The following is a 226,779-nucleotide window of genomic DNA, read 5'->3' on the forward strand; positions in this document are numbered from 1 at the left end:
GGCAGATTATCGTAGCCACCGGGGCGCTGCTCGGCCTGGACGCCGTGACCGCTGCAGCGGAAGGCAAGATCAACGAGGTACGAATGGTCAGCCGCAAACCTCCGATAGGGTTTGCCGGGGCGCCGTACGTCGTTCAGAACAATATCGATCTGGACGCGATCAAGGAGCCCACGCGCATTTACACCGGCACGGCACGCGAAGCCGCGACGGGTTTTCCCGCCAACCTGAACGTCGCTGTGTCCCTATCGCTCGCTGGCGTAGGGCCGGATCGCACGATCCTCGAGATCTGGGCCGATCCGACGATATCCCGCAATATCCACCGTATCGAAGTGGACTCGGATGACGCCAAGCTGAGCATGGAAATCCAGAACGTGCCCAGCGAAAATCCAAAAACCGGCCGGATTACGGCATTGTCTGCCATAGCCGCGCTGCGCAAGCTCGTGGCGCCATTACGTATCGGCACCTGACGTACCCGCGCACTCGCACGGCGACGCTGTGCGAGTACAGGAAATCATCATGCGATGTCACCATCATTGCGTGATGACTTCCGGGGCCCGCGCCACACCTTCTGCAGCCAAAGGATAGAAGCAGGCAACCACTCTATCCTTGCGTGTTTCACAGGTCAGCAGCGGAATATGCCGATGACAGTTATCCTGCGCACGCGAGCATCGAGGATGAAACGTGCACCCTGAGGGCAGATTGGTCGGCGCGGGAATTTCCCCTACGATCCGGGACAACGCAATGCGTGCACCGGGGTCCGGTACCGGCGACGAGTCCCGCAAGATACGGCTATAGGGATGCAGCGGCGCATCCAACACCTGCTGTGTCGGCCCCTGTTCGATGATCCGGCCCAAATACATCACGCAAACCGTATCGCAAAAATGCCGTATTACGCCCAGATCATGGGACACAAACACGAAAGACAATCCACGCTCGCGCTTTAACCGATCCAGCAATTGCAGAATCTGCGCCTGCACCGAAACATCCAGCGCCGATACCGGCTCATCCGCCACAATCAGTTCCGGGTCCAGCACCAGCGCCCGCGCGATACCGATACGTTGACGCTGGCCTCCCGAAAACTCGTGCGGATAGCGGTCCAATGCGCTCAAGGGCAAACCCACTTCCTGAATCGTGCTTTGAACCTTTTCCTCGATCTCGCGTGCAGAGCCAAAACCGTGCACGACCAAGGGCTCGGACAAGGTCTGACGCACGGTACGTCGCGGATTCAACGAGGCGTAGGGATCCTGGAACACGATTTGAATACGTTGACGCAGGGCCCGCATCTGCGATGCGCTGGCCTGCCTCAGATCTTGCCCATCGAATACGATGCTGCCCTCGTCGGGCTCGACCAGACGCAGCAGCGTGCGGGCCACCGTCGATTTTCCGCAGCCGGACTCTCCGACCAGGCCCAGCGACTGTCCCCGCGCCACGCTGAACGACACATCGTTCACCGCACGCACGATGGTTTTTTTCCCGCCGAGAAAGCCGCCGCCGCTCTCAAAACGCTTGACCAGGTTACGGACTTGCAGAATGTCAGTCATATGGGCCTCTTGTTCGATTCGACGCGCACGACGCAACGGACCTGATGATCCTGGCTGATAGGCTCCAGCGTGGGCGCTTGCGCCTCACAACGCGCCTCCCTCAACGGACAACGAGAGGCATAGGCACAACCGCGCGGCATGGCAGTGATCGCCGGTACGCTGCCTGGGATGGGCTCCAGTACAGCAGTATCCAGGTCCACGCGAGGCATCGCCCGCAACAAGGCCTCGGTATACGGATGCGTCGGACGCGCAAACAAGGTATTCACATCCGCAGTCTCCACTACCTCGCCGGCATACATCACGGCGACGCGATCCGCGATCTGTGCCACCACGCCCAGATTGTGCGTGATAAAGACAACGGCCATGCCGTGCGCCTCTTTCAACTCTGACAACAGACTCAAAATCTGAGCCTGTATGGTGACGTCCAGCGCCGTGGTTGGCTCATCAGCCAACAACACCTTGGGCTTACAGGCCAGCGCCATGGCAATCATCACACGTTGACGCATGCCACCGGAGAACTGATGGGGATAGTCGTCAAACCGGCTCGCTGCGGCAGGTATTTTGACCTCTTCCAGGGCTTCCAGCGCGAGCGCTCTCGCCTCGCGCCATGACAAATGGCGGTGTTGGCGAATCGCTTCGGCAATCTGGTCACCCACCGTCATCGTCGGGTTCAGCGAGGTCATCGGCTCTTGGAAGATCATGGCGATCGCATCGCCACGCAACGCCGCCATCTGCTTTTCCGGCATCGACGTCAGATCACGGCCCTCTAGCAGTATCTGGCCGCCACCATGACGTGCCCCTGCCTGTGGCAGCAGGCGCAGCACGGATAACGCGGTCACGCTTTTTCCGCTACCCGACTCCCCCACCACAGCCAGCGTTTCGTTTTTCCGTACCGCCAGAGACACATCCCGCACAGCGGCATGCCAGGCGCCACCCACGCGAAACTCGGTGCGCAGGTTGCGCAGCTCCAGGACAGCATCTTGTGTGCTCATGACCGCTCCGATCGCAGTTTGGGGTCAATGGCGTCGCGCAAGGCATCGCCCAACAGGTTCAGTGCCAGCACAGTCACCAGAATCGCAATACTGGGGAATACGGTCAGCCACCAGGCGTCCAGGATGTTTTCAAAACCCTCGCGAATCATGCTGCCCCAGGTCGCTGCAGGTGGCGGCACACCCAGACCGATAAAGCTCAGCGACGCTTCCGTGCGTATAGCAGAAGCCATCCACAATGATCCTAACACCACCACATCCGAAATCATGTTGGGCAGAATATGCACACCCATCAAGCGGAATGGGCCATAGCCCAATGCGCGGCCGGCCTCCACAAAATCACGCTGCTTTAAAGCAATCGTGGGCGCGCGAGCTACCCGCACAAAAGGCGCAATCTCGGTGATCGCAATCGCGATGATCAGGTTTTCCAGACTCGCGCCCAGCATGGCCGCCACCATCAGGCCCAACAGCAAGGTCGGAAAAGACAGCAGGACATCCACCAACCCCATGATGAATTGGTCGACCACACCACCGACATAGCCTGCCAGAATCCCCAGCGCTGACCCGATACACATGGCGATCAGAATCGCCACGAACCCTACCAATAATGAAACCCTAGCTCCATAAATCAAGCGCGATAACACATCACGGCCATAGCTATCGGTCCCCAGCCAGAACTCGGCGGACGGCGGCTCCAGGCGATAAGCGATGTTTTGCGACAGCGGATCGTGCGGCGCCAGCCATGGCGCAAACACGGCGGCCAGCACGATCAATAACAACAGCCCTATTCCCAGCCAAGAGAGCCGGTTCTTGCACAGGGCTTGCCACAAGGCATTCGGCCTCGCGGCCACAGGTGCGGCGATAGCGCTCATTTGTATTTCACCCTCGGGTCCACTAACCCATACACCAGGTCAGTCAATAGATTCACCACAATCACGCACGATGCAAACACCACCATCAGCCCCTGCAGCAGCGTGTAATCACGCGCGTTCAACGCCCCCAGGATAAGTTTCCCCAGGCCAGGGCGGTTGAACACAATCTCCGTCAATACGGAGTTGCCGATCAATGTGCCGAAATACAACCCCACCACCGTCACGATGGGAATCAATGCATTACGCAGACCGTGTCGCAAAATCAATCGCATGGGCCTGACGCCTTTCGCCTTGGCCGTGCGTACGTAGTCTTCCCCCAGCACTCCCAGCATGGATGAGCGTGTCACGCGCATTACATACGCCGTCATGATCAAACCGAGGTTGAATGCGGGTAATACCAAGTTGTGCAGTTGTGTTTTCCAGTCCCCGGCTACCGAGCTGCCAATGACAGGGAACCAACGCAACTGGATCGCAAACACCAACAACATCAGAATGGCGGATACAAAGGCCGGAAAGGACAGACCCGTCAACGACAGCAGCCGCCCCAGATAGTCCGGCCAGGCATTGCGCCGCAGCGCCGCCCAGATACCGAGTGGCAATCCAAACACCACTCCTATCAGAATCGACGCAAGCGTGAGCTGGATCGTCCACGGCAACACCAGGGAGACCTCCTGCAAGACCGTCCTGCCGCTGGCCATCGACACGCCAAAATTGCCCGACAACATGTCTTTCAGGAAATTCAAATACTGAATATGCGTCGGCAAATCCAGGCCCAAACGCGTACGCAGCGCTTGCAGCGCCTCGGCACTGGCCTGATCGCCCAGCATCACAGCGGCGGGATCGCCAGGCACGAGACGTACCAGAATGAACACCGCCGTCAACATCGCCAGCAGCGTGGGGATAGCCAGCAACAATCGCTTGGCTGCATAGCGCATCATGAGCTTTTCTCCTTGGCGAAGGCCGGCATCAAACGGCGTGCATCCAGGGCCTGGATGGGACGAGACGTCTTCCCAGTCAGTATCAGATCGGCCAGCGTCGCGCCGACGACGGGCACCAGCTCGAACCCGTGGCCAGAGAATCCGAAAGCATGGAACACCCCGGGAGCATTGGGCGAGGGTCCCACTACGGGCAGCATGTCATCCGTCTTGGCCTCCAACCCTGCCCACACTCGCACGATCCGGATATCCCTCACTGAGGGAAAGAGATCGGTGGCCGAACGTGCTCCCTTGGCGAGCACCTGCATACGCGCCGTGGACGTTTCGCGGTCCAGGTCGGGAATGCCTTGCAAGCCGCCGCCTATGACTAATGTCCCTTGATCGGATTGCTTGAACGATAACGAACGCCCCATGATAGCCACCACCGGCTTGATGAATGGGCGCAATCGTTCGCTGACCATCATCATCGATGACTTGGTAGCCAGCGGAATATCGTCACCCGCCATCGCTGCAACCCGTCCCGACCATGCTCCGGCGGCGTTCACAATCGCACCAGCGCTCCATTCGCGGCCGCCATCGGCCGACACGAGCCAACCCTGGCCAGTTTTTTTAAGCGCGTTTACACCACAGTGCTCGACCAAGGTCACGCCTGCATCGACCGCGCTGCGTCGAAATGCCCGCAATGCGCGATGGGGATCTGCCGCGCCATCACGCCGCGTGTAGGATGCCCCGAGGCAATGATGCGACAGCTCCGGCAATAAACGGCGCAATTCCGCTGGGCCTATCATTTCCTCGTGCGTATAGCCATCTGCACGCAAACCATTTACGCGCGCTTCCAGCTTGCTCAATGCACCGGCATTTTCGGCCACGCAGATTTGTCCATTGGGATGGAATCCGCAGTCGTCCCCCACCAGGGACTCCAGCGCATGCCACATGTCCAGAGCCTCCAGTGACAGATCCAACTCGCCTCGATCCCGGTTCAGCGTGCGCACACCAGCCGCCGTGGCGCCAGAGGCATGGCGGCCTACCCAGTGTTTTTCCACCACCAATACGCGCGCGCTACGCCGTGCCAGATGCAGCGCTGCAGACAACCCGTGCAGGCCGCCCCCAATCACAATAACGTCATAGGCCTGAGTCATTCTTTTTCACCATCCAGATCCAAGCTGGCGAGTTCACCCAGTGTCAGAGGTTTCAGTGGCGGACGAATACGATAGAAACCCACCTGCGCCACTGGCCGCTGCTGCTCGGTGGCCAGGATATGCGCGATGGTGTAGCCGCATTGCCGCCCCTGACATGGCCCCATCCCGGCTCGCGTGAATGACTTGATCTGATTAGGTCCCGGTTGCCCCAGTGCTGCTGCGCGACGGATATCGCCTGCAGTCAATTCCTCGCAACGGCAAACAATCGTATCGTCGCTCGGTGCAAAGATGCTTGCTCGCGGCGGATACATAGCGTCCAACATAGGACGCAAGCGTTGCTGGCCTGCCAATTGTTTTCGCAACGGTAGCGCCTGCTCGGCAGCCTGCTGTGCAGTCAACTTTCCCGTCTGCAACGCTATCCCGATTGCCGCAAGTTCGCCGCGGGTGCAGGCGGCGTTGGCCCCCGCAATACCGGCGCCATCGCCTGCGAGATATACGCCGCGCAGCGAAGTTTGCCCCCACTCATCGACATCGGGCACCAGGCATGCCTGCTGATCACTCCAATGATGCGCACAGTCGAGCGCGCGCGTCATATGGATGGACGGCACCACACCCTCATGGACCAAGACGACCTTCGCAGGGACTCGTTGCGTAGCTCCGCCATTCACGGTGTACTCGAGCGTTTCCAGCTTGCCGTCACCCAGTGCACGAAACGACTGCACGTTTCGGATCCGTTTGACACCCGCCTGTTTCAACTCACGCAGCCAGCTTAAACCCTTGCGGATTTCACCAAAGCGTTGCAACACGTCGCCCAGATAAGGCATGGCACGCCGCCAACCACCGGCAGGCGAAGTATCCAGCCACCCTGCAACACGGCCGCCTGCGCGCACCAACTGCGCCATGTACAACAATGGCAAGGGGCCGCTGCCAACCACCCAGATGGGATCGGCAGGAACTTGCTGCGAGGTTTTCAACAGGATCTGCGCAGCCCCCACTGTCAGCACGCCGGGTAAGGTCCAGCCCGGAAATGGCGCGGGCCGTTCCTGTGCTCCTGTGGCCAGCAACACCTGATCGGCACGTATGACTTCGGCCTGCCCGCCCCGGCTCTTGTAGACATGCCAGCCCGGCTCGATCTGCCAGACCTGCGTCTGAGCCTCATAGCCTGCACCAGAGGCACGAAATGCGGCAGCCAGATGCTGCCCAGCCCGGTACTCGTCACCCAGCAACTTTCCTGTCGAGGTCGCAGCCACCGTTTCTACCGCGCGCCAGATCTGTCCTCCCGGTGCAGGCTGCTCATCCACCACCAGCACCGACAGTCCCGCCGCCCGCAAACGTATCGCCGCGCTCATGCCGGCAGGCCCCGCCCCCACAATCAACACATTCACTTCGCGCGTCATGGCAGGACACTCCGTTTTCCGAATTGACGTTGGACGCGCATGCCTTCACGCACTGTCACGAGACAGGTCTGTGTAGACGCCACACCATCCACAATGGCCAGGCAATCGAAGCACACCCCCATCATGCAGTACGGCGCGCGCGGGCTTTCGTTGACCGGCGTCGTACGCGATGCTGCCGTTTGCTGGCGCAGCAATACGGCCGCTACCGTTTCGCCGGGCTCGGCACGGACCGGCACCCCATCTATCGTCAAAGTCAGCGCCTGTGCGCCAGGTTCATGCAGCTTGCGAAACATCGAAGCGCTCATGGTGAAAAATTTCCAAAGAATCCGGCAGCTCGCGTTCGGCCAACGCACGGGCAAAGGGCCCCGCGTGGAACGACGCCAGCGTGACGCCAGAGTGACAAAGCGCGGTCCACGCGCCGGGATACTGGGTGGACTCGGCATAGACCGGTACACCATCGGGAGTCATCACACGCAGGCACGACCAATGACGCACCCATCTCGCATCAGCCAGATCCGGCAACACGCGCAGTGCCTTGCGGCTCATGCGCACGGCAGCATCGGTGGTCGTGCTCAGGTCATAGCCGACCTCTTCCTGGGTCACGCCTATCATTACCGTGCCTTCGCCGGTTTGCCGCAGTCCACTGGCTGGCACGGGCAACAGCGGTGCGACACGCTCGGTCACGAGCAACTGACCACGCTGCGGGCGCAGCGGCACATCCAGCGCCACCATCGGCCCCAACGCCACGGACCCTAAACCAGCAGCCAATACGACATTCGAGGCGCCATACACGGCGGGGTGATCCTCTGTACCCGCATGCACCCGAAACCCACCGCCTTGCTGGGCTTGAATATCCAGAACAGGATGCTGACTGCGCAATGCCCCGCCGCGCGACAGGAATGCTGCCTGTAACGCAGCCAGCAGACGCAGTGGATTCACATGCCCGTCCATCTGGCCAAAACTCGCGCCGGAGACCTCGGCTCCCCACCGCACAGCAGGGAACATGCGCTCGAGTCCGCCACGATCCAGCATGTCGATACAGGACTCTGTCTCGGCGGCTTGTGCCTGCCATTGCCCCATGCGCAGCGCACGCTCATCCCATTGAGCCTGCCCTAGACAAAAATGCAAGCCGCCTCGCCGCTCGTAGTCCAGCTTTATGCCCGTTTCTCGCTCCAGTTCGTCAGCGAACGCGGGCCATAACTGCGCAGCCAAGCGGGATAAACGCTGGTAGTGCGGATTACCGTAGCCTTTTCCCTGCACCCAGACCAGACCGAAATTCGCCTTGGCGGCGCGCAAATCGGTGTCTGCACCGTCCAGCATCAGCACAAGCTTCCCCTGCCCGGCCAGACCTGCGGCAATCGCGGCACCCACCATCCCTGCGCCAGCAACGATGTAGTCGTAGTCCTTAGCCATGGCAGTTCAGACCTCTATTGACAGTACGACGCGCATCTGCGCGACGATAGAACACTGACTTGCCATACATCCCTCGCTGGTGCCATCGCCTATGCTGCGCGGGGCGGTTTGCGCTATAAATCACCCTATAACCAAAACAGGAACGACCACTCGCCAATCGATTAAAAGTTATAGGACCGAGGTCATGCAGCAACCCTTGAATCTGAGACAAGTAGAGGCCTTCAAAGCCATCATCGAACACGGCACTGTCAGTCAGGCAGCGCTGGTGTTGAACGTATCCCAACCCGCCGTCAGCAAATTGCTGGCGCATCTGGAAGCAGATACCGGACTGACCTTGTTCGACCGCGTACGCGGCAAGCTCGCCCCGACGCCGCAAGGCATGCAGCTCTATCACGAGGTCGATCGAGTCTTTGCCGGTCTGCGTCAGGTCGAGCAAGCCGTTGACTCTATCCGTCGCAACGAAGCCCGCAATCTGGTGGTGGGCGTGATGCCGGCGTTGTCTGGATCTTTCATACGCCGTGTCATCGAAAATTTTCTGAAGATTCATCCCGATGTACATGTGTCCGTCCAAAACCGGGCCTCGCTGTTTTTGGCAAACTGGCTGGCCACCCGTCAGATCGATGTAGCGTTGGTCGGCAGCCGCGTGGACAATCCGTATATCGAGCGAGAGACGTTGTTCCAACATCCCCTGGTCTGTGCCATGCATGTCAATCACGCATTGACACGCAAACGCGTGATCCGCCCGCGGGACTTGAGCGGCGAACCTTTTGTGGCCTTTGCGTCGGACAGCCAGACACATGAGCTGGTAGAGGCCGCATTCGAACGCAGCAACGCCACCTTGAATGTGGTGTTGGATGCGAACACGGCACCCACCGCATGCGAATTGGTCGCCGCTGGCTTGGGTGTGTCCTTGATTCATCCGTTATTTGCCGATGGATTGCAAAATCGCCTGGTATTGCGACGCTTTGATCCCGAAATGCAGTTCCATTTCCAGCTCTGTCGCGCACATGCATCGCGCAACGCGAGCTTGACAGATACATTCATCCAGGAAGCCCGGAACGTCGCGTCGCAAGTATCCCGCGAGGTGCTAAAGGGTTAACAAAAGGGCCGGCCAAGGCCCCTCGCCACTCAAGGGGCCGACAACGTGGCCGCCTCTGTGATGGAGGGCTGCAGATTCAGCGCTCCCTTCAGGTCATAGCCGTAGTTCACACCGTCGCCCCGCGCCCATACTTGCTTCAACCCAAAAAGCGGCACGGAGCAGACATCGTCGTGAATCTTGGCTTGCGCGTCTTTCCAGAGGGCGAGCTGCTTTTGTGGATCCGGCTCGATGCGTGCGGCGCGTATGTCCGCATCCCCTACCGCGCAATGTCCAAAATTCGACATCGCAGCAGGAGCCCCGATAGCGGCTGCCGAATCGTAGAATTCGCTCAGGTACACGTCCGCATTAGGGAACCGCGCCGCACCGTAAAACACTAGCGCACTCTGGTCCTTTCGACTCTTGGCCTGATAGGTCGCATGGTCTACGACCTCCATTTCCAGCTTGATCCCCGCCTTGGCCAACTGCGCCTGGATAATCTCCATGATGGGCTGTTGCGCCGAAATATTCGAGACGATCGATTTGATCGCAATACCGTTCGGAAAGCCGGCTTCGGTCAATAGCGCCTTGGCGCGGTCTAGATCATGGGCATACGCGCCCGCGCTGCAGTCTTGGCCCAGATACCCGTTCGGCACAACCGAACAGCCCTTTTCAGCGACGTCCTTGCCTGCATAACGCACAATCTCATCGACATTGATAGCCGCGGCAATCGCCTGACGTACCTTCAGATTATCCAGAGGCTTGATACTGCGATTGATGAACAACGTACGGAATTCGGCCGGCTCGAAAATATCGACCTTCATCCCACGCTTGACGGATCGCTCCACCCAACGCTGTTCCCGCTTGCCCTGCATCACGTCGATTTCGTTCGACGTAAAGGCCAGCTCGCGAGCACTATCCGAAGGAATCATTCGATACGTGATGCCCGCCAGTTTTGGTTTGCCACGGAAATAGGCATCATTGGCGACGAGCTTCACATATTGCTGTGTCACATGCTCGCCAAAGGCGAATGGACCCGTACCTATCGGCGCCTGCCCAAACTTGTCGCCGAGTTTTTCTGCCGCGGCCTTGCTGACGATGTTGCCACCATGATAATCAGACACGCGCCCCAGGAAGGCCGCGTCTGGGTACTTCAATGTGAATTTCACGGTGTAGTCGTCGACGGCTTCGACCTTGTCCAGGATGGCGAAATTCGCCGCGAAACTGGAACGTTTGGGGTCTGCCGCTCTCCCAATCGAGTACACCACGTCAGCGGCCTTCAGCTCTCCGTACCCGCCATGAAACTGCACACCTTTACGCAGATGAAAGGTCCAGACCTTGCTGTCCGGCGAGGACTCCCATTTTTCTGCCAAGTCCGGTTCGAGGGCCTTTGGATCGGCGCTGCCCGGCGGAAAACGAACCAGGCCATCGAACATCTCCGACGCTACGCCCTTATCCGCAGTCGATGTGGCACGATGGGGATCCAGTGTCGCGTTGTCGGCAGCGCCCGAGCTGATACGCAGCGTCGGACGATCTTGAGCGTAAGCCGTAGATTGCAATCCCGCGCCCAAAGCAAGAAGAGCAGCGGCCAGAACAGTAAGTGCAGGACGTTTCATGGTTTCCCTTGGGGCCACGTGACGCACGCGGCGATGGTGGTTGACACATCAGCCGCGAATGGAGCGGCACGGTCGCCACCTTAGGCGCGTGCCACTCACCCCGTCAAAGTCCTTCAACTACACCGCCTATTCTTAAAGGTTATAAGGTGGGCCTGGTGCATACTCGCCCGCCAGGAAGCGATGAACGGGGCTTATGGTTATTACTGATGCCCCGAAATTTTCGAACCTAGGGAAAACACTAGGCGAATGAGACCGCCTACAGGCTCCTCTTTACATCTTGATGTTCGCTTTCTTGGCGACGTCGGCCCATTTCGCTACTTCGGCCTTCTGAAACTTACCGAGCTCCTCTGGACCGGCACCGGACACATCCAACCCGAGTCCTTGGAGCTGTTTCAGCACTTCAGGCTGTTTCAGCGTCTGGCTCATCGCGGCATACAGTTTTTGAATCACATCATCCGGCGTGCCAGCGGGCGCGAAAACGGCCTGCCAGGACAGGACCTCGAAACCGGGCAGACCCAGCTTGTCCAGCGGGGCAACGTCCGGCAGGACGGGCGACGGCGTCGTCGACGTTACACCCAACGCGCGCAACCTACCCGCCTGGATTAGCGGCACCGAAGACGTGATGTTGTCAAAGACCAGGTCGATCTCGCCGCTCACCAGTGCCTGCAAAGACGGGGCGCTGCCCTTGTACGGGACGTGCAGCATGTTCACGCCGGTGACATCCATGAACAACTCCCCGGTCAAATGCTGCGAGCTGCCCACACCAGACGAACCAAAATTCAATTGACTGTCGGGTTTTTTCCCCGCATCGATCAGATCCTGGACCGTCTTGTACGGGCTGTCGGCTCGCACTACCAATACATTGGGCAAGCTCCCTGTCAGGATGACGGGCTTGAACGACGTGACGGGGTCATAACCGATATCGGGATAAATGCTGACATTGATCGCGTGGGAGCTGATCGTACCGCCGACAATGTTGTAGCCGTCAGGCTTGGCGCGCGCGACCTTGGCAGACCCGAGGCTGCCGCCGGTACCACCCATGTTTTCCACAACAAGGGGTTGACCGAGGATTTTCGCTGCCGAAACACTATAAATGCGGCCGATAATGTCGGTCGCGCCGCCTGGCGCAAATGGCACGGTATAAGTGATGGGCCGATCAGGCCACTCTGCCGCCAGTGCAGTAAAGGGCAATCCGACAGCGCCGGCAGCAACGGCAGCAGCGCTGGCTTTCAGCAGCGAACGACGGTGGTGGTCAATGACACGAGACATGGTTATACGCTCCTCAATATTGGATTTTCTAATTCAATGATCCAAGGCCAGTCCAGTCAGCCTGAACCTTGGCGATGATCTGTGGGGATCAGCCTGCCTGCCGGCGATATCCGGCCCCTAGAGAGGCGCCCTGCGCAATAACGTGTGGTCGATCTCATAGGGATGATTGATCCCCAGCAAGGCCATATCACGATCGACTTCAGTGCGCAGAATGTGGATCGCATGCGCCACGCCCGCTTCGCCCGCCACGGTTGCAGCATAGTTGAACGAGCGCCCATTGAAAACACAGCGGGCCCCTAGCGCCAGCGCTTTCAGAACGTCTGTGCCGCGCCGAATACCGCTATCCATCATCACGACGAGGCCCTCGGCCGTCTCGGCGATCTCTGGCAACACGTCCAGCGGCGAGAGCGCGCTGTCCAACTGACGTCCGCCATGATTGGATACGATGATGCCGTCTGCCCCTGCCGAACGCGCGAGCAGGGCATCCTCTTTGCGCATGATCCCCTTGATGACCAGGGGACCTTTCCAGAGCTTGCGGGCAACTTTGACATGTTCCCAGCACAGATGGTCGCGCGCGACGAAATCGCGCTTCACCGATGCTGACAGAATCGGCGCACCGCGCTCGGCACGCCAGTTTTCAAAATGAGGCATGCCATGGCGGGCAAGGGTTCTCAAAAAAGTCCCCGCCAGCCAACGTGGATGGCTGATGCCGTCCCATGCCAAACGCGCACTGGGCCGCAGCGGCGTAGAGAAGCCATTTTTCACATAGCGTTCGGGATTCACTTGAACCGGCAAGTCCACCGTCAGGACCAAGGTGCCAAAACCCGCCGCCTCAATACGCGCCAGCAGCTCGGCGATACGCTTTTCATCTCCCGGCAGATAGGCCTGAAACCAGGTCCCGGGGGCCGCCTCGGCGACGTCTTCCATCCGGATGAGCGAGGCGCCACTCATGACCGCCGGGACGCGATGCTCACGAGCCGTCTTGGCCAGGACGATGTCCCCGCGATAGCTCCACATTGCCGCCAATCCCACGGGGCTGATCCCAAATGGGCTCGCGTATTGCTGGTCGAACAACGTGATGCTTTGCGTCCGCTTTTCCACGCCCTCCAGCACACGCGGAGAAAACGCCCAGCGGTTAAACGCCTGGCGGTTGCGGCCCATCGAGACTTCATCGTCGGCGCCATTGGCTATGTAGCTGTAGAGCTGTCGAGGAAGCTTGTTGCGAGCAAGCGGCTGAAAATCATCCAGGCAGAGCACCTGTTTTAGCACCGCGGGTAACGGCTTGGCAGCGACGGGCTTCGTATTGGCCGCCTCGCTCGTGTCTTGAGGAATCGAGGTTGTGTAGTTCGTAGGAGCGGTCATGTCTCGTTTTTCTGGGAACAATCCCCTTTATGTGCCGCGATCAGGAACATCTTTCGGACCAGCGGCATCGACGATGCTATACGCGCGCGTATGGAACCGCTATGCGGATTCGGCACATCAGGTATGCACGAAACGCAGCGCATAACGCCCCTAAAGCGGGATAACCTGCCGCCATCCATTGCCGCAAGCCCCGGCATCACGCCGATCCGCCCAAGGTGACTGACTTTCTCTACTGACAATCGCCATGAACACTCCAGTACAACAGGCCGGGCGCACCGCTGGCCGCGCCCTCGTTTCCTCGCTCGTCGCTCACGGTGTAGAGCGCGTATTCTGCGTCCCCGGTGAAAGCTACCTGGAAGTCCTGGACGCCCTGAAAGACGTCGAAGGTCAGATCGATCTGATCGTCACCAAACACGAGGGCGCGGCGGCCAACATGGCCGAGGCCGATGGCAAGCTGACGGGCAAACCCGGCATCTGCATGGTGACACGCGGCCCCGGCGCCACGCATGCCAGCATTGGTCTGCATATCGCCCAGCAGGACTCCACACCGATGATCCTGTTCGTGGGCCAGATTGCCCGCAGCCATCGTGGCCGCGAAGCCTTTCAAGAAGTGGACTACCAACAGTTTTTCGGCAGCATCGCCAAGCTCGTCATCGAAATCGACGACCCGCACCGCGTTCCCGAGTTGCTGGCCAAGGCATTCAACGTTGCCGCGTCCGGCCGTCCGGGTCCGGTGGTCGTGTCGTTGCCCGAAGATATGCTGACCGAGCTCACGGCAGCGCCTGATTGCCAGCCGATTCAACTCCAAACGGCCGAGGTGGGCGCGTCTACACGCGAACAAATCGCCTCCGCCTTGCAGACTGCCCAGCGCCCGCTCGTCATCATCGGAGGCAGCAACTGGCCGGCACAAGCCTGCGAGGATCTCCGTACCTTTGCCGAGGCGTGGAACCTGCCTGTAGCCTGCTCGTTCCGCCGCCAAGACCTGCTGGACAACGAGAATAAGCAATACGTTGGCCACATGAGCCTGGGCATGAGCCCGGCGCTAAAAGCCCTGGTGCAAGAATCGGATTTGATCATAGCCGTCGGCACTCGCCTGGGTGATGTGCCCACCGATGGCTATACGCTGCTGGACCTGCCCACGCCGAAACAGAAACTGATTCACTTCCACCCGTCGCCCGATGAGATCGGGCGCGTTTTCCGGCCAGACCTGGCGATTCAGGCTACCTCGGACGCCGCCCTGCGTGCGCTGGTGCAACTGCAAGCCCCGAACCAAGCTCCGTGGAGTCAGCGCACAGCCCAGGCACGTGAAGCCTTTGTCGCATTCACGTCGCGTCGTGAACCAAAACCATCGCTCAATGGCGTAGATCTCACCGAAGTCATGCTGCATCTGAACGAGGTGCTGCCTGAGGACGCCATTTTGACGAATGGAGCAGGCAACTTCTCTGTCTGGCTGCACCGTTATTACCGCTATCGCACGGCCCGAACTGAGTTGGCCTCGACCTGCGGTGCAATGGGATATGGACTGCCTGCTGCAGTCGCGGCCGGGTTGCGCTTCAAGGGTCAACGTCCGGTTGTCTGCGTCGCAGGCGACGGATGCTTCATGATGTACCCGCAGGAAATCGCAACCGCCGTCGAGTTCGGTGCCCCATTGATCGTGTTGCTCGTCAATAACGGCATGTATGGCACCATCCGCATGCACCAGGAACGCGAATATCCGGGACGTGTGTCAGGCACCCGTATTCACGGCTCGGATTACGTGAGCTTGGCGACCTCGCTAGGTGCCTACGCAGAGCGTGTGCAGGACGCGGCCGATTTTCCCCAGGCATTCGAGCGCGCGCAAAAAGCCGGCGGCGTTGCCGTCCTCGAACTGGTCACCGATCCGTTGCAGATCACGCCTGACAAGCGGATCCAGGCGTAGCTTGAACGTTCGGCCATTGACCGGAGCGGACCAGATCCGCGACGGTCTGTTTGATGATTTGTACGACAGTCCAGTAGCTATCGACCTGAGCACGCCCGCGCGGTGTTGCCAACGCGACCGTACGGGTAGCTCTGGGATGGTCGATACGAATGGCCTTCAACGTTCCCGCGGCCAACTCTGCCGTGACCGCTGCCAGGGGCAGAATGGTGTAGCCATGGTTTTGCTGCACCAACCGACGCATCAGATGCGTGGAACCATCACATTCGATAGCGATATTCGGCGGTTCGCCAATATCCTGAGCCAATGCCTCCAGCCACGCTTTCAGCCCATGCGCAGTACTGGGCAGGACCATGGGCAGTTTGAGCAATTCCGCGCCGCTGAACTTGGTGCGCGGGCTGGTCATGGACGATGAACAAATGCAGTACAGATCTTCCCGGAGCAGTTCCTCATAGTCAATGAGCTTGGACTGCGTGGGCTGATACAACAAGGCTACGTCGACCTCGCCGTCCTGCAGCATACTGATGATGTGAGACCCCAGCCCCTCGACAAAGCGGATCGTCGAACGCGGAAACTCGGCTTTCAATGCATGGCCAATCGCCCCAAACGTCGTATTCGCGATCGTCGGCTGTGACGCGATAGTGATCTTGCCCGGCCCGGATGAGGCCAACTCCGCTGCCGTCCTGCGGGCGCGGGAAACCGCGCCGACGACCTCTTCTGCCGCCCGAAACATCGCCTGGCCCTTCTCTGTCAGGATCATCCCTCGCCCCGAACGGTGAAAGAGCCTCATGCCCACGCTGTGCTCCAGACGCGTGATGTGCCGGGTCAGCGTGGATTGCTCGATGCCTAGATCGGAGGCGGCGCGAGACACGCTGCCAGCCTGTGCAACGACATAGAAATACTCAAGCGCGACGAGATCCATCGAAATAACTTAAAAAGCAGAGGGTTATGGGCAATGCCATGTTAATTGACATCCTCCCCAGCCCAAAGTCGAGGCTCCCATACCTCTACCCCTCATTGGCGCTTGAGTTCCTTGGAAACATCCCAAAGATTGGGAAGGCTTGTATTGTGGTAACCGGAAATGAACGGTTTACGCTCGCCCTCTGGCGTGTAGACGGAACGCCTCACTGCGCCGATATTCGCACCATAGACATGAATGCTGATCGACACCTGATCGTCGTAAGCGTTAGAGACCCGATGCACATCACCCACAGAAGGGGAAACGGCCTCTACCTGCCCAGGTTCCAATCTGACAGCTTTCCCCGATTTGTCGACACCCGTTGAAGGGTTCAACACATACGGTTGCGAGTACTCTGCGCCCCTTAACATACCAATCAAGCCCCATACCGTATGGTCATGGATGGGCGTGACCTGCCCAGGCCCCCAGACAAAACTCACGACCGAGAATCGCTGCGCAGAATCCGCGTGCAGCAAATACTGACGATAGTAAACGGGATCGGGCTGTGCATACTCGTCTGGCAACCAATCGTCTCTTGATACGAGCTCGCCCAACAATGCGCCGCCCTCGCGCAGAATCGTCGGCTCGTCACTGTGGCGCGATAGCAGATCCGCGAAGCTGACCACGAACGTGCGTAAAGCGGCGATGTTGGGCGTAGAGGGTAAATGGATCATAGTCATCAGATTACCGCATCACCAAGCCGCCATCCACCAACAGAACCTGCCCCGTCATGAATCCGCTCCAATCCGAGGCCAGGAACAGCACCGGTCCCGCAATATCTTCCGGCCTGGCGATACGCCGCAGCGGCGTTGCCGCGATCAGCGAATCGCGGAATGATTCCTGGGTGCCGCCACTGGAGTCCGTCGGATAAACCAAACCCGGCGCGACACAGTTCACCCGGATGCCAAACGGACCCAATTCAACGGCTAGATTACGGCTGAATGCCTCCAATGAGGCCTTCGCGGTAGTGTAGTCGTGATACGGAATCACAGGGTTCTCGACCAAGTTCGTCGAGATATTGACAATGCAACCCTGGGCCCGTTGTTTGAAATGCGGTAACGCAGCGCGGCAAACATTAAACGCCGCCCCCACAGAGCCTTCAAATTGCGATTGATAATCCTGCCATGTCAGATCGTCGAATACCGTACGGCGTCGCGGATCGAACGCATAGTGACGCAGCGCATTGTTGACCACCACATCGAGTCGGCCTGCCTCCTGCACAATGGCATCGACCATGGCCTGTACCGCTACGGCGGAACCAACGTCTGCCTGTACCGCCCAGGCATCGCCGCCCAACGCTTGGCATTGGGCAACCACGGCCTCAGCCGCCGCGGCGTTACTCAGGTAATTGACGACCACGGTTGCGCCCTCTCGGGCGAAACCACGCGCGATTTCGGCACCGATGCCTCGGCTGGCGCCTGTCACCAACACGACCTTGCCTGTAAATTTCTGGCTGGCGCTCATATCAAGACTCCGGCAACAAGCTGCTATCAACGACATTCGCCACATCAATCGAATGTTGGATCAAACCCAGATCGCGATAAGCGTCGGCCGCCTTTTGCAGCAGCGTCAGGTCAAAGGCACCCAGCGCGCGTTTGACCCCATCCGGGCCGGCAGGCGCCATCGCCGAATCGTTACGTAACCGTATGACTTCCAGGTTGATATCCCGATCCGTACCATCGATCGCCCGTTTGCTCGCCAAGTCGGCGGCTTCTTCTGGCTGCGCGATCATCCAGGCAGCGCTGTCACGGTAGGCCTTCAGGAACGAGCGCAGCAATGCTTGTTTCTGCTGATAGGTTTCTTCACGCACGACAAATAAATCGCTGGACACGTTGATGTGATCACGGACTTGCATCACGTCAACGTCGCCCAAACCGCGCCGCCTGCCGACAAGTAGGCCCGTGTCCGTAGCAGCAGTGGCATCGACCTGGCCCAGCAGTAGCGGCGCAAAGTTCAACACCCCCGTCACCACGATTTCCACATCGGATTCGGTCAAGCCCGCCTGGTGCAGCATCACCAACAGATTTTGCCGCGTACCGCTGGACAGGCTGTAGACGCCGATACGTTTGCCTTTCAGATCCTCTGGACGCGTGATGTTAGCGGACTTGAGCGAGACCACGTTAAAGACATTCTGTGGGTAGATGTCGTAGATAGCCCGTAATTTTTCTCCCTTGTCCAACGCCATGAAAAAGGACCCGGGATCGGTAAATGCCACATCGGCCTGTCCGCTCAGCATATTGCGAATGGCATCACCACCGCCTGTACCCGGCAGATAGACCAGTTCAATACCCTGGGCCTTGAAGAATCCCTTGTCCGGCTCCACCAACAGATTGGTGATTTCTGAGATGGGTTTGCTCCAACCTGCCAACGTGACTTTGCCGGACGCGGCTTCGTCAGCCCGCACAATCGGAGCAAAAATCGATGCGGCAGTCAGACTCGCTGCAGCAGCCAAGAAGACGCGACGAGAGGGTGAACAAAGCATGAAAAAGTCCTGAGAGATTTCAAAAATGATCGCCGTACGGACGCAACAAACGCCGCTCAAACATCAGCATGGCCTGATAGCACAGCAATCCGATCGCAGCAATGGCGGTCAACGCGGCGAACATCAGAGGGGTATCCATCATGCCTTGCGCCGCGATAATGACTGCACCTAGCCCACGGCTGGCGCCGATGAACTCACCGACGACGGCACCGACCAAGGCCAGCACTAACGCAACCCGCCATCCCGCCAGAATCCCCGGCAACCCCGCCGGCAGTTTCAGTCGCAACAATGTCTTCGTACGCGACGCCCCCAACATGCGGAACAACTGCAAGCGATTCGGATCGACCTGCCGCAAACTGGTCAGCGTGTTTTCCATCAGGGGGAAAAAGCAGATCAGCGCTGTCATCACCACTGTGGGCGCGATGCCAAAACCGAACCACAACACAAACAGCGGTGCCAGCGCCAGCTTGGGCACCACCTGGCTGACGATGACATAAGGTTTGAAGACGCGATCGAGCAGCGCTGATTCCGCTAACGCGATGCCCATTGCCAGCCCCGCTGCACCTCCTAGAGCCAACCCCAATAGCATTTCCGCCAGCGTCGCGCCGATGTGCGGCCATAAGTATCCCGTGGAGAGCGTCGTCCATAACGTACGCACCACCGCCGAAGGCGCCGGCAACACGAGTGCGGAAATGTCCGCTTGCCGCACGACGAGCTCCCATGCGCCCAACAGCACAATCAACAACACCATAGGCAGCACACGGCGGCTCAGCACCTGTCTCATTTCGCCACCCCCGTCATCGTGTCGAATATCTGCGCGCAATACGTATTAAACGCTGCACCATGACGCATGGACTGAGTACGAGGCGCAGGCAATTCCACCGGAATATCGGCCAGCAATCGCCCCTCATGCATGACCCCAATGCGATCAGCCAAATACACTGCCTCGCCAATGTCATGTGTGACGAACAGCACCGTCGTCTTGCGCGACTGGCACATCCGCGTCAGGTCATCCTGCAGCTCGCCGCGCGTGATAGCGTCTAACGCTGCAAAGGGCTCATCCAACAACAGCAGCGCTGGCTCAAGAATCAATGCCCGCGCCAAAGCCGTCCGGCTTTGCTGCCCGCCGGACAATTGCCGAGGATAGTGTTGCGCATGCCCCGACAATCCCAACATGGCCAACAGCTCGTGCGCTCGCGCGACGTCATCGGCGAGCGGCCGGCGTTGCAACGACACAGGTAGGAGCACATTGTCGATAACCCGCTGCCACTCCAATAGTGTCGGCGCCTGGAACATATAACCTAATTGCGGCCCGGGCTCGACGCGCTTGCCGTCCCCTTGCTGTATACGTCCCGACTGCGGTACCAACAGACCGGCAGCGAGCTTGAGCAACGTCGTCTTGCCGCAACCGCTGCGGCCGACCAGGCAATGAAAACCGCCGGTCTTCAATTGCCAGTCGACGCGATCCACAATCGGCCGCCCGCCTGCATAGGTGTACACCACCTGCCGCATATCAAGAAACGGCCTGTCCACATCCACGCTCATGTTTCATACGGGGCGAAGGGCTCGGCCGCCGCCTCAGCCGATTGCTCGATCTCGGCCACACGAACCAGGTCAAGCAGATTAAAACGGCCATCATGATGCCAGCCCGCTTCGGGCATACTCATCGAACCCATGGCACTGATGCGGGTCACGCCCACTGCTCCGAGCTGCTCGGCGAGGCAATAGAGTTCCTCTGGTGTAGCGGCGATGCCTGCGGTCTGCAACAACGCACTGCGCTCCTGCACCGCAGGCCCCACATCCTCCAAAACGTCGATCGCCGCAACAACGATAGTGCGCTGTAACGCGGACGGCGACAGCGGCTGAGCATCGTCCGTATAGGCGACACTCCATTGCGCCTCATGATCGCCAATCAACCCGTCCACGCCGCGTTGGGCTGCGGCACTCCACTCAATGGACTGCCGCCATTTCGCCAGCGATACCGACTCCGCCAAATCCAACGCACGCCTCGGATAGCGGCGCTGCAGGTTCGCCAATTCGCCCGCGAGATAGCCCGCAAACTCGCGAGGAGCAACCTGTCCGCCACGTTGTACATAAAACACTTGCGGCGAATAACACCCCTGCTGGTCGTAACGCATCACGTCCCAAGCCGCACGTCGCGCGACGGCGGGCGCCTTTAACGTGTCAAGCGCAGCAGCACTGATCACGCCGAAACCCAGCTTATGCCCATGCGGCAGAAATCGTGTCGTAACAGGCAGACGGCGCTGAATCGCCTGCAGTGAATCATTGCCGCCGTAGGCTACCACCGTGTCGGCCTGCGCATAGAGCGCGTCTGCCTCCTCGTCACCGGCCCCACGCCACCACACTACGGCAAAGCAATCCGCTAAGGGCGGATGCACTTCGGCCAGCAGCCGTGCAAACCATCCCGCAAATAAGGGCTCAGCGCTGGGAAGTTTGCCGATATTGCCCGCCTTGACCAGCAAGCCGCACACAAAGCTCCACAACGCCAAGGCAGGTACGTTCCCCGCCCAGCTATGCACCAACAACTCAGGCCCATAGGCCCGCACTGCACCACCCTTGGCTGCAGGCTGAAAAGCATCCAGGACTTTGGGATTGGCGAAGTCTTCCACGACAAAACGATGCAACTGCGGCGCCCGAAAGGTCTTGAAAAAACCCGTCAGTCCCAGGCGCACCATCTCTGCGTCATAGCCACTGACCAGCGGCAACAAGGCATCGGCTTGGCGGCGATATGGATCGTTGGGATCCAGCAAACGGGCAACTGCACGATCAATGATCGAAATAATCTCTGATACCGGCAACGTTTTGAGATGCTGCGCACTGGCTCGCCTGACGCGCTCGGCCAGCGTTCTCATCTGCTGCGGCGACAACACCGGCACCGATACCTCGACGCGTTGGTCGCCTTGAGCAAATGGCAATATCTGCCATTGCACCTCATGGGCTGACAGCCCCGGTAAATAGCCAGCCTCGACCCGCAGCGTGTTCATGATGCCGCCGACCGGATGAACTCTTCCACCGCTAATGAGCAGCCTTTGGCTTGCGCCCCCTCGGCACGTCCCAACAATAGGAAACCATTCTCGGCCGGTTCACCTACGTCCTCAGTCAGAATCGTGGTGACCGAATTAAAGTTGCCCAGATCGCAGTGCGCCAAGATGCCACGCTCGCCATCGGGTACCGTATTGCCCGTTGCGGGATCGACCAAACGCGAGCGAATCCAATGCGGTCCGGATTTCACAGAAGGCACCACCGCATTGCCGTCGTCATAAAACTGCGTGCTCAACTCCGTCATGCCGTACATATTGATGCACAGTTCACGAGGTACGCCTAACAGCTCGGTCAGCGCCGCGTAAAAAGCTTCCAACGGGAGTTCACGGGATTGGCCCTTGTACCCTCCCGTATCGAGGATACGGCTACCTGGTGGCAGATGAAAGGATCGGCCCGACTGACGCAACGCGTCAATCACGTGCACAAAGCTATAGCTCGCCCCCAGCAGCGCATACGGCTCACCGAGGCACTCGGCCTGCTCGAGCCGCAGCCACAGCCCCTCCAGATCGATCCCCTCCGGCGACATGAAATATCGGCTGTCTGCACTGCCGAACGTGGATTTCGCCAAGGCCAGATAATGCGCCAACGACGAGTTAGGCATGGCGATCTCGTCCGGAAATAAAATCCCCATCGGCATACGTTCGACACCTCGCATAAAACGCAAGGAAAAATTGCGCGTCATCGATAGGTCGTAAACATCCAGCCGAGGATGAAAATGCCGCCCGCGCATATCGGCGCGAGTCGTCCCACTGGTCATGAAAACGCGCTCGGTGGGCGACTGCGGCTCGCAACGCAGTTCCATTGCTTTGAAAGCGTCAATAGGCACAGCCGGAATATCGCGCCAGGATTTCACATTGCGTATGGTCGCGCCACGCCGCTGGCAAAAACTGCGAAACGGCGCGTTGGCGTGGTACTGGTAGGCAAACAGACGCAAGGCGAGCCTGTCAAATTGCTCGTCAGTGCAGCCGTCCTGGGCAATGAATTCGAGAATATCCGCATCAGGCGGTTCGGCGTAGTTCATGGGCTTTGGTGAATCCTATACATGGAAGCTCCGAAGCCCGCCTGCACAAGCCGACCAATCATGCGGCCCTGTCAAGGTCAATGCTCTTCTTACGCCGGTATAAACCGGGTCAAGTTCGCGGGTCTGAATCTCAGCACTGGCGTGCACCCCGGAGCAAGGAGTATGTTAACCCGCAATGACCGCCCTGCAGAACCGCTACAGCCGAAAGCACAGCAACGCCCCCACGATCAAGGCCGCCCCTGCCGCGAAAAGCGAGCTGGAAAAACTCTGGCTAGACGCATACAAGCGTTCAGCCAACGCGGGCCCCAGTATCTGGCCTACGCCATAGACCAGCGTCATCGCCGCGAGCAGGTTCCTGCCCGTCGCGCGGGCGACACGTTGTGCAGCAGGCATGGCTATGGTTACAGTTCCCATAAAGGTGCCACCCACCAGCAGCGCGCTCAGCAGATAGCTGGCGGCAGATTGCGACACAGCCGGCAAAGCGACGCCCATAGCCTGCAGCACCAGATTGGCAAGCAATGCGTCTCTCGTACCGATGCGCTGGTGCAGTTTGTGCCAAAGGAAACAGGAAGGCGCCGCGCCCAGGCCGAATACGGCCCACACATGCGCAGCGTCCAGAGTGGGCAACGCCGTTTTGACCAGTAAAGGCAGATACGTCGCCGTCACGATGTACCCCAACCCTGCCAAACCGTACATGCAGATCAGAGGCCATGCCGCAACAGTCGCAGCATCGTCAGTCCCTGGAGCGGTATCGGAGGTTGAAATAGGAGCGGCCGAACGTATTCCTGGCACGGCCACCAAACCAAGCGCCAATGTCACAACCCCCAGCAATAGCCACATGCCCTGGCTCTGGAGTCCCGCATGCGCTCCCAATACCAATATTTCCGAGGACAAGGCGATGCCAACGCCTACCCCCGCATACAACAGCGGCGCGCCCTTGCCATGGCCCCTGTGCTCTAACAGCCACAATGACGCGGCGACCATGGAAAGCGCGCTGAATATGCCTGCAATTCCTCTTGTCACAACGATGGCGCTGGTGGAATCGAGAAAGGCTAATAACGCCAGGCACATCGCAGTACCGGCGGCGGACCAGATACACAGACGATGCGCATTGTGGGCCCGCATCCGCACGGCAAGCACCGCACCAAGCAGATATCCCGCGTAGTTGGCCGAAGCCGCCCAACTGCCGCCTTGCATGCTGACCACGCCCTCCTCCACCATGTGTGGATAGATGGCAGTAAATGCGAAACGTCCAAATCCCATCCCGACGGCCAGAATCAACGCAGCTTCGATCGCAGAACGCAGTTGGGAATGGCGAGAAGGTGTCACCGCGAGTTCCATGTCCGGCTCTCTTTTATTCTCAAATCAAGAACAGGTTTTTATTTTATTCCTTATTTAAGAATAAATCATCCGGATTGTTCTCCATGAGAGAACCATCACTTTATTCCCGATTGAACGTCGCCAACTCTCGTAGCAAACTCGCCTCGAGTTGCCGTGCGGCGCGTCCCAATCCGCGATTCAACGGCCACACGATATCGAGCGACAAAGCCACGCCACTGCATGCTGGCCGCCATGCGTTCAGCGCTATCGATTGCCGTCAACGCAAACCATCAACCGTATAATTCATTGAAGTCTGCGGTGACCTTGTTTCCGGTAACACCGCTCTTCGTATCCCGGTTTCTTTATTTCTGCGCAATATGGACAAAACCCCTGCAGTCGACCTGACCGAACACAGGCAACCCACAGCGTCCGATGCGCCACTCTACAAAAAAGTCGTTTCTATTCTGCGCAATGAAATCGTACGAGGGGAGTTTCCGGTAGGCAGCCTGCTACCTACGGAAATCGAGCTTTGCGCGCGCTTTAACATCAGCCGGCACACCGTGCGCGAAGCATTGCGCGAATTGCGTGCACAGGGTTTGGTGACATCGAGACGCGGTTCTGGCACCACGGTCATACCACCGAGCGAAGCCCCCCATACCTACGTCCACCAGAGCGGATCGTTTGACGAGCTTTCTCAGTATGTTGGACACCGCTGGGATATTCTGAGCAGCGAAATGGTAACGCTGGACGACGCGTTGGCTGAGCGCATAGACAGCGATTGTGACACCCGATGGGTACGCATTCATGCACTGCGTTATCAACAAGACGATACCGCGCCGCCCTGCTGGACCGAAGTCTATCTGCATTCGGACTATGCCCAGGCCGCACGCTTGATAGGCAAGCAGCAGCGTGCCATGTATGAATTAATCCAGGATCTCTACGGCATTCACATCAATGAGGCCACGCAAACCATACGCGGCATCGAGGCCCCTGATCACGTAGCTAAGGCCCTGAAGCTGAAGAAACGCTCAGTCGTGATCGAGGTAGAACGCATCTATCGCCTGGCCGATGGCAAGGTCATCGAGGTTTCCTACAATCTTTACCCGGTTACGCAGTTTCAATTTTCCATAAAGCTGCGACGCGCGCCTGCCTCCCTGTGAATGCCGTGGACGGCACGGCGCACCCGTGCCGTAGCTAGCGCAATAACGGCGCGCGCAGCAGATGAAAGTCCGTACGCTGTTGATAGGCAACGCCAGCCTGCAATAACATGGGCTCATTCCACCACGCCGCCTCGAGTTGCAAGCCAATAGGCATACCCGCGGCGGTCAATCCGCATGGAACTGATAAACCCGGAATGGATGCTAGCGCACCAGCATAGGTGTTGCGTGTCGAGGCTTTGGTCGCCTCGAGCAATGAGGCGCCATCGTCGATTACCGGCGCCGTCCAAGGCGCGGTGGGCGACAGCAGTATATCCACGTCGGCAAACAACGCCGCCAATGTGCGACGCCACACCAGTCGAAAGCTAGCTGCCTCTGCATACTGCACACCGGTAACACGCAAACCATTACTCATGCGCTCCACAACAGAAGCCGTGATGGTCTCGGGCTGCTTCGTCAAACGCTCATGGAACACGCTGCACACATCCGAGAAAACCATATTGGTATGGTGCACATGTGCCTGCGAAGCCAACGGCACATCCACATCAACCAACGTTGCTCCGCAGGCTTCTAACTGCTTGGCGGCGGCCATCACTGCCTCTCCGACGCCCGGTTCCAGGCCATCAAAGTAGTGCTGTCGCGGAATACCGATGCGCCTCCCCGCAATGCCTGCATTCAGATGTGGCAAAAAATTCCCTACGGGATGATCTACCGTCGTCGGATCGAGTGGATCGTAACCGGCAATCACCGCGAAGATCCGTGCAACATCACTCACACGCCGGGCAATTGGCCCGACAGTATCGTTATGCTCACTGACAGGGACCACCCCGCGAATCGGCACACGGCCGTGCGTCGGCCGCAACCCCGATACACCGTTATAGCAAGCGGGCAGTCGCACAGACCCTCCGGTATCCGTCCCAAGCGATCCTGTGCAAAACTCAGCCGCGACACCAGCGGCAGAGCCTCCGCTGGACCCGCCGGGAATGCGATCCACATTCCACGGGTTGCGACATTGCCCGCCCGTTGCACTGAACGATCTGGATCCGAAAGCGAGTTCAGCCATATTCGCTTTGCCCACAATAACGGCACCAGCCCGCCGCAATCGCTCAACAACAGGGGCATCGGCCGTCGGCACATTATCGGCCAAGAACGCCGCTCCCGCTGTCGTGTTTACACCAGCAGTATCGATGTTATCTTTTACGGAGATCGTCATCCCATGCAGCAACCCCAGACTTTCTCCGGCTGCTTGCGCGCGATCGGCTCGATCCGCATCGGCTCTTGCCGAATCCGGCATCATGCGCGTCATAATGCAGAGCGAGGGATTGAGCTGCTCTGCCCGGGCCAACTGTACTTCGGTACTTTCGCGATAGGTGCTCATCAAGGTTCCTTAAGTCAGTTTCTATAGATCGAAAGACATTCAAAGCGTCGCGCGTGTGCGCTGACGCGTCCACAACAGCAGCGCAATCGCGGTTGCGCACAAGAAAAAAAGCACAGCGATCGCCATGCGGCAGCCGCTGGTAAACGCATGGACCTCGCTCTGAGAGACCATGGACAGCCGTCCTGCATAGGCGGCCTTTTGACTGGCGCGCGACAGCGGCGCGGTGGCGATGCTCAACGCCAGTGCCGTGCCAACCACATATCCGGTGTTCTGCAATGCAGAGCGCATACCATTGGCAATCCCTCGCCGAGCCGGCCGCACGCTTTGTATGATGCCGCTATTGTTTGGCGTCAAGAACAAACCGTTTCCTATCCCCACACATAGCAAGGCGGGAGCAATCCATGCATAGGGTTCTGTCCAGCCAATCACGAGAAACAACATCAACAGTCCCGTGGCGGTAAATCCCAGCCCCCACAAACATAGAGAGAAGTTCGAATGTCTCCCTATCAATCGCCCGGCAACAGGCGACGCCAACATCATTCCTATGGGTGTCGGTGCGACGGCCAACCCGGCAGACATTGCGTCAAAACCGTGCACAGCCTGCAAAAACAAAGACACCAACAGAATGGTGGAAACATGCGCCATGGAGATCAGCATGACGCAGACGTAGGCCACGCTGCGGGTCGACTCTGCGAGCAGGCTCAGATCCACTAACGGATCCTCGTTACGGCGCTGGCTGATGACAAAGGCAACCATCCCCAAGACTCCCACCGCCGCCGCCGCCAACACATGCGGATCGGACCAGCCGTTGGGCCCTCCCATCGATATCGCGTATACCAGGCCTGCCATTCCTATCATGGACAGCGCCGCCCCCACGGAGTCAAAGCGCTCGCTGCTTGAAAAGGAGACATGACGCAGCGTTCGCCATGCCCACGCGAGGGCCACGAGGCCCAACGGAAGATTGAGCAGGAAAATGGCCCGCCACCCCAGAGAGTTGACAATCAAACCGCCGATGACAGGCCCCATACTCTGCGCCGCGGCCGATATGGTGGCGTTGATGCCCAGCCCCAGTGCCAGGCGCCGCACCGGAAATGCGTCAGCCAAGAGCGCGGTGGTATTCGTGATGACGGCGGCCGCGCCCACAGCCTGTACACACCGGAACACCAGCAGCATTTCGGCGCTTTGCGCCCACCCACAACCTGCGCTCCCCAGTACTAACGTCCCCAAACCCGCCATGTAGAGGCGTTTACGCCCAAACAAATCAGCAAGACGGCCGAAGACCAGGATCAACACGGTGGTCAGCAGCATATAGCTGAGCAGAATCCAACTTGCCTGCGTCGCCGACGCGTTCAAGTCATCGGCGACCCGGGGCAAAGCAACATTCAAGGTGCTCGCATTGATAAAGCACAGCATCACTCCCAGTGTAGTGACCGACAGAACCCGCCATCCGTAGCGTTCCGAGGCAATGGGGTCCGTCTCAGACAGAATGCTCACGACAACAACACCTCAACGGTTGGCCACCACTGCGCCAGGGCGGCGCATATGATGATCGGTGGCCTCCTGGTAACGTGCTCCAAGAGCCAGCACACGAGCATCATGCCAACGTGGCCCAATCAGTTGCATCGCCGCCGGCAGACCATTTGACGCAAAGCCTACCGGCACGGAGAGTGCCGGCGTCCCCGCCAAGGACCACGCATAGGTAAAGCGGGAAATGCCTCGTGTAGTTTCGATCATGCGCACGGAATTGCTGGCCAGTGGCGCAGTGACTGGACACGTCGGCGTCAAAATGACGTCGACTTCCTGAAAGGTTTGGTCGATACGGCGCAACCAACGCTCTTTGAACCGCATATGGTGCGCATACTGCTGGCTGGTAACCGCCTCGCCTTGACGCAGTCGTTCCAGCACGTCCGGACCGAAGCGTTCCGGCGCGTCGCGTAAGCGCGCCTCATGCACTGCCGCGGCATCGGCATGCACCATGGGCATCAAGGCGGCCTGTGCTTGCGGCGCCTCGGGCAGTTCAATGGTTCGAATCGAGGCGCCTAGGTCGCGCAGCACGTCGACCGCGCTTCGCACCAAACGCAGAACATCCGGATCAATATCGGCAAAACACCAGGACTCAGGCACACCGATCCGCAGGCCAGAAACACCACGGAGATAGAGATTGGTCCAACTTTCAACGGCATGCGGCAAGCAGCAGTCATCCCCGGCATCATGGCCAGCAATGATCTCGTGAACACGCGCCACATCCGCTACCGTCCGCGCCAGCGGGCCAATCGTGTCATAGGCTGCACTGACCGGATAACAACCTGTGTTGGGAACCGCCCCGTGCGTCGGCCGCAGTCCCGCGACACCGTTGAGCGCGGCAGGAATACGGATAGAGCCGCCCGTATCGGTCCCTAGCGATACCTCGCACATACCCGCCGCGACGGATGATCCCGATCCACCACTGGAACCGCCTGGAATCGCCTCTGGATGCCAAGGATTGCGAGCCAGTCCATGATGCGGATTCTGCGTCGTGCCGCCAAAGGCAAACTCGTGCAGATTCGCTTTGCCCACCATCACGCAACCCGCCTCACGCAGGCGTGTCGTCACAGGCGCATCAACGGTGGGTACATGGTCCGCATAGAATGCAGAACCCATCGTAGTAAGCAAACCTGCCGTGTCGATGTTGTCTTTGAGGCTGACCACAAGCCCGACGGAGGGGCCGTGCCCACGCGCCGCTGCTGCTTCGGCTTTTTGGGCCTCATCCACGGCGACGGGATTTATCGAGATGATCGCCTTGAGTGCGCCGTTCTGCTGCTCAATAGCAGCCAGACAATCTTCAGTACGAGAAACAAGCGTCGTCATGTCTGCATCCAATCAGGCAATGGAAATGGGAGAAAGATCCTGGAACCAGGACTGCGCCTGGACGAACCCCTGGACATTCGGCGCGAGCGCGCGCGGGTTCAAGTCATGCGCGGCAAACAGGAAAAGCGCCCGGTCCACAACTTGCCCATGGATACTGGCAAGCAACGCATCCTGCTTGGTGAGATCGGTCTCTTGTTGAGCCGCAGTAAATTGCTTGTCGAGTTCGGGGTCGCTGAATCGGCTCCAATTCACACCGGCGGGCGCGGCCATGTTGGTCTGCAGAATACGGGCGAAAGCACGGAACGGATCGAAAGGCCCTTGCGAAATATTCAGTGCCGTGCAGCCACGGCTCGTCGGAGAGCCCGCGCCCGCCTTCCAGGCCTCGATCAAGGCTTGCCATTCGAAGACCTCGAACTGCACCTCGATTCCCACCTCGCGTAGATTCTGCTGGATGAACTCGTTCATGGGCAATGGCTGCATCTGGCCTGAGCCACTGCTGGAAATGGCGACCTTGGTACGCAACGGTTTGTCGGGCCCGTATCCCGCTTCGGCCAGCAGCTTGCGCGCCTGCTCGGGGTTGTATTCCAATTTGAATGTGGGCTGTCCATACCAAGGATGGCGGGGAGGAACGATCCCTGCCCCCTCCAGCATCAGGCCACCCAGCAATGCTTTCAAGCCGGCCCGGTCAATCGCCAGATTGGCGGCCTTGCGCACGCGCTCGTCACGCCACGGAGAATCAGGGGTCTGCGACAGGAACCACATCCAATTGTGTGGATAGATATTGGTCACGACCTGAAAGCCATTGGCTTTCAACATGCCGACCATATCAGGCGAGGGAGCTTCAATGAAGTCGACTTGACCAGACTGTAAAGCCGCCACGCGGGTATTTGCGTCAGGGATGGGCAGCAATACCAGACGCTGACAGTGCGGGACGCGCGCCTTGTCCCAATAGACGTCGTTGCGCGTCATCGAGCAGCGTTCGGCGGGCTCGAAAGTCTCCAGTTTCCAAGGACCCGTTCCTACCGCCTTGGACATATAGGCGTTCCAATCTTTGCCAGCGGCCTCCCAGGCGCCTTTGTGCACGATACCGAGCCAGGTCAATGAGTAAGGCAGCGCGCCATCAACGACCGCTGTCTCAATCCAGAACGAATACTTTCCATCAGCCCCCCACGCAGCAATATTGGGAATCTGCGGCAGCATCTGGCTGAAGGCACGCTGATCGAACCATGGTGCATCACGCTTGAACGTGCGATCAAAACTGAACACCACATCATCGGCTGTCAGCTCATGACCGTCGTGAAATTTGACGCCTTGGCGGATTTCGAACAGCCACCGCTTGCGATTTTCCGGATCATTGCGCCACGAGGAGGCCAAGCAAGGACGCAGCACGGCAGGTCTGTCGGCACTGGACAAATCCCATGACACCAGTTGGTCATACAGCGTCAGCCCCATGAAACGCAGGCCCTCGCCGCCTTGATCAGGAGCTCCGTTGGAGTTAGGCACGGCCCCCACTGTCATCCCGACACGCAATGTGCCAGATGGAGTCTGTGCGCGGGCCAGTTCGCCGCGCAGAAACGTGACAGCGAACGCGGTGGCGGCCATGCCACCCATGACTTGACGTCGGCGTAGATTGATCGACATGCGGAAGATTCCTGGCTAAAGACAAGGCAGAAGAGGATCGGGCGGCGACTCGATTTACCCGAGTTAATGTGCAGTCATCATAAAATGTGTCCGTACTTATTTACAATAAAAATATTATTTTTTTGTGCGTTGCACATACATGGTGCCGATCGCACGAACATAGGGATTTTCCGCACCAATACAGGGAAAATAACCATATCAAGGGTTTACTCTGACAAAATAAACTCAACACTTGCTGCGCTGCGACGTAATATATGTACGTACTTATTTTTTAAAAATAGGGAAATCATGACGTATGCCACGCCAGTCACCGCGAAACCTAAAACCGACGGTGCTTTGGAAGCCCTGCCCGATGTCGGCGGACCCGCGCAACCCTTGTTGTCGGTCCGCGGACTAGTCAAACACTTTCCTCTGCATGGGATACGTGGTGCACAAAGGCAGGTCGTACGAGCCGTGGACGACATCAGTTTTGATGTGCTCAAGAACGAGACCCTAGGCATCGTAGGCGAGTCGGGTTGCGGCAAATCCACGACGTCACGGCTGATCATGTCGCTCATGAACCCGACTGCAGGTGAACTCGTTTTCGATGGACAAACGATTGGCCCGGGCGGCGGGCTGTCACTCAAGGAATATCGCCGCCAAGTCCAGATGGTTTTCCAAGATAGCTACGCCTCGTTGAATCCCAGGCTAACCATCGAAGACTCCATTGCTTTCGCGCCGCAAGTGCACGGCATGCGCCGTCGCCCCGCAATTGAACGCGCACACGAACTCCTGCACGCGGTTGGCCTGGAGCCAGCACTGTACGCACGTCGATTCCCCCATGAGCTATCAGGAGGACAACGGCAACGCGTGAACATCGCACGCGCGCTCGCGCTGCGGCCACGGCTGATCATTCTGGACGAACCTGTATCCGCCTTGGACAAATCCGTAGAGGCCCAGGTATTGAACCTGCTGGTCGGCTTGAAGGCCCAATTTGGGTTGACCTATATGTTCATCAGTCATGATTTGAACGTCGTACAGTACCTCGCCGACCGGGTTCTGGTGATGTATCTGGGCAAACTGGCGGAAATCGGGCCGGTGGACTCCATCTATAACCATCCCGCCCATCCTTATACGTCGGCGCTGCTGTCAAGCCGTCCGTCCATGGACCCCGACCGCCGCCGCACTGCGCCGCCACTGACGGGCGATCCTCCCAATCCTATCAACCCGCCTTCCGGCTGCCGTTTTCGCACGCGTTGCGTCAACGCCCAACCCATGTGCGCCGAACACGTGCCGCCGCTCGTCAATGTCGGCACGCCATTGCATCAGGTTGCGTGCCTGCGAGTGGATCCGGCCAACAATGACGGCATGTCCAGCCGTTTACTGAGTGCGAAAGCAGCATGAACGAACCGCTAGTACAGGCACGCGACCTACAAATCGCTTTTCACACGCCAGACGGCGTCACCAATGCAGTCAATGGCATCAGCTTTGATCTGAACGCCGGCGACACACTGTGCATCCTGGGCGAGTCCGGTTCGGGAAAATCCGTCACGCTGCGCGCGCTGATGCGGCTGAACCCCGCCCGCAGCACTCGCATGAGCGGCACCTTGCTCCTGAATGGACACGACATCATTGCCGCCGACGAAGCGCGCATGAATAACCTGCGCGGCGGATCGGTAGCCATGATTTTTCAAGAACCCATGAGTGCGTTTGATCCCGTATTCACGGTCGGCGATCAGATCGCGGAAAGCGTAGTACGGCATCAGGCGGTCTCCTGGCGCACGGCACGCGCACGCGCCCTGGAGTTGCTGGAACTGGTGCAAATACCATCCGCGGCTCGCCGCCTCGATGCCTATCCTCACGAGCTGTCTGGAGGTCTGCGCCAGCGAGCCATGATCGCCATGGCACTGGCCTGCCGGCCCAAACTGCTCCTGGCGGATGAACCCACTACGGCATTGGATGCCACCGTGCAAATCCAAATCTTGCTATTGCTGCGCAAACTGCAGGAGGAACTGGGGATGGCAATCATCTTCGTCACGCACGATCTGGGCGTCGCCAGCGAGATATCGCGCCGTATTGCCGTGATGTATGCGGGCCGTATTGTCGAGCAGGGCGACGTCAAGCAAGTCATGAGCACCCCTCTACATCCCTATACGCAAGGCTTAATGGGAGCCACGGTACACCCTGGATTACGAGGCCAGCGTCTGACCGTCATCCCCGGCGCCCCACCTCCGCTACACGCACTGCCGCCAGGCTGCTCTTTTGCGCCCCGCTGCAGTCAGGCCGTGGACACTTGCCACATCGCTGTCCCGGATATGCAAGTACCCGCGCCCGGTCACATGGCACGCTGCGTACACGTCAGCACACACTGAGGCCACTCATGCTGCTATACATCATCCGACGCGTTGCTTACGCCATTCCCATTGCCGTCACCGTGGGATTGGTGTGCTTCATGCTTGCTCACATTGCTCCTGGCGATCCCGTCAATGCCATTGTCTCGCCAGACGCGCCGCAAGAGGTCGTCGATCAGATTCGCGAAGAATACGGACTGGATCGCCCGTTACCCGTGCAATTCGGTTTGTGGCTGTCGCGAGTCGTCCAAGGCGATCTCGGCACATCGCTGGCCAATGGGCGCCCTGTATCCGTCGATCTATTCAAGGCTTTCATCAATACGTTGCGCCTGTCACTGGTGGCGGCATTGATAGGATTTGCGCTAGGCACCCTATTGGGTACGATATGCGCGGTCTGGCGCGGCACCTGGCTGGACAAAGCCTTGTCCGCCGTGGCTGCTACCGGCGTATCCGTGCCGCACTATTGGCTGGGAATGCTGTTAGTGGTGATCTTCAGCGTGAAGCTGATGTGGCTGCCGTCGATGGGAGCGGGCGGAGCAGGCTCACAAAACTGGGTATGGGACTGGGCACATTTGAAATTCATGGTTCTGCCCGCACTGACATTGGCGATCATACCCATGGGTATTGTCACCCGCACAGTACGAGGTGTCGTGGTCGACGTATTGTCGCAAGACTTCACCACGACACTGCGCGGCAAAGGTCTGCGCCGTGGACGCATTGCCATACACGTTCTCAAAAATGCCGCGCCCGCAGTCGCCGCCATCATGGCGTTGCAGCTGGGTTATTTGATGGGCGGCTCGATTCTGGTCGAAACCGTATTCTCGTGGCCAGGGACAGGATTTCTGCTTAACCGCGCCATCTTCCAACGCGACATTCCCGTCCTGCAGGGAACCATACTGATCCTGGCGCTGGTATTCGTAGCCCTCAATCTCGCCGTAGACATCATTCAGACCACACTCGACCCGAGGATTCGACGCGCATGAGCACACTCGAGATTTCCCCCTCGCCCCCCATCGCGTCCGCCCCGGCACTCGCCGTCGTGCGCGGGCAGAGCTATTGGCGGGGCGTGGCCAAACGCCTGCGGCGCGATCCTATATCGATGCTATGCGGCGGCGTACTGCTTTTGATCTTGCTGGCAATCATATTCGCCCCCTTGATCGCGCCGCACGATCCTTTTCAGGGCAGTATGGCTCAGCGGTTGAAACCCATCGGAACACCTGGCCATCTGCTTGGCACGGATGAATTGGGCCGTGACATGCTGACCCGCCTGCTCTATGGCGGACAACTATCCTGGTTTCTGGGCATTACGCCTGTGCTACTAGCCTGCATGATCGGCTCCGCGCTCGGAATTCTGGCCGGCTACGCAGGCGGCTGGGTCAACATGGCCATCATGCGCACCACCGATGTGTTCTATGCCTTTCCGTCGGTCCTTCTGGCAGTGGCAATCAGTGGCGCGCTGGGCCCTGGCCTGTTCAATGCCATGCTGTCGTTGACGCTCGTGTTCATCCCGCAAATCATACGAGTGGCGGAAACCACCACGACCGCCGTGCGAAACAATGACTATATCGAGGCCGCGCGCGCCAGCGGAGCCAGCGCGTTCACCATCATGCGCGTACATGTGCTGCCGAACGTCACGGGTCCCATCTTCACCTATGCCACAAGCCTGATCAGCGTCGCCATGATTCTGGCGTCGGGCCTGTCCTTTCTGGGACTAGGGACTCGTCCGCCCGAAGCGGAATGGGGCTTGATGTTAAATACGCTACGATCGGCGATTTACACTCAACCTGTCATCACCCTGCTGCCTGGGCTGTGTATTTGTGTCACCAGCCTCTGTTTCAACATACTCAGCGATGGCTTGCGGACGGCGATGGAGGTCCGCCGCTGAAGACCGCTCGCTCACGCACTCGCCCGCCTCGCCATCTCGAACCCAATATCGTGAACGCGAGCTGAAGCCGACTCCCCCGCCGCCCGTTCCAGAATAAGCTGTGCGGCGAGCTGGCCCATTCTTCTGCCATCGATACGCACGGTCGTGAGCGCTGGACTCGTATAAGGCGAAGTCACTTGGTCCCCGAACCCCACCACCGCCAAGCGGTCGGGCACAACAATATTTCGCTCCTTGGCTTCAATCAGCGCCCCCAGCGCTAGCGCATCCGTGCTGCACCAAAGCCCATCTATATCGCCCCCTTTTGCCAGCAAGTCGACAAATGCGCGGCGCCCATCGCCAAAATGCGCAGGTGCCGCGATCTCAACCACGGGCAGATCAGCCTCGACACGAATAGCCCCTCGTGCGATCAAGCGATTCACGAATCCTGCTCGGCGCCGACGCGCTCTAGGGTCATTACCCGAAATCAACGCGGGTGCCTTGCTGCCCCGATCGATCAGCAAATCGGCGACGGCCGCACCGACAGTCTCATGCGAAAACCCGATCAGCATGTCGACCGGCGTATCCGTCAGATCCCACGTCTCGACCACCGGAATCCCCGACGAGGCGAGCCGTTGTCTAGCCAATTCAGATTGCACGACACGCGTCAACACAATGCCGTCAGGACCGCGGCTGATCAGGTTCTCCAACAGTTCAATTTCATCGGCATCATCAAAGCCGCTCTCGCCCAGCATCAACTGATAGCCCTTGGCGGCCAGCGCTTGCGTCAACGCATGTATCGTTTCCTGGAACACGGGCGACGCAATGGTGGGCACAAGAGCAGCGACCAACTTGCTGCGTCCAGAGGCCAAGCTGCCTGCCAGCCGATTCGGCACATATCGCACCTGAGCAATAGCAGCGCGCACATGCTCCAGTGTTGCAGGCGGCACCGATTCAGGACTGTTGAGGACGCGCGAGACGGTCTGAGCGGACACGCCCGCAACTCGAGCGACATCGGCCAACGTGGCACGCCCGGCGCCACGTCGAGTGCGTCGAGGTGGCGCCAGGATATCCGGATCGGAGAATGTCGGAGGCTGACTCATGGCGGGAAGATAGCACGGTTGCAGAATGAGTCACGGCGAATCACCGAGGGATAACCCTAACATCATTCCGACAAATGTTAGCGCTAATATTAGCGCTAACATTCAAACTCACCAAGCCAGCAATACAGGAACCCACGATGTCTCAAACGTTCAGCGGCCTATTTGTCGTCGCGCAAACCCCATTCACCGATGATGGCTCCCTGGATCTCGAGAGCGTCGACACGCTATGCGATTTCTATATCAAGCATGGTGCCGCGGGACTCACCGTACTCGGTGTCGCGGGCGAGGCGGCCAAGCTGTCGATGGAAGAATCGCTCGCGACCGTACGCCGCTACGTGACACGCGCGCAGGGCAAACCCGTGATCGCGGGCGTCAGCAATCCCAGCGTTGCACAATTGGCGACGCTGACTAAAGACGTTGTGGAGGCAGGTGCCTATGGCGTGATGATCGCACCAGCAACGGGGCTGAAGACCGAAGAAGATATTTTCAGCTATTTCAACGCCGTGTTCTCGCGCATCGGCGATGTACCGACGGTGCTGCAGGACTTTCCTTTTTCCACGGGGGTCTGGCTATCTGTGCCGACCATTGCCCGCCTCGTTGAACGCCATCCACAAATCCAGGCGATCAAGGAAGAAGACATCCCGAGCGCAGCCAAGATCACCCGCATGCGTGCCGCCCTGCCCCGCCATGTACCGATCCTGACCGGCAACAACGGCGTATTCCTGCTGCAAGAACTAGCGCACGGTATTGAAGGGCCGATGGCCGGGTTCTCTTATCCAGAAATGCTGTCTGGCGTGCACAAGCTGTATAGCGCGGGAAAGGTCCAAGAAGCGCATGACCTCTTTGACACCTACCTGCCCCTGTTGAACTTTGAAAACCAATCGCAATGGGGCGTAGCCGTGCGCAAAGAAGTGCTCAAGCGCCGCGGCGCGATACGCTCTGCCACGATGCGTGCACCGGGTCCGGTGTTAACGGCGGCTGATCTGAAAGACATAGATCTGCTGGTCAGCCGTGTTGAAAAGGCCGTGGCTGCAAGGAAATAAGGTGGTACTGCCTCGGCATCAATCTGCCGAGGCAACACCACCCCTTGCAAGCACTGCGGTCTATCGCCTCAATCCAGGCCCAGCATCCCACGCATTTGCGAAAGATCCTCTGCCAACGTATTGACGCGGCCGGCGAGGACCTTTCGATCGCGGTCGGTCAGCTTCTCATACGACTGAAAACCACCTTCGGCTGTCTTGTACTTGGCCAGCGTATCAAATACGGTCTTGAAGTTGCCGTCGGTCTTCTCGACAAAGGCTTTGTCTTCGCGCTCTACCAAGGGGCGCAGCAATTCAAAGATGTGATACGACCCTTCGAAGTTGGCCTGAAAGTCCCACAGATCAGTGTGGCTATAGCGGTCTTCTTCGCCCGAGATCTTGGTGGCGGCGACCTCTTCCATCAGCACGGCAGCACCGCCCACGACTTTCTCCGGCGGGAAGGTCAACTGCGACAAGCGCTTTTGCAGCTCCAGGACATCAGCCATCAACTTGTCCGCTACGTCGCGAACCTTGTCGGTGTTCTTTTCTTCCCACAGTGCATATTCGATGCGGTGAAAACCGATGAAGCCTGGGTCCTTCTCGGCTCTCTCATGGTCATCGGCACGTGAGTCGATCGACGCATCCAAATCGCTGAACAGCTCTGCCACCGGCTCGATACGCTCGTAGCTCATCCGCGTAGGCGCAAATAGCGCACGGGCCTCGTCGATCTTGCCGGCTTTGACGGCATCGGTGAACTTGCGAACGTCCTCGACAAATTTGTCGATGTTTTCGTTCACGTAAAGCTTGTACTCGGCTACCGGCCCGACCAATTCCAGCGGCGCCACGGCAGCATGGGCTTGCATCGTCATCGCGCCGGCAAAAATCGCTGCGGCGAGCAGACGGTTGCGGGAAAACGGCATGAGATCTCCTTGTGTGATGTAAACAATGGCCAACGACGAACTAGGCAGCGCTCAGAAGCGTGCGTCCGAGCCAATCCTGTTTGTCGCGCATCCCTGGAAGCGTGTAGAAAAACCCACCGCCAATCGGCTTGATGTATTCCTCTAACGGCTCTCCATCCAGTCGTTTCTGAACAGTGATAAAGCCTTTTTCCAGGTTGGACTGATAACAGATGAAAAGCAGCCCCATCTCGAGCTGGCCCGACTTGGTCACGCCATTCGAGTAATTGAAGGGACGGCGCAGAATCAAATTTTTCTCAGACCCTTTAGTGCGGGGATTGGCTAAGCGGATATGTGAATCCAGCGGCGTTTTCTTGCCTTCTGGATCCTTGGTGAAATCGGGGACGTCGTGCTCGGTCTTGCCGCCATCCAGTGGCGCACCGCTGTCGCGCTGACGGCCGAAGATGGCTTCTTGTTCCTGTAGCGGTGTGCGGTCCCAACGCTCGACGAAGTTCCGAATAATCCGTACCGCCTGATAACTGCCACCATGCGCCCAGGCCGGTTCGCCCTCGTCATCCGGCCCCACCCACACGATCTGGCTCATCGCCGCATTGTCATTGGCATTGGGATTGGCCGACCCATCACGGAAACCCAGGAAATTCCTGGCGCTTTCCGCCGGAACGCCGGGTTTTTCCGGCACGGGCGGCACGGTGCCTTCTTGCTTCCAGAGCAGGATCAACAAATCCGGGAACTGCTTGATGATGTCTCGCAGTGCATGAATATTGGTATCGGGCGTATTCGAGCAAAACTGAATCGATAGATCGCCATGACACAACGCAGCATCCAGTGCATCGTTCGAATGCGCGCTCATGCGTTGCAGATGCCGCGGCTTGCGATCCTGCAAACCAAAGCGGTCATCAAACAACGATTCGCCGACAGACACGGTAACCGTCAAGCCGTCCGGCTGTACATGTGGCCCCATGATCCCGGAGTCCGCGGGCGGCAAGCGAGGATCCAGCTTGGGCACGTCGCCACCTTGCGTCAAAAACGCAATGCGTTCAGAAAGTCCACGCAGCAGACGTTCCAGTTCCTTGCGGTCGGTAGCGATGACATCAAATGATGCCAACATCCCCGCTGATGGCCGTGGCGTCACGATGCCGGCTTGGTGTTCTCCCCAGCAACTGACATGCTCATCTGTACGCAAGCTGTGCGGCGCATCAGTGACCTGGCTGTCGGCAGGCGGCGTTTGCGCATGGACGGGCAATGCGCCAAGGCCTGCCAGGGACGCTGCGCCCTTTAGCCAATGACGGCGCGATAGCGAACCCGACGGCCCGCGGGAATCTGAATGACTGCCTGACATGATGAAAACCTGTACAAATAAAGTTAGTCCAGTCCGAGCTTGGCGTTGATCTGCTCCAGCGTCGCGGCAGCGTGCCTCAGCGCCTGGGTCAATGCCTCTCTGGTACTGTCGTCCTGCTTTTGCTGATAAGCGCTCAGCTGCGACTCGACTGCGGCAAACGCGCTATCGACTTGCTCTTGCAACGCTGCGTCCGCCTTGGTCACCAGCGGGGCCAGCAACTGTGCGATCCCCTTGGCGCCGGCGATACTGCCCTGCAGATAATTGACGGCAACCGCTGCCGGCAACGATTGCGCATCGTTGGCAAATCGGTCAGCCGAACGCTGCATCAAACGCGACGCACCGATGGCCAGACGCGGCGGCTCGATGTTCAGCGCGCGCACACGTTCACGCAACGTGTCTGCATCTGCAATCAAGCCATCCACGACGGGTTGCGCTTGATCAAGTTTGTTTGCGCGATACAACTCACGCTCCAAACGGAACAGCCCCACAAAAGCGCTGTCGTCCTCACGCTTTTCCAGATATTCCGGACGTACGTTCAGGCGCGCGTCCAGATCGGAGAACAGATCCGACATAGGCTCTAGCCGTGCATAGGCCTGATGAGCCTGCAGGTACGCTTGGCGAGCCTGGTCCAGATTGCCTGCCTTGACGGCTGCGTCCAGTGCTTTCAGCGCCTTTTGCAAGGCGGCGGCCTGGGTCAACAGCGTCACACGGTACTCAGCCAGCGGGCCTATATAGGCGACCAAGGACGGCTTCGCAGCTTCGGCATCAGAAGCGGCCGACGGCGTCACCGTCAGCGTGCCGCGCGGATTGCTCAGCAGACCGCAGGTGATCTCGAATTTGCCCGGCTGCAACTTCACCTTCATGGTTTGCGAGAAACCAGGCGCGATGTTCTCGCGCTCCTCGACCACCATGACGCCGTCCAGGATTTCCCACTCCAGGATCCGCTTGGAAGCATTCGTAATCACGAACGTGGTCCGTCCGGCCGGCACCGTAATATCGTTCGGCTCGCAAACATCATCACGGATGGTGACCTTGACGGCGTTGGCATCAGCCTGCGTCGCGGGGCGTTTCGCCGTCGAGGCCCACCAGAACGTGGCCAGGCCGGCTACGGCCAGCACAGCAGACGCCAGAACGGCGACCCATATCAGAGGAGAGCGCTTTTTTTGTGGTGAGGATGACATCGTAAATAAGGTGCTAGCCCAGAATCAGGAAGAAGTTTTCGGCTGAGAAAAGACTTGGGGCCTAGGCCGCAGAAAGAAATAGAGACTCACCGCCAGGAAAACGAGATACACGACGACCTCGCCCGTCACCGGTGCCGACTGATAGCCGAACATGCCCGACAGTACTGCGCCCACGGGACTATCCATCGGCAGAACATGATCGATGTCAAACACGACATGCTGGAAATGATTCCACACGCCTGCCTCGTGGAACTTGCGCAGCACGCCGGCCAATAGCCCCGCGGAGACCAGCAAAATGAACACGCCTGTAATGCGGAAAAACCGGCGCAAGTTCAAACGCAGGCCACCACTGTAGATGCCATAACCGATCACGACTGCGCAGAGCAATCCCAGCACCGCCCCCAATGGCGCATGCCAACCAGCGCTCTGCTGAAAGATCGCAAGCAGAAAGAACACAGACTCCAGCCCCTCGCGAGCCACAGCAAGAAACACCACGCCGATCAGCGCCCATTCGCGACGTTTGCCACCAGCCAGCGCCGAACGCACAGACTCCTGTAGATCACCCTGCACCGAGGGGCCTGCTTTGCGCATCCAGAACACCATGGACGTCAGCATCACGACGGCGATCAAACCGACCACGCCTTCGAAGAACTCCTGCTCTTTCTGAGGGAACTCGGCCATCGCGATTTGCAGTCCTGCGCCAACAAAAAAAGAAAGGGCAACTGCCAACAGCACGCCGATCACGACGCCGGGCATCATCGAAGAAGAACCGCTGCGTTTAAGGTAGCTGGCAACAATGCCAACAATCAGCGCGGCCTCGATCCCTTCCCGAAGCATGATCAGAAATGGCACTAACATTAACAACCGTCCAAGAGCAGAATGAGAATAAGAAGCTATTTATTTTACAAACCAAAGCGCGAAGCATATACGAAGTCCACAGACCTGTTAGGGCTGCTTTTTTGATTCAGGACTACGTAAGTAAAAAGCCCTTCTAATGAAGGGTTAAGAGAGTAAATTTCGCCGTATTTTTTCGAGTTTTACGATGGCGTTTTTTAGGCCGGCTGCAGACTCGATATCTGCACTCGTCCAGAGTGATAGAGACCCTCAACTGCGCGAAAATTCGGCAGCCGGCGACTCAAAGCAAACTGCATAAATCTTTTTAGATTACGGTTTGGTAATGGGGCATGAAATGTCGCCTTCCGGACACGCCAGATAGCCTTTCAGTTGTTTTGTACGATCTTGCGTCAATGTAGTTAGGCAAGCCGACAAAGCCATTGAATAAGCAGAGCCTCCACCGGCATCAGCAGTGACGAAATCGCACTCGGCATCGCGAAACTTGATCCACTCTCGTTGAGCAGTGATCAGCTTCTTGTGCTGGTCATCATCGCCCTTCAGGCGCGTAGCCGCCTGCTTATAGGCAGCGTTCAGGTCAGCGTCGGCCTTTTTGTAAGCTTTTCCTACACATTCGTTGATATCCGCTTGTGTGGCCGCATCAGCGCAGGGATCGGATTGCGCGGACGCGATGCTATGAAGGGCCATCAGAGGAACGGCTAAGAGCATTAACTGTCGACGCATGACGGGACGGCTCCGTTGCTGGTTGGGATTTACTGATTCTATTACTGACTAGTGATACTGCCAGCTTTTTCGCCGAGAAAGCGACTGAAACAGCTTATACACACCGTAGCCCGGCCTGCGCGACTGATACAGGCCTGAGATGCTAACTTCATCCTACACGAGTGACTTACCGTCCAACTCGATACGACATGCTGGCTGCATCGCAGGGACAGCCAACATAGGAGAACAAGATATGACTATGACTAAACGACTGATTCAGGCCATGCTCGCCAGTGTGCTGGCGCTAGGCATCAGCACAACTGCACTGGCCGACAAACAAACCCGTAACACGATCATCGGTGCGGGTCTGGGCGGCGTAGCGGGCGCATTGCTATCTGAGGGCGACCCTCTATACACGCTGGGCGGCGCAGCTGCGGGTGGTGTACTGGGACATGTGATCACAGACGATGACCGTGGCGGCCGTCGCCATCACTGGGACCGGGATCGCGGCCACCGTGATTCCTATAGACGCGCGAACTATCGAGATCATGACAGGCATCGTGGCAACAAGCACTGGAAACGTCATCGCGACTGAATACATTGCGATGGAGTCAACACAGGCTCGTTGATTTAAACGAACGGCAAGCAGCCCCCAGCAGATTGGACATCCCTCCAATCGCTGGGGGTTCGTTTATATTCGGCAGTATCAGTCGATGCACGTCCAAATATTGCTTCGCCGTCCGTCCAAGGAGATCGCTCGTGAACAAGAATCAGGCGCTGCGTGCTGCGTTGGAAAGTGGCAAGCTTTTCACTGCGATGGCTGCGCACAACCCGCTAGCCGCGAAATTGGCGGAAGAAGCCGGCTTTGACGGAATCTGGGGCAGCGGCTTTGAGTTATCAGCCAGCTATGCCGTACCCGATGCCAGCATCCTGTCGATGAGCACACATTTGGACATGATGCGTGCCATCGCTTCTATTGTGTCGGTGCCACTGATCGCAGATATCGACACAGGGTTTGGCAACGCCGTGAATGTGCACTATGTGGTGCCCCAGTACGAAGCTGCTGGTGCATCGGCCATTGTGATCGAAGACAAGACTTTTCCCAAGGACACCAGCTTGCGCGCCGATGGCCGCCAGGAACTCGTGCGCATCGAAGAGTTTCAAGGCAAGGTCGCTGCAGCCACAGATGCACGCCGTGATAAAGACTTTGTAGTGATCGCCCGCGTAGAGGCACTCATTGCAGGCCAAGGACAGGATGAGGCTATCCGGCGCGGCATCGCCTACGAGGAGGCCGGCGCCGACGCGATCCTGATTCATTCCAAGCAAAAAACACCCGACGAGATTCTGGCGTTCGTGCGCGCCTGGCCGGGCCACGTACCGCTGGTATTGGTACCGACTGCCTATCCGCAGCTCACCGAGTCCGATATTGCCGCACTGGGTAAAGTCGGTGTGGTTATCTACGGCAATCATGCTATCCGGGCAGCGGTAGGCGCAATGCGGCAGGTGTTCGCACAGATCCGGCGAGATGGCGGAATTAAAACGGTGGATAGCCAGCTACCGAGCGTCAAGGAAATCATTGAACTGCAAGGCGACAATGCGATGCGATCGATAGAAACCGGATACCTGCGCTGATATTCCCGGGCCTGACCGTGATCGGGTCATTGCACAAGTAGGCAGGCACCTTGCTGCGCTTAGCGACAGCTAGCCTGGCTCACGAAAAAATGACGTGACATCAGGGAGTTATGGAACTGTAAGCAACACAGCGTTACCAAGGTGGGGAGAACGAGGTCCGCACATCACCGCGCCAGCAAGCGGCTCCGACATTCACGCCGACACGCAAAACATCATGATCACCCACACGTACCACAACCAGTTCCTCTCGCCTGACAGTTTCCGCGCCCTCGCCGACGCGGGTCACCACATGGAAATTTATGACATCGATGGAGACCCCGCGCTGCGAGCCGCACAGCTCACCCTGAACGACAGAATTCTTTATGCATTGAGCTACGTCCCTGTTCTGAAGCACTGGGAGCCCGTAGCGAATTTCACCCGGGAACTCGAGATAAAAAATGCTCAGGTTCTCGGCGTACTCATTCAATCGCTATCGGCACGCTACGGCCAGACGAATGCGGAAAATGCGATTCGCAATCTGGACCTGACGGGCGCTACCGCATTGCAAAGCCGCACGATCGAACGCCTTATTGAAATCGCGGAGAAAGGACCGAGCCTTTGCGGGTTCGATAATCTGGGAAATACTTGCTATGCCAATACGGGTTTGAAGTTCCTGATCCATTCTATTGGCGAAAATCGACTCGTCGCACACCTGGAACAAATCCGGCAAAATGCCTCTGACCCAAACAAGCAGGATTGTGCGAAAAAATTCATCGATTTGATCAAGGCCGCCTACGATAGCGAAAAACCCTTGCGTCGAGAACTGCACGATTTCTTCAAGAGCTTGCAGGCGCAGGAAAATTTTCGTGACGGGCCGAATGGCTCAGGGTTCACCGTCGTCGGCGATCAGAATGATGCACAAGAGTTTCTGATGAAACTTTCCGATTGCTTTGACCTCGGAAATCTCAATACCAACGTCTTGCAGATACAGACGACTTTGGTCAATGGCCAAGAAAAACGCGATCCCAAAATCGCCGATGCCGCGTATTGCCAGGATGCCAACCTGTCGAGCCGCGAGCAAGTGGACTTCAGTTTGCAGCAAATCGTGGACACACTCACTACGAGGCAGGATGATGTCAGCGTCAGGTGGAATGACAACGACAGCGAAAACACGACGGTTACCCGCGTTCAGCAATGGACTACGCCAAGCATCCAGGAAGTGGACCGATTCAACCTGCATATCAATGCAATGGACTATAGCGACGGCCTGGCACGTCTCATCCTGAATGCGGATGTCACGAAACCGGTACGCATCCCCGTCATCGACCAAAAAACGGGTGTCGAATGGATGCTCACGTTGGAGCCCAGGGACATCATCATTCACGCAGGAGGCGCTGTCGGCGAATCTGACACCGCAGGCCACTACTATATGTATAGTCGATGCGAGCAGGGCTCGTGGACACTGCATGATGATGAAACCGTGGAACGGGGACAAGACATCAATCGAAGCGAACAAGCAAAAATGATCAGTTTCGCCGTTACTGGCAGAGAGCGTGTTCGCCCCCCATTCCAAGTCTCCAACACCTTCAATTTCGGCATGCCAGAGAAATTCGTACGGCGAGCTTGAATTCCCAAGTAGGAAAAAACGGCGAGTCGTCGCTGCTTGTATCGAGAGATCGTCTCGCCGTTACGACTAACGGCAAGGAATCATTTAAACCGGCGCATCAAACGATGCGCCGGTTTAATGGGCAGTCAGGACCTAAAGCCGTAGAGCAGGCATGGATTATCAACCAGGACTCGACGCAGGGCGGTTTCCGTTTCACACCACTGCCACAGCACGTCAACGAGACTTGCATCATTGACGCTATTCAATGGTTGAGTGGTGTGCGGCCAATCGCTACCCCAGACCAGTCGTTCTGGAGCGGATTTGACCAGCGCGCGCCCCAGCGGCAGGGTGTCCGCGTAATCCGGTTCTCCCACAGCCGATCGCATATAAGCACCTGATAGCTTGACCCAGGTATTTCCCTCGTCCAGCAAGCGGCGCAGGGTCGTATGAGCCTCCCCATGATCGGCCTCAGCGGGCGAAATTCTCGCCATATGGTCGATCACTAATGGCACAGGCAGGCTGGACAAGACCGGCGCCAACGCAATGAGTTGCTCGGGATGCACAAAGATCTGTATGTGCCATCCGAGTCTCGCGATTTTGCGTGCCAGTGTGGTCAGCATATCAACTGTTGTTTCCCCCCAAGACTGTGGGGTCACAAAGTTGACTCTTAGACCACAAACACCGCTCGCGGCCAGCTGATCGAGCGCCTCGGGTGACACGCTGGCATCGACCACCGCAACGCCACGGGCGCTGTCACCTAGCTGCGACAGCGCATCGACAGTGCAGGCATTATCGGTACCGTATGTCGACGGCGTGACGACAACCGTGCGCGACGTGCCCAGCCTCTGCTGCAATTTTCGATACGCGCTCACCTCGGCCACGGGAGGGGTACGCGTCCAATGCGGCGACGGTGAAAACCGTGGATCGAAAATGTGCATGTGGCTGTCACACGCCCCCGCCGGCAACACATGCGCTGGCAGATTCACGCCGAGGGAGTGAGGAACCGCTATGTCAGGACGAGACATGTTCATTGAATACGGATATGGATGTCATTGCTTTGTGAGATTGGATTTGCTCACAACACCTGCCCATTTGGCAAACTCCTTGTCGAGGAACTGCTTGAAATCCGCTGGACCGGCGGCGACGATATCCGCGCCCAGAGAGTCGAATTTCTCTTTGACGCTGGGCTCCTTCAACACCTCGCGAATGGTTGCCTGCAGCTTGTCGACGATGTCCGCGGGCGTGCCTTTCGGTACAAACATGCCGTTCCACTCGTAGACCTGATAGTCCGTCAATCCCGACTCGGCAACGGTCGGAACGTCCGGCAACAGCGCACTGCGCTTGGGAGAGGTGATGGCCAGGACTTTGACCTGCCCACTCTGGTACAGCGGCAGCGAAGAAGAAATGTTCGTGAACATCATATCCACCTGCCCACCGACCGTGGCCATGATGGCGGGGCCGCCGCTCTTATAAGGCACGTGCAACATGTTCAAATCGCGGCCCTGCCGGAACAACTCGCCTGCCATGAACTGCACCGTTCCCGTGCCGCCTGAAGCGAAGGTCAATTGCCCAGGTTTTGCTTTTGCGGTTTCCACCACATCGCTCAAGCTGTTCAATGCCGACGACTTGGGCACTACCAGGATATTGGGCGTGACCGACACCATAGCCAGCGGCATCAGATCGGCTGCGGGGTCGAAATTCATGTTGTGCAACGCCGGATTGATCGACAACGGCGTTGCATCGTAGAGCACGGTATAGCCGTCCGCCTTTGCCCGGGCGACGTAGGCCTCGCCTATCATCCCGCTCGCACCGGATTTATTCTCGACAATCACGCTCTGATTCAGCTTTTTGCCCAGATTCAACGCGATGACGCGAGCCAATGCGTCAGCTGTTCCGCCCGGCGCATACGGCACCACAAGGGTAATAGGCTGGTCGGGATAAGCAGCTGCGGCAAACGTGGGGGTGGCCAAGACGGCCAAGGCGAAGGCGCCAATGGATTTTTTCAATTATGTCTCCCAGGATCATTATGTGCTCTGCCGACTGACGTCTGGCAGGCCCGCGTATTGTGGGATGACGTTTCATTTAATACAACACTGTCGCGAGATGCGCAACACGTTCTGCCTGATGAAAAGAAAGCGTCTTACTCAGGCTGATGGCACACCACGCAGAGCTTGTTGCCGTCGGGATCTCGGAAATAGGCGCCGAAATAGTTGGGGTGATACTGAGGTCTCAAACCTGGCTCCCCCTCGCTCGTACCGCCCTCGGCCAGTGCGATTGCATAGGCTTGGCGAACCTGTTCACGGGAAGAAGCAAGAAAGGCCGACATCTGGCCATTGCCTACGTCGTGCGGCTGGCCATTGAATGGTTTGCTGATCACGAAATACGGACGCCCTCCTGCGGCGGGACACCAGCCAACCCAAGGCACGTCCGCATCGTAAAACCGTCGCTTTATATCCAATACGGAAAACAAGCGATCATAGAAACGCAAGGCCCGCTCGAAATCGGTAACGCCGACGAATACATGTGAAAACATGGTCAGTTCCTCCCTGGCTCTGTACCTCTATAGAACGATACTCAACAACCAACCGCCCAACGCACTACCCAGGACGACGAGCCATGGGGGCAGTTTCCAGAACATTAAGGCAACCAGTGCCACCAATACCAGTGCAAAGTCCTGCGGCGCGAGAATTGCGCTCGTCCATACGGGTTGATAAAGCGCAGCCAACAGCAAACCCACTACGCCCGCGTTGATTCCGGACAAAGCGGCTTGCATACGCGCGTTGCGGCGCAAGCTTTCCCAGAATGGCAATGCACCTGCCACCAGCAAAAACGCGGGCGCAAAGATAGCGAGCAGGCAAATCCAAGCTCCCAGCCAACCCGAAGGCGCCGCATTCATCGACGCGCCGAGAAACGCGGCAAAGGTAAACAATGGGCCCGGAACCGCTTGCGCGGCACCATAGCCCGCCAGAAAAGACTCATTGCTGACCCATCCAGTAGGCACCACCTCGGCTTGCAATAACGGCAGAACGACATGCCCACCGCCAAAAACGAGAGCCCCCGCACGATAAAACGCGTCAACCATTGCCAATGCCTGATTCGGGAATACCGTTACCAGCATTGGCAGCACAATCAACAAGGCAAAGAATATGGTCAGCCACAGCACACCAGTCCGGCGTTTGATCGGGATGGGAAACCGATCGTCCGATGACGCCTGTTGCGGCTTGAACCACAACAGACCGACGACGGCTGCCATGACAATGACCGCTACTTGGCTCCAAATCGATGGAACCAGCAACACAAAACAACTGGCAGCAGCCATGAGGGTGGCGCGTGGCGCGTCAGGGCATAAATTACGAGCCATGCCCCATACGGCCTGCGCCACGACGGCCACGGCAACGACCTTCAGACCGTGCAGCACCCCAGATGGCACCACGTCTCCGTAGCTGGATATACCCAGGGCAAACAGAATCAAGACGATCGCCGATGGCAGCGTAAAACCGGCCCAGGCAGCCAGAGCTCCCGTATATCCCGCGCGAGACAATCCGATCGCCAGTCCTACCTGGCTACTGGCAGGCCCCGGCAAAAACTGGCATAGGGCAACCAAGTCCGCATAGCTGCGCTCGGTCAACCATTGCCGGCGTGTCACGAATTCGTCACGAAAGTAGCCCAAATGTGCAATAGGCCCGCCGAATGAGGTCAAGCCTAATCGCAGAAAAATCAGAAAGACAGTCCAAGGACTGTGGTCGTTCGTGGGGGTTTCGGTCATGATTGGCGCAGCATGGTGTGGACTGGCCAACGTTAATCGAAAATGGACCAGTGCGCGCCATTACATCGCGCATCGTAAGATCAACGCAACACCGCGCGGCCATCCCCCGCTCCCGCCATATCGAACAGCCCTATACGAACAATGCTCAATGCAATATCCGCTCAAGAAACGCGCGGGTTCGCTCGTGTTGAGGGTGATCAAAAAACGAACCCGGATCGGCTGACTCCAGAATGCGTCCGCCGTCCATGAACACAACACGATCGGCAACGCTGCGGGCGAAACCCATTTCGTGGGTGACGCACAGCATGGTCATGCCGTCCTCGGCCAGGGAAGTCATCGTGTCCAGTACCTCCTTGACCATCTCAGGATCGAGTGCAGAGGTCGGCTCGTCGAACAGCATGATGCGTGGCTGCATGCACAACGAGCGGGCGATGGCGACGCGTTGCTGTTGCCCGCCAGACAATTGCGCAGGAAATTTACTGGCTTGATCGGGGATACGTACTCGCGCGAGATACTGCATCGCCAGATCCGTAGCCTGGTCTCTCGGCATACGCTTGACGTGCATAGGTGCAAGAATGCAGTTTTCCAATACCGTGAGATGCGGAAATAGATTGAAGTGTTGAAACACCATGCCCGCATCGGCACGTACTTCGTCAATGGCCCGCAGATCGTCAGCCAGCTCCACTCCATTGACGATGATACTGCCCTCTTGATGGCGCTCCAGCCGATTGATGCAACGGATCATGGTGGATTTTCCTGAACCTGACGGTCCGCATATCACCAGACGTTCTCCGGACGCGACCTGCAGATCGATGTCACGCAAGACCTGGAAGTCGCCATACCACTTGCTCATCCCGGCGATGTTCACGGCCAAAGGCACGGACGCGCCGCTATTCTGCCTATTCAACGAAGTTCCCCTTTTTTGAAGCGCCGCTCCAGCCACATTGAATAACGGGAAAGACCGAAGCAAATGCAAAAATAGATAGCAGCGATAAAGAAATAGGTCTCTACATACGGAGTCGGCCAGGCGGGGTCAGTCAGCGCCGCACGTCCGGAACTCAGCAGATCAAATAGCCCCACAATCAACACCAGGCTGGTGTTCTTGATCATCACAATGGCGGTATTGGTCAGGGGCGCGATCACCTTTCGCATGGCCTGCGGCAACACCACCAATCGTGTCATCTGCCACCATGACAGGCCGAGCGCTCGCGAGGCCTCCAGCTGCCCGGCCGGCAACGATTGCAACCCGCCACGAATCACCTCGGCCAAGTAGGCGGCCGAGAAGATTGTCAGGGCAATTCCCGCCCGCAGGAGGCTGTCTATCGTCATTCCTGCCGGCAACATGATGGGCAACACAATCGAGGCCATGAACAGCAGGCTGATCAGCGGCAAGCCACGGATCAATTCAATCACGCACGTCGCGATGAAACGCGCCATTGGCAACGAGCCCCGCCGCGCCAGCGCCAGCAGAATTCCCAGGGGCATGCCTATTCCCAACGCACAGACTGCCAACAGCAACGTGACAGGCAGGCCGCCCCAGGAGGCAGTCGGCACACGCTCCAATCCGAACCAGCCACCCTGCATCAGCGCGAGTGAACCGGCCATGCCAACCAGCCAAAGCACCACCGTGCGCAGCCGCCACTGCCGAGGATTCAGCGACATGACGACCATGAACAGGATGAAGACACACACGAGCGCAGGCCGCCATTGCTGAGCCGGCGGGTAGATTCCAAACAGAATCTGATTCAGTTTCTCGCCCAGGAAAGCCCAGCATGCTCCGGTGGCTTCGCGGCACATGGCACCGGATTCCCCTGGCCATACCGCGTTGATAAGCGACCAGTCTGCGAATCGGCTCAGCGCGTATAAACCCAATCCCAATGCGACTACAGTCGCGACGCTGCTGATCGCCGTACCGAACAAGCGATGCATGGTGCCATCCCGACGATCAATCGGGGCTGATCGTGCGGAGACATCCGGGGATATCGAGATCGTAGTCATTTTCGCTCAGTCCGCAGGATGCGACGGTTGTAGAGATTCATAAACAGCGAAACGCTCAAGCTGATGCATAGATATACGCCCATCAGGATCGCCAGCCCCTCGATCGCCTGCCCGGTCTGGTTGATTGTGGTGGTAATCACGAACGACAGATCCGGATAACCCACTGCCAAAGCCAAGGTGGTGTTCTTTACGATGGACAGATATTGGCTCGTCATGGGAGGCACAATCACGCGCAAGGACTGAGGCACAACGACACGCCGTAACGTCGTCCACGGCCGCAGTCCGAGGGATTGAGCAGCTTCCCATTGCCCTTGTGCAACGGCTTCGATACCACCGCGAATGATCTCGCCGGAAAAAGCGGCCGAATACAAAGTCAGGCCGAGCAATAGCGCGGTGAACTCCGGAGTCAGTGCGGTACCACCGACGAAGTTGAGCCCACGCAACTGCGGCGAATGGCTGATGAGCGTCACTTCACCCCACTGCCACGCCAGCACGCAGGCGAGCAGTACCACGGCAAAATAGATGCGGCCTAATGGCAGTGCCGGACGGCGCCGACGCAGCGGGCGCAGCCCCAGCCAGACCAGCGCGGCCGCAAGTATTACCCAGACCAGGGCAAGCCAATCGCCCTCGACCTGCACGCTGGGAAAGAACAGGCCACGAATCGACAGGAATACGCCCGGCAGCGGATTAAGCGCCTGTCGCGGAGAAGGCAGATTGATCGTGACCAGGCTGTACCAGAACAACAACTGCACTACCAGCGGCGTGTTGCGTGTGATTTCCAGATAGAAGGTCGCGATACCATTCACCAGCGGATGCCGGCTGCGACGCGCCAATGCGAGCAGAAACCCCAACACGGTCGATGCCACGATCACGAGCACTGAGATGTACAAGGTGTTCATGAGACCGACCGCGAACGCTCTCGCATAGCTGTCCGTCGGTCGATAAGCCAATAGACTTTCCGAGATAGGGAATCGTGCCGCGTCGGAGAGATAGCCAAAGCCGGTCGCGATTCCGCGTTGGGTCAGGTTGTAGTGGGCATTCCACACCAACCAGGCCAGCGTCCCGAAAAAGAGGCAGGCGATGAGCACCTGCATCATGACGGAACGTGCCCGCGAGTTGTACCAAAGTCGCTTGAACATGCGTCGTCTCGCTCGGCGTGATGCTCAATTGAAAACGTAGGGATACATCAGCCCGCCATCGCGATAGAGCCGGTTCAGGCCACGATCGAGCTTCATGGGGCTGTTCTTTCCGACGTTGCGCTCGAACATCTCGCCATAGTTGCCCAATTGCTTGACGATGTTGTACGCCCAGCGTTCGTCCAGGCCCAGCGCCTTGCCATTGCCTGGCTCCACGCCCAGGAAACGTGCGATGCGCGGATCATCGGATTTCAACATGGTGTCCACGTTGGCCTGAGTAATACCCATGTCTTCTGCCGCGATGGGTGCCTGGACGACGAACTTGACGATATCGAACCAACGGTCGTCACCATGCCGCACCGACGGTGTCAGGGCTTCGCTGTTGCCGCTGGCGGGAAAAATGATGTAGTCATCGGGATTCTGGGCCTGAGTGGCTCGCACGGCAGCCAGAGCCGACGCATCGGTGATCAGACCGTCGCAACGTCCGGTAAAAAACGCCTGGCGTGATGCGGCGACGTTGTCGAACAGCACTGTCTTCAGGCCCAAGTTGAATTTACGTGACAGGTCTGCGACCGTGACCTCGTTGGTCGAGCCTGTCTGGACGCAGATCGTGGCGCCCTGCATGTCTTTGGTTTGCGTAATGCCCAGGTCCTTGCGAACCATGAAGGCATCATATTCGTAGTAGTTGGGATAGGTGAAATTGATCCCGTTGGCATCGCGCCGCAGCGTCCACGAGGTGGTGCGCGGCAGCACATCTATCTGGCCAGTCTGCAGTGCAGTCAGACGCTGCTGGCCGGTCAGCGGTACGAACCTGACCTTGCTGCCGTCGCCCAGGACCGCAATCGCGATGGCACGGCAGGTTTCGGCGTCCAGGCCTTTCCAATTGCCATCCTTGTCGGGTGCCGAAAATCCTGTGGTGCCGTGACCCGAACCGCAGATAACATAGCCGCGTGCGCGGATCTGGTCCACCGTCGGGCTGTTGCTCGTGGCCGGGGTAACCGGCGAAGCCGGCTCGGCGGGAGCAGCCTGCTGCGAGTGAGACACGTTGGGCAATACAGCAGCTGCGAACAGGACAAACGCGCCCTGAAGCGTACGAATGCGATGCATAGCAATTCCCCTTGCAATGTATAAGTAGACGGGCCATGAAACTCGTAACGGCTATTGGCCCTAAAAGCGGGATTCAGCGCGCCTGGCTCTCATAGGCAGCCAGCGCATTGCGCAAGTCGTCTTTCAACACCTGCACGTCTTCCAGGCCTACGGACAGGCGTACCACTGGCTGGTCTGTTGCAGGATGAACCCGGTTGGCTTGTAACGACGCCGGATAATAAGCAGCCAAACTGTGCACTCCCCCCCAGCTGGCGCCAATGGAGAAATGTTGCAGCGTATCGAAGAAACCACTGAAGGCTGATTCTGGCCCCCGTTTCAGAATCATTGAAAACAGGCAGCCATTAGTACGAAAATCGCGCTTCCAGAGGGTGTGCCCCGCATCGCTTTCCAGCGGCGGATACAGCAAACGCTCCACTTGCGGCTGTGCCTGTAACCACTGTGCGATGTCCAAAGTCGCAGCACTCTGCGCCTGTACCCGCAAAGCCAGCGTTTCCAATCCCCTGAGCACCAGGAAACAATCGTCTGGACTGACCTGCTGACCCAGGATGCTCTGCGTTTCACGCAGCACCGCATAGTGCTCGGCGTCGTTCATGCTGATGCTTCCCATCAATACATCGGAATGACCGCTGAAGAACTTGGTAGCGGCCTCCACACTGAAATCGACACCATGGGCAAGCGGCTGGAATCCCAGTGGACTAGCCCACGTGTTGTCCATCATCGTCAACACCTTATGGCGGCGCGCCACCTCTGAGATGGCGGGAATGTCGGCCATCTCCATCGTGACAGTCCCGGGAGCTTCCATGCAGATCATCCGGGTTGTGGGGCGAATCAGTGCCTCGATCTCCGCCCCCATCGCGGGTGGATAGATCTCGACGTCCACCCCCATATATGCCAGCCACTTTTCGGCGAAGGTCTTGAGCGCGCCATAGCAGGCGGCCGAGACCAGTAAATGATCACCACCGCGCACAAATCCCATCACCACGGTCATCAGGGCAGAAGCGCCGGAGGGCGTGATCACACAGTGCCGGGCGCCTTCGAGCGCCGCGATGCGCTGTTCCAGCAACCGCGCGGTAGGTGTTCCCGTGATCCCGTAGCTGTAGCCGTCGGGTTGGCGTTGCTTGCGATTGACAAAATCGGCCAATGAGTCGAATACCACCGTGGAGGCGCGTTGGACGGCCGGGGACAAACTGGCGAAGTCGGTATTAGAAGGGCTGATAGAGTTCATTTGGTCTATGCGCTGAGCTTAAGAGGTGTTTCGATGAGGCGCAGTTTGATTTGCCGAGGCAATTCGTTCAACAATTGAAGTAACTTAGTCAATAAGCAGGACTTATACATGGACATGCGTGAAATCCAGGTCTTCCGCGCCGTCATGCAAGCTGGCACGACCAGCAAAGCCGCCAATTTGCTCGGGATATCTCAGCCGGCCATCAGCCAATCGATTCGAAAGCTCGAGGAATCCTCCGGGCTGCGCCTATTCGAACGGGTGCGTGGGCGGCTGGTCGCCACGCCCGAGGCGGGCGCGCTGATGGAGGAAGTCGACCGATGCTTCGCGGGCTTTGAGCTGATCGAACACCGGATCCGCAGCCTCAAGTCCTTTGGCGTAGGCCGCCTGGCCATTGGTTCGCTGCCCGCGCTAGGCACGGGATTCATGCCGCGCGCGATTGCCGCTTTCGGCTTGGTCGATCGCGGACTGCAAATGTCGTTTCAGATCATGAGCTCGCGAGAGGTGCTGCGCCAGGTAGCAGCAGGCCAACTCGATTTTGGCTTGATGGCCGATGAGCTGTCCGTTGCGGGCCTGGAGCATTCGGTATTCCTGCGTACGCCAGGAGTGATCGCCATGCACAGCCGCCATCCGCTGGCAAACAAGAAAGTCATCGACGCTCGCGATCTGGTCGAACACCCATTCATAGCACTCAATCCGGAGGATGCCAGCCGGCGACGACTCGAGGCTGCGCTTCAAACCGTTGATCTCAATCTTCGTCCGATGCTGGAGACACCGTATTCGAACTCAGTCTGCGAATTCGCTCTCAATGGCGTCGGTATAGGCATGGTGCATCCCATCATGGCGCTGGACTACCTCTCTCGCGGCCTGACGATCAAACGGCTGTCATTGGAAGTCAGCTTCACGTGTTTGTTGGTGTTTCGCTCCGGTACACCTCTGTCAGGCAATGCCAAAGCGATGTTGAAAGTCATGCGCATCCAGTTGGAGAACGATCTCAAAAAGATGCAGGCTGCCTTGGGTTAAGCCGGTCAGCCTGGCGACTATGTTCCTCGTTGCGCTGAAAGGCTATGCTTCACATCAAACAATGTATCTTTGGCCTGAACCGCACTTTTGATTTAACGACATCATGCTCCGAGAACTACAGACCTTCATGGCGGTGGTGCGGTATGGCACCTTTGCCAATGCGGCCGCTCACATCGGCCTCACACAGTCCGCAGTCAGTGCTCAAATCCAGCGGTTGGAAGAGGAACTGGGTTATCCCCTTTTTGACCGGACGGGCAGGTCTGCCAATCTCAATAGCAATGGACGTGAGGCTCTCGCTGTTGCAGAAGAACTGATGTCGGTTTACTCAAAATTTGGACGCAATACGGATGTCCCGAAAACGGGATTGATCCGTATCGGGTCGATCGCGTCTGCGCAGGAAACGTTCCTGGCCGAGGCCCTGGCGGAATTCTGGAAAATCAATCCGGGATACCGGATTCGCATGGTGCCAGGCATATCACTCAATCTGCTGGGTCAGGTTGACTCCGGTGAGATCGACATTGCAGTGATGCTCAAGCCGCCCTTTGCGTTGCCGTCGGACTTGCAATGGCGCGAACTCTACGCCGAGCCGTTCGCCTTGCTCGCACCTCAAAAGATGCAAGATCGCAGCTGGCAAGATCTATTGGAAACCGAACCATTTATTCGGTACGACCGAGGTTCGTTTGGAGGACGGCTGGTTGATCAATTTTTGCGGCACGCGCGTTTCACCGTCAGAGAAACCATCGAGCTCGACGAGTTGCAGGCCATCGCTCAACTCGTACGCCTGGGAGTGGGAGTCGCGCTGCTGCCGATGAGCGACGCGCTCCGGATACCGAAAGGGGTCGCCGCCATCGATTTAGGCGATGCCACTTTTTTTAGAGAAATCGGCTTGGTCGAACGCCCTTCCGATCGGAGGCAACCTGTCGCGACGTTGCTGGCGCAACGTATTGCGGAGGCTGCCGCTCGATTTCAGGGCTCGAGCAAGAAAATCAGAACTCTTCCAAAAACCGCATCCGGAACCGACGCCCCTTGATATTGCTGTTGGAAAGCCGCGAAAACGCTTGTTTGGCGATCTGGCGGTCCAACGCCACATAGGAGTTGAACTCGGTGATGTTGATTTTTCCGACCTGCTCGAATGTCAGGCCACCATCACCAGTCAGTGCGCCCAGCAAATCGCCGGGGCGCAGTTTGTCTTTTTTTCCGCCCTGTATGCACAGGGTGATCATGGGCGCGCGCAAGGGGCGATCGGCTTTCGCGCGCAGCGATTTGATATCGGCCCACTTCAACGGGGAACCCTGATATTCCTCAATCAGATTGGCCCAGCGCATTTCGTTGGGGGAACACAGGCTTAACGCCAGTCCCTTCTGGTCGCCACGGCCGCTGCGGCCGATGCGATGTACGTGGACCTCGGTATCCTTGGTCACATCCACATTGATCACGGCGCCCAGATTCTGGATATCCAGGCCACGGGCGGCAACGTCGGTCGCGACCAGCACGGCGCAACTCTGGTTTGCGAACTGGATCAGGATTTCGTCACGCTCTCGTTGTTCAAGATCGCCGTTGAGCGCCTGTGCGCTGATACCCTCAGCCTGCAGGCGTTCGACCAGATCATGGCTGCGGATCTTGGTATTGCAGAACGCCAGCGTCGACACCGGACGGAAATGCGCCAGCAGCGTCACGACGGCGTCCAATCTGTCGCCCTCATCGATCTCGTAGAAAATCTGCTCGATGCGGCTGGCATCATGCTGGGCCTCGACCTTGACCTCTGCCGGATTGCGCAGGAAACGTGCGCTGAGCTTGCGAATATTATCGGGATAAGTCGCCGAAAACAGCAAGGTCTGGCGCTTGGTCGGGCAATGCGAGGCAATGGCGACGATATCGTCGTAGAACCCCATGTCCACCATGCGATCGGCTTCGTCGAGCACCAGCGTAGTCAGACCGGACAGATCCAGGCTGCCGCGCTGCAAGTGGTCCTGGATTCGGCCGGGTGTGCCCACCACCAGATGTGCCCCGCGGGCCAGCGACTCGGCCTGAGGCCGCGCAGCGGCACCGCCGCACAGGGTCAAGATTTTGACATTGGGGATTTGGCGAGCCAATCGGCGCAGCTCCTGCGCCACTTGGTCGGCCAGCTCCCGGGTGGGGCAAAGCACCAGCGATTGCGGGGTCAGCCGATTCACATCCAGCTTTTGTAACACGCCCAGGCCGAACGCCGCGGTCTTGCCACTGCCGGTTTTTGCTTGCGCAATCAGGTCGCGGCCCTCGAGGATGAGCGGCAGACTCTGCCCCTGGATGGGCGTCATCTGTTCGAAACCCAGGCCTTGCAGGTTGTCCAGCAAGGCGGGCAAGAGGGGCAGAGAGGAAAAAGGAGCGTTGGTCACAATAAGGGGCGAAAAAGCTGAATTGACCGACAGTGTATGCGCTCATGGTCTTTTCTGTATTGGGCGGATCATCGCTCCAACGCCGAGGCAACGTAGTTCAGCAGCACATTCACTGCTGCGGCACGTGGGCCTTCTGGACGATGCGTTGCCACAACGCGATTTCCTTTTTCTGGAATTCATGCATTTGCATCGGGCCACCGGTCATGGGCGTAGCCCCCAGGCGCTCGTAAAACTCCCGTGTTTCCTGCATCTTTGAGATCGTCGTGAATAGCTCGGCCAGTTTTGCGGTTTCCGCGGCAGGCGTCTTGACGTTGACCACGGCTCCGACCCAGGTGTAGGCCTCAAAACCCGGCAAACCCGCCTCTGCCGCCGTTGGTACATCGGGCGACGTGCCGACCCGCTGGTCGGCAGCTACGGCCAACGCTTTTACCTTGCCGCTCTTGGCCAATTCTTGGACTGCGGTCACCTCAGCAAAGGTATAGCCTACCGTATCAGACGCGACGGCAGTGATCGCCTCGCCTGCCCCTTTGAACGGCACATGTACCGTCTTTATGCCGGCTGTGTCGTTGAACAGCTCGCCCATCAATTGATAGCCTGCCGAACCGGCACCGAAATTCACCTTGCCTGCGTTCTGGCGTGCGTAACGGATCAGCTCCTGGAGCGTACTATAGGGAGCCTTGGGGCTAGCTGCCAGCATCGCTGGCGAGCGCATCATCATTGTCAGCGGCGAGAAGTCCTTGACGGGATCGTAGGGCAACGCCTTAAAGAGCGCAGCATTGACAGCCAACGTAGAATTGCTGCCAATGAATACCGTGTAACCATCGGGTGGCATGGAAAGCACGCTCTTGACCGCGATAAAGCCGTTGGCGCCGGGCTTATTTTCGACCACCACAGGCTGGCCGGTGAGTTCCTGCAGTTGACGCGCGAAATATCGGGCTGACGTATCGGTGCCGCTACCTGGTCCGAATGGCACAATAAATTTAATGGGCCGGTTCGGGAAAGCCTGCGCAAGAGCTTGAGGCGTCTGCCCGGCCAGGCCAACCAACGCCAAACCCAGCATGGCCGATAGAAAACATCTGCGTTGATGCACGGCGTGTCTCCTTGAGTAATGGCCTCGACGGCGCGAAAGCGCCTTCTGCCTTTTTTGGCGTTGCTATTGCCTGGGAGACTCTATGCCGGGCGATTATCGGTGTCTAATATTTAAAAATTCAGCCTTGATACTCTTTTTATATCGCCTCTAGAAACACGCCTATTATGCAAGCCGTTGATCCGAACCGCATCAAGATCTGGCAAGCGCTTTCCACGCTGTTCCTGGATACTGAGGCCGACGATACGACCTTTTCCTATATTGCACGTGTCGTTCTCGAAACAGGGTATTCGCAGCGGGAAGTACATCACATTCTGTGGGGAGAAGTCTTTCCTGTTCTGAAGGCCAATCTCAGGAGTCTTGCCGGGGAATGGGCGGGATGGCCGGACGAGTGGCTCGTGGAGCATTTACGCCCGTGTACGGAAACAGTGAGAATGCCGAAAGGCTTTATTGCCAGGGAGATCGACAGATGCTGGAAACAGGTGGAAAATCGCCTTCCTCCTGATTGGAAACACGAGTGACAGAGAGATATTGATGCGTAAACAGATTCTGGCAGTTTTCCTCGGGCTGAGTGCTGCTGCGGCTTGTCATGCTGACACGACCCGCACATGGGCAATGTCAGGCTCTGACCTGGCGCGCGCATTGGAAGGCAAGATGCCCACGCAATTTCACGAGGGTGAGACGCAACGCCAATTTTCGAGCGCGTATGGGCAAGCCTATATCCTCGGCGTGGCTGACGACACGCGCGGCAAGCGTTGGTGTTCCAGCACGGGCATCCTGCCACACGAGATGGCGGATCGCGTCCATACCTATCTGTCGGGACTGTCGGCCGAACAGCTGCGTGGCAATGCGGCCTCGCTGGTGGGCGAGGCCTTGCAGAAAGAACTGCCCTGCTCAAAGCCCTGAGATCGTCACGGCAAAGACCGCTAGCGGCCTCGAGTCATCGATTCCAGAACACCGTCACGCCGTATCCAGCCATGGAACAATGCAGCAGCCAGATGCAGCAGTACCGTGGCAAACAGCAAAAATGCGAGATACCGATGAGCACCACGCAACCACGCAAATAACGAAGCATCGGTCGGCGCAATAGGCGGCAGTTGCCAACTGCCCACGATCACCGGATAACCTCCAGCAGACACCATCGCCCATCCTATCAGCGGCATCGCAAACATCAGCGCATACAACAGAATATGCGACCCCAACGCTGCCGCGCGTTGCCAGCCCGGGATATCCGCAGGCAAGGCCGGGACGCCGTAAATAAGGCGCCTGCCCAGGCGCAGGCACACCAACGCCAATAACGCCAGCCCCAATGGTTTGTGAATCTGCATCAGCCATTGATGCCGCTCCGAAACCGAGGCCACCATGCCCACGCCGATGAATAACATCGCCACCATGCCGATAGCCATCAACCAATGCAACAGGCGTGCAAACAGGCTGAATTTAGCGGGCGCTCGATGAATGGGATAAGCGGAAAAGTTCATTGCGCACGCTCCGGTTGACTGGAATGAGATGGGGCCAACGCGCTTTGAGGTGGCCCCTCACTGGTGCGGCGCTCGTAAGACGAGGCATAGGCCGCAGAACGCGCCGGCAGCAGCGGATCATCGGAAATCGCGATGCCGCGTGGCAATATGGTCGGGTCATAGTTCACGTCACGGCACGGGCCGTCGTCTTGCGGCGCGCTGCGGGTTATCACCACAGTGCCCGCGTCGACAGTGGGCCGATCTGCCGGCCACTGTTTCGTCGCATCGTTGGTGGGATCACCTGAGGCGGCCAGCGTCACTACCAAGCGCCAGCGCAACGGTCCCTGTGCCAAGCGCTGCTGCAAGTCACCCTGCAAGTAATTGGCGTCATGCTGCGGCTGAGCGGCAGGCGCGGCCTCTGCACCTAAAGGCTCCAGATGCCAGCGCACGGCTTGCCGCTTGCCCTGCGCATCGACAAAGTAAAAGGCATTCAGGCCGTAATAGCTTTCCGTCGCATAGCTGGCCGAAGGCTTGGCCGTCTTCACCCACGCGAGAAAGGCCCCTGCCTCGGGATGCGCTGCGAAAAACGCCCCCATCCGCTTTGGATCGGGCTTGTGCGTATTCGGGTCGGGACGAGCAGCAAGCTGCTGGTCATAGAACGCTTGCGGGGTCGCCAGCGGGAATACCGGCATACTGTTCATCCCGGTGCGCCACTGCTCGCCATTGGGCGAGGTGAATTGCAGGGCAAAGCTGCGAATAGGGACACTGGAGTCCGGAGCATAGGGATTGCCGCCGGGTAGCGCCAATCGCCCTATCACTGGCGTATTACCGCGCTCGAACAGGGCTGCCGCGGACAAGGCATGCGCCGCCCCATTGCTTTCAAAATGGCCTATGACACATACGCCTTTTGCGTGATTTCGTCGAAAGCCTGCGTGAACGCCACTATTGGTTTCCAGGGCATCCACCACCCGGTCGGGAGTCAGACGATCGGGGTCCAGCCAGCCGCCCACATAGGCAAACGCCGCCCCAGAACACACCACAATAGCGCCGATCGCGGCCAGGCGCAGGCAGGTTTGCCGGGCATTGAGCGGCCGGGCTTCGCGTTCAGGTCCTTGGTGCATGAGGTTCCTTGCCCATGGGGCGTTGAATACCCCTGTAAGACGGGAGGCCAAAAAATTTATTCCGCGACGGAATAAACTCACCTGAGCGGCGTCTTACGACATTAGCCTGTCAGTCTTTGACGCCACGGGCGCAGCGCCCGGACAGGAACAGCCTGGCTGTTCCTTTCTCTCTGCGCCCTCCTCCCCGGTTTGGATACCGGGGTTTATTGAGGCATTTGATGAATCAGCCGGTACGCATGCCGATACACGAAGCGGTACCCTCCGATGATGACGCGATAGAGGCGGACGAATTGTCTGATGCCGTCGTGCGCCAGCTATTGCCTCGGCTGCGACGGTTTGCGCTGCATCTGACTCGTGATGCCATGTCGTCTGACGACCTGGTGCAGTCCACCCTGGAAAGAGCCCTGACGCGCTGGCCCAGCCGACGTCCGCAGGGCAATGTGCGCGCTTGGCTATTCACCATTCTGTACCGCCAGTTCCTGGACTCCCAGCGCCGCGCGCGCCGTTATGCGCGGCTGCTCGACTGGTTTACAGGATCCGACGTCACGGCGCCGTCGGCAGAGCGAGAGGTAATGGCACGCGCCTCGCTGGACGACTTCGAACGACTTCCCGAGGCGCAGCGTACCTTGTTGTGGCTGGTCTGCGTGGAAGGGCTGAGCTACAAGGTTGTGGCCGACATGTTCGATGTCCCGCTGGGTACCATCATGTCGCGCCTGTCCCGTGCACGCAGTGCGTTGCGCGATTTGCATGAAGGCCGGGCAGGCGAGCCCCGCCTGAGGATCCTAAAATGAACGAACGCTCTATGGACGATCTGGCGCGTAATGCGTTTGTGGATGGGCAACTTGATCCCGCACAGCGGCAAGCCATGCAAGCCTACCTGCGGGAGCACCCCGAACAAGCGCAAGAACTCGACGCCTGGCAGCGCGATACACAGCGGCTGCGCGCGATGGCTAGTCACGATAGCCTGCCGCCGAATCCAGCCCTGGACCCCACGGCAGTACGCGCACGGCTGCGCAACCGTGCACGGGGTCGCCTGGCGATGGCGGCCAGTCTGGTCATGGCGCTAGCTATCGGTGGCGTCACCGGATGGAGCATGCGCGACACCACAGTCGTCGCCAACCGAATCCTGCCCATGCAGGATGCCATGCAAGCCTATCGCCTGTTTGCCTCAGCGGACGCTCCACAGCCCGATGTGCGTGCCGATACGGCGGATCTGCAAGGCTGGCTGGACGAGTATTTTGCTAACGCCGAGCGTCTGCCTAATCTGAGTGCCAGCGGCTTTCAGCCCGTTGCGGCTCGCCTGCTGGCGACTGATCAAGGGCCCGCCGCGATCGTGATTTACGACAATGCTGGACAGCGCGCGACCTTCTACATCCGCCCGCCAGGGCCCGGCAAACAGTTTCTGCCGCAAGGCAGCCGGCGCGATGGGAATCTGCTGGCTCGCTATTGGTCTGGACAGGGATATAACTATGCATTGGTGACATCAGGCGATGGCGCAGCAGATGGAGTCCTGCCGCCATCGGGCGCCGTTCGTAGTTAGGCAACGAAACCACGGATGACGGCCAACACCTCACCGGCCCAGACGGCGTGATTTTGCGCGCGTCGACGTGGCCAATGGTGCGAGATGCGAGGCAATAAAGTCTATAAACATCTTTGCCCTGATCGGCAGATTGCGGCCGAATCCATGCACCACCTGCAGAGGTACAGGCATGAGCGGCACATGTGGCAACACATGGCTTAATTTTCCGGAATCGAGATCATCCTGCACTGTCGTCCTCAGGATTTGCGCGATGCCTTGTCCATTGACTGCCGCGATTTGCATCGCTTGGCCGCTATCGGCGTCGAACACTCCTTCAATCGGAACGCGCGTGCCGTCGGCCAACATGATCGGCAACACGTGACCATCTAATCGATAACGCACATGACGATGCGCGCCGAGATCGGCGACTGTCTGCAGTTCACCATGCCGGGCGAGATATTGCGGTGATGCGACCAGCACCAGCGGCAAATCGATCAACTTGCGGGCGTACAACCCGCTATCCATTACCGTCCCGGCTCTCAGCGCCAGATCAAAACCCTCTCGGATCAGATCGACATATCGATCGCTCAGGCTGACATCGAGCGCCAAGGCGGGATGATCAGGCATGAGCTGCGAGGTGATCGGCTCCAGCAGCAAGCGCCCGAGATCGACCGGCATACTCACCCGCAATGTCCCGATCGCGGTATTTGGCGCTTTCAGTGACTCGTCGGCGTCTTCGAGGCCGCGCACCAGCGATGCGACGCGCTCGTAATAGGCTTGTCCCTCGCCGGTCAAAATGAAAGCGCGAGTTGAGCGCTGAAACAGCCTGACGCCCAAGCGCCGTTCCAGTCGGGCGATGCTTTTCGAGACGGCCGACGGTGTCGTACCGAGCAACCGGGCAGCGCCAGTAAATGAGCCAGCCTCAACGGACCGCACAAAGGCGGACAAGCCGTGGAAATGTTCGACCGTCATTAATGACTATCAGGCATAAATCAAAGCACCATTGTAGGACTATTGCGTCATTTTGTTCCAAATTACATTGGCGTCACACATCACAACAGGCACCGCCTGAAAGGAAAATTTGACGTGAACAAACTGACAGATAAAGTCGCCATCATCACTGGCGGAAACAGCGGCATCGGCTTGGCCACCGCAAGGCTTTTCATCGAGGAAGGTGCATACGTCGTGATCGTCGGGCGCCGTCGTGACGCGGTCGATGGCGCTGTCGCGGAACTCGGGCCCAGGGCGCTGGGCGTCACGGGCGATCTGGCCGACCTGACGACGCATGACCGCGTCGCAGCGTTAGTAGCCGAACGCTTTGGCGGCGCTGACATCTATATGGCCAACGCGGGCGTCAACACGATTACGCCTTCAAACGCGGTCGGAATCCAAGAGTACGACGCTCAGTTCGATACCAACACTCGAGCCGTATTCTTCGGCGTGCAAAAGATCGCGCCGCTGATGCGTAACGGTGGCGCGATCTTGCTGACCAGTTCGATAGCGAGCGGCAAGGTCCTGGAAGGACATGCCGTCTATGCAGGGACAAAGGCCGCGATTGAGGCCTTTGCACGCAGTTGGACGCTGGAATTCAAGGACCGCGGCATCAGGGTGAACGTCATTAGTCCGGGACCAGTCGATACGCCGATTCTCGCGAAGCTGGGCGTCGCTGCTGCCGATCGGCCGGCGTTTGAGGCGGGGGTTGCGCAGGCGATTCCCCTGGGGCGTTTGGGTCAACCAGAGGAGTTGGCGCGGGCTGCGTTGTTTTTAGCGAGTAATGACGGGAGCTTCATTACAGGAGTTGTGTTGAATGTTGATGGAGGGATTGCGTTGACTTAAGCGTCAAGTGAAGCGGGCGCAATATCGCCCCCCTCACCTATCGTGACAGACGCCACGCCTTCAGTCCCCCGCCTGCGTCAGCATGGAGCGAGGCAGATTGATCAGAAAGTCCGCCAATCCTTTGGAACTCTGCGACAGGCTGATGTGGTGTGACATTTTCTCCTGAGCAAGCATCGCGTCGCCCGCCAGAATCGCCTGTAATAACTCCTCGTGCTGATCGTACGACTCACGCAAACGACCCACCGCGGTGAAGGCATGCTTCAAATAGGCGCCAGTACGCGCGCGCAACCGTAGCAGCTCTTGGCGCAAATACGGATTGCGACAGCCTTTGTAAAGCACCTCATGAAAGTCGTGATTAGCCTGACGCCAGCCGTCTGCGTCTTCCGCTTCAATCACCGCTGCCGCGTCAGCATGGACGCGCGCCAACTCGGCACGTTCTTGCTGCGTCATCCGCTGACAAGCCATGCGGGCCGCCACAGCCTCCATTTCCCCCAGCAGCTCCCACACGGCAAGTAGCTCTTGTACGTCCATTTTTGCGACGGTCATCCCGTTACGCGGCAAGCTGTTCAGCATGCCTTGGACTTTCAACTGCAATAGCGCCTCGCGCACCGGTGTGCGCGACACATTGAACTGCGCCGCCAGTTCATTTTCATCGATAGCGTCGCCAGGCAAAAGAACACCGTTTCGGATGTCGTCCTCGATGGCCAGGCGGATTTGTTCGCTGATTTTCACGTTTATGAATACATACAAACACTGATATAGAAAAATTATAAGGTGATTTATAAATATATTTAAGAGATCGGAAAATACATGAAGAGATCACTCGCCTGCCCCATCGCTGATGTGAACCTGGCTCAGACCGCTCCCCAGGAGGACGTCATCGCTGTTGCATTGCAACATACACTCTCTCTCCAGCACATCGTTGCAAGCGAGGCGGAGTGCGCACATATCGCAAAATCTTTGCGGCGCATTGCTCCGCCCGACAGTGAAGTGCTGCCGAGGAAATCGGCGTGACCCAGACCGCTCTCCGAACACCTGCAGGACTGCCCGCCAGCATTGACGCCTTGCGTGCCCTGTTGCGCGACGGCGAATTGACCGTACCCGAGGCGCTGGCCGTCCAACAGCAAGCGTTGCGCAAAGACCGCTGGCATTGTGTCGCGCACATACCGGAATTGCCCGAAGTACAGCTGGATGCGTCATTGCCCCTCGCCGGCGTGGGCGTGGCGCACAAAGATATCTTTGTCCTGCCGAACCGGCTCCCCAGCTGCGGTGTGGATGGCCCACCGTCAGGATGGTCGGCAACACGACACGCAACCGTAGTGCAGCGCCTGACGAAGGCAGGAGCCCCCCCGTTGGCGATGTTGGGCATGGCACCATTCGCCGGCGGAGCAACCGCCGAAAATAGCGCGTATCCGCCTATGCACAATCCGATCGACCCCGGTGCCGCCGTGGGCGGCTCGTCCAGTGGATCAGGCGTCGCCGTAGCGGCCGGATTGTGTTACGCCTCGCTAGGCACCGATACGGCGGGATCCGTACGCATGCCTGCCGCGACATGCGGCATAGTAGGCCTGAAAACTACCCATGGCCTGGTTCCTGCCCAAGGCGTAGCACCGCTGGCGCCGTCACTGGATACAGTAGGGCTGCTGGCGCGCAGCAGCTCGGATGTGATGACAACCCTAAGCTGCGCGTTGACCGCCGCTCAAGCGCGCAAACTGCATGCCACGTATGACGCGGCGCAACGCGACGGCTTACGCATCGCGGTGAGCTGGACACATGCGAATCCAATCGGTGAGCTTTCGCCCGGCGTCGCGCAAGCGCTGGACTCGTTGGCCTGCGCGCTAAACGTCCCGGCAGAGCGTTCGATAAAAGACTTGCGCGAATTGCAGCGTTTGGCAGAAATATCTCTGTATGCCGAGGCAGCCAGCGTCCATGCACCGGCACTGCGTGCTCGCACACATCTGCCCACCCTGGTTCGCAACCTGGCGCTGACCGGCTCAGCCATCCCGGTCACTTGGTATCTGAATGCCCGCCGCGAGCAGTCAAGCCGATGCCGGGAATTCTTGAGCACTGCGTTATCCGATGCCGACATCCTGCTCACCCCTGCCCTGCCGCGCGGCGTGCCAGACAGCGGACTTGTCACGACGACATCTGCCGACTTTCAACCACGCGAACTCGTGGCGATGTTCAGTTGGATGTCGTTTGTGAATTACCTGGGTTTACCCGCCATCGTTCTGCCCATTGCTTGCGATATAGGCGGACGGCCGATTTCGGTCCAGGCGATCGCCCGTCCGGGCAAGGAGGGGCTGCTGATCGCATGGGCACAGCAGGTAGAACAACGTTGGCCAGACGCCTTTTCATCTCTGTCCACTTCAAATAAAGAAAGAAACCAGACATGCCTCAAATAACTGCATCAAAAGCCTTGCAGCGTTTCCGTGTGCTGGACTTATCGCGTGTGCGCGCAGGCCCGACTTGTGTACGTATGCTGGCCGACTTCGGGGCCGATGTGATCCGAGTCGAACCGCCGGCGGGCATAGACCCCAATGAGGCCATGTTCGCAGCTGACCGGTGGAGCGGCGACTTTCAAAATTTAAACCGCAACAAACGATCGTTGACCTTGAATCTCAAGACTGCCGAAGGCCGCGAGGTGCTCAAGCGTCTGGTCGCTGGTGCCGACGTGCTGGTGGAGAACTGGCGTCCCGATGTCAAAGCACGCCTAGGTGTGGATTATGAGTCATTGCGATCGATCAATCCTCGCATCATTCTGGCCAGCATCTCCGGATTCGGCCAAGATGGTCCGTATGCCAAGCGGCCAGGGTTCGATCAGATCATCCAAGGCATGGGCGGTCTGATGTCGGTTACCGGTCTTCCCGGACAAGGCCCAGTGCGCGCGGGTTTGGCCGTGGCTGACTCCAGCGCCGGTCTATACGCGGCGCTCGGCATATTGACGGCATTGCTCGAACGCGAAGAGTCTGGGGAAGGCCAATGGCTACATACGTCCCTACTCCATGCGCAGATTGCGATGATGGATTTCCAAGGGGCGCGGTATCTCAATGACGGGGACATCCCTCGTCAAGAAGGCAACGATCATCCGACCAGCAGTCCGATGGGCCTGTTTCACGCGAAAGACGGTCAATTCAACTTGGGAGCATCGGGCGAGGGCAACTGGAGGCGTTTTTGCGAGGCCATCGGACACACCGAATGGATGGACGATCCCGAGTTCGAAAATGAAAAGCTGCGCGTGAAACATCGTCAGCGCTTGAATCAAATGATCCAAACCGTCTTCATGACGGCGACGGTGGCAGACTGGGTCCAACGGCTGAACGCCGCGGGCGTCCCCGCGGGGCCCGTGTATTCGGTCCCACAAATGTTCGAAGACGAACAGGTCCGGCATCTAGGAGTGGCCAAGACCGTAGCCGCCTGGCAAGGAGGGCAGCGCACCATGATTACACAGCCCGTCACACTCGCACGTACGCCAGCCGACATCGCCCGCACGGCGCCTGGTTGGGGTGAGCACACTGATGAGGTACTGCGCGAGATTGGCTATGACGAGCGGGACATTGAAGCACTGCGCGGCGCAGGCGCTGTCTGAGTGGGAGGTGACCAAGATGAGCGTGCATACTCAACCAGGGCATTTGAAAGTCGATGAGACAAACGGCATCGTCACGATCCATATCTGCAACCCGGCACGCTTTAATGCAATGTCGCTCTCGATGTGGGAACAGATGGCCGTCATAGTCGCGCAAGCGGAACGATCAACGACTACCAGAGCTCTGGTGTTGGCCGGCGAAGGTGACCGTGCATTCATGTCGGGTGCGGATATTTCCGAGTTCGGCAGATTACGCAATGACCCCGAGCAGATAGCGCGTTATGGCCTGGCCGTGAACAATGCCCAGAACGCGCTCAGTGAAACGCGGCATCCGACCATTGCCGTGATTCGCGGCATCTGCATGGGCGGCGGTATGGGCCTGTCGTTGGCGTGTGATCTACGGTATTGCACGGATGATTCACGTTTTCGTATGCCGGCAGCAAAATTGGGATTGGGCTATGCCCGCCCAGGGGTCCAACGGATGCGCGAAGTTCTAGGCAGCGCCCGCACCACAGAGCTCTTTATGACCGCACGCACCTTCGACGGTATCGAAGCCGCCCGTATTGGAATGGTGCATGAAGTATTTGCCCGCGCGAGTTTCGATCAAAGCGTCGCCGAGCGTATTGCCGCAGTGTCTGGCAACGCGCCGTTGACGATAACAGCAGCCAAGCTGGCATTACGTCATCTGGCGGGAGGCGAGAATGCGCCGTCCAGCAGCGAGGTCGACGCCGCCACCGACGCCTGTTTTTTGAGTCAGGATTACCAAGAAGGGCAACAAGCCTTTCGCGACAAGCGCCCGCCAGCGTTCAACGGGCGATAGCGTTCAATATCGAGTCATCATCCGAAGCTTCGTTGGTACACCTTGCGGTCCTTAATAAATGATCAGGGGAAGTGAAAATGAGAAAGTGCAATGTGTTGATGTTGGTCGCCGCTCTCGGCATGTACTGCGGTCTGGCCCAGGCAGTGGGCCCTCAGCCTCCCGCAGGCAAAGAAAAACAAGTACTGACTGTGGGCTTCGTCAAGGTGGGGCATCTTTCTCCCATTATTGACGTCCCTGAGGCAGTAAAAGCGTGCAACGTCGAAATCAAACCCATCGAGTTCGTGCGCTATGCCGACGCGCGTACCGCATTGTTGTCGGGATCGGTCGACATCTCGGGCATAGGCCCTGCGGATCTCGCCATTGCGCTGGCGCAAGGCAGCGACAAGCTGATCGGCCTGACAGGCGTCGCGGCCTCGCCTAAATATCTCGTCACGCGTAAAGGGGTAAAGATCGACGAGTGGAAGGATATCGCGGGCAAGCGTATCGGTATTGCACCGGGTTCCGCGGTATGGTTCCAATGGGCGGCCACACTGGCCGAAAAAGGTGTTCCATACAACAGTTTCACGGCGGTGAATATACAAGGCGGCGGTACGGCATTCGTGCAAGCGCTCAAGCGTGGAGACATTGATGCCGTCGCGCTATGGGAACCCTTCGAATCCCAGTTGGTGGCCGACGGCACCGCGACATTCTCCAAGAATCTCGAATACAGCCAATCAAAAGCCGTGGGTGCGGAACTCGGCCTGCTCGCCGCGACTCGCGATGCGGTGACCAATAAGCGTGAAGCCGTAAAGTGCTTTCTGTGGGCCTACAAGTCAGCGGAAGAAAAACTGGCCAAGGACCCTGAGCTCTTCGCACAGACCTACTCGAAATATACCGGCCTGCCCGTCGAGGTCACTCGTGAATCCGTCAAGCTCATCAACCTGGGTGGAGTGTTGGACCTCGAACAATTGCAACGTCAAGCCAAGACCTTCAATGAACTAGGCGTCATCCCCAAAGATGTCAGCGGCGAGATAGGCAAAGTCTGGGACCCCAGCCTCTTGAAAGAAGTCATGTAATCACTACGTCCTGCTCGTTTCCAGAAGGGAACGAGCAGGACAGAGGAGTCGCGCGTGAGCGAATCAAGTGTAAAAATTCCCGTCCCGACCGTAGCTGGGCGAGCCGATCGGCGCCATAACGCCGCGGTAAAGCGAACAGCCTTGGCGCTATTGGTACCCGTACTCGTCTTGATTGGTTGGCAGGTGATTGGCCAATCTGACCAGTTCGCCGGTGCGGTCCCCACACCTGGACGTGTCGCCTCGGCGTGGTATGACTGGATCTTCGCCGAGGCGGGAATGGGACTGAATCCCTATCTGGGTACCTGGTTCAGCAATGTTCAGTACTCCACCATGCGCGTAATTCAGGGCTTCGCACTGGCGATGCTGCTGGGTATACCGCTAGGGCTGGCGATCGGCTGGAGCCGTATTGCATCGCTGACGCTGGATCCGATGGTACAGGGCCTGCGACCCATACCGATCACAGCATGGCTGCCCTTTTCGATTGCCGTATTCGGCATTCGCGATATGGGCTCAATCTTTCTCATTTTCCTGGGCGGTTTCTATGCCATCGTCGTAAACACCACCCAAGGCGCACGCGACATTGATCGAAATCTGGTGCGTGCAGCCTCGATGATGGGAGCCTCGTCGAGCCAGTTGCTGCGCCGAGTCGTTCTGCCTGCGGCCATGCCCTCGATCTTCACGGGTCTGCGTATCGGGCTGGGCATTTCCTGGACCGCCGTCATCGTCTCGGAAATGGTGGCCGTGAAATCGGGGCTGGGCTACGTATTGTGGGACGCGTATTACGTCGGCCGCATGGACATCGTGCTGGCGGATATGGCATCCATTGGGTTGATGGGCTTCATCAGCGATCGCTTGATCGTCGCGGTGGAGCGCAAGGTCCTGGTATGGCGCATGCTGCAAAATCATTGAGAAACCCATGTCTGATATTTTTGTAAATGAACTCAGCAAGACCTACGGCGGAGCCTCCCCAGTCCAGGCGCTCGATAACATCGATTTGACGGTCGAGGCAGGTGAGTTTGTGGCGCTACTAGGCCCATCTGGCTGTGGAAAATCCACGCTATTGAACCTCATTGCCGGTTTCGAGACACCGTCGTCCGGCACCTTGAAAGTCGGCGGCGAACCCGTCGCATCCCCAGGTCCTGCTCGCGGTGTTGTCTTTCAGGAAGCGGCGCTATTCCCTTGGTTGAATGTATGGGAGAACGTCGTATTTGGCCCAAAGATCGCAGGAAGGCCCAAAAAGGAATATGTCGAACGGGCCGAAGACATGCTGAACATTACGGGGCTGTCCGCATTTAAAAAACACCTGCCTGTGCAATTATCGGGAGGCATGCGCCAACGCGTAGGCATAGCCCGTGTCCTGACACTGGGCTCGAAGGTCCTGTTGATGGACGAACCGTTCGGCGCACTCGACGCGCAGACCCGCCTGACCATGCAGGAACTGCTGCTGTCGGTTTGGCAAAAGCTGCGAACAACCGTGGTCTTTGTGACCCACGACATCGATGAAGCCATCCTGCTGGCCGATACGATTTATGTCATGTCCGCACGTCCAGGACGCATCGCCACTCGAATCACCGTTCCCATCGAACGTCCGCGCAGCCTGGATCTCATCACGAGCAAGGTTTTCAACGGCCTCAAGCGCGACATCATGCAACAGATGCGTCACTGACCTGGACCACCCTCATGGCAAATCCTCGAGTTCCCTATGCGTTTTCAAATGATCGTCCCCCGTTGACACCTCCGGACGCAGGCAAGATTCTCGTGCACCTGGTGGTCAATGTCGAGAACTGGAGCCTCGACCACCCCATGCCGCGAACCATTATCACACCGCCGCATGGCAAAGAAACGGTACCGGATGTGCCCAACTTCAGTTGGGCCGACTATGGCATGCGCGCCGGCTTGCCGCGCATGTTGGAGGCCATCACGTCCCGCGGCCTGCCTGCGTCGACGAGCTGCAATGCCAGTGTGATCGACGCCTATCCCCGCGCGGCACAAGCCATGCTGCAGGCTGGCTGGGAATTCATCGGTCACGGCATGCACCAGAAAGCCATCAACCATGGCGGCTCTGAACTCGAGACGATCCAGGCATGTCTGGAGAAAATCAAATCGTTCACCGGTCAACGCACGCGCGGCTGGCTCAGCCCCGGGTTGCGCGAAACATACGATACGGCCGATATTCTGGCCGCCAACGGGGTTGATTATGTTTGCGACTGGGTCATCGACGACCTACCCAATTGGATGAAGGTCAAAGAAGGCCGCCTCGTTCAGATGCCCTACAACCTGGAGCTGAACGACTCGGTCATTTACGCTGTTGAAAAGCACTCATCGCCAGAGTTCTTGCTGCGCCTGCAGCGCACGCTCGCACTGTTCGAACGCGAGATTGAAAAACAACCCAGAGTGTTGGCGCTCGGCCTTCACCCCCATTTGATGGGAGTACCGCACCGCTTCGGTTATTTCGAAGAAATGCTGGATCTACTAGTGCAGCATCCACAGGTGGTCTTCATGAATGGCAGCGCCATAGCCGATTGGTTCATGGGCCAAGAGATATAACCCATGCCTGCATCCCATCGCCGCGATATACGCCTCGCGATTCATGTCCATGCAGGCGCAGCGCGGCAAACAACATGACGCTCGCCGACCGGTTGGCCCAACACTGCGCTCGCCCGATTCGCGCAGGCGATCGCAAACGTGCCAGTTTGCACCTGGTGGCGTGGACCGGTGCCGCAGCATTGGCCGCGTCAGCACCATCTGCCCAGCCATTCTGGCAGGGCTTGAAGGCCTTATCATTGCCTGACGATCCGTGGCACACGCTATTGTTCGAGGCCAGCCTGGGCAGTCTTTTCGAAATGGATGACACGCATCGTCAGGCGCTGGTGCATCCCGCCCCGGTCATCGTCCCTGTCGCGCTCGCCGTTGCCCGCCAGAACGGTGCCAGTGGCCAGGCGATTCTCGACGCAATGGTGCGCGGTTACGAAGCGATGATTCGCATGGGCATGAGTGTCGGACCCACACACTACCGTTACTGGCACAACACGTCCACATGCGGTACGGTGGGCGCCGCTGTTACCGCTGCTCATCTGCTATGCCTGAGTGCCGAGCAAACGGCACACGCTATCCGTCTTGCGCTGGTGCAGACATCCGGACTATGGCAAACGCGGCTCGATCCCTGCGATGCGAAACCATGGCACCTGTCACGCACTGCACAAACGGGGGTGCAAGCTGCCTATTTGGCTCAAGCAGGCCTTCGCGGTCCCGCCTTTGCCTTGGAGGGAAAAAAGGGATTCTTCGCCGCGACCTGCCCTGACGCGCGGCCAGAAATGTTGGCCGCAGTGCTGGATGCCGACTGGCAGATCCACGCGACCAGCTTCAAACCCTGGGCAGCCTGCCGCCATGCCCATCCGGCCATCCATGCCGCAGTCGGCTTGCGTGATACGTGGTCGTCCCAGGCCGACGCTCTACCTTGGGCCGAAGTGCAACACATAGAAATCCGGACCTATGACGATGCCATTGCATTTTGCGATCGCCCCGATCCAAGCGATGCCGCTCAGGCACGGTTCAGTTTGCAGCACGGCGTGGCCGTCGCGCTCTGTCATGGAGCCCCCTCACCGGCAGCGTTCGACGCACCTGCCATCGCAGACCCGCAGATTTTCACGTTGCGCAAGACGGTCCGTTTAGTCGCCGATGCCGAATACTGTCAACGCTACCCGCTTCACTTCGGTGCCAGGGTGACGGTGTACTGGCACAACGGCAAATGCCTGAGTCATGCGGTGCACGACACATTGGGCGATCCAGAATGCCCATTAAGTGAGACGGTGTTATTGGGCATTGCCGATAACGCATTGGCGAGCGCGGGCTGGCAGGAATCCGAGCGCCATGCACGGCTCGCACACACCTGCGCACTGACTCAAGACACAACAGGAACAGGGGTGGCCGCGCTATCCCCCTTACGGCCCAGGGATACATCGCCGAGCTCATAATCGGCGTGAACGCCCCTGCTCGCACCTCCTCTGAAAGCCTCCCCTTACGGGGGTTGTGTTGAATCTGGATTGAGGGCGAGATTGCCTTGACCTGAATAAAATACTTGCCAGAGCGAAGCATTCCGCGTAATTGCACTGGAATGCTTCGTCGCAACACTCCGGCATGATTCTTGCTGCCTACCTGGGCTATTCAGGGCGAGGGAAAAAAATGGATTTCTCGGCAAAACTTCCGACGGAAGATCTATATCGGTTATTGATCGACGCGGTCCGGGACTACGCGATCTATCTCCTGGACATCAACGGACAGATTATCAGCTGGAACACGGGCGCCGAGCGCTTCAAAGGTTACTCAGCGGACGAGATTATCGGCCAGCATTTTTCGGTTTTCTATACCGAAGAGGACCGAGCTGCCGGTATTCCGCAGCTAGCCTTGGCCACCGCGAGAACAGACGGCCGATTCGAAGCCGAGGGGTGGAGAGTCCGTAAGAATGGAACCAGATTTTGGTGCAGCGTCGTAATTGACCCCGTCTACGACGACCAAAAAAAACTTATCGGATTTGCAAAAATTACCAGGGATATTACGGAGCAAAAATCCCATAGCGAGGAACTGCAGGCCGCTCGCGACTCCATGCACCATGCGCAACGGATGGAAGCCATAGGCCGCTTAACTGGCGGTGTGGCACACGATTTCAACAACTTCCTGACTGCGATCAGATTCTCGGCAGAATTCCTGAAAAGGTCGAAGGACCTTCCAGAGCCGATGAAGCACTATGTCGATGTCATTTGGGATACGACCGAACGCGCCGCGCAATTGACCCGGCAGTTGCTGGCCTATGCAAAGAAACAACCGCTCCAGCCGCATGTATTCGACGTACGAGAGAATCTATCAGCGCTGAGGCAACTCTTTGAGGCCTCGGTCGGATCGTCAATCGCGTTGACCTATGAACTGGGCCCAGGGAATTGCACGATATTCGCCGATCCCGGTCAACTTGAATCGACGTTACTCAATCTTGTAATCAACGCACGAGATGCCATGCCGGCAGGAGGCACACTGACCATAGCTGTCCGCCATATTGAGAATATTCCTTCCTCTACTGCCGTTTCCAATAAGCCAGAAGGTCATGTTGCTCTGTCAGTGCGCGATACGGGAACAGGCATCGAGCCGGATATTCTGACACATGTCTTTGAGCCGTTTTTCTCGACAAAAAGTGCTCACGAAAACTCCGGACTCGGGCTTAGCCAAGTACAAGGTTTTGTGCGGCAATCGGGCGGCGACGTACGAGTGCAGAGCGTTCCCGGACAAGGAACGGAACTCACGTTATATCTACCTGCCGCGGAGCCTCTGCTGCGCATCGCCGGCACATCCATCGACAAAGACCTGAGTCATGCCATTGGCGCTCAAAATGACATCCTGTTGGTTGAGGACAATGTCATGGTCGGCGAGGTCGTTTTTGCCATGCTCAAGGACCTCGGCCAGCATCCGGTTTGGCAGAAAGACGCTCCGTCTGCGTTACGTGCTCTAGAAAAAAATGACGGGCAGTTCGACATCGCCATCTTGGACGTCGTATTACCGGGCATGAACGGCGTCGACCTAGCGAGACAAATTCGCACGCAGTGGCCCAGCATATACATCGCACTAGCGAGCGGATACAGCGACGTCATAACGGGACCAGAGGCCGTTGAATTCCCATTGATGCAGAAGCCGTATTCCTTGGACATGCTGAGGCAGGTGTTGCGCAAAGGCGCCACAAGACCCCATGCGGCTCCCTAAGGGGCGGCCGCCCTTGCGCCGGCTGGCCCATCGAGCCAGCACGGACGCTCTACCGGCAACTGTCAGTTAGTATAAGGACCCAATCCATTTCGACCAGCCCCGGCTCACGTCATGCTAAACACCGCCTTGCAGTATTTCTTGGGAGTCGTAGATACAGGATCATTGACCGGGGCCGCGCAAAAACTGCATGTTGCGCCATCAGCCGTCAGCCGGATGATCCGCAAACTGGAAGAAGAGCACCAGACGCTGTTGTTCGATCGTCATGCGCGCGGCATGGTGCTGACCGAGGCAGGACAACTGCTCAAAGCCTATGCGCGCCGCGCCGCTCTGGAATCCGAGCGTGCCCGCGCAGACATCCGTGAATTAAGCCAAGTCGGCCAGAAACTCATCCGAATTTCCGCCAATCAGGCGTTTGGCCGCGAATTGTTGCCCCGTGTCATCGGCAAGGCTCTGGCCATGGAACCTACCCTGCGCTTTGAACTGACTACCCTGCAGTCGTTGGAAATCAATCGCCGCGTGCGCGAGGGCGAAGACGACATCGGTGTCAGCTACAACCTGTCTCCGCCGCAAGGGGTGGATGTTCAATATGCCAGGAAAATGCCCGTATTTGCGATCATGTCGCCTGCTCATCCGCTCGCGAAACACAAAGTGCTGTCGCTACGCGAATTAAAAGATCACCCTGTGGCACTCATGGGGGCAGGCAGCACGATACGCTTCATGGTCGATCTATGCTGCATGCATGAGAATATCAAGCTCAACGTGGCCCTCACCTGTAATAACCAAGAGGGCATTCACACCAGCTGCACGGACTGGGGCGCCATTGGCTTTTCCAGCGACCTGACGGTCAGGGGGCTGACCGAACGCGGCGAGCTTATCGCCGTCCCGCTATCGAACAGCAGTTTGCACCAGCGCAACTGTCACATTCAGACCATGGCTGACCGTCACCTGCCCAGCAGCGTGGTGCGCTTTGTGGACATGTTGCGCGAGCATATCGAGGCGGCCTATGACCATCCGGCGTGGATGATGGCCGCCATCGAGACCGATACACCGCGCTAGTCGGTAACTTCTGATGCCCACTCCGGCTCGTGCCAGACAACGTCATTGTCCAACGGCCATACCGGCCGCGGCAGGCGTTTGAAGTCGACCTGTTTCAGATTGGGTGTGGTCAGCCCGGGACTATCAACGTCGTGAATACGCTCGTCAGGGAAGAACTCGTCAAACCCCGCTCGGTAGTGACCGCGGCTTTTGACAATGACGTGGCCAGCGCGAGCAATATCGACGCCATGCATCTCCAGGATCGCCGGTTCGGCCAACTGACGGCGCAGACTGCCCACCACCACCAACATCCCTGATTCAACCAACTCCAATAGACAAGTCGACCCTAACGAGAACTTGCGTCCCCGCATAATGCCGCGCCGCCCCATACCCTCGCCATCGGTCAGTTTCAGCACTCGAGCACGCGAGGTATAGCGCCGCGAATACAGGCTTTCCTCGCGATTAAATACGGCATCGAACTCCGTGCCGACACCGAGTTTCTCTGCGTCGGCCACCAACGCCGGATCCACGAACACACCGAGCACGACGTTCGGGATACGCGCCTCGTCGAAAGCCGTCAACAACCATGACGTATTGCCTCGACCGCCGCCTCCGGGGTTATCCGCAACATCGGCAAATAGCAGAGGTTTGCTGGCCTCTCGCGCCAACTCGACTGCGCGCTCGACAGAGATGGTGTTAGCCACGTAGCGCGCCCGATCCGCCCACCCCGCGCGGGCCACTTGCAACGCCGTACGACGCGCGGCTTGCAGATCACCGCGTGACGTCACTGTGATGGTGACACCGCATTTAGGCAGATCGGAAAACACAAAACCTGCGCAAACGGAAACGTGGGCGATGGGGCCTTCGCCGCGTTTCTGCGTCAAACGCGTGCCCATTGCTACCATATCCGCATAAGGCCCGCTAGACGTCAATAACGTGACCGACGGTGGTGTCAATGGTAAACGTATGAATGCCGTCTCCATGCGCGTTCCACCCAGCATCTCATGAATCAGGTCGGCCGCATCAGCTGCACGCTCTCGCTGATCGACGTGCGGATTGGTACGGTATGCCACCAATGCGTCCAGCGCGTCTACGGTTTCCTGAGACACATTGCAATGCAAATCATGCGTGGCGATGATGGGCACGTCTGGCCCCACGATGTGGCGCAACCGCTGCGCCAGAACGCCTTCGGTATCGTCTTCGCCCTCTGCCGACGAAGCACCGTGGTTCGCCACGTACACCGCGTCCACAGGCATGGCAGCCAACAGGCGGCGTTCCACCTCTGCCACAAAAGTTGCCCATACCTCGGTGCTGGCCGGGCCGCCCGGAGGCGCCCCGACCACGATCAATGGCGCTGGCGTCCAGGACCCTAGCTCGTCCATACGGGCATAGAACCCCGTCACCTCGCTAGGCAAGCGGCTCACGCCACGGGCCAGTTCGGTAATCGTCTCGCCCTCTTCCCAGCATTGGGCTCGGAAATCTTCCTCTACCGACAGGGGAGAAAAGGCGTTGGCCTCCAGGTGAAAGCCCAGAACAGCGACTTTCGGTGTTTTGCTACTCATGTGGATCTCCCTTTTGCCTCAGCCCTTGTGCACGGTGTAGAACAAAGACATTTGCGGCTGGAAGTCCTTCCATTCCTTGCGCAAGGCGCTGACGGGATAGCTCGCGCCCAGCGGAATGTACGGCACATCCTCAAATACCTGCAGCTGGATTTCGCGGCATATTTTCTTTTGTGTTTCCAGGTCCGGCGCGTTGAACCAATCCAGACGCAGCTTTTCGATGCGTTCGCTGGTCGGCCATCCGAACCAGGCTTGCTTACCATTGCCGCGCAGTGCCAGGTGACCTGCAGGGTCCAGGTTGTTCGGACCGGTATTGCCCGTGAAAGCGACGCTCCAGCCGCCTGCGGTGGGCGCATCCTGATTGTTGCGGCGCTGTACGGCAGTGCCCCAATCCATCGTCTGCAAATCGACATTGAAACCCAGGCGCTTGAACAAATCGGCCGTGACGAGCGCAGCGGCGTGCCACGTAGGAAAATCCACCGGGTCCAACAACACGACTTTTTCCCCGTTATATCCAGCAGCCTTGATCGCCTCGCGAGCCGCCTCGATGTCACGCTTGCCGGTGATCTTCTCCATGCCGGCATCGCTGTCCATCGGCGAACCAGGCACGAACACGCCGCACTTATCGCTCCAGTATTCAGGGAAATCCGCGCCATTCATGGCGGTCATATATTCCGTCTGATTCACCGCGCTGAGTACGGCACGGCGAATAGCAGGATTATTGAACGGTGCATGCAGATGATTGAAACGCATCACACCGATGGTTGGCAGGCTGCGCTTGACCAAATGAACGCTGGGATCTGCGGTCAAAATAGGCAGGAAATCGTTGTCCACCATCTCTACGCCGTCGACCTCACCCGCCTGCAATGCCGCGATAGCGGTAGCACGGTCAGGGATGATGTGCCAACGCACCTCATCTACGTGCGCGACCTTCGGCCCGGCAGTGAACTCGGGTTTACGGTCATCCGGACGCGGCACATAGCCGGCGAACTTCTCATACACCACCCGTGAACCGGACATCCATTTGTCGGCGACAAATTTGAACGGACCGCTGCCCACCATTTCCTTGACAGCCTCGGTCTCTGGCAATTGGGCCAGGCGCTCCGGCATGATGCATGCCATGTTGCCCGACTGGCGCCCAAGTGCGTTCAGAATCAATGGAAAAGGTTTCTTCAGCTTGAACTGAAGCGTCTTGTCGTCCAAGGCCGTCAACGATTCCGTCGACTGCATCAGGGATTTCCCCATCAGGTCTTTCTTGGCCCAACGCAAGATACTCGCTACCGCATCCTGCGCACGTACCGGCGAGCCATCGTGAAACACCAAACCGTCACGCAGCGTGAGTTTCCATATCAGGCCGTCGTTTTCACTGACGTGATTGGCTACCATTTGCGGGCTGGGCTGATAGTCATTATCCAGGCCGTACAAGGTGTCGAATACCAATTGTCCATGCACCTGCGTCACGGCAGCAGTCGTGAACACCGGATCCAACAACGTCAGGTCGGCTTGCGGCACCCAGCGAAACGCCAGTTTGGCAGATTGTGCGAAAGACATACCCGGCAACGCCCAGGCGGCAGCCGATGCAGATGAGGCCAGCAGAAAACTTCTACGATCCATTTTGATCTCCGGGATAAAAAGGAAAAACGTTCAGTACGCACCGCCAATCCGGTGCCGCGCAACAAAGTGGCCGTCGCCGACCTGAACCAGCGGTTGCACATCGGGCTCATCACCCACGGCTCGTACAGGACTGGGCAACTCGCTCAGTTCCAACACGCCACCACGACGAGCGCTCGGATCCGCGATGGGTACCGCCTGCATCAGCTTGCGGGTATAAGCATGTTGAGGATTCTCGAAAATCGCCTGGCGCGGGCCGATCTCGACGATCTGCCCCAGATACATCACCGCGACGCGATGACTGATCCGTTCCACTACGGCCATATCGTGGGAAATGAACAATAGGCTCACGCCCAGGTCGCGCTGCAGATCAATCAGCAAGTTCACGATTTGTGCCTGTATGGACACGTCCAGGGCAGACACGGACTCGTCGGCAATCAATACTTTGGGATCAACCGACAGCGCGCGCGCAATGCAGATGCGCTGCCGTTGGCCGCCTGAAAACTCGTGCGGCCAGCGTCTCAGCATCGATGCATCCAACCCCACGCGTTCAAATAGCTCCGCCGCTCGGCGATCTGCCTGAGCGCCACCGTAGAGACCATGGATCAGCATCGGCTCTTTGACGCAATCGCCCACCCGCATGCGGGGATTCAACGAGGCAAACGGGTCCTGGAACACGAACTGCATATTGCGACGGAGCAAACGCAGCCCTGCAGCGTCGTCCTGGTTGATCGGCCGCCCCTCAAAGGTGATCGTGCCGCGTGTGGTTTTGGCCAAACGCAGCAATGACCGGCCAGTCGAAGTCTTTCCGCACCCGGACTCCCCTACCAATGCCAGCGTCTCGCCCCCGTGCAAGTCGAAATTGACCTGTTCCACGGCATGGACGCGTTTCTTGACGCGAGCGAACACGCCGCCGCGCACGTCGAACCGGGTCACCAGATCCCGCACGCCCAGCACGACGTCCGGCTTGGCCGCCACAGCGGGCGGCGGCTCCGCTTGGCCGGTTTCCGACAGCAGAGGAAACCGCGCCGGCAAGGTCGTGCCGCGCATCGCACCTAGTCGTGGCACCGCCGCCATCAACGCTTTCGTATACGGATGGCTGGGCGCTTTGAACAGTCCATGGACATCGTTGTTTTCGACCACATCACCTTTACGCATCACCATCACGCGGTCGGCTACCTCGGCCACCACGCCCATGTCGTGCGTAATGAAGATGACGCCCATGTCCATCTCGCGCTGCAGCTCGCGGATGAGCTGCAGGATTTGCGCCTGGATGGTGACATCCAGTGCGGTGGTCGGTTCGTCAGCGATCAACAGTGTCGGTTTGCATGACAAGGCCATGGCAATCATCACGCGCTGCCGCATGCCACCGGACAGTTCATGCGGATAGCGCCCCATGATGGCACTGGCACCAGGGATGCGAACCTGATCCAGGATACGAATGGCCGCAGCGCGCGCCGTCGCGGCATCGCCGGGCTGATGCAAACGAATGGCCTCGACGATCTGTGCTCCCACCGTGAATACCGGGTTCAACGACGTCATGGGCTCCTGGAAAATCATGCCCAGATCGTTGCCTCGCATGGCCCGCATACTGTCTTCGGACGCTGCGACCAGGTCCACGGCCTCGCCAGTGGCACGATGCAGGGTCATGCGCCCGCTTTCGATACGGCCGCCGCCAAATTCCACTAGCCGCATCACCGCTAACGAGGTTACCGATTTACCCGAACCGGATTCACCTACGATAGCGAGCGTTTCGCCACGATCCACGTGCAGGTTCAGCGAATTGACCGCGCGGAAGGTCTTTTCACCCTGGCCAAAAGCGATCGACAAATTCTCGACCTCGAGCACGCGCCGGGTCTTTGAGGTATGTGCATCCATCTTCAAATCCTCTTGGCCATGCGCGGATCCACCGCGTCACGCAGTCCGTCGCCCAGCATGTTGATAGCCAGGATCGTGATCGACAGAAACAGCGCAGGGAAAGCGATCAAGTGCGGCTTGATCTGCCACAGTGCACGGCCCTCGGCCATGATGTTGCCCCACGACGGCACCGAGGGCGGTACACCGGCGCCGATAAAGGACAGGCTGGCTTCAGCCAGGATGGCTACGCCGCAGATATAGGTAGCCTGCACCATCAATGCTGCCAAGGTGTTGGGAAAAATATGGCGCAACACGATACGCAACGGGCTGGCACCAGCGGCCACTGCTGCCTCTACATAAGGTTGCTCACGCAACGACAGCACCAATCCACGCACCAGACGCACTACGCGCGGCACCTCGGCGATCGTGATGGCGATGATCACATTCTGCAACGACGCGCGCGTCAGTGCGATCAATGCAATCGCCAGCAGGATCGTAGGAATGGACATGAAGCCATCCATAATGCGCATCACCACCGCATCGACCCACCGGACGAAACCCGCAGCCAAGCCGATCGCGACCCCGATCACGGTAGACAACGCCGCCACCGAGAATCCGACGATCAACGAGATGCGCGCGCCATAGATCACGCGAGAGTACACATCGCGGCCAAGCAGATCAGTGCCGAACCAGAACTGCGCACTAGGTGCACGCGTACGATGAATAGGAGACAGCGCCGTCGGGTCCACTGTTCCTAAAAAAGGCGCAAAAATCGCGGTCAGGAACAGCAACAACAGCAGCAGACCACCGATGGCTGTCGTCGGATGCCGCTTGAAAAAACCGATAAAAGTAATCATCAGTATTTGATCCTCGGATCGAAGGCGCGATACAACAGATCGACCAACAGGTTGACCAACACGTACATAAAGCTGAAGAGCAAAATGACGCCCTGAATGATCGGGTAGTCGCGCCGCAGAATGGCATCGACCACCAGCCGGCCCAGCCCGGGAATGGAAAACACAGTCTCGGTCACCACCGTGCCGCTGATCAGCAACGCGACGCCACTGCCGATCACGGTAATGATGGGCACGGCGGCGTTCTTTAACGCATGGCGAAACAGCAGGCCGCGATTGTTTACGCCCTTTGCACGCGCGGTGCGCACGTAATCCTGGCTCAACGTTTCCAACAGCGTGGCGCGTGTGATCCGCGTAATCAGCGCGACGTACACGCTACCCAGCGCCAGAGCCGGTAATACCAAGGTATGTACGGAGGCCCAGAATCCCGTCGACAGAGGAACGTACCCCTGCACCGGGAACCATCGTAGTTGCAGACCAAAGAACCAGGCCAGCAAGTAACCCACGGCAAACGAAGGCACAGAGAAACTGAATACCGCCAGGACCATGATGGTGCGATCCTGCAGGCGGTTATGCTTCCATGCCGCCAATGCACCGATTGGAATGGCGATGATGACCGAGACGATCAAGGTCATCAGCATTAGCGAGAAAGTCGGGGCGAGCCGCTGGCTGATCATGTGGGCCACCGGTTGACCGGTGAATAACGACATGCCGAGATCGCCGTGCAACACGTTCCAGCTCCAGACACCGAAGCGTTGCAGGAACGGTTGATCCAGCCCCAACGTGGCCCGGATGCGCAGAATGTCATCGGGCGTTGCGTCTTCCCCCGCCAGCAAGGCAGCGGGGTCCCCCGGCGCCAGGTCAAGCAAGCCGAACACGAATAGCGCGACGAACAGCATGACGGGTAAGGTCATGAACAGCCGCCGCAATGTGTACGAAAGCATTGTTTCCCTTTATCTAGTCAAGCCGCGGCTCACGACCGCCGACGGCTACCCCGGATTGCCCTGCAAAACTACGCAGAACGACTTGCGCCGGATTCTAGATAGAGGGGAGCATTCAATCCATATCAATATTTCTAAAACAACGTTGCTTTTATTGGAAGGCTTGAGCAAAGCCTTAGCGTTGTTGGTTCTGCGGAAAGAAAGACGCCGCAGCGCCTAGGGAATTCCCTAGGCGCTGCGACCGCAAACCGCCCCCCCTCCGCAGTTGACTCATCACCTCGATCTAGGCGAAAATATTCCTAACGCAACCCGCCACACTTGTTGTCTTCGGACAATGTGCCTCTCCTGAGGCTAGTGCAAAAGGCGGGTTTTTCACGTCTATATCCTGTGCAACACATGATTTCTAGCCATACACGGCCACCAGATGTTGTTCAAAACAATCAAAGAGCGTTCAGCAAACCGCACCTAGATCCCAAAGAACTGTTAGCCAAACTACGTGCGCGGGGCATGGTAGTCGACGCCGGGACAGCCCTTCCCTATTTGACCCAGGTCGGCGGCTATCGCATGAAAGGATATTGGTATCAGTGGATCGATCCGCAATCGAGGAGGTTTCAACAAGGAACCTCCTTCGATAAGGTCATCGAGCGCTACGAGTTCGACAGAGAGTTGCGGCGCATCACCGGTGACGCGCTGGAGCGAATCGAGCTAATGGTGCGCGCCTCGATCTCGAACACCATGAGCAAGCACGAGGGCCCGCATTGGTTCATGAAGGACTCCCTCTTCAAAACATCTCCCTCATCTGTCGAAAGATCCGCGAAGGTTAAACAAAGACCACGCAAACGGACACTATACGAACTCGTGATTGAAGAAGTCAGCCGAATGCGGCACAAACCTTTTATTGCGCATTACTTGAAACAGTACAACGAACCTGCATTTCCACCGAGTTGGGCGATCAGTGAGTGCCTTTCGTTTGGCGCATGGTCTACTGTTTACCCGACGCTGAGCAATGTCGAATACCGCAAAGAAATCAGCCGGCAATTCAAGGTCGAAGATACTGAAGTATTTGCCTCATGGTTACATGCTTTTTCGGTGATGCGAAATACGGTTTTTCACCATGGCCGTCTACTCGGAGCACAAACCAGTGTGACACCGCGGGACTATCACAAACGACACCTTCAGTTCAAAGGCACGCAGGCACGAGCCTTCTTCGCAACAGCAACCGTTATCAATTACGTGTGCAACAGCATACGACGCGGCCCCCGATGGAAATCAGATCTAGAGGCATTGTTTTCAAGATATCCCACAATTCCTTATGACAGTGCTCTCGGATTTCCAGAGGGCTGGCCCAATGTGCTTGGCTGGCGAACTCTTTGACCTGGCTTAATCGTTCGGCCGATCGCTGGCCGCTTCCGTCCAACCTGCCATCACTTTATCCAGCGTAACCGGGAACTCACGCACGCGAACGCCCGTTGCGTTGTAGACAGCATTGGCCACCGCCGCACCCGCACCGCACACCCCCAATTCGCCCAGACCCTTGACGCCCAGCGCATTGGCGTGTTCGTCGGGCTCCTCGAGAAACACGACATCCATCTGCGCGATGTCGCCATTGACCGGCACCAGGTATTCGGCCAAATCGTGATTAACGAAATGCCCATGACGCGTATCCAACAGAGTCTGTTCCATCAATGCTGCCCCGATGCCCCACGTCATCCCTCCAAGGATCTGCGAGCGCGCCGTCTTGGCATTGAGAATACGCCCGGCACTGATCACCGACAGCATGCGGCGCATGCGGATCTCGCCAGTATCAATATCGACTTCGAGTTCGACAAAATGCGCACCGTACGAATGTTGCGAGTACGCTTTGTACGACTCACCCATAGGACCCACGCTGCCGTCGGCTTGCAGGCCACGGGGCGCTACGCGCGCCATCAGCGTGGCAAGCGATTCTGAATGAGCACCCGCGATGATCCTCCCGCCAGCAAAACGCAGCGTGGCCGCATCGGCCTCGCGGTATGGTGATCCTGCAGCCTCGGCAATCTGGCGCTTGATGGCTTGGCAGGCCGCTAACACCGCATTGCTCGTGCTGGCGGCGCCCCACGAACCGCCCGAACCGGCAGTGCGAGGATGGCGACTGTCGCCCAGTTGCACTCGTACCGCCGACATGGGAACCCCGAGGTTCTCAGCGGCGACCTGAGTGATGATCGTGTAGGTACCAGTTCCGATATCGGTCATGTCCATACTGACAGTAACCCGGCCCATCGCATCGATAGCGACGCGGGCGGTGGAGGCCCCGATGTAGTTGGGGCGGATGGCAGCCGCCATACCCATGCCGATCATTTTTCGCCCCTCGCGCACGCTGGCCGGCTTGGGATTACGATGCTTCCAGCCGAAACGCTCGGCACCGGTGCGCATGCATTCCACCAGATTGCGGGCAGAAAACGGCACACCGCGCTCGGGGTCTTGAGCGGGTTCGTTACGCACACGCAGCTCGATCGGGTCCAACGCCAAGTGCTCGGCCAGCTCGTCCATGCCGCACTCATAGGCCAGCATGCCAGGCGCCTCCCCCGGCGAGCGCATCCATTCGCCGCGATTCAGATCCACAGGCACCAGACGATGACGGGTCAGACGATTGGGGGCAGCATACAAGTGACGGGCGAAAACCGCGGTCTGTTCGCAAAACTCCTCAAAGCGAGAGGTAGCGGAATACACGTCATAGCCCATCGCCGTCAACCTGCCGTCCGGCTGCGCGCCCAGGCGCAGCTGATGCACCATGGCCGCACGATAGCCAGCGTTGGCATACATCTGTTGACGTGTCAGAGCAATTTTGACGGGACGCTGCAATACCCTCGCGGCCAGCGCCGCCAGAATGGCGTCGGCATGAGGAATCAGCTTGGCGCCAAAGCCTCCGCCTACGTAAGGGCTGATGATACGGATACGCTCAGGTGCAATGCGCAGCGTGTTGGCCAGCGTGGCACGAAAGTTATTCAGGGTCTGCGCTGACGCGTATACAGTGAGGTCATCGCCCCGCCATACCGCGATGGTAGCCTGCGGCTCCATGGGATTATGGCTTTGATACGGTGTCGCGTACGTCAGATCCAAGGCGACCGCTGCCTGCTTGAACGCGCCCTCAAAGTCTCCCACCGCGCTGTCGGGGGCCATCCCCGCATTGACACGTGGCGGCGTATAGGCCTGCCCCAAGCGTGACGTCAGTTCGACATCGGCCTTTTCCTCGTCGTAGCGCACACGTATCAGACGGGAGGCCGCCCGGGCGGCCTCGAAAGTTTCGGCCACGACGAGCGCAACCGGTTCGTCGTAATAGCGTACGCGGTCGTTGGCCAGGGCGGGCCGGGCACGTGTGAAGACATCCGGCACCTTGGGAGGCACGGCAGGGCCGAATTCCGGCTGTGCGGGCGCGTTGCGATGGGTCATGACATACAAGACACCCGGCGCGCGGCGTGCGGCGCTGTCATCAATGTCCGTGATGCGCCCCTTGGCGATGGACGCCCCCAGGATGTAGCCATGGGCAGCCTGCCCGGCTTCGGTGTGTTCGTATGCATAGGTAGCCCGGCCTGTGACTTTCAACCGACCATCAATGCGGTCGACGGGCTGGCCGATGAGGCTCTGAGTTTGCATGGATGTGGTCATGGTCAGGTTCGCGAGTTTTGGGCGGCTGTCGCCAACGCCTGTTGCAGGGTCCGCTTGGCCAACGGAATCTTGAAATCGTTACCGCCGTGGCCCTGCGCTGCAGCCAGGGCGGCCTCGGCGGCAGCCGCATAGGCTCCTGCCGCGGCCTGCTGTCCTGTCAGGCTCTGCTCTGCGGCCACGGCACGCCACGGTTTGGGCGCAATTCCTCCTAATGCGATGCGGGCTGTGCGCACTTGGCCACCTGAGGCATCTAGCACCACCGCTACCGAGACCAGCGCGAACGCATACGACGCACGATCGCGCACTTTGCGATAGAGCTGGTGGCCGCGCGGCGCAGGCGGCAGCGTGACCGCCACAATCATCTCGCCGTGCGCCAGCTGGGTTTCAATATGCGGCGTCGTGCCGGGCAACCGGTATAGCTCGGTGATGGGCAGGCTGCGCGCTTGGCCATCTGGCATGATGGTTTGCACTGTGGCATCCAATGCCGTCAGCGCCACGGCCATATCCGACGGATGCACCGAGATGCATTCAGCGCTGGCGCCTATCACCGCGTTCATACGATTATGGCCCTGCATGGCTGAGCACCCCGCGCCCGGTTCGCGCTTGTTGCAGGGCGTATTGGGATCGTAGAAATAGGGGCAACGCGTGCGCTGCAGCAGATTGCCGCCGGTCGTGGCCTTGTTGCGAATCTGGCCCGAAGCCCCTGCCAGCAGCGCCTGCGACAGCACAGGGTACCGGCTACGCACGCGGCTGTCGGCGGCCAAGTCGCTATTGAGTACCTGGGCGCCGATACGCAGGCCACCCTCGGCAGTGTCTTCTATGATGGCCATGGGCAGCCGGCTGATATCGACGAGGTGATCAGGCTTTTCGATTTCCAACTTCATCAGGTCCAGCAGGTTCGTACCGCCGCCAATAAAACGCGCCTGTGGCTTTGCCGCGACCGCTTCCGAGGCCTGAACCGGGCTGGCAGCTCGCTCATAGGTAAAGGGCATCATGAGATCAGGCCTCCTTGGCCGCATCATGGATGGCGGCAACGATGTTGGGATACGCAGCACAGCGGCATATATTGCCGCTCATGCGCTCGCGGATCTCGGCATCGGTCAGTGCCGTCATGGGCGTGGCTACATCCTGGCTGGCATGGCTGGGCCAACCGGCGCGTACCTCTTGCAACATGCCCACTGCCGAACAGATCTGACCGGGCGTGCAATAGCCGCATTGGAAGCCGTCACGTGCGATAAAAGCAGCCTGCATGGGATGCAGTTTTTCATCATTGGCAAGGCCCTCGATGGTGGTAATGTCATCGTCCTCATGCATCACCGCCAAGGTCAGGCACGAATTAATGCGGCGGCCATTGATCAGTACGGTGCAGGCGCCGCACTGGCCGTGATCACACCCTTTCTTGGAGCCAGTCAGCCCGATCTCGTGGCGCAACGCATCCAGGACCGTGGTGCGCGGGTCCAGCGACAGCGCATACACCTCAGCATTAACTCGCAAGCTAACGGGACGAGTCGGCAATGGCGTGGCAGTGCCTGGCACCGTCTGGGCAGCGCGCGCCTCGCGCACCGCAGTCGGCGCCGCGCTTGCGAACAACAGGCCAGTAGCGGCGCCAGCCTGCAGAAGCGCGCGTCGAGAAGGACGCGTCGGCGCATTGTTATCCATGAGTTTCTCCTGAAAGAAGGGGCAGGCGCTCAGTATGGATAAGATCGCCCTGCCGCTCTTTCAGGAATCAGGACGCGATATCAGAATCCTGGAAGCCCGCGCGTTGGCGGTAGGCATGGGGCGTAATGCCGATCACGCGCCGGAAAGTCGAAGTGAGATGGCTTTGACTGGAAAAACCCAATCCGAAAGCAATCTCACTGATAGGAATAGTGGCGGTACGCAGCAATATTTCGGCCCGCCGCACTCTGCGCTCGATCACATACGCATAGGGCGCCATGCCGGTCTCGGCTTTGAAGCGCCGCGCAAAAGTATCGATGGGCATGCCAGCTAATCGGGCCAGTTCGGTGAGCGAGATCCCGACTTCGATGTGAGACTCGATATAGTCATCCAGCCGTTTGATTACGCCGCGGCCCAGGCGAGGCACTGTGGCCGCAGCGTCGGCAGACTGCCTGCCAACGCCGCTGCCACCTATTCGCAGCGATATCAGCGCCAGCAAATGTTCCAGGTACACAGCCTCGGGCAGTTGGCCGGCAGCCATTTCGGCACCGAGCGACGCCATCAGCGCCCGGATGACGGAGTCTCCGGTATTGACGCGCAACGGCGCGGTGGACAATTGCGAACAGCCTGGCAGATCCAGATGCGGATCGACCCACAACGCGGTGTAGACCAGATCGGCATCGCGGAAATAGCCATTACGCTCCACCCCGGCAGGCACGAAACTGATCACTCCCGAGCGGTCGCGGCCATCATAGATCGGTTTCGCGCCGTCACGAATGTGGGTGCGCGCAGTGCCGCCGCGCTCGGTCAAGATGATGACGTGCTGTGGCGCCGTCCAGCGAAACTCCGCCTCCCGGCAAGTCCAGCGGCGACGGTCGATGGTGATCTGCCCATCGTACAGCGAATGCGTCTGCAACGCCTGTCCGTCAGGCTGGTGCGCGTGGATGTGTCCATTGCCCACCAACGGCTGCAGCAATCGTGCCGTCGCTCGATGCGTCGTGTCCATTCCATCATCCTCCCCGTCGATGCGGGCTATGGGCTGCTGAACCACCTCATCCTCTCAAAGTACATAAAAAAGCCGGTCAATTTGCGGTCGTTCAGCTGACAGTTAGGACAGCTTCATGAAGGTGTCACCCCGGTTCCCTAGCATGCCCCTCTCACGCAAGCGCCAGAGACTACGGATGTAACGACGGCATGTCACTAGCTCTGCGTCCTCAATGCCCGCATATCCCAAACCGGAATCGACGAACATGCCTGACTCACTGAAAAATATCCACCGCCGTCAATTACTGAAATTCATTGCTGGCACCCCAGCATTTCTCCCCCTGGGCGCTGCCGCCACCGCGATGCTCGCGGCCTGTGGCAGCGGCAGTGACGATGACGACGACGATGAGTCGACCCCTACCCCCACCCCGCAGATCAAATCCGCGAGGTTCGTCGGCATGCCGGCCCCCACCGCAAGCAGCCCTGCCGAATTGGCCTCCACCTCGGTGAAATCGGAACTGGTGCTGGAGCTGACTGATGGTAGCACCGTCAATTACAAGCTGGCCTACCAGCCGTTCTTCATGACCGGCGACATGGTGCCGGACGGCAATGGCGGCGAGATTCTCGCGGGCGGCTACTATGACATCAACAACCAGCCATTGATGGACACCTCAGTGCCTGGAGATATCAGCCAGTTCTACTCGGACTGTCCGGACGGCACCTCGTTCCTGACAGTCGACGGCGCAAAAGTCGACGGCGTCAAGGGCAATACCGTATTTGCGGTCGTGCAGTTCGAGTACAAGAGCAAAGCAAAAGACGGCTCCAGTACCTACGGTGCGCTACCGTCGCCGATTGCGGTGTTGACGCTGGATCAGGATCCGGAAACCGGCAAGCTGACACTGGTCAAGTATCACAACGTCGACACGTCGAAAGTCCATGGACTGTGGATCACCTGTGGTGCGAGCCTGTCGCCCTGGGGCACGCACCTGTCCAGCGAGGAATACGAACCGGACGCCTTCGACATGAATCAAGGTGGCCAATCGCTGTCCACGCTCAAGGCCTACAGCAAATTCACCTACGGCAACGAGAACAGTGCCAACCCCTACAACTATTGCCATTTGCCCGAGATCGTCGTGAACCCCGACGGTACCGGTACGGCCAAGAAACATTATTGCCTCGGCCGCATCTCGCACGAACTGGTCCAGGTCATGCCCGATCAGCGCACCGTACTGATGGGCGACGACTACACCAACGGCGGCTTGTTCATGTTTGTCGCCGACAAGGAAGCCGATCTGTCTGCCGGCACCTTGTACGTCGCCAAGTACACCTCGGTATTGAGCGACCAGTCTGTCGACCAGGCCACCGCCGGCAAGATCCAATGGATCAAACTCGGCCATGCCACGAGCGACGAAATCTCGGCACTGGTAAACACCGACAATATCCAGCCCACAGACATTATGGATGTGGTCAATGCGGCCACCGCGCCGGACGGCACCTACACATCAGTAACGCTCAACAAAACGCAGCGTTGGGTCAAGCTGGCCAACGATAGCGACAGGACGCATAAAGCCGCTGCATTCCTGGAAACCCACCGTTATGCCGCGCTCCGAGGCGGCAGCATGGCCTTCACCAAAATGGAAGGCACGACGGTGAACGCCAAGGACAAAATCGCCTACTCGGCCATCGCTAACCTCACCGACTCAATGATCGTAGGCCTGTCCGGCTACGTGGCCGAGCACAATGTGCATTTCCCGAAGAAAGTCAATGCGGGCTGCGTGCTGCAGCATTTCCTGGGTGGCGGCATGGTGGACTCGGATGGCAATGCCATCAACAGCGAATGGGCTCCGCAAAGCACCGCCGTGCTCATCGCTGGAGAAGACTTGCCCTCCGGCACGGCCGACGGCCTGGGCAACACCAGCAACCCCGACCTGATCGCCAGCGCCGACAATCTCAAGTTCTCGGAGCAGCTGCGCACCTTGTTCATCGGCGAAGACAGTGGCAACCACTTGAACAATTTCCTGTGGGCATACAACGTCGATACCAAATCGCTGGACCGTCTATTGTCATGCCCGGCCGGCGCCGAATCGACCGGCCTGCATGCAGTAGACGAGATCAACGGCTGGACCTACATCGCCAGCAATTTCCAACACGCGGGCGACGAGTGGGCACGCTATATGAACAAGGCCGACGAGGCGGGATCATCGATCACCACCGGTGGGTTGCCGGCCGCGCTCATGACCCAGATCGATGAGGCCATCGACGAGAACTTCAAGGACAAGAACGGCGCCTATGTGGGGTATCTGACCGCAGATGTGAGCGCGATCAAACTGAAGTAAGTCGCGCGAGGTGGCACAGCAGGCGATGGCACATCATGCCAACGCCGCCTACGTCAGGCGCATTCTGCCCGGATACCCGTGCTCGCCACCTCGCTCCTAGCGGCACACCGCCGTACTTATTTCTTGGTGGTATCTTCTGCCACGGACGCGTTTGACTCTACGGCACGATAGGACGCCTGCAACAACGTCTTGGCGGCGTTTTCCGCCGCGTCAGCGTCTCCGGCAGCTACGGCCTGCGCGACTCTCATCCAATCATTTGCTGATTCCAGGCGCCGTTGCTGAGTGCGAAAACTGATCGACTTCTCGCGAATGGCATAACGCCATAGCGCCTGATCACTTAACCCCTCGTAAATGGCACGCAACCGCTTGCTAGGGCTCGCTCCGATCAGCATGTGCTGCGTATCGATCGATAATGCTGCGTAATCTGCAGGCGCCGTACTGGGAGCTTCGGCCAACCGTCGTAACTCTGCAGCGCGCTCCAATAACTGCGGCCCAAAGTCAGTTGACGCTTTTTCCACGGCCAGCCGCGCAGCCAGTCCAAGCAATTGAGCCCGAATATTGAAAATTTCCTCGATTTCTTCGGCGTCGATCGCAATGACGCGCACGCCATACCGAGGAATACGTTCGACCAGCCCCCGCCGCTCAAGTAACGACATCGCTTCGCGCACTGTACTGCGACTGACAGCGAAGAGCTCGGCATAGGTCTCCTCTTTCAGGCGCTCACCAGGAGCCACCGCGCCGTCTTGAATAGCCGCCAGCAGCGATTCGGCTACCTGCTCTGGTAACGATTTTGCCAAGCGGCCGATCTGTGTCGATTTCTTGCTGAAGTAGGCGTGCGCGCCAGGCATGGCTCTCTAGGATATGAGGGACGTTGTAGGCGAGTATACCTGCCGCCCCCGGGACTAACGGCATAAAAGACGGGTTAATTCCACTAAAAATATTTTGTCGACAAAAGACAATCGACGAATCTATACTGTTCTCAGACGGTGATTTGCCGCCGATAAAAGGAGACCTTTTTTCATGACTTCTCTCGTTATTACGCCGTTGGGCTATGCCGCTGGGGCACGAGTAACAGGACTGGATCTACGCAATCCGCTGACCCAGGAGCAAGTAGCTGCCGTACAGGCCGCATGGCACAAGCACCTGATCCTGGTATTCCCCGGCCAGGACTTGACTGCGCCGCAGCTCATCACGTTCACGGGGCAAATGGGCGAAGTCGAACGCAATGACAACGTGCCCTATTACCGGGATCCCGACTACCCGGAAGTGCTACTGGTATCGAACAAACCTCGCAACGGCAAGCCTTCAGAAACCCGAAATACGGGCCGTAATTGGCACGCCGACCTCACCTATACCGATCGGCCGGCCAAGGGCTCGGTTCTGATGTGCAAGGAGAAACCTGTCATAGGCGGCGACACCATGTTCGCCAATATGTACATGGCATACGACACGCTCAGCCCGGTGCTGCGCGACTTCATTGAGACGCTGGATGCGGTGCACGACATCACATTGATCAAGGGTTTCGAGCGTCGCGATCCCGCCCAGATAGCAGAAATGAAGCGCGCCAATCCCCCTATCGCCCATCCCGTGGTTCGCACGCATCCGGAAACGGGTCGCAAACTGCTATTCGTGAGCGAGCGCATCCGGAATTTCGTCGGAATGACGGAAGAAGAAAGCCAACCGCTACTGCAATTCCTGAATAGCCATGCTACGTCGCCCGAGTTCGTATACCGGCATCAATGGGCGCTCAACGATATCGTGATGTGGGACAACCGCTGCACCCTGCACATTGCGCTGAAGGACTTCGACCAGAATCAAGCTCGGCACATGATGCGCTGCTCAATGCGTGGCGAAAAATCGGGCTACGTCATTGCTCCCGAAAAAGAAGACGGCGCATCGCTTAAAAGCGCACTCGCGTCAGTGTCCTGATACGACACGCGCTTAAACACTACTACAACAATCTCCATTACCTTCGGAGGAGACCTGAGATGCCCGGACCATTTTTTCGCCGAGCCCGCGTACTCGCTGTGCTGACCTGTTTGAACCTGCTGTCCATTCCTGCATATGCCGCCCCGCCCATCCGGCTCGAGGTTGGATTCCCACCCGGCGGCACCACCGACGTCATGGCCAGGCTCGTTGCGAATGCACTTTCCGCACAGATCAATCGCGACATCATTGTCGAAAACCGCGCAGGGGCGAGTGGCAATATTGCCGCCGCGTCAGTAGCCAAGGCGGCACCGGATGGAAATACCCTGCTTTTCGCTCCTAGCAGTCATGCGGTGAACGCCTCGATCTACTCCGACCTTCCATTCGATACGCTGCGAGACTTCAAAACGGTCGGTATGGTGGCAACGACGCCCTATGTCCTGGTGGTTAACCCCAAGCTGAAAAGCGGTTCGGTCGGTGAGCTAGTCGCTTATCTAAAGCAGCACCCCGGTGAAGTCGCATTCGCGTCAGCCAGTGCTGGAACAGGCCAACACTTGGCCGGAGAAGTTTTCAAGAAAGCCGCACAGGTCGATATCCTGCATGTGCCTTATAAAGGCAGCGCCGCCGCCTTGCCTGATCTCGTGGCGGGCCGCACGGGACTGATGTTCGACAACATCGCAGTCATGTTGCCACATATCAAAAGCGGCAAGGTCAATGCCCTTGCGGTAACGACAGCACAGCGGTCTTCACTCCTGCCTGATAGTCCAACAGTAGCCGAAAGCGGTTATCCAGGCTTCGATATCGTAGGCTGGTTCGTCCTGTTGGCTCCCGCCGGCACGCCGGCCGATGTCGTAGATCAATTAAACCAAGGGCTCAACACCATTCTCGTAAGCAAGCAACTGACCGACAAGCTGGCGAAACTCGGTGCAGAAGTAAAAACCAGCACGCCACAAGAAGCAGACCGCTTTGTGCAGGATGAGGTCCACCGCTGGGCCAAGGTCGTGAAAGAAGTCGGCATCAAGCCCAATTGATAATCAAGCGGATCGTGCCGTTTTCGCCTGGCGCCAGCAACGATGTGGAATGGCGCTTATGTCGGATACCTGACGGCGGATGTGAGTGCGATCAAGTTGAAGTAAAGCGTTGAAGTGACGTGGGAAAAATCGGCCAATCCTGTGCGATTGGCCGATTCGATAAGAGCATTGCGTAACCAAGATCAGTCGCGCAAGAACTCGAGTAAATCCTGGTTCAAACGGTCCTTGTGCGTATCTGTCAGGCCGTGAGGAGCACCGTGATAAACGATCAACTTGGCGTCCTTGATCTGCGCAGCGGACGCCTTGCCCGCGGCATCAATCGGGACGATTTGGTCGTCGTCGCCATGGATCACCAAGGTGGGAACGTCAAACTTCTGCAGATCTGCCCGGAAGTCAGTCGCCGAGAATGCAGCGATAGAGTCATACGTGTTCTTGTGGCCGGCCTGCATACCCTGCACCCAGAAGGCTTGGATCAATCCTTGGCTGGACTTGGCACCAGGACGATTGAAACCGAAGAACGGGCCTGAAGCGATGTCCAGATATAGCTGCGAGCGGTTCTCCAGCGATGCCTTGCGCAGGCCGTCGAAAACCTCGATAGGCAGGCCGCCGGGATTATCGGCGGTCTTGAGCATCAGTGGGGGCACCGCGCTGACGAGTACGGCCTTCTTGACGCGGCTGGTTCCGTGGCGGCCGATATAGCGGGCCACTTCACCGCCTCCCGTGGAAAAGCCCACTAACGTGACGTCTTTCAGGTCCAGGGCTTGAATCACAGCGGCCAGATCGTCGGCATAGTGATCCATATCGTTACCCTCCCAGGGTTGACTGGAGCGACCATGACCCCGGCGATCATGCGCCACCACACGATAACCTTGAGACGCCAGGAAAATCATTTGCGATTCCCAGCTGTCCGAACTCAGTGGCCAACCGTGGCTGAAGGCCACTACGGGGCCGTCTTTAGGGCCCCAGTCCTTGAAGTAAATCTGTACGCCATCGCGCGTCGTGATGTAGTTGCCGCTCTTAGTGACGTTGGTCACGCGGACCGCGTCTTCCGTCGGAGCAGCTTGAACCGGCGCACCGGCCTGTACAGCAGCAGCCAGCAATGTCGTCGCAACAGTTTTGGATAGGGTGTTCATGATCAACCTCGTCGTAGTCATTCGTTAGGGGCCGGAGTGGCTTAACGACATTCTGCTCGACCAAAAACGACGATTGGTGATATAAAATCCGAAAAAATTAACTTAAAGTACAAAATGACAGATAGACTCGCGGAACTGTTGCAGCGCTTCGCCATTAACGCGCAGGTGTTTCACGCCGGGACCCTATGCGGCCACAACCTATTGGAAGCACAAGATGGCTTGGGTCAATTGCACCTGATACGGCGCGGCCCGGCCGAGGTGATTCACGACGATACCTCGCTGACCGTCGAAACACCCAGCCTCCTGCTGTATCCACGTCCGATGGCGCATCGATTTATCACGGACGCTGTGGAGGGCGCGGACATGGTGTGCGCCAACTTGCGCTTCGAAGGGGGTTTGCACAACCCAATCAGTGCGGCCCTTCCGCCTTTCATCTGTCTGCCACTGGATTCAATTGCCGGCGCGACCGACGTGCTGCGAATACTGTTCGACGAAGCATTCGAGCAACGCTGCGGCAGGCATGCCGTGGTAAATCGGCTCTTCGAGGTAGTGATCATCCAAATCCTGCGGCAACTGATGGAGAGCAATCAGATGCAAAGCGGCATGCTGGCTGGACTGGCGCATGCCCGCCTGCGCATCCCAATGGTGGCCATGCATGAGCATCCGTCCAGGGAATGGTCGCTAGAGGATCTAGCCAGCACCGCCGGCATGTCACGCAGTGCGTTCGCTACGGCGTTTCGTGAGGTGGTGGGCATCACGGCGGGTCAGTATCTACAGAGCTGGCGCATCGGCCTGGCTCAACGCGCATTACGCCAAGGCCAACCGCTCAAACTCATCGCCGCCGACGTCGGCTATGGCAGCGAGGTCGCCTTATCACGCGCCTTTAAAGCACACACGGGGCAATCACCCGGGCAATGGCGTAAGTCGGTTGGGTAGACATTCGCAATACCTACCCCTCCCCACCACAGGAAAACCCCTAGAAAACATCACGTCTTCATAGAGAAAACGTGGGCCCGAACACGCCTGTGCGTCACCCAACGCCGCATTCCCGTGCTCGACAGGCTCGCGACATATGCCTATACTTTTTCAATAATAGACATTATGTCTAAAAATGGAGACAACGATGAAACCCCTTCCCCGCCTGGCCGGCGCGCTGATGACCAGTGCGCTCTGTCTGCTCTCGGCGCCGTCGCGCGCCGAAGCTCCCCTGCCCGATCTGATCAAGGTGATCGTGCCGTTCTCACCCGGCGCCAGCAACGATATGTTCGGCCGCGCGCTAGGCGCCAAGCTATCAAAGGAACTAGGCACAAACGTCATCGTCGAGAACAAGCCGGGCGCGGGCGGTGTGATTGGCTCGTCCGAAGTGGCACGGGCAAAACCGGATGGCAGCACGCTGTTGTTCAGTTCGGTGTCATTCGTGACGAACGCAGCCACGCAGGAAAAGCTGCCGTATGACGCGATAAAGTCGTTCACGCCTATTGCCGTGGTGGCGCGCGGCGCCATGGTGCTCGTGGTGAGCAAGTCCACGTCGTATACCAGCGTGGCACAGTTGATCGATGATGCCAAATCTCAGCAAGGCAAGCTGAACTATGGCTCGGCCGGCATCGGATCCATCGGGCAAATGAGCTCGGAATTGCTGAGCCAACAAACAGGCACAGATATGGTCCATGTGCCCTATAAAGGCATCTCGAACGCCGTGACGGACATGATAGGCGGCCGGCTGGAATCCATGATCACCACGCCCGCATCAGTCAGCGGTCCCTTGCAGGCCAAGGACATACGCGTACTGGCGACCACGTCGACCACGCGTTCGAAATTCTTTCCCGACGTACCCACTATCGCGGAAACCGTGCCAGGCTATTCCGTCGATGTATGGTGGGGCGTCTATGCGCCCGCGGGTACCCCGGCCGATTACGTGAATCGCCTGAATGCCGCCATACGCAAGGTCAGTGCCGAGCCTGATATGCGTGAGTTGTTCGCTCGCGAAGCCACTGAACCCTCAGATATGAACAGCGCTGACGCGGCAAAATATGTGCAGACAGAATTGTCGAAGTGGCAAACGCTGGCATCTGAACGGCACATCGTTGCGAGCAAATAGTGGGATGGGTGTACGCCACCATGGTGCCGAGACCGGACAGCCTACGCTGACCGGCCGGGACTGCCCTCTATTTATTACGTCGGCAGTTTTACGCCTTCCAGCTTGGCATAGGGCGGCGCGTACAACGCAGTGTCGCCTCCCAAATCACGCGTCAGTTTCGCGCCGGCTTCCATCACGATAGGCAGATAGTTCTCGAACACGGATTTGTTGAAGCGATACAGTGGCATGCCCAACGACAGGGCGCAGATCAACCGTTGCCCCGGCCCAAAGATGGGACATGAAATCGCCGCGCTTTCCGTTTCGCGTTCCGCCAACGAAATCGCATACCCGGCTTTACGAATGCCGTCATAGACAGCGCCCTTTTTACCGTCGAACGCTAATAGCACTTTGCCCGCGGCGCCTTTATCCAGATCGACGCGATCGCCTTCGCGTACGTGCATACGCACCGATCGCGGTTGCACCATGCGATGCAAGCAGATGCGTTCATCGCCTTCGCGGATATAGATGGCTGCGGTTTCCTTGGTTTGGCGTATCAGGTCGCGCAATACCGGCGCGGCGTAATCCCACAATCGGAAGGACTCCTGATACAGCATGCCCAAATAGAACGGGGTAGGCCCCAACATGTAGCGGCCGTCCTCCAGGCGTTTGATAAAGCCGAATTGCTCCAGCGATTCGCACAGCCGCAGGATGGTGCTGTGATACATGCCCGTTGCATTCATCAAATCAGTCAGGGTCATGCCTTCGACGCTTTCCTGAAAGGCCATCAGGATGGAAAGGGCTCGATTGACTGACGCCACGCCCGAGTCGGCGGCTTTCGGCATAAAGGACTCCTGGATTTCTAAGGTTCGCTGATCGGCAAAAACGCCTCAAATTATATATTTTCAAAAATAGACATCATGTCTATTTTGTTGATAAACTCAAAATCATGGACAAGAAAACACCTGCTGCCAATAGTCTGAAACGCACGTCGTACTCGGCGAATTCTCACGGTCCACTGCGTGGTCTGCGCGTCATCGACCTGTCACGGTTAGTGGCGGGCAATATGCTGACATTGCAACTGGCCGATTTCGGCGCCGATGTCATCAAGGTGGAACCCCGCAATGGCGACACGCTGCGCGCATTCAAGACTCGTGATGTCGAAACGTTCTGGAAGGTCTATTGCCGCAACAAGCGCAGTGTGTGCCTGGATTTCCGCCACGAACGCGCCATCGGCCTGCTGCGAAAAATGATCGACCACGCCGACGTACTGGTCGAAAGCTTTCGTCCCGGCGTGTTGGAGCAAATGGGTTTGGCGCCGGATACGCTGCGCCAAACTAATCCGAAACTGGTGGTTGTGCGTATTTCTGGCTGGGGCCAATCGGGTCCATACAAACGCCGCCCTGGCTTTGGCACGCTGGTCGAGGGGTATTCCGGTTTTGCGGCCATGAACGGATTCCAGGATCGCGAGCCCGTGCTGCCGCCCATGTTTCTAGGTGACATGACTGCCGGACTATATGGCGCCAGCGCCACCATGACCGCATTATGGGAAGTCCGTATCAACGGCGGGCAGGGACAGGACATCGACCTGTCTTTGTTCGAACCCATGATTTCCATACTGGGTCCGCAGGCTGCAAGCTACCGCATTACCGGCAAGGTCAAGGCTCGCACCGGCAGCCGGTCCAGCACCACGGCACCACGCAACACCTACAAGACAGCAGACGGCCAATGGGTGTGCGTATCCACGTCGACGCAGACCATGGCAGCCCGCCTGTTCTGCGCCATCGGGCGTGCCGACATGAATGCGGATCCGCGCTACAGCACGAACGTGGCGCGATTGGAACACGTGCAGGACGTAGATGCTGTCGTGTCCGAGTTCGTGGCCCAACGCTCACTGGCGGAGAACCTGCAAATTTTCGAAGCCGCAGAAGTCACCGTAGGGCCAATCTACGACGCGTCCCACCTGCTGCACGACGACTATGTGATCGCACGCGAAAGCCTGATCGACGTAGAAGACCCCGACATGGACTACATGCCCATGCATAACGTCGTGCCACGGCTGTCTACCACCCCGGGCGCATTACGCAGACCCGCACCTCGCAAGGGTCAGCACACCGCAGAATGTTTAACAGAGTTGTTGGGCGGCACCGATTTGCAGCCTCTGTTCGACCAGGGCGTGATCTTTGGGGAAACATCAACCGCCAATAAAACCGAAGCCTCCGTACCATCCGCGTCCGCCCTACCCCAGACAGCCTGACCGCATCTACCCGCACCGCATACTGACATCGAAGGAGACCCCAATCATGAGCAAAATCGGAACACAGATCGACACGCTGGGTGCCTGGAACGGCCCCGATATCGACTGGATGAAAGAAGGCCTGCATATCCTGAGCGATAACGAACAACGCGAGATCGACCTGGCGCTAAAGCATCTGCTGACGCAGGGCAATCTGGATTTTCCGAACATCACGCCGGAGACGTTTCCGTTGGACAAGGTGGGCGACCTGATGCGCGCGTTGCCCGAGCGTCTTCGTCATGGCCGCGGGTTCCTGATGCTGCGAGGGTTGAATCGCCAGGCCTATTCGGATGACGACATGACGCGCATCTATTTTGGCCTGGGATCGTATCTGGGCAAACCGATGACGCAATCCTATCTGGGTGACATACTGGGCCACGTCATGGACGTCAGCGACTATGAACCCAAGTCGCGCGGCTATCGCAAAGGCGGCGGCCAACTCATGCACACCGATTCTTGCGACATTATCGGCCTGATGTGCCTGAAGTCCGCGATATCGGGCGGTGAAAGCCGTATCAGCAGCGCCCTGGCGGTGCACAACACCATGGCCCGCGAATATCCGCAACTGTTGGAGATCCTGGCGCGCGGCTTGTACCTGAAACGCACCGACGAAGACGGCCGCCGCGCCACCCGCACGTACAGCCCAGACCGCGTGCCGTTCTTTTACGAAGAAAACGGCGAGGTCACCTGCTATCTGCCCACGGGATATGCCCGCCTGGCCGAAAAGAGCGGGCAATGCAACTATACGCCCGAGGAATCCGAGGCCCTATACCGCGTGCGCAAAGTATCGGCGTCGCCCGAGCTATATCTGGACATGGGATTCAAAGAAGGAGATATCCAGTTCCTGAACAATCGCATGATGGTTCACGGCCGCACCGACTACCAGGACGCCAAAGAACTGGCCGATCGCCGCCATCTGCTGCGACTGTGGTTCGAGGTCCCCTCGTGGCCTGCCATGCCGGAAAAACAGATTTTCCACACGGCCGAAGACCGCCGGTTATGGAGTCAGTATCGCAAACCGTTGATTGAACTGCCGTCGGTGCATTACCAGCAATTATTAGACGGTCAGTTAGGTCAGATGGTCGAGTAAGTGACAGGCGCCGGCCCGCTATTAGCTTGGGGACATCCCCCTCCTGCTTCGCCATCGCGGCGTCCACCAGCCCAGGGTTGATAGCCCTGGCTCCAGGCGACATCTGGCGGATTTTTCTCAAGTACGGGTAAGCGATGATAAATATTAGTTCAGACTTAAACTAAGATTCGCAGACATCTCATCGCCCAGGCCACATCGGCATATCCGGGAGGACGCTATGCATCGTAGACATCTGCTCACTAAGCTCGTCGCTATTGCAATATTGGCCTGTCAACCTTTGCTGGTACACGCTCAGAAGACGGAAAGCCAAGAGCCACTGGCCATACATCTAAAGATGTCGCACTTTCTAGGTCCAAAAAGCTTCTTTCAAGTTGATTTGGTCGAACCTTGGGCGCGCGAACTCGAGCGGCAGACTGGTGGCAAGGTGGCGGTCGAAGTGCTCAATTCAAGTTCGCCATTAGGAAATGTGCGAAATCAGGCGAGCCAGGTCAAAGCAGGCACAGTCGATATCGCGCTTGGGCTGCGCGGCGCAGAAGGTGAACGTTTTATGCGAAGCTCGATTATCGAGCTGCCATTTGTGGTTTCTGATGCAAAGCGCGGCTCTGAGGCGTTATGGGCGCTTTATAAGAATAACGTGATCGCAGATGAATACAAAGAGTTCAAGGTGTTGGCGTTGTTCGTGCAAAATCCCGGACTGGTACACACAAAACAGACGCGAGTCGTCGAACTAGGCGATTTAAAGGGTTTGCGTTTGCGGGTGCCAAACGCCACCGTTGCGACCACGCTCGAGTATGTCGGTGCACAGCCGAAACTACTGCAGCCCGACGAGATCATACCTGCATTGAGAGCGAACCAGCTCGACGGCATTATCACCAATTGGGGCACGCCCATTCCCGGCTTCAATGATGAGATGAAGCAACACACCGCTGTGCCATTTTATGCATCGGCGTTCTTTATCGTGATGAACAAAGCCAGGTTCGATTCTTTGCCTGCCGATGTTCGCACAGCCATAGATCGCTTATCTGGCGATACACTCGTCGCGCAGTTAGGCCTGCTGTGGGATAAATGGGATAAGCCCTACTACGAGGGCGCGCACGGACCTGGACAGGAGATAGTGCGGCCGGACACTGCGACGTTGCAGCGTTGGAAGTCGGGCCTTCAGCCCGTGTCCGACGCCTATGTCAAAAAGCTCCAGCAGCAGGGGTTTACGGATGCCCCTGCGGTGTACGAGGACTTGATTGCAAAATCCTCCTTGCAATAAGCCAAATAGCGCGCGATCGCGGGCTCAGTTAGTCAATCGAGAGTAATTTTCTCTCGTTTGACGACTTCAGCCAGTTGCTTGGTCTCGTTCGCAATACGTTTGGCAAAATCGTTCGGACCAACCATGGCAATGGTTCCCTGTGCGCTCAACGCCTTGTTCGCTGCCGGCACCGACATAGCCTGCTTGGCGTGCTCGTACAGTTTTTCAATAATTTCCGGTGGGGTTTTTGCGGGTGCTAGCAATCCCAACCAGAACGTCACAGCGATATTCGGGAATCCCGCTTCGGCGATGGTAGGGACATCAGGCAGCTGGGCAAGCCGTTGCTGTGACGTCACTGCCAGTGCCTTGAGCTTTCCGGCTTTGACCTGCGGAATACTCGTCAGCGTGTCAAACAGCGTGTTGACCTCCCCAGACATCGCAGCTGTGCTGGCCTGTGACCCGGCCTTGTAGGGCACATGCGTAGCCTTGAACCCCACTTCGTTGCTCAACATCGCATACGCCAAATGCGCCAGATTCCCCATACCGCCCGAGCCGTAAGTGAGCTCAGACGGATGGCTCTTGGCAAAGGCCGTCAAATCTTTGAGTGAGTTGATCGAGTGCTTCTTTGCCCAATCGGCATTGACGTTCACGATGAATGGAGCGTCCAGCACCAACGCGATCGGTGCAAAGTCCGTCGACTTATAGGGCGAATTCTTGTAGACCAATGGATTCACGGTAATACTGCTACTGTTGGTGGCCAGCAAGGTGTACCCATCCGGCGCTGAACGCGCGACCTCGGCGGCTCCGATTGAACCATTGGCGCCACCTTTGTTCTCTACAATTACTGGCTGTCCCAATGTTTTCGAAAGGTCGTCCGCCAACAAGCGAGCCATCGCATCGGTAATGGATCCCGCCGGAAACGGTACGACGATTCGAATAGGTTTGGCAGGCCACTTGGGGTCTTGCGCGAACACCGCGCTCGGCCCCAGCCCGAGCCCGGCACCGCCTGCGATACCGGCGCATGCTATGAGAAAGTCTCTACGCGATTTGAATATAGTCATTTTTTTGTCTCCGAATAGTTTGACAACTTCCAAGCCGAAAATACCGGGCTTGTTATCTAAGCTGCTTTCTTCGTTGCGGCGGTTCCTGTTATGCCGCCCGCCTCAAGTGCCTGCTGCTGCGCTTGAGTCAGTCCGAGCACTCGCGAGAAAACCTCTCGGCTGTGCTCCCCCAGCGTGGGTGCCGCACGAATGACTTCCGTGGGCGCTGCTGTTTCTCTGAACCACGGTGTGGTGGTCAGGTATTGCCCCAGATATGCGCGCGGAATCTCTTTGAAGAACCCCCGCTGATTCAGATGTGGATCCTCCAGGATCTCCCACACGGGCTTTACGACGCCGGCACTGATACCGGCGGTCTGCAACACGTACATAGCCTCTTCTGCCGACCGTTGCGTGGTCCACTTGCTGATCTGGCTATCGATCTCTTGTCGCCGGGCGTGGCGGCCTAGGGCATGACTCAACGATGGATCCTGTGCCAATTGCGGTGCCTGTATCAAGTCGGTCAGCGTGCGCCATTGCGTATCGTTGATCACGCTCACAACCACCCAATCGTCGTCGCCTGCGCATTGATATATGCCATGCGGGGCGAAAACAGGATGCGCGTTCCCGTTACGAGCGGTAGTATGGCCGCATACCGACTGCTCGATGAGGAACGGTGCGACCATCGAGAGCATGCATTCGACCTGCGACAGATTGACGTGCCGCCCTTTCCCCGTGCGCGCCTGTACCAGCAGCGATACCAACGCAGCGGCGCCTCCATTCCATCCCCCGACAGGGTCTCCATAAGCATAGGATGTCAGTGACGGCGGGTTCTGAGGAAATCCGGTGTGATGGGGCAAGCCACTAGCCTGCTCAAGCGTGCCGCCATAAGCCCTGGTGGTGCTCCATTCGTTGCCGCCGCCGAATGCCGGCATGGAAATCATCACCAGCCGATCGTTTACCCGAGACAAGGCTGCGTAGTCCAAGCCCAATTTTGGAAGCACTTCGGTTGAATAGTTCTCGATGACAATGTCGGCGCTTTTTACCAGATCGAGTAAAACCGAGCGCCCCTCCTGCCGGGTCAAATCAAGCGTAATGCCGAGCTTGTTGCGGTTCATCAACGCGAAGTTCGAATTTTTTTCGTACAACCGATCGCGATAAAACTCCTCGGTATAGTGGGTGCCTCTCCACCAATCTGGATATTGCGTTGCCTCGACCTTGATGACTTCGGCGCCAAAGTCGGCAAGCGTGCGCGCTGCCAGCGGACCTGCCCAACCCATCGTCAGGTCAATCACACGAATCTGCCGCAGCGGTGCCACAGCCACCGGTGCGCGTGCGCGGCGTGATCTGGGGCGCAACGCCTGCTCAGTGCGATAAAAGGCGTTATCTGCCCCCATTGCCGGAGCAGCCCCGCCAGGCAAAGGCCCCGCATCGCCAAGCGGCAGCGGAACGACCACGCCCTCGAATCGGCTCGATCCGAATTGAACCGGAACAAACGCGCCGCGTTCCCGATGGACTCTCTGTTCAAGCAATTCCTTCATGGTCGGCACCAGCACGGCGGGGAATTTTTCGCGTGCCAATTGCTCAAACCATTCCTGCGCAGTCTTGGTCAGCAGCGCTGGAATCAAAAATGCGTCGATCTCGTCGGCATGTTGAATACGCGTCGGGCCATTGACGAAACGAGCGTCATTGGCGTGTTCCGGATGGCCGATCGCCGAGCATAGCGCCGTCCATTGAGGAGCCGTATGCGCGAAAATCCCGATCCAGCCCTGCTTGGTCTGGTAGATGCCCCCCGGGTGGGTCGTGCAGAATCGGTTCACACCCAGACGGGCTTTGGGGTGACGCCCGTCTTGCACCATGCCTGCTTCCATTTCCACCACCGAGAACGTCAGCTCGTGAATACTGAGCACATACCGGCGAGTCCCGTCGGACGCTCCGATCAGTGCTGACATCACACTCGAAAACGCGGCCAGGCCGGCGACAATGCCGGTTTGAATGTCATGCGGCAAATGCGGCGGACCTTCCACCGCCCCGCTGGTGTAGACGGCGCCGCTCAAGGCACGGCATACAGCCGTCGTTCCCACGAAATTGCGATAGGGCCCGCTTTCCCCAAACCAGGTCAAACACACCTCAATGGGAGCGTTTGACTCGTCGGCAGCCTCACCAGTGCCGCAAACCGGCCGGCTCAGTACGTCAACGCCTGCGCTCAACGCTCTGGCATCAAGAATCACGTCACACGTTCTCGCCAGACGTGATAGCCATGCGTGCTCTTCGAAGCTGCTATTGTTCAAGGTAACGCTGCGTTTATTTGCGTTGAGCCAGGCGTTCAGCGCGCTTTGCTGCGCCGAGCCAGGAGAACTCAACAACGGCGGAACAAGTCGAAGTTCTTCCGCAGCGGGGTCCTCCAATTTGATTACTTCAGCGCCAAAGTCGGCGAAGAGTTTGCCCGCATAAGCCAGTGCCGCTCCGGTACCTACTTCGAGGACGCGCAGTCCAGCGAGGGCAAGCTGGTCCGTAGAGTCGTGCTTCATCACGGTCGGTTCCTCAGTAATTTTTATGCTCACCATGTATCGACAAAGGAGCGACGTGCCCGGCCCGCACGCAGCGCTGCGGACGCGATCCCCTGACGAATCCAGGTGCGAGTTTCGGCCGGATCGATGACTGCGTCGATTTCGGTCGTAGAAGCGACGTTGATGGCATGGCCACGCTCGTATGCGCGCGCTACCAATTGGTCGTAAAGTGCTTGGCGCTCGGGCCCTGGCGGAACATTCTCGAGTTCCTTTTTAAAACCCAACCTGATCGAGCCCTCCAGCCCCATAGGGCCGAACTCTCCTGTCGGCCACGACACCGCACAACTTGCAGAGCGAAAACTCCCCCCCGCCATTGCCATGGCGCCCAGACCATAGCCTTTACGCAGCGCAATCGCCAGCAGCGCGACGCGCAATTTGGCAGCCACCACAAACATCCGGGACACATGGCGAACCTGCGCCTTTGCCTCCTCGTCAGGGCCGACCATGAATCCCGGGGTATCGATCAGGGAAATGATCGGCAACCCGTGAACGTCACACAGCGTCATAAAGCGCGCTGCCTTGTCCGCCGCATCAGCGTCGATGGCGCCGCCCAAATGGTGCGGGTTATTGGCGATGATGCCGACCGATTGGCCCTCGACCCGAGCCAAAGCCGTGTGCAGCCCATGCCCGAATCCAGAGCGCAACATCAGTACGCTGCCCACATCCGCGATGCCTTCGATGACCTTGCGGCTATCGTAGACACGCAGGCGATTCTCCGGGACCATATGCCGCAGTTCGAGCGGATTGGGCGCCGACCAGGTTGTCGTGCGTCCCTGAAACATCGAGAGGTAGCGCTTTGCCACCGCGACGGCCTCGGCTTCGTTTTCCACCAGAATGTCGATCACGCCGTTGGCAAACTGCACAGGCGCAGGGCCGACTTCCTCGGGCTTGAAAATACCCAGCCCCCCGCCCTCAATCATGGCCGGCCCCGCCATGCCGATGTTTGAACACTTGTCCGCAATGATGACGTCACATACGCCTAGAAAAGCAGCATTGCCGGCAAAGCATCGACCCGACACGATGCCCAGTAGAGGAACCTCGCCGCTCAATTCCGCCAGAGACGCAAAGGTGGGTTGATACAGCCCGGACACGAATGGAAAGTCCACGTCTCCCGGACGGCCGCCGCCGCCCTCCGCGAACAACACCAATGGCATCTCATCGCGATGCGCGCGTTCGACCAGCCTGTCTGTTTTGATGTGATTACGTTTGCCTTGCGTGCCTGCCAGGACCGTTGCGTCGTAGGCCAGCACGGCGCTCAGCGAGGCGTCATAGCCGAATTCAGCGCCATTGATGTTGCCAACACCCGTAACAATGCCGTCGGCAGGCGTATTGGCGATCAAGTCTTCCTTTGTGCGCCGCGTGGCCTGTGCGGCAATGACCAAAGCGCCATATTCGACAAAGGAGCCGTCGTCGCACAGATCGGCGATATTTGCACGGGCGGTGCGCTGTCCTCTCGACTGCCGCTTTGCCACCGCATCAGGGCGTGCCTCATCATACAGAATCGCATGACGATCAAATACGGCCTGCAAATCCGGGCGGACGGCGTTCAAGTCAACGGTTTTTACGTCGACGTCCAGGTCGACGCCGCCCGGGCCCTGCTCGATCACCACCAGAATTTCGTTTTCGGCCGCTTGATTTCCCTGAATGGCGCGGACGTCCACGACTCGGCCATTGCCCTCGGCAACAACGGAATACTCCATTTTCATCGCTTCGATGACCGCAATGGGTTGGCCTTTCTGTACCACGTCGTCCACGGCAACCGACAGCTCGACAATACGACCGCTCAACGGCGCGCGACAAGCGACCAAATGGTCATCGATCCGCTCATCAATGGCAATTGCTTTCAAAACAGACGACACAGCAGGCGTATGCGCGTCCTCGCCGATGAGCCGATCCTTTGCCTGCTGTTCCAGTTCTAACTGAGTAGCAGCAGTCAGCAGTTCCGGCAAAATCGCCTCTACATGCCGCGTATGGTTCTGCTGCAGCAGGAAATCATCACGCTCGACTAGCGCCCTGAGCAGCTCAATATTCGTCGCCACCCCAACGACGCGGAACTCCCCCAAGCTGCGGCGCAGGCGTCTGACGACGCTGGAGAAATCCTCGTTGGCACTCGATACGACCAACTTGGCCAAAAGCGTGTCAAAGGCCGACGCTGGCGAGTAGCCACTATAGGCGTGCGTATCGACTCGCACGTCCGGACCGGTAGGCGGATCAAACCGCTCAAGCCGCCCGTGTGCAGGGCGAGCCATGCCGGTAGCATCGGTCGTTTCTGTCGTGATCCGCGCCTGAATGGCATACCCTCGCGGCTGCGGAGGGCACGCAGGATCCAAACCCAAGGCCTGCAGGCTTTTCCCCTGCGCGATACCGATTTGCACTGCCACCAGATCTACACCTGTGACCTGCTCTGTGATGGTGTGCTCGACTTGCAGTCTAGGATTGGCTTCGATGAAAACGAAACTTGTCTGTACGCCACGGTCGTCTTCCTCGACGAGGAATTCAAATGTGCCCAGGCCGCGATAGTTCGCTTTCGATGCGAGCTTTTTTGCGGCAGCGAGAATGCCAGTGCGCAACGCGGCGTCGAGAACCGGACTGGGCGCTATTTCGACGACCTTCTGAAAACGCCGCTGCAGCGTGCAATCGCGCTCACCCAGCGCAACGACATTGGCGCCATCGCCGATGATTTGCACTTCGATGTGGCGAGCACGATTGACCAGGCGTTCCGCATAGAGCGCATCCACTCCAAATGCGGACGTCGCCTCGGATCGACAGCGGGCATAGCGTTCTGGAATTTCGGATTTATCCTGTACGACACGCATGCCGCGGCCGCCACCCCCGCCAACCGCCTTGATGACGATGCCGACGCCGCCCTGTTGGTCGAAGAACTGCATGATCTCTTCGAGCGTCGCCCCACCGTGCGTCGCCGGCATCACCGGAACTTCGCATTCTCGGGCGAGTTTCAGGGCGCGCCCCTTGTCGCCGAACAAAGCCAACTGTTCGACCTCTGGGCCAATGAAGGTGATCCCCGCATCGGCACAGGCTTGTGCGAAATCCGATCTCTCGCTCAGAAATCCATAGCCTGGATGAATGGCATCGCAGTCCTCACTTTTTGCTGCGGCGATGATGGCGTCGATATCGATATAGGCCGCAGGGCCAGACCCGTTCAGCGCAACCGCCGTATCCGCCAAAATTCGATGCCGTGAGTTCGAGTCATCTCGGGAATACACAGCCACGCTTTGCATGCCTAGGTCACGTATGGCGCGAAAAACCCGAACGGCAATTTCGCCACGGTTGGCAACCAAAATTCTTTTCATGGTTCTTGATCTCTTGTCTCATGGTTCTATCGCCGGCAAGGCACTCCAACCCGACCCATGGTATTTGCCGCGCAACTACGAGACAATTCACATCTTTCTCTGGCGGCTATAGCGGTTTGGCATAGATCAATCAGTGGAGTGAGCCGACGATGGACTTAAGACAACTACGAACCATTCTGGCCATTGCGGAGACGGGCAGTCTCACCAGAGCGTCGGAATTGCTGCACATCGTTCAACCCGCGCTATCTCGGCAGCTGAAACAGTTGGAAGACGAGTTGGGCGCGCCTTTGTTCCACCGAAACCACCTGGGGATGGTTCTGACCGTCCCGGGCCGCCGCTTTGTCGATCAGGTACGTGTGTCTCTCAAAGGGCTGAATCAGGCCAAGGCGGACATTGGCGCTGCGGCCAAGAACCTGATGGGATCAGTGGCCATCGGGATGTTGCCCGGTCTGGCCGCCGTATTGGCGGGACCATTGGTCACTTCGCTGCGTCGCCAGTATCCGGACCTGAAAGTACGAATCGCTGCGGGATTCTCTGATTTTTTGCAGGATGGCCTCGAGGACGGCAAGCTGGACATCTGCCTCATGGGCGACTACCTGCAATCGGAGATGCTGCAGACCTCGCCGGTATATCGTGAGCCCATCTACGTGGTAGGCCTGCCGGGTTGCGGGCTTTCGCAATCGAGCCCGGTCAACCTCGCAGAGGTCGTAAAACTGCCTATGGTGGTTCCTGAGGCAAAGAGTCTGCGCAACGCCATCGACCGTGCGTGCACCATCATTGGCGTCAACCTGAATCCAGTCGCTGAATCGGACAGTACTGCCGTCATCCTGGACTTGGTTGAACGGGGTGTGGGCTACACCATCCTGCCGGTCATGCCCATCACCCCGATGCTGGACGCCCAGCGACTCGTAGGCGCACCAATAGTCAGTCCGTCGCTAGGCAGAACGATCATATCTTGTAGCCCCATGCTCACGCGTAACCCACATACGGTAAAGGCGCTGCATAGTGAATTGATCGCCTTGCTGCGGCCATATGTGCGGAAATTTAAAAACGCGGGTGTCACGTGGCTCGTGGAGAATGAGGGGGATCGGGAATCCCATCAGCCCGGGTTGACATGAAGGTCTTGCCGTCGGGATTGAACCCGAGTTCGCTGTAACGAAATCACCCGCCCACCATCTCAACGATCGTCCGGAAAGTGCAATGGTGCTCCGGTACACGCTCGCAACTCGCCATCACTGATATCTACGAGCTTCTCTCTCAGGACAAATCCTTTCGGCGTGATATCAACGATCGCCAGATCCGTGTAGACGCGATGCACCACACCGGGGCCTGTCAATGGCAGTGTGCAGTTCTCGACCAGCTTTGGCGTGCCGTCCTTGGCGTTGTGTTCCATCAGGATGAACACTTTTCGCGCGCCAACGGACAGATCCATTGCACCGCCAACGGCGGGCGGCTCGCCTTTGCGGCCCAGGGACCAGTTTGCCAGGTCACCCGTCTGCGACACCTGCATGCCACCCATGATGCACAAGTCCAAATGGCCGCCACGCATCATGGCAAACGAGTCCACATGGCCAAAAAAGGCGCCTCCGGTGAGCAGCGTTACGGGGTGCTTGCCGGCGTTGATGAGCTCGTGGTTCTCTTCGTCGGGCGCGGCTGCCGGTCCCATGCCAAGCATGCCGTTCTCGCTCTGCAGCAAGATCTCGTCGGCAGGATCGAGGTGGTTGGCCACCAGTTCCGGCAGACCGATGCCGATATTGACGTAACTACCGGCAGGGATATCCTTTGCAAGCCGCGCGGCCATCTGAATGCGGGTGAGTTTTTGCATCGCGTTTTCAACTTGAGAATTGGGGATTGCTGACGACCACCACTCGCTGCACGAATATGCCGGGAGTCACAATGGCCTCGGGATCGAGCTCGCCCAGCGCGACCTTGTGTTTGACTTGTACGATGGTTGTTTTTGCGGCTTGGCACATCACCGGGCCGAAATTGCGCGCCGTCTTGTTGTAGATGAGATTGCCCCACCTGTCGCCTTTCTCGGCTAGCACCAATGCGTAGTCCGCATGCAATGGGCGTTCAAACACATAGCCATGACCGTCGATCTCTCGGACCTCTTTGCCCGCTGCCAGTTCGGTGCCGTAGCCCGTACGCGTATAAAAACCGCCGAGCCCAGCCCCCGCCGCATGCAGGCGTTCGGCAATCGTACCCTGCGGAACACATTCCAACTCGATGCGCCCTTCGGCGTAGAACTGGTTGAACACGTAAGAATGGCTGGCCCTCGGAAACGAACAGATCATCTTGCGAACGCGCTCGGCTTTTATCAGCGCCGCCAAACCGACTTCGTGATTGCCTGCATTGTTGCTGACCATCGTCAGGTCGCGTGCGCCCTGCTCTAGCAACGCGTGCAGGAGTTCCGTCGGATGCCCTGCGCCGCCAAACCCGCCGACCAGAACCGTCGCTCCGTCGGGGATATCGGCCACCGCCTCATGTACGTTGTCCTTGAACTTGTCGATCATCTCAGTCCCGCATTAGTAAAGTTTTGTCGCGCTCGCCTGCATCAGGCGCTGACACTGGCACCGCCGTCCACCAGAATCGCCTGGCCTGTGATATGACGAGAGGCCTCACTGGCCAGCAGGACTGCAATGCCTTTCAGGTCTTCTTCGCCGCCGACGCGCTCCAACGGTATGCGGTCCAACAGCGACTGTCCCATGCGCTGAATCTGCACGTCCGCCATGCGCGACGAGAAATAACCCGGGCATATGGCATTGACGTTGATGTTGTAGCGTCCCCACTCGCATGCCAGCGTCCGCGTGAAGTTGACGGCGGCAGCCTTCGACGTGTTGTAGGCGATCGTCGATACGCCCTTTGCGGTACCGCGCATCCCCGCGGCGGAGGCAACGGTAATGATCTTGCCGGCGCGGCGTGGAATCATCGTTCGGCGCCCGACTTCCCTGGAAAGATAAAACACGGCGTTGATGTTCAGGTCCATGACCTTGTGCCACGCTTCATCGGGGTAGTCTTCCGCAGGCGCCCCCCAAGTCGCGCCCGCGTTGTTGACCAGCACATCGATCACGCCAAAGCGATCCAGCACCCGGTCCACGAGGCCAGGTATGGTGTCGAACTGCGAGAGGTTTCCAGGCACAGTGAGCACCTCAATCCCCTGAGACTGCAGGTGCTGCGCAGCAGCCTCCAGCTCGGCTTCTTTGCGAGCGGTGATGGCCACCTTGCAGCCCATCTCGCCCAAGGCCTCTGCTATTTGCAGTCCCAGGCCGCGAGATCCGCCCGTAATGAGAGCGACTTTTCCTTCCAACTGAAACAGCGACTTTACGCTCATCGATTTCTCCTTCCGGGCCGCGCCGATCAAGCCACTTCGAAAAGACCGGCGGCGCCCTGCCCGCCGCCCACGCACATCGTCACGACGACGTACCGCGCGCCACGGCGCTTGCCCTCGATCAAGGCGTGCGCCGTCAAGCGGGATCCTGACACGCCATACGGATGTCCTACGGCAATGGCGCCGCCATTCACATTGAGGCGATCATCGGGTATGCCGAGATGGTCACGGCAGTAGATCACCTGGCAGGCAAAGGCCTCGTTCAGTTCCCATAGATCAATGTCAGATACCTTGAGCCCGGCCCGTTTGAGCAGACGGGGTACGGCAAAGATAGGGCCAATGCCCATCTCGTCGGGTTCGCAGCCGGCAACGGCGAAACCGCGGAATATGCCCAGTGGTTGAATACCTCGGCGTTCCGCCAGCTTTGCATCCATGACCAGGCAGGCCGATGCGCCGTCAGAGAACTGGCTCGCGTTGGCCGCCGTTATCACGCCGCCGGGCAGCGCAGAACGGACGCCCGAGATGCTCTCGAGCGTGGTGTCTGCGCGTATCCCCTCATCCGATGAGATTGTCACCTCACGACGCGAAACTTTACCCGTGGCTTTGTCCTGCACGGCCATGATAGTCGTCATGGGTACGATCTCGGCATCGAACAGGCCGGCGTCACGTGCAGCGGCAGCGCGTTGCTGGCTGCGCACGCCATAAGCGTCCTGCGCGTCTTTGCTGATGTTATATCGGCGGGCGACATTCTCTGCGGTCTGCAGCATGCTCAGATAGAGGGCAGGCTTGTGCTCGAGCAGCCACGGGTCGCGGCGCATGTGCATATTGGCTTCATTCTGCGTGCACGAAATGCTCTCAACCCCGCCGGCAACAATCATCGGCGCGCCTTCGACCATCACACGCTGAGCGGCCAAGGCGATGCTTTGCAGGCCTGTGGAGCAAAACCGATTGATACTCATGCCGGCCGTCGTTACCGGCAGGCCTGCGCGCAAGGCGATGGCACGGGCGATGTTTCCGCCGGTCGTGCCTTCCAGATAGGTGCCGCCCATGATGCAGTCCTCGACGTCGGCGGGGTCAACACCAGCTCGGGCAACGGCATGATGAACCGCGTGAGCGCCCAGCGTCGCGCCATACGTCATGTTGAACGCGCCGCGCCATGATTTAGCCAGGGCGGTGCGAGCCGTAGAAACAATGACAGCCTCGTTCATGATGTCCTCAATGTGATCACGGATTATTTCAATGCGTCGCCGGAATCGGCCAGCTGAACCAGCATCGAGGCTGGCTGCCAGAAATCCGGGTTGCGCGACTGCGCGGCAAACCGGCGCATCGCGCGTACCACGTTGTACAGGCCGACCCGCTGGGCAAAGTGCATGGGGCCACCGCGATGCAGCGGGAAGCCATACCCATTGAGGTATACGATGTCCAGGTCAGAGGCCCGTTGCGCGATGCCTTCCTCCAGGATTCGTGCGCCCTCGTTGACCAGCGCGAACACGCAGCGCTCGACGATCTCACGCGAGGTAAAACTGCGCGGCACGATGGATTTCTCCTGGCGGTAGGCATCGAGAATCTCGGCGACCACGGGGTCCGAGTGGGCAGTGCGGCTACCGGATTCGTATCGATACCAACCCGCGCCGGTCTTCTGACCAAATCGTCCTGCTTCGCAGAGGCGATCCGCGACGCAGGAGAAATCCCGGTCCGGTTGCTCGGCTTGCCGGCGCTTTCGGATGGCCCAACCAATGTCCAAGCCCGCCAGATCGCCCATGCGGTAAGGCCCCATGGCAAAACCGAAGTCCTCGAGCGCGCTGTCGATCTCCTTGGGCGACGCCCCCAGCAACAGCAATTCCTCGCCTGCATCACGATAGCCATTGAGCATGCGGTTGCCGATAAAGCCGTCGCACACCCCAGAAACGACCGGCTGCTTACCGATCACCTTTGCCAGATTGAGAGAGGTCGCGAGAACTTCGTCGGAGGTCTGATCCGCGCGGACGATTTCAAGCAGTCGCATGACATTGGCCGGGCTGAAGAAATGCAGGCCCACCACATCTGCGGGACGCTTTACGAATGTCGCGATCGCATTGACGTCAAGGGTAGAGGTGTTAGTCGCCAGGATCGCGCCAGGTTTTAGCACCTCGTCCAACACGCGGAATACTTTTTCCTTGATTGCCATGTCTTCGAACGCGGCCTCGATGACCAGGTCGGTATCACTCAGATCACCATAGCTGAGGGTCGTTTGTAGCAAGGCAACTCGCTGGTCCATCTGCGTTTGGCTGATTCTGCCCTTGCGCTTGGTCGCTTCGTAGTTCTTACGGATGGCGGCGACACCTCGGGCAAGCGCCTCGTCGTTCATATCAAGCAAGGTCACCGGTATGCCGGCGTTCAGGAAATTCATGCTGATGCCGCTACCCATGGTGCCAGCGCCAATGACGCCGACTCGCCGGATCTCGCGCTTCGGAGTGTGCGGCGAGATGCCCTGCACCTTGGTCGCGGCACGCTCGGCAGCGAAGACATGCCGTAGTGCTGCGGATTCAGGTGTATTCATCAGTTGGATGAAAAGCGACCGCTCTTTCTTGATCCCATCATCGAATGGAAGCAGGCAGCCGGCAACGGCCTCGACGCATTGCGAGGGTGCGGGCAGCCGAGGATGAGCGGCTGCCGTATTCCGTCGAACGACTTGCAGGAACGCTTGTGCGTCCGGCTCCGTGATAGTGATGTCGCGCGTGCGCCGGATCGGATCGCCGGCGCGAACGCGTTCGCGGGCAAACGCCATGGCGGCATCCGCTACAGCGCCCTCGACCACCAGATCAAACAAACGGGTGTCGGCCAAATCAGCGGCTTTTTCCTTTTTGCCGTTGACGATCATATCCAGACCTCGTTCCAGCCCCACCAGGCGTGGCAGCCGTTGCGTGCCTCCCGCGCCGGGCAATAGGCCCAGCTTTACTTCCGGCAAACCAACCAAAGTCCGTCCGGCAGCAACACGGTAATGTGCCGCCAGGGCTAACTCGAGACCGCCACCAAGACATATGCCATCGATGGCGGCAACGACGGGCTTTGAATATGCATCGAGCGCGTCAATGACATCGCGCAACGTGGGATGCCAGTTCGCCTTTGGCGTTCCGAACTCGGTAATGTCCGCACCGCCCGAGAACACCTGCTCGGAGCCCGTTATCACCACAGCCCGTACCGCTGCGTCTGCCTCGGCCTGGTCCAACGCCTCCAGGATCTGTCGGCGTTGCATGTGCCCCATGCTGTTGACGGGTGGATTCTGCATCGTGATCAGAGCGATGCCGTCGACCACGGTATAGGTGAGCTGCGTCATATGGATGAAGAACCTTTCACGTTCGGTGTAATGGAAAAAGCAATACAGGCATTGCCTACGGCGGCAGCCTAGGCAGGAGCGCCTGTCTGTTCCTTGATCTGTGATGCCAGATCCAGCAATCGGGGACGAACCTCGTTAAGCAGATACTCGCGAGACATGCGAAACGCAGGCCCGCCGAAGTTCAGCGCCATCAGAGGCTGGCTGCCGCCCAGCCGTAGGCCGACGGCGATGCTGTGCACGTCCGGGTTCCAGTCGCCAAAGCAGCAGGTGCACCCGAGCTTGTCGTAGTCTTCCTGTGCCTGCTCGAGTCCTCGTGCGATAGCTTGTCCGGAGCCGATGTCCAGTTCACTGGCGCGCTCAATGATCTCGCGTTGCTCTGCGGGGCCCGCCTCTACCAGATAAGCGCGTCCGATGGCCGTGACGGCAATGGGCACATGCGAACCCATTTGCAGATTCAAGGTCAAGGCGACCTGACTACGGCAGGCCTCCAGATACAGCATCGAAAATCTGTCGCGGGCACCGAGTGCCACCAGACCACCGCAGGCGGTCGCCAACTGCTGCATGCCAGGCTTGGCAATCTGGCGTACGTCCAGCTTGGCGAGCATACCGGCCCCCAAAGCCAACGTGGCTACGCCGAGGTGATATTTGCCGGTGCTCTCGTCCAGCCGCAGGTAGCCCAGTCGTGCCAGCGTGGCGGTCAGGCGCGACACTGTGGACTTTGGCAGCCCGCAGTGACGCGCGATCTCTTGGTTACCCAACGCACTGTCGCCGCCGTTGAAGCTGGCGAGAACCTCCAAGCCGCGCGCTAGCGCTGTCACGAAATGCCTGTCTTCCGTGTCCGTGCTTTTTGAACGCGGCAGAGTGTCTGTAGAGGTTTGCGCAATAGTCATGTTTTACATCTAGGGCACGAAGCCCGGATCGTTACAGGCCTAGATCGGTGATCAAGGGTTTTTGGGTTTCATACTCGTTCTTGGCGAACGCAGCATAAGCATCATGATCGAGGTAGTACGTTCTGACGCCGAAGTTCTTGGCAGCAGTCTTGACCTCGTTGTCTTCCAATGCCGCTTTGATGGCTTTGTCCAGCTTTTCGACGATAGGAGCAGGCAGATTCGCAGGGCCTCCGATTCCCAGGGGCGATTTCACCACGACGTCGTAGCCTAGTTCCTTCAAGGTTGGTACGCCCGCGAACTCAGGGTTGCGCGCTTCGTCCGCCGTCGCCAGCACGCGTACGTTGCCCGATTTGACCTGAGCGAGAATGCTGTTCGTCACTACGGCGGCCCGAACATGCCCGCCCACCAACGCTGCGGTCGCGTCCGCGTCGCCTTTGTAAGGGATGTGAGTGAACTCTACGCCCTCGCGTTTGCCCAGCATAGCGAGCACAACTTGATTGCCCGTGTACCGCCCCGGTGTACCGTAATCGATCTCGCCCGGATGCTGTTTCGCATAGTCAACCAGGTCCTTGGCCGTCTTGAACGGTGAATCAGCCTTCACGGCCAGCGCGAAGTCATAGGTCAGAATCGTCGCAATGTAGGTCACGTCACGGATGGGATTCCAGGACACTGGTTGTAAATGCGGTTGGCGAAAGATGCCTACCGGCGTCATGGTCAGGGTGTAGCCGTCGGGTTTGGCTGTCTGCATCGCCGCCACCCCCATGGACCCGCCCACGCCTGGCTTGTTTTCGATGACTACGGGCTGCTTCAACTGTTTCGACAAGCTGGTCGCCAGCGCTCGCGCCATGACGTCAGTGGTGCCACCGGCGCCATACGGAACAATGATGGTGATCGGCTTTTCAGGATAGTTGTCCTGGGCAGCGGCAGCTGAGGGGACCTGGCTGACGGCCAGCACGGATATCGCCAAGGCAGCACTGAATTTCATAGTTGTCTCCATAGGTGGGCATGTCGAAACTGCCGAAGCCGCGGCAAACGTGCACCTAATTCGTCAGCCACAACCAAACGCAGCGTGTAGAACCCGATACCGGATTTTTCCCGTTTTTTATGTGATTTGATGCTAGCATGGCTTAATTGGTTCTGCAATGCAGTTTTATATTCTGCATAGCGGAACATAAATCGCCTTGTTTGACGATTCGGAAGCCTGATGACAAATCTTCTTATCTGCCGCGACCATCTCGATTTTGTGCTGTACGACATGCTGGACAGTGTGTCGTTGACCCAGCGGGAACGCTATGCCGATCATTCTCGCGAGACCTTCGACGCCGCGATCAACGCGGCACAGCGCCTGGCCAGTCAACATTTCGCTCCTCACAATAGACTCTCGGACGAGAACGAGCCAGAGTTCGATGGCCAGGCAGTCAAAACCTTGCCCGCGGTCGGCGAAGCGGTACGCGCCTTTGCCAAAGGCGGATTCCTGGCCGCGACGCACGATTACGAACTGGGTGGCATGCAGCTGCCGATCACCATTTCTCAGTCCTGCCTGGCATTGTTCCGTGCGGCGAATGTGGGAACCTCAGCGTACTGTTTTCTCACCGCTGCCAATGCCAACCTGATACGCGCGTTCGGCACGCTCGAACAAAAAAAGCGATTCCTACCGTCCTTGCTCGAGGGGCGTTGGCTGGGAACGATGGCGTTGACCGAGTCCGATGCCGGGTCCTCGGTGCCTGATCTGCGCTCTACCGCCACCCCGCTATCTGACGGCCGCTATTCGATCAAGGGTCAGAAGATTTTCATCTCCGCAGGCGACCACGATATCAGCGAGAACATCGTGCACCTCGTTCTGGCGCGCATTGCCGGCGCACCGCCGGGCGCTCGAGGCCTGTCGCTGTTCATCGTGCCGAAGTTCCGCGTTGATGATGAGGGACGAGTTGGTGAATCGAACGATGTCGCGCTCGCGGGCTTGATCCATAAGATGGGCTACCGGGGCACCACATCAACGATGCTCTCATTCGGAGAAAACGATGGTTGCATCGGAGAGTTGATCGGAGAACCCGGCCAAGGCCTGCGCTGTATGTTCACGATGATGAACGAGGCGAGAATCGGCGTCGGCATGGGCGCCACCATGTTGGCCTACACGGGCTATCGCCATGCGCTGGCCTATGCGAAAGAGAGACGCCAGGGGCGGCTGCCCGGTGCTAACGACCCACATAGTCCACAGGTACCTATCGTCGAACATGCGGATGTGCGACGGATGCTGCTGACTCAGAAAGCCTATGCAGAAGGCGCGTTGTCCTTATGTCTCGTCGCAGCGAGGTTGGCCGACGATGAGGCGAATCATCCCGACGCGGATGAACGCGCGGAGGCCGCCTTGTTGTTGCCGCTGCTGATTCCCGTGGTCAAGTCTTGGCCTGCGCGTTTCGGATTGGCAACCAACGACCTTGCGATCCAGGTGCACGGCGGATACGGCTACACGCGCGAGTACCCTGTGGAACAGTTCTATCGAGACAATCGCCTGAATGCGCTACATGAAGGCACGCACGGTATTCAAGCGATGGACTTGCTGAATCGAAAGGTCGGCATGCACAACGGGCAGGCGCTGGAGCGTTTGCACCAGCGTGTGATGCGTACGATAGAGGCTGCAAAAGCCAGCGGCAACCCGAAGTTCGCCGAGCACGCGGTTGCATTAAACCTGTCGTGGCAGCAACTGCGTGAAACAACACGGGTATTGTTGGACGCAATTGCGCAAAGCCCCCGCGAAGGATGCGCCAATGCGGCCTACTACCTGGACCTGTTCGGTCATAACGTCGTCGCGTGGATTTGGCTGTGGCAGGCTCAAGTCGCGCATGCGCAGATAACGGCGCGCCCTGACCTTGCGGATTTTTACCTGGGTAAGATTGCGGCGTGCGATTGGTTCTTTCACACTGAACTTGCATTGACGTTGCCGGTGCATCAATTGCTGCAGGCCACGAATAGTTCGGCGCTAGGCGTGGAGATTGATTGGTTGTAGACGGACGATACCTCCTTTTGGGTCGTCCCCCCCCTGAAACGTTGCGCCGTGCGCTGATGAACGCCCGAGAGTGCTATTTTCCGAAACTTTGTATATGCTACTCCTGACGTCCTACTGCATTAGGTCCCTGTATTGACCGATCAAAGGAGGTAAATGCAATGAACAAGACATTCATAGCCATCGCGCTGATGGGCGCGTTGGCGGGCTGCCAATCGGGTGGCGGCATGCACACCAGCTCGGAATTCGACTGTATTGCCGGCACCGTGGGGGGAGCTGTTGCGGGTGGCCTGCTAGGCAGCATGGTCGGCGGCGGCACGGGCAAGACAGTTGCTACCGTCGCAGGCGCAGGTGCCGGCGGCTATGCCGGTAATCGCTTAGGCTGCAAATGAGGACCACCATGAAAAAGACACTGCACCGCCTCGCCCCCATTGCCGCGCTGTCGTTTTGCCTGGCCGGTTTTACGGCCCACGCCCAGACCCAGATGCAGCCGCGCCCGACCGAAGCCGAACTCTTTGAGCGGATGGACACCAACCGCGACGGCAACGTTACCCAAGCCGAGTATCGCACCTTCATGGAGCAAGCCTTCACCAAGCTCGACACCACAGGTGACGGCAAGCTCTCCCGGCCCGAAACCACTACCGTACTCACGGACTCCGAGTTCACCATGCTGGATAAGAACAAGCGTGGCTACGTCACGCGTGATGAATTCATGAGCCAGGTCATGGACGACTTCAGCAAGCAGGATCGTGACGGTAACGGCATGCTGACCCGTTGATATGTTCCGCTGGCGGTGTGAAATTACAGAGTAGTCTTTACACCGCCGCCAAGGCCTTTGCCCACTTGGATAGCCACCACCCGTAGGGTTCTGGCCAGCGCGAGAAGTTCGGGTCTTCTCCGAGCTCTTGCGCACAATGCTGCACCCAGGACGGGTTGAACAGCAATTGCCGGCCAATCGCCACCAGATCCGCCTTGCCGTCGCGCAGCACTTGTTCTGCCTCGGCGCCGGTACGGATCATGCCAACCGCCATGGTAGGAACGTTGGCCTTGCGGCGCACAGTTTCTGCAAAGGGAACCTGATAGAGCGGCCCGCGAGCGAGGTTGGAGTTGGTTGCGCCCCTGAGCAGATTCCCGCCAGACGAGCAATCGATCAAATCAACACCGGCCTCCTTCAGGCGTTCGGCCAGCACCACACTGTCTTCCAGTGTCCAGCCGCCATCAACCCAGTCGGTGGCGGAGATACGCGCAAAGATCGGCGTTTTATCGGATAGCGCCGCCCGCAGGTCACTCGCGATTTCCAGAGGGAGACGCATCCGGTTCTCGAGAGAGCCGCCATAAGCATCCGTACGTTTGTTTGCCAGCGGCGTGAGAAAACTCTGCAGCAGATAGCCATGCGCCAAATGCAGCTCAATAATGTCGAACCCCGCCCGCTCAGCCAATAAAACAGTCTGTACAAATTCTTGGCGCAGCAGCTGAATTCGATCCAGCGTCATTGCTTCAGGTACCGGCCACCCGGGTGCGAACGGCAGATCCGAGGGGCCTTCCGGCTGCCACAGCTCCTCTCCTCGCGAGATATCGTCTGCAGTCAGGGGGCCATTACCCTGCCACGCTCGCTGCGCACTGGCTTTGCGTCCACCATGATTGATTTGAATCGCCGCCTTGCTGCCAAAGCTGTGAATCACATCGGTGAGCCGGCGAAATGCCGGCAGATGGTCTTCGCTCCAAAGCCCCAGGCAGCCATTGGTAATTCTGCCTCGACGGCAAACCGCCGTCTGCTCGACAGTGACCAAGCCCACCCCCCCCATGGCGAACTTGCCATAATGGGTCATATGAAAGTCATTCAGTGCGGCTTCTTCAGCGATATACATCGCCATAGGAGACAAGACAATGCGATTCGGAAGCGTCACCCCACGGTAGGTGATCGGGCTGAAAATCAAATAGTCATTGGACATGATCAACACTCGCAAAATATGGGTTCAACGCAGCAAGTTAGCGGGGCAGATTTCTTAAGCTGGGGTGGCAGCGCAGATACGGATCCGCAACGCGCATTTCGCCTTTTAGCGTCAGGCCGGCATGCCAGGCCCAACGCGGGTTGAACAGCATTCCGCGGCCCACGGCAATCAGATCGGCTTTTTCTTCGATCAATACGCGATTCGCCACATCCGGATCGGACAGCATGCCAACTGCTATCACCGGTATTCCGGACTGAGCACGAACCTCGGCGGCAGCGGGGACCTGATAGGCAGGACCAACGGTAATTTTTTGATCAGGGGAAATTCCGCCGCTCGAGATGGCGACGTAATCGCAACCTAATGCCTTCAGGCGCGCGGCGAACACCGCAGACGATGCGATATCCCAACCGCCTTGCACCCAGTCGGTGACGGAAATGCGTACCCCCATGGGTTTCTCTGCCGGCCACGCCTCGCGCAGACGCCGGAAAACCTCCAGGGGATAACGCATTCGCCCTTCGATGTCTCCGCCCCACTGATCGTCGCGGGAATTACTCAAGGGAGATAAAAAGGTATTCAAAAAATAGCCATGCGCCGCATGCAGCTCCACCAGATCAAACCCAGCTTCATCGGCCCTTCTGAGTGCTGCCAGATAGCTCTCGGCAATCCGTTCCAGGTCCGCCTCATCGGGGCAGATCGGTTCATCACGGCCCGGGTAGGGCTTGGCCGACGCTCCCCACAACCTCCATCCACCATCTGATTCAGATAGTGCAGCGCCCCCCTTCCAGGGCTGGGCAACCGAGGCTTTGCGTCCAGCGTGCGCCAGCTGGATTCCCATGTAGCTTGCATTAGGGCGGCGGGCAAAATTCACGATTCTCCGCAGACCGTCAACGTGGGCGTCGTCCCACAAACCCAAGCAACACGGCGATACACGGCCCTCGGGCAAAACGGCAGTGGCTTCCATGATGACCAGCCCGGCGCCTGACAGAGAAAGACTGCCGTAATGAACGAGATGCCAGTCCGTCACATGGCCATCGGCATTGGCCGAGTATTGCGCCATTGGCGATACGACAACTCGATTCGGCAACGTCAGCTCGCGCATACGATAAGGTTGAAACAACAAATCGTTCACTTGTATCTCTCTCCATCCGTTGCTGAATCCGATATCAGCAGAGTGTTATGAAGGAACGCGTCTGCAGGATTGCCGCAATATCAATTCCGTTGGAATCTCAATCCTGACGGACTTGTCCTCGTGAGTCCGGTTTTCTATTTGGTCAATCAGGTTTTCCGCAGCCATTCGGCCCAGGGCCAAGGCGTCATATCGCACAGCGGTGATCTGTGGTGTCACAATTCGCGCGATATCGGTGTCATTGCCGCAAATCAAAGAAAGATCGTCGGGGATCCTTTTGCCGATCAGTTGTAAGGCCTCCAGTACACCCGGCAGCAGGCGGACCCCCATCGATAACAGGGCCGTTGGCGGCTCCTTCATATTCATCAGGCGTTGGGTCTGCGACAGCCCGTACTCGGCCGAAAAAGAATCCAGGCAAAACAGCGTAGGATCAGGCTCAATCCCTGCCGAGCGCAGGGCTTCTTCGAGTGCGCGAACTCGATCGCGAGCGACTTTCGTACCTCGGCCGCCTGTAATCAAAGCAATTCGCCGATGGCCCAGGCCCAGCAAATATTCCACTGCCTGACGGGTCCCATGAAAATGATCGGCGCCGATGGACACCGAATTCATGGGAATTTCCCGCTCCATCATCACATGCGGAATGCCCCAATTCGAGATGGCAGACAGCACCGCACTATTGTTTTCGTCCTGGATCGTCAGGATCATTCCGTCGGCACGGCGTCGCTTGAAAAAATCCATCAACGCCACTTCACGCTCGGGGTTGCCATCGCTGCTGGCGGTGACCAGCAAATACCCCCTGGTACTCAGCACTTCTTCAGCGCCTTTGGTCATACTCGAATAGAGCGAATTTCGAATATCGGAGAATATGAATCCGATCATTCGCAGCGACGGCGACCGTATGTTCTGCGCGGCGATGTTCGGGCTCCAGCCCAACTCGTCTATCGCCGCCTGCACTTTCTTGACATAGGCAGGCCGAACCCCGGGAACGTTGTTGACAACGCGAGAGACCGTACCGATCGATACTCCTGCGCGATCGGCAACCTCTTGCACCGTGATTCTGAGGGGTGATGATGGTGACATCGTTTTTTTTGCGCGCGCCATAAAAATGCTCCAATTCAGCTGGTTTCTTTCAGCATAGCTACGGCGCCGCAAGAGTGAGTCAAGGCCTTAATTCTCATTCGCCGTAGGTAGTGCAGGTTGGGAAATATCCCATACACCATCAATGCCCGCAACAGCAGGGAATCGCTCGCGCAGCTTGGGATCATGCCCGGGAATAATGTGGTCCGGCGTTGCCGCCAGACGCTTGAGCAGCGCCAGGCCATTCATATAATCCAGCACATTCACAATCACGGGATAGGGGTTGGTCAACTCCCCATTCGCATAGAAATGCATCGCGTCTGACGCGAGAATCACTTGCCCGCGAGCGGTAGTGACCTCAACGATCTGAAGGCCCGGCGCATGGCCTCCAACTGGCCGAATGAAAATACCTGGCAAGATTTCCGCGGTCTGATCTGTAAATGAAACACGGCCGGCATACAGCGCGCGCAGCACGGTACAGACCTGATCGACATCGTATGGACGGCGTAGCGTTTCGTGACACATCGCGCAGCCCGTCGCGTGCTGCATCTCGGTCTTGTGCACATGTATCCGTGCATTGGGGAATTTTTCCAGATTGCCCAGATGATCCCAATGCATATGGGTGACGATAACGTCCGTAACCTGCTCGGGTGACACGCCCAGGCTGCGTAACGCGTCAGTCGGACAACGATGAAACGTATGTCCACGGCGATTGCAGGTTTCCTCGTCGCAACCGCTGTCTATCAGCACAACTTTGTCTTTAGATATCGCCACCCAGACATAAAAATCCAATGGCATGGGCACATCGTGAAAATCCACGGCTGCCATGAAATTATGCTGTGCCTTGCGGTTTGCCGGGCTGGACGCATAGTGCACGGTGAGCAGCCGATACTGGGTATCGTCCACCTGGACCTTCTTTGACGAATTCATAGATATTCCTCCTCAAGCGCTGTACTACGCAGCTCATCCACCGTCCCCTGACGCAGGATATGGCCCGTACGCATCACATAACCACTGGTCGCCACCTTGAGTGCCGGCACTGCCATTTGTTCGGTCATCAGCACCGTTACGCCTTCGGCGCGAAATACGCGAATCGCCTTGCTGATCTGTTCGATCCACACAGGCGCCAAACCAAGAAAGGGTTCGTCTAACAGCAGAAGCTTGGGCGCAGCACTCATCGCCCGGGCAATCGCGACCATTTGCTGCTGGCCTCCACTCAGAAAGCCGGCGTAATCATTCGCGCGCTCTCTGAGCATGGGAAACAAATCAGCCAGTTTGTCGTATATGGCGTTCTGCTTGGCCCTACCGAGCCGGGATGCACCCGCGAGCACGTTGTCTCGCACCGTCATGGTCGGAAATACTCGGCGCCCTTCCGGGGAATATCCTATTCCCTGATTGGCGCGCTCATAGGGCGGGATCTTTCCCAGGTCGACACCATCGAGAAGGATGCTGCCCTCGCTGATGGGCGCCATTCCGATGATTGCGTTGATCAAGCTGGATTTGCCCGCGCCATTGGCCCCGACGAGGATGACGGTTTCGCTCTTTGGCACCGTAATGGAAACACCGTTCAAGGCGGAAATACCGCCATAGCGAACGGCGAGATTGCGTGTCTCAAGCATGAGCGTGCTCCTCCTCGGTCGTCGTTCCAAGATAGGCATCGATCACGTCGCGGCGGGCCAAGACCTCGGCAGGCGGACCGTCGGCGATCAGAACGCCTCCGTCCAACACGCACACGCGGGGACAAAGCCGTTTTACGAGATCCATATCGTGTTCGACTAACAGTACGCAGCAGCCCATCTCTCTTCGGGCTGCCTGCACGTACTGATCGATGAAAAAACGCTCTTCTTTTTCTAGCCCGGCGGCGGGCTCGTCGAGCAACAGAATGCGTGGGTCAGTGACCAACGCCATGAGCAGGCCCAGCATCTTCTGCATGCCATAGGGCAAGGAATCGCTAAGGTGATCCAAGCGGCCGAGCAAACCCGCCGTACGCAAAAGCTCGGTCAAATAGGCCTCATCAAGCGAAATCCCTCTTCTGCTGAATAATTTCGCCCGATGCAAATTCTCATATACCGATGCCGTCTTGAAGGTTTTCGTCTGCTGGAAAGAACGAACCAGACCCATCGCACTGCGAGTATGGAACAGCTTGTCGCTGATGTCGCGTCCACGGTATAGAATGCGGCCGCTAGTGGGTGCTATCTGACCGGAAACCACGTTGATCAGTGTGGTTTTGCCCGCCCCGTTAGGGCCGATGACGCCAAGCACCTCGCTTGCGGTCAAGGACAAGCTGACATTGTTGAACACCCGGTTGCCGCCAAATTGCTTGGAGACGTTATCGACCTGCAGTATCGGACCAGAATAGGCAGAAACGTCAGTCATACGTACTCCTTTTCATTTTGGTCCTTGAGCTGTCCGGTGGAGGAACGCTTGCGCGAGAAAACGCGAGTCCCATGCTGCTGAATGAGGCCGATCAGGCCACCCTTGGCGAACACTACGGCGAGCATCAGCACGAGACCAAACAGGCCTTGCGAGATTTCGCCCTGCAAGCTGAATAGATTGGCCGCCCACACCAAAATGCCTGCTCCCAGCAACGGACCCAGTATTGCGCTTTGCCCGCCTACGATGGCATAAGCCACATAATTGACCGACGACATCGCGGAAAACGACGAAGGATGTGCGGTCATCAGCATTTCCACCAGTGCAAATCCAGCCAATCCTGCAATACCCGCGGCAAAACAGAAACCGATGATTTTGTAGCGAGCAACTGCCAGCCCCACGCTTTGGGCCAGGACCTCGTCTTCGCGGATAGAGTCGAATTGGGACTTGAAATAGCGAGTGAGCGCTACAGTCAACAGAACAGACAGCAACGCCAAGCCAGACGCCAGCATCAGCACCGCGTTATTGGACTCGATGGCATAGGTGTCGCCAAGAACCGTAACGGCAGGCAATCCCGCTACCCCGTTCGATCCGCCCGTAAAGCCAGGTGTCTCGAAAAGAATGAGTGGCATGATTTCGGCAAGGACAAAGGTAACGAGCACGAAATACACGCCCTTCATCCGCAGTACCAGCAGACCGAGCGGAATCGCCAGCAGAAACGGCAAGCCGAATGCTGTCACGGTCAAGATTGTTAGATCGGTAATGTCGTGACGAGCGCTCAGAATAGCTGCGGCATATCCCCCGATCGCCATAAAAGCGGGCACCGCGAAAAACATCAGATCCATACGCAACATGATGTAGACACTAAGCGCCCCCATCGCCGCAATCATGAACTGCGTCAGGACAGAAACAGTGGCCGCGTCCGTCATGATCGCAGGCAGAATCAGCGCAAGCGCCATCACTGCCAGCGCGATCAACTCCGAAGGCCCGACAATACGTATCAGATTACTTTTTTGCATGATCTCAGGCTCCGCGTGTCCGCACGCCCATGAGTCCCGTCGGTCTCACAAGCAAGACAATCAGAACAAGCACAAACAACATCAGTGCACCCTTGGACCCGCCCAGATAGACCGCGGCATAGGCCTCGACCAGACCAACCAGAAAGGCAGCGATTGTTGCGCCACCCAAGCTGCCCAGCCCTCCCAATATGACCACCAGGAAAGAGGCGGCCAGCACGGGATCACCTACGTGAGGAGTGAGCGAGAGTATGGGCGTAACCAATGCGCCGGTCATACCCGCCAGGCCTGTAGCCAGAGCGAAAGCCAGTGGAAACATCACTCTGGCACGAATACCCAAAGCCACTGCCACCGGGCGGTCCTCGGACAATGCTCGCAGGCTGCGTCCGAAGTTGGTCCGGTACAAAAGCCCATAAGTCACGCCGATTGCAGCAAAGCACACCGCAAAAACGATGAGATTCGCCAACGGCAGATACACACCGCCAAAATGCAACACCCCATCTACCGGGAACTGAAAGAGCGGCGCATCCGGCCCGAACACCACGACTACTGCGGTGCAGATGACCAGGTACAGCCCCAGCGTCAGAATCAATGTTGCCAAGTGGTTATCGATAACCCGTTCGAGGAGCAGAAGTTCGAAGAGATATCCCAATGCTGCTGTCGCCAATGCGGCGCAGACGACCGCAAGAGGATAAGGCATCCCGAACCACGATACGCCTACGTATGCCACATACCCGCCCAAGAGATAGAACCCTCCGTGGGCAAAATTCACCACACCGAGGATTCCGAAAATCAAAGTGAACCCCAAGGCAAGCAATGCATACTGAGCGCCGAGCGAAAGCCCAATCAGGCCCGCTGAGATAAAACTATCCACGATCTCGCCCCTCGTCTTGGGTCTCAATAATCGACAGGAGCTTTAACCTGGATAACAGGTTGTTCCTTGCCGCCAAGAATCGTTCCGATACCAAACGGCAACGACAACTCTTGATTGATCTTGTAGGTGGCCTGGCCGATCCATTTGCCTTCACCGAGGTTGGGATCGACCACGTCGAGCTTGCGCAGCACCTCTGCTACCTTGTCAGCGTCGCTGTACGTGCCTGCTTTTTCAATGGCTTGCACCAACGCCCGGCCACCGGCGACAAACAGATAGAAAAAATTGTTCTCTGGCGGCTCTGCCTTTAACAGCGTCTTGTAGCTTTCCTGCAGCTTCAACACGTTTTCATCAATGAAGACCGGCTCAAACCAGTAGAAATCGCGCAACACGTCCATACCGCCTGCCACACGGGCAATCTCGACAGTGCCTGGTCCGCCGAGTCGGCCGATCACTCCCTTGTAGCCTGCCTGGCGCAATTGTTTGACGAGAATTCCCGCATCGCCCGGTGGGGTCGATACGGTATCGACTGTATCGGGATTGCTGGCCATGATGCGTGTGACAATGGGTGCAAAGTTGGTCGTGCCGCGTTGGTAGTACTCCAGCTTGGTCGGCACGCCATTTTTTTCATAAATGGCAGCAACCACCTCGGCCACATCGGTGCCTGCCTGGTCATTCGGTGCAATCGTCAATGCACTCTTAATGCCAAAGGTCTGCTTGGCGTGCTTGACGATCGGGTCTCCCCAGGCAGCCGGGCCCGGACCAATGTGGAAGGTGAGCGGCCAACGAGGACCGATGGCGTCACGCGCGTAGCTATCGCTCATCATGAGCATCTTGTTGCGCGTGGCGATCGGCTTCATACCGGTGACCTCCGGCGAACCCATGGGTCCCAGGATGAATTTGACGCCCTGGCTGACAAAATTGTTCGCCGCTGCGGCGGCGCCTTCTGCGGTGTACTTCGCGTCAATGGCAACAACACGCAGCTGACAGGTTTCGTCTCCGACCTTCATCCCGCCTTTGGCATTGACTTCGGCGGCCACATAGTCAGCAGCCCCTTTGATCGCCAATCCCCACTGCGTGGCGGCGCCGGATAGCGGACCCGTTGCGCCTATTTTGATTTCACAATTCGCCGCAGCCACACCGGGCAGAGCAGCTATCGTGCATGCCGCGACCAGGCCTACAAGCTTATGTTTCATTGTCGTCTCCTCAACCTTTTGATTGGCCATAATCAAAGCTATGACCGTTTTGAATAAATGAAGTAGGTTCAAGCGTTGCTGGCTTGTCCGTTCATCTCTACTCTCGCGCAAACATCAGAATGCCTCAGCGAACAAGGCGCGAAAGTCCGCTGTAGTTGTCATGCGTGGATTCCATCGGTTGTAATTGGCTTGGGTGCATAACTCCGCGATTTCGTCGAATTTGTCTTCTGTTGCTCCGACATCGCGCAACCGGGCCGGTATCGCCAGATCCCTGCACAATGTCTCGATAGCCTCTACCGCAGCACGCGCCGCATCCATCTCGGCCAGTCCTCGCACCGGGCGGTCCATGGCAGCGGCCACGCGAGCGAACTTGCCCGGGTTGGCAGAGAGATTGAAGCGCGCAACATATGGCAAACAAACGGCGTTGGATAGGCCGTGAGACAAATGCCAATAAGCACCGACAAAGCGCGCCATGCAGTGCACGTTGCCCAAGCCTGTCTGACCGAATGTGATGCCAGCCAGCGCGGAACCAACCAGCATGTTCAGGCCAGCCTGCAGGTTGTCACGGTTCGCGACAAAGGGCCGGATATTGGCCGCCAGCAGCTCGATTGCTTCGATGTTGATGGCGTCGGTGACCAGATTCGCCTGGCGCGAAATATATGATTCGAACGCATGTACAAATGCGTCCATGCCTGAATGCGCCGCCACGTGTGCCGGTAGTGTCCGCAATGCGAGCGGATCGAGGATGGCAAATCGCGCAGGGTTGAGCGCAGCATGACGGATCGACATTTTCAGGTTCTTCTCCGTATCGGTGATGACACATGATCCCGATACTTCAGAGCCTGTTCCCGCCGTTGTCGGAATAGCGATCAACGGCAGCGGCGGCGTAGTGAATTTCTCGATGCCCTCATAGTCGTGGATGCGTCCGCCGTTGGTGGCGAGAATGCCGACCGCTTTCGCGACGTCCATGGCGCTGCCACCGCCCACTGCAAGCAATGCGGTGGCTTGATGTGCCTGGCATGCCGCGAAGGCGCGCTCTACAGTAATCGCGCTGGGGTCCGGCTCAATCTCCGAATAGCTCGCGATGGCGACACCTAAATCATCCAGCATCGTGCGGATGTTGGTATAGAACTCGCCGGACAATAGCGCGCCGTCGATGACGACGAACAGTCGTTTGCAACCCTGTGCTCGCAGCAGATCGCCAAGCTTGCGATGCGATCCGATACCCATATACAAGCGGGTTGGACAAAAGAACGTGCTGATTTCGGAGACTGCCATGCTGAACCTTTTTGTGTGTTGTCTTGCTGTGAGCGCTTAGTCGTTGCTATCCCAGTCTTTGGCCAGATTGGTCCAACGTACTGTTTCCTCGTGGACGAATTTCTGGAATTCGGCCGGGTCCATGCCGCCAGGGTTTGCGGCCATGCCTTCGAGCGTCTTGCGCATGACAGGGTCTTCCATGCTGGCCTTGACGGCTTGCCATATGCGTTGGACGACGGCAGGCGGCATATCCTTGGGTCCAGCCAGGCTGTACCAAGTAGACATCTGATAACCAGGCACACCGGATTCGTTCAATGTCGGCACATCGGGCAGGAACCGCGTTCTTTCCAGGCTGGTCACCGCTAGGGGCTTGACGCCCCCGCCGTTGATCTGCGCCGCCGCCGAAGCTGCTGAATCGAGGGCAAAGGTGAGACGGCCGCCAATGAGATCCGTCATCATGGGCGCAGCGCCTTTGAACGGTATATGCAGGGCTTGCATACCCGTCTGTTTCTTTAGCAGTTCCGCCGAGAGATGCTGTGTGGTGCCAATGCCGGCCGAGCCGTAGTCGATTTCCTTGGGATGTGCTTTGGCATAGTCCAGCAGTTCGCGGACACGGTTGACTGACGAGCTTTTCGCGACGACCAGGACATTGGGCACATCGGCCACTGTCGTGATTTGCGTCATGTCGCGTTCGAAGTCATACGGCAGATTCTTGTACAGCGCACTGGCTGCTGTGTGGCCGACATTGGCGAGCAACAAGGTATAGCCGTCAGGCTTGGCTCGAGCGACGATGCCCGCTCCCAGGGTGCCGCCTGCGCCAGGCTTGTTTTCGACGATCACGGTTTGGCCCAGTTGCTGTTGCAACTGCATCGCTACCGCACGTGCGACGATATCGGTCGTGCCGCCCGGGGTAAACGGCGCAACCAAGGTGATGGGCTGTTGGGGCCACTCGGCTGCCTGAGCCGCCGTACCCGGCATGAGGAACATTGCACAGGTGGCGAGCGTAGCCGCGGCACGTGAACTGAGTTGACGCATTGTGTCTCCTGTATTGTTGTCAATCAACGGTGATGTTGAGTTTGGTCAGAATGGGAGTCCAGCGCTGTACTTCGCTGGCGAGCAATTCGGCCGCACCTTCCGGCGTCTGGCTGTGTGAGTTGGGCACTTCGATACCGGAGCCGGATAGGCGCTCGCGGGTAGCGGGCGCAGCCACGGAATTGCGTAGCGCCTGATTCAGGCGCTCAACGACAGGCGCCGGTGTACCCTGAGGCACCAGAAGCATGTTCCAGATGTCGTAGTGCAGGTCGGCGAATGCCGACTCGCCAGCAGCCGGCACGTCGGGCAGCGCGGCAATTCGCTGCGGCCTCAGCACGGCGACACCGCGCACCATGTTGGACTTCACATAGCCGACCGAGGTTGTGCTGCTGTCCACCAGGTAGTCCAGATGGCCAGCGATCACATCATTGAGCGCCTGACCGGCACCGCGGTAGTTGACCGCAGTTATTTTCAGGCCCAGCCGCTCGTTCAAGAGGATCCCTCCCAGAAACGAACCTGAACCCACACCGGCTGCGCCGAAGTTCATCTCCTTGGCGTGATCGCGGGCGTAGGCCGCAAACTCGTCCAGACCAGAGACCGGCAAATCTTTTCGCGCCGACAAGACTTGGGGGGCATCGCCGACAGAGCCCAAGGCAATGAAGTCCTTGAGGATGTCGTACGGAAGTTTTTTATACAGAGTCGTGTTGGCCGCCAGCGTACCTACGTTGCCAATGAGCAGCGTATATCCGTCGCCGGCCATGCGTGCTGCGCGGGCATTGCCCACGGTGCCGCCAGCGCCAGGAGTATTCTCGACGATGATGGGCTGCCCCAGGTCCTTGGCCATTCCCTCGGCGATGACGCGTGCCAGCACATCGGTGGGGCCACCCGGCGCAAATGGAACGATTAGGACAATCGGTTTGGAGGGAAAGGCGCCACCACTAGCACCGGCCCGTCCCAAGGGGAAGGCAGCACTAGCCGTTGCGACGGCCGCTCCCAACAGGAGGCGGCGTCGCGCATCGCATGTCTCACTCCGGATGAATTTTTCTTTTTTCATGATTCTTTTGCAGAGCGCCTCATGGATTGAAAACGACCAGCCGTTCTTCGGTCATTTCGCGAATCGCGTGAGCGGGGCCTTCTTTGCCGAAGCCGCTGTCCTTGACTCCGCCAAAAGGCATCACGTCAGAACGGGCGCTTGAGGTTTCATTAATCTGTACAGTCCCGAAACGCAAGGTCGAAGCCGCACGCAAAGCACGATCAATGTCTTGCGTAAACACGCCGGCCGACAAGCCAAACGGCGTCGAGTTGGCGTCGCGTATCGCTTCTTCGAAATCATCGAAAGGCCGCAGGGCCAGCAATGGCGCGAACGCTTCCTGGCACCAGACTCGGCCGCCATCGGGAGCATGCGTCACGACCGCAGGTGTGATGACCGAGCGTTCGCGTTGCCCGCCGCACAGCAGTTTGGCTCCGCCTTGCTCTGCTTCGCGCAGCCAGCTTTCGGCACGGATGGCAGACTGTTCGCTGATCAGCGGCCCGACTTTGGTATCCGGGTCGCGCGGATCGCCGGCTTTGAGCGTGGCAGCGAATGCCGCGAGACGCTGGCCGACCTCTTCGGCGATATCCCGCTGCACGTATAGCCGCTGCACAGAGGTGCAGACTTGTCCGGCCTTGCGTAGTCCCGCGTTGGCGATCTTGGGTATCGCGCGGTCCAGGTCTGCGTCAGAGCAGACGATCGTGCTGGCGATACTACCCAGCTCCATCTGGGTACGTCGCAGGCCTGCCGCCTGTTGAATAATGCGCCCCACTCTCGTACTGCCCGTAAAGGTGTAGAAAGCAATGTCCTGTTCCTCGAGCAGCCACGTGCCGACCGTATCCCCCTCCCCTTGCACGACGGCAAGAAAAGCAGGTGGCATTCCGGCTTCCAAAAGCAGCTGAGCCAGCAACGCACTGGTCAGCGGCGTAAAGGCCGACGGCTTGAGTACGACTGAGTTGCCTGCCGCATACGCGGGCGCGACCTTGTGCAGCACCGTATTGAGCGGCGCGTTAAAAGGCGTAATGGCACAGACGACCCCAATGGGGAATCGCTGCGTGAAACCCATCCGGCGATGTGCGCCCGGGCTGGCACCGAACGGAATGACTTCGCCTACCAGACGCAAAGCCTCATCGGCAGACAGACTCAGCGTGACGATCGCACGATCGATTTCGCCATTGGCATCGACGATAGTGAAGCCGGCCTCGGCCACCATCACGTCGACCAGACGCTGACGGAAGGACTCAACCAGCCCGGCAGCGCGGCGCAATACCTGGGCGCGGTCATGCGGCGGAGGCGGACCGCCATCAACGGCGGCTCGCGTGACGCGGACGGCTTCGGCCACTTGTTCACGCGTCGCCGAGGCGACCTGGGCAATAGGACGGCCGCTGAACTTGTCCTCGACGGTAAAGCTGGGGCCGCCATCCAGCCATCGGCCATTGATCAGTTGCCCGGTCGGTGGCAGTCCATCGATGTGCAAAGGTGCTGCGCTCATTATTTTGCCTTAATGTGAAACGTTATCTGTGATTTTCATCGATAAATAAGGGATGCTTTCACCACACATCGCCATTTAAATGAAATGATTCATTCTCGGATTATAGGTAGTTCAATCGTTCATCCGTATCCAGTTTTCATGAAGAGGTGTTTAAGGCAGGTGAAGTCGCTTTACCGCTCAACATGCCCCCGAGCTCGGGAGCGATGGGATTTTCTGAGCGTCATGGATACAATTCCCCGCCACGAGCTGATCTTCGCCAGCGAAAGACAAATGTGCGTTGATTGCCGAGGCCGAGACGCAAATGCTTGCGTCCCATTCCCTGTCCTTTTGTCCAAAATTTATTTTCGAGAATCTTCATGCAACGAATAATGCTTCGCGCCAAGCTGCACAGAGCCACCGTTACCGAGGCCGATCTAAACTATGAAGGCTCATGCGGCATTGACGCGACATTGCTGAAGACCGCCGGTATGTTGGAGTTCGAGCGCATCGAGATTTACAACGTCACCAATGGCGAGCGCTTTGACACCTATATCATCGAGGCGCCCGCCGGCAGCGGCGCGATCTCTCTGAACGGCGCTGCGGCGCGCAGAGCACAGGTCGGTGACCACTTGATCATTTGCACATACAGCCCAGTAGACGAGCAGCTCGCGACGACACATCTCCCGACGGTCGTGCTGCTGGATGAGGCGAACAAGGTTAAGGAAGTCCGCGCGTTTGAACCGCGCAATGCCCGCTAGAATGCCGAGCGCTGACGTTGACCTGCCCCTGTTCAGAACAGATGAAGTCGGGCAGGCACGGCTTCATCTGCTTTAGGACCGGCTTCTACGGGTGATGAGCGCGGCCGCCACCAGCAAGGAAGTCACTACCGTGAAGATCAAGCTGGCAGCAGACAAACCCCACAGTACTGCCGCCAGGCCGATGCCTAATACCGGAATGGACGCGCCGACGAAACAAGCGAGATAGTATGCGGAGGAAATCGACGCACGATGGCTGGACGGGCTGATTTGGCCGACAACGCGCAGGCTTCCGCCGAACCCCATACCCGATGCCGCGGCCGTGAGCAGCGTACCCAGAATTAGCAACCAGAGCGACGCCTCGCGCTGTGCCAGATAGAATGTGCACAGCGCCGGCACCAGCAATATCAGGCCGATGCGCATACTACGATCGCAAGGAAAGCGACGCTCAGCCAGCAGTGCACCCAGCCCTCCCATGAATAGCACGAACATGATGGCGCCGGTCGCCAGGCCACCGCCGGACGGCAGAATTACCTGCACGATACTGGGCAATAAGGCCAGGTAGTAACCAATGAAGGCGAACACGCAGAAGGCTGTCAGGGCCGGCGTGATGAAGTATCGGCGCAGGCGCCGCGGTACCGCGATGCGCGGCCACAGGTCCGGCCGGCCAGATGCTGTCGGCCGGCCCGCCGGCACGCGATACAGCAATATCAGCACACCAGCGAGTGCGGCAAGATAGCAGACCCATGCCAATTGCATGGGCGCGAACGCGTACTGATACAGCACACCGCCCGCCAGCGGCCCGATAGCAGATCCGGCGAAGTTCGCCCCCGCCGCCCGCACGGTAGCATGCTCGGTGTGGTGCTCAGCGTCTATATCGACCAGCCAGGCTGTGCCCGTGCTGGACGCCAGGCCTACCGCCAGCCCGCTGACCAGTCGGGCTGCGAACAACCAAATCGTGCCAGCCGCGAAAATGAACAGCAAGGTGGACAGGCAGGCAAGCAGCAATGCGGCCATCAGGATGGGTTTTCGGCCCAGGCTGTCGGACAGGCGCCCCAGAAACAGCAGCGCCACCATATTGCCCAGCACATAGATTGCATAGATCTGCGTCAGGGTGAATTCGCTGAATCCGAAAGTTTGCTGGTACGGCAGATAAAAAGGCGTCGCGAGCGTGCTGCCCAAGAATGCGGCCCCGATGATCAGCATGGCGGTGGGGACGCTATGAAGAGGCCGATATTGTTGGTTATTCATATATATCAGCCCATCATAGACACGCTGGAGCATGTGCTCAACGCTCGATAGGTTTCTGCACCTGAACGAATGTTTCGTCCAAGCCACTTCTGGATTTGGCGAAAGTTGCGTGAAATCTCCCACCAAAAATGTAACAACACCCCTTCCCCCCCTTGAACCTCTCGCCATCATCCCTATAATTAGCACTCGCTGCCGGTGAGTGCTAACACTGCTTCCCGGCCTGAAACCCGATTTTTTTCACCTTCTATATTTAGAAACAGGAGTTCCTCATGGCCCTGCGTCCCCTGCACGATCGCGTGATCGTCAAACGCCTGGACAACGAGCGCAAGACTGCCTCGGGCATCGTTATCCCTGATAGCGCCGCTGAAAAGCCGGATCAAGGCGAAGTCGTGGCCGTTGGCCCGGGCAAGAAGACCGAAGACGGCAAAGTGCTGCCGGTCGATCTGAAGGCTGGTGACAAGGTTCTGTTCGGCAAGTACGCCGGCCAGTCGGTGAAAGTCGACGGCGAAGAACTGCTCGTCATCCGCGAGGAAGAAATCCTCGCCGTGATCCAGTAATTACCTGAACAAAATTTCGAAGGAAGCTCACAATGGCTGCCAAGCAAGTCCTGTTCGGCGATGACGCGCGCGTGCGCATCGTTCGTGGCGTGAATGTTCTCGCCAACGCTGTCAAAACCACCCTGGGCCCCAAGGGCCGTAACGTTGTGCTCGAGCGCTCGTTCGGCGCCCCGACCGTCACCAAAGACGGCGTGTCGGTTGCCAAGGAAATCGAACTGAAAGACAAGTTCGAAAACATCGGCGCTCAACTCGTTAAAGACGTTGCTTCGAAGACCTCGGACAACGCCGGCGACGGCACCACCACCGCCACCGTGCTGGCTCAAGCCATCGTTCAAGAAGGCCTGAAGTACGTTGCCGCTGGTTTCAACCCCATCGACCTCAAGCGCGGTATCGACAAGGCTGTGGCTGCTGCCGTGGCTGAATTGGCCAAGCAATCGAAGCCGGTCACCACCAGCAAGGAAATCGCTCAAGTTGGCTCGATCTCGGCCAACAGCGACTCGTCGATCGGCCAGATCATCGCTGACGCGATGGACAAGGTCGGCAAGGAAGGCGTCATCACCGTCGAAGACGGCAAGTCGCTGGAAAACGAGCTGGACGTGGTCGAAGGTATGCAATTCGATCGCGGCTACCTGTCGCCCTACTTCATCAACAACCCCGAGAAGCAAGTTGCCGCTCTGGACGATCCGTACGTTCTGATTTTCGACAAGAAAATCAGCAACATCCGTGATCTGCTGCCCGTGCTGGAACAAGTTGCCAAGTCGAGCCGTCCTCTGCTGATCATCGCCGAAGACGTCGAAGGCGAAGCCCTGGCGACCCTGGTTGTGAACAACATCCGTGGCATCCTGAAGACCACCGCCGTCAAGGCTCCTGGCTTCGGCGATCGTCGCAAAGCCATGTTGGAAGACCTCGCCATCCTGACCGGCGGCGTTGTGATCTCCGAAGAAACCGGCATGTCGCTGGAAAAGGCTACCCTGGAAGACCTGGGTCAAGCCAAGCGCATCGAAGTTGCCAAGGAAAACACGACGGTTATCGACGGCGCTGGCGACAGCAAGTCGATCGAAGCCCGCGTGAAGCAAATCCGCGTGCAAATCGAAGAAGCGACCTCGGACTACGACCGTGAAAAACTGCAAGAACGCGTGGCCAAGCTGGCCGGCGGTGTTGCTGTGATCCGCGTCGGTGCTGCCACCGAAGTCGAAATGAAAGAAAAGAAAGCCCGCGTCGAAGATGCCCTGCACGCTACCCGCGCTGCTGTGGAAGAAGGCGTGGTTGCTGGCGGCGGCGTAGCTCTGCTGCGTGCCAAGCAAGCCATCGCTGGCCTGCAAGGCGATACGCCCGACCAAAACGCTGGTATCAAGCTGATCCTGCGTGCTGTCGAAGAACCCCTGCGTACCATCGTTACCAACGCCGGCGAAGAAGCCAGCGTGGTGGTGGACAAGGTTCTGGGCGGCAAGGGCAACTACGGCTACAACGCTGCAACCGGCGAGTACACCGACCTGGTCGAGCAAGGCGTGTTGGATCCCACCAAGGTGACCCGCACCGCGCTGCAAAACGCCGCTTCGGTTGCCAGCCTGCTGTTGACGGCTGAAGCCGCTGTGGTCGAACTGGCTGAAGACAAGCCCGCTGCTCCCGCAATGCCTGGTGGCATGGGCGGCATGGGTGGCATGGACTTCTAAGTCCACGCCATTGTCGCGAAGTATCCCCGGCACGCCGGGGATATGCCGAATCAACACCCTCGGGGTTTATGCTCCGAGGGTGTTTTTTTCGCCGGAGCGACAGCAAGCCGTAGGTGCAGCGTAGGGGCCTTTTTACGCAATGCGAGGCAACGTTAAATCAAACTTCGTCGCTATGTCGTCCGATGTGACGGACACGGCACCGCCGTGCGCTTGCGCGATGGACTTTACGATGGCCAGCCCCAACCCCGCACCGGCGGAGTTCCGTTGACGTGCAGGATCGGCTCGGAAAAAGCGATCGAACAACTTGGGCAGATACTGCTCGGGAATTTTGCGGCCGGGATTTTCCACCCTGATTCGCGTCGACCGCTCGTCCTGCGCCAAGCTGACGGTGACCGACGAACCACGAGGCGTATAGCGGATCGCATTGGACAGAAGATTGCTCAGCGCACGCAAGATCATCTCCTTATCTGCGCGCACCGGTTGGGCCTCGCCCTCTAATCGAAGCACAATACCCGCATCCTCTGCGAGTGCTTCAAAGTAGTCGAACAATCCTCGGATCAGCTCAGCCAGATCAATATCCGAGCGATGTAAATTCCCGGGATCATTTTCCGTTTGAGCCAGAAACAGCATGTCGCCGATCATGCGGCCCATGCGATCAAACTCTTCGAGATTCGAGTAGAGGATTTCCCGGTATTCGTCAGAGGAGCGAGCCTGGCGCAGCGCTACCTCTGTCTGAGTCACCAGATTCGTGACAGGGGTTCTCAGCTCGTGCGCAATATCCCCAGAAAAATGCGATAGCCTGGAAAAGCTGTCTTCGAGGCGGCCGATCATGTCGTTGAACGATGTGGCCAGCTCAGCCAGTTCCATCGGAACATCGGCGGGATGCAGCCTGACGTCGAGCTGCGAAGAACGAATGGCCCGAATCTCTCGAGTGATCTTGCGGATCGGACGATGCCCCCACTGGACGGCTAACCAAGCAACGACGATCGATATCAGGAGCACGATGCCCGTTGCCCAGCGTTGCATCTGCTTGAACGAATCCAGGAAATGAACGTGGAAATCGATATCCATCGCCACGACGACTCGGGGCGCGGACTCACCAAGGTCGACAGCCTCGGCCCAGAATGCCCCACCGCGATACGATTTACCGCCCTCATCCCACACTGACAAGCTATCAGGATCGAATCGGGATGCCTTGCTGGGCGGGGAGATGGCAGAAAGATCAGGGCCGGGACTGGCATAAACAGTCTGGCCCGCATTGTCGAACACGCCATAGAACACCCCATGGTGCCCGACGGCGATCGCACTCAGCCGCTGCGTTAGCGAAGCGTCGTCACGACTCCCCGTTTGCAGGGTGTTGACGACCGCTTTTGCCACCGCATCCAGTTCCCCCGCGTCCTGCTCCGAGAAATGCATATGCAGCGCACGCAAGACAACCCAGTTGAATGAGAGAAATACCAATGTCGTTGCGATACCCACAAGCAAGGTTACGCGCAATGCAAGTGAAGCGGGCCGACGACTGCCTGCTTGTTTACTGCTCATCGGGAGTATCCAGCATATAGCCCATTCCTCGCACGGTATGAATGAGCTTGGGCTCGAACGCATCGTCTATTTTTGCGCGAAGCCGGCGTATGGCAACGTCGATCACATTGGTATCGCTATCGAAATTCATATCCCATATCTGGGATGTGATGAGAGAGCGCGGCAGCACTTCGCCTTTTCGTCTTGCCAATAACTCAAGCAAGGAAAACTCTTTGTTGGTGAGATTGATCCGCACTCCTTGGCGCGTTGCGCGCCTGCGTGGCAGATCGAGAACCAGATCTGCGACTTCGATACGGTCCGGATGGGCGGAAGCATTTCCGCGCCGCAAGAGCGTGCGTACACGAGCCAGCAGCTCTGAAAAAGCAAAGGGTTTGATCAGATAGTCATCAGCCCCCAGTTCCAGGCCTTTGACACGATCCTCCACGCTGCCGCGTGCCGTGAGAAACAACACCGGCACTCGTTCACCGGCATCTCGCAGCGACTGAACAATACGCCAACCGTCCATGTCGGGAAGCATGACATCCAACACAATCAGGTCATAGGCTTCGTTCATCGCCATATGCTGGCCATCGAGCCCGTTGCGAGCCAAGTCCACCACAAACCCCGCCTCGGTGAGGCCCTGCCTAACGTAGTCTGCGGTCTTGTTTTCGTCTTCGACCACAAGCAATTTCATCGCGCACCTCTTGGTATTCCTGTATGTCCCCCGTAAAGCATCAGCATGCGATTCCGAGTAGACCATTGCCCTGCAATTTACCTACCGCCACCTGCCATCAACATTACTGGAACATTACATAAATGTAATGCGCGGGTCATTTAACGGAAAGTGGCGGATCCGTATTCTGCCTGCTACACGTCAAAACAAGCGATTCCATGCCCGCAGGGATCTGTGCCGACGCTTTTCATTGATCCTCTGAGGAAATCTCTCTATGCCACCTCAATCACCATTTATCTTGCCTCCCTTTGGCCGGAGCCGCCGGCGCTTTGTGCAGGGATTGGCGGCAGGCGGCGTACTAGCCAGCTTGTCGGTTCCGGCAATGCAGGCGATGGCCCAGGGAGCCAAGACGAATTTTGGTGCAGCGCCGATTTTACGTGGCAACGAATTCGACCTGGTGGTGGCCGAATCTCCGGTGAACTTCACGGGCAAGCCCGGTGTGGCGACGACAATCAACGGCTCGCTGCCCGCCCCTACACTGCGCTGGCGCGAGGGGGAGACGGTCACGATCCGCGTGACCAACAAGCTGCGCGAGGCGACCTCCATTCATTGGCACGGGATCATCCTGCCCTACCAGATGGATGGCGTGCCTGGGATCAGTTTTGCGGGCATTCCTCCGGGAGCCACATTCACCTATCGCTTCAAAGTCCAGCAAAGCGGGTCCTACTGGTACCACTCGCACTCGGGCATGCAGGAACTGACCGGCATGTACGGGGCCATCATCATCGATCCCGCCGGCGCCGAGACCATCAAAGCAGATCGGGATCACGTGCTGGTGTTTTCCGACTGGACCGATGAGGACCCAATGCGGGTATTCGGCAAGCTCAAGTCACAGGGCGACTACTACAACTATCACCAGCCTACGGTCCTCGATTTCTTTCGCGATGCGGCGCAGGACGGCGTCGGCGCGGCGTTCGACAAGCGCAAGATGTGGAACGAGATGCGGATGAGCCCGACCGATCTGGCCGATCTGTCCTCGGAAACGTTGACGTACCTGGCCAACGGCGTCACGCCCGCAGGTAACTGGACAGCGCTTTTCCGCCCCGGTGAGCGCGTACGGTTGCGGATGGTCAATGGGGCTGGCAATACTTTTTATGACGTGCGTATTCCCGGTTTGAAGCTGCGAGTCGTGCAGGTCGATGGCGTCGATGTCGAGCCTGTGACTGTGGACGAGTTCCGCTTTGGTCCCGGAGAAACGATCGACGTGATCGTCGAACCTCGTGATGATGCGTACACGATCTTTGCCCAATCGATGGATCGTTCCGGATTCGCGCGGGCAACACTGGCCGTGCGGGAAGGACTGCAGGCGGCCGTACCGGCAATCGATGCGGCTGAGTGGCTGAGCATGGCGGACATGATGGGGTCGATGGATCATGGGTCCATGGGACAAGGATCGATGGACCATGGTTCGATGACCGGCATGGCTGATACGACCGAAATGACTGGGATGACCGGTATGAATCATGGCGCGATGGCGGGGATGAACCATGGCGCCATGGCGATGGATCACAGTCAGCACACCGCTGCAGCGGGAGGCCTGACTGCGCCGTCAACGACGGCACGCCACGCCCGTACCGAATACGGACCGAGCACGGATATGCGCGTGGATATGGCTCGCACCAATCTTGACGATCCCGGCATAGGGCTGCGCAACAACGGACGGCGAGTACTGACGCTCGCTGATTTGCACACCCCCTCTGGCCCGATGGACGCGCGCGGGGCGGGCCGGGAAGTCGAGCTGCATCTGACGGGCAATATGGAGCGTTACACCTGGTCGTTCGACGGATTGGAATTCAGCAAATCCACGCCGATCCACTTCCGCCATAACGAGCGGCTGCGGGTGATCTTGCACAACGACACCATGATGACGCATCCGATGCACCTGCATGGCATGTGGAGCGAATTGGAAAGCCCGGACGGAAAGTTCCTGGCACGCCGCCACACCCTGCCCGTGCAACCGGCGCAGCGGGTGAGTTTCTTGGTGACCGCCGATGCACTTGGCCGTTGGGCGTGGCATTGCCACCTGATGTTCCACATGGATGCGGGCATGTTCCGCGAGGTCGTGGTGTCTTGAGCCAGTGCAGAAAAAAGGAAACGTTGATGTCAAAACTAGCACCTATCAGAGCACTGGCCATGGCTGTTGCTTCCCTGACAAGCATTGCGGTAAATGCGGCTGACCCACACGCAGGCCACGGCACTGAACAGAATGCCACCGCATCCGAGCCATCAATGGATCACGGTGACATGCAAATGCAGGGTGGCTCGGCTCCACCGGATGCACGCGACCCGAATGCTTACTCCAATGGTTTGAAGCTGGGCGAAGGTGACTACGCGGTGCCAGGAGTTCCGAAACTGATGCTCCACGGAGAACACCGTTTCATGTCGCTGCGCGCCGATACCTTTGAACGCCGCTTTGCCCGCAAGGGCGCCGACAGCACAGCCTATTCTCTGCAAGGCTGGTATGGCACCACATACGACCGGCTGGTGATGAAGGCCGAGGGCGAGTGGGCCGAAGGAAAGCTGCAAGAGTCCCGGACCGAACTGCTATGGGGCCACGCGATTTCTTCGTACTGGGACAGCCAGCTGGGTGTGCGCTTGGACGCCGGCGAAGGCCCTAATCGGGAGTGGCTGGCATTTGGCGTACAAGGGCTGGCTCCCTATTGGTTTGAAGTCGATGCCACGGCCTACGTTGGCAGCGGCGGCCGCACCGCGCTGCGTCTCGAGGCGAGCTATGAAATGCTCCTCACCCAGCGACTGATACTCGAACCCAAGGTCGAGGTCCAGCTCTTTGGTAAAGACGATCCCGCTCGCCAAATCGGCAGCGGCTTGTCCGAGGGCGCGGTTGGACTGCGCTTGCGCTACGAACTGCACCGGCAGTTTGCGCCCTACATAGGCATAGAACAGGCCGCGACTTTTGGAAAGACCGCCGACTACGTGCGCGCCGAGGGTGAACGAACGACACAGACTCGTTTCGTGGCGGGCGTGCGCTTCTGGTTTTAACTTGAACCTCAATGCAACTGGAGTTTCCATGTACATTTCCCGCCTTGCAGCACAGCTCGCGATGGCAGCCGCCGGCACACTATTTGCTACCGCTGCGATTGCGCAACCCGAGCTGTTGTCTTCTACACCGAAAGACAAATCAGAAGGAGCGGCGCCGACCGCTATTGAACTGAAGTTCTCCGAAACTCTGGCGACGCAGTCGTCGGCAGCAAGCTTGACCATGACGAGCATGCCGGGCATGGCGAACCATGGCGAAATGAAGATGAAAATCAGCGTGGCGGGTGCCGGCGACGGCAAGACAATGGTCATCACACCCGCCAGTAAGTTGAGTGCAGGCACGTATCGAGTGGACTGGCGTGCCGTCTCGTCGGACGCGCTCCCTGCTGTCGGGAAAATGACTTTTCAAGTGAAGTAAGTGATCAGCACGGGGGGATTTGTAACATCACGGGAACGCCCCCTACAATGCAGACACTCTGACTGCATTCCGCCGCACGCCATGCCTATCCCTGCCCGTCTGCTGAAATTACTGCGTCCCTCGGAGATCTATGGACTGCTTGTCGAATCAGGCAAGCAGTGGTCCAAACACCGCGCATCGAGCAAGGGCGCCGCACTATCGCTGTATATGGTGTTTTCGCTGGCGCCGATGTTGATTCTGGTGATTGCGGTGGCGGGCGTATTTTTCGGCGAGGAAGCCGTCCGCTCGGAGCTCTTTGCGCAAGTCCACGACATGATAGGGACACGCGGAGCCGAGGTGATCCAGACTGTGCTGGCCAGCGCCCACGAGTCGGGCGGGGGCTGGATCGCGGCGCTGCTGTCCATTGCGATTCTCGTATTCAGCGCGACGACCGCATTTGCGGAACTGCAGGCCAGCCTGGATGAGCTGTGGGACGCGACCAAGAACCGCAAATCGGGTCTGCAAGGCATGGTTCGCAGCCGGATGGTGTCTTTTGGGCTGGTGCTGGTGCTGGCGATGTTTTTGCTGCTGTCGCTGATGATGAACGCGGCGCTGGGCGGGGCCAAGGCGTATTACGGCGATCTGTGGACGAACTCGGTTTTCGCGACGGTGGCCGAATGGATGTCGAATCTGTTTTCCTTTGCAGTGGTGGCAGCGCTGTTTGCTGTGGTGTACAAGCTGCTGCCCAGCATCAATATCCCCTGGCGTGACGTTATCCCTGGTGCGATTGTGACCGCCGGCCTGTTTCTGATCGGTAAGTGGGGGATAGGCCTTTACTTGGGCCGTGGCGGCGCAGTATCTGCGTATGGCGCTGCAGGGTCGATGATTGCGCTGTTGTTGTGGATTTATTATTCCGCGCAGATTTTCTTTTTTGGCGCGGTATTCACACGCCAATTTGCCGAGCGATTCGGCAGCAGGCAGGCCGAGGAAGTCATTGCCGAGGCCCCAGGCGACGACCCCGGGACGGTGTAGTCGATAGTCATGCCGCATCAGCGACTGTGGGTGGCGACAGATGTAACCGATCACTCCATTGCATAAACTCCCGCCATAGCCCGGGCTCGATGGGAATGCCATCATGCAGACGCTGCGCTTGGGCCGACTGCTCGGGGTCGCCGGGCATGCGAGGCTGGCCCGGTTGCGCCGCGAGCTCTTGCGCCATTTGAGCAACCACAGCGCCCAACATAGGGCCGCCGGCAAAACGCGCAGGGTCTATCACGATAAAGAACGCCCCCAATCGGCGAGCCACGTCCAACTGTTCGTACATCGGTGAGATATGCGGACCGAATGGATTGCCGTTCAATGGTCCACACAGCAGTTCGATCATCAACGCGAGGCCGTAGCCCTTGTACCCTTGTTGCGGGCCGCCTAGCGGGCGTAATGCACGAGCTAACTGAGGGTCGGTGGCTTCGTTGCCATCTACATCAAAGGCCATACCCGGCGGGAGTTCATGGCCCTCGCGACGAGCGTTCATCACTCGGTTCCAAGGGATAGCGGTCGAGGCCATGTCCAAGCATACTGGGGCAGCATTGTGGCGAGGTACCGCCACGGAAATGGGATTGGTGCCTAAAAATGGGACATAGCCGCCAAAAGGCGCTGCGATGGAATCAGAGTGCGTAAACGCAAGGCCGATCAGGCCAGCCTCGGCAGCGGCACGGCTGTAGAGACCGACGGCACCGCAATGAGACGAGTCGCTGACGCCTACCGCAGCGATGCCTGTTTCTCGTGCCAGGTCCATGGCCAGTGCATTGGCGCGATGCGCGACGACAATACCCAAGCCTTGGCCGCCATGCACTTGTGCCGTGGCGGGGCCGCTCTGCACGACGCGGATGTCCGGGCGCGGCAGGATGGAGCCATGCGCCAGGCGATTCAGATAATGCGGCAAACGCGCGATACCGTGAGAATCTATACCCCATAGACTGGTCTGGACCAGGCTATCTGCCACACAGGCCGCGTCGGTCTCGGAAACGTCCATGGCCAGCAGACAGTCTCGCCCCCATTCCCGCAGCGTGGCGGTGCCGCAATGACGCAATAAATTCGATGTGTCGTCCGTAGTCATATCCACGCTCATCCCATCAGAAAAAACCGACCGCCCGACAAACCGCGGCGGTCGATAGAAACACGGCGGATCCATCGCCAGACAACGGGAGCCTCTCGTACCTCGGCACGGTGCTCACACTGCCTGTCGCGCCGCAGCGCGCACGCCCTGTTGTCTCAATACCGCCGCATGGCGCGCCACCTCGATAATGAGTTCCTCACATCCGGCAAGATCGCCGAAGACCGGTGCATAGCCGATCAATGCACGCGCGCGTTGAATATCGATGTCGCGCTCCTGTTCCACGGATGCGAGGCGGGCTCGCAATTCCTCTGCCAAGGGATCCTGTATCGGATAGGCTTTTCCCTGCTCGTCATGCCCCCGCAAATAATGCATCCAAGCCGCCAATGCCAAAGCCAATCGTTGATAACCGGCTCCTGCATGCATACGGTCGCGCACTGTCCCCAGCAAGCGCTGCGGCAGTTTTTGGGATCCGTCCATGGCGATCTGCTGTGTGCGATGCGGCAACGCAGCGTTGGCAAAGCGCATCAACAGACGCTTGCGTAACGCAGCGAGATCGACGCCGGGCACAGACCGCAGTGTGGGGGCAATTTCCTCTCTGATCAGGGCATCGAGATAGTCATGCAATGCAGGGTCGGCCATCGCCTGACTGACCGTGTCCAGCCCTGCGGATGCCGCCAGATAGGCCAGCGCGGAATGCGGCCCATTGACCATGCGCAGCTTCAGATGCTCGAATGGCGCAGCGTGTTCGACAAAACGGGCGCCACCGGGTTGGTCCCACGCAGGGCGGCCGTTGACGAAGCGATCCTCGATGATCCATTCGAGAAACGGTTCTCCGACCACAGGCCAGGCATCGTCCATCCCCAACCGTGCCGCGATACGCTGACGGTCGGCATCGGTCGTGCGCGGCACAATGCGATCCACCATGGAATTGGGAAAGGTGCAATGCGCGGCGATCCATTCCGCCAGACCAGGATTGCGCAGCCTCGCAAATTCCAGCACCAAGCCGCGTAGCGTATCGCCGTTAGAAGGCAGGTTATCGCATGAGAGCAAGGTAACCGGCGGCAAACCGACATCGCGACGGCGTGCGAGACCATGCACCAGCATGCCGATGGCGCTGCGTGGCGTCTCGCTGTCAGCCAAGTCGTGAGCGATATCCGGATCGTCGCGACGCAAACGTCCCGTGGCGGGCTCGTGACAATAGCCCTTTTCGGTCACGGTGAGGCTGACGATACGGGTGCCGGGATGCGCAATCTGTGCCAGTACGGCGCCTGGGTCCTCAGTTGCCACCAACACACGCAGAACCGAACCTACGATGGATAACGTCTCGCGCGATGCGCCGCCGGCATCCGTGTCGCGCAGTGACAGCGTATAAAAGCCGTCTTGCGGCAACAAAGCGTCGCGCGTATCGGGACTGCGCAACGATACGCCAATAATTCCCCAGCGCAGATCACCAGTGGCCCCGAGCGCCATGTCGGTGACAGGCGCCTGATGGGCACGGTGAAATGCACCGATGCCCAGGTGAACAATACCTGGCAGCAACTGTGCTCGGTCGTAACCTGGGCGCCCAATATCAGCGGGTAAGTGAGCCAAGCTGCTGGCCCCCAGCCGCTGAGTCTCAGAGCGGGAAGACCTCATCACCAGTTCCACAACGTACCGTCGTGCGCCTGACGATTCACCGGCAGATACGCACGCTGATACGGATACTTCGCTGCAAGCTTTTCATCGATATCCACGCCATGCCCCGGCGCATCGCCCGGATACATCATGCCGTCGGCAAAGGAATAGGCATGGGGAAAGACCGCATCAGTCTCGTCGGTATGACGCATGTATTCCTGGATCCCGAAATTAGGCACCCACAGATCAAAATGCAGCGCAGCGCCCATGCACGCTGGCGACAAGTCTGTCGCGCCATGGCATCCGGTGCGTACCTGATACAGCGATGCCAGATCAGCGATCCGGCGCAGATGCGTGATGCCTCCCGCGTGGACCACGGTGGTGCGGATATAGTCGATCAATTGATTCTGGATGAGGTCTTTGCAGTCCCATACGGTGTTGAATATCTCGCCCACCGCCAATGGCGTCACGGTGTGCTGGCGGATCAACCGGAACGCTTCTTGATTCTCGGCAGGGGTGGCGTCCTCCATCCAGAACAGCCGATAAGGCTCCAGCGACTTGCCCAAGCGCCCTGCCTCGATGGGCGTCAGGCGGTGGTGGACGTCGTGCAGCAGATGCGTGTCCCAGCCCACGGCATCGCGCACGCGTGCAAACAGTTTAGGGGCGTGGTCCAGATATTTCTCGGTAGACCAGTCGTGCTCGGATGGCAGATCTGCATCGGCGGGCTCGTAAAACATACGTCCACGACCTACGCCGTAGACCGCATTCAGGCCAGGCACGCCGCTTTGCGCCCGGATGGCGCGGTAGCCCATGTCGCGATAGCGCAACACCTCGTCAACCGTTTCGTCGATGTCGCGCCCATTGGCGTGGCCGTATACCATGACACCGGTGCGGCTCTTGCCGCCCAGCAGTTGATAGAGCGGCATGCCAGCGGCCTTGGCCTTGATATCCCACAGCGCCGTATCGACTGCCGCGATGGCCGACATGGTGACCGGCCCGCGCCGCCAATAGGCGCCGCGATACAGGAACTGCCAGATGTCCTCGATCTGATGAGCATCGCGGCCGATCAAGCAGGGTATGACATGATCGGTCAGGTAACTGGCCACCGCTAATTCGCGGCCATTCAGCGTCGCATCGCCGATGCCGGTGAGGCCCTCGTCGGTTTCTATTTTCAGGGTAACGAAGTTGCGTCCAGGACTGCACACGATGACACGTGCGTTGCTGATCTTCATCCGAAGCTCCGAGAAACAGGTATCCGCGCGCGTCAAGGCGCGGCAAAATCAAATCGACCGGGATCGCTACATCACAGCGCCCAATTGCCAGGGCACGAACTCATTCTGTCCATAACCGTGGATTTCGCTCTTGCTGCGCCGGCCCGAAGCCGTGTCCAGCATCAACTGAAAAATTCGCTCGCCCATGGCTTGCACATCGCTATCGCCGTCGACGACCTCACCACAGTTGATGTCGATGTCATCCTCCTGACGCCGCCACAATTCGGTATTGGTCGAGAGCTTTAATGAGGGCGACGGTGCACAGCCATAGGCCGAGCCACGGCCTGTCGTGAAGCAGATCAGGTTCGCGCCACCTGCGACTTGCCCAGTCGCAGACACGGGGTCGTAGCCCGGCGTATCCATAAACACCAGCCCCCGTGCCGTGACGGGCTGCGCGTATTCATAGACATCCACCAAATTGGTCGTGCCGCTTTTGGCAATGGCGCCTAGAGATTTTTCCAGGATAGTCGTCAAGCCGCCGGCCTTGTTCCCTGCCGACGGGTTGTTATCCATCTCGGCGTCATTGCGGGAACAGTAATCTTCCCACCAGCGCAGTCGCGCGAGCAGCTTGTCGGCCACGGCGGCAGACACGGCGCGGCGCGTCAGCAGATGTTCGCCGCCATAGATTTCCGGCGTCTCGGACAGGATGGCAGAGCCACCATGGCGCACCAGCAAGTCCACCGCCGCCCCGAGCGCCGGATTTGCACTGATCCCCGAATAGCCGTCTGACCCGCCACATTGCAGGCCTATGGTCAGATGACTGGCCGACACGGGTTGACGTTGCACGCGATTCGTTTCCTCCAGCATCTGTTCGATCAGCTCGATGCCACGTGCTACCGTACGTCGAGTGCCTCCGGTGCCTTGGATGCTGAAGGTATGCAGCCGGCCGCTTTCCCGCAGATGTTCCTGTTCCATCAGGCCTTCGATCTGATTGGTTTCGCAGCCGAGGCCCACTACCATCAACGCACCGAAATTGGCATGACGCGCGTAACCGCCCAAGGTACGACGCAATACCCGCAAGGGTTCTCCGTCGCTGCCAGTGGCACACCCCGCGCCATGCGTCAACGCTACGACGCCATCGACATTGGGATAGGCAGACAAGGCCTCCGGATGGATGTCGCGCCGAAAATGATCGGCGATGGCGCGCGCCACCGTGGCAGAGCAATTCACCGACGTCAGCACGCCGATGTAGTTGCGCGTAGCCACACGTCCGTCGGCGCGGACGATGCCGTCAAACGTGGCGGACTGCGCCACGTAGTCCGTCTCATGAGCATCCTGTCCCACAGCATAGTCGCGCTCGAAATCGGAGAACGCCAGATTATGCGTATGCACATGTTGACCCGGCGCAATGTCTTGCCGCGCAATGCCGATGACCTGGTTATAGCGGCGCACGGGCTGCCCCGCAGCAATCGCGCGCACTGCGACCTTATGCCCGGGCGGAATCAACCCGGCCACGGTGATGCCCTCGGTCGGCAACGTTGTACCGCCTACCAATTGACGGCGCGCAATCACGACATTATCAGCGGCATGAATACGAATAATTGGAATATCGCCGGCCCGCGCGCCGGCTTGTGCTGCGTGACTCACTTACCACCTCCGACCAGATCGGGTAACCACATGCTGACACTGGGAATATAAGTAATGACAATCAGGGCGATGAACAGCGGCACGAGCCATGGCAAGATCGCCATCGTGGTGCGCTCGACGGATAGCTTTGACACCCGCGCCAAGACAAATAGCACCATCCCCAGTGGCGGATGCAGCAGGCCTATCATCAGGTTCAGCGTCATCACCAATCCAAAGTGGATGGGATCGATGCCCAGCTTCAACACCAGGGGCAGCAGAATCGGCACCAGAATGGTGATCGCCGCAATGGTATCGATGAAGCAGCCCACCACCAGGATCAACAGGTTCGCCAACAGCAGGAATACCCATTTGTTATGGGTCACCGCCAGAATGGCGTCGGTCAGGGTCTGCGCGGCCTGGGTCGTGGTCAACAGCCAGGCGAACACCGATGCCGCCGTCACGATGAACAGCACCGATGCCGTGGTCTCAATGGTGTCGAAGGTAGCCTTGGCCAAGGTACGCAGACTCATCGAGCGATAACGCACCAAGCCCAGGAACAAGGCCCAGATCACCGCGGCAACGGCCGCCTCAGTGGGCGTGAACCACCCCATCGTCATGCCGCCAATCAAGATCACCGGCGCCATCAGTGCCATCACTGCAGAAAAATCGAAATACCAGTCGACCGCCAGCAATGCGGCGAAGGCAATCAACGTGGCGGTATTGGCGGAGACGCCAAATTGGGTCATTACCCAAATACTGAACGGGAATGCCAACACCACCAACACCTCGAGGGACGCGCCAGCGAGCCGTTTCCAATCAAAGGCCACGTCGCCGCCCCAATTGTTCTTGCGTGCGAAATACGCGACGGTGAACATCATCAGCAGCGTCAACACGACACCGGGAACAATGCCTGCCAGAAACAACGAGCCAATAGACACGTTGGCCATCATGCCGTAGATCACGAATGGCAAGGACGGCGGCAAGATCGGGCCCAACGTCGCCGAGGCAGCGGTGACGCCTACCGCAAATTCCGTCTCATAGCCATGGTCCTTCATGGCTTTGATCTCGATGGTGCCCAGCCCTGCGGCATCGGCGATCGCGGTGCCCGACATGCCAGCAAACACCACCGAGCCGATGATATTCACCTGCCCCAATCCGCCTCGCATCCACCCTACCAGCGCCACGGCAAAGTTATAAATGCGGCCTGTAATCCCGGCGATATTCATCAAGTTGCCGGCCAGGATAAAAAACGGTACCGCCAGCAACGGAAACGATTCGACGCCAGCGATCATGCGCTGCGCGATCACCACGTCGGGCACGCTGCCAGACCACAGCAGAAACAATAAGGACGCACCGGCCATAGACACGGCTACCGGCACGCCAAAGATCATCAATAACAGAAAGGTTCCGATCAGAATTCCCATACTGGCTCCTTGGGCGTCAGGTCAGTCCAGACTTTGATAAGCGGCGGGGTTATCCAGCGACGAATATCCCTGGCGCCAGTTCTGCACGCTGACTTGTATGGAGCGCACAAACATCATCACGAAGCCAGCCTCGGCCAGCCAGTATGCATAGCTCTTGTCCCACGAGATAGTGGTCATCGGCTCTACGCCAACCAGATCGATATAGTTGTATACGAGCCAGACTGCGTAGCCGAAAAACACCGTCCGCACGATATCGATCACCGTGGACAGCACGCGTGCCACGGCTTTGGGCAGGTACCGGTAAAGAAAGTCCACCTGAATATGACGGCAAGCGCGCACGCACATGGCCGATCCGAGGAAAACGACTCCTATCAGGGCATAGACGGCGAGCTCTTCGGTCCACGCATATGAATCGTTCATTACATAGCGCGTAAAGAATTGCAGAAAAACCAGGCCGCCCATAATCCAGAACAGGATCAAACAGAGCCAGTCTTCGAACGCGTAATGTGAGAGATCGACTTTCTGATTCTGGTCGGCTTCTTCGAAGCTGTGGACAATCGATTCGACGGACGATTCATGATGTGTCGTTGCGACACGTTCGCCGTCGTTGCGGTATTGAGCCATGACGCTCGGGCCGGCTCCTGTATTGACGTGCATGCTTTCCCTCTGTCGGTTATGTACCTGTGGCGTGTACCAACCGGGGCCAATTACGACCCCGTCAGTGGGCGATTACTTGACTGCCTGGATAGCTTCCCAATCGGCTTTCTCGTAGCCGTATTGCTCGAACGGCACTTTCTTGAGCACGGTGTCGCGATAGGCGGCGGTATCGACCTCGGTCACGGTCAACCCTTTTTTGCGGAACACATCGACCAGTTCTTTTTCACGGGCGATGACCTCGAGCGATGCCTTGGCGGCAGCCTCTTGCGCGACCTCGGCAAAGATCTTGCGGTCTTCTTCGGACAGGCTCTTCCACAGTTTTCCGGAAATCACCGTATTCAAGTGATCAACGATATGCCCGGTCAGGATGATGTTCTTTTGCACCTCGAAAAATTTCTTGGCTTCGATGGTGGTCAACGGGTTTTCCTGGGCCTCTACCGTGCCGTTCTGCAATGCCAGATAGACCTCGGCAAAGGCGATGGGCGACGTATTCACCCCGCATGCGCGCGGCATGGCCAAGTAGGCCGGCACATCAGGCACGCGCATTTTCAGGCCCTTCATTTCCTCGCAACTGGAGAAAGGACGATTGGAGGTGGAATGGCGCGTGCCGTAATACGTGGTCGCCACAATGTGGTTGCGGCTCTTTTCCTCGTAGCCTTTGGTCAGCGTCTTGTAGATATCGCTCTTGGTGTAGGCCAGCAGATGCTCGGGACTGCGGAAGGTATAGGGATAATACGTCACGCCGATGCGCGGAAAACTCTTGGCGGCAAAGCTGGAACCGGAGATGATCATATCAACCGTACCCAGTGTCAGGCCCTGGTTGATGTCGTTTTCCTTGCCCAGTTGCGAAGCCGGATACACATCGATGTGATAGCGGCCGTTGGTGCGTTTTTCGATTTCCTTGGCCGCCCATACCGAACTGGTGTGGAACGGCTCGGAGGTTTCATACACGTGTGCCCATTTCAGCGTGGTCTGGGCCCATGCGCTACCCGATGCAGCCAGGGCAGCAGCGGCTAGCAATACCTTGAGAGCGTTACCTTGCATCATTATTGTCTCCTCTCTTGCGATTAAGCAGGCGACAGCGGTGTTTTTTATGATTGCCGTTGCCTTTGGTGGTGGTCAGGGTTCACATACGAGTTGCACCTTGGTACTACGCTGGCGGTCGGCCGCCAATTCAAAAGCTTCCACAGCACGATCGAGCGGTAATTGCGCGCTCATCAACGGCCGCACATCGACCCGTCGAGAACGCAAGAACGAAACCGCCCAATCGAATTCGATACCGGCGCGGAATGCACCGACGTAATCCAGTTCGCGCGCCATGATGTTGTTGGCGGGAAAGGCAATCCCCTCGGCGGGCAGCGTGCCCACTTGCACAATGCGGCCACCACGGCGCGTGGCGCGCAGGCAAGTGTCCAGCGCGGCGGGATTACCGGCAGCCTCGATAGAAACATCGGCGATATCCGCCAAAGCGCCAGGATCGGCTTGATCAGACCGAATAGTCTCGTCGGCGCCCACCTGGCTAGCCATCTGCAGCGGACGATCTGCAACGTCCGTCACGATCACATGCGCTGCGCCAGCGAGTCGAGCCGCAATCACGCTCATACAGCCGATGGTGCCGCCGCCTGTGACCAGCACGGTTTTGCCCAATAAGGCGCCGGCGCGATTCACGCCATGCAGGCCGATGGACAGCGGCTCGGCACAGGCCAACTCACCCAACGAGATGTCTTCGTGCACAGGGGTCAACTGCCGCTCGCCCATGACAAAACGCTCGCGGAACATGCCCTGCACATGCGGATAGATGCTGGCGCTGCCCAGGAAACGCATATTGCGGCACAAGTTGTCGCGTCCGGCACGACAGTAATCACACTGCCCACAGGGATGCGACGGATTGATTGCGACCTTCATGCCGGGCTGTACGCGCGTGACCGCATCGCCCACGCGCAGCACGACGCCCGAGGCCTCATGGCCAGGGATCAAGGGCTCGCGAATGACAAAGGCCCCGACACGTCCATGCAGGTAATAGTGCAGGTCGGATCCGCAAATTCCTGCTGCGCCCAGCCGCAACTCGACCTCATGCGGCGCGAGCGCGCGTTCGTCGTCATGCTCCAGACGCAGGTCGCGCGCGCCGTGGATCTTACAGGCCAGGGTCATGTTTTCACCTTGTCGGATGCGGGCGCCCAATTGGCGGTCAGACGATCGTGCGAGCAAGACAGGTGATGCCGCATGGCATCGCGTGCACGTACGGCATCGCCTGCCGCAATGGCATCGACTACCAGGCCGTGTTCCGAAATCGCAGCCTTCCAGCTCGAGGGGTTTTCAAAATAATCGCCGAGCTTGACCGATAACGGGTTGTGGCGTTCGTCGAACAAATCGCCCACCACGCGCAGCAATACGGAGTTGTTGCTGATCTCGGCAATGCGCAAATGAAATAGGCGGTCGCCCTGGATAGGTATCTGTCCGGCCGCGGCCTCTGCCTGCATGGCTTGCAGCGCCTCGCGTAGTCCGGCGACTTGGGCCGGCTGGGCTAATTCGGCAGCCTGGGCAGCCAGTTCGCCCTCGACCAATTGCCTGGCCCGGATGGTTTCCAACGGACTTTCGGCCACGACGCTATCGGCGGCGTGGCTGCTGTGCACATAGATGCCCGAACCCATGCGGACCTCAACCAGGCCTTCCACCTCGAGCGCAATCAACGCCTCGCGTACAGACGGCCGCGATACGCCGAGTTTGATCGCCAGGTCGCGCTCAGGAGGCAGGCGCGCGCCCACCGGGAATTCACCGCCCTGGATCAACAAGCGGATCTGATCTGCGATCTGACGGTATAGACGACGAGGCTCAATAGGCTGAAAGGGCATGACGACCGGTTAGGAGGTAAAGTGGCCTGACCAATTTGTTCCGCATCTTGCGCCGATATGGATAAGCCTCACAATTAGGGTTTCCGCTAGGCGCGGATTGGCAATCCCCCTGACGCGCGCAACGCGAATCTGTTAAAAACGACGCGCCTCTCATCTACTTGCTGAATTCATGTCTCATACTCCGCACCCTTCGCCCTACAAAAGCACGGGCGGCCTGCGCCGCGTGCTGAACGCGCTGCGCTATTCGATGCAGGGCCTGCATGCCGCGTTCAAATACGAGGCGGCATTCCGTCAGGAACTGGCGTTAGCGATTCTGCTGATTCCAGCGGCATTTTTCCTGGGGCGCAGCACGGACGAGGTCTTTATTCTGATTGCCTCGGTCGTTCTGGTATTGGTGGTGGAACTGCTGAACTCTGCCGTCGAGGCGCTGGCCGATGCCTTGTCAGTCGAGACCCATCCGCTATTAGGGCGCGCCAAAGACCTCGGCAGCGCGGCAGTCATGCTCATGCTGTTGTTCACCATCGCCGTGTGGGTCGGCGTGGCAATCAGCCGATTTGTCATGTAGATGGGGACGAATGTATTTGCAACACTTTTTGCACTGCACAATACGTTTTCAATCAATAGCTTAGAGAACTTCTAGTCTTTTATAAGACCGAAATTTCGGCACGATTTCGAGCGGCACACTTTATACTGGCCGCTATGAATCAAGCACCCGCCAGGCCGGCATCAGGCCAACCTCATCATGTCATTATCGTCGGCGGTGGCGCCGGCGGCCTGGAGCTGGCCGCAAAGCTCGGCCGCAAACATGGCCCAAGACACGTCACCCTCGTCGACAGCCGGCCGATCCACATCTGGAAACCCTCGTTGCACGAGGCCGCCGCGGGAACGCTGGATATTTACCAAGAGGGCCTGTCATATCTGATGTTGGCCAACTTGTGCGGATTCACCTTCGCGCTGGGCGCGGTACAAGGCGTGGACCGCGAACGCCGCACCGTCAATGTGGCAGAGGTGCGGGATGCGCTGGGCGAAATCGTGTTGCCCGAGCGTGAACTACCCTACGACACGCTGGTGCTGGCGCTGGGCAGCGAATCGAACTTTTTCAATACCCCCGGCGCGGCAGAACATGCTGTGACGCTGGACTCGACCGAGAATGCCGAAGCCTTTCGGCTCACCATGCTCAAGGCCATGGTGCAGGTCGATCAGGCCAAGGTCAATGATCCGTCTGCCGAGTTGAATGTGGTGATCGTGGGTGGCGGCGCGACGGGCGTCGAACTGGCCGTCGAGCTGCGCGAGGCCGGCGGTATTGTGGCCGCCTATGGCTTGCCGAATTTCCGTGCGGATAGGGATCTGGTCATCACGCTGGTCGAAGGCGCCCCGCGCATTTTGTCGGCGCTGCCGGAAAAAATTTCCGATGCCGCCCTCAAACGTCTGACAGAGTTGGGCATCCGTGTAGAAACCAACTGCCGCGTGGCCGAGGTCACTCCCGATAGCATCAAGACCGCGGATGGTCGTGAGTTCGCAGCGGGCCTATGTATGTGGGCCGCCGGCATTCAAGGCCTGCCGTTGATGAAAACACTGGATTTACCGCTGAACCGGATCGGCCAGTTGATCCTCAATGGCCGCCTGGAGTCACCCGATCCCAATATTCTGGCGCTGGGCGATTGCTCCGCCGTGCCCATGGGCGAGGATGGCCGCACGGTGCCCGCCCGCGCGCAGGCCGCGCACCAGGAAGCCAGCTATTTGATGGACAAGCTCACTGCCCGTATCCGCAACACCGACGAGCCGACAAAGCCATACGTCTATCATGATCATGGTTCGCTGGTATCGCTGGGCCAGGATGCTGGCGTAGGCAGTTTGATGGGCAAACTGGCAGGACGTGGATTGTTTGTCAGCGGTACACTGGCGCGCCTGATGTACATGAGCCTGCACCTGATGCATCACCATGCGGTGCTGGGCATTTGGCGCACGGGGACGCTGGCGCTGGCACGCTTGTTGCTGCGCCGTACGCATCCGCGCGTCAAATTACACTGACGGCTCCTCTCTTTCTCCGGCATGACAGCTGAGATTTTTCGACGCGACTAATGACCTTTATTCAACAACTCGAACAAGCCTGGGCCACCGGCAACACTCTGCTGCAAGTCGGCCTCGACCCTGATCCTCAGCGCCTTCCGCGCGAACTCGACGGCAAGCCGGATGCGATTTTCCAGTTTTGCCGCGACATCGTCGACGCCACCGCGCCCTACGCGTGCAGCTTCAAGCCGCAGATTGCGTACTTTGCGGCGAATCACGCCGAGGACCAACTCGAGGCGTTGTGTGCCCATATCCGTGACAAACATCCCGGCTTGCCGATCGTATTGGACGCCAAACGCGGCGACATCGGCTCGACGGCCGAAAACTACGCGCGCGAGGCCTATGAGCGTTATGGCGCGCACGCGTTGACGGTGAGCCCGTATATGGGGCTGGACTCGATCGAGCCTTATCTGGCGTGGAAAGATCGCGGTGTGATCGTGTTGTGCCGCACCTCAAATCCTGGCGGGTCCGATCTGCAGTTTTTAAAGCTGGACAATGGCGAACCACTGTATCTGCATGTCGCCGGCCTGGTGGCGGACAAGTGGAATGCCGGCGGCCAATGCGGCTTGGTCGTGGGCGCGACGTTTCCGAATGAATTGGCGTCGGTGCGGCAACGCATCGGTGATGCGGTGCCTTTGTTAGTGCCGGGGATTGGAGCACAAGGCGGTGACATCCCGGCCACTGTCAACGCGGGCAGAAACGCGGCGGGAACCGGAATGATGATCAACTCGTCGCGGGCGATTTTGTACGCGAGCGGCGGCGATGATTGGCGTGATGCCGCAGCCAAGGCAGCGCGTGATCTGCGTGATGCGGTGAACGCGGTGCGTTGATGAATTGTTGCTCAGGGTCGCAGTATCGACATGGCTTGATATGCGACCCTATAGCCGGGACTTGATGTCCAGCCCGAGTCAGGGCCGGCTACGATTGACCGGCTCGCCAATCAATTCCAACAGCCCCCGCAGGGCATAGACCACCGAAGCCTGCCTGACCTGAGCCCGGTCGCCGGGGAATACCTCCGTCAGCGCACGCGATGTGATGCCATCGACACCTCGCATGGCAAAACCAAAGCACACCATGCCCACCGGTTTACCCGGCGTGGCACCGCCTGGCCCGGCGATGCCCGTGGTAGAGGCAGCGATGTGTGCGTTCGGCGTCGCCAGCAACACGCCATTGGCCATCTCCAGCGCGGTGGCTTCGCTGACCGCCCCATAACGATCGAGCGTATCGGGAGACACGCTGATTTCGGTGACTTTGGCGGCATTGCTATAGGTCACGAACCCGCGTTCGAACCATTCGCTGGAGCCCGCCACCGACGTGATCGCACCCGCCAACAAGCCGCCGGTGCAGGATTCCGCCGTGCCCATCAGCCAGCCGCGGCGCTGCAAAGCAGCGCCCAGGCGTTCGGCCAAGCCCAACGCCTGGGCATGAGAGAGCGAGGCAGGCGCCAGACCGGGCACGGGTTTGTGGGGGGTGGTACTCAAGCAAAGGCTCCCAAACGCACGACAATTGCCATGACGAGCAACGCATAGGCGGCCGCGACAATGTCGTCCCACATCACGCCAAAGCCGCCTTTGATCTTCGAATCAAAGTATTTGATCGGAGGCGGCTTGGCAATATCGAATAAACGGAACAAGCCAAAAGCGAGCAGTTGCGCATAAAAGGTGTCGGGCGTGAGCCACAAGACCAACCAGAACGCGACCATCTCGTCCCAGACGATACCGACGTGATCGCCGACTTGCAACTCGCGGCCGACACGATGGCAGGCCCAGCAGCCATAGAGAAATGCCAGGGCCAGGAATATACCCATGGCCAGATCCGAAGCCGCCCCTGCAGCAGCGGCCCAAATCAACCACGCTAACAGTGTGCCCCACGTACCCGATGCGGGACGCAATAAGCCACTGCCCAGACCAAAGGCAATCAGTCTGCCTGGATCGCTCATGACCCAACGCGCCGCGGGATAGGCTACCCGCGTGCGGTCGCGCATGGTCTTGGACGAAGAGTCGGAAGAAGCATCGAACATGATTCAAGACACCGGAAAATGATCAAAGCCGCGCGGCAATGCGGACAGAGGATGGCCGTCTGCGCCCAGCACCACTATACCGAGGGCCTGCGTGATATGGCCCACCCTCGTCACAGCAACGCCCACGCGGGCCGCAGCGCTGAGGACCTGTTCATGCTGGTCCGCAGCGGCCGTAAAACATAATTCGTACACATCGCCGCCACCCAGCACGGCTTGTGTCAAGACGGCCGGCGGCAAGCCATGCAACGCAGGCACCACCGGCATCGCATCGTAATGCAATTGTGCCCCCACGCGGCTTGCGGACAGGATGTGTCCCAAATCCTGTAATAGGCCGTCGGAAATATCGATCGCTGCGTGGGCTACGCCAACCAGGCCCTGCCCCAAGGCAACACGAGGCTCAGGCCATTCGAGCGCCCGGCGCGTCGCGGCTAACAAAGCGGCATCCTCAGGCCATTGACCATCCAGCAAGCGGTACGCGACATCTGCGGCGCCCAGCGCACCGGATACCCAGATTTCATCGCCCGCTTGCGCCGCATCGCGGCGCAAGGCGCGATCGGCGGCAACCGCGCCAAATATCGTCACGCTGATCGCCAGATCTTGCGGGCTGCGGGTCGTGTCGCCCCCGATCAACGGGCAGCCATGTGCATCAGCGAGCGCGTGGAATCCCTGCGCGAACGCCGCCAGCCAGGACTCGTTGGCCTGCGGCAAAGCCAATCCGAGAACACAACCGATAGGACGCGCACCCATTGCTGCCAAATCGGAAAGATTCACGGCCAGCGATTTGTGGCCGAGGGCTTGTGGATCAACATCGGGGAAAAAATGCCGGCCCTGGATCAACAAATCGGTGCTGGTCGCAACCTGCATCCCGGCAGGCACCGGAAACAACGCGCAGTCGTCGCCCACCCCAAGCAGGCCCGCAGGCGCGGGCCGCGTGAAGTAACGCGCAATCAGATCGAATTCAGACGACAAAGAGAAATGCCCCCCACGCTGCCTACGGGTTGCTACCCCCCCCCAAGGGGGTGTTTTGCTTTGGGGCGGCCGCAACCGCCGCCGGGTCAGCCTCCTGCGTTTAGCGGCGCTGAGCGGCTGCGGCCTGGACTTCGGTGGTGCGCACGTCGGCGGCGAGCTTATCGAGCACGCCGTTGACGAACTTGAAGCCATCAGTGCCGCCGAACGACTTGGCCAACTCAACGGCCTCGTTGATGGCGACCTTGTAGGGGACCTCGACGTGATGCACCAGCTCGTAGCTGCCGATCAGCAAAATACCGTGCTCGACCGGCGACAGCTCGTTCAGCGGACGGTCGATATACGGCGTAAAACGCTCGCGCAAGCTGGCCGCCTCGCGAAACACACCGTGCAGCAAGGTCTTGAACCACTGCGCGTCTGCCTCGGAAAAATCGTCAGCATCGCGCAGGTGCGCGTCGATCTCGCCGGCGTCCTGCGTGCCTTCGCCGCCACGCAGCAGCCACGCATACACGCCCTGCAAGGCGAACTCACGGGCGCGACGGCGGGCGCTGCGGGCGTTGGCGCGTGCCTGAGCAGCGCTATCCGCGGCGGTCGGTTTATTCGTTGTCAAAATCTTCTTCCTCGTCTTCGTCCTCGTCGTCCTCTTCGGGCTCCAGCGCCGCGACCAGGTTGGCCATTTCCACGGCGACCAGGGCGCAGTCGCGGCCCTTGCCGGCCGCGCGGGCCTGCGCCTGCTCGTCGGTGTCGACGGTCAGGACGCCATTGGCCACGGGGATGCCCGTTTCCAGGGAAATGCGGGAAATGGCGGTAGCCATTTCGTTGCTGACGACTTCAAAATGGTAGGTTTCGCCGCGAATGACCGCGCCCAGGGCGATCAATGCGTCGAACTCGAATGTCTCGGCCATGTGCGACAGCGCGACGCCCAGCTCGAGCGCACCAGGCACCGTCGCGACCATGACGTCGCGCTCGTCCACGCCCTGTTCAGCCAATTGCTGCAGGCAAGCGTCGAGTTCGGCCTGGCCGATTTCCTCGTTAAAGCGAGCGCGCACGATACCGATGTGCAGCCCTTCGCCATTCAGATCAGGGGTCAGGATGTAAGGATTCATTTGTCAGCCTTGTGAAGTGGCGGGGGTTGAAGGGTCGCAATCGTAACCCGTAACGGTCAGCGAAAAGCCGGCCATACTGGGCATTTTGCGCGGACGCGCCAGCAAACGCATCTGGCCGACGTTCAGATCACGCAGGATCTGAGCGCCAATACCGTAGGTGCGCAACCCATAGCGATCGCCGCCATCGGTGCTGGTTTGCTGGGCGTTACCGGCCCAACCCGCGATTTGTTGGAACAGGTGTTCGGTGGAGGATTGGCAATTCATCAGGACCACGACGCCGGCGGGCGTCTGGGCGATGGCTTGCAACGCGCGGCCCACGCCCCAGCTGTGGGGCGTATTGCCGGTATCCAGGGCATCGAGAATGGACGCGGGCTCGTGCACGCGCACCAGGGTTTCACGCTGCGGATCGATATCGCCGTGCACCAGGGCCAGATGGGCCGAGCCGCTGGCGGTATCCTGGTAGGCCACGGCGCGGAACTCGCCCCAGGCGGTCTGCATGGTGCGCTCGCCGACGCGCTTGACCACGGACTCGTGCTCGCTGCGGTATTGGATCAGATCGGCAATCGTGCCGATTTTCAGATCGTGCTGGCGAGCGAACTGAACCAGATCAGGCAGACGCGCCATCGTGCCATCGGGGTTGAGGATCTCGCAGATGACGGCAGCAGGCGTCAGGCCGGCCATGGCGGTCAGGTCGCAACCGGCCTCAGTATGGCCCGCGCGCACCAGTACGCCGCCGGGCACGGCACGCACCGGGAAAATGTGGCCCGGTTGCACCAGATCGGCGGGTTTGGCATCACGCGCCACAGCAACCTGAATGGTGCGGGCCCGGTCAGCAGCCGAAATCCCGGTTTCCACGCCGACGGCGGCCTCGATGGATTGGGTGAAATTCGTGCCGTATCGCGTGCCGTTGCGGCTGGCCATCAGGGGCAGCTCGAGCTGGCGGCAGCGCTCTTCGGTCAATGTCAGACAGACCAGTCCGCGGCCATAGGTGACCATGAAATTGATCGCCTCGGGCGTTACAAACTCGGCCGCCATGACCAGGTCACCCTCGTTTTCGCGGTCTTCTTCGTCGACCAGGATGACAATGCGGCCGGCGCGCAGCTCGGCGATGATCTCTGCGACAGACGCAATATCAAAGGATTCGGATGCGGTGTCAGGGGAAACGGAGGCAAGCGGGGCGGACATAACGTCAGAGAAACCGGCTGGGAAAAACGTGATTTTACCTGCCCTTGGGACCGCCGGGGGGCCAGCCCCAGTGACAAAGGCCGATCCCCGGATCCCGCCACGTGCCCGACTGCGTCTCCGAACGGTACACTGCCATCAGAAAAACTCATCAGAAACCAGACAAAACAGCCATGCAAGATCTAGCGTCCCTCCCCGCCCCCGTTGCCGCAGCGGTGCAGATCGTACTGACCGACATCGACGATACGCTGACCACCGAAGGCCGCCTGCCGGCCGAGGCCTATCACGCGCTGGAGCGCCTGGATGCCGCCGGGATTCAGGTCATCCCGATCACGGGCCGCCCCGCGGGCTGGTGCGACCATATTGCCCGGATGTGGCCGGTGCGCGCCGTGGTGGGCGAGAACGGGGCGTTTTATTACGCCTACGATCGCGGCGCACGGCGTATGAAAAGCCATTACTGGGCCGATGCACAAACCCGCGCAGTCAACCGCGAGCAGCTCAATGCGATTCGTGACCGGGTACTGCACGAGGTGCCGGGCACGGCGGTTGCCAGTGACCAGGATTACCGGGTGGCGGACTTGGCGATTGATTTTTGCGAAGACGTCCCTGCCCTGCCGGATGAGGCCATCAGCCGGATCGTGAGCATTTTTGAAGCAGCAGGCGCGCAAGCCAAGGTGAGCTCGATCCACGTCAATGGCTGGTTTGGGGACTACGACAAACTCAGCATGACGCGCACCCTGTTCGAACGCGAACTCGATCTGAATATTGATCAAGTACTGTCTGACTGCCTGTTTATCGGAGACTCGCCGAACGACGAGCCCATGTTCCAGTTCTTTCCGATTTCCGTAGGCGTTGCCAACATTCAGGCGCTGTTGCATAGGCTCACGCATCAGCCGGCATACGTGGCGTCACGTCACGGAGGCGGCGGATTCGTGGAAATGGCTGAACGCCTGCTGCAAGCTCGCGGCGAACAGGGGCAGCGAGCATGACGGCAGCGTCCAAGCCTAACGATGGGCGGCGGAGCATTCAATCTGTAGAGGTCGGCTTTCCCTTGCTGGCCGCGTTAGTGAATGCCGGCAAGCCTCTGACGTTACGCGACCTGGCTGCAGCGGCAGGCATGACGTCAGCGAAAGCCCATCCATATTTAGTCAGTTTCACTCGCGTCGGCCTGGTGCAGCAGGATGGGATTACCGGGCAATATGAATTGGGGCCTTTTGCGCTGCAGATGGGGTTGGTCAGTTTGCAGCGCTTGGATCCGGTGCGTGTTGCCCTGCCCGAGATTGCGGAATTGCAATCGAGTATCGGTCACACGCTGGGTATTGCCGTGCTGGGCTCGCACGGTCCCACGATGATCCATATGACCGAGGCCAGTTATCCGGTGCATGTGAACATGCGCAAGGGCACGGTCATGTCCATGCTGCACACGGCAACGGGATTGGTGTTCGCCGCATGGCTGCCGCCCAAAGTCGCCGAGCACTATATCCAGCGTGAAGCAGGCGACACCGCTGTCATCGCAGGCCAGCAACCGCCTCGGAAAGTCAGCTATGCCGATGTAGAGGCACGCTTGGCAGATATCCGCGTACATGGGATGGCGCGCGCGATTGGCAATCCGTTGCCGGGTGTGGATGCGTTGTCGGTACCGGTGTTTGATAACACGGGCAATGTGACGTTGGCGCTGACGAGCTTGGGGCCGTCGGGATTATTCGATGTGGCGTGGGATGGCGCCATTGCAAAGCCGTTGCTGGCTTGTGCAAGCGAGATTTCGCGGAAACTGGGATATCGGAAATAGGCAGCGCATGAGGCGAAACCAGAATGCCGCCGACCAGCCCCCCCTGGCGCTGGACTATCGTCCACCCTATCAATGGAGCGCCATACTGGCGTTTCTGGCTACGCGTGCCATTCCTGGCATAGAGCTCATCGAGTCGAATACCTATGCACGCGCTGTAGCGCTGACGGGACTCGACGGAAAAATGCACTCGGGATGGATACGCGTGAACCATCTGCCGCAAAAACAGGCGCTCAATGTAGAGGCCTCGGTATCGCTGCGGCCCGTTCTGCCGCAAGTGTTAGCGCGTGTTCGCCATCTCTTTGACCTGGATTGCGATCCCGTGGCCGTCGACGAGGGGCTGCGTGTGATGAACGACTTGGCGCCGGGGCTGCAGGTGCTGGGAACGCGATTGCCCGGCTGTTTCGATTCCTTTGAAATGGCGGTGCGGGCGGTGCTGGGGCAGCAAATCACTGTGGGCGCAGCGCGCACGTTGGCGACTCGTGTGGTGAACCAGTACGGCACGCCGGTGCAGACGGGCATTGCAGGCTTGTCCCATGCGTTTCCTGCGCCCGAACGCATGCTGTCCCTGGACGGAGACATCGAGAGCCATCTCGGTCCGCTCGGCATCATCCGCACCCGCGCCAGAACGATTCTCGCGCTCGCGCGGGCGCTGGCCGAGAACGAGATCGACTTTGGCGCTGGCGCACAGCCCGAACAAGAGATCGAGAAACTGTTGGCACTGCCCGGCATCGGGCCGTGGACGGCGCAATACATTGCGATGCGCGCGATGGCGTGGCCCGACGCATTTTTGCCGACTGACTATGGTGTGAAAAAAGCACTGACGCCGCGTACGCCGAAGCAGATCGTCGAGCTCGCAAACGGATGGCGCCCGTGGCGTAGCTACGCCACGGTCAATCTGTGGAATTCTCTGCACTGAAACGGATCAGGCACACTACTTGCTGAGCCATGACGGCAAGTGGGGCGTTTCGCCCTGGGTGTGTTAACCGTTATGGAGAAAAGCATGGCTGATCACGTCGTCAAGGTATTGAACAACCTTATTGAAACTTCCAAGAACGGCGAAAAAGGCTTTACTGCCGCCGCCGAGGACACCAAGAATCCCGAACTGCAAACGCTATTCAGGGACCGTGCGCGCGATTGCGCGGCTGGCGCTGCCGAGCTGCAAACCGTCGTCGTTCAACTGGGCGGCAAGCCCGAAGACAGCGGCACGGTGGCCGGTGCCATGCATCGCGGGTGGACGAACCTGAAAGCCGCCGTCACCGGCCGCAGCGACCTCTCCATCCTCGAGGAATGCGAACGCGGCGAAGATGTTGCAAAGTCTCAGTACAACGATGCGTTGAAAGAAGCGCTGCCAGAAGAAATCCGCGCCCTCGTTGAGCGTCAGTATCAGGGCGTGCTGCGCAACCACGATCAGATCCGTGATCTGCGCAATCGCTACAAAACCTGAAGCCGTTTCATACGCGCCCGGCTGGTGCCGGGCGTCTTTTGTTTCAGCGCGACATCGGCGCGGATGATCGGCACTGTGAATTCCTATAGCGTACAAATGTCAGGCAGCATTGTTGTAGCTGTCCGATGTCGCAACAAGGCAATTCGAAATACCGGTACTGCCAGTACCACTCAGCTATCGCAATTTCGCCATCACGCTAGATCTGATGTAGTTCAGCAATTCTGCCCGCTCTCGGGGATAGGCGGCGAGATTATCCGTGCCCAATCCGAGGTATGCATCTCGTGCAGCCATGACGATTTGATGGTGCCCGGTTGGCAGACGCTGAAGGGCCCAGTCAGCCGCAGCATCCTTGGAGGCAATATCTCCCGTCATAGCCGTGTACCAGATACGCACCAAGGCCAGAACGATATTTCTTTCATCGCCTTCCCAGTCTGCCTCCGTATTCCAGAGAGCCAAAGTGTCCAATAGCGAGCGTTGCACATCGCTGAGAGGAACGTCGTCGAAAAACGCTTGGGCTGGCGGGCCGTACAAGGGCACACTATGCCGCCGCACCTTGGTCAACAAGATGGCCAGATCGTGATCCATCATCGCCGGCTCAATAACACCCGCCTTGATATCGTCATGTAACCACTCACCGAATTGCATTTGCCGTTTCGCCGGGTATCGCCACGGCTTCACATCTGCCTGAGCCAGTACGGTCACCTCTAGCGCTCGAAGTGCCGCATCGGTACACGGGAAAGCCGACACCGATAACAGATCGGTCATCAGGGCAACTCTGGTTGAGTCCTCCAACGCAGCGCTCACCGTAATCAGCAGGTCGATATCGCTGGATGGTTTTAAGCCACCATCCACGGCAGAGCCAAACAAGTGAATCGCCAGAATATTTTCGCCCAGGTGTTTCTCTAAAATTGACAGCGTAGCTGATACTTGGTCTGCGATTAATTCTGGAGATGTAGCACTCATAGTGAGAATCGCGTCCTTTATTTCGAATGACTGGTGGCGGCCTCATGCCGCTCACCAATGAAGCACTCACGAAATACTACCGGATTGTGTCCTTCAGCCCCTTTGGACAAAACGCAAAGGACCATCTTTGACTGACCGCCGTCACCGTTTATTTCAACTAATGCTCCGCCCATTCGGTTTACGCCATATCGCAAATCCGATAGAGTTAGCAACATTATGCGAAAGTTTCGTTGAATTCCAGCCTGCTTGCGGGCCGGCTTAGGAGTTGTCATGTCTTCCGCAAGAAAGCCCCATCTCTCACGACCGGGTAACTGTATTTCGCAAAGCGCAGGAACGCATTTAGCACTTGCGGCGTTCTTAACGCTCAACGCGTGGACCGCAAATGCCGCGGACAGCCAGGAGCTCGCGAAACAGCTCAGCAATCCCGTTGCCGCGCTGATCAGCGTCCCGTTCCAATACAACTACGATCGTGGCATCGGGCCAAACGGTAATGGCCATCGCAACACATTGAATATTCAACCGGTGATTCCGATCACGCTGAATGACGATTGGAACCTGATTTCGCGCACGATCCTGCCGGTGACGTGGCAAAGCGATGTTGCCGGCGATGGCTCGAGCCAAAGCGGACTTGGCGATACCGTTCAAAGCTTCTTTTTTTCTCCAGCCAAACCGACAGCCGCTGGCACCATTTGGGGCCTGGGCCCTGCCCTGCTGCTTCCGACCGCGACCGACAGTCTGTTGGGCGGCAAAAAATGGGGCGCAGGCCCCACAGGCGTGGTACTGCAACAGAGCGGCCCATGGACGTATGGCGGCCTCGCGAATCACATCTGGTCGTACGCGGGTCAATCCTCCCGTCCCGGTGTTTCATCCACCTTTCTCCAACCGTTCCTGGCTTACACCACACCGGACGCGATCACGTACGCGCTGAATACCGAATCCACCTACGACTGGAAGCAGTCCGAATGGTCGGTGCCCATCAATTTCCAAGTATCAAAAGTGACCAAGATCGGCGATCAACCCATCAGTTTTCAAGTGGGCTTGCGCTACTGGGCAGAATCACCTGAAAACGGGCCCAGAGGCTGGGGCGGCCGATTCACCGTCACACTGCTATTTCCCAAGTAAATCCCGTCAGCGCAACCTTAAGAGGCATCACCATGACGACCGATCAGCACTGCCGTCCAGAGAAGGGTTCGAGATTGCAGTCTATCAGGGGCGCATTCGCCGTGATCGGGCTGTGCGCCAGCATGAATGTTGTGCTGGCAGCGCCGTTCCCGGACAAATTGCTCTCCACGCCTGGTACGCCAGACGTCGTGGAAAAAGGCATGGAGGTCGATGGCTATCAGCTCGCGGTTTCAGCGTATACCTGGGGTTACCCATTGGTACGCGTGGAACGCGCAATGCGCGAGTACACCGACGTGCCGTCGCCAAAGCCGGCAACCAGTTATCGCGCGCCGCTCAACCAGATAGGCTGGGCGACGGAGCTCGCATCACCGCAAGCCAAGGATATGCCCACCGCGAACAACGACACCTATTACATGAGCGCGGTGGTGAAACTGGACGAACCGTGGATCCTCACCGTACCGGACACGCACGATCGTTATTACGTGATCGACGTGTTCAACATGTATCAAGAGCTGGAGCACTACATTGGGCGACGCGCCACAGGCACCAAGGCAGGGAAATTCGCGCTGGTGCCTCCTGGATGGAAAGGCAAGCTTCCTGCCGGCGTCAAACGGCTGGACGTCAGCACCGACAAGGTCTGGCTCTGGGGACGCCTTCGCGTCGTACCAGGAGAAGCGCCCGCCAAGCTCCAAGCCTTGCAGCAACAGTTCAAGCTCCAGCCGCTGAACGCAGGGGGAAAACCTGCTCAAACATCTCTGGAGCCACTGCCGTCCATTGACGGCGACGAACTGGGTTTCTTTACTCACCTCGGCCAGATCATCAAAGCCAACCCCATTCGCACGGAAGACAAAGCCCTCTTCGCTCAATTCGAGCGCATAGGCCTGACGCAGGACGGTTTTGATCCGTCCAAGCTGAATCCCGCCGTCCGCAAAGGCATGCTGCGGGGCCTGGAGGATGGTCCCTCCGTAGCGGTGGCTTCGTTGGCCAGCACGAGCTCCAAGCGCAACGGCTGGGACTGGGTCACCGGGCTCGATAGTTTCGGCTACAACTATCCGCTGCGCGCGGTCGTGTCGGGTCCCTACCTCGGCGGTAACGGCGAAAAAGAGGCGATGTATCCCATACGCTATACCGATAGCGACGGAAAGGCGCTGGACGGCAGCAATCGCTATACCCTGAAGTTCGATACGCTGCCGCCTGTGAACGCGTTCTGGTCTCTCACGATGTACAACGCGGATGACAAAATGCTGGTGGCCAACGAGATCCAGCGCTACGAGGTAGGCTCGGACACCGAAGGCCTGACCAAAGCCAAGGATGGCTCACTGACGATTCCCATCCAGCACGAAAAGCCCACGAGCGACAACGCTGCCAACTGGTTGCCTGCACCCGATGGGCCCTTCTACGTGATCTTGCGCATGTATCAGCCCAACGAGGACATCTTGAGCGGCAAGTGGATGATCCCGGATTTGATGCGGGCCAAGTAAAGGGCGGGTTCGTCCGGGCATATATCGCTTGAATTGCAACAGCAATGCATCGTCGGGACTCCCGGCGCGACAGGGGATTTCGCATGTCTATATCACGTAGGGATTTCACGCGTACGAGTTTGGCCGCCCTTGGCGGGCTCTCCGCGGCGGTCGTTGCGCCGAGTGTCCGGGCGGCCGACCCGGCGTCTGCGGCTCGCCTGACCGTAGGCGCAGGTGAAAAGTCCGAACCTCTGGGTGGGCAGCCTCCGGCAGGAGCCGCGCCTTCGATTACCAATTTCGACTATCAACTCAAGTATCAACGCGCGTTCGAAGCCGTGCTGTGGAACATGCCTTCGGTGTCGATCTACAGCTTTCGCCGCGCAGCGTTTGACGGATTGGGATTGACGGACAACGACATCATTGCGTACTCGGCGCCAGCCACGCCAAAGCTCGAAGCGATTACCGCGAATAGCACGACGCCGTACATCACGGCATTCACCGACTTGCGCAAAGGCCCGGTGGTCCTGGTCGTGCCCGCCGCCGGGCCCGAGGGCAGCGTGTACGGGCAGGTCGTCGATGCTTGGCAGTTCACGATTGCCGATGTGGGGCCGTCGGGACTGGACAAGGGGAAAGGCGCGAAGTTTCTATTTACTGCACCAGACTACGATAAGCCGGTTCCAAAAGAGTACATTCACGTCCCGTCGCCAAATTTCCGGATATCGTTGGCATTCAGATCCGTGCCGGCACCGGGAAAATCTGCCGAGGACGCCTATAAATACGCGCGAAAGCTGCGTATGTACTACCTGTCGCAAGCGCAGAACCCGCCTGAACAGCGCTTTGTCAATCCAATCGGGGAACGATATCCCACGCTGCCGTTTTACGACGAGCGGCATTTCGAAGACATGCACGCCGTTCTGAGTGTCGAGCCGGTCAAGGAACACGACAAGGTCATGATGGGAATGGTCGCGTCGCTGGGCATCCGGGCTGGAAAGCCCTTCACGCCCGATGACGCAGCACGCAAAGCGATGCGCCAGGCCGCAATCGACGCGTGGTTTTATATGCAACACCGGTTCGACAATTTTCCTGCCGAGAAACTGTACTGGCCCGATCGGCATTATGCGTCGTTACTCCAGGCCGATAAGAACCAGAAATTCACGTTCGTCTACGACGATCGAATCGATCTGATCGAACGCGCCGCGGAGTATTTCTGGTGCACATACATGCCCAAGGAACTCAGCGAGAATCCCGCCACGCAATATTTGATGGCCGTCGCGGATGCCGATGGAAAACCGCTGCAGGCAGGCAAGCTCTACAAGCTGACAGTGCCTGCTCAGATGCCGGTCAAACAATTCTGGGCGTTGACGATATACGACCGGGCGACGAACGCTTTCATCTACAGTGAATCGAATCGTACGACGCTGTCTTCGTATGATCTTGACCAGCTGAAAAAGAACGCCGATGGCAGCGCCACGCTGTATGTCGGCCCCACTCCACCGGCGGGACTCGAGAACAACTGGATTCCAACCGAAGGTAAACGCCCGCTTCCCGCCATGCGATTTTATGGCCCGACCGAAGCCCTGAATAAAAAGACATTCAAGTTGCCTGACTTCACGCTCGCGTGATTCGTAAAGCCGTATATCTCCTTACGCGAGGACCTTTGGCCGCCACGGTGAAGTACACCTCCATGTGTAAAATGCCCCGGTTTTCCCAATATTCAGGAAATAGGCATGGACAAGACGCTACTCAAAGGCCTGACCGTTCTCGAAGCCGTCACCGACGTGGAGCACCCGTCGCGCACGATCGAGGAACTGGCGGCCCGGGTAGGCTTGACCCGCAGCAACACGCACCGGACGCTGCAGACGCTGATGCACGCCGGCTACATCGAGCGTGACGAAGGCGCCGGCTACCGTGGCGGCATCCGCCTGTTTGAACTGGCTGCGCGGCAACTCGGTAATCTCGACCTGCGCCGAATTGCGGGTCCGGCCATGCGCAAGCTCGCCGCTGACACCGGTGAAACCGTTCACCTCTCGGTGCTCGATGGCATCGAAGTCGTCTATATCGACAAGATCGACAGCCCCCAGCCGATCCGTGCTTATTCGATGATCGGCGGACGGGCGCCGGCGTATGCCGTGGCCACGGGCAAGGCACTGCTCGCCCATCAGCCCGAAGGCTATCTCGAGGCGTACGCGGAGTCGCTCAGCCGTCATACCGGCGCCACGATCACCACGCTGCCGCTACTGAAAGAGGATCTGCGACGTGCGGTGCGCGCCGGCTATGCCTTGAACCGGGGAGAATGGCGAGACGGCGTGGGCGGTGTTGCGGTAGCGATCTTCAATGCCCTGGATGATGTCGTGGGCGCGATAGGCATTTCAGGACCGCTGGACCGGCTGTCGTTAGGCCGAGCCAAGGAACTGGCCGCCGACGTCAAAGCCTGTGCCGCCGGTATTTCAGCGGCCCTCGGACACAAAGCTCCCTGAAGGACAGACCCCTGGCGCCTGTCGGCTGTCCATCGGCACCTCACAACATGACAGCCGCCTGACGCTGTGTTTCCACCCATTTAGCGACCGCCTTGCGATCAACCTTGCCCACTGCATTTTCTGGCAATGCCTCGCACCGGTACACGTTCTGCGGAACATAGATACGCCCGAGCCGTTCCTGGACTGTGGCGCGCAGCGCCGCTTCGTCGATGAGAGGCACACTCGCGTCCGCCACAATCACTGCCACCGGCACTTCTCCGAGATCATCATCAGCCTGGCCTACGACGCAACATGCCGCGATGCCGGGAAGCGATGCCAACAGGTCTTCGATCAATTTTGGCGAGATGTTTTCTCCACCGCGGATGATCACCTCCTTGATGCGGCCAGTGATAGTGAGATAACCCTCGGCATCGAAACGGCCGAGATCGCCGGTATGCAGCCAACCATCGCGCACCGGATCATCGCCATCATGGCCCAGATACCTCAGCATCAGCGCGCCGCCGCCAATGCATATCTCGCCCTCGCCTCCTGGCGGCACGGGCGTACCAGCGGCATCAAGCAGAGCAACCTGCTGACCGGCCAAGACCGTCCCGACGGTTCCGATGCGACGCGCGCCTGGCGGATTCATCGTGGACGTGCAGGTCGCTTCGGATAGACCATAGGAGACAACCAGTTCGCAGCCCGTAAACGCCTCGATCTCACGATGCAAGGCCGGTGTGATCGGCGCCGAACCGCAGCGCATCAGCCGCAGGCGGGCGAATGAGTCTGGCGAGATTTTTTGCTGCAGCATGCGTGCATACATCGTGGGCACGCCGGTGAGAATAGTCGGCCGGAAGCGCGACAGCACATGGGGCAAGGCCTCGGCGCGAAACCGCTCGGCCAGCGCAATCGTCGCACCGCAGGCCAGCGGCGCAAAGACTTGATTGTTGATGGCATTGGTATGGTGCAGCGGCATCAGATGCAGCAATACGTCTGCCGGTGTCAGCGCCGTGTGAGCGATGACACCGTGGGCATTGAGCGCCAGCCCGCGATGCGCCAGCAACACGCCCTTGGGTTTGCCGGTACTGCCAGAAGTGAACAACAACAGCGCAGCCTGGTCCGGTTCGGGATTTTCTGCCCAGAACGCAGTGGCGCCCTGCAAATCCTCAAACGCCAGCACATGCCCTTCCAGTAGGTCGGACGCCGCTGCACAAGCCGCATTCTCATCATCGTGCACGATCCAGCGCAATCCCACGGCCTGCACTCGGCGCGCGGTTTCCTCAGCGGCTATACGCGGCTCCAATGGGCAGGGGCACGCACCAGCGGCAATGCAACCCAGCAACATCAGCACTTGCGCGGGGCCGCGCTCCAATGCCAGCGCAACGTAGTCTCCCGGCTGTACACCAGCACGCCGAAGGCCCCCAGCGAGCGCACGCACATCGTGATCCAGTTGCGGATAAGTCCAACTGCGCAGTTCGGTAACCAACGCAAGCTGGTCTTGGAATGCCGGCGCACGCCACACCGACTGCCAGACCTGCGGCAGGCTCGAGATCGCATTCATCATGGTCTCCTCGCTCGTCTCAGCGCAACTTCACATTGGCATCGCGTTCAAATGTGCCGTCTGGATCGAGCGCTGCCAACGCGGCGCGCTCTGCAGTTGTCGGGAACGGCGTAGGCTCGGCGCCCGTCGCGTCGAAATCAAAAGCCGTGCGCTCGCGCACTTCCTCAAGGCTGGAATCCGGATGCCAGGACTGCAAAGCCAATCTGCCGTCTCGCTTGATAAAGATGGCAATCGGCGTAGCCACGCCGTGAAAGCCTCCCCACGAAGTACGAAAGTCGAGCTTCTGCACAAAGGTACGAGTGGAATGCTCGGTACGCCATGTGCAGGCTCTACGGGCAGTCGGCAGCATGACTGCACCGCCACCACCACCGGGCAGACGTACCTTGGGCTGATGCCAATCGCCAATGCAAGAGTTATTGGCGCACCCTTCGCCATCGATCTGCGCCGCCCCAAGAAAGGTGAGATCCATTTTTCCACGCGTACATAGATCGTAGAAATCTTCGTTAGAAAAAATCGATGCGGTATGTGCCGCGAGCTGCGGATCTGAACTCGAGATCGGAATCGACTCGGGCCGCGGATCCACTCCGCCCGCCACGTTGATGTAAATGAAATCGAAATCGTAGGCGCGCTTGGCCAACAGGCAGGCCAGCATCGGCGGCGTGGAGTTCACACCGCTGAAGGTGATTTCATTAGGCCGGATGAATCGCGCCAGGCCTAGCACCACGTGTTCGAACGGGGAAAATGCTTCAGACATGCAGGGTCTCCTTGAGCTCGGGCGCTTCGGCCATGTGGGCCTCTAACGAACCTTCCTTATTCATGTAGCGCTCGACCGCGGGATAGTCGATGTCGTAATACGGCGTGCAAGAGCCGGGCCATGCACTGCCGGGCAGCACGGTAAATGCCTCCACCATGAAATACGGCAGCAGCGTCGCCTCTGGCTGATCTTCGAACACGGCGGTTTCCACGAGTCTCTCAGCTACCACCAGTACAGTGCGGGCTGCACGCGACATGATGCGATCCCAGTGCGCTGTGCCGTATACACGTGCATTACCGAGCCGGTCGATTTCAGATACCTGCAACACCGCGAAATCCGGTTTCACGGCGGGAATCAGATAGGTGCTGGCGCCACTGCCGTATGGGTCGTCCAGTAATGTCCAATTGTTCAACGCAGGAAGATCGCTGCCGTGCAATCCGCCGCAAGGCATAAACGGCACACCAAAAGCGGCCGCACGCAAACCCGCAGTCAAGCTGGCGCACGCATGCTCTTCGAGTTTGAGCTCATCGCGTTCGATCGCCTTGCGATACCACGGCGCGAGGCCAAAGTTGCCTTCCATCGCGACAATACCCGCGCGCGCCCGCGAGGCAACGCCCGCGCGGCACAGAATATCGATGTCATACCCCGGGGATTGTTTGATGATCTCCAGATCGCGGCGCTGCTGCCGGATCAGCTCGCGCACGAACGCAAATGGACCGCGATGCAGAAAGCTGCCTCCCAGCGCCACCGACGAGCCGTCGGAAATCTTGGCGGCCAGTTCGGTCAACGCCATCTGTTTACCGGATTGGTTAAAGCCTGATGTCATTTGTCTCACTCCAGATAAGCCCCGCTGCTCGCCGGCAGCATAGGCGGCAAACGTCTGCCTATGGATTCAAGTAGGCGTGTATACGGCTCTTTAGCCCCGGCGCAGCGGCCGAGCGCACCAGACTGGCGAGATCAGCGTCGCTCTCGCTGCCACCCAGCACAGCGTGCAGCTGTTGGCGAGCGCTGGCACTCAGCTCACGTGCACTGACATGCGCAGCAGCCGCTACTGCCTCCCACTCGCCCGCCGCGGCGAGCGACGTGGCAAATCCCATTTGCAGCGCGGCCTCGGCATTAAAGGTACGAGTGTGAATCAGCACGTCATGCGCGGTCTGCGCACCTACCACGGCCGCAAAGCGGCGCGTGCCCAGCACCAGGCCGAACTTCAGTCCAGGCATACGAAAACTCGCATCCGGTGTCGCCACGCGCAATCGGCACGCACCGAAGAGATCCACGCCAGCACCGAAATTTCTGCCATGAGCCAGCGCCAGAGTGAGCGCGGGCGATGCCGCTACTTTCTGCAGCAGCTGTTCCAGGCGCACGAACCGCAGCAACAAATCGCCGTCGCTCTGTTCCTCGTAGCCGCCAAAATCGAAACCCGCGCTGAAATTCTTCCCACTGCCCTGAAACACGATGGCCTCGCTGTGCTGAGCATGTGCGTCGTCGACCGCCGCAATGAGCCCCTCCACCAGCTCGGCCGACAACGCGTTCATCTTTTCAGGTCGTTGCAGCGTGATGCGGCACAGGCCATCCTGATATTTCACATCGACGAGTGCGCTCATGGTGATACCTTGTCCGCATTACGCAGCGTACCCAGAATTTCCTCGGTGTGTTCTCCCAGGCTGGGTGGACGCATGCGGATAGGCGCGCTGGCGCCACCGATACGCACCGGCGCGCCGAATGTCTTGGTCTGCACGCCATTGGGCAATTCCAGCGGACGCACCCATTCCATGTGCTCGACCTGAGGATCGGTCAACACCTCTGAGTAGCTGTTGATCGGCGCGCACGGCACGCCACGCGCGCGGAATTTCTGCAACCAATTGGCGCCGTCGTCCTGCACGAACAGAGCCTCGAGGAATTCGCGCAGCTCGTTCTGGTTGCGTGCGCGCAGCGTAGTGCTGGCGTAACGCGGATCCTCGACGAGTTCAGGATGACCGATGATCTCGCACACCGATCGCCACAGCGCATTGTTGCCCGCAGCCATCCCAAAATATCCGTCGCGGCAGCGAAACGCCTGATATGGCGCATTGCGCGGATGCGCGGAGCCGAGTTTCTGCGGGTCTTTACCGCTGCCGAAATATTCCGAGGTCTGCAACGCGGCAATGCCGAGCGTAACGCCCAGCATGGCGACGTCCAGATGCGTGCCCTTTCCTGTATTTTCTGCCACGCGCAGCGCAGCCGAGATAGAGGTCGCCGCATACAGGCCGGCGGTGAAATCCGCCAGCGGCACGCCGCATTTCACGGGCGCACCACCCTGCTCGCCTGTCACGCTCATGATGCCGCTCATGGCCTGGATGGTGAGGTCAAAGCCCCCCTCTTGCGAACGCGGCCCGGTCTGGCCATAGGCAGAGATCGAGCAATAGATGAGACGCGGGTTACGAGCTGCCAGGGCTTCGTACCCCAGACCCAGGCGCTCCATCACGCCCGGACGATTGTTTTCCAGCAGCACATCCGCATCGTCGATCAAGCGGCGTGCGAGCTCGGCATCACCTGCGTCCTTGAGATTCAGGGTGACCGAACGTTTATTGCGATTCAAAGAAGCGAAATTCTCGCTATATCCATCACTGAGAGGCGGCCACGACCTGAGGGTGTCGCCGCCTTCCGGATGTTCAATTTTGATGACATCGGCCCCCATATCCGCGAGCAGCATGCCGCAGAACGGTCCTGCAGCCACGTTGCACACCTCGATGACTCGCACACCGGCCAATGCTTGCTTGTGATCCATGTTGCCTCTTTGTTTTTCAAATCCTGATTTTCATACATCGAATCCCATAAAAAACCTGGGGTAGTCGATCAATACTTGACCAGAATAGCACCACATGCGATTCTTGTTAAGCCAAATTTGGGATTCATATCCTATATTTTGGGAAATACAGAAAGGCACATAACTTTGCGCCATAAGAAACACATCGGAGACAAACCACCATGTACAAGACCCTATTGCTATTTCTCGCCGCCGCCATCAGCGGCCCGCTGATGGCCGTCGCCCACGCCGCTGATTGGCCCGACCGCCCTATTCGAATGATCGTCCCCTATCCACCCGGCGGCGCCACCGATGTCGCAGCCCGCCTTTACGCACAACACATGGGCGATTTCCTCAAACAAACCGTCGTCGTAGAAAACAAAGCCGGTGCGGGTGGTGAGGTAGGCGCCGAGGCCGTCGCGCGCGCCACACCCGATGGCTACACCGTGCTCATGGGCGCGCTGGGCAGCCTCGCGATCAACGCTTCGCTGCTCGACAAACAGAACTACAGCTTCGTAAAGGATTTCAAGGGGGTCTCTGTTGCCATCACCATGCCGATGGCGCTGGCAGTGAACACCACCGTGCCGGCCACCTCCGTACAGGAACTGATCGCCCTGGTTAAATCGCGCCCCGGCAAACTGTCGATGGGCTCGGCCGGTAACGGCAGCTCGCAGCACATGGCCGGTGAATTATTCAAACAAATCACCGGCACTGACATCCTGCACGTTCCCTATCGCGGCAGCGGTCCGGCCGTCACCGACTTGCTCGGCGGGCAGATCGATATGGTGATCGACACGCTGCCTGCGCTAATGCCCCAATTGGCCAGCGGCAAGATCCGTATTCTCGGCGTCACCACCGCCGAGCGCGCCCCCGCCCTGCCCGACGTCAAAACGCTCGCCAAACAAGGCGTCCAGGGCTATGCAGTGGCGACGACCTATGCCTTGCTGGCGCCGACAGGTACGCCGCCCCAAGCCATCGAAAAAATGTCGATGGCCATGCAGAAAGCCGGTGCACTGCCTCAACTGCGCGACGGCGCTGCCAAGCTAGGTGCGAAAGCAACGCCCACGTCGCCGGCTGAGACTGACAAAGTGATATCCAACGAATTGGAGAAATGGGCTGCCGTTGTGAACCGTTCGACTACCCGCACTGCCAAGAAGTGATTGACCAACCAGATCATCATCTGGCAGTAACCAATTCCAGCACGTGAGTAAAGATGACGCCGGCAAAGCCGCTTGGCAAAAGTCTCAGGCGGGCAACGCTACAGCAATGGTAAGGTTCCATATACGCCAAGTGGCGCATCGCCGAGTTCTAATCAATCACCTCTCGAGTTGGATTCATGGAATATCTATCTCAATTGCTCACGCTGTCCGGCATCGTTCTCCTGGCCTGCATCAGCCCTGGGCCGGACTTCGTCGCCGTCACGTCGAATGCCTTGAATGACCGGCGATCAGGCGTGTTCGTTGGCCTGGGGATCGCGTGCGCGGTAGTCGTGTGGGCGACCTTGGCCATCCTGGGGTTTGGATTGCTTATCAAGGAGCTGTTCTGGTTGTATGAAGCCATCCGCTTGGTCGGAGCGGCTTACTTGATCTATCTCGGCACTCGGATGCTGATGGCCTCGTTCAAAGCCAGGAACGGTACGCCACGGGTAGACGATGTGCCGCGAATCGGGGCATTGCAAGCCTGGCGCCAGGGCTTCATGGTCGGCATCACGAATCCAAAGACGGCGACTTTCTTTGCCACCCTGTTCGTGACCGTACTGCCGGTCGGAGCACCCACGTGGGTGTATGTCAGCGTGGTTGCCTTGGTGGGGTTGATAACGGCTGGGTGGCTGGGGTTACTCGCTGCATTCTTTTCCGTGGGACGTGTTCGGTCGGTCTATGCACGTGTGAGCCGCGTGGTCGATGCAGTGATGGGCGCGGCGCTTGTGGGGTTGGGGATTCGTTTGGCTAGCAGTCGTTAAAACGTTCATGCACCTCTGAAGAAAGAGCCCGGAGATCATGCCGGGCCATTTGAGCTCTTCTATCACTCCACGAAATCGGTGGCTTTCGACGAGCCCTTCCACGCGTTCAAGTCTTTCTCGACAGCCGAGGACTTGGCTACAGCCAGTTCATTGGCGATTTTCCCGGCAAACAAATGCAGTGGCGGCGTCTCGACGCTGGCCGCCTGGATAATCAGCAAGGCGAGCTTGTCCGGATCTCCGGCCTGATGGCCGTGCAGCGTGTCCAGATGCAGGTCAAGCGAAGCCTTCGCTTCGGCGTAATCGTCGATCTGGTGCTTGGCCACGGCCAGGGCGCCACTGGACAGAAAATCGGTACGGACAGGGCCTGGATACACCACCGTGGCGTGGATGCCTAGTTCCGCGACCTCCGCGGCCAGCGACTCCGTCAACCCGGCGAGCGCGAACTTGCTCGCTACGTAGCTACCCCAGCCCGGATAGCCGCCCTGGTAACCCACGATGGATGCGATATTGATGATGTGCCCGCTGCGTTGTGCGCGCAGATGTGCCAGAGCATGACGAACTACGATCACCGGCGCGAAGAAATTGACCTCAAAGTTCTGACGTAGCTCTTCGTCGGATAGTGCCTCGATCGTGCCTTGTTGCGCATAACCCGCGTTGTTGACGACCACATCGATGCCGCCGAACATTCGCATGGCCTGCATGATCGCCTGTTCGACGCTTCTATCATCGGTCAAGTCTACTTCGAGCGGCAGGAAATTTTCGGATGGTTGCCCGAACACTTTCGTCAATGCTGTTGCGGTGCGCGATGTTGCGGCCACACGATGACCTTGTTCAAGCAAACGTTTGACGAGCTTTTGGCCGACGCCTTTCGATGCACCGGTGACGAACCAGATACGGGATGTAGATTTCATGATGATGGGTCCTGATTGGGATATGTTGTGATAAATAAGTGAGATAGCAGCGATGTAGACCCCGTGCGAGGGCAGCGACATCGATGTCCTTGGGCAGCGGACCAATTTCAGAACTGCCATGAAGCAATATTCATTCATTGGCCGATGAAAGAATGGTAGAAAAATCCGCCGCTCAGGCGAATACATGGACCGATGCCATCATTGCCTATTCCTATTACCTGGGTAACGTGCGCGAAATAGCGACGCTAGAATGATCCCCGTCGTGACAACAGGAAAGAACGGTGCCTAACCTCCGCAATCCCGCTTCGACCAAAATGATCCGTCTGCTGGAGCAACTCGCGCCCAACGAGGGGTACACACAGTCGGCGCTGGACAGCGTGCGGCTGATGCGGTCGGATCGCCCGCTCGGGCGCACGCCCGTGCTGTATGAACCGAGCATCGTGATTGTTTGCCAGGGCCGCAAACTGGGATTCCTGGGCGATGCGGTGTATACCTACGATGCACAGCACTACCTCGTGCTGTCCGTGCCGTTGCCGTTTTCCACGGAAACGCAGGCCTCGCCAGAGGAACCCATGCTTGCGGTATCCATCCGTCTGGACCTGCTGGAACTCAGCGACCTGATTACACAGATCGCTGCCGCCGAACACCACTCCGATGCATCACCGATAGGCATCACCTCCACCCGATTGGAAGGCGACCTCGCACATACAACACTACGGTTGCTGGATGCATTGACGAAACCTCTGGACGCGCAGATCCTGGGCTCAAGCATCGTGCGAGAGATCTGCTATCGGGTTCTCACAGGTGAGCAAGGCCCCGCCATGCGAGCGGCGCTCGCGCATCACGGCCGATTCGGGCGCGTGGCGCGAGCGCTCAATAGAATTCATACCGATTATGCAAAGCCGCTTAACGTCACCCGTCTCGCCGAAGAAGCCGGCATGAGCGTGCCCGCATTTCACGCGAACTTTCGCACGGTGACGCAGACATCGCCGATCCAGTACATCAAATCAACCCGTCTGCATCAGGCGCGCCTAATGATGATCCGCGATGGCGTGACTGCAGCAGCGGCAGCGGGGCGCGTCGGGTACGAGAGCGCGTCCCAGTTCAGTCGCGAATTCAAACGCCTGTTTGGGCGAACGCCCATTGATGAAGTGCGTGACATGCGCGAATCGTTTACGCTCTCGCCGGCTGCGCGCTTTGGGGCCTGAGCAATCAACATGGATTCGTCTGGTCCGCAGGCGAAAGACGTCCGTCCCAACTGACGCGCTAACTCAGGCGACTGCCATCGCAGCATCGATAGATACCCTGACGGCTCACCCTGGCGAAGGCCCACGCTCCAAAAACGTGGAAAGAGCAATGTAGCTGCGAACTGAACGGACTCCCTCCAGGCTTTGAATTTCCATCAACAAGGTCTCTAGCGATTCGGTGTCATCCGCGCGCACCTTGATCATCAGGCAACCGTCGCCCGCCACCGTGTGAAGTTCCTCGATTTCAGGCCGTCCAGCCAGTGCCAGCAATTGGCGCGTTGCGTTGTAGCTGCTCGTGTCCACTACGAGAAACGTCAGAAGCGTCCTGCCGAGTTTGCAACCGTCCAGGATAGCCACGGTGCCCTTGATCACTCCTTCCCGCTTGAGTCTTTTGACTCGATCATGTACCGCGGGTTTAGAGAGGTGAACGATTTCGCTGAGCTCGGCATAGCTTTGCGACGCATCCTGGGCGAGTGCACCTAAAATTTTTCGGTCGATCGCGTCCAGTTCTGCGGGCTTATGCCGAATTTGCCGAACTGCGTCTGTTTCTTTCTGCTGTTGTGTCATTTCGATTTACGTCCGAATTTTGTATCCCATAAAATTAATATAAACGAACACTGTTCGGATGACATATTGCAGAAAGGAAATTGATTTATGCCAGTAGCACTGTTTGCGCTGGCGATAGGCGCGTTCGGAATTGGCCTCACCGAATTTGTCATCGCCGGCATACTTCCCCAGATTGCCCAGGATTTCGGTGTCGAGATTCCAACGGCAGGCCTCATGGCAACCACATACGCTCTGGGCGTCTTTGTCGGCGCACCCATCTTGACCGTGTTGGGCGCAAAAGTCCCCAGAAAGAAAATGCTGCTCGGTTTAGCTATCGTCTTTACATTGGGCAATGCTCTTACCGCGCTCGCTCCCACCCTGCCTATCGCGTTGGCCGGCCGCATCCTCACCGCCTTCAACCACGGCACATTCTTCGGAATCGGGTCCATCATCGCTGCATCGCTGGTCGCAAAGGACCGCCAGGCGAGCGCGATCGCCTTCATGTTTTCGGGCCTGACGATGGCGAATTTGTTCGGAGTGCCCGCCGGCACATGGTTAGCACAGGCCTATGATTGGCGACTGGTTTTCTGGCTGATCGCTGCGATCGGTCTTATTACCGCTATCAGCGTGGCGCTGCTTGTTCCCCGGATTAAGGCGGGAAAGGCGATAGCACTGAGAACGGAGCTGCGGGCTTTCATGGACCCCCAGGTGCTGTTGGCCATGGGAATCACCGTATTCGGCCCCGCAGCTTTTTTTACCTCCATCACCTACATCGCCCCGATGATGATCGAGGAAGCGGGTTTTTCAGATGCAGGCGTGGCTCGCTTGATGGTCCTTTTCGGTTTGGGCTTGGTTGTAGGCAACTGGATCGGTGGGCGCTTTGCGGACCGCTCCCTGTTTGGAACGCTGTTCGTAACCCTCGCCGGGCAGGCCGTAGTGCTACTTGTTTTTTGGATCGGTGTAAGTAGTGGTGCCGTCGCTTCTATCTCTGTCTTCCTCATGGCTGCATTTGGGTTCGCAACGGTCTCTCCGATTCAAAAGCTAGTCATGGACCGAGCCAACAGCGCTGGCGCGCCTACTATGGCGGCGTCCGTGAACATCGGCATGTTCAATCTCGGAAATGCTATCGGTGCCTGGGCCGGCGGAGCGACGATTGCGGCTGGATTTGGATTTGCTTCTCCGAACTGGGCGGGTGCAATACTCTCGCTGATCGCTCTTGGCCTGGCCGCTATTGCTTGGGTGAGCGCCGGCAGGAAGTGTGCAGTCGTGGCCGCTGAATGTTGAAACGATAAGGGGCGTGGAAACGCTGCGCGGCCACTCGGCTTGCCGCGCTCGACCCGTCTAGAATGTGGCTTGGCGTCTCTTGATCATGACTTTCACTGTGACGCCTTGAGCTTCGTTCGATAGGCGCAGTCACCGCTCAGTGCTGGCATCAACGACTAGTTGCGGCCGAGGCTGTGTGGAAACGTATTGGAAGTCTGAGCGTGTGCAGCATTCGGCAGTGAACGTGCCGTTGGTCATACGCCGCGATCCAGCTTACTTATTTGTTGAGCGGCCTTATAAGTGAGGCTTTGGCCTATTTCGCGAGCTTCAACAGCGCATAAATGGGCTTAAGCCCTTGCCGACTTGATCGCTTTCATCGTTCCAGCGATGCCCAACATGCTCATCAACCGCTTCAGGTTGTAGGCGAGCACATGCAAGCTCATTTCGGCACTCACATGCTCGAGCGTACGCGTCAGGAAGCACCTCTTCATGTTCCCAGCGGCGGATACGTCGATAGCTGCTAGTCGTGCACTGGTGTTTGATGAGGCATTGAGGACAAGCACTTGATTTGCTGCCGTCGATGGCAACGATGGCTTGCGAGAATATCTTTAACTGGCGGCACATGGCGACGAAGCGCTTACAGACATTGCGGATGCCAGGGCCGTTGTTGCGACGGAAATCAGCAATGGTTTTGAAGTCTGGCGCCAATCGGCCCGTGAGCCACATCAGCTCCACATTGCGTTGTGCTTCTCGCTCAAGCCGACGGCTGGACTGGATACGGGTGAGGTACCCGTAGATGTAGAGCTTTAGCAGAACGGCGGGGTGATAGGCGGGGCGCCCCGTCGCCGCAGGATCGACACCCTTGAAGCCAAGCGACTGTAGGTCAATCTCATCGACGAAGATGTCGACAACGCGTACCGGGTTGTCCTCGCCAATGAAATCGTCCAGACACTCCGGCGGTAGCGCAGGCTCTCGCCATCGATTCCGGCAGTGCCGTCTTTTTAATCGAGCGCGTGTCCTTCACCGAAGGACAGCGGCCCATCGATTACGAAAAGCTCCACTATCGCGGCGATCTCATCAGTCTCGTCACGCGCTTGGCCCGCCGTCCACGCGACCGATCGTGACCCAGAGTCCAACCGAGATGGAAATCCTATGGCTATTCGTGGCCGCTTTCGGTGCAAGTGCGCTTGGCGGAGTGCTTGGCATGGCGAGTGGCATCTTCATCGTACCTATCCTCACGCTGCTTTTTGGTGTGGACATCCCAACGGAAGCGCCACTGAGGTTGATGGAGATGATCTATGAATCGACCAAGGCTTCCTAGAGACTTCGCAGCCTAGAGTTTAGGTACCCAGAAAGGGGGATATGAGCAGCAAGGGTACACGCAAGAGTTCAAGGTTGAGGCGGCTAAGCAGATTCTGGGCCCACTCAGCCTGCTGTATCCGGGAATGGTCCTGGCCTCGAACTCAATCACGGCAGTGCCTCCGGTCTATGGCCGCCGCACTTTATCGGCCATTCGGATTTTCTACCACCTGGCTCGGACTCCCGTCATCCCGTTCGCCACTTTGGCCGCCTCAACTGCAGGCGATGTGAGATAAGCCAGAAAGGCTTGCGCGGCCTGCCGGTCGCGCACGGGCGAAGCCAGGGCCGCCGAGAACGTGGTGGTCAGCTGGATCGATTCGTGCAGTGGGCCGAGCAGGGTAATGCCCTCGACGTTCAGCAATTCACTCAACTGCTGAAAACCGAGATCGACTTCGCCGGACGCGACGAGAGACCCGACAGGAATGCCAGGGCGCGCCTGCACCAGGCGCGGCACGCCCTCGCCACCGTCCGGCGTGATGCCCCATTTCTCGAGCTGGCGCAGAATATGTCCGCCACTCGGTCCGGTCGAGTAGCCGATCGCACCGGCGTTGCGCACCGCGTTGCGGATCGATTCCTCGCTGCCGACGTCGGGCACTAGCGCGCCGGTTTTCACCGCCGCCGCCATTGACGAGTCCACCACGCCGACCAGCGTGCCGCGATCGACTTTCCCTTCGGACGCCAGGCGCTCCATCACGTCAGCGGCCAGCAAAACAAGGTCGAACGGTTCGCCGTCGCGCACGCGCTTGGCGGCGTCGACGCCGCCGACCGATTCGAACACGACGGATTGCCCCATGTCGCGCGCGTACTGCTCGGTCAGCCGCGCCAGCAGCGAGCGAGTAACCATGGACGCTATGCCCTTCAGGGCCTGGCGTTCAGTCGACATAGCGCAGCCCCGCGGTTTCCAGAGAGCCTCGCATGTTGTACATATCAAGGCCGAGCACACCGGAGGCGAGCTTGGCGCGCTTGTCCGCCTCGTTCGCTTCGCGGGCCTGGGCCTTCTCGAGCGTCTGCGTAGCGATACCGGCCGGCACGATGACGACGCCGTCATCGTCAGCCACGACCACGTCACCCGGGTTGACGATGGCGCCCGCACACACGACCGGAATGTTCACCGAGCCGAGCGTGGCCTTGACCGTGCCCCTGGACGAGACTGCCTTGCTCCACACCGGAAACGGCATGCCCTGAAGCACGCTGATGTCGCGCACACCCGCGTCGATAATAAGCCCGCGCGCGCCGCGCGCTTTGAAGCTGGTAGCGAGCAGGTCGCCGAAATAGCCATCGGTGCAATCGGCGGTCACCGCTGCGACGACGAGGTCGCCTGGCTGGATCTGCTCGGCGACGACGTGCATCATCCAGTTGTCGCCGGGCTGCAGCAACACGGTAACGGCGGTCCCGCCCACTTGCGTGCCGGGATAGATGGGCCGCATATAGGGTTTCATCAGGCCGACGCGACCCATCGCCTCGTGTACGGTAGCGCTGCCGAGCTGGCCGAGCTTGGTCGCGACATCGCCGTTAGCGCGCACGATGTTGCGATATACCACTCCGATTTCATACATAGTCACTGCCCTTTTTGCTTGAGCGCCGCGTCCAGGCGAGGGTACACGCGACGGGCGTTGCCTTCATAGATCTTGTAGCGTTGCTCCGGTGTCACGCTGGCGGCTTCGATGTAGCGCTTGGTGTCGTCGTAGTAGTGGTTCGTGCGCGGATCAATACCCCGCACGGCGCCGATCATCTCGCTGGCAAACAGGATGTTGTCGACCGGAATCACGTTGGTCAACAAGTCGATCCCAGGTTGGTGGTAGACGCAGGTATCAAAGAAGATGTTGTTCAGCAGATGCTCTTCCAGTACCGGCTTCTTCATTTCTTGCGCCAGGCCACGAAAACGCCCCCAGTGGTAGGGAACCGCCCCGCCGCCGTGCGGGATCACGAAGCGCAGGGTCGGGAAATCGTGGAACAGGTCGGAGGTCAGGCACTGCATGAACGCGGTCGTGTCAGCGTTCAAGTAGTGCGCGCCGGTGGTGTGGAAGCAGGCGTTACAACTGGTGCTCACGTGAACCATCGCGGGGATGTCGTACTCGACCATCTTTTCGTAGATCGGGTACCAATAGCGATCAGACAGTGCAGGCGAGGTCCAGTGACCGCCCGAAGGATCGGGATTCAGGTTGATCGCGACGTTACCGTGCTGTTCGACGCACTTGACCAACTCGGGGATGCAGGTCGAGACGTCGACGCCAGGGCTCTGCGGCAGCATGGCCGCAGGGGTGAAGTGGTCGGGAAACAACTGGCTGACGCGATAGCACAACTCGTTGCAGAGGGCTGCCCACGTGCTCGATACCTGAAAATCGCCGACGTGATGCGCCATGAAGCTGGCACGGGGACTAAAGATGGTCAAGTCGAGGCCACGCTCGCGCATCAGGCGCAGTTGGTTGGTCTCGATCGATTCGCGCAGCTCGTCGTCACTGATCTTCAGCTCGGACGGCTTGGGCATGACGGACGGATCCTTGATGCCGGCGATCTGGCGGTTGCGCCAGTCTTCCAGCGCCTTGGGTGCGGTAGTGTAGTGGCCGTGGATGTCGATAATCATGCTTGGTCCGGCAAGGTGAGGTTCGGTGCTTTAAGTTCGGGCAGCAGGCTTTCGCGCCAATCCGGCAGGGCGCCCTTCTCGCTCAGGTGGGAGCGCAAGGCGACACCGGTGCGCGCCACGCTTTCCTGCACATCGGCAATAGCCGTGGCCAGACTGGCGTCCACTCCGATTTCGCCGAGCATGGCGGCCGCTTCCCGCATTTCCTCAGAACGCCGCTGGCCATGCTCGACCACCCGGCCGATCAGATAAGCTTCGTAGCCAGTGTCCCAGCCCACGCTCGGGAAACTGGCCGCGAGCGAGGTCAACACACGGGCATCCGCGCCGAAATAGCGAGCGGCCAGCATGCACTGCACGCACATGGACTCCATTCCCTTGATCATGATGCTGCGGCACAGCTTGATCGCCGAAGCCAGGCCGATGCTATCGGCCACGGCCTCGGTCTTCATGCCGAGCCCGTTCAATTCCTCTGATACCTGCCGTGCGAGGCGGCCACCCAAGAGCATGGGCACGCGTGCCCCCTGGGGCGGAACGGGCGCCATGACCGCCGATTCGACGTAGTCGGCCCCGCTGCGCTCGATGCTCGTGCTGTTGTGCTGCTTCACCTTGGGCGAAACCGAGTTGAGGTCGATGAAAATCTGCCCCGGCCGCATGTGCGCGGCGGCCGCTTCAGCCACGGCCTGCGCCTGGCTGGCCGTTACCGCGGAGAACACCAAGCGCGCGCCGGCCAGCGCTGACGCCAGAGTATCGTGCGTAACAGCACCGGCACGCTGGGCACGGACGAGGATCGCTTCACGCGCGCCGGGATCGTCGAGCTTCACGTCGTAGGTCGAAACCGTGCGTCCCTGGGCAACCCAGGCCGAGGCCAGAATGGGGCCGACTTCGCCAAAGCCGATAATCGCAATGGCGTTCACATCGGCATGAATGGATGATTGCATAATGATTTTTTCCAAAAAGCGTTAACGACTAAAGGGACGAATGCGCCGCCCCTTACTCCGGCACGATGCCAGCCTGCTGCACAGCGGCCTTGGAACGGTCGAATTCACCGCGTAGGAAAGCGCCGAAACCGGCCCCCGTACGTTCCGCCCGGATCGCCACTTCGGCACCCTGGTTGCGGATGTTGCTGGTCACATTGGTGTCGTCCAGGCTCTTGGCAAGCGCCTGCTGTACCAGATTCCTGACTTCCTCCGGCGTGCCGGCCGGGACGAGTAGACCGACATAGCTAGTGGCGATGAAATCGGCCACGCCCTGTTCGATGGCGGTCGGCACATCGGGCACAAGCGGCGACCTGTTCTGCGCGGCTATCGCCATAATGCGGGTCATGCCGGACTTGTGCAGGGGCTGGGCCGTGGACAGTTCGGTAAAGGCCGCATCAAGCGTCCCGCCTACCAGATCTGCCGTCAGCGCGCCGCCGCCCTTGTACGGCACATGCGTGAGATTCGCACCCGTCGCGGCAACGAATCGCACCAGCGTCATATGCGTGGCGCTACCGACGCCAGACGTGCCCACGTTTATCGGCCGCTGCTGCGAGAGCTTAATGAGCTCAGGCAGTGTCTTGGCGGGCAGGGATGGGTTCACGGCCAACACGTGGGCCACATCGCTGATCTTGCCCAGGGGAATCAGATCCTTGAGCGGATCGTAGGTCATGTTCTTCTGGAAGAAAAGGTTCACCGTCAGCGGCCCGTTCGAACTGGCCAACAGCGTGTAACCATCGGGCTTGGACCGGGTCACGTAGCCCGCGCCGATCCCGCCGCCAACGCCGGCACGGTTCTCCACCACGATCGATGTACCCAACAGGGGCCCCATGGCCGCACCGACCAGGCGCGCCATGGTGTCCACATTCCCCGCAGCGGCGAAAGGCACAATCATGTGGATGGGTTTGCTGCCAGGGTAGGCCGCGGCACGCGCCCAAGCCGGAAGGGACGCGGCGGGCAGCGCCAGGGCCATTTGAACAAATGAACGACGATTCAAGATAATCTCCACCATAGCTAGCTATGGATACTAGTGAGGGCGACTGACAGTATGAGGACGTCGTTACCTGGGCGGGTTGCCTAGTTCCGCACAACTCGTTCTAATATTTTTATCGACCATTCCTCGACCATGTCCATGAAAACGGACCATGCGGCATACGGCGACGCCGAATCCCTCGTCAACCTCCACCACCTCAGGGTGTTCTGCGACGTCGCCGCCAGCGGCGGCGTACGGCGTTCGGCGGAATCGCTGTTTCGCGCCTCGTCGGCCATCACGCGGGCCATTGGCCGGCTGGAAGAAAGCCTGGATATCCAGCTCTTCGAACGCAAGGGCACCGGCATGCTGCTGACCGCCGCCGGTGAAACCGTACGCATGCGCGCCCTGCGCATCGAAGACGAACTCAACACCATCCGGGCCGAGGCACGGGCGCTGCATCCGTCTTTCGGCAGGGTCGCGACAACGACGAGCAGCCTGTTCCAGACCCGCAAACTGATGATGGCCGTCATGTTGGCCGATATCCACCACATGCCCACAGTGGCGCATTTGCTGGGCGTCACGCAGCCCGCCGTCAGCGCGGCCATCGCCAGCCTGGAAGCCGGCCTGGGCCGACGCCTGTTTGAGCGCGCGCCACACGGCATGGTACCTACCGCGCCGGGCGCGCCATGGCTGCGCCGCTTCAAACGCGTACTGGCAGAACTACGCCACATCCGGGCCGACATTGCCGCCCTGAGGGGCGACCTCGAAGGCATCATTACCGTCGGCGCCCTGCCGCTGGTGCGCACCCTGCTCCTGCCCCGCGCGATCGCCAACGTCCTTGCCCGCCATCCGCGCGTGCGCATACGCACGCTGGAAAGCCCTTATGAAGACCTGTGCGCGGACCTGCTCTGCGCCGATGTGGATTTCATCCTGGGCGCCATGCGGCCATTGCAGGATGCCACGCTGCAGACCCGTGTTCTGTTCGAGGAAAATCTCGTTCTGATCGCGCGTGCCGGCCACCCGTTGTCGCGGAAACGGCAGATCGGCTTCACCGACCTGCTCCGCTACCCCTGGGTCGTATCGCGAGAATGGTCGCCGCTGCGCAAGCAACTAAACGCCTTTTTCACAAGCCACGGCCACCCTCTTCCCATCCCCTCGGTGGAAACTGCCGACTTGGCCCTCCTGCGTGGCCTGCTCCTGGACACCGACATGCTGACCGTTTTATCAGAACACCAGTTGCACCACGAGTTCAGCACCGGCAAGCTGGTCGCGCTGAACTCGCCGATGGACGGTCTGACGCGGCAGATCGGCGTTACCACCCGCACCGGGGCTCAGCTTTCTCCTGGTGCGCTGGCCCTGCTGCGAGAAGTGGAGATATTGGCCGCGCCGATCGCCGCCCTGCCCCTTGATCAGTCTCCCGATCCCGCCCAACTATGGGGGGACCCAATAAATAAATTAGATCGCCCTGCTCGCACAAAAGCAACGACCGGTCATCTCCGGTCGTGAATACTGTCTATTGCCAACGAACTCCGTTCACGTTTTTTCTCGATAATGAGCAAGCGGCCATCCTTTCATGAGAACCGTCCCCCCTCCTCAGTCCTCCCCCAGCAAGCCCACGTACGCGCTGCCGCGCCATGCCTGCGATACGCACGTCCACATCTACGGCCCGAGCGACCGCTTCCCCTACGACCCTGATCGCCCGTACGATGCGCCCGAGGCGCCCGCTCAGGCACTGGAAAACCTGCACCTCCACCTAGGCGTGGACCGCGTGGTCATCGTCCAGGCAACCGTGCATGGCACCGATAATCGCGCCATGCTCGACGCCATCGCGCGCAGGCCCGACAGCGCGCGCGGCGTGGCGCTAGTGGCCGACGACGCCACCGACAATGAACTGCAAACCCTGCATGCCGGGGGCGTGCGCGGCCTACGCTACAACTTCATGCCGCACCTGGGGCATTCCGCCGACCCGCGAGCAGTATTGGCGATGGCCCGCCGCGTCGCACCGCTCGGCTGGCACGTGCAACTGCATGTACAAGCCGAACATCTGGCCGAGCTTCATCCTTTTCTAAGCACCCTGCCCGTTCCCTATGTAATCGACCACATGGGCCGCCCCATGGTCCGTGACGGTCTCGAGCAACCTGCCCTGACGGAATTACTGCGCGTGCTGGAAGACGAGCAGGCTTGGCTCAAGATCAGCGGGCCGGAACGCATTTCCGAAATCTTGTCGCAAGGCCCGATCCCCTATGGCGATGTCGTGCCCTTCGTGCAGAGCATGCTGGCCGTGGCCGAAGACCGCATCGTCTGGGGGACGGACTGGCCCCACCCGAACGTGCGCGAAGTGCCCGACGACGGCAAGCTCGTCGATCTCCTGCCGCGCTATGCCGACGCCGGCGTCCTGCACAAAGTGCTAGTGGACAATCCCGCCCGGCTCTACGGATTCTGATCCGCCAGAAGGGCCCAGGCTCGTGCTACCGTAGCCCCACAATGCAGATCGACTTCCTGGGCATGCAGGCGTTCCTGGCCATTGCCGAGCACGGCAGTTTCCAGCAAGCCGCCCTGCACCTGAACCTATCGCAGACCGCTATCAGCCACCGGATCCGCAAGCTGGAAAACAGCCTCGGAACTCGGCTGCTGGCGCGCACCACGCGGGACGTCACGCTCACCGATGCTGGGCAGGCACTGCTGCCGCGCGTGCGCGGCGCCATGCGGGAACTGGCCCTGTCCTACGACACCGTGCGCCAGCACCGCAATGCCGCGCCGCAATGGCTGGCCTTCGCCTGCCTGCCCACACTGGCCGCGCAGCACCTCTCTCCCATTCTGAGAGATTTCGGCGAACGGCACCCGCATCTGGCGATCCGGGTCTTTGACAACTCCATCAACGAGATCGCAGAACTTGTCGAGTCAGGTATCGCGGCTTTTGGCGTATCCGTCGCGGCGCCAGTGCACGCAGCCCTGACCGTCGAGCCCTTCGCCGAAGAGCCTTTCGTATTGGCCTGCCCCGCCGGCCATCTGCTGGCGCGCCAGCCCCGCGTATGCTGGGACCAGCTGCGCGACGAAGCGCTGATCCGCATCAGCCTGCCCGCCGGCAACAGCACCACTATCGACGATGCACTGGGCGAACGGCGGCTGCATTTACGCTGGATCTACGAAACCCAGCACACCGCCGTGGCCCTGAATTTCGTGGAAGAGGGCCTGGGGCTGACCGTGGTACCTGCGCTGTCGATACCAGCCTCGGCCAGCTTGGTCGCCCGGCCCTTGGGCGAACCGGGCATCACGCGCAGACTCGCCATTGTCACGCGCCACGGCGCCACCCTGGCGCCCGAAGCCGCCATGCTGCGCGACAGGATCATGCAGGCGCTGGCCGGCGCCGCCAGCATCCCTCAACTGCGCTGACGCAGCGCATCATGAAACCGGCGCATGAATCGGATCAAACAATTCATTTGCTGCGGAGGTGTCGGCCTACTTAGACTGCGCAGCAGCCAAATAACGAGGAGACCGACATGCGCAAATCTACAATGCCGCGCCGCGCCGCCATCCGTTGCCTGACCAGCGGCCTGCTGGCCATAGCCAGTTCGAGCGCCCTGATACCAGCCACCCAGGCTGCCAGCCCCTACCCTGGCGACCAGCCCATCCGCCTCGTGGTGCCCTTCGGCCCAGGCGGTCTGGCCGACATCTCGATGCGCTTGGTCGCGCAGAAACTCGGCGAACGCTTCAACGAGAAAGTCATCATCGACAACCGGCCTGGCGCCGGCGGCATCGTCGCGGCCAACGTCGTGCGGACCTCCCCCAAAGACGGCCACACCCTGATCGTCTTCGCCAACGGCACAGCGATCAGCAAATCGCTGTTCAACCTGCCCTTCGACCCCGAGAAGGATTTCACGCCCATCTCCACTGTCGCCTACTTCGACCTGATCCTGCTGACCAACCCGAAGGGCAAGATACACAACATGGCTGACCTGCTCGCGGAAGGCCGGAAGCGCCCGCTGACGCTGGGCACCATCAATCCCGGCAGCACGCAGAACCTGTCGGCCGCGCTGTTCAACTCGACTGCCAAGCTCGACAACGCCACCGTCATTCCCTTCAAGACCACGGCCGAGGTCATGGCGACCCTGGTGCGCGGCGACGTGGACGTAGCCTTCGAGTCGTATGCCGCGCTCAAAGGGCCTATCGACGCTGGCACGCTGCAGCCCATCGCGACTACCAGCGCCAAGCGCTCGACCTGGCTGCCCAATGTGCCCACCGTCAAAGAAAGCGGCCTGCCCACCTATGAAGTCACGGGCTGGAACGCGCTGTATGCCCCGGCCGGCACGCCGCCCGAAGTGATCGAGACAATCCACCACCAGTTGACCGAGGTGCTGCAGATGCCCGACCTGCGCAAGCGCTTCGAGGACCTGGGTACGGAGGCCCAGATCAGCACGCCCCAGGAAATGAGCGCCATCATGCATCGCGATGTCACTCTGTGGGCCGACGTCATCAAGCAATCGGGCATCCCGCGCCAATAAAGCGACAAGGCTCCTTCCTCTTAGCACGAAGTATCACAGGGTATTTTTCATGACATCAACGCCTCACCCGGAGCACTGCCTGCTCATCGATTCGCACGTCCATGTGTTCAAGCAGGACATGCCGCTGATCCCCAACCCGCGCCACAGTCCCACCTATAGCTTCACCGGCGAACAGTTGCTGGACGCCATGGGCACGAACGGTGTGCGCTTCGCCGTGATCGCCGCGGCCAGCCCGTGGGGCGACTACAACGACTACATCATCGATACGCTGCGCAGCAATTCGCGCCTGCGCGGCACGGTGATCCTGGAGCCCTCGGTCGAACGCATCGTGCTCGACGAGATGGACCGCGACGGCGTGGTTGGCGTGCGGTTGCCTTTCATCAGCATGAAAGAGCTACCCGACCTCGACAGCTGGAACTACCGCAAGTTCCTGCGCCGCCTGGTCGACTTGGACTGGCACGTGCACGTCCACATCGACGGCCCGCGCCTGCCGCTGGTGCTGCCTTATCTGGAACGTTCCGGCGTGAAGATCGTGATCGACCACATTGGCCGTCCCGATCCCGTGACTGGCATCGAAGGCGATGGCTTCAAGGCCATGGTGAGCTCAGTGGAAAAGGGCCGCACTTGGGTCAAACTCTCCGGTGCCTACCGTCTGGGCGAGAATGCCCGCGCTTGCGCGCAAGAATTGTGCCGCCGCGTGGGGTACGACAAGATGGTATGGGCGAGTGACCTGCCGTTCGTGGGCGGCGAGAAAGATACGGATTATCCCCGAGCCATCCAGTGGCTGAACGACACGATCCCGAACGAGGCGGATCGTCGGCGAGTGTTCGGGGAAAACGCGCTGAAGCTGTATTTCTCGCCACGGGCCTGAATGCACGTCTAAGAAAACGCCCCGGCTGGACGTAACGACCAAATCCTGCCTGGGCAGATCGTTGCCGAGTGAGCATTCACCCGAAAAAGAGAGGCCGTCATGTCAACACAATCCGCGCCGCACCGCCGCAGCCTCGTGCTCGGCGCCTTGGTCCTCGCCGCCGCGCCGGCCCTGACCAGCGCAGCCAGCTATCCCGATCATCCCATCACGCTGATCGTGCCCTTTCCCGCGGGCGGCACCGTCGACGCCACCGCGCGTCTGGCCAGCGCCGAAATCAGCAAGCGGCTCAAGACGCCCGTGATCATCGAGAACATCGGCGGCGCGGGCGGCGTCATCGCCAGCCAGCGCGTGGCGCGCGCGGCGCCCGACGGCTACACCTTGCTGTTCGCAACACCCAACCACACCATCAACCCGGTGATCCAGTCCAAGCTGCCGTTCGATACGGAACGCGATTTTGAACCGGTCTCCCTCGTCGCCCAGATCCCGGAACTGCTGGTGGCCAACGGCCAGCAGCCCTTCTCTGACCTCAAGGGATTCATCGACTACGCGCGCAGCCATCCGGGCCAGCTCAATTACGGCTCGGCGGGCAACGGCACGCTGCCGCACGTGACGATGGAACTGCTGCTGCTCGAGCTCGGCCTCAAGGTCACGCATGTGCCGTACAAGGGCGCCGCCCCGGCGATGAACGATCTGCTGAGCGGCCAGGTCGCGATCAAAATGGACACCATCACCACGTCGCAGCCGCACATCCCTTCGGGGCGCCTAAAGCCGCTGGCCCTGGCAAGCCTGCAGCGTTCGCCGCTGATGCCCGACGTGCCCACCATCGCTGAATCCGGCCTGCCGGGCTACCAGGGCATACTCTGGATGGGCATCCTGGCTCCCAAGGGAACGCCGAAGCCGATCATCGACACGCTGCATCGCGCCATCGCCGACGCCGTGAAGAACCCCGAGCTTGGCCAGAATTTCCAGGCCGGCGGCGCCGAGCCGATCACCAACACGCCCGCAGAATTCCGCCAGATGATCTCGAGTGAAATCACGCAATGGAAGGACATGATCAAGCGCGACAACATCACCGTAAATTGATCTCTCGACCCGACTCGACAAGGAAGTACTGATGAATCCCGCCAAGCAGCCGCCCCCGACCCAGCCGCCCGACCCGCATCCCCGCAAGCCCAAGCTGGTCGCGCCGCCCGGATCGATCGATTGCGCCATCCACCTGTTCGGGCCAGCCAGCGAATTCCCGTTCCATCCCGACAGCCGCTACAGCGCGGAAGATGCTCTGCCCGAAACCCATATCGCGCTGCAGGACACCCTGGGCCTGGCCGGCGCGGTCGTGGTGAGCGGCGGCGGCTATGGGCCCGACACCCGCCATCTGATCCACGTGCTGGAGCGCTTCCCGGATCGCTTCCGCGGCGTGGCGCTGTTGCCTGAAGACGTGACGATGGAACACATCGAGCAGCTCGACCGTCTGGGCGTGCGCGGCGCGCGCTTCATCAGCACCGGCCACCGCGGCGCGCTACCGCGGCTGTCGCCGCGGATCGCGGCGATGGTGCATGAATTCGGCTGGCACATCCAGTTCTACCCGCATGGCACTGACCTGCTGGAACATGCAGACGCGCTGCTGGCGCTGCCGAACTCGATCGTGCTGGATCACTTCGCGCACATTCCGGCAGCCGGCGGCACCGGGCAGCCGGCGTTCCGCAAACTGCTGGAAATGCTCGATACTGGCCGCGTCTGGACCAAGATCTCCGGGCCCATGCGCTGCACGGATGAAGACTACCCCTACGCCTCGGTGACGCCGATGGCGCGGGCGCTGGTAGCTCATGCGTCGCAACGCCTGCTATGGGGCACTGACTGGCCTCATCCCAACATGAACGGCCGCCTCATGCCCAACGATGGCGATCTGTTCGATCTGCTGTCGGAATGCGTGGACGACCGAGACACGCTGGAGCAGATTCTTGTGAAAAACCCGCGCGAAGTCTACGGCGAGTTCGGCAAGACGGCCAAGTAATACCCGTCCAAGGCCCGTTGACACCACCGCAATCCATCAGCGATGAGGGCGAAGCTGATGAATGCGGCGAAAAAGCAAAAAGGCTTAGATCACCAACGATTTGAGCCTTTTATTTCTACAGAAATTCTGGTGGGCTGTGAGTGGCTCGAACACTCGATCTACGGATTAAGAGCATCGTGAACACTTGGGGGACTTTTGGCGAACTCTTGCGCAGCGATGCGGATCGCCTACTGGGTTGTCGCATAGCCGCTATAGGGCGCGAGATTTATCAGCATTTCGATAATCTCTTGTCGACTTGCACCAATGTTCAAGGCAACGTTGATGTGAACTCACAAAGGGATTTCCGTCGTCGGAAACGCCCAACATGACGTTCGGCGGCACTACCCCAAAACAGAAACTTGGCAATCGCCAGTTAACCCAGTTAACTCGTTCTACTGCCGCCTACTGTTGAAAATGGGGAGTTACCTTTAGGACCTATGCGACAGAACGAGACAGTTTCAGCGCGCCCCGCCACGCACGTTGCTTCACCGAACGAGCGCCAAAATTTGCCGAACACTGGCTACAGCTCTTAATCTGTGATTCATGAGTGGACGTTGACGGTCCGACGTCTAGCCCCAAATCTGCCTCACCCCAGGAGGATAATCATGCCGATATTTCAGATTAAGCATTTGGACCATGTCGTGCTTCGAGTTCAGGATCTGGCGCGTAGTGTGGAGTTCTATACAAAGGTACTAGGCTGTCCCGTCAAGAAGAAGAACGAGAAATACGCCATGATTCATCTGGGTGCCGGCGGGTCCATGATCGATCTGGTTGATGTGCAAGGGCCTTTGGGCGCCACCGGCGGCAAAGCCCCGGAAAAAGAAGGGCACAATCTCGACCACTTTTGCCTGCGGGTCGATCCGTTCGATGAAACTGCCATCCTGGAACATCTACAAGCCTGCGGAATTGCCGCGAGCAAAGCCGTGATGCGATATGGAGCAGAAGGCGATGGACTTTCGATCTATTGCTTCGATCCCGATGGCAATCAAATCGAGCTGAAAGGCCCAGCGATGTAGAGTGAAAATTTGTTTCGTACTCCAAGGAGCATGAATATGCCTACCAGCCTAAGCGCAAAAAGGCAATCGCTTCGATAGCATTCCCAAGCATCAGCACGGGCATATACGGCTATCCCATCGAGTTAGCAGCGGAGGTAGCTGTCAAAAGCGTGCGCGAGAGCTTGTCGGCGGACTCGTCTGTTCAAGAGGTGATCTTCTGTTGTTTCTCGGCAGAGGATCTTTTTCAATATGAGCGCATATTGAATCGGCCGCTTTCGGTATAGTTCAACGGGACATGCCTAAGCGAAACTCCGCAATGAGCCAGACCGCCAATGATCCCGCCGTTCTACACGACTGGCGGAGAAAGCATTCGCGTCGGCTCAATGTCTTTATCAATCAGAATTGCACGATGTACGACCTTGGCGGAATCGATATTGCGGATGACGTAATGATCGGGCCGAATGTGAGTCTCATCACTTCGAGTCATCCCCTTGACCCTGCTCAGCGCCAAGCCTGCGTGATCGCCAAGCCCATCACAATACAGAAAATGTGTGGATCGCCGCCGGAGTCACGATCATCGGAGGCGTGACGGTCGGTGAAAGCTCGGTTGTCGCAGCAGGTTCGGTCGTTACTCGGGATGTTCCGGCGAACACGCTAGTTGCCGGAAATCCTGCACGCGTCATTCGCGCAATCGATGAGGACTCAGAAAATGCAGAGGACAGTTAAGACCCATCCGTCAATCTAATCGCCCGACTATCAAGCAACTTCTGAAACTCATGGACTTCTTCTATAGCAGGTCTGCGCGAATTATTGATTCAAGGCAGCCTTCGCGGCTTCCGCTGGGGTCAGCCCCTCGTAAAACATGTCAGTAAACCACTCGGCTTCGTCTTCGATATGCTGTTGGGATTCTTCGCGTGACGCACCAGCCGCGACGAATAATTCTTCTACTTCAGTACACCACTGAATCAGCGCGACTTCGTCTGGATCAGGTAACTCGGGTTTTCGGGCCATGATTTTCTCCTGTTGATGGATATTCGCATCATACTGCTGCGCCAACTGCAACAACCATCTCCTAGGCATACGGTATGACTCCCTGTATGTAAACTACATCTCTTTCCAACTCCCTTGACCTCCCTATGCGTCAACCTCCACGTGTTGCTCCGGTTACAGGATCCACTTCAGGTATTGGAGCAGCAATAGCGCGCCGGCTGTCTACGGATGGCTATGCCGTCGTGTTGCATTCGCGCAGCTCTGTGGATGTAGGCATCGCTATGGCGCGTGAACTGGGCTTGGCGGCCTATGTGCAGGCAAACCTCGCTGACGATGCAGATCGGATACGACTGGTGCAAGAAACTGTCGCGCAATGGGGGCGTTTGGACATCGTCGTGAACAATGCGGGCATCAGCCGCGTGATTCCCCATGCCGATATGGCGGCCGCTACGCCTGACATATGGCGCGAGCTGCATGAGGTCAATGTCATCGCGCCGTTTCGCATCATTGCGGAAGCCGAGGCCGCACTACGGGCGTCTGCTGCTACTGGAACGCCCGCCTGCGTGATTAATGTGAGTTCGCATGCAGGTGTTCGTCCGAAAGGGGCTTCTATCCCCTATGCCGCCACGAAAGCGGCATTGAATCATGTCACGCGCTTGCTAGCGGTCTCACTTGCTCCGGATATTCGTGTGAATGCCGTCGCTCCTGGACTTGTGGATACGCCGCTGACAGCCGACTGGACGCAAGCTCAACAGTTGTGGCGCGAGCGCGCGCCGATGCGGCGGGCTGCTAGCCCTGAAGACATTGCACAAGCAGTGTCAGTGCTTATTGAATCTAACTATTTGACAGGCGAAATTTTGCTTTCTGATGGTGGATTGAATCTCACGTGATTCTGGAAAAACGGTATTGCGTCCATGCATCCGGCTGCCACGCTGGGCGAAGAAGGTGGATGGGCTGTGGAGCTGATTCCTATGGATTTCTATTTGGCCGGCGCATGCCTCTCCAGATGACCAAGTTGCCCGGAGGCGGGTCATGCGCCCGCGAGGTCCGGCTATCGAGCCGCCGTTTTACCGGATATCTCGCTTATTCAGTCCGTGCATAGAAAGACCCTTGGCGCTATTCATATGGTGCATTTCGCTGATGCAGAAGTTTCAGTGTTTTCGCCAAAAGCGCTCTGCTAAATTGGCCTCCACGCTATCCAAAAGAGAAAAAGCGAGGAGACAAACGTGGACAGTTCAATCGAGAACTTCGTGGGGCGCAGCATACCCGGCGATATGGCGAAGCGCGCGCAAAACCGGCGCAGTGTCGCCCTGGTCGCCGCAACATCACTAGGGCTCGCGGGCGGATATACCGCTCTTTTCGCCGGCACTACTGGTGTCTTTCTGCTGCCGATCGCTCAGTCGCTGGACATTGGGCGCGGCACGGCCGCCAGCTGTATGGCGTTGGCCTCGCTGGGCCTTGCCGTAAGCTCGCCGGTGGCCGGCCGGCTGATGGACCGCTACGGCTATCAGCGCGTCATCGGCGTATCCATCATCTGTTTCGTGATCGGTCTGCTGCTGCTGGCCGCCGGCCCGCTGACGACGACTGCGCTGGGCATCAAGGCTTTCCTGCTCGGCCTGCTCGGCGTCGCAACATCGCCGGTCGGCTACCTGCCGATCCTGGCCTACGCCTTCGAGCGCCGCGTCGGACTGGCATTCGGCATCGCCTCGATCGGCGCGGGTATCGGCGCGGCTTTAGCGCCGCTCTTTACCGGCTGGATGATCCGCCATTACGACTGGCAGACGGCCTACCTGTTGCTGGCCGCCATTGCAGCGGTCATCGGCTTCGTTGCCCATATGATGCTGCGGCGCATCCCCACTCAGGCGCGGAACGCGGACGCGTCGGCCAACGCAAAATCGCCCAACAGCTTGACGGGTGATACGCCAAAGACCGCCTTCACCAATCCACGCTTCTGGCTGATCGGCTTGTGTGTCGCGTTGATCGCGGCGGTCGGTCTGGGCAGCATCGTGCATGTACCGGCACTGCTGTCGGACAACGGCGTGTCGCCGGAAATGGCGGCGGCCGGCGCCGCATTCTCCGCGATCGGCTTGACGATGGGCCGCTTCCTGGTTGGCCTTCTTTTGGACCTCATTCCTGCGCGGGTGTTGGCCTCCACGGTGTTCCTGCTCGGCGGTTGCGGCGTAGCCCTGTTGGGAAGCGCCACGCACGAAACACCCTATCTGCAACTTGCGCTGGGTGCGATGCTGACTGGCATGCTGATCGGCGCCGAAGGCGACCTGGTGCCGTTCTTCGTGAAGCGCTATTTCGGCCTGAAGAACTTTGGCGCCATCTACGGCGTGCTGATTTCGCTGTTCTGCCTGGGCACAATGTTCGGCCCCGCCCTGTATGGCCTGGCCTTTGACCGCTTCCACAGCTACAACCTCGTGATGGTAACCGCCGGCATTGTATGCGTCGCCTGCGCGCTCGGAATTTTAATGATCGGCGCCTACCGCTATCCCGATCCGCATCAGGCGGCCCGCGCCTAAGACACAGTAGACACGCACTCTCTACAGAGGCGTCCCTCAAAACCCGAGTAGTACCCATCGGCGCAGACCACCGTCTGCGCCAAGGGCGGAGCTTTTCCGAAATATCTGTTTTCTGTACTGGAGGTAGCAATGAAGATCGCAAGGTTGGAACACGATGGCCATGCCGTCTGGGGCGTCGTCGGCAGTGAATCTGTCGAACTTCTGCCTGGCGCGCACGACTACGGCGAGGCCCTGGCCGAAGCAACATCGGCTGTTGAACGCGCGGCCTTGCCGATCACGAACGTGCGCTGGCTGCCTCCAGTTGTGTCCAATACCAAAATCATCTGCGCCGGCCTCAACTACGGCAAGCATGCACAAGAAATGGATCGCGGCGCCGGCACCTATCCCTCGGTCTTTCCCCGCTTCGCAGATTCGTTCGTGGGCCATGATGACCAGGTCGTCTGCCCAAGAAACTCCGACCAGTTGGACTACGAGGCCGAACTGGCGGTGGTGATAGGCAAGCCGGCGCGCCATGTGCCGGTCGAGCGCGCCATGGAATACGTGGGCGGCTACACCTGCATGGCCGAAAACTCGGTACGCGATTATCAGATGCACAACCGGCAAGCCACGCCGGGCAAAAACTTCGAGCGATCCGGCGCCTTGGGCCCGTGGATCGTGCCGCCCGATGCGCTGCCAGACCCGCGCGAAGTGCGCGTGATCGGCCGCTTGAATGGCGTCGAGGTGCAGAACGGTGGCTTGGATGATCTGATCTTTTCCATTCCGGCGCTGATCTCTTATCTCAGTGCCTTCACCACGCTGCGAGCAGGCGACATCATCGCCACCGGCACGCCCGAGGGCGTGGGCATGACCCGGAAACCTCCTCGCTACCTGCACCCCGGCGATCAGTTCGAGGTCGAGGTGTCCGGAGTGGGTGTGTTGCGCCACGGCACGCGACAGGAGAATTGAGCATGACGACGACACAACACCTCGATTGCCTTGCTGTCGTGCACGGCTTCTTCGACGCGCTCGACATGCATGCCCACGATCGCGCGCTGGCCTTGTTCGCCGCAGACGGCGTGTGGGAACGTCAAGGCAATACCCTGGCAGGCCGTGCGGCGATCGGCGCCGCGCTGGAGCAACGCTCGCCGCAGCGCCGCACGTTTCACGCCGTCTGCAACCCGGTAGTCAGCCAGGAGTCTCCCAACCAAGCAACCGTGCGCTTCTATTTGATGGCCTACGAAACGCAGCTAGACCAGGACTGTTCGCAGCCACTCACGCCTATCGGTATTCGCCGCTGCGAAGATCGCTTGACCCATGACGGCCACACATGGCGCATCGTGCACAAGGCCAGCCAGGCGCATCTGCCACCCGCCGGCCGCTGACGCGCTTGCTGCCGGCGAATTTGCCGATTCCCTTTTCCATACTTGTGATGACACCGATGAAAAATACCGCTCTCTGGCTGACTGAAGCCGAAGTCGCCGGCCATGTGCCCATGAATGACGCGATCGACACGCTGGAACGCAATCTGATCGAGATCGCAGACGGCGCCGCCTTCAACGTGCCCAAGGCCCTGGGCTCTCTAGGCAACGGCGGCGCGATGCACGCGCTGGCCTCCGCCTCGCCGCGCCTGGGCGTGTGCGGATTCAAGACCTGGGTCCACACACCTAATGGTGCCAAAGCCGTGTTCGCGCTGTTCGGCACGCACGACGGCACTCTGCTGGCCATGATGGAAGCGAATACGCTGGGCCAGATCCGCACCGCGGCCATGACGGCTTTGGGTACCCGATGGCTGGCGCCCGCCAATGCCGATGATCTGGCGATCGTGGGCACTGGCCGTCAAGCCATCGCCCAGGTTTACGCGATCAATACCGTGCGGCCTCTGCGGCGTGTGCGTGTCTGGAGCCGCGACGCCGAACGCCGGCAAGCCTTCGCCGACAAGGTGCGCGCCGACTTGCCTCAAGCCGATGTGACGGTGGCCAGCAGCCTGGAAGCCGCCACTGACGGCGCCTCGTTGGTGACGATAGTGACCCGTGCCACCGAGCCCTTCTTCCGGGCGGACCTGCTTGCCCCTCAAGCGCACTTGAACGCGGTCGGCGCCATACTGCCAGCCAACGCGGAGTTCTTCCCCGATGTGTTCGAGCGCGCCCGGGCGGTGGTCGTGGACGACCTGGACAACGCTCGCAGCGGCTCGCGCGAATTGCGCGAACGATATGGCGCGGACGCGCCGCAGTGGCCGGACGTGCAGACCCTGCATGGCGTCATCAAGCGCGGCGGCTTGCCCGCCGGAGGCAGCGGCGACATCACGCTGTTCAAGGCTATGGGCATGGGGCTGTCCGACTTGGCCATCGCCGCGCTGGCCTATGAGCGCGCCTCCACCACGGCCGGCACGTCGCAGACGGTGCCGTTGACGGCGGCCGCGCCGATCCGCTGGGCCAAGGGCTGAGCCAGGGACGCCGCATGATGTTGACCGATACCCAGATTGCCATCCTGGCCGCTGAACTGGATCAAGCCGAACAGAGCCGCACACAAGTACGCCATTTCTCGCGCCGCTTTCCGGACATGACTATCGCCGACGGGTACGCGATCGCGCGTGCTTGGTGCGGCTTGAAACTGGCGCGCGGCCAGCAGGTGCGCGGGCACAAGATCGGACTGACTTCCCGCGCCATGCAGCAGGCCAGCCAGATCAACGAGCCGGATTATGGCACGCTGTTCGATTCGATGTTCTTTGACAGCGGCCGCGACATTCCATTCGAGACCTTCATCGCGCCGCGCATCGAAGTCGAACTGGCCTTCATTCTCTCCCGGCCGCTGAAGGGTCCCGGCGTGACCCTTTTCGACGTCCTGCGGGCCACTGAGTTCGTAACGCCGGCTGTAGAGATCATCGATGCGCGCATCGAACAGTTCGACCGGGAAACCCGCGTGATCCGCCGAGTCACGGACACGATCTCGGACAACGCTGCCAACGCCGGCGTCGTGCTGGGCGGACGGCCCGTGCACGTAGATGCGGTGGACCTGCGCTGGACCGGCGCCTTGCTGTACCGCAACGGCATCATCGAAGAATCTGGCCTGGCCGCAGCGGTGCTCGACCACCCCGCACATGGCGTGGCCTGGCTGGCCAACTGCCTTGCCCAGTGGGACGAGGGGTTGCAGGCGGGCGAAGTCGTCCTCGCCGGTTCCTTCACTCGCCCGGTGACGGGCGCCCGGGGCGATACCTTCCAGGTCGACTACGGGCCGCTGGGGGCCATCAGCTTCCGGCTGATCTAACCGGCCCCACATCTTAAAAAATTCCTATCTGTACAGCGGAGAAACAAATGTCCGAGACTACCTCCTATCGTCTGGTGAACGTCAGCGGCACCGTACCGGCCCCGATCACCCATTGGGCTCCCGTGTTGGTGCCGCGCGAGGCCATCGAAGCGGAAATCCAGCGCCTGGCCGATGAGCCGGCGCCCGCAGATGGCCGTCGTGCCGCTGTCATCGTTCACCCCGAATGTGTCGACGGCACGCAGGGCTTCGCTCCCGGCGTAGACGTCACCATCGAAGTGCTCAAGCCCGGCGAGCAAACGCGCCCCATGCTGCGCAACTCTAACCAGATCCACTTCGGTATCCAGGGTTCCGGCGCTATCCAGGTCGGCAAAGAGACCCTGGCTACGGGTAAGTGGGACGTCGCCTCGATTCCGTCGATGCAGCCTTATAGCTGCAAGAACACCGGCAAGGAACTGTGGGTGCGCCTGGTCTACTCGAACGCTCCGCTGCTGCGCAAGCTCGGCGTGCACTGGTCGGACTACGCGCAGCCCGGCTGGGAGATCAAGGCCATTGCCTCGACGGCGGGTGTGAACGTCGACATCAATCGCGCCAATGCGCCCGACATTCAAATCTCGGCCGAGGGCGCGCGCTTGCGCGGTTACGAGTTTCTGACCGACATCGAAGTAGTCGAAAACCGGCCGCTGGTCTGGCCCTGGGAGTCAGCCACGCCGTTGCTCTCGCGCGAGCGAGGCGACGGACTGCGCAATATCATCCTGCTCTACAACCCCGCCACCGAGCGGCGCAATGGCACCACCCACTCGTTCTTCGCGACCTTGTTCTCGATACCCAAGGGCGTGCCGCCACGACCGGTGACGCGCGGCCACAAGCACAGTTCCGTTGCGATCAACTATCACTTCGTGGGACAGGGCAAGAGCGTGGTCGACGACGAGACGATCCACTGGAAAACCGGCGACCTGCTGCTGTCTGGTCCCTCCTGGTCCGAGCACGCCCACTATTACGACGGGCACGGCGCCCAGGTGCTGACGATCCAGGATCATCCGTTGCACATTGGCATGGAATCGCTGATCTGGCAAGAACGCATGGACGGCCCGATCCTGAACCTGGGTTCGGAAGCCGGCCAAAAGGGCTATGTCGGCCCGCGTCAGGCCGGCTAAAACGCGGGAGAACCGTGCGGCAGATATCATCGAGCCAAGGCCGAATGCAGGCCACGTCCGCGGCCCTGCATTCGGCCTTGGCTCGGGCCGTGAACCAGCGCGGCGCATCAAGGGAACTTTAGTTACAGCCCTGCCTTTGGCAGGGATTACGGCGCCGCTTCGTAGCGAGGGGATTGGAACAGTTCCAGGAAAATGCCGCGCAACCAGGTGTGCGCCGGATCGTCGTCATGCCGCATGTGCCAATACATGTGAACGTCGAACACCGGTTCGGGAAAGGGCACAGGGTGGATCTCGAGCGAAGCCCGCCCTCCGAGGTGCCGGCCGATGCGAGAAGGCACGGTGGCAAGCAGGTCCGATGTGCCGATGACTTCCGGCAGAGCGAAATAGTTAGGGATGCGAAGCATGATCTTGCGCGGCACATTGAGGTCGGCCAGGTTTTCCTCCACCGGATCATCCGGCGGCATGATCATCACGTGATAGCTCTGCTCGAACACCTCGCGGGTGAGCGTCTTGCGGCGTCCAGGCTGCTTGCGCCGCAGCACCACGCACCCATCCTGGAACAATGGCTGCTTGCGCATCGTCTGCCGCGGCATGTTGAGATGGCCCACCGCGATGTCCACCTCGCGGTCTCGCAGCATCCGCTCATAGCCGGACCGCGGCGCCTGGAAGATGGCCAGCTTGACCTGCGGGGCCTCCTCACGCAGCCGACTCATCAGCGCTGGCGCGAGCAGCATCTCGCCCACATCCGAAAGCAGCAGGCGGAACTCCCTGGTGCAGTCCTCGGGCCGGAAACTCGACGAGTCGATCAGCGAATCCTTGATGGTCTCGAGTGCGACCCGCACAGGCGTGGCCAACCGCTCGCAGCGCTCGGTGGGTTCGAAGCCGCCGGGCGTGCGCACAAACAATCTGTCGGAGAGCGCTTCCCTCAAACGTCCCAGCGCGTGGCTGACCGCCGGCTGGCTGAGATTGACCTCTTTGGCCACCTCGGTGAGGTTTCTCAGCCGATACACGGAATCAAAAATTTTCAGGAGATTCAAATCCAATCTGTTGATGTCCATCTGCGCCCCCTCTTGTCTTTTACCTTGCTTCGTCGCAGTGCCTGGCGCAACCGCGCGGCAAGGATAACGCGTTACATCCAGCCCACATACGGAGTTCATCATGTCCGCAGTATCCCGGCAACCGAAAGGCCTTTTCGTCATCACCGGCGCTAGCCGAGGCATTGGCGCGCAAATCGCGCGCCTGGCTGCACGCACGCATCCCGTGGTCATACTTTACCGGCATGACCGAGAGGCCGCTGATAATCTTGTACGCGAAATCGGCGTTAACGGCGGCCGGGCCTGGGCAATCATGACCGATGTCGGCGACGAAGCGGCTCTGTGCGACGCATTCCGGCGCATCGACGCGCTGGGCCGCGTGGCCGTGCTGGTCAATAACGCAGGCTTGACCGGTGGCGCTTCACGTGTGGCGGATCTGCGGGGCGAGGCGCTGGCCCAAGTACTGCAGGTGAATGTGTTCGGCGCCTTTATCGCCACGCGCGAGGCCGTGCGGCGCATGTCTACCCGGCAGGGCGGCCTGGGTGGCGCCATCATCAACGTATCCTCGGGCGCGTCGGTGCTGGGCGCGCCCGGCACCTGGGTCCATTACGCCGCCTCCAAGGGCGCGATTGACACTTTGACAATAGGCTTGGCCAAGGAGATTGCGGCCGAAGGCATCCGAGTCAACGCGGTACGGCCGGGCGTGATCGACACTGAAATCCACCACCAGCGCACGCCACAGGCACTGGCCGCGATGGTCAACGCCATTCCGATGGGACGCATGGGCACAACGGCCGAGGTTGCCGAAGCCGTACTATGGTTGGCATCGCCCGCCGCATCATATGTCACGGGTTGCCTGATGGACGTGCGTGGGGGATTTTGACGTCCTGAACTAATGCTAATGAAGCGGCCCGCCACAGATTGCTGTAGCGCCGCGTTCAATGGATCAAGCAGGTCTTCCCTCGTATTGATTGACGTATGTCTCAATCGATGTCCATTTTCGGCCATAAGCGGACGGTCAAGCTAAAGGCATCCACGCAATAAAAGAAGCTAACCTCTCAAGTTGTCCTTAAGAAACTCGGGGGCGGATAGGCCTGGCCTAGGCAGCTTCTGGTTTTGCAGTGCGCTTGCGGCGCAGTTCAACTACTTGCGCTGCGCCAACGGCGCGAGCACGCAGTTGCCCACAGCCACCATCCACATCCTGCCCAGCGCTATTCCTTACCTTGGTCAGCACACCACGGGAGTGCAGATAGCGCACGATCTCGCGTATGCGCTCGGAATCAGGGCGCTGGTAGTCATCCCCTTCGAGACTATTGAAGGGAATGACGTTGAGCACGCCGTACTTCCCCTTGAGCAGACGCACGACTGCATCGAGTTCGTCGTCGCCATCGTTGATGCCCTTGAGCAGCGTCCATTGATACTGGATCGGATAGTTGGTGTCGCGAGCGTATCTCTCGCCAAGTTCGATCAGTTCTTCCGGCGCAATTTTCGGGGCGCGCGGCAGCAGGTGTTCGCGCAGTTCGGCCTTGGTCGTGTGCAGCGACAGCGCCAGCGCGGGCTTGATGCGTTGTTGCGGCAGGGCTTCGAACACACGCCGGTCGCCCACGGTGGAGAACACGAGATTCTTGTGGCCGATATTGCCTTCGGTGCCGAGCAGATCGATTGCTTCGAGCACGTTGTCGAGGTTGTGCGCCGGTTCTCCCATGCCCATGAAGACGACCTTTTTCACCGCGCGCAGACGCCGCGCCAGCACGACTTGGGCGAGGATTTCCATGCTCGTGACCTGGCGGATCAGGCCGCTCTTGCCAGTCATACAGAAGCGGCAGCCGACTGCGCAGCCGACCTGGGTGGAGACACAAAGACCGTCGCGCGGCAACAGCACGCTTTCCACCATCTGCCCGTCGGCGAGCTCGACGAGCAAGCGCGAGCCACCGCTGCCGGTATGTTCGGAGCGGACGCGGGTGAGGCCGTCCAGTTCTGCCGTCAAAGCGGGCACAGCGTCGCGCAGCGCGAGAGGCAGAAAATGCTCGGAGCTGCGCCGTCGCGTACCGATGTCGAGCGCTTGCCCTTTTAGCCAGACGCGCACGACCCGGCCGCGATGAACGGGCAAGGCGCCGAGAGCGGCGAGGCGTTGGTCGAAGTCGGAGAATCGCATGGGAGGCGGATTTTACTCTGCCCCCATCTGAACCGGTACTACCAATTAGGGGAGGGCCCGCCCTGCGGCCACTCCGGCCAGCGGACGTCGCTTATGAATCTGAGCTTTACTAGTACAAACTCACCTAACCCACTCACTCACCACTTAAGACTAGGAACGGTCATCGACCCGATTCGACCGGACGTATCCTACTGATCGCCTTACCCCAGCCAATCGCGTTACTTGAGTTCTGGAAAATCCACGACGGTGTCATTCACTCGGTTGAACACATTCGTGAAGGTGATGACGGAGATCGCCAATGCGATATCCACTACAGCCTCGTCCGGAAAGCCCGCCGAGCGCAATGCAGTGAATGACTCTGCATCGAGGGTACCTCGGCCCTCCTGAAGGCGCCGGACAAACTGGATCAACGCATCGCGCCTTGCGTCTCCGGTGGCTTCCAGAGCCCTGATAGCGCGCACCGTATCCACGGGCAGGCCGGACGCCTTAGCCGCCAAACTATGTGCCGCGACGCAGTAATCGCAACCGGCGATCGCGCTCACCACCAGCTTGACGGTCTCGCGCTCCTGTGCGGAAAGAACACCACGCGCAAGCACCGCGTCGGCGGACAGCATCGCCTTAAGCGCCTGCGTATTCAAGGCACCAATGGCCGCATAGGCGTTGGGGACGATCCCCACTGCTTTACGGATACCGGCAAAAACGTCGGCCGTTTCGCCGGAGGCGCTAGTAGCTGCGGGGGTGTTGATACGGGAAGTCATTTTCTTGAATCCTTTAAAGTGGTCTTGGTGGAAAACGAGTGCAACTGGCGCGTAAAAAAGCTCAAATTTTTGGGGCAATGGCGGCGTTCAGGCCCAAGGCGATCAACTCCGCCAGGGTAGCCGCCACGCCGATCGCCCAAAGGGCGCCTGCGTCCAACATGGCAGCCCCCAGGGCGCTGCCAACGGAAAAACCAAAATACATAGTCGACGTATTAAGCGCCAGGACAACCGGTGCCTGCGACGGGACGCCCGCGCCGATCAGCCTAGCCATCTGCGCGGGAAAAAATGACCACACGGTAAAGCCCCACACGGCGACGGCCGCCAAGACCAGACCCAGCGAAACGCCTCGGGATAGCACTGTTGCAATGGCTAATGCCAGGAACGACAAACCCAACAGCACGAGCGAGCCACGCACCACGCTGCCTGCCCCAAAACGGTCGTTAAGTACTCCGCCAGCCATGACCCCCGCGGCCGCGCAAAGCCCCCAGAGCGAGACGGACGCAGTAATCTCCAACGGACCGAAGGCCAGCACGGCGCTCAGATATTCGGCGAGATAGGGATAGGCAACAAAGGCGCCAATGGACCAGAACAGGCTGACCGCCAGCAGGCGCTGCACTGAACGCTGACGAACAACCGAGAACCGTTGGCGCAAGCTGGCAACCTCGATACTCTGTCCCGCTTCGCGATCGATACCGGTCCAAACTCCCGCGATAGCCACGATGCTCATCGCGCCCACCATCAGAAATGTTGCGCGCCAACCGAAGGCGTGGCCGATCAGTCCGCCAAGCGGCAGGCCCAGTGCAATGGCCAGTGTCTGTCCCGCACTGACGATGGCAAGCGCCCGCCCCCGCATCGCGGGAGGGACGATGACGCCAGCCAGTCCGTTGGCAGCCGGCACATAAAGCCCCGCTGCAATGGCCATTAGCACCCGCGCGACGATCAATACGGTGAATGACGACGATAGCGCTGCCACCACATTGCCAATGGCGAACAAGACCATGGCAATGAGCAACACCTGCTTGCGCGCCATCCGGCCGGTGGCCACAGTGGTGAGCGGCGACGACAATGCCAACACCAACGTGAACACGACAACCAACAGAGCGATGGTGGGAACCGACAGCCCAAAGTCTTGCGCCATGACTGGCAACAACGGCGCAATCATGAATCCTTCTGTGCCTATGGCGAACGTCCCCAAAGCCAGGAATCCGGCCGGCAGCAACAAGGCGCGCGAATCCTGCGCGAGCGTTGCGGTCATGAAGAAACTCTCCTATAAATGCAGCCCGGGCGAACGCCGGGCGGCATCAATCCACGTGCTTTACACCGGGATGGGGTTAGCTGCGATTTCAGCGTTGAAACCATCAATCAACGCGTGCTCGCCAATCCCAGGGTTATCGCGCAAGGCACGAATCGCCTCAACAAACACTTCCGGCGCGTCGGTTGCCAGCCCCTTCATCGTTTCGGCGATGAAGGCGTCAAGCGGCATGGCGCGAGGGTCACCGCTCTTTTTGATGGGGTCGGTGTCGACCCACGGAGGCGCGATTTCCTGGACAGTTACGCTGGTGCCTTTGAGCATGAAACGCTGTGACAAGGCATAGGAGTGCAGCGCCGCCTTCGACGCGGAGTAAACCGCATTAGTGGCGATAGGCACGTAGGCCAGCACCGAGGTGTTGTGGATGATGGCGGCGCGCGGTTGAGTCTTGAGATGCTCGATGAGCGCAGAAGTCAACCGGATCGGGCCAAGCAGGTTCGTATCAAGAATCCGGCGCGAAACGGCATCATCGATGCGGCCTGACGGATCGTCGAACGGCATGATGCCTGCATTGTTGACCAGTACGTTCAACGCCGGATAGTCGCGGATCAGTTGCGCGGCGACGCGGTCGATGTCGGCTGCATCAGAAATGTCCAGGGCCACACCCTCGATCCCGGGATGCGCCGCAGCCACTTCATCCAGCAGAGCCTGCCGACGCCCGGCGATGATGACTTTGTTGCCCAGAGAATGAAACTGCTCGGCCAGCGCGCGGCCGATGCCGGAGGTGCCGCCAGTGATAAAGATCGTGTTGCCCGTCATTTGCATGATTTGTCCTTGTCTGACGCCTGGATGGCGTTTTCAATGGACGTACTATGCGCGGTTCCGGAAAAGACTCAAATGTCATAGATCCGACAATAACGGACATGGAAAATCAGCGCTTCAAAAAACCCCAGCGATCAGGCCGACTCGCGTTCTTGCATCGACATCAGGTCCCGCTTCACACTGGCTGGCGGCTGGCCCAGGTTACGCAGGAAAGCGCGCCGCATCCGGTCTCGGTCCGCAAAGCCTGTGTCGCGCGCCACGATTTCCAGGGGATGGCGGCCGTCTTCCAACATAACGCGGGCGGCCTCGAGCCGCAGCATTTCCACGGCTTTGGCGGGAGACCTTCCGGTCTCTTCGCGGAATACCCGGCTGAACTGGCGCGGAGACAGGTTGGCAGCTTCCGCGAGCTCTTCAACAGACAAGGAATTGCGCAGGTTTTCTCGGGCATAGGCCAGCGCACGTTTGACCCGGTCTGAACGAGGCTCCAGCGCCAGCATCGCCGAAAACTGCGATTGCCCGCCGTGGCGGCGATGGTAGACAACGAGTTTCCGAGCCAACAGCCGAGAAAGCGTGGGCCCATGGTCTTCCTCAATCAGCGCCAGCGTCAGGTCAATAGCGGATGACATGCCAGCGGATGTCCAGATGTTCCCGTCACGGACAAAAATGCGATCCTCTTCGACCTTTATCCTCGGAAAGCGCGTCTGAAGCACGTGTGCATGTGCCCAATGCGTGGTGGCGATGCGGCCATCGAGCAGGCCCGCCTGCGCCAGCACAAAAGCGCCAGTGCATACCCCAGCCACGCGGCGGGCCTGGTTACCCGCGAGGGCGATATACGCACTCAGCCCAGGCGAAATATCCTGGGGCACCAATTGCCCAGCAACCATCAGCGTGTCGGGCACGAACCCTAGCTGTGTCGTTTCGATACCTGCATTCATCGACGACCTGATCGTGCCGCCCTTTTCGGACAACACTGTCAGCTGATAGCCCATGTCGCCCAGCTCCGCGTTGGCCAATTCAAAGGCAGAAAGCGCTGCCAAGCCCATCAACTGGAAGCCGTCTTCAAGGATCAAACCAACATGCCGCATCATGCGTCCTTCGGGAAATGGAAGATCAGAATAATCCCCCTCCGGAGCAGCATCCAATTATTGATGGGAATCGGTCTACTTTGTTGCATTATTCTGACGTAGGGATATGACCTCCATCCCGCCTGCTTCCACAATATGCGTGTGGGACCCACATCACGATTTGGCAGCAACAGGGAGCCGAAACGGCGCGCCCAGTCGGTTGAACGCATTCATTGCGGCGATCGTGATCGTGAGGTCGACAAGGTCTTGGGGCGTGAACGCTGCCGAGGCGGCGGCATACGCCTCATCCGAGGCATGCGTTTCGCTGATACGGGTCACCTCCTCAGCCCAGGCCAGCGCAGCACGTTCCTGGTCGGAGAACAGGTGGTGCACCTCATCCCAAACCGGCACCAACGTGATCTTGTCGATCGACATGGTTTTCCTGAGATCGCGGCTGTGCATGTCGATGCAGTGAGCACAGCCGTTGATTTGCGAAACTCGAAGGAACACAAGGTGGACGAGTTCCTCGGGGAGGTTCGTCTTCCTGGTGACGTAGTGGTGAATACCAAAAAGAGCCTTCGCGCCGTCAGGTGCAATCTCCTGCCAGTTCAAGCGGGTCATCTCAGTCCTTTCCTGTTGTTGATGGTGGATAGCATCGCGGTCGGCGCGCCAGGCGGCCTATCGACTTCGACCGCGATCCATGTCATAACTCCACGATACTCCGCCGGGAGTTGGAGAAACAGGCCCAAAAAATGCCGAAACGATTGATCCAAGATGACTGACCCGAACGCGCCTGCTGTGCTTTCCATCCAGGTGGACCGTGCCACCGCCGTGCCTATCGGCGACCAGATCCATGCGAACCTGCGACAGGCAATCGTCGACGGCCGACTTGCACCCGGACAGCGTTTGCCTTCCGGTCGGGACCTCGCCGTGCAGCTTGGCGTAGCGCGCGGTACCATCCGCGTGGCCTACGAACGACTGATCGCCGAAAACCTGGTGTTCGGTGCTGGCCCCGCCGGCACGCGCGTATGTGCACGGCTGCCTATCGGCCGAACGGACGACGAGACGTCGCTCGACGGGCCTTTAGCAGGTTTCACCCGCCCATACTCTAGCGCCCCGCTACCATTCCAGATGGGCGTACCAGCTCAAGATGCGTTTCCCGCCAAGCTCTGGGCGCGCATGCGGGCGCGTGCCGCACGCGCCGATGCCATCGCTTACACGGCCTACGCCGACCCGCGCGGCGAACCTGCACTGCGGGCCCATATCGCGAGCCACCTGGCCGTCAGCCGACGAATGCAATGTCATCCCGATCAGATTATCGTCACCAGCGGATACCGGCACGGCCTGATGATTGCACTGACGGCACTACGCGCACACGGATGCAAGGCGTGGATTGAGGAGCCAGGTTTTCCGCTAGCGAGACGCGCACTGGAACTGATCGGAGCCGTGATAGAGCCCGTACCCGTCGATGCCGAGGGAGTGCGCGTGGAAGATGGCATCGCCAGCGCGCCGGACGCGCTGCTGGCACTGGTCACCCCGGGCCAGCACGCACCGCTGGGCGTGCCTCTGTCGTCGGCACGAAGACACGCCCTGCTCGATTGGGCAGCAGCGAGTGGCGCCTGGATCATCGAAGACGACTATCTCGGAGAACTACAGCTCGATGGCCGGGCGGCACCAGCCCTTGCCGCAGGTGCAGGCGCCGAGCGCGTGATTCACATCGGCGCGTTCAGCAAGACGATCAGCCCGGCGCTGGGTCTCGGTTTCGTCGTCGCCCCACGCTCCGTGGCGGAGCGCCTGGTCGAGGTCTCCGCCGTGTTGGCCCCCGCTCCGAACCAGACCGCCCAATTGGCGGTCACGGAGTTTCTGGCGGGTGGACACTTCCTGCGGCACTTGCGTCAGATGAAAGCTCTTTATGCCGAGCGTCGCAGCCTCGCGCTACAGCATGTCAGTGAGTTTCTACCGGGCACGCTGACGGCAGGCCTGGGCCTGATCGCACCGCTCCCACAGGCCGCCGACGACAGCACCCTAGTCGGTATTGCCCGCACACACGGCCTCGCGCCGTCTGCGCTTTCCCCGTGGTACCTCCGCCGCACTCATGCGCAACGTGGCTTGCTACTCAGCGCGACGAACCTGCGCCTCGACAACATCGATGCCGCTTGCGCGACGCTTGCGAGAATCGTTGCGTCTTATTGACTCGTAACCCGCGCTTCATACCTCAACGCTCGCCGCCCCCAGGCTGTGTGCCCTGCTCCAGCGCCTCTGCGAACTTGCGCATCAGACGCACCAGGTCCGTGATGTCTTCTGCAGTCCAGCCCTGAAAAATCCCCCGTGCCAGACGCTCGCGGGCCAGGTCAAGCTGGTCAGTCACGGCCTTGCCTTTGGCAGACACCACCGCTTCGCGCATCCGCCTATCTACCGAATTCTCATGCCGCATCACCATCCCCATGCTTTCGAGCTTGGCGAGCTGGCGACTGATGGTCGTGTAATCCCTGCCCAGGCGATCAGCCAGATCCACCACGCCGATCGGGCCCACCCGTTCGATCACCACCAAGAGGCGAAAAAGCGCTTGGTCCAACTGCACGCCGGCTTCCGCGATCAGCCGTTCGTCGTTTCGCGGGCGGTTCATCACACTCACGATCGAAATCAAGGACCGATGGAGATCCTTCAGTTGCGCCGAGATATGTGTATCTTGCACTTTCTTTTTGGTGACCATAAACTGTCCTCCTAATATGTGTATTTTACACATACCTTGGAGAAATGATATGCGTGAGCCTGTTGATGTCCTGGTCTGCGGTGCTGGTGCTGCTGGCCTGACCCTGGCAATAGAACTGGCACGGCGCGGCGTGCGCTTTGCCCTCATCGAAAAACTCCCTTCCCCTTTTTTGGGCTCGCGCGGCAAAGGGATTCAACCGCGCACCCAGGAGGTCTTTGAAGACCTGGGGATCCTGGATCGAGCCACGGCTGCGGGCGGGATCTACCCCACGATTCGCAAATACTCGAATGACGGCAGTTATGTGGATCAGAAAGTGACGAATGCTGCTGAGCCCACGCCTACCGAGCCCTATCCGCTGCCGTTGATGGTTCCTCAATTCAAGACCGAAGCAGTCATGCGAGAGCGCTTGGTTGAACTGGGCCATGCGCCGGAATTTGGTGTCGAGCTGACCGGGATGGTGGTCAGCCCCGACGGGATAGAAGTCCAGCTCGCCACCCCTGAGGGCGAGCAGACTCTCCGTGCCCGCTATCTGGTGGGCGCCGACGGCGGGCGCAGCTTTGTGCGTAGCACCCTGGGGATTGGCTTTCCGGGCAAGACCTTGGGCGTGCGAGCCATCGTGGCCGATGTCGTGCTGGAAGGGCTATCGCGCGATGTCTGGCACCAGTTTGATGGTGGGGACGCAGGCCCCCTGGCCATCTGCCCGCTCGCAGGCACCGATCTGTTCCAGATCCAGGCGCCCGTCCCCCTGGAGGGCGACATCGATCTCTCCGCGGCTGCGCTAACCGAACGCGTTGCTCTGCACACAAAACGCACGGACATCACGGTCCATTCGGTTGCCTGGTCCTCCACCTACAACATGAATGCCAGGCTCGCCGATCGGTACCGGGATGGCTCTGTGTTCCTGGTCGGTGATGCGGCGCATGTCCATCCCCCCACCGGTGGACAAGGCCTCAACACCAGCGTGCAGGACGCCTACAACCTGGGCTGGAAGCTGGCGGCTGTGCTCGCCGGCGCGCCTGAGGCACTCCTAGAGACCTACGAAGCCGAACGTCGGCCCGTGGCTGCGGACGTACTCGGCCTGTCGACACGTCTGCTTGCTGGTTTCAAGACCGGGGACAACAGGCGGCCCCGTGAAGTCCAGCAACTGGACATCGGCTATCCCACCTCGTCGTTATCATTTCCGTCGCAAGCCGCGAGCAGACTTGCTTCGGGCAATCGCGCGCCTGATGCCGTTGTGCGTGGAGCAGGCGGCAGCCCAACGCGCCTGTTCAACCTGTTCAAGGGCACGCACTGGACCTTGCTGGTCAACGGCCCCTCGACCTTTCCGGCAAGCGCTGGCTTGCACATCCACAGCATCGGCCCCGGCATGGAGATCGAAGATCACCTGGACCAGTTCGCCAGGTTCTATGGCCTCGGTGAGGGCGCCGCCGCGCTGGTCAGGCCAGATGGCTATTTGGCGGGAGTCTTTCACGAGGATCGAATGGCAGCGCTGCGAGAGCACCTGGACCGGTATTGCAAATGTCCCGACCTAAGCCACGGTTCAGCCCCCTAGCTTCCATAGCCGCAGCGCCATGTGCAGTTCGAGTACCCGCGGCATTTCTTCCCAATCTCCGACCAGACGCTCGATGCTCGCCAGCCGCTGCCTCACGGTGTTCAAATGTATCCCGAGCCTAGAGGCGGTCTCCGTGGCGTTCTGCTTGTGGTCGAAGTAGGTCAGCAGCGTCGCGGTCAGCTCCGATCCACGCTGCTGATCGTGCGCAATGAGCGCACCTATCGTGGAGCGCAGGAACTGATCGAGACCGTTGCGATCCTGCGTTTCGAACAACACCGAATACAACGCCATTTCGTTTTGCTCGACGAGATGGCCGCGCAGGCCGAGCCGCATCGCCACCGCAAGAGATCGCCGCAACGAGGCGTAGAGGGCCGGCATTTCCGCTGCGCTATACACCGGGCGCGAGAGGACGCCGATGTGGGCACCGCCCAGTTCACGGCGGGCGAAATCAGTGAAGGCTTCCCGTAATGCTTGCGCGTTCGTGGACGCGCATACCGCGACTAGCACGCCATCCACCTCATCAAGCACCATGCCTGGCACGCCCAGCGCGGCGCGCGCGCGTCCAGCCAAAAAGCTGGCCTCCGGCAATCCCGCATCGAGCAGGGCCAGAATCATGGGCTGCGAGATATCGAGCCCGTGGCGCTCTGCGCGCTGGCGCGTTAACGTCGGTTCGCCTTGGCGGGGCGAGATCAGTGTCTGCAATAGCGCGGAGACGTCACGGTGCCGGCTTTCCTCCATTCGCTCCTGCGATAGAAGCACGATGCCGATGACACTGCTGCTGCGCTCGAAAGTCCGGATGGAGGTGTTGCTGAGATCTTCGCGGCGAAACAGCAGGACCGATCCCAAGACACCGCCGCCGCCGATCACCGCGATGGCGCGGCACAGCTCGCCATGGCTTTCATAGGCGATCGTGGAACGGCCGGCGCGGCGGCTATCCCGCAGGGCTTGCGTGAAGGCCGCGCTGTGGGCACCGTGCGGTGTGTAGGCGTGCGCCGCCGGACTGGGACGGCCCTCGGGATCAGCGTGCGCGACGACATGATGGGTTTCGTCCAGAACCAGAACAGTGCCTTGCAGCAACTGGGCAATCGATTGGCAAAGTTCGCCCAGCGTGGCGCCGCGAGCAAGCAGCGAGGTGAGACGTTCATGCGCTTCGACGGCGCCTTGCACGTCAGAGGCATGCCGCTCCAGCTGGGCCCTGGCCTGATTGGTGGCTTCCAGCGCCGATTGAGCGTCGGCGAATGCCTTGGCATTGGCGATCGCCACGGCGGCATGCGTGGCCAACGTCGACAGGATGGAAATATTGAGTGCAGTGTGCGTGCGATGGTAGCGATCAGCAACGAACAACAAGCCAATCACCTGATCGTCCCGGATCAAAGGAGCGCCGACCATTGCCGTCACGCCTTCGGCGCGAAAAATGTCGTCCAGCACCTGATCGTGTTCGAAGCGTGCGTCCTGCAGATAATGCGGCGTGGAAAAGGGCAGGCGCGTAGTCATGACGACGCCGGCCACGCCGCGATTGCGCTGCGCGGTCATGCGGCCGATGGGCTCGGAAATCGCGCCATCGACTACCACCACCTTGAATTCGTCGGCCTGCTCATCATAGATGGTCAACCAGCACAGATGCGCCCGCAAAAGTCTGCGCGCGCGCACCACGATGGCCTTGAGCAATTCCGTCAGATTGAGACGGCCGGCCAGATCCTGCGCCGACTCGATGACCGCGAGCATCCCCCGTTCACGTTCCTCATGCTGTTCGAGCCGATTGCGAATGGCCATGGCCATTCGCGCGAGTTCGACCAGATTGTTTTTACTCCGCAGGCCGTCGGGTAGCGCCTCGATCGCGGCCAAACGGGTCGCGAACGCCTCGGCAGAGGCGTCTTCGTGCAACAGGCCGATCAAGCCGGCGGCGATCGATTCCGTCTCGGTGTGTGGCGACACGTCGAGATCGGGACTCGGGGACGGCTTGCGTTCGGATGGGTGCATGAGGCCTGGTTGAGCGCTTGGCCCGGACAGGAGCAGCGTCGGACGAAGGAATGCGATTTGTGTCAAAAGTGTATATCAATAAGCGCTTATTTATGTACAGATTGCACATAGATGGAGGAGGCTATGTATCAGACACTGCCGTTATGAGAAAGGAGGAACCCTTGGTGCATACAAGTTTTATGGATTCGCTGCGACCGCCGCCCGGCCTGCGCGTACTGGTTTCTGCGGGCGCGTCCGGCATCGGCGCGGTCGTAGCCCGCGCGTTCTGCGAGATGGGCGCCCGGGTGCATGTATGCGACATCGATCACGCCGCGCTGAGACGGCTGGCGACCGAGGTTCCCGGCATGACAACGAGCGCCGCGGACGCCTCGGTGCCGCGGGACGTGGATGCAGTATTCGACGATGTGAAAAACGCGCTGGGCGGCCTGGACGTGCTGGTCAACAACGTCGGAATCGCAGGTCCCACGGGGCCGATCGAGGAACTCAAAAGGGGCGATTGGGAGCGGACCGTCGACGTCAATCTCAACAGTCATTTCTATTTCGCCAACCGCGCGGTGCCGTTGTTAAAGGCCTCCACCCACAACCCCGGTCTCATCGCGATAAGCTCCGTGGCGGGTCGGCTGGGCTACGCCTTGCGCACGCCCTACTCATCGACGAAGTGGGCGCTCATCGGGTTCATGAAATCCCTCGCCATCGAACTTGGCCCGCACGGCGTGCGCGTCAACGCGATCCTGCCAGGAACGGTCGAGGGTGAGCGCATGGACGGCGTGATCGGCGCGCGCGCCGCCGTCGCGGGCGTGCCGGTCCAAACGATGCGCGAAGAGTATCTGCGGAAAATTTCGTTGCGCCGCATGGTCACGGCCGAAGACATCGCGGCCACGGCGCTGTTCCTGAGTGCACCCGCCGCGCGCAATATCACGGGCCAAGCGATCAGCGTGGATGGGAACGTGGAGTATCTCTAGAGCGTGGCCAACCGGCCCTTCAATATTTTCATTAAAAAAAGGAGACAAAACATGAGCAAGCTCGATATATCTCTCATCGCCGGCGCCTGCATAGTGGCTACGGCCTGCGCCGCTCCCGCCGCGGCGGAGCCTGTCAAGATAGGCCTGGTCGAAACGCTGTCCGGCCCACAGGCTTCCTCTGGGCAGGCCTATCGCTCGGCAGTGCGCTTTGCGGTGGACCGGATCAATCAGGCCGGAGGATGGAACGGCGAGCCGGTGCAATTGCTGGAATACGACAACCAGGGCGGTCCCGCCGGCGCAGCGGACAAACTCAAGGCAGCTGCTGCCGATGGCGTTCATCTCATCGTACAGGGTGCTTCATCGGCCATCGGAGGGCAGATTACCGAAGACGTACGCAAATACAACCTACGCAACGCGGGCAAGGAGATGGTCTACATCAACGTGGGCGCCGAAGCACTAGAGCTGACCGGCGAGAAGTGCAATTTCTATCATTTCCGTTTCGCCAGCAATGCGCAAGTCCGCGTCAAAGCGCTGATCGAGGGCATGAAAAAAGCGAACGCGCTGGGCACCAAGGTCTATGCCATAAACCAGAACTATTCCTGGGGCCAGGACATGGAGCAGGCCACCGTCGACAATCAGAAGGCCGGCGGCTATACAGTCGTGGCCAAGACACTGCACGACGTGAATCGCATCCAGGATTTCGCACCCTACGTCGCGCGCATCGCGGCCTCCGGCGCAGACACCGTTATCACGGGCAACTGGTCCAACGACTTGCTCTTGCTGATGAAGGCGTCCAAGGCGGCGGGACTGAAGGCGCGCTATGGCACAGTCTACCTGGATCAACCAGGCAATCTGGCCAACGCGGGCGACCTGGCCCAAGGCAATTTTGTGGTGCATACCTTCAACGCCGAGGCAGGTCAGGCCGATGCCCAGCAGTTCGTAGACGATTACCGCGCCAAGAACGGCAGCGCGCCCGTGTTTGTCGAGCCGCAGACGTTCTTCGGCATGCTGATGGTGGCCGATGCACTCAAGCGCACACCTCCCGAGGATGGAAAACTGAACGTCAATACGTTCGCCAAGGCGCTGGAGTCGGCCCGTATCCAGACGCCCATGGGCGAGATGAGCATGCGCGAGCAGGATCACCAGGTTCAGATGCCGATGGTGGTGTCGGTCGTGTCGCGCGACGCAAAACTGAAGGTGGACGGCACGGACATGGGGTTCACGCCGGTGCTGTTGCTCTCGGCACACGAGGCCGCCACGCCGCCGCAGGCTAGCTGCCAGATGAAGCGTCCTGGCTGACCGAACCATGGAACAACTCCTGTTCTCTTTGATGAACGGCATCATCTACGGGCTGGTGCTGTTCATGGTGTCCGCCGGGCTCACGCTCATCTTCGGCATGATGGGCGTGCTCAACTTCGCACACGCTTCCTTCTACATGCTGGGCGCCTACTTCGCCTACACGCTGCAGGGAACGCTGGGCTTCTGGCCTGCCGTGGTTGTCTCGCCGCTGCTGGTTGGGCTAATCGGAGTGGTGGTGGAGCGCTACTTCCTGCGCCGGGTGCACCGGCATGGCCATGCGCACGAGCTGTTGCTGACTTTTGGCCTGTCGTTCATCATCGCCGAGTCGATCAAACTGTTCTATGGCAACTATCCGGTCGACTATCGCATTCCCACTTCCCTCGATTTCTCGGCGTTCAGCATTGGCGCGACGCAGTACCCGTTCTATCGACTGTTGATGGGCGGCATTGCCATCGCGATGTTTATCGCGATCTACCTCGTGTTGACGCGCTCGCGCGTCGGCATCGTGGTGCGCTCCGCCATCTACAAGCCGCACATGACTGAGGCCCTGGGTCACAACGTGCCGCTGGTGTTCATGGGTGTGTTCGGCGCAGGAGCGGCCCTGGCCGGCTTGGCGGGAGCAGTGGCCGGGGCGTTCTACACCACCAATCCGAACATGGCGCTGGAACTAGGCGTGATGGTATTCGTGGTGGTCGTGGTCGGCGGACTGGGCTCGCTGGCTGGTGCGATGCTGGCCTCTCTGCTGATCGGCATCATCACTTCGCTGGCCGTGACGGTGGACAGCAGTCTGGCCGACGCTTTGGCGCTAGTTGGCGCCGGCGACTGGGCGCGCAATCTGGGCGGGCTGATGACACTCAAGCTATCGAGTCTCGCTGCGACGCTGCCATTCGCGCTGATGCTGCTGATCCTATTGCTGCGGCCCGGCGGTCTCATGGGAGAGAAGGAATGATGCGATGAGAATCCACTTGATTGCCGGCCTGGCTGGCCTCGTCCTCATGGCCGCACTGCCCTACCTGTTGTCGCAGGGCTTGCTCAATGCAGCCATCCAGATGCTGATCGCCGCGCTGTTCGCCAGCGCCTACAACCTGCTATGTGGCCAGGCGGGCATGCTGTCGTTCGGCCACGCGGCGTATTTCGGCGTGGGCGCGTTCGCCACAGTGCATGCCATGAACGCCGTGGGCGGCGCGGGACTGTTGCCCACGCCGTTTATGCCGTTGGCTGGCGCCGTGGGCGGATTGATCTTCGGTGGAATCGCAGGCTGGTTCGCCACGCAGCGCAGCGGCACCTATTTCGCCATGATCACGCTGGCCATCGCCGAACTGGTCCATTCGCTGGCGCCCCATCTGAAAGGGGTGTTTGGCGGTGAAGCAGGCCTATCGACCATGCGCATGCCTGCGTGGGGGTTCGACTTTGGGTCCACAACTCAGGTGTATTACCTGACCCTGGCCTGGGTGCTGGTGTCGTTGGCCCTGCTCTATGCCTATACCCGGACGCCACTGGGCAGGCTGACTTTGGGTTTGCGCGAGAATAGCCACCGGTTGCGCTTTCTTGGCTACAACGTGCATGGCGTGGCCACGCTGGTGTTCGCGCTGTCGGCTATGTTCTCCGGCGTGGCTGGAAGCCTGCAGGTGATATCGAACGAATCGGCGAACTATGTGGTGTTCGATCCGGCGCTGTCGGCTGCCGCAGTCCTGAACACCTATATCGGCGGAGTCCAGGTGTTCCTCGGCCCCGCGCTGGGCGCCTCGCTGATGACGTTCTTCGGTTACTTCGTCTCAGACTTGACGCGCTCATGGCTGCTCTACCAGGGCATCCTGTTCGTGCTGGTGATGATGTTCATGCCCACTGGCCTGAGCGGACTTGTGGGCCAGGCGGCGAGCTTGCGCCAGCGTTACGGGCTGGCGCGGACGATGCCGTTGTTCGGATTGGCCGTGGGAGCAGCGGCAGCTGCCACTGCGGGAACTGTCTTCCTCGTCGAACTGCTGCAGCGCCTGTTTTCGCAGGAATACCGCGCCATGCTGCAACTCGATTCCGGCGGCGCCTGGCCGAGCGTGACGCTGTTCGGGCATCCGTGGCAAGTGTCCTCGGTCACCACCTGGGGACTTCCCGCACTGCTGTTTGCAGTGGCCGCCCTGCTGGCGTGGCGCTACCGTTTACGGCTGTCCGCCTGCGAGTCCGCCCAAGCTGCTCAGCCGACCTTGGCACCGCATGTCCTTGATTCGAAGGAAGCCGTATGAGCGCATCCATCCTCAGCATCCAGGACCTGCGTAAATCCTTCGGGCCAACGGAGATTATCCGGGGCGTAGACCTGGACGTGCGTGTCGGCGAACGGCACGCGCTCATTGGTCCCAATGGGGCGGGGAAATCCACGCTATTTCACTTGGTGTCTGGCCAGCTTGCTCCATCCTCTGGATCGATCCGGTTCGAGGGCCGTGAAATCAACGGCAGTTCGCCCCAGGCGATCAATCGCCTGGGGCTGGCCCGCTCGTTCCAGATCACCAACCTCTTTCCCCGTCTGAGCACCTTCGAAAATCTCCGGCTGGCCGTGATGCGCGCACATGGCCTGCAGTACGCGTTCTGGAAGTTCATCGACCGTGACCGACGCATCCGCGCCGAAACCGAACTCCTGCTGGAGCAAGTCCGGCTGACGTCGAAGGCCAAGGCCATCGCCGGAGAGCTGGCGTATTCCGAGCAGCGTTCGCTGGAGATCGCCATGACGTTGGCCTCAGACCCCCGGCTCATCCTGCTGGACGAACCCATGGCCGGTATGTCGCATGAAGAAACTGCATACACCTCGGAGTTAATTCGCGAGGCTACGGCAGGACGTACCCTGATGATCGTGGAGCACGACATGGACGTGGTCTTTTCATTAAGTGACCGTATCAGTGTGCTGGTCTACGGACAGGTGGTGGCGACCGGTGCGCCGGACGAAATCCGCGCAAACGCCGCCGTACGCGAAGCCTATCTCGGCGACGAGGTGAGCGCATGAACCAGACAGAGACGACACTGCTCGAAGTCGAAAACCTGCATGCACACTACGGAAAAAGTCATGTGTTGCATGGCGTGGACCTGAAGGTGGCACGCGATGAGGTAGTCAGCCTGGTGGGTCGAAACGGCTCCGGGCGCTCGACCGCGATGAAGGCCATCATGGGCCTGGTCCCACCCACGTCCGGTCGGGTGCGCCTGCTGGGCCGAGACGTGGCCGGGCAGCGTCCCTATGCGATCAATCGCGCCGGCTTGGCCTACGTGCCCGAAGAGCGCGAGGTGTTCGCCAACCTGACCGTCGATGAAAACCTGCGCATGGGCGAGCAGCGGCCTGCGTCCGGCGCCCATCGTTGGACGGTGGAACAGATGTTCGATTACTTCCCGCGCCTCAAGGAACGGCGCAACACCAAGGCCGGCAGCCTGTCGGGCGGTGAGCAGCAGATGTTGACCATCTGCCGCTCGCTGCTGGGCAATCCGCTCGTCATGTTGATCGACGAGCCCACGGAAGGCCTGGCGCCGAAGATCGTCGTCCAGGTCGGAGAATGCATCCAGGACATGCATCGCAAGGGCGTGTCGGTGGTACTAGTGGAGCAGAAGCTGACCATCGCGTTGAAGGTGTCGACGAGGGTCTGCGTCATGGGCCACGGCCGCATCGTTTTCGAGGGCAGTCCGCAAGCGTTGGGCTCGAACGAATCACTGGTTTCCCAATGGCTTGCCGTGTAGGCCCAGCACATCTACAAGATCTCAACCCCAGATATCAACATGAAAATCAGCCAAGACAAGGTCATCATCTCCTGCGCGGTAACCGGATCGGTCCATACGCCCACCATGTCCGAGTACCTCCCGTTGACGCCAGACCAGATCGCCGAGCAGGCAGTGGACGCGGCTCGGGCTGGCGCAGCCATCCTCCACTTGCATGCTCGCGACCCGCGCGACGGGCGGCCCACCGCAGATCCGGCCATTTTCGACCAGTTCGTGCCGCGCATCCGCGATGCCACGGATGCGGTCATCAACATCACGACCGGCGGCAGCACACGCATGACGCTGGAGGAACGGCTGGCCTATCCACTGCGCGCCAAACCTGAAATGTGTTCGCTGAACATGGGAT

216 protein-coding genes, 3 pseudogenes and 1 riboswitch (2 of these 220 cut by a window edge) are annotated in these 226,779 nt (G+C 59.1%); of the genes and pseudogenes, 96 read left to right on the plus strand and 123 right to left on the minus strand.

The features are described 5' to 3' along the window. Nucleotides 1–467, plus strand: partial view of an aspartate dehydrogenase gene (locus ACYVI2_RS25405; RefSeq protein WP_415817626.1) — the 3' portion only. 349 nt of this gene lie to the left of the window's left edge; the window shows 467 of its 816 coding nt (coding positions 350–816); its start codon lies beyond the left edge, outside the window; it ends in the stop codon at nt 465–467. Between the two features lie 63 nt (nt 468–530). On the opposite strand, the gene ACYVI2_RS25410 is transcribed toward ACYVI2_RS25405, so the two are convergent. Genes ACYVI2_RS25410 through ACYVI2_RS25445 form a run of 8 tightly spaced genes read right to left on the minus strand, consistent with a single transcriptional unit; the run spans nt 531 to nt 8,286 of the window. Continuing rightward, nucleotides 531–1,541, minus strand: a complete 1,011-nt coding sequence (locus ACYVI2_RS25410) for an ABC transporter ATP-binding protein (RefSeq protein WP_415817624.1) — start codon at nt 1,539–1,541, stop codon at nt 531–533. Further along, nucleotides 1,538–2,533, minus strand: coding sequence for an ABC transporter ATP-binding protein (locus ACYVI2_RS25415; protein ID WP_415817622.1), 996 nt, complete (start codon nt 2,531–2,533; stop codon nt 1,538–1,540). Before ACYVI2_RS25415 ends, ACYVI2_RS25410 begins: the two co-directional genes overlap by 4 nt. Further along, a complete protein-coding gene (locus tag ACYVI2_RS25420) occupies nt 2,530–3,402 on the minus strand; it encodes an ABC transporter permease (RefSeq protein ID WP_415817620.1) in 873 nt (290 codons plus the stop codon). The genes ACYVI2_RS25415 and ACYVI2_RS25420 overlap by 4 nt, the downstream gene beginning before the upstream one ends. Next, the gene (locus ACYVI2_RS25425; protein WP_415817618.1) at nt 3,399–4,340 is read right to left on the minus strand and encodes an ABC transporter permease; all 942 of its coding nucleotides are present in this window, start codon (nt 4,338–4,340) and stop codon (nt 3,399–3,401) included. The genes ACYVI2_RS25420 and ACYVI2_RS25425 overlap by 4 nt, the downstream gene beginning before the upstream one ends. Continuing rightward, a complete protein-coding gene (locus tag ACYVI2_RS25430) occupies nt 4,337–5,476 on the minus strand; it encodes an NAD(P)/FAD-dependent oxidoreductase (RefSeq protein WP_415817616.1) in 1,140 nt (379 codons plus the stop codon). Before ACYVI2_RS25430 ends, ACYVI2_RS25425 begins: the two co-directional genes overlap by 4 nt. Beyond that, nucleotides 5,473–6,873 (minus strand): FAD-dependent oxidoreductase, encoded by a 1,401-nt coding sequence (locus ACYVI2_RS25435; protein WP_415817614.1) that lies wholly within the window; start codon nt 6,871–6,873, stop codon nt 5,473–5,475. Before ACYVI2_RS25435 ends, ACYVI2_RS25430 begins: the two co-directional genes overlap by 4 nt. Then, entirely contained in the window at nt 6,870–7,166 is a 297-nt protein-coding gene (locus tag ACYVI2_RS25440; protein WP_415817764.1) for a (2Fe-2S)-binding protein, read from the minus strand. Before ACYVI2_RS25440 ends, ACYVI2_RS25435 begins: the two co-directional genes overlap by 4 nt. Further along, nucleotides 7,147–8,286, minus strand: a complete 1,140-nt coding sequence (locus ACYVI2_RS25445) for an NAD(P)/FAD-dependent oxidoreductase (protein ID WP_415817612.1) — start codon at nt 8,284–8,286, stop codon at nt 7,147–7,149. The genes ACYVI2_RS25440 and ACYVI2_RS25445 overlap by 20 nt, the downstream gene beginning before the upstream one ends. 184 nt (nt 8,287–8,470) lie before the next feature. Here ACYVI2_RS25445 and ACYVI2_RS25450 point away from each other — a divergent pair, with 184 nt between their 5' ends. Continuing rightward, entirely contained in the window at nt 8,471–9,385 is a 915-nt protein-coding gene (locus ACYVI2_RS25450; protein ID WP_094822782.1) for a LysR family transcriptional regulator, read from the plus strand. A 29-nt stretch (nt 9,386–9,414) separates the two neighbouring features. Here the strand turns inward: ACYVI2_RS25450 and ACYVI2_RS25455 are convergent, their stop codons facing one another. From ACYVI2_RS25455 to ACYVI2_RS25465, 3 genes are all read right to left on the minus strand, one after another. After that, nucleotides 9,415–10,977, minus strand: coding sequence for an ABC transporter substrate-binding protein (locus tag ACYVI2_RS25455; protein WP_415817610.1), 1,563 nt, complete (start codon nt 10,975–10,977; stop codon nt 9,415–9,417). Between the two features lie 270 nt (nt 10,978–11,247). After that, nucleotides 11,248–12,246, minus strand: coding sequence for a Bug family tripartite tricarboxylate transporter substrate binding protein (locus ACYVI2_RS25460; RefSeq protein ID WP_415817608.1), 999 nt, complete (start codon nt 12,244–12,246; stop codon nt 11,248–11,250). Between the two features lie 117 nt (nt 12,247–12,363). Beyond that, nucleotides 12,364–13,608 (minus strand): alpha-hydroxy acid oxidase, encoded by a 1,245-nt coding sequence (locus tag ACYVI2_RS25465; protein WP_415817606.1) that lies wholly within the window; start codon nt 13,606–13,608, stop codon nt 12,364–12,366. A 244-nt stretch (nt 13,609–13,852) separates the two neighbouring features. Here ACYVI2_RS25465 and ACYVI2_RS25470 point away from each other — a divergent pair, with 244 nt between their 5' ends. Beyond that, nucleotides 13,853–15,526 (plus strand): thiamine pyrophosphate-binding protein, encoded by a 1,674-nt coding sequence (locus ACYVI2_RS25470; RefSeq protein WP_415817604.1) that lies wholly within the window; start codon nt 13,853–13,855, stop codon nt 15,524–15,526. Here the strand turns inward: ACYVI2_RS25470 and ACYVI2_RS25475 are convergent. From ACYVI2_RS25475 to ACYVI2_RS25515, 9 genes are all read right to left on the minus strand, one after another. After that, nucleotides 15,498–16,445: a LysR family transcriptional regulator gene (locus tag ACYVI2_RS25475; protein WP_415817602.1), complete on the minus strand. Its 948-nt coding sequence runs from the start codon at nt 16,443–16,445 to the stop codon at nt 15,498–15,500. The genes ACYVI2_RS25470 and ACYVI2_RS25475 overlap by 29 nt on opposite strands. Before the next feature lie 92 nt (nt 16,446–16,537). Then, nucleotides 16,538–17,161, minus strand: a complete 624-nt coding sequence (locus tag ACYVI2_RS25480; protein ID WP_415817600.1) for a cysteine dioxygenase family protein — start codon at nt 17,159–17,161, stop codon at nt 16,538–16,540. A gap of 4 nt (nt 17,162–17,165) precedes the next feature. Next, nucleotides 17,166–17,945: a 3-oxoacyl-ACP reductase gene (locus tag ACYVI2_RS25485; RefSeq protein ID WP_415817598.1), complete on the minus strand. Its 780-nt coding sequence runs from the start codon at nt 17,943–17,945 to the stop codon at nt 17,166–17,168. 1 nt (nt 17,946) lies between these two features. Beyond that, nucleotides 17,947–18,963: an ABC transporter substrate-binding protein gene (locus ACYVI2_RS25490; protein ID WP_415817596.1), complete on the minus strand. Its 1,017-nt coding sequence runs from the start codon at nt 18,961–18,963 to the stop codon at nt 17,947–17,949. A 19-nt stretch (nt 18,964–18,982) separates the two neighbouring features. Continuing rightward, entirely contained in the window at nt 18,983–19,747 is a 765-nt protein-coding gene (locus ACYVI2_RS25495; RefSeq protein ID WP_415817594.1) for an ABC transporter permease, read from the minus strand. After that, nucleotides 19,744–20,508, minus strand: coding sequence for an ABC transporter ATP-binding protein (locus ACYVI2_RS25500; protein WP_415817592.1), 765 nt, complete (start codon nt 20,506–20,508; stop codon nt 19,744–19,746). Before ACYVI2_RS25500 ends, ACYVI2_RS25495 begins: the two co-directional genes overlap by 4 nt. After that, nucleotides 20,505–21,968, minus strand: a complete 1,464-nt coding sequence (locus tag ACYVI2_RS25505; RefSeq protein WP_415817591.1) for an acyl-CoA reductase — start codon at nt 21,966–21,968, stop codon at nt 20,505–20,507. The genes ACYVI2_RS25500 and ACYVI2_RS25505 overlap by 4 nt, the downstream gene beginning before the upstream one ends. Beyond that, complete coding sequence (locus ACYVI2_RS25510; RefSeq protein WP_415817588.1) at nt 21,965–23,047, minus strand: LuxE/PaaK family acyltransferase; 1,083 nt, start codon at nt 23,045–23,047, stop codon at nt 21,965–21,967. Before ACYVI2_RS25510 ends, ACYVI2_RS25505 begins: the two co-directional genes overlap by 4 nt. A 69-nt stretch (nt 23,048–23,116) precedes the next feature. Next, a riboswitch (TPP riboswitch) is annotated at nt 23,117–23,208 on the minus strand. Nucleotides 23,209–23,242: 34 nt separating this feature from the next. Beyond that, nucleotides 23,243–24,388 carry a YbfB/YjiJ family MFS transporter gene (locus tag ACYVI2_RS25515; RefSeq protein WP_415817586.1) on the minus strand — a complete coding sequence of 382 codons (1,146 nt, stop codon included), beginning with the start codon at nt 24,386–24,388 and terminating at the stop codon, nt 23,243–23,245. Nucleotides 24,389–24,471: 83 nt separating this feature from the next. Here ACYVI2_RS25515 and ACYVI2_RS25520 point away from each other — a divergent pair, with 83 nt between their 5' ends. Then, nucleotides 24,472–24,669, plus strand: a complete 198-nt coding sequence (locus tag ACYVI2_RS25520) for a hypothetical protein (RefSeq protein WP_415817584.1) — start codon at nt 24,472–24,474, stop codon at nt 24,667–24,669. Nucleotides 24,670–24,744: 75 nt separating this feature from the next. Next, nucleotides 24,745–25,527: a GntR family transcriptional regulator gene (locus ACYVI2_RS25525; RefSeq protein ID WP_415817582.1), complete on the plus strand. Its 783-nt coding sequence runs from the start codon at nt 24,745–24,747 to the stop codon at nt 25,525–25,527. 34 nt (nt 25,528–25,561) lie between these two features. On the opposite strand, the gene ACYVI2_RS25530 is transcribed toward ACYVI2_RS25525, so the two are convergent. The 4 genes from ACYVI2_RS25530 to ACYVI2_RS25545 are packed head-to-tail and all read right to left on the minus strand — an operon-like array spanning nt 25,562 to nt 31,390. Then, the gene (locus ACYVI2_RS25530; protein WP_415817580.1) at nt 25,562–26,902 is read right to left on the minus strand and encodes an amidase; all 1,341 of its coding nucleotides are present in this window, start codon (nt 26,900–26,902) and stop codon (nt 25,562–25,564) included. 39 nt (nt 26,903–26,941) lie between these two features. Then, nucleotides 26,942–28,396 (minus strand): DHA2 family efflux MFS transporter permease subunit, encoded by a 1,455-nt coding sequence (locus tag ACYVI2_RS25535; RefSeq protein WP_415817578.1) that lies wholly within the window; start codon nt 28,394–28,396, stop codon nt 26,942–26,944. Between the two features lie 12 nt (nt 28,397–28,408). Further along, a complete protein-coding gene (locus tag ACYVI2_RS25540) occupies nt 28,409–29,749 on the minus strand; it encodes an amidase (RefSeq protein WP_415817576.1) in 1,341 nt (446 codons plus the stop codon). A 12-nt stretch (nt 29,750–29,761) separates the two neighbouring features. Then, entirely contained in the window at nt 29,762–31,390 is a 1,629-nt protein-coding gene (locus ACYVI2_RS25545) for an ABC transporter substrate-binding protein (RefSeq protein ID WP_415817574.1), read from the minus strand. Nucleotides 31,391–31,726: 336 nt separating this feature from the next. Between ACYVI2_RS25545 and ACYVI2_RS25550 the strand changes: the two genes are divergently transcribed. The 4 genes from ACYVI2_RS25550 to ACYVI2_RS25565 are packed head-to-tail and all read left to right on the plus strand — an operon-like array spanning nt 31,727 to nt 35,605. Beyond that, on the plus strand, nt 31,727–32,773 hold the full coding sequence (locus ACYVI2_RS25550) for an ABC transporter ATP-binding protein (RefSeq protein ID WP_415817762.1): 1,047 nt from the start codon (nt 31,727–31,729) through the stop codon (nt 32,771–32,773). Then, entirely contained in the window at nt 32,770–33,741 is a 972-nt protein-coding gene (locus ACYVI2_RS25555) for an ABC transporter ATP-binding protein (protein ID WP_415817572.1), read from the plus strand. The genes ACYVI2_RS25550 and ACYVI2_RS25555 overlap by 4 nt, the downstream gene beginning before the upstream one ends. 8 nt (nt 33,742–33,749) lie before the next feature. Further along, entirely contained in the window at nt 33,750–34,703 is a 954-nt protein-coding gene (locus ACYVI2_RS25560; protein WP_415817570.1) for an ABC transporter permease, read from the plus strand. After that, nucleotides 34,700–35,605 (plus strand): ABC transporter permease, encoded by a 906-nt coding sequence (locus ACYVI2_RS25565; RefSeq protein WP_415817568.1) that lies wholly within the window; start codon nt 34,700–34,702, stop codon nt 35,603–35,605. The genes ACYVI2_RS25560 and ACYVI2_RS25565 overlap by 4 nt, the downstream gene beginning before the upstream one ends. 11 nt (nt 35,606–35,616) lie before the next feature. Here the strand turns inward: ACYVI2_RS25565 and ACYVI2_RS25570 are convergent, their stop codons facing one another. Next, on the minus strand, nt 35,617–36,684 hold the full coding sequence (locus ACYVI2_RS25570; protein ID WP_415817566.1) for a LacI family DNA-binding transcriptional regulator: 1,068 nt from the start codon (nt 36,682–36,684) through the stop codon (nt 35,617–35,619). Between the two features lie 137 nt (nt 36,685–36,821). Between ACYVI2_RS25570 and ACYVI2_RS25575 the strand changes: the two genes are divergently transcribed. Then, nucleotides 36,822–37,727, plus strand: coding sequence for a dihydrodipicolinate synthase family protein (locus ACYVI2_RS25575; RefSeq protein WP_415817564.1), 906 nt, complete (start codon nt 36,822–36,824; stop codon nt 37,725–37,727). Nucleotides 37,728–37,795: 68 nt separating this feature from the next. Here ACYVI2_RS25575 and efeO (ACYVI2_RS25580) read toward each other — a convergent pair whose 3' ends face one another. The 5 genes from efeO (ACYVI2_RS25580) to ACYVI2_RS25600 all read right to left on the minus strand — a co-directional run bounded on the left by efeO (ACYVI2_RS25580) (nt 37,796) and on the right by ACYVI2_RS25600 (nt 42,715). Further along, nucleotides 37,796–38,623 carry an iron uptake system protein EfeO gene (efeO, locus tag ACYVI2_RS25580; RefSeq protein ID WP_415817562.1) on the minus strand — a complete coding sequence of 276 codons (828 nt, stop codon included), beginning with the start codon at nt 38,621–38,623 and terminating at the stop codon, nt 37,796–37,798. A 40-nt stretch (nt 38,624–38,663) separates the two neighbouring features. Beyond that, entirely contained in the window at nt 38,664–39,959 is a 1,296-nt protein-coding gene (gene efeB, locus ACYVI2_RS25585; protein WP_415817560.1) for an iron uptake transporter deferrochelatase/peroxidase subunit, read from the minus strand. A gap of 23 nt (nt 39,960–39,982) precedes the next feature. Then, nucleotides 39,983–41,140, minus strand: a complete 1,158-nt coding sequence (gene efeO, locus ACYVI2_RS25590) for an iron uptake system protein EfeO (protein WP_415817558.1) — start codon at nt 41,138–41,140, stop codon at nt 39,983–39,985. A gap of 24 nt (nt 41,141–41,164) precedes the next feature. Further along, entirely contained in the window at nt 41,165–41,998 is an 834-nt protein-coding gene (gene efeU, locus ACYVI2_RS25595) for an iron uptake transporter permease EfeU (protein ID WP_415817556.1), read from the minus strand. 306 nt (nt 41,999–42,304) lie between these two features. After that, nucleotides 42,305–42,715 (minus strand): lysozyme inhibitor LprI family protein, encoded by a 411-nt coding sequence (locus ACYVI2_RS25600; RefSeq protein WP_415817554.1) that lies wholly within the window; start codon nt 42,713–42,715, stop codon nt 42,305–42,307. Between the two features lie 232 nt (nt 42,716–42,947). Here ACYVI2_RS25600 and ACYVI2_RS25605 point away from each other — a divergent pair, with 232 nt between their 5' ends. The 3 genes from ACYVI2_RS25605 (at nt 42,948) to ACYVI2_RS25615 (ending at nt 45,932) form a co-directional block, all read left to right on the plus strand. Beyond that, complete coding sequence (locus tag ACYVI2_RS25605; protein ID WP_415817552.1) at nt 42,948–43,289, plus strand: hypothetical protein; 342 nt, start codon at nt 42,948–42,950, stop codon at nt 43,287–43,289. 164 nt (nt 43,290–43,453) lie between these two features. After that, nucleotides 43,454–44,326: a phosphonopyruvate hydrolase gene (locus ACYVI2_RS25610; RefSeq protein ID WP_415817550.1), complete on the plus strand. Its 873-nt coding sequence runs from the start codon at nt 43,454–43,456 to the stop codon at nt 44,324–44,326. Between the two features lie 214 nt (nt 44,327–44,540). Beyond that, nucleotides 44,541–45,932, plus strand: coding sequence for a type III secretion system effector BopA family protein (locus ACYVI2_RS25615; RefSeq protein ID WP_415817547.1), 1,392 nt, complete (start codon nt 44,541–44,543; stop codon nt 45,930–45,932). A gap of 125 nt (nt 45,933–46,057) precedes the next feature. Here the strand turns inward: ACYVI2_RS25615 and ACYVI2_RS25620 are convergent, their stop codons facing one another. From ACYVI2_RS25620 to metC, 9 genes are all read right to left on the minus strand, one after another. Beyond that, nucleotides 46,058–46,942 carry an amidohydrolase family protein gene (locus tag ACYVI2_RS25620; protein WP_415817545.1) on the minus strand — a complete coding sequence of 295 codons (885 nt, stop codon included), beginning with the start codon at nt 46,940–46,942 and terminating at the stop codon, nt 46,058–46,060. Between the two features lie 18 nt (nt 46,943–46,960). Further along, nucleotides 46,961–47,917 (minus strand): Bug family tripartite tricarboxylate transporter substrate binding protein, encoded by a 957-nt coding sequence (locus tag ACYVI2_RS25625; protein WP_415817543.1) that lies wholly within the window; start codon nt 47,915–47,917, stop codon nt 46,961–46,963. Between the two features lie 134 nt (nt 47,918–48,051). After that, nucleotides 48,052–48,444 (minus strand): VOC family protein, encoded by a 393-nt coding sequence (locus ACYVI2_RS25630; protein WP_415817541.1) that lies wholly within the window; start codon nt 48,442–48,444, stop codon nt 48,052–48,054. Nucleotides 48,445–48,471: 27 nt separating this feature from the next. Further along, nucleotides 48,472–49,677 (minus strand): chromate efflux transporter, encoded by a 1,206-nt coding sequence (chrA, locus tag ACYVI2_RS25635; protein ID WP_415817539.1) that lies wholly within the window; start codon nt 49,675–49,677, stop codon nt 48,472–48,474. Between the two features lie 145 nt (nt 49,678–49,822). After that, nucleotides 49,823–50,530, minus strand: coding sequence for an amino acid ABC transporter ATP-binding protein (locus ACYVI2_RS25640; RefSeq protein ID WP_415817760.1), 708 nt, complete (start codon nt 50,528–50,530; stop codon nt 49,823–49,825). A gap of 50 nt (nt 50,531–50,580) precedes the next feature. After that, nucleotides 50,581–51,675, minus strand: a complete 1,095-nt coding sequence (locus ACYVI2_RS25645; protein ID WP_415817537.1) for an amino acid ABC transporter permease — start codon at nt 51,673–51,675, stop codon at nt 50,581–50,583. Continuing rightward, nucleotides 51,672–52,814 carry an amino acid ABC transporter permease gene (locus tag ACYVI2_RS25650; protein ID WP_415817535.1) on the minus strand — a complete coding sequence of 381 codons (1,143 nt, stop codon included), beginning with the start codon at nt 52,812–52,814 and terminating at the stop codon, nt 51,672–51,674. Before ACYVI2_RS25650 ends, ACYVI2_RS25645 begins: the two co-directional genes overlap by 4 nt. 24 nt (nt 52,815–52,838) lie before the next feature. Continuing rightward, nucleotides 52,839–53,918: an amino acid ABC transporter substrate-binding protein gene (locus tag ACYVI2_RS25655; protein WP_415817533.1), complete on the minus strand. Its 1,080-nt coding sequence runs from the start codon at nt 53,916–53,918 to the stop codon at nt 52,839–52,841. Nucleotides 53,919–53,991: 73 nt separating this feature from the next. Next, complete coding sequence (gene metC / locus ACYVI2_RS25660) at nt 53,992–55,143, minus strand: cystathionine beta-lyase (RefSeq protein WP_415817531.1); 1,152 nt, start codon at nt 55,141–55,143, stop codon at nt 53,992–53,994. 108 nt (nt 55,144–55,251) lie between these two features. Between metC and ACYVI2_RS25665 the strand changes: the two genes are divergently transcribed. Both ACYVI2_RS25665 and ACYVI2_RS25670 read left to right on the plus strand, forming a co-directional pair. After that, the gene (locus ACYVI2_RS25665; protein WP_415817530.1) at nt 55,252–56,163 is read left to right on the plus strand and encodes a LysR substrate-binding domain-containing protein; all 912 of its coding nucleotides are present in this window, start codon (nt 55,252–55,254) and stop codon (nt 56,161–56,163) included. 103 nt (nt 56,164–56,266) lie between these two features. After that, entirely contained in the window at nt 56,267–57,193 is a 927-nt protein-coding gene (locus ACYVI2_RS25670; protein WP_415817528.1) for a LysR family transcriptional regulator, read from the plus strand. Here the strand turns inward: ACYVI2_RS25670 and dbpA are convergent. Together dbpA and ACYVI2_RS25680 are read right to left on the minus strand one after the other, a co-directional pair. Continuing rightward, nucleotides 57,150–58,538 carry an ATP-dependent RNA helicase DbpA gene (gene dbpA / locus ACYVI2_RS25675; RefSeq protein ID WP_415817526.1) on the minus strand — a complete coding sequence of 463 codons (1,389 nt, stop codon included), beginning with the start codon at nt 58,536–58,538 and terminating at the stop codon, nt 57,150–57,152. The two genes, ACYVI2_RS25670 and dbpA, sit on opposite strands and share 44 nt — an antisense overlap. A gap of 109 nt (nt 58,539–58,647) precedes the next feature. Further along, nucleotides 58,648–59,598, minus strand: a complete 951-nt coding sequence (locus tag ACYVI2_RS25680) for a Bug family tripartite tricarboxylate transporter substrate binding protein (protein ID WP_415817758.1) — start codon at nt 59,596–59,598, stop codon at nt 58,648–58,650. A 194-nt stretch (nt 59,599–59,792) separates the two neighbouring features. On the opposite strand from ACYVI2_RS25680, the gene ACYVI2_RS25685 reads away from it, so the two are divergent. Both ACYVI2_RS25685 and ACYVI2_RS25690 read left to right on the plus strand, forming a co-directional pair. Then, nucleotides 59,793–60,146 (plus strand): DUF7079 family protein, encoded by a 354-nt coding sequence (locus ACYVI2_RS25685; protein WP_415817524.1) that lies wholly within the window; start codon nt 59,793–59,795, stop codon nt 60,144–60,146. 13 nt (nt 60,147–60,159) lie between these two features. Further along, the gene (locus ACYVI2_RS25690) at nt 60,160–60,531 is read left to right on the plus strand and encodes a Rap1a/Tai family immunity protein (protein WP_415817522.1); all 372 of its coding nucleotides are present in this window, start codon (nt 60,160–60,162) and stop codon (nt 60,529–60,531) included. Between the two features lie 20 nt (nt 60,532–60,551). Here ACYVI2_RS25690 and ACYVI2_RS25695 read toward each other — a convergent pair whose 3' ends face one another. Both ACYVI2_RS25695 and ACYVI2_RS25700 read right to left on the minus strand, forming a co-directional pair. Next, nucleotides 60,552–61,106 carry a cytochrome b gene (locus ACYVI2_RS25695; RefSeq protein ID WP_415817519.1) on the minus strand — a complete coding sequence of 185 codons (555 nt, stop codon included), beginning with the start codon at nt 61,104–61,106 and terminating at the stop codon, nt 60,552–60,554. Then, entirely contained in the window at nt 61,103–62,206 is a 1,104-nt protein-coding gene (locus ACYVI2_RS25700; RefSeq protein WP_415817517.1) for a catalase family peroxidase, read from the minus strand. The genes ACYVI2_RS25695 and ACYVI2_RS25700 overlap by 4 nt, the downstream gene beginning before the upstream one ends. A 236-nt stretch (nt 62,207–62,442) precedes the next feature. On the opposite strand from ACYVI2_RS25700, the gene ACYVI2_RS25705 reads away from it, so the two are divergent. Together ACYVI2_RS25705 and ACYVI2_RS25710 are read left to right on the plus strand one after the other, a co-directional pair. Beyond that, nucleotides 62,443–62,997 carry a sigma-70 family RNA polymerase sigma factor gene (locus ACYVI2_RS25705; protein ID WP_415817756.1) on the plus strand — a complete coding sequence of 185 codons (555 nt, stop codon included), beginning with the start codon at nt 62,443–62,445 and terminating at the stop codon, nt 62,995–62,997. Continuing rightward, nucleotides 62,994–63,746 (plus strand): anti-sigma factor family protein, encoded by a 753-nt coding sequence (locus tag ACYVI2_RS25710; RefSeq protein WP_415817515.1) that lies wholly within the window; start codon nt 62,994–62,996, stop codon nt 63,744–63,746. Before ACYVI2_RS25705 ends, ACYVI2_RS25710 begins: the two co-directional genes overlap by 4 nt. A 30-nt stretch (nt 63,747–63,776) precedes the next feature. Here the strand turns inward: ACYVI2_RS25710 and ACYVI2_RS25715 are convergent, their stop codons facing one another. Continuing rightward, the gene (locus tag ACYVI2_RS25715; RefSeq protein WP_415817513.1) at nt 63,777–64,697 is read right to left on the minus strand and encodes a LysR family transcriptional regulator; all 921 of its coding nucleotides are present in this window, start codon (nt 64,695–64,697) and stop codon (nt 63,777–63,779) included. Nucleotides 64,698–64,811: 114 nt separating this feature from the next. On the opposite strand from ACYVI2_RS25715, the gene ACYVI2_RS25720 reads away from it, so the two are divergent. Continuing rightward, nucleotides 64,812–65,561 (plus strand): SDR family NAD(P)-dependent oxidoreductase, encoded by a 750-nt coding sequence (locus ACYVI2_RS25720; RefSeq protein ID WP_415817511.1) that lies wholly within the window; start codon nt 64,812–64,814, stop codon nt 65,559–65,561. 60 nt (nt 65,562–65,621) lie between these two features. Here the strand turns inward: ACYVI2_RS25720 and ACYVI2_RS25725 are convergent, their stop codons facing one another. Then, nucleotides 65,622–66,293, minus strand: a complete 672-nt coding sequence (locus ACYVI2_RS25725) for a GntR family transcriptional regulator (protein ID WP_415817509.1) — start codon at nt 66,291–66,293, stop codon at nt 65,622–65,624. 78 nt (nt 66,294–66,371) lie between these two features. Here ACYVI2_RS25725 and ACYVI2_RS25730 point away from each other — a divergent pair, with 78 nt between their 5' ends. From ACYVI2_RS25730 to ACYVI2_RS25780, 11 genes are all read left to right on the plus strand, one after another. Continuing rightward, entirely contained in the window at nt 66,372–66,575 is a 204-nt protein-coding gene (locus ACYVI2_RS25730) for a hypothetical protein (protein ID WP_415817507.1), read from the plus strand. After that, on the plus strand, nt 66,572–67,966 hold the full coding sequence (locus tag ACYVI2_RS25735) for an amidase (RefSeq protein WP_415817505.1): 1,395 nt from the start codon (nt 66,572–66,574) through the stop codon (nt 67,964–67,966). The genes ACYVI2_RS25730 and ACYVI2_RS25735 overlap by 4 nt, the downstream gene beginning before the upstream one ends. Next, nucleotides 67,954–69,150 (plus strand): CaiB/BaiF CoA transferase family protein, encoded by a 1,197-nt coding sequence (locus ACYVI2_RS25740; protein WP_415817503.1) that lies wholly within the window; start codon nt 67,954–67,956, stop codon nt 69,148–69,150. Before ACYVI2_RS25735 ends, ACYVI2_RS25740 begins: the two co-directional genes overlap by 13 nt. A 16-nt stretch (nt 69,151–69,166) precedes the next feature. Beyond that, nucleotides 69,167–69,967, plus strand: coding sequence for an enoyl-CoA hydratase (locus ACYVI2_RS25745; RefSeq protein WP_415817501.1), 801 nt, complete (start codon nt 69,167–69,169; stop codon nt 69,965–69,967). A gap of 77 nt (nt 69,968–70,044) precedes the next feature. Continuing rightward, nucleotides 70,045–71,022: an ABC transporter substrate-binding protein gene (locus ACYVI2_RS25750; RefSeq protein ID WP_415817499.1), complete on the plus strand. Its 978-nt coding sequence runs from the start codon at nt 70,045–70,047 to the stop codon at nt 71,020–71,022. A 75-nt stretch (nt 71,023–71,097) separates the two neighbouring features. After that, entirely contained in the window at nt 71,098–71,931 is an 834-nt protein-coding gene (locus ACYVI2_RS25755) for an ABC transporter permease (RefSeq protein ID WP_415817754.1), read from the plus strand. 7 nt (nt 71,932–71,938) lie between these two features. After that, entirely contained in the window at nt 71,939–72,688 is a 750-nt protein-coding gene (locus tag ACYVI2_RS25760) for an ABC transporter ATP-binding protein (RefSeq protein ID WP_415817497.1), read from the plus strand. Nucleotides 72,689–72,702: 14 nt separating this feature from the next. Further along, entirely contained in the window at nt 72,703–73,569 is an 867-nt protein-coding gene (locus ACYVI2_RS25765; RefSeq protein ID WP_415817495.1) for a polysaccharide deacetylase family protein, read from the plus strand. Nucleotides 73,570–73,643: 74 nt separating this feature from the next. Continuing rightward, entirely contained in the window at nt 73,644–74,996 is a 1,353-nt protein-coding gene (locus ACYVI2_RS25770; RefSeq protein ID WP_415817493.1) for an MmgE/PrpD family protein, read from the plus strand. 163 nt (nt 74,997–75,159) lie between these two features. Continuing rightward, nucleotides 75,160–76,767: an ATP-binding protein gene (locus ACYVI2_RS25775; RefSeq protein ID WP_415817491.1), complete on the plus strand. Its 1,608-nt coding sequence runs from the start codon at nt 75,160–75,162 to the stop codon at nt 76,765–76,767. Nucleotides 76,768–76,878: 111 nt separating this feature from the next. Beyond that, a complete protein-coding gene (locus ACYVI2_RS25780) occupies nt 76,879–77,823 on the plus strand; it encodes a LysR family transcriptional regulator (protein WP_415817488.1) in 945 nt (314 codons plus the stop codon). On the opposite strand, the gene ACYVI2_RS25785 is transcribed toward ACYVI2_RS25780, so the two are convergent. The 5 genes from ACYVI2_RS25785 to ACYVI2_RS25805 are packed head-to-tail and all read right to left on the minus strand — an operon-like array spanning nt 77,820 to nt 84,627. Further along, on the minus strand, nt 77,820–79,364 hold the full coding sequence (locus ACYVI2_RS25785; RefSeq protein ID WP_415817486.1) for a M81 family metallopeptidase: 1,545 nt from the start codon (nt 79,362–79,364) through the stop codon (nt 77,820–77,822). The genes ACYVI2_RS25780 and ACYVI2_RS25785 overlap by 4 nt on opposite strands. Nucleotides 79,365–79,382: 18 nt before the next feature. After that, on the minus strand, nt 79,383–80,975 hold the full coding sequence (locus ACYVI2_RS25790; protein WP_415817484.1) for an ABC transporter substrate-binding protein: 1,593 nt from the start codon (nt 80,973–80,975) through the stop codon (nt 79,383–79,385). A 30-nt stretch (nt 80,976–81,005) separates the two neighbouring features. Continuing rightward, nucleotides 81,006–82,850 (minus strand): dipeptide ABC transporter ATP-binding protein, encoded by a 1,845-nt coding sequence (locus tag ACYVI2_RS25795; protein ID WP_415817482.1) that lies wholly within the window; start codon nt 82,848–82,850, stop codon nt 81,006–81,008. 2 nt (nt 82,851–82,852) lie between these two features. Further along, complete coding sequence (locus tag ACYVI2_RS25800; RefSeq protein WP_415817480.1) at nt 82,853–83,686, minus strand: ABC transporter permease; 834 nt, start codon at nt 83,684–83,686, stop codon at nt 82,853–82,855. Next, a complete protein-coding gene (locus tag ACYVI2_RS25805) occupies nt 83,686–84,627 on the minus strand; it encodes an ABC transporter permease (protein WP_415817478.1) in 942 nt (313 codons plus the stop codon). Before ACYVI2_RS25805 ends, ACYVI2_RS25800 begins: the two co-directional genes overlap by 1 nt. Between ACYVI2_RS25805 and ACYVI2_RS25810 the strand changes: the two genes are divergently transcribed. Both ACYVI2_RS25810 and ACYVI2_RS25815 read left to right on the plus strand, forming a co-directional pair. Further along, nucleotides 84,596–84,844: a hypothetical protein gene (locus ACYVI2_RS25810; protein ID WP_460490377.1), complete on the plus strand. Its 249-nt coding sequence runs from the start codon at nt 84,596–84,598 to the stop codon at nt 84,842–84,844. The two genes, ACYVI2_RS25805 and ACYVI2_RS25810, sit on opposite strands and share 32 nt — an antisense overlap. Before the next feature lie 176 nt (nt 84,845–85,020). Continuing rightward, nucleotides 85,021–85,998, plus strand: coding sequence for an Abi family protein (locus ACYVI2_RS25815; protein WP_415817476.1), 978 nt, complete (start codon nt 85,021–85,023; stop codon nt 85,996–85,998). A gap of 6 nt (nt 85,999–86,004) precedes the next feature. Here ACYVI2_RS25815 and ACYVI2_RS25820 read toward each other — a convergent pair whose 3' ends face one another. From ACYVI2_RS25820 to ACYVI2_RS25835, 4 genes are all read right to left on the minus strand, one after another. After that, the gene (locus tag ACYVI2_RS25820; RefSeq protein WP_460490370.1) at nt 86,005–88,257 is read right to left on the minus strand and encodes a molybdopterin cofactor-binding domain-containing protein; all 2,253 of its coding nucleotides are present in this window, start codon (nt 88,255–88,257) and stop codon (nt 86,005–86,007) included. A gap of 14 nt (nt 88,258–88,271) precedes the next feature. After that, entirely contained in the window at nt 88,272–89,264 is a 993-nt protein-coding gene (locus ACYVI2_RS25825; RefSeq protein WP_415817474.1) for an FAD binding domain-containing protein, read from the minus strand. A 4-nt stretch (nt 89,265–89,268) separates the two neighbouring features. Then, a complete protein-coding gene (locus ACYVI2_RS25830; protein WP_415817472.1) occupies nt 89,269–89,928 on the minus strand; it encodes a 2Fe-2S iron-sulfur cluster-binding protein in 660 nt (219 codons plus the stop codon). Between the two features lie 67 nt (nt 89,929–89,995). Next, nucleotides 89,996–90,931 carry a helix-turn-helix domain-containing protein gene (locus ACYVI2_RS25835; RefSeq protein ID WP_415817470.1) on the minus strand — a complete coding sequence of 312 codons (936 nt, stop codon included), beginning with the start codon at nt 90,929–90,931 and terminating at the stop codon, nt 89,996–89,998. A 244-nt stretch (nt 90,932–91,175) separates the two neighbouring features. On the opposite strand from ACYVI2_RS25835, the gene ACYVI2_RS25840 reads away from it, so the two are divergent. Further along, complete coding sequence (locus tag ACYVI2_RS25840) at nt 91,176–93,245, plus strand: PhoX family protein (RefSeq protein WP_460490371.1); 2,070 nt, start codon at nt 91,176–91,178, stop codon at nt 93,243–93,245. Nucleotides 93,246–93,361: 116 nt separating this feature from the next. Here the strand turns inward: ACYVI2_RS25840 and ACYVI2_RS25845 are convergent, their stop codons facing one another. Beyond that, the gene (locus ACYVI2_RS25845; RefSeq protein WP_415817466.1) at nt 93,362–94,093 is read right to left on the minus strand and encodes a GntR family transcriptional regulator; all 732 of its coding nucleotides are present in this window, start codon (nt 94,091–94,093) and stop codon (nt 93,362–93,364) included. 172 nt (nt 94,094–94,265) lie between these two features. Here ACYVI2_RS25845 and ACYVI2_RS25850 point away from each other — a divergent pair, with 172 nt between their 5' ends. Both ACYVI2_RS25850 and ACYVI2_RS25855 read left to right on the plus strand, forming a co-directional pair. After that, nucleotides 94,266–95,174, plus strand: coding sequence for a TauD/TfdA dioxygenase family protein (locus tag ACYVI2_RS25850; protein ID WP_415817464.1), 909 nt, complete (start codon nt 94,266–94,268; stop codon nt 95,172–95,174). A gap of 59 nt (nt 95,175–95,233) precedes the next feature. Continuing rightward, nucleotides 95,234–96,202: a tripartite tricarboxylate transporter substrate binding protein gene (locus ACYVI2_RS25855; RefSeq protein WP_415817462.1), complete on the plus strand. Its 969-nt coding sequence runs from the start codon at nt 95,234–95,236 to the stop codon at nt 96,200–96,202. A gap of 182 nt (nt 96,203–96,384) precedes the next feature. Here the strand turns inward: ACYVI2_RS25855 and ACYVI2_RS25860 are convergent, their stop codons facing one another. After that, complete coding sequence (locus ACYVI2_RS25860) at nt 96,385–97,335, minus strand: alpha/beta fold hydrolase (RefSeq protein ID WP_415817460.1); 951 nt, start codon at nt 97,333–97,335, stop codon at nt 96,385–96,387. A gap of 114 nt (nt 97,336–97,449) precedes the next feature. On the opposite strand from ACYVI2_RS25860, the gene ACYVI2_RS25865 reads away from it, so the two are divergent. Further along, nucleotides 97,450–98,271: an AraC family transcriptional regulator gene (locus ACYVI2_RS25865; protein ID WP_415817458.1), complete on the plus strand. Its 822-nt coding sequence runs from the start codon at nt 97,450–97,452 to the stop codon at nt 98,269–98,271. 187 nt (nt 98,272–98,458) lie between these two features. Beyond that, nucleotides 98,459–99,433 carry a Bug family tripartite tricarboxylate transporter substrate binding protein gene (locus ACYVI2_RS25870; RefSeq protein ID WP_415817456.1) on the plus strand — a complete coding sequence of 325 codons (975 nt, stop codon included), beginning with the start codon at nt 98,459–98,461 and terminating at the stop codon, nt 99,431–99,433. 74 nt (nt 99,434–99,507) lie between these two features. Here the strand turns inward: ACYVI2_RS25870 and ACYVI2_RS25875 are convergent, their stop codons facing one another. Then, nucleotides 99,508–100,254, minus strand: a complete 747-nt coding sequence (locus ACYVI2_RS25875) for an IclR family transcriptional regulator (RefSeq protein ID WP_415817454.1) — start codon at nt 100,252–100,254, stop codon at nt 99,508–99,510. A 104-nt stretch (nt 100,255–100,358) separates the two neighbouring features. On the opposite strand from ACYVI2_RS25875, the gene ACYVI2_RS25880 reads away from it, so the two are divergent. The 3 genes from ACYVI2_RS25880 to ACYVI2_RS25890 all read left to right on the plus strand — a co-directional run bounded on the left by ACYVI2_RS25880 (nt 100,359) and on the right by ACYVI2_RS25890 (nt 104,056). Then, nucleotides 100,359–101,666: a CaiB/BaiF CoA transferase family protein gene (locus tag ACYVI2_RS25880; RefSeq protein WP_415817452.1), complete on the plus strand. Its 1,308-nt coding sequence runs from the start codon at nt 100,359–100,361 to the stop codon at nt 101,664–101,666. A gap of 46 nt (nt 101,667–101,712) precedes the next feature. Further along, entirely contained in the window at nt 101,713–102,795 is a 1,083-nt protein-coding gene (locus ACYVI2_RS25885) for a TauD/TfdA family dioxygenase (RefSeq protein WP_415817450.1), read from the plus strand. Between the two features lie 217 nt (nt 102,796–103,012). After that, the gene (locus tag ACYVI2_RS25890) at nt 103,013–104,056 is read left to right on the plus strand and encodes a TRAP transporter substrate-binding protein (protein ID WP_415817448.1); all 1,044 of its coding nucleotides are present in this window, start codon (nt 103,013–103,015) and stop codon (nt 104,054–104,056) included. 32 nt (nt 104,057–104,088) lie between these two features. Here ACYVI2_RS25890 and ACYVI2_RS25895 read toward each other — a convergent pair whose 3' ends face one another. From ACYVI2_RS25895 to ACYVI2_RS25905, 3 genes are read right to left on the minus strand one after another with little or no spacing between them, the layout of a single operon-like run. After that, the gene (locus ACYVI2_RS25895) at nt 104,089–105,096 is read right to left on the minus strand and encodes a tripartite tricarboxylate transporter substrate binding protein (protein ID WP_415817446.1); all 1,008 of its coding nucleotides are present in this window, start codon (nt 105,094–105,096) and stop codon (nt 104,089–104,091) included. Between the two features lie 56 nt (nt 105,097–105,152). Next, nucleotides 105,153–107,603: a CaiB/BaiF CoA-transferase family protein gene (locus tag ACYVI2_RS25900; protein ID WP_415817444.1), complete on the minus strand. Its 2,451-nt coding sequence runs from the start codon at nt 107,601–107,603 to the stop codon at nt 105,153–105,155. 29 nt (nt 107,604–107,632) lie between these two features. Next, the gene (locus ACYVI2_RS25905; RefSeq protein WP_415817442.1) at nt 107,633–110,953 is read right to left on the minus strand and encodes an acetyl-CoA carboxylase family protein; all 3,321 of its coding nucleotides are present in this window, start codon (nt 110,951–110,953) and stop codon (nt 107,633–107,635) included. Between the two features lie 149 nt (nt 110,954–111,102). On the opposite strand from ACYVI2_RS25905, the gene ACYVI2_RS25910 reads away from it, so the two are divergent. Then, on the plus strand, nt 111,103–112,071 hold the full coding sequence (locus tag ACYVI2_RS25910) for a LysR family transcriptional regulator (protein ID WP_415817440.1): 969 nt from the start codon (nt 111,103–111,105) through the stop codon (nt 112,069–112,071). Between the two features lie 59 nt (nt 112,072–112,130). Here ACYVI2_RS25910 and ACYVI2_RS25915 read toward each other — a convergent pair whose 3' ends face one another. The 7 genes from ACYVI2_RS25915 to ACYVI2_RS25945 form a co-directional block, all read right to left on the minus strand. Beyond that, complete coding sequence (locus ACYVI2_RS25915) at nt 112,131–112,778, minus strand: 3-oxoacid CoA-transferase subunit B (RefSeq protein ID WP_415817438.1); 648 nt, start codon at nt 112,776–112,778, stop codon at nt 112,131–112,133. Between the two features lie 7 nt (nt 112,779–112,785). Further along, nucleotides 112,786–113,466, minus strand: coding sequence for a 3-oxoacid CoA-transferase subunit A (locus ACYVI2_RS25920; RefSeq protein WP_415817436.1), 681 nt, complete (start codon nt 113,464–113,466; stop codon nt 112,786–112,788). A gap of 41 nt (nt 113,467–113,507) precedes the next feature. Next, nucleotides 113,508–114,284, minus strand: coding sequence for an SDR family oxidoreductase (locus tag ACYVI2_RS25925; protein ID WP_415817435.1), 777 nt, complete (start codon nt 114,282–114,284; stop codon nt 113,508–113,510). 26 nt (nt 114,285–114,310) lie between these two features. Continuing rightward, on the minus strand, nt 114,311–115,489 hold the full coding sequence (locus ACYVI2_RS25930) for an acetyl-CoA C-acyltransferase (protein ID WP_415817433.1): 1,179 nt from the start codon (nt 115,487–115,489) through the stop codon (nt 114,311–114,313). Between the two features lie 23 nt (nt 115,490–115,512). Then, nucleotides 115,513–117,597 (minus strand): 3-hydroxyacyl-CoA dehydrogenase NAD-binding domain-containing protein, encoded by a 2,085-nt coding sequence (locus ACYVI2_RS25935; protein ID WP_415817431.1) that lies wholly within the window; start codon nt 117,595–117,597, stop codon nt 115,513–115,515. Nucleotides 117,598–117,665: 68 nt separating this feature from the next. Further along, the gene (locus ACYVI2_RS25940) at nt 117,666–118,487 is read right to left on the minus strand and encodes an IclR family transcriptional regulator (protein ID WP_415817429.1); all 822 of its coding nucleotides are present in this window, start codon (nt 118,485–118,487) and stop codon (nt 117,666–117,668) included. A 31-nt stretch (nt 118,488–118,518) separates the two neighbouring features. Further along, complete coding sequence (locus tag ACYVI2_RS25945; RefSeq protein ID WP_415817427.1) at nt 118,519–119,472, minus strand: tripartite tricarboxylate transporter substrate binding protein; 954 nt, start codon at nt 119,470–119,472, stop codon at nt 118,519–118,521. Nucleotides 119,473–119,691: 219 nt separating this feature from the next. Between ACYVI2_RS25945 and ACYVI2_RS25950 the strand changes: the two genes are divergently transcribed. The 3 genes from ACYVI2_RS25950 to ACYVI2_RS25960 all read left to right on the plus strand — a co-directional run bounded on the left by ACYVI2_RS25950 (nt 119,692) and on the right by ACYVI2_RS25960 (nt 122,269). Beyond that, nucleotides 119,692–121,494, plus strand: coding sequence for an acyl-CoA dehydrogenase (locus ACYVI2_RS25950; protein ID WP_415817424.1), 1,803 nt, complete (start codon nt 119,692–119,694; stop codon nt 121,492–121,494). A gap of 158 nt (nt 121,495–121,652) precedes the next feature. Further along, the gene (locus tag ACYVI2_RS25955; RefSeq protein ID WP_415817422.1) at nt 121,653–121,883 is read left to right on the plus strand and encodes a glycine zipper 2TM domain-containing protein; all 231 of its coding nucleotides are present in this window, start codon (nt 121,653–121,655) and stop codon (nt 121,881–121,883) included. A gap of 8 nt (nt 121,884–121,891) precedes the next feature. Beyond that, the gene (locus ACYVI2_RS25960) at nt 121,892–122,269 is read left to right on the plus strand and encodes an EF-hand domain-containing protein (RefSeq protein WP_415817420.1); all 378 of its coding nucleotides are present in this window, start codon (nt 121,892–121,894) and stop codon (nt 122,267–122,269) included. A gap of 37 nt (nt 122,270–122,306) precedes the next feature. Here ACYVI2_RS25960 and ACYVI2_RS25965 read toward each other — a convergent pair whose 3' ends face one another. The 13 genes from ACYVI2_RS25965 to ACYVI2_RS26025 form a co-directional block, all read right to left on the minus strand. Next, entirely contained in the window at nt 122,307–123,443 is a 1,137-nt protein-coding gene (locus ACYVI2_RS25965) for an NADH:flavin oxidoreductase/NADH oxidase (RefSeq protein ID WP_415817418.1), read from the minus strand. A 37-nt stretch (nt 123,444–123,480) separates the two neighbouring features. Continuing rightward, nucleotides 123,481–124,572 (minus strand): NADH:flavin oxidoreductase/NADH oxidase, encoded by a 1,092-nt coding sequence (locus ACYVI2_RS25970; RefSeq protein ID WP_415817416.1) that lies wholly within the window; start codon nt 124,570–124,572, stop codon nt 123,481–123,483. A gap of 45 nt (nt 124,573–124,617) precedes the next feature. After that, complete coding sequence (locus ACYVI2_RS25975) at nt 124,618–125,649, minus strand: LacI family DNA-binding transcriptional regulator (protein WP_415817414.1); 1,032 nt, start codon at nt 125,647–125,649, stop codon at nt 124,618–124,620. An 87-nt stretch (nt 125,650–125,736) separates the two neighbouring features. Next, nucleotides 125,737–126,576 carry an N-acyl homoserine lactonase family protein gene (locus ACYVI2_RS25980; RefSeq protein WP_415817411.1) on the minus strand — a complete coding sequence of 280 codons (840 nt, stop codon included), beginning with the start codon at nt 126,574–126,576 and terminating at the stop codon, nt 125,737–125,739. Further along, nucleotides 126,573–127,265, minus strand: a complete 693-nt coding sequence (locus ACYVI2_RS25985) for an ABC transporter ATP-binding protein (RefSeq protein ID WP_415817409.1) — start codon at nt 127,263–127,265, stop codon at nt 126,573–126,575. The genes ACYVI2_RS25980 and ACYVI2_RS25985 overlap by 4 nt, the downstream gene beginning before the upstream one ends. Next, entirely contained in the window at nt 127,258–128,022 is a 765-nt protein-coding gene (locus ACYVI2_RS25990) for an ABC transporter ATP-binding protein (RefSeq protein WP_415817407.1), read from the minus strand. The genes ACYVI2_RS25985 and ACYVI2_RS25990 overlap by 8 nt, the downstream gene beginning before the upstream one ends. Then, nucleotides 128,019–129,038, minus strand: a complete 1,020-nt coding sequence (locus ACYVI2_RS25995) for a branched-chain amino acid ABC transporter permease (protein ID WP_415817405.1) — start codon at nt 129,036–129,038, stop codon at nt 128,019–128,021. Before ACYVI2_RS25995 ends, ACYVI2_RS25990 begins: the two co-directional genes overlap by 4 nt. Nucleotides 129,039–129,042: 4 nt before the next feature. Next, nucleotides 129,043–129,909: a branched-chain amino acid ABC transporter permease gene (locus tag ACYVI2_RS26000; RefSeq protein WP_415817403.1), complete on the minus strand. Its 867-nt coding sequence runs from the start codon at nt 129,907–129,909 to the stop codon at nt 129,043–129,045. A 23-nt stretch (nt 129,910–129,932) separates the two neighbouring features. Continuing rightward, complete coding sequence (locus ACYVI2_RS26005) at nt 129,933–131,102, minus strand: ABC transporter substrate-binding protein (RefSeq protein WP_415817401.1); 1,170 nt, start codon at nt 131,100–131,102, stop codon at nt 129,933–129,935. A 114-nt stretch (nt 131,103–131,216) separates the two neighbouring features. Next, entirely contained in the window at nt 131,217–132,380 is a 1,164-nt protein-coding gene (locus ACYVI2_RS26010) for an iron-containing alcohol dehydrogenase (RefSeq protein ID WP_415817399.1), read from the minus strand. A 36-nt stretch (nt 132,381–132,416) separates the two neighbouring features. Continuing rightward, a complete protein-coding gene (locus ACYVI2_RS26015) occupies nt 132,417–133,394 on the minus strand; it encodes a Bug family tripartite tricarboxylate transporter substrate binding protein (protein WP_415817397.1) in 978 nt (325 codons plus the stop codon). Nucleotides 133,395–133,413: 19 nt separating this feature from the next. Next, nucleotides 133,414–134,445: a Bug family tripartite tricarboxylate transporter substrate binding protein gene (locus tag ACYVI2_RS26020; RefSeq protein WP_415817395.1), complete on the minus strand. Its 1,032-nt coding sequence runs from the start codon at nt 134,443–134,445 to the stop codon at nt 133,414–133,416. Nucleotides 134,446–134,464: 19 nt separating this feature from the next. After that, on the minus strand, nt 134,465–135,913 hold the full coding sequence (locus tag ACYVI2_RS26025) for an aldehyde dehydrogenase family protein (RefSeq protein WP_415817393.1): 1,449 nt from the start codon (nt 135,911–135,913) through the stop codon (nt 134,465–134,467). Nucleotides 135,914–136,269: 356 nt separating this feature from the next. Between ACYVI2_RS26025 and panD the strand changes: the two genes are divergently transcribed. Further along, nucleotides 136,270–136,650, plus strand: a complete 381-nt coding sequence (gene panD, locus ACYVI2_RS26030; RefSeq protein ID WP_415817391.1) for an aspartate 1-decarboxylase — start codon at nt 136,270–136,272, stop codon at nt 136,648–136,650. Between the two features lie 72 nt (nt 136,651–136,722). Here panD and ACYVI2_RS26035 read toward each other — a convergent pair whose 3' ends face one another. Further along, a complete protein-coding gene (locus ACYVI2_RS26035) occupies nt 136,723–137,898 on the minus strand; it encodes an MFS transporter (RefSeq protein ID WP_415817389.1) in 1,176 nt (391 codons plus the stop codon). Nucleotides 137,899–138,167: 269 nt separating this feature from the next. Between ACYVI2_RS26035 and groES the strand changes: the two genes are divergently transcribed. Both groES and groL read left to right on the plus strand, forming a co-directional pair. Then, the gene (gene groES, locus ACYVI2_RS26040) at nt 138,168–138,455 is read left to right on the plus strand and encodes a co-chaperone GroES (RefSeq protein ID WP_012250823.1); all 288 of its coding nucleotides are present in this window, start codon (nt 138,168–138,170) and stop codon (nt 138,453–138,455) included. Between the two features lie 32 nt (nt 138,456–138,487). After that, nucleotides 138,488–140,128, plus strand: a complete 1,641-nt coding sequence (gene groL / locus ACYVI2_RS26045) for a chaperonin GroEL (protein ID WP_415817387.1) — start codon at nt 138,488–138,490, stop codon at nt 140,126–140,128. Between the two features lie 132 nt (nt 140,129–140,260). Here groL and ACYVI2_RS26050 read toward each other — a convergent pair whose 3' ends face one another. Both ACYVI2_RS26050 and ACYVI2_RS26055 read right to left on the minus strand, forming a co-directional pair. Further along, on the minus strand, nt 140,261–141,670 hold the full coding sequence (locus tag ACYVI2_RS26050; RefSeq protein ID WP_415817385.1) for a Cu(+)/Ag(+) sensor histidine kinase: 1,410 nt from the start codon (nt 141,668–141,670) through the stop codon (nt 140,261–140,263). After that, nucleotides 141,660–142,343, minus strand: a complete 684-nt coding sequence (locus tag ACYVI2_RS26055) for a heavy metal response regulator transcription factor (RefSeq protein ID WP_415817383.1) — start codon at nt 142,341–142,343, stop codon at nt 141,660–141,662. Before ACYVI2_RS26055 ends, ACYVI2_RS26050 begins: the two co-directional genes overlap by 11 nt. 253 nt (nt 142,344–142,596) lie before the next feature. Between ACYVI2_RS26055 and ACYVI2_RS26060 the strand changes: the two genes are divergently transcribed. The 4 genes from ACYVI2_RS26060 to ACYVI2_RS26075 all read left to right on the plus strand — a co-directional run bounded on the left by ACYVI2_RS26060 (nt 142,597) and on the right by ACYVI2_RS26075 (nt 146,808). Beyond that, a complete protein-coding gene (locus tag ACYVI2_RS26060) occupies nt 142,597–144,456 on the plus strand; it encodes a copper resistance system multicopper oxidase (RefSeq protein ID WP_415817381.1) in 1,860 nt (619 codons plus the stop codon). A 26-nt stretch (nt 144,457–144,482) separates the two neighbouring features. Continuing rightward, nucleotides 144,483–145,382, plus strand: coding sequence for a copper resistance protein B (locus tag ACYVI2_RS26065; protein ID WP_415817379.1), 900 nt, complete (start codon nt 144,483–144,485; stop codon nt 145,380–145,382). Between the two features lie 28 nt (nt 145,383–145,410). Next, nucleotides 145,411–145,797: a copper homeostasis periplasmic binding protein CopC gene (gene copC / locus ACYVI2_RS26070; protein ID WP_415817377.1), complete on the plus strand. Its 387-nt coding sequence runs from the start codon at nt 145,411–145,413 to the stop codon at nt 145,795–145,797. An 81-nt stretch (nt 145,798–145,878) separates the two neighbouring features. After that, the gene (locus tag ACYVI2_RS26075; RefSeq protein ID WP_415817375.1) at nt 145,879–146,808 is read left to right on the plus strand and encodes a YihY/virulence factor BrkB family protein; all 930 of its coding nucleotides are present in this window, start codon (nt 145,879–145,881) and stop codon (nt 146,806–146,808) included. A gap of 7 nt (nt 146,809–146,815) precedes the next feature. On the opposite strand, the gene ACYVI2_RS26080 is transcribed toward ACYVI2_RS26075, so the two are convergent. The 9 genes from ACYVI2_RS26080 to ACYVI2_RS26120 all read right to left on the minus strand — a co-directional run bounded on the left by ACYVI2_RS26080 (nt 146,816) and on the right by ACYVI2_RS26120 (nt 157,276). Next, nucleotides 146,816–147,892, minus strand: coding sequence for an Ldh family oxidoreductase (locus ACYVI2_RS26080; RefSeq protein ID WP_415817373.1), 1,077 nt, complete (start codon nt 147,890–147,892; stop codon nt 146,816–146,818). Nucleotides 147,893–148,006: 114 nt separating this feature from the next. After that, a complete protein-coding gene (locus ACYVI2_RS26085; RefSeq protein ID WP_415817371.1) occupies nt 148,007–149,527 on the minus strand; it encodes a mannitol dehydrogenase family protein in 1,521 nt (506 codons plus the stop codon). Further along, nucleotides 149,527–150,738 carry a D-mannonate dehydratase ManD gene (gene manD / locus ACYVI2_RS26090; RefSeq protein ID WP_415817369.1) on the minus strand — a complete coding sequence of 404 codons (1,212 nt, stop codon included), beginning with the start codon at nt 150,736–150,738 and terminating at the stop codon, nt 149,527–149,529. The genes ACYVI2_RS26085 and manD overlap by 1 nt, the downstream gene beginning before the upstream one ends. Before the next feature lie 66 nt (nt 150,739–150,804). Further along, a complete protein-coding gene (locus tag ACYVI2_RS26095; protein WP_415817752.1) occupies nt 150,805–152,325 on the minus strand; it encodes a UxaA family hydrolase in 1,521 nt (506 codons plus the stop codon). Between the two features lie 35 nt (nt 152,326–152,360). Then, nucleotides 152,361–153,767 carry a TRAP transporter large permease gene (locus ACYVI2_RS26100; protein WP_415817367.1) on the minus strand — a complete coding sequence of 469 codons (1,407 nt, stop codon included), beginning with the start codon at nt 153,765–153,767 and terminating at the stop codon, nt 152,361–152,363. A 21-nt stretch (nt 153,768–153,788) separates the two neighbouring features. After that, nucleotides 153,789–154,424: a TRAP transporter small permease gene (locus ACYVI2_RS26105; RefSeq protein ID WP_415817365.1), complete on the minus strand. Its 636-nt coding sequence runs from the start codon at nt 154,422–154,424 to the stop codon at nt 153,789–153,791. A 72-nt stretch (nt 154,425–154,496) separates the two neighbouring features. Next, on the minus strand, nt 154,497–155,471 hold the full coding sequence (locus ACYVI2_RS26110; RefSeq protein ID WP_415817363.1) for a sialic acid TRAP transporter substrate-binding protein SiaP: 975 nt from the start codon (nt 155,469–155,471) through the stop codon (nt 154,497–154,499). Between the two features lie 72 nt (nt 155,472–155,543). After that, nucleotides 155,544–156,575: an L-idonate 5-dehydrogenase gene (locus ACYVI2_RS26115; RefSeq protein ID WP_415817361.1), complete on the minus strand. Its 1,032-nt coding sequence runs from the start codon at nt 156,573–156,575 to the stop codon at nt 155,544–155,546. Next, nucleotides 156,572–157,276: a FadR/GntR family transcriptional regulator gene (locus ACYVI2_RS26120; RefSeq protein ID WP_415817359.1), complete on the minus strand. Its 705-nt coding sequence runs from the start codon at nt 157,274–157,276 to the stop codon at nt 156,572–156,574. The genes ACYVI2_RS26115 and ACYVI2_RS26120 overlap by 4 nt, the downstream gene beginning before the upstream one ends. A 169-nt stretch (nt 157,277–157,445) precedes the next feature. On the opposite strand from ACYVI2_RS26120, the gene ACYVI2_RS26125 reads away from it, so the two are divergent. From ACYVI2_RS26125 to pyrF, 3 genes are all read left to right on the plus strand, one after another. Next, a complete protein-coding gene (locus ACYVI2_RS26125) occupies nt 157,446–157,841 on the plus strand; it encodes a diacylglycerol kinase (protein ID WP_415817357.1) in 396 nt (131 codons plus the stop codon). Nucleotides 157,842–157,975: 134 nt separating this feature from the next. Continuing rightward, nucleotides 157,976–159,307 carry an NAD(P)/FAD-dependent oxidoreductase gene (locus ACYVI2_RS26130; protein WP_415817356.1) on the plus strand — a complete coding sequence of 444 codons (1,332 nt, stop codon included), beginning with the start codon at nt 157,976–157,978 and terminating at the stop codon, nt 159,305–159,307. Between the two features lie 50 nt (nt 159,308–159,357). Beyond that, nucleotides 159,358–160,176: an orotidine-5'-phosphate decarboxylase gene (gene pyrF / locus ACYVI2_RS26135; protein WP_415817355.1), complete on the plus strand. Its 819-nt coding sequence runs from the start codon at nt 159,358–159,360 to the stop codon at nt 160,174–160,176. A gap of 78 nt (nt 160,177–160,254) precedes the next feature. Here the strand turns inward: pyrF and ACYVI2_RS26140 are convergent, their stop codons facing one another. The 6 genes from ACYVI2_RS26140 to ribBA form a co-directional block, all read right to left on the minus strand. After that, nucleotides 160,255–160,827 (minus strand): CinA family protein, encoded by a 573-nt coding sequence (locus ACYVI2_RS26140; protein ID WP_415817353.1) that lies wholly within the window; start codon nt 160,825–160,827, stop codon nt 160,255–160,257. Continuing rightward, on the minus strand, nt 160,824–161,330 hold the full coding sequence (locus tag ACYVI2_RS26145) for a phosphatidylglycerophosphatase A family protein (RefSeq protein WP_415817750.1): 507 nt from the start codon (nt 161,328–161,330) through the stop codon (nt 160,824–160,826). Before ACYVI2_RS26145 ends, ACYVI2_RS26140 begins: the two co-directional genes overlap by 4 nt. 39 nt (nt 161,331–161,369) lie before the next feature. Continuing rightward, nucleotides 161,370–162,335 carry a thiamine-monophosphate kinase gene (gene thiL, locus ACYVI2_RS26150; RefSeq protein WP_460490372.1) on the minus strand — a complete coding sequence of 322 codons (966 nt, stop codon included), beginning with the start codon at nt 162,333–162,335 and terminating at the stop codon, nt 161,370–161,372. A 100-nt stretch (nt 162,336–162,435) separates the two neighbouring features. Beyond that, nucleotides 162,436–162,942 (minus strand): transcription antitermination factor NusB, encoded by a 507-nt coding sequence (gene nusB, locus ACYVI2_RS26155; RefSeq protein ID WP_415817349.1) that lies wholly within the window; start codon nt 162,940–162,942, stop codon nt 162,436–162,438. Beyond that, complete coding sequence (ribH, locus tag ACYVI2_RS26160) at nt 162,929–163,438, minus strand: 6,7-dimethyl-8-ribityllumazine synthase (protein WP_415805451.1); 510 nt, start codon at nt 163,436–163,438, stop codon at nt 162,929–162,931. Before ribH ends, nusB begins: the two co-directional genes overlap by 14 nt. A 3-nt stretch (nt 163,439–163,441) precedes the next feature. Next, nucleotides 163,442–164,623, minus strand: a complete 1,182-nt coding sequence (gene ribBA, locus ACYVI2_RS26165; protein ID WP_415817347.1) for a bifunctional 3,4-dihydroxy-2-butanone-4-phosphate synthase/GTP cyclohydrolase II — start codon at nt 164,621–164,623, stop codon at nt 163,442–163,444. Nucleotides 164,624–164,793: 170 nt separating this feature from the next. On the opposite strand from ribBA, the gene ACYVI2_RS26170 reads away from it, so the two are divergent. From ACYVI2_RS26170 to ACYVI2_RS26185, 4 genes are all read left to right on the plus strand, one after another. Then, entirely contained in the window at nt 164,794–165,609 is an 816-nt protein-coding gene (locus ACYVI2_RS26170; RefSeq protein ID WP_415817345.1) for an HAD-IIB family hydrolase, read from the plus strand. Next, nucleotides 165,606–166,409, plus strand: a complete 804-nt coding sequence (locus tag ACYVI2_RS26175; RefSeq protein WP_415817343.1) for an IclR family transcriptional regulator — start codon at nt 165,606–165,608, stop codon at nt 166,407–166,409. Before ACYVI2_RS26170 ends, ACYVI2_RS26175 begins: the two co-directional genes overlap by 4 nt. Before the next feature lie 7 nt (nt 166,410–166,416). Continuing rightward, complete coding sequence (locus ACYVI2_RS26180; RefSeq protein WP_415817341.1) at nt 166,417–167,325, plus strand: AlkA N-terminal domain-containing protein; 909 nt, start codon at nt 166,417–166,419, stop codon at nt 167,323–167,325. 84 nt (nt 167,326–167,409) lie between these two features. Beyond that, nucleotides 167,410–167,853, plus strand: a complete 444-nt coding sequence (locus ACYVI2_RS26185) for a PA2169 family four-helix-bundle protein (RefSeq protein ID WP_415817338.1) — start codon at nt 167,410–167,412, stop codon at nt 167,851–167,853. A gap of 174 nt (nt 167,854–168,027) precedes the next feature. Here the strand turns inward: ACYVI2_RS26185 and ACYVI2_RS26190 are convergent, their stop codons facing one another. Then, nucleotides 168,028–168,816, minus strand: a complete 789-nt coding sequence (locus ACYVI2_RS26190) for an AadA family aminoglycoside 3''-O-nucleotidyltransferase (RefSeq protein WP_415817336.1) — start codon at nt 168,814–168,816, stop codon at nt 168,028–168,030. 270 nt (nt 168,817–169,086) lie between these two features. Here ACYVI2_RS26190 and ACYVI2_RS26195 point away from each other — a divergent pair, with 270 nt between their 5' ends. From ACYVI2_RS26195 to ACYVI2_RS26210, 4 genes are all read left to right on the plus strand, one after another. Continuing rightward, nucleotides 169,087–169,938, plus strand: coding sequence for a transporter (locus ACYVI2_RS26195; RefSeq protein ID WP_415817334.1), 852 nt, complete (start codon nt 169,087–169,089; stop codon nt 169,936–169,938). 32 nt (nt 169,939–169,970) lie between these two features. Further along, complete coding sequence (locus ACYVI2_RS26200; RefSeq protein WP_415817332.1) at nt 169,971–171,419, plus strand: DUF1254 domain-containing protein; 1,449 nt, start codon at nt 169,971–169,973, stop codon at nt 171,417–171,419. 83 nt (nt 171,420–171,502) lie between these two features. Beyond that, nucleotides 171,503–173,020, plus strand: a complete 1,518-nt coding sequence (locus ACYVI2_RS26205; protein WP_415817330.1) for a DUF1254 domain-containing protein — start codon at nt 171,503–171,505, stop codon at nt 173,018–173,020. Nucleotides 173,021–173,125: 105 nt separating this feature from the next. Then, nucleotides 173,126–173,875, plus strand: a complete 750-nt coding sequence (locus ACYVI2_RS26210; protein ID WP_415817328.1) for an IclR family transcriptional regulator — start codon at nt 173,126–173,128, stop codon at nt 173,873–173,875. A gap of 40 nt (nt 173,876–173,915) precedes the next feature. Here the strand turns inward: ACYVI2_RS26210 and ACYVI2_RS26215 are convergent, their stop codons facing one another. The 5 genes from ACYVI2_RS26215 to ACYVI2_RS26235 are packed head-to-tail and all read right to left on the minus strand — an operon-like array spanning nt 173,916 to nt 178,936. Then, a complete protein-coding gene (locus ACYVI2_RS26215; RefSeq protein ID WP_415817326.1) occupies nt 173,916–175,418 on the minus strand; it encodes a class I adenylate-forming enzyme family protein in 1,503 nt (500 codons plus the stop codon). A 16-nt stretch (nt 175,419–175,434) separates the two neighbouring features. Next, entirely contained in the window at nt 175,435–176,169 is a 735-nt protein-coding gene (locus tag ACYVI2_RS26220; RefSeq protein WP_415817324.1) for a CoA-transferase subunit beta, read from the minus strand. After that, nucleotides 176,162–176,995, minus strand: a complete 834-nt coding sequence (locus tag ACYVI2_RS26225) for a CoA transferase subunit A (RefSeq protein WP_415817322.1) — start codon at nt 176,993–176,995, stop codon at nt 176,162–176,164. The genes ACYVI2_RS26220 and ACYVI2_RS26225 overlap by 8 nt, the downstream gene beginning before the upstream one ends. A 58-nt stretch (nt 176,996–177,053) precedes the next feature. Further along, nucleotides 177,054–177,773 (minus strand): enoyl-CoA hydratase/isomerase family protein, encoded by a 720-nt coding sequence (locus ACYVI2_RS26230; protein WP_415817320.1) that lies wholly within the window; start codon nt 177,771–177,773, stop codon nt 177,054–177,056. Then, the gene (locus ACYVI2_RS26235) at nt 177,770–178,936 is read right to left on the minus strand and encodes a CaiB/BaiF CoA transferase family protein (protein WP_415817318.1); all 1,167 of its coding nucleotides are present in this window, start codon (nt 178,934–178,936) and stop codon (nt 177,770–177,772) included. The genes ACYVI2_RS26230 and ACYVI2_RS26235 overlap by 4 nt, the downstream gene beginning before the upstream one ends. 200 nt (nt 178,937–179,136) lie before the next feature. Between ACYVI2_RS26235 and ACYVI2_RS26240 the strand changes: the two genes are divergently transcribed. After that, the gene (locus tag ACYVI2_RS26240; protein WP_415817316.1) at nt 179,137–180,114 is read left to right on the plus strand and encodes a Bug family tripartite tricarboxylate transporter substrate binding protein; all 978 of its coding nucleotides are present in this window, start codon (nt 179,137–179,139) and stop codon (nt 180,112–180,114) included. A gap of 176 nt (nt 180,115–180,290) precedes the next feature. Next, the gene (locus ACYVI2_RS26245) at nt 180,291–180,914 is read left to right on the plus strand and encodes a LysE family translocator (protein ID WP_415817314.1); all 624 of its coding nucleotides are present in this window, start codon (nt 180,291–180,293) and stop codon (nt 180,912–180,914) included. A 62-nt stretch (nt 180,915–180,976) separates the two neighbouring features. On the opposite strand, the gene ACYVI2_RS26250 is transcribed toward ACYVI2_RS26245, so the two are convergent. Further along, complete coding sequence (locus ACYVI2_RS26250; RefSeq protein WP_415817312.1) at nt 180,977–181,825, minus strand: SDR family oxidoreductase; 849 nt, start codon at nt 181,823–181,825, stop codon at nt 180,977–180,979. Nucleotides 181,826–182,139: 314 nt separating this feature from the next. Here ACYVI2_RS26250 and ACYVI2_RS26255 point away from each other — a divergent pair, with 314 nt between their 5' ends. Next, nucleotides 182,140–183,033 carry an AraC family transcriptional regulator gene (locus ACYVI2_RS26255; protein WP_415817748.1) on the plus strand — a complete coding sequence of 298 codons (894 nt, stop codon included), beginning with the start codon at nt 182,140–182,142 and terminating at the stop codon, nt 183,031–183,033. A 105-nt stretch (nt 183,034–183,138) separates the two neighbouring features. Here ACYVI2_RS26255 and ACYVI2_RS26260 read toward each other — a convergent pair whose 3' ends face one another. Then, nucleotides 183,139–183,639: an Lrp/AsnC family transcriptional regulator gene (locus ACYVI2_RS26260; RefSeq protein WP_415817310.1), complete on the minus strand. Its 501-nt coding sequence runs from the start codon at nt 183,637–183,639 to the stop codon at nt 183,139–183,141. 87 nt (nt 183,640–183,726) lie between these two features. Here ACYVI2_RS26260 and ACYVI2_RS26265 point away from each other — a divergent pair, with 87 nt between their 5' ends. After that, nucleotides 183,727–184,902 carry an MFS transporter gene (locus ACYVI2_RS26265; RefSeq protein WP_415817308.1) on the plus strand — a complete coding sequence of 392 codons (1,176 nt, stop codon included), beginning with the start codon at nt 183,727–183,729 and terminating at the stop codon, nt 184,900–184,902. A gap of 537 nt (nt 184,903–185,439) precedes the next feature. On the opposite strand, the pseudogene ACYVI2_RS26270 reads toward ACYVI2_RS26265, so the two are convergent. Continuing rightward, a pseudogene (locus ACYVI2_RS26270) lies at nt 185,440–185,829 on the minus strand (transposase); the annotation flags it as partial. A gap of 56 nt (nt 185,830–185,885) precedes the next feature. Here ACYVI2_RS26270 and ACYVI2_RS26275 point away from each other — a divergent pair. Together ACYVI2_RS26275 and ACYVI2_RS26280 are read left to right on the plus strand one after the other, a co-directional pair. Next, nucleotides 185,886–186,005 (plus strand): hypothetical protein, encoded by a 120-nt coding sequence (locus ACYVI2_RS26275; protein WP_460490375.1) that lies wholly within the window; start codon nt 185,886–185,888, stop codon nt 186,003–186,005. A gap of 17 nt (nt 186,006–186,022) precedes the next feature. Continuing rightward, nucleotides 186,023–186,202, plus strand: a complete 180-nt coding sequence (locus ACYVI2_RS26280) for a hypothetical protein (protein ID WP_415817306.1) — start codon at nt 186,023–186,025, stop codon at nt 186,200–186,202. Nucleotides 186,203–186,403: 201 nt separating this feature from the next. Here the strand turns inward: ACYVI2_RS26280 and ACYVI2_RS26285 are convergent, their stop codons facing one another. The 5 genes from ACYVI2_RS26285 to ACYVI2_RS26305 are packed head-to-tail and all read right to left on the minus strand — an operon-like array spanning nt 186,404 to nt 190,792. Beyond that, nucleotides 186,404–187,123: a substrate-binding domain-containing protein gene (locus ACYVI2_RS26285; RefSeq protein ID WP_460490373.1), complete on the minus strand. Its 720-nt coding sequence runs from the start codon at nt 187,121–187,123 to the stop codon at nt 186,404–186,406. Continuing rightward, nucleotides 187,113–187,796, minus strand: a complete 684-nt coding sequence (gene ligK, locus ACYVI2_RS26290; protein WP_415817304.1) for a 4-carboxy-4-hydroxy-2-oxoadipate aldolase/oxaloacetate decarboxylase — start codon at nt 187,794–187,796, stop codon at nt 187,113–187,115. Before ligK ends, ACYVI2_RS26285 begins: the two co-directional genes overlap by 11 nt. A 2-nt stretch (nt 187,797–187,798) precedes the next feature. Then, on the minus strand, nt 187,799–188,824 hold the full coding sequence (locus tag ACYVI2_RS26295; RefSeq protein ID WP_415817302.1) for an amidohydrolase family protein: 1,026 nt from the start codon (nt 188,822–188,824) through the stop codon (nt 187,799–187,801). Beyond that, complete coding sequence (locus ACYVI2_RS26300; RefSeq protein ID WP_460490374.1) at nt 188,821–189,759, minus strand: NAD(P)-dependent oxidoreductase; 939 nt, start codon at nt 189,757–189,759, stop codon at nt 188,821–188,823. Before ACYVI2_RS26300 ends, ACYVI2_RS26295 begins: the two co-directional genes overlap by 4 nt. A gap of 52 nt (nt 189,760–189,811) precedes the next feature. Then, the gene (locus tag ACYVI2_RS26305) at nt 189,812–190,792 is read right to left on the minus strand and encodes a Bug family tripartite tricarboxylate transporter substrate binding protein (RefSeq protein WP_415817298.1); all 981 of its coding nucleotides are present in this window, start codon (nt 190,790–190,792) and stop codon (nt 189,812–189,814) included. Between the two features lie 135 nt (nt 190,793–190,927). Between ACYVI2_RS26305 and ACYVI2_RS26310 the strand changes: the two genes are divergently transcribed. From ACYVI2_RS26310 to ACYVI2_RS26340, 7 genes are all read left to right on the plus strand, one after another. Next, nucleotides 190,928–192,274, plus strand: coding sequence for a LysR family transcriptional regulator (locus tag ACYVI2_RS26310; protein WP_415817296.1), 1,347 nt, complete (start codon nt 190,928–190,930; stop codon nt 192,272–192,274). Between the two features lie 67 nt (nt 192,275–192,341). Further along, nucleotides 192,342–193,211 (plus strand): amidohydrolase family protein, encoded by an 870-nt coding sequence (locus ACYVI2_RS26315; protein ID WP_415817294.1) that lies wholly within the window; start codon nt 192,342–192,344, stop codon nt 193,209–193,211. 41 nt (nt 193,212–193,252) lie between these two features. After that, on the plus strand, nt 193,253–194,161 hold the full coding sequence (locus ACYVI2_RS26320; protein WP_415817292.1) for a LysR family transcriptional regulator: 909 nt from the start codon (nt 193,253–193,255) through the stop codon (nt 194,159–194,161). 107 nt (nt 194,162–194,268) lie between these two features. After that, on the plus strand, nt 194,269–195,270 hold the full coding sequence (locus ACYVI2_RS26325) for a Bug family tripartite tricarboxylate transporter substrate binding protein (protein ID WP_415817290.1): 1,002 nt from the start codon (nt 194,269–194,271) through the stop codon (nt 195,268–195,270). 49 nt (nt 195,271–195,319) lie between these two features. Next, nucleotides 195,320–196,141, plus strand: coding sequence for an amidohydrolase family protein (locus tag ACYVI2_RS26330; protein ID WP_415817288.1), 822 nt, complete (start codon nt 195,320–195,322; stop codon nt 196,139–196,141). 99 nt (nt 196,142–196,240) lie between these two features. After that, on the plus strand, nt 196,241–197,224 hold the full coding sequence (locus ACYVI2_RS26335; RefSeq protein WP_415817286.1) for a Bug family tripartite tricarboxylate transporter substrate binding protein: 984 nt from the start codon (nt 196,241–196,243) through the stop codon (nt 197,222–197,224). A gap of 31 nt (nt 197,225–197,255) precedes the next feature. Further along, complete coding sequence (locus tag ACYVI2_RS26340; RefSeq protein WP_415817284.1) at nt 197,256–198,152, plus strand: amidohydrolase family protein; 897 nt, start codon at nt 197,256–197,258, stop codon at nt 198,150–198,152. Nucleotides 198,153–198,379: 227 nt separating this feature from the next. Here the strand turns inward: ACYVI2_RS26340 and ACYVI2_RS26345 are convergent, their stop codons facing one another. Continuing rightward, on the minus strand, nt 198,380–198,475 hold the full coding sequence (locus ACYVI2_RS26345; RefSeq protein WP_415817742.1) for a carboxymuconolactone decarboxylase family protein: 96 nt from the start codon (nt 198,473–198,475) through the stop codon (nt 198,380–198,382). Between the two features lie 321 nt (nt 198,476–198,796). Here ACYVI2_RS26345 and ACYVI2_RS26350 point away from each other — a divergent pair, with 321 nt between their 5' ends. The 3 genes and pseudogenes from ACYVI2_RS26350 to ACYVI2_RS26360 all read left to right on the plus strand — a co-directional run. Further along, nucleotides 198,797–199,207: a VOC family protein gene (locus tag ACYVI2_RS26350; protein ID WP_415817282.1), complete on the plus strand. Its 411-nt coding sequence runs from the start codon at nt 198,797–198,799 to the stop codon at nt 199,205–199,207. Between the two features lie 56 nt (nt 199,208–199,263). After that, nucleotides 199,264–199,470 (plus strand): annotated as a pseudogene (locus ACYVI2_RS26355) (macro domain-containing protein); the annotation flags it as partial. Between the two features lie 48 nt (nt 199,471–199,518). Then, a pseudogene (locus ACYVI2_RS26360) lies at nt 199,519–199,912 on the plus strand (DapH/DapD/GlmU-related protein); the annotation flags it as partial. Between the two features lie 81 nt (nt 199,913–199,993). Here ACYVI2_RS26360 and ACYVI2_RS26365 read toward each other — a convergent pair. After that, nucleotides 199,994–200,197, minus strand: coding sequence for a hypothetical protein (locus ACYVI2_RS26365; RefSeq protein ID WP_415817280.1), 204 nt, complete (start codon nt 200,195–200,197; stop codon nt 199,994–199,996). Between the two features lie 125 nt (nt 200,198–200,322). On the opposite strand from ACYVI2_RS26365, the gene ACYVI2_RS26370 reads away from it, so the two are divergent. From ACYVI2_RS26370 to ACYVI2_RS26400, 7 genes are all read left to right on the plus strand, one after another. Further along, nucleotides 200,323–201,066, plus strand: a complete 744-nt coding sequence (locus ACYVI2_RS26370) for an SDR family NAD(P)-dependent oxidoreductase (protein ID WP_415817278.1) — start codon at nt 200,323–200,325, stop codon at nt 201,064–201,066. Nucleotides 201,067–201,402: 336 nt separating this feature from the next. Then, nucleotides 201,403–202,701, plus strand: a complete 1,299-nt coding sequence (locus ACYVI2_RS26375) for an MFS transporter (protein WP_415817276.1) — start codon at nt 201,403–201,405, stop codon at nt 202,699–202,701. 129 nt (nt 202,702–202,830) lie between these two features. After that, the gene (locus tag ACYVI2_RS26380; protein ID WP_415817274.1) at nt 202,831–203,646 is read left to right on the plus strand and encodes a fumarylacetoacetate hydrolase family protein; all 816 of its coding nucleotides are present in this window, start codon (nt 202,831–202,833) and stop codon (nt 203,644–203,646) included. 2 nt (nt 203,647–203,648) lie between these two features. Next, complete coding sequence (locus ACYVI2_RS26385) at nt 203,649–204,062, plus strand: nuclear transport factor 2 family protein (RefSeq protein ID WP_415817272.1); 414 nt, start codon at nt 203,649–203,651, stop codon at nt 204,060–204,062. Between the two features lie 56 nt (nt 204,063–204,118). Further along, nucleotides 204,119–205,123 (plus strand): ornithine cyclodeaminase family protein, encoded by a 1,005-nt coding sequence (locus ACYVI2_RS26390; protein ID WP_415817270.1) that lies wholly within the window; start codon nt 204,119–204,121, stop codon nt 205,121–205,123. Between the two features lie 17 nt (nt 205,124–205,140). Continuing rightward, nucleotides 205,141–205,944 (plus strand): 2-oxo-hept-4-ene-1,7-dioate hydratase, encoded by an 804-nt coding sequence (gene hpaH / locus ACYVI2_RS26395; protein WP_415817740.1) that lies wholly within the window; start codon nt 205,141–205,143, stop codon nt 205,942–205,944. Nucleotides 205,945–205,991: 47 nt separating this feature from the next. Beyond that, nucleotides 205,992–207,098 (plus strand): cupin domain-containing protein, encoded by a 1,107-nt coding sequence (locus ACYVI2_RS26400; protein WP_415817268.1) that lies wholly within the window; start codon nt 205,992–205,994, stop codon nt 207,096–207,098. A gap of 146 nt (nt 207,099–207,244) precedes the next feature. Here ACYVI2_RS26400 and ACYVI2_RS26405 read toward each other — a convergent pair whose 3' ends face one another. After that, nucleotides 207,245–208,156 carry a LysR family transcriptional regulator gene (locus tag ACYVI2_RS26405; protein ID WP_415817266.1) on the minus strand — a complete coding sequence of 304 codons (912 nt, stop codon included), beginning with the start codon at nt 208,154–208,156 and terminating at the stop codon, nt 207,245–207,247. A 100-nt stretch (nt 208,157–208,256) separates the two neighbouring features. On the opposite strand from ACYVI2_RS26405, the gene ACYVI2_RS26410 reads away from it, so the two are divergent. Beyond that, nucleotides 208,257–209,015 carry an SDR family oxidoreductase gene (locus tag ACYVI2_RS26410; protein WP_415817265.1) on the plus strand — a complete coding sequence of 253 codons (759 nt, stop codon included), beginning with the start codon at nt 208,257–208,259 and terminating at the stop codon, nt 209,013–209,015. Nucleotides 209,016–209,231: 216 nt separating this feature from the next. Here ACYVI2_RS26410 and ACYVI2_RS26415 read toward each other — a convergent pair whose 3' ends face one another. From ACYVI2_RS26415 to ACYVI2_RS26440, 6 genes are all read right to left on the minus strand, one after another. Then, nucleotides 209,232–210,287 carry an RNA methyltransferase gene (locus ACYVI2_RS26415; protein WP_415817263.1) on the minus strand — a complete coding sequence of 352 codons (1,056 nt, stop codon included), beginning with the start codon at nt 210,285–210,287 and terminating at the stop codon, nt 209,232–209,234. A 218-nt stretch (nt 210,288–210,505) separates the two neighbouring features. Continuing rightward, complete coding sequence (locus ACYVI2_RS26420) at nt 210,506–211,045, minus strand: carboxymuconolactone decarboxylase family protein (RefSeq protein WP_415817261.1); 540 nt, start codon at nt 211,043–211,045, stop codon at nt 210,506–210,508. A 61-nt stretch (nt 211,046–211,106) separates the two neighbouring features. Then, a complete protein-coding gene (locus ACYVI2_RS26425) occupies nt 211,107–212,300 on the minus strand; it encodes an MFS transporter (RefSeq protein WP_415817259.1) in 1,194 nt (397 codons plus the stop codon). A gap of 60 nt (nt 212,301–212,360) precedes the next feature. Continuing rightward, nucleotides 212,361–213,119, minus strand: a complete 759-nt coding sequence (locus ACYVI2_RS26430) for an SDR family oxidoreductase (RefSeq protein WP_415817257.1) — start codon at nt 213,117–213,119, stop codon at nt 212,361–212,363. A 131-nt stretch (nt 213,120–213,250) separates the two neighbouring features. Beyond that, nucleotides 213,251–214,201, minus strand: coding sequence for a GlxA family transcriptional regulator (locus ACYVI2_RS26435; protein WP_415817738.1), 951 nt, complete (start codon nt 214,199–214,201; stop codon nt 213,251–213,253). A gap of 153 nt (nt 214,202–214,354) precedes the next feature. Next, the gene (locus ACYVI2_RS26440; protein WP_415817255.1) at nt 214,355–214,801 is read right to left on the minus strand and encodes a carboxymuconolactone decarboxylase family protein; all 447 of its coding nucleotides are present in this window, start codon (nt 214,799–214,801) and stop codon (nt 214,355–214,357) included. Between the two features lie 153 nt (nt 214,802–214,954). Between ACYVI2_RS26440 and pdxR the strand changes: the two genes are divergently transcribed. Further along, nucleotides 214,955–216,373, plus strand: a complete 1,419-nt coding sequence (gene pdxR / locus ACYVI2_RS26445; RefSeq protein ID WP_415817253.1) for a MocR-like pyridoxine biosynthesis transcription factor PdxR — start codon at nt 214,955–214,957, stop codon at nt 216,371–216,373. 22 nt (nt 216,374–216,395) lie between these two features. Here the strand turns inward: pdxR and ACYVI2_RS26450 are convergent, their stop codons facing one another. Beyond that, nucleotides 216,396–216,893 (minus strand): MarR family winged helix-turn-helix transcriptional regulator, encoded by a 498-nt coding sequence (locus ACYVI2_RS26450; protein WP_415817251.1) that lies wholly within the window; start codon nt 216,891–216,893, stop codon nt 216,396–216,398. Between the two features lie 49 nt (nt 216,894–216,942). Here ACYVI2_RS26450 and ACYVI2_RS26455 point away from each other — a divergent pair, with 49 nt between their 5' ends. Further along, nucleotides 216,943–218,445, plus strand: coding sequence for an FAD-dependent oxidoreductase (locus ACYVI2_RS26455; RefSeq protein ID WP_415817249.1), 1,503 nt, complete (start codon nt 216,943–216,945; stop codon nt 218,443–218,445). On the opposite strand, the gene ACYVI2_RS26460 is transcribed toward ACYVI2_RS26455, so the two are convergent. Further along, entirely contained in the window at nt 218,434–220,425 is a 1,992-nt protein-coding gene (locus ACYVI2_RS26460; RefSeq protein ID WP_415817247.1) for a helix-turn-helix domain-containing protein, read from the minus strand. The genes ACYVI2_RS26455 and ACYVI2_RS26460 overlap by 12 nt on opposite strands. A 179-nt stretch (nt 220,426–220,604) precedes the next feature. Between ACYVI2_RS26460 and ACYVI2_RS26465 the strand changes: the two genes are divergently transcribed. The 7 genes in view from ACYVI2_RS26465 to ACYVI2_RS26495 are tightly spaced (at most 51 nt apart) and all read left to right on the plus strand, a layout consistent with a single transcriptional unit that may run on beyond the window. After that, nucleotides 220,605–221,387: an SDR family oxidoreductase gene (locus tag ACYVI2_RS26465; RefSeq protein WP_415817736.1), complete on the plus strand. Its 783-nt coding sequence runs from the start codon at nt 220,605–220,607 to the stop codon at nt 221,385–221,387. Nucleotides 221,388–221,438: 51 nt separating this feature from the next. After that, on the plus strand, nt 221,439–222,686 hold the full coding sequence (locus ACYVI2_RS26470; protein WP_415817245.1) for a branched-chain amino acid ABC transporter substrate-binding protein: 1,248 nt from the start codon (nt 221,439–221,441) through the stop codon (nt 222,684–222,686). A gap of 7 nt (nt 222,687–222,693) precedes the next feature. Beyond that, the gene (locus ACYVI2_RS26475; protein ID WP_415817243.1) at nt 222,694–223,635 is read left to right on the plus strand and encodes a branched-chain amino acid ABC transporter permease; all 942 of its coding nucleotides are present in this window, start codon (nt 222,694–222,696) and stop codon (nt 223,633–223,635) included. A 4-nt stretch (nt 223,636–223,639) separates the two neighbouring features. Then, nucleotides 223,640–224,923, plus strand: coding sequence for a branched-chain amino acid ABC transporter permease (locus ACYVI2_RS26480; protein WP_415817241.1), 1,284 nt, complete (start codon nt 223,640–223,642; stop codon nt 224,921–224,923). Next, a complete protein-coding gene (locus ACYVI2_RS26485; RefSeq protein ID WP_415817239.1) occupies nt 224,920–225,675 on the plus strand; it encodes an ABC transporter ATP-binding protein in 756 nt (251 codons plus the stop codon). The genes ACYVI2_RS26480 and ACYVI2_RS26485 overlap by 4 nt, the downstream gene beginning before the upstream one ends. After that, entirely contained in the window at nt 225,672–226,394 is a 723-nt protein-coding gene (locus tag ACYVI2_RS26490; protein ID WP_415817237.1) for an ABC transporter ATP-binding protein, read from the plus strand. Before ACYVI2_RS26485 ends, ACYVI2_RS26490 begins: the two co-directional genes overlap by 4 nt. Before the next feature lie 39 nt (nt 226,395–226,433). Then, on the plus strand, nt 226,434–226,779 hold the beginning of the coding sequence (locus ACYVI2_RS26495; RefSeq protein WP_415817235.1) for a beta-keto acid cleavage family enzyme. The gene runs 596 nt beyond the window's last position; only the first 346 of its 942 coding nucleotides appear in the window; it begins with the start codon at nt 226,434–226,436; its stop codon lies off the right edge, out of view.

Source organism: Bordetella tumbae (genome assembly GCF_054780995.1).

Bases quoted from the DNA above. Each gene is read 5' to 3' on its own strand.
- ACYVI2_RS26180 (WP_415817341.1), top strand. From the start codon at position 166,417: ATGAGGCGAAACCAGAATGCCGCCGACCAGCCCCCCCTGGCGCTGGAC.
- pyrF (WP_415817355.1), top strand. From the start codon at position 159,358: ATGACCTTTATTCAACAACTCGAACAAGCCTGGGCCACCGGCAACACT.
- ACYVI2_RS26125 (WP_415817357.1), top strand. From the start codon at position 157,446: ATGTCTCATACTCCGCACCCTTCGCCCTACAAAAGCACGGGCGGCCTG.
- ribH (WP_415805451.1), bottom strand. From the start codon at position 163,438: ATGAATCCTTACATCCTGACCCCTGATCTGAATGGCGAAGGGCTGCAC.
- ACYVI2_RS25695 (WP_415817519.1), bottom strand. From the start codon at position 61,106: ATGAACTTTTCCGCTTATCCCATTCATCGAGCGCCCGCTAAATTCAGC.
- ACYVI2_RS26460 (WP_415817247.1), bottom strand. From the start codon at position 220,425: ATGCACCCATCCGAACGCAAGCCGTCCCCGAGTCCCGATCTCGACGTG.
- ACYVI2_RS25955 (WP_415817422.1), top strand. From the start codon at position 121,653: ATGAACAAGACATTCATAGCCATCGCGCTGATGGGCGCGTTGGCGGGC.
- ACYVI2_RS26065 (WP_415817379.1), top strand. From the start codon at position 144,483: ATGTCAAAACTAGCACCTATCAGAGCACTGGCCATGGCTGTTGCTTCC.
- ACYVI2_RS25950 (WP_415817424.1), top strand. From the start codon at position 119,692: ATGACAAATCTTCTTATCTGCCGCGACCATCTCGATTTTGTGCTGTAC.
- ACYVI2_RS25575 (WP_415817564.1), top strand. From the start codon at position 36,822: ATGTCTCAAACGTTCAGCGGCCTATTTGTCGTCGCGCAAACCCCATTC.
- ACYVI2_RS26205 (WP_415817330.1), top strand. From the start codon at position 171,503: ATGTCTATATCACGTAGGGATTTCACGCGTACGAGTTTGGCCGCCCTT.
- ligK (WP_415817304.1), bottom strand. From the start codon at position 187,796: ATGTATGAAATCGGAGTGGTATATCGCAACATCGTGCGCGCTAACGGC.
- ACYVI2_RS26195 (WP_415817334.1), top strand. From the start codon at position 169,087: ATGTCTTCCGCAAGAAAGCCCCATCTCTCACGACCGGGTAACTGTATT.
- ACYVI2_RS26230 (WP_415817320.1), bottom strand. From the start codon at position 177,773: ATGAGCGCACTCGTCGATGTGAAATATCAGGATGGCCTGTGCCGCATC.
- ACYVI2_RS26390 (WP_415817270.1), top strand. From the start codon at position 204,119: ATGAAAAATACCGCTCTCTGGCTGACTGAAGCCGAAGTCGCCGGCCAT.
- ACYVI2_RS25730 (WP_415817507.1), top strand. From the start codon at position 66,372: ATGAAGAGATCACTCGCCTGCCCCATCGCTGATGTGAACCTGGCTCAG.
- ACYVI2_RS25910 (WP_415817440.1), top strand. From the start codon at position 111,103: ATGGACTTAAGACAACTACGAACCATTCTGGCCATTGCGGAGACGGGC.
- ACYVI2_RS25645 (WP_415817537.1), bottom strand. From the start codon at position 51,675: ATGACTACGATCTCGATATCCCCGGATGTCTCCGCACGATCAGCCCCG.
- ACYVI2_RS26215 (WP_415817326.1), bottom strand. From the start codon at position 175,418: ATGATGAATGCGATCTCGAGCCTGCCGCAGGTCTGGCAGTCGGTGTGG.
- ACYVI2_RS25740 (WP_415817503.1), top strand. From the start codon at position 67,954: ATGCCTCAAATAACTGCATCAAAAGCCTTGCAGCGTTTCCGTGTGCTG.
- ACYVI2_RS25760 (WP_415817497.1), top strand. From the start codon at position 71,939: ATGTCTGATATTTTTGTAAATGAACTCAGCAAGACCTACGGCGGAGCC.
- ACYVI2_RS26260 (WP_415817310.1), bottom strand. From the start codon at position 183,639: ATGACACAACAGCAGAAAGAAACAGACGCAGTTCGGCAAATTCGGCAT.
- ACYVI2_RS25960 (WP_415817420.1), top strand. From the start codon at position 121,892: ATGAAAAAGACACTGCACCGCCTCGCCCCCATTGCCGCGCTGTCGTTT.
- pdxR (WP_415817253.1), top strand. From the start codon at position 214,955: ATGACTGACCCGAACGCGCCTGCTGTGCTTTCCATCCAGGTGGACCGT.
- ACYVI2_RS26425 (WP_415817259.1), bottom strand. From the start codon at position 212,300: ATGACCGCAACGCTCGCGCAGGATTCGCGCGCCTTGTTGCTGCCGGCC.
- ACYVI2_RS25795 (WP_415817482.1), bottom strand. From the start codon at position 82,850: ATGGATGCACATACCTCAAAGACCCGGCGCGTGCTCGAGGTCGAGAAT.
- ACYVI2_RS25680 (WP_415817758.1), bottom strand. From the start codon at position 59,598: ATGCTGGGTTTGGCGTTGGTTGGCCTGGCCGGGCAGACGCCTCAAGCT.
- ACYVI2_RS26170 (WP_415817345.1), top strand. From the start codon at position 164,794: ATGCAAGATCTAGCGTCCCTCCCCGCCCCCGTTGCCGCAGCGGTGCAG.
- ACYVI2_RS26245 (WP_415817314.1), top strand. From the start codon at position 180,291: ATGGAATATCTATCTCAATTGCTCACGCTGTCCGGCATCGTTCTCCTG.
- ACYVI2_RS26060 (WP_415817381.1), top strand. From the start codon at position 142,597: ATGCCACCTCAATCACCATTTATCTTGCCTCCCTTTGGCCGGAGCCGC.
- ACYVI2_RS25915 (WP_415817438.1), bottom strand. From the start codon at position 112,778: ATGCAAAAACTCACCCGCATTCAGATGGCCGCGCGGCTTGCAAAGGAT.
- ACYVI2_RS26415 (WP_415817263.1), bottom strand. From the start codon at position 210,287: ATGCGATTCTCCGACTTCGACCAACGCCTCGCCGCTCTCGGCGCCTTG.
- ACYVI2_RS26325 (WP_415817290.1), top strand. From the start codon at position 194,269: ATGCGCAAATCTACAATGCCGCGCCGCGCCGCCATCCGTTGCCTGACC.
- efeU (WP_415817556.1), bottom strand. From the start codon at position 41,998: ATGTTAGTGCCATTTCTGATCATGCTTCGGGAAGGGATCGAGGCCGCG.
- ACYVI2_RS25820 (WP_460490370.1), bottom strand. From the start codon at position 88,257: ATGCAAACTCAGAGCCTCATCGGCCAGCCCGTCGACCGCATTGATGGT.
- ACYVI2_RS25985 (WP_415817409.1), bottom strand. From the start codon at position 127,265: ATGCTTGAGACACGCAATCTCGCCGTTCGCTATGGCGGTATTTCCGCC.
- ACYVI2_RS26310 (WP_415817296.1), top strand. From the start codon at position 190,928: ATGAAAACGGACCATGCGGCATACGGCGACGCCGAATCCCTCGTCAAC.
- copC (WP_415817377.1), top strand. From the start codon at position 145,411: ATGTACATTTCCCGCCTTGCAGCACAGCTCGCGATGGCAGCCGCCGGC.
- ACYVI2_RS25600 (WP_415817554.1), bottom strand. From the start codon at position 42,715: ATGCGTCGACAGTTAATGCTCTTAGCCGTTCCTCTGATGGCCCTTCAT.
- ACYVI2_RS26210 (WP_415817328.1), top strand. From the start codon at position 173,126: ATGGACAAGACGCTACTCAAAGGCCTGACCGTTCTCGAAGCCGTCACC.
- ACYVI2_RS25470 (WP_415817604.1), top strand. From the start codon at position 13,853: ATGAACACTCCAGTACAACAGGCCGGGCGCACCGCTGGCCGCGCCCTC.
- ACYVI2_RS26400 (WP_415817268.1), top strand. From the start codon at position 205,992: ATGTCCGAGACTACCTCCTATCGTCTGGTGAACGTCAGCGGCACCGTA.
- ACYVI2_RS26120 (WP_415817359.1), bottom strand. From the start codon at position 157,276: ATGCCCTTTCAGCCTATTGAGCCTCGTCGTCTATACCGTCAGATCGCA.
- chrA (WP_415817539.1), bottom strand. From the start codon at position 49,677: ATGACCGAAACCCCCACGAACGACCACAGTCCTTGGACTGTCTTTCTG.
- ACYVI2_RS26440 (WP_415817255.1), bottom strand. From the start codon at position 214,801: ATGACCCGCTTGAACTGGCAGGAGATTGCACCTGACGGCGCGAAGGCT.
- ACYVI2_RS26435 (WP_415817738.1), bottom strand. From the start codon at position 214,201: ATGCGGCATGTTGGTTTGATCCTTGAAGACGGCTTCCAGTTGATGGGC.
- ACYVI2_RS26190 (WP_415817336.1), bottom strand. From the start codon at position 168,816: ATGAGTGCTACATCTCCAGAATTAATCGCAGACCAAGTATCAGCTACG.
- ACYVI2_RS26385 (WP_415817272.1), top strand. From the start codon at position 203,649: ATGACGACGACACAACACCTCGATTGCCTTGCTGTCGTGCACGGCTTC.
- ACYVI2_RS25495 (WP_415817594.1), bottom strand. From the start codon at position 19,747: ATGAGACAGGTGCTGAGCCGCCGTGTGCTGCCTATGGTGTTGTTGATT.
- ACYVI2_RS25995 (WP_415817405.1), bottom strand. From the start codon at position 129,038: ATGCAAAAAAGTAATCTGATACGTATTGTCGGGCCTTCGGAGTTGATC.
- ACYVI2_RS25415 (WP_415817622.1), bottom strand. From the start codon at position 2,533: ATGAGCACACAAGATGCTGTCCTGGAGCTGCGCAACCTGCGCACCGAG.
- ACYVI2_RS26115 (WP_415817361.1), bottom strand. From the start codon at position 156,575: ATGACCCTGGCCTGTAAGATCCACGGCGCGCGCGACCTGCGTCTGGAG.
- ACYVI2_RS26365 (WP_415817280.1), bottom strand. From the start codon at position 200,197: ATGGCCCGAAAACCCGAGTTACCTGATCCAGACGAAGTCGCGCTGATT.
- ACYVI2_RS25630 (WP_415817541.1), bottom strand. From the start codon at position 48,444: ATGTTTTCACATGTATTCGTCGGCGTTACCGATTTCGAGCGGGCCTTG.
- ACYVI2_RS26075 (WP_415817375.1), top strand. From the start codon at position 145,879: ATGCCTATCCCTGCCCGTCTGCTGAAATTACTGCGTCCCTCGGAGATC.
- ACYVI2_RS25890 (WP_415817448.1), top strand. From the start codon at position 103,013: ATGCATCGTAGACATCTGCTCACTAAGCTCGTCGCTATTGCAATATTG.
- ACYVI2_RS25445 (WP_415817612.1), bottom strand. From the start codon at position 8,286: ATGGCTAAGGACTACGACTACATCGTTGCTGGCGCAGGGATGGTGGGT.
- efeO (WP_415817562.1), bottom strand. From the start codon at position 38,623: ATGCCGTTTTCCCGCAACCGTCTGCTCGCCGCAGCGATTTTTGCCGGC.
- ACYVI2_RS26035 (WP_415817389.1), bottom strand. From the start codon at position 137,898: ATGAATAACCAACAATATCGGCCTCTTCATAGCGTCCCCACCGCCATG.
- ACYVI2_RS26085 (WP_415817371.1), bottom strand. From the start codon at position 149,527: ATGAGGTCTTCCCGCTCTGAGACTCAGCGGCTGGGGGCCAGCAGCTTG.
- ACYVI2_RS25455 (WP_415817610.1), bottom strand. From the start codon at position 10,977: ATGAAACGTCCTGCACTTACTGTTCTGGCCGCTGCTCTTCTTGCTTTG.
- ACYVI2_RS25815 (WP_415817476.1), top strand. From the start codon at position 85,021: ATGATTTCTAGCCATACACGGCCACCAGATGTTGTTCAAAACAATCAA.
- ACYVI2_RS25855 (WP_415817462.1), top strand. From the start codon at position 95,234: ATGCCCGGACCATTTTTTCGCCGAGCCCGCGTACTCGCTGTGCTGACC.
- ACYVI2_RS26335 (WP_415817286.1), top strand. From the start codon at position 196,241: ATGTCAACACAATCCGCGCCGCACCGCCGCAGCCTCGTGCTCGGCGCC.
- ACYVI2_RS25930 (WP_415817433.1), bottom strand. From the start codon at position 115,489: ATGAACGAGGCTGTCATTGTTTCTACGGCTCGCACCGCCCTGGCTAAA.
- ACYVI2_RS25770 (WP_415817493.1), top strand. From the start codon at position 73,644: ATGACGCTCGCCGACCGGTTGGCCCAACACTGCGCTCGCCCGATTCGC.
- ACYVI2_RS25485 (WP_415817598.1), bottom strand. From the start codon at position 17,945: ATGAGCGCCAGCCAGAAATTTACAGGCAAGGTCGTGTTGGTGACAGGC.
- ACYVI2_RS26025 (WP_415817393.1), bottom strand. From the start codon at position 135,913: ATGAGCGCAGCACCTTTGCACATCGATGGACTGCCACCGACCGGGCAA.
- ACYVI2_RS26235 (WP_415817318.1), bottom strand. From the start codon at position 178,936: ATGGATCACAAGCAAGCATTGGCCGGTGTGCGAGTCATCGAGGTGTGC.
- ACYVI2_RS26010 (WP_415817399.1), bottom strand. From the start codon at position 132,380: ATGGCAGTCTCCGAAATCAGCACGTTCTTTTGTCCAACCCGCTTGTAT.
- ACYVI2_RS25805 (WP_415817478.1), bottom strand. From the start codon at position 84,627: ATGCTTTCGTACACATTGCGGCGGCTGTTCATGACCTTACCCGTCATG.
- ACYVI2_RS25945 (WP_415817427.1), bottom strand. From the start codon at position 119,472: ATGAAATTCAGTGCTGCCTTGGCGATATCCGTGCTGGCCGTCAGCCAG.
- ACYVI2_RS25850 (WP_415817464.1), top strand. From the start codon at position 94,266: ATGACTTCTCTCGTTATTACGCCGTTGGGCTATGCCGCTGGGGCACGA.
- ACYVI2_RS25835 (WP_415817470.1), bottom strand. From the start codon at position 90,931: ATGGACACGACGCATCGAGCGACGGCACGATTGCTGCAGCCGTTGGTG.
- ACYVI2_RS25565 (WP_415817568.1), top strand. From the start codon at position 34,700: ATGAGCACACTCGAGATTTCCCCCTCGCCCCCCATCGCGTCCGCCCCG.
- ACYVI2_RS26470 (WP_415817245.1), top strand. From the start codon at position 221,439: ATGAGCAAGCTCGATATATCTCTCATCGCCGGCGCCTGCATAGTGGCT.
- ACYVI2_RS25935 (WP_415817431.1), bottom strand. From the start codon at position 117,597: ATGACGCAGCTCACCTATACCGTGGTCGACGGCATCGCTCTGATCACG.
- ACYVI2_RS26265 (WP_415817308.1), top strand. From the start codon at position 183,727: ATGCCAGTAGCACTGTTTGCGCTGGCGATAGGCGCGTTCGGAATTGGC.
- ACYVI2_RS26480 (WP_415817241.1), top strand. From the start codon at position 223,640: ATGAGAATCCACTTGATTGCCGGCCTGGCTGGCCTCGTCCTCATGGCC.
- ACYVI2_RS25785 (WP_415817486.1), bottom strand. From the start codon at position 79,364: ATGAGTAGCAAAACACCGAAAGTCGCTGTTCTGGGCTTTCACCTGGAG.
- ACYVI2_RS25830 (WP_415817472.1), bottom strand. From the start codon at position 89,928: ATGGATAACAATGCGCCGACGCGTCCTTCTCGACGCGCGCTTCTGCAG.
- ACYVI2_RS26105 (WP_415817365.1), bottom strand. From the start codon at position 154,424: ATGCACGTCAATACAGGAGCCGGCCCGAGCGTCATGGCTCAATACCGC.
- ACYVI2_RS25895 (WP_415817446.1), bottom strand. From the start codon at position 105,096: ATGACTATATTCAAATCGCGTAGAGACTTTCTCATAGCATGCGCCGGT.
- ACYVI2_RS26240 (WP_415817316.1), top strand. From the start codon at position 179,137: ATGTACAAGACCCTATTGCTATTTCTCGCCGCCGCCATCAGCGGCCCG.
- ACYVI2_RS26220 (WP_415817324.1), bottom strand. From the start codon at position 176,169: ATGTCTGAAGCATTTTCCCCGTTCGAACACGTGGTGCTAGGCCTGGCG.
- ACYVI2_RS25460 (WP_415817608.1), bottom strand. From the start codon at position 12,246: ATGTCTCGTGTCATTGACCACCACCGTCGTTCGCTGCTGAAAGCCAGC.
- ACYVI2_RS25965 (WP_415817418.1), bottom strand. From the start codon at position 123,443: ATGTCCAATGACTATTTGATTTTCAGCCCGATCACCTACCGTGGGGTG.
- ACYVI2_RS25640 (WP_415817760.1), bottom strand. From the start codon at position 50,530: ATGAGCAAGTGGTATGGCGACTTCCAGGTCTTGCGTGACATCGATCTG.
- ACYVI2_RS25845 (WP_415817466.1), bottom strand. From the start codon at position 94,093: ATGCCTGGCGCGCACGCCTACTTCAGCAAGAAATCGACACAGATCGGC.
- ACYVI2_RS25520 (WP_415817584.1), top strand. From the start codon at position 24,472: ATGAGAGAACCATCACTTTATTCCCGATTGAACGTCGCCAACTCTCGT.
- ACYVI2_RS25925 (WP_415817435.1), bottom strand. From the start codon at position 114,284: ATGAGCGTAAAGTCGCTGTTTCAGTTGGAAGGAAAAGTCGCTCTCATT.
- ACYVI2_RS25780 (WP_415817488.1), top strand. From the start codon at position 76,879: ATGCTAAACACCGCCTTGCAGTATTTCTTGGGAGTCGTAGATACAGGA.
- efeB (WP_415817560.1), bottom strand. From the start codon at position 39,959: ATGTCAGGCAGTCATTCAGATTCCCGCGGGCCGTCGGGTTCGCTATCG.
- ACYVI2_RS25440 (WP_415817764.1), bottom strand. From the start codon at position 7,166: ATGTTTCGCAAGCTGCATGAACCTGGCGCACAGGCGCTGACTTTGACG.
- ACYVI2_RS25605 (WP_415817552.1), top strand. From the start codon at position 42,948: ATGACTATGACTAAACGACTGATTCAGGCCATGCTCGCCAGTGTGCTG.
- ACYVI2_RS25435 (WP_415817614.1), bottom strand. From the start codon at position 6,873: ATGACGCGCGAAGTGAATGTGTTGATTGTGGGGGCGGGGCCTGCCGGC.
- ACYVI2_RS25920 (WP_415817436.1), bottom strand. From the start codon at position 113,466: ATGATCGACAAGTTCAAGGACAACGTACATGAGGCGGTGGCCGATATC.
- ACYVI2_RS25825 (WP_415817474.1), bottom strand. From the start codon at position 89,264: ATGATGCCCTTTACCTATGAGCGAGCTGCCAGCCCGGTTCAGGCCTCG.
- efeO (WP_415817558.1), bottom strand. From the start codon at position 41,140: ATGTCATCCTCACCACAAAAAAAGCGCTCTCCTCTGATATGGGTCGCC.
- ACYVI2_RS26145 (WP_415817750.1), bottom strand. From the start codon at position 161,330: ATGCGCGACCGCACGCGGGTAGCCTATCCCGCGGCGCGTTGGGTCATG.
- ACYVI2_RS25515 (WP_415817586.1), bottom strand. From the start codon at position 24,388: ATGGAACTCGCGGTGACACCTTCTCGCCATTCCCAACTGCGTTCTGCG.
- ACYVI2_RS26015 (WP_415817397.1), bottom strand. From the start codon at position 133,394: ATGCGTCAACTCAGTTCACGTGCCGCGGCTACGCTCGCCACCTGTGCA.
- ACYVI2_RS26405 (WP_415817266.1), bottom strand. From the start codon at position 208,156: ATGGACATCAACAGATTGGATTTGAATCTCCTGAAAATTTTTGATTCC.
- ACYVI2_RS25885 (WP_415817450.1), top strand. From the start codon at position 101,713: ATGAGCAAAATCGGAACACAGATCGACACGCTGGGTGCCTGGAACGGC.
- ACYVI2_RS25790 (WP_415817484.1), bottom strand. From the start codon at position 80,975: ATGGATCGTAGAAGTTTTCTGCTGGCCTCATCTGCATCGGCTGCCGCC.
- ACYVI2_RS26005 (WP_415817401.1), bottom strand. From the start codon at position 131,102: ATGAAACATAAGCTTGTAGGCCTGGTCGCGGCATGCACGATAGCTGCT.
- ACYVI2_RS26050 (WP_415817385.1), bottom strand. From the start codon at position 141,670: ATGAGCAGTAAACAAGCAGGCAGTCGTCGGCCCGCTTCACTTGCATTG.
- ACYVI2_RS25510 (WP_415817588.1), bottom strand. From the start codon at position 23,047: ATGAACTACGCCGAACCGCCTGATGCGGATATTCTCGAATTCATTGCC.
- ACYVI2_RS25980 (WP_415817411.1), bottom strand. From the start codon at position 126,576: ATGAATTCGTCAAAGAAGGTCCAGGTGGACGATACCCAGTATCGGCTG.
- ACYVI2_RS26430 (WP_415817257.1), bottom strand. From the start codon at position 213,119: ATGCAAATGACGGGCAACACGATCTTTATCACTGGCGGCACCTCCGGC.
- ACYVI2_RS25545 (WP_415817574.1), bottom strand. From the start codon at position 31,390: ATGTCGATCAATCTACGCCGACGTCAAGTCATGGGTGGCATGGCCGCC.
- ACYVI2_RS25450 (WP_094822782.1), top strand. From the start codon at position 8,471: ATGCAGCAACCCTTGAATCTGAGACAAGTAGAGGCCTTCAAAGCCATC.
- ACYVI2_RS26465 (WP_415817736.1), top strand. From the start codon at position 220,605: ATGGATTCGCTGCGACCGCCGCCCGGCCTGCGCGTACTGGTTTCTGCG.
- ACYVI2_RS26490 (WP_415817237.1), top strand. From the start codon at position 225,672: ATGAACCAGACAGAGACGACACTGCTCGAAGTCGAAAACCTGCATGCA.
- ACYVI2_RS26300 (WP_460490374.1), bottom strand. From the start codon at position 189,759: ATGCAATCATCCATTCATGCCGATGTGAACGCCATTGCGATTATCGGC.
- ACYVI2_RS25990 (WP_415817407.1), bottom strand. From the start codon at position 128,022: ATGACTGACGTTTCTGCCTATTCTGGTCCGATACTGCAGGTCGATAAC.
- ACYVI2_RS25475 (WP_415817602.1), bottom strand. From the start codon at position 16,445: ATGGATCTCGTCGCGCTTGAGTATTTCTATGTCGTTGCACAGGCTGGC.
- ACYVI2_RS25860 (WP_415817460.1), bottom strand. From the start codon at position 97,335: ATGAACACCCTATCCAAAACTGTTGCGACGACATTGCTGGCTGCTGCT.
- ACYVI2_RS26280 (WP_415817306.1), top strand. From the start codon at position 186,023: ATGGAAATCCTATGGCTATTCGTGGCCGCTTTCGGTGCAAGTGCGCTT.
- ACYVI2_RS25685 (WP_415817524.1), top strand. From the start codon at position 59,793: ATGCAAGCCGTTGATCCGAACCGCATCAAGATCTGGCAAGCGCTTTCC.
- ACYVI2_RS26410 (WP_415817265.1), top strand. From the start codon at position 208,257: ATGTCCGCAGTATCCCGGCAACCGAAAGGCCTTTTCGTCATCACCGGC.
- ACYVI2_RS25940 (WP_415817429.1), bottom strand. From the start codon at position 118,487: ATGACTATTGCGCAAACCTCTACAGACACTCTGCCGCGTTCAAAAAGC.
- ACYVI2_RS25420 (WP_415817620.1), bottom strand. From the start codon at position 3,402: ATGAGCGCTATCGCCGCACCTGTGGCCGCGAGGCCGAATGCCTTGTGG.
- ACYVI2_RS25525 (WP_415817582.1), top strand. From the start codon at position 24,745: ATGGACAAAACCCCTGCAGTCGACCTGACCGAACACAGGCAACCCACA.
- ACYVI2_RS25540 (WP_415817576.1), bottom strand. From the start codon at position 29,749: ATGACGACGCTTGTTTCTCGTACTGAAGATTGTCTGGCTGCTATTGAG.
- ACYVI2_RS26185 (WP_415817338.1), top strand. From the start codon at position 167,410: ATGGCTGATCACGTCGTCAAGGTATTGAACAACCTTATTGAAACTTCC.
- ACYVI2_RS25870 (WP_415817456.1), top strand. From the start codon at position 98,459: ATGAAACCCCTTCCCCGCCTGGCCGGCGCGCTGATGACCAGTGCGCTC.
- ACYVI2_RS25430 (WP_415817616.1), bottom strand. From the start codon at position 5,476: ATGACTCAGGCCTATGACGTTATTGTGATTGGGGGCGGCCTGCACGGG.
- ACYVI2_RS25875 (WP_415817454.1), bottom strand. From the start codon at position 100,254: ATGCCGAAAGCCGCCGACTCGGGCGTGGCGTCAGTCAATCGAGCCCTT.
- ACYVI2_RS25690 (WP_415817522.1), top strand. From the start codon at position 60,160: ATGCGTAAACAGATTCTGGCAGTTTTCCTCGGGCTGAGTGCTGCTGCG.
- ACYVI2_RS26080 (WP_415817373.1), bottom strand. From the start codon at position 147,892: ATGACTACGGACGACACATCGAATTTATTGCGTCATTGCGGCACCGCC.
- ACYVI2_RS26475 (WP_415817243.1), top strand. From the start codon at position 222,694: ATGGAACAACTCCTGTTCTCTTTGATGAACGGCATCATCTACGGGCTG.
- ACYVI2_RS25425 (WP_415817618.1), bottom strand. From the start codon at position 4,340: ATGATGCGCTATGCAGCCAAGCGATTGTTGCTGGCTATCCCCACGCTG.
- ACYVI2_RS25880 (WP_415817452.1), top strand. From the start codon at position 100,359: ATGGACAAGAAAACACCTGCTGCCAATAGTCTGAAACGCACGTCGTAC.
- ACYVI2_RS25530 (WP_415817580.1), bottom strand. From the start codon at position 26,902: ATGAGCACCTATCGCGAAAGTACCGAAGTACAGTTGGCCCGGGCAGAG.
- ACYVI2_RS25560 (WP_415817570.1), top strand. From the start codon at position 33,750: ATGCTGCTATACATCATCCGACGCGTTGCTTACGCCATTCCCATTGCC.
- ACYVI2_RS26110 (WP_415817363.1), bottom strand. From the start codon at position 155,471: ATGATGCAAGGTAACGCTCTCAAGGTATTGCTAGCCGCTGCTGCCCTG.
- ACYVI2_RS25570 (WP_415817566.1), bottom strand. From the start codon at position 36,684: ATGAGTCAGCCTCCGACATTCTCCGATCCGGATATCCTGGCGCCACCT.
- ACYVI2_RS25615 (WP_415817547.1), top strand. From the start codon at position 44,541: ATGATCACCCACACGTACCACAACCAGTTCCTCTCGCCTGACAGTTTC.
- ACYVI2_RS25775 (WP_415817491.1), top strand. From the start codon at position 75,160: ATGATTCTTGCTGCCTACCTGGGCTATTCAGGGCGAGGGAAAAAAATG.
- ACYVI2_RS25490 (WP_415817596.1), bottom strand. From the start codon at position 18,963: ATGCTTTGTTCACCCTCTCGTCGCGTCTTCTTGGCTGCTGCAGCGAGT.
- ACYVI2_RS26200 (WP_415817332.1), top strand. From the start codon at position 169,971: ATGACGACCGATCAGCACTGCCGTCCAGAGAAGGGTTCGAGATTGCAG.
- ACYVI2_RS26295 (WP_415817302.1), bottom strand. From the start codon at position 188,824: ATGATTATCGACATCCACGGCCACTACACTACCGCACCCAAGGCGCTG.
- ACYVI2_RS25975 (WP_415817414.1), bottom strand. From the start codon at position 125,649: ATGTCACCATCATCACCCCTCAGAATCACGGTGCAAGAGGTTGCCGAT.
- ACYVI2_RS26285 (WP_460490373.1), bottom strand. From the start codon at position 187,123: ATGTCGACTGAACGCCAGGCCCTGAAGGGCATAGCGTCCATGGTTACT.
- ACYVI2_RS25710 (WP_415817515.1), top strand. From the start codon at position 62,994: ATGAACGAACGCTCTATGGACGATCTGGCGCGTAATGCGTTTGTGGAT.
- ACYVI2_RS26225 (WP_415817322.1), bottom strand. From the start codon at position 176,995: ATGACATCAGGCTTTAACCAATCCGGTAAACAGATGGCGTTGACCGAA.
- ACYVI2_RS25655 (WP_415817533.1), bottom strand. From the start codon at position 53,918: ATGCATCGCATTCGTACGCTTCAGGGCGCGTTTGTCCTGTTCGCAGCT.
- ACYVI2_RS25505 (WP_415817591.1), bottom strand. From the start codon at position 21,968: ATGAACACGCTGCGGGTCGAGGCTGGCTATTTACCGGGGCTGTCAGCC.
- ACYVI2_RS26370 (WP_415817278.1), top strand. From the start codon at position 200,323: ATGCGTCAACCTCCACGTGTTGCTCCGGTTACAGGATCCACTTCAGGT.
- ACYVI2_RS25620 (WP_415817545.1), bottom strand. From the start codon at position 46,942: ATGAACATGTCTCGTCCTGACATAGCGGTTCCTCACTCCCTCGGCGTG.
- ACYVI2_RS25665 (WP_415817530.1), top strand. From the start codon at position 55,252: ATGGACATGCGTGAAATCCAGGTCTTCCGCGCCGTCATGCAAGCTGGC.
- ACYVI2_RS26130 (WP_415817356.1), top strand. From the start codon at position 157,976: ATGAATCAAGCACCCGCCAGGCCGGCATCAGGCCAACCTCATCATGTC.
- ribBA (WP_415817347.1), bottom strand. From the start codon at position 164,623: ATGTCCGCCCCGCTTGCCTCCGTTTCCCCTGACACCGCATCCGAATCC.
- ACYVI2_RS25900 (WP_415817444.1), bottom strand. From the start codon at position 107,603: ATGAAGCACGACTCTACGGACCAGCTTGCCCTCGCTGGACTGCGCGTC.
- ACYVI2_RS25810 (WP_460490377.1), top strand. From the start codon at position 84,596: ATGAACAGCCGCCGCAATGTGTACGAAAGCATTGTTTCCCTTTATCTA.
- ACYVI2_RS26420 (WP_415817261.1), bottom strand. From the start codon at position 211,045: ATGACTTCCCGTATCAACACCCCCGCAGCTACTAGCGCCTCCGGCGAA.
- ACYVI2_RS25750 (WP_415817499.1), top strand. From the start codon at position 70,045: ATGAGAAAGTGCAATGTGTTGATGTTGGTCGCCGCTCTCGGCATGTAC.
- ACYVI2_RS25840 (WP_460490371.1), top strand. From the start codon at position 91,176: ATGCCTGACTCACTGAAAAATATCCACCGCCGTCAATTACTGAAATTC.
- ACYVI2_RS26455 (WP_415817249.1), top strand. From the start codon at position 216,943: ATGCGTGAGCCTGTTGATGTCCTGGTCTGCGGTGCTGGTGCTGCTGGC.
- ACYVI2_RS26340 (WP_415817284.1), top strand. From the start codon at position 197,256: ATGAATCCCGCCAAGCAGCCGCCCCCGACCCAGCCGCCCGACCCGCAT.
- ACYVI2_RS26020 (WP_415817395.1), bottom strand. From the start codon at position 134,445: ATGAAAAAAGAAAAATTCATCCGGAGTGAGACATGCGATGCGCGACGC.
- ACYVI2_RS25410 (WP_415817624.1), bottom strand. From the start codon at position 1,541: ATGACTGACATTCTGCAAGTCCGTAACCTGGTCAAGCGTTTTGAGAGC.
- ACYVI2_RS25705 (WP_415817756.1), top strand. From the start codon at position 62,443: ATGCCGATACACGAAGCGGTACCCTCCGATGATGACGCGATAGAGGCG.
- ACYVI2_RS25745 (WP_415817501.1), top strand. From the start codon at position 69,167: ATGAGCGTGCATACTCAACCAGGGCATTTGAAAGTCGATGAGACAAAC.
- ACYVI2_RS26350 (WP_415817282.1), top strand. From the start codon at position 198,797: ATGCCGATATTTCAGATTAAGCATTTGGACCATGTCGTGCTTCGAGTT.
- ACYVI2_RS26315 (WP_415817294.1), top strand. From the start codon at position 192,342: ATGAGAACCGTCCCCCCTCCTCAGTCCTCCCCCAGCAAGCCCACGTAC.
- metC (WP_415817531.1), bottom strand. From the start codon at position 55,143: ATGAACTCTATCAGCCCTTCTAATACCGACTTCGCCAGTTTGTCCCCG.
- groL (WP_415817387.1), top strand. From the start codon at position 138,488: ATGGCTGCCAAGCAAGTCCTGTTCGGCGATGACGCGCGCGTGCGCATC.
- panD (WP_415817391.1), top strand. From the start codon at position 136,270: ATGCAACGAATAATGCTTCGCGCCAAGCTGCACAGAGCCACCGTTACC.
- ACYVI2_RS26055 (WP_415817383.1), bottom strand. From the start codon at position 142,343: ATGAAATTGCTTGTGGTCGAAGACGAAAACAAGACCGCAGACTACGTT.
- ACYVI2_RS25905 (WP_415817442.1), bottom strand. From the start codon at position 110,953: ATGAAAAGAATTTTGGTTGCCAACCGTGGCGAAATTGCCGTTCGGGTT.
- ACYVI2_RS25865 (WP_415817458.1), top strand. From the start codon at position 97,450: ATGACAGATAGACTCGCGGAACTGTTGCAGCGCTTCGCCATTAACGCG.
- hpaH (WP_415817740.1), top strand. From the start codon at position 205,141: ATGTTGACCGATACCCAGATTGCCATCCTGGCCGCTGAACTGGATCAA.
- ACYVI2_RS25500 (WP_415817592.1), bottom strand. From the start codon at position 20,508: ATGAGCGTGGATGTGGACAGGCCGTTTCTTGATATGCGGCAGGTGGTG.
- ACYVI2_RS25465 (WP_415817606.1), bottom strand. From the start codon at position 13,608: ATGACCGCTCCTACGAACTACACAACCTCGATTCCTCAAGACACGAGC.
- ACYVI2_RS25650 (WP_415817535.1), bottom strand. From the start codon at position 52,814: ATGTTCAAGCGACTTTGGTACAACTCGCGGGCACGTTCCGTCATGATG.
- ACYVI2_RS26100 (WP_415817367.1), bottom strand. From the start codon at position 153,767: ATGGGAATTCTGATCGGAACCTTTCTGTTATTGATGATCTTTGGCGTG.
- ACYVI2_RS25555 (WP_415817572.1), top strand. From the start codon at position 32,770: ATGAACGAACCGCTAGTACAGGCACGCGACCTACAAATCGCTTTTCAC.
- ACYVI2_RS25700 (WP_415817517.1), bottom strand. From the start codon at position 62,206: ATGCACCAAGGACCTGAACGCGAAGCCCGGCCGCTCAATGCCCGGCAA.
- ACYVI2_RS26320 (WP_415817292.1), top strand. From the start codon at position 193,253: ATGCAGATCGACTTCCTGGGCATGCAGGCGTTCCTGGCCATTGCCGAG.
- ACYVI2_RS26175 (WP_415817343.1), top strand. From the start codon at position 165,606: ATGACGGCAGCGTCCAAGCCTAACGATGGGCGGCGGAGCATTCAATCT.
- ACYVI2_RS25670 (WP_415817528.1), top strand. From the start codon at position 56,267: ATGCTCCGAGAACTACAGACCTTCATGGCGGTGGTGCGGTATGGCACC.
- ACYVI2_RS25800 (WP_415817480.1), bottom strand. From the start codon at position 83,686: ATGATTACTTTTATCGGTTTTTTCAAGCGGCATCCGACGACAGCCATC.
- ACYVI2_RS26250 (WP_415817312.1), bottom strand. From the start codon at position 181,825: ATGAAATCTACATCCCGTATCTGGTTCGTCACCGGTGCATCGAAAGGC.
- ACYVI2_RS26450 (WP_415817251.1), bottom strand. From the start codon at position 216,893: ATGGTCACCAAAAAGAAAGTGCAAGATACACATATCTCGGCGCAACTG.
- ACYVI2_RS26330 (WP_415817288.1), top strand. From the start codon at position 195,320: ATGACATCAACGCCTCACCCGGAGCACTGCCTGCTCATCGATTCGCAC.
- ACYVI2_RS25765 (WP_415817495.1), top strand. From the start codon at position 72,703: ATGGCAAATCCTCGAGTTCCCTATGCGTTTTCAAATGATCGTCCCCCG.
- groES (WP_012250823.1), top strand. From the start codon at position 138,168: ATGGCCCTGCGTCCCCTGCACGATCGCGTGATCGTCAAACGCCTGGAC.
- ACYVI2_RS25480 (WP_415817600.1), bottom strand. From the start codon at position 17,161: ATGACTATGATCCATTTACCCTCTACGCCCAACATCGCCGCTTTACGC.
- ACYVI2_RS26255 (WP_415817748.1), top strand. From the start codon at position 182,140: ATGATCCGTCTGCTGGAGCAACTCGCGCCCAACGAGGGGTACACACAG.
- manD (WP_415817369.1), bottom strand. From the start codon at position 150,738: ATGAAGATCAGCAACGCACGTGTCATCGTGTGCAGTCCTGGACGCAAC.
- ACYVI2_RS26380 (WP_415817274.1), top strand. From the start codon at position 202,831: ATGAAGATCGCAAGGTTGGAACACGATGGCCATGCCGTCTGGGGCGTC.
- ACYVI2_RS26485 (WP_415817239.1), top strand. From the start codon at position 224,920: ATGAGCGCATCCATCCTCAGCATCCAGGACCTGCGTAAATCCTTCGGG.
- ACYVI2_RS25715 (WP_415817513.1), bottom strand. From the start codon at position 64,697: ATGACGGTCGAACATTTCCACGGCTTGTCCGCCTTTGTGCGGTCCGTT.